The organism is Candidatus Pelagibacter sp. HIMB1746 (assembly GCF_052047555.1).
Classification (GTDB): Bacteria; Pseudomonadota; Alphaproteobacteria; order Pelagibacterales; family Pelagibacteraceae; genus Pelagibacter.
The window spans coordinates 172,330-403,015 of record NZ_JBNAJZ010000001.1 but is presented as its reverse complement, the minus strand read 5'-3'; the positions used below and the strand labels follow the sequence as shown (position 1 = coordinate 403,015).

General features: G+C 30.6%; 247 protein-coding genes, 6 tRNA genes and 1 pseudogene (2 of these 254 running past the window's edge). 97 read left to right on the top strand and 157 right to left on the bottom strand.

Annotated features, from left to right (window positions below):
* The 11 genes from rpoB to ACTTBM_RS02185 all read right to left on the bottom strand — a co-directional run.
* Positions 1–1,249, bottom strand: the start of a protein-coding gene (gene rpoB, locus ACTTBM_RS02235) for a DNA-directed RNA polymerase subunit beta (protein WP_440634545.1). It extends 2,837 nt beyond the left edge of the window; 1,249 of the gene's 4,086 nt are visible here — the first part of the coding sequence; the start codon lies at positions 1,247–1,249; its stop codon lies off the left edge, out of view.
* A gap of 56 nt (positions 1,250–1,305) precedes the next feature.
* Positions 1,306–1,671, bottom strand: coding sequence for a 50S ribosomal protein L7/L12 (gene rplL, locus ACTTBM_RS02230; protein ID WP_262589092.1), 366 nt, complete (start codon positions 1,669–1,671; stop codon positions 1,306–1,308).
* A gap of 6 nt (positions 1,672–1,677) precedes the next feature.
* Positions 1,678–2,196, bottom strand: a complete 519-nt coding sequence (gene rplJ / locus ACTTBM_RS02225) for a 50S ribosomal protein L10 (protein WP_428081222.1) — start codon at positions 2,194–2,196, stop codon at positions 1,678–1,680.
* 5 nt (positions 2,197–2,201) lie between these two features.
* The gene (gene rplA, locus ACTTBM_RS02220; RefSeq protein WP_440618335.1) at positions 2,202–2,891 is read right to left on the bottom strand and encodes a 50S ribosomal protein L1; all 690 of its coding nucleotides are present in this window, start codon (positions 2,889–2,891) and stop codon (positions 2,202–2,204) included.
* Positions 2,891–3,316 (bottom strand): 50S ribosomal protein L11, encoded by a 426-nt coding sequence (gene rplK / locus ACTTBM_RS02215; protein WP_262589090.1) that lies wholly within the window; start codon positions 3,314–3,316, stop codon positions 2,891–2,893. The genes rplA and rplK overlap by 1 nt, the downstream gene beginning before the upstream one ends.
* Positions 3,316–3,846 carry a transcription termination/antitermination protein NusG gene (gene nusG / locus ACTTBM_RS02210; protein WP_262589089.1) on the bottom strand — a complete coding sequence of 177 codons (531 nt, stop codon included), beginning with the start codon at positions 3,844–3,846 and terminating at the stop codon, positions 3,316–3,318. Before nusG ends, rplK begins: the two co-directional genes overlap by 1 nt.
* Positions 3,846–4,037 carry a preprotein translocase subunit SecE gene (gene secE / locus ACTTBM_RS02205; RefSeq protein ID WP_262589088.1) on the bottom strand — a complete coding sequence of 64 codons (192 nt, stop codon included), beginning with the start codon at positions 4,035–4,037 and terminating at the stop codon, positions 3,846–3,848. Before secE ends, nusG begins: the two co-directional genes overlap by 1 nt.
* A gap of 17 nt (positions 4,038–4,054) precedes the next feature.
* Positions 4,055–4,130 (bottom strand) — tRNA-Trp (locus ACTTBM_RS02200).
* A 10-nt stretch (positions 4,131–4,140) separates the two neighbouring features.
* Complete coding sequence (gene tuf / locus ACTTBM_RS02195; RefSeq protein WP_440634544.1) at positions 4,141–5,331, bottom strand: elongation factor Tu; 1,191 nt, start codon at positions 5,329–5,331, stop codon at positions 4,141–4,143.
* Between the two features lie 48 nt (positions 5,332–5,379).
* Positions 5,380–5,453 (bottom strand) — tRNA-Gly (locus tag ACTTBM_RS02190).
* 46 nt (positions 5,454–5,499) lie between these two features.
* Positions 5,500–5,585, bottom strand: a tRNA-Tyr gene (locus ACTTBM_RS02185).
* 130 nt (positions 5,586–5,715) lie between these two features.
* Between ACTTBM_RS02185 and rlmB the strand changes: the two genes are divergently transcribed.
* Positions 5,716–6,459: a 23S rRNA (guanosine(2251)-2'-O)-methyltransferase RlmB gene (gene rlmB / locus ACTTBM_RS02180; protein WP_440634543.1), complete on the top strand. Its 744-nt coding sequence runs from the start codon at positions 5,716–5,718 to the stop codon at positions 6,457–6,459.
* Between the two features lie 33 nt (positions 6,460–6,492).
* Positions 6,493–6,568 (top strand) — tRNA-Thr (locus ACTTBM_RS02175).
* A 9-nt stretch (positions 6,569–6,577) separates the two neighbouring features.
* On the opposite strand, the gene ACTTBM_RS02170 is transcribed toward ACTTBM_RS02175, so the two are convergent.
* The 6 genes from ACTTBM_RS02170 to ACTTBM_RS02145 all read right to left on the bottom strand — a co-directional run bounded on the left by ACTTBM_RS02170 (position 6,578) and on the right by ACTTBM_RS02145 (position 10,074).
* Complete coding sequence (locus ACTTBM_RS02170) at positions 6,578–6,715, bottom strand: hypothetical protein (protein WP_440634542.1); 138 nt, start codon at positions 6,713–6,715, stop codon at positions 6,578–6,580.
* A gap of 5 nt (positions 6,716–6,720) precedes the next feature.
* Positions 6,721–7,491 (bottom strand): NAD kinase, encoded by a 771-nt coding sequence (locus ACTTBM_RS02165; RefSeq protein ID WP_440634541.1) that lies wholly within the window; start codon positions 7,489–7,491, stop codon positions 6,721–6,723.
* A gap of 4 nt (positions 7,492–7,495) precedes the next feature.
* A tRNA-Leu gene (locus tag ACTTBM_RS02160) sits at positions 7,496–7,581 on the bottom strand.
* A 44-nt stretch (positions 7,582–7,625) separates the two neighbouring features.
* Positions 7,626–8,918, bottom strand: a complete 1,293-nt coding sequence (locus tag ACTTBM_RS02155) for an NAD(P)H-dependent oxidoreductase (protein ID WP_440634540.1) — start codon at positions 8,916–8,918, stop codon at positions 7,626–7,628.
* A 5-nt stretch (positions 8,919–8,923) separates the two neighbouring features.
* Entirely contained in the window at positions 8,924–9,325 is a 402-nt protein-coding gene (locus tag ACTTBM_RS02150; protein WP_440634539.1) for a gamma-glutamylcyclotransferase family protein, read from the bottom strand.
* Positions 9,325–10,074: a competence/damage-inducible protein A gene (locus tag ACTTBM_RS02145; RefSeq protein WP_440634538.1), complete on the bottom strand. Its 750-nt coding sequence runs from the start codon at positions 10,072–10,074 to the stop codon at positions 9,325–9,327. Before ACTTBM_RS02145 ends, ACTTBM_RS02150 begins: the two co-directional genes overlap by 1 nt.
* Before the next feature lie 20 nt (positions 10,075–10,094).
* Between ACTTBM_RS02145 and sfsA the strand changes: the two genes are divergently transcribed.
* Genes sfsA through grxD form a run of 9 tightly spaced genes read left to right on the top strand, consistent with a single transcriptional unit; the run spans position 10,095 to position 17,314 of the window.
* The gene (gene sfsA, locus ACTTBM_RS02140) at positions 10,095–10,793 is read left to right on the top strand and encodes a DNA/RNA nuclease SfsA (RefSeq protein ID WP_440634537.1); all 699 of its coding nucleotides are present in this window, start codon (positions 10,095–10,097) and stop codon (positions 10,791–10,793) included.
* Positions 10,786–11,556 carry a type I methionyl aminopeptidase gene (gene map / locus ACTTBM_RS02135; RefSeq protein ID WP_440634536.1) on the top strand — a complete coding sequence of 257 codons (771 nt, stop codon included), beginning with the start codon at positions 10,786–10,788 and terminating at the stop codon, positions 11,554–11,556. Before sfsA ends, map begins: the two co-directional genes overlap by 8 nt.
* Before the next feature lie 3 nt (positions 11,557–11,559).
* Entirely contained in the window at positions 11,560–12,852 is a 1,293-nt protein-coding gene (gene purB, locus ACTTBM_RS02130) for an adenylosuccinate lyase (protein WP_440634535.1), read from the top strand.
* A complete protein-coding gene (purC, locus tag ACTTBM_RS02125; protein WP_440634534.1) occupies positions 12,852–13,637 on the top strand; it encodes a phosphoribosylaminoimidazolesuccinocarboxamide synthase in 786 nt (261 codons plus the stop codon). The genes purB and purC overlap by 1 nt, the downstream gene beginning before the upstream one ends.
* Positions 13,634–13,876, top strand: a complete 243-nt coding sequence (purS, locus tag ACTTBM_RS02120; RefSeq protein WP_440634533.1) for a phosphoribosylformylglycinamidine synthase subunit PurS — start codon at positions 13,634–13,636, stop codon at positions 13,874–13,876. Before purC ends, purS begins: the two co-directional genes overlap by 4 nt.
* A gap of 3 nt (positions 13,877–13,879) precedes the next feature.
* Positions 13,880–14,563, top strand: coding sequence for a phosphoribosylformylglycinamidine synthase I (purQ, locus tag ACTTBM_RS02115; protein ID WP_440634532.1), 684 nt, complete (start codon positions 13,880–13,882; stop codon positions 14,561–14,563).
* Positions 14,560–16,752, top strand: a complete 2,193-nt coding sequence (gene purL / locus ACTTBM_RS02110; protein ID WP_440634531.1) for a phosphoribosylformylglycinamidine synthase subunit PurL — start codon at positions 14,560–14,562, stop codon at positions 16,750–16,752. Before purQ ends, purL begins: the two co-directional genes overlap by 4 nt.
* Positions 16,752–16,982 carry a BolA/IbaG family iron-sulfur metabolism protein gene (locus ACTTBM_RS02105; RefSeq protein WP_440634530.1) on the top strand — a complete coding sequence of 77 codons (231 nt, stop codon included), beginning with the start codon at positions 16,752–16,754 and terminating at the stop codon, positions 16,980–16,982. The genes purL and ACTTBM_RS02105 overlap by 1 nt, the downstream gene beginning before the upstream one ends.
* On the top strand, positions 16,982–17,314 hold the full coding sequence (gene grxD / locus ACTTBM_RS02100; protein ID WP_262589070.1) for a Grx4 family monothiol glutaredoxin: 333 nt from the start codon (positions 16,982–16,984) through the stop codon (positions 17,312–17,314). The genes ACTTBM_RS02105 and grxD overlap by 1 nt, the downstream gene beginning before the upstream one ends.
* Before the next feature lie 9 nt (positions 17,315–17,323).
* Here grxD and rpsD read toward each other — a convergent pair whose 3' ends face one another.
* From rpsD to ACTTBM_RS02055, 9 genes are read right to left on the bottom strand one after another with little or no spacing between them, the layout of a single operon-like run.
* Positions 17,324–17,941 carry a 30S ribosomal protein S4 gene (gene rpsD, locus ACTTBM_RS02095; protein ID WP_440634529.1) on the bottom strand — a complete coding sequence of 206 codons (618 nt, stop codon included), beginning with the start codon at positions 17,939–17,941 and terminating at the stop codon, positions 17,324–17,326.
* Between the two features lie 40 nt (positions 17,942–17,981).
* A complete protein-coding gene (locus ACTTBM_RS02090; RefSeq protein WP_440634528.1) occupies positions 17,982–18,695 on the bottom strand; it encodes an RNA methyltransferase in 714 nt (237 codons plus the stop codon).
* Complete coding sequence (locus ACTTBM_RS02085) at positions 18,695–19,558, bottom strand: urea carboxylase-associated family protein (RefSeq protein ID WP_440634527.1); 864 nt, start codon at positions 19,556–19,558, stop codon at positions 18,695–18,697. Before ACTTBM_RS02085 ends, ACTTBM_RS02090 begins: the two co-directional genes overlap by 1 nt.
* A gap of 2 nt (positions 19,559–19,560) precedes the next feature.
* Entirely contained in the window at positions 19,561–21,162 is a 1,602-nt protein-coding gene (cimA, locus tag ACTTBM_RS02080) for a citramalate synthase (protein ID WP_440634526.1), read from the bottom strand.
* Positions 21,159–22,514: a cysteine--tRNA ligase gene (gene cysS / locus ACTTBM_RS02075; protein WP_440634525.1), complete on the bottom strand. Its 1,356-nt coding sequence runs from the start codon at positions 22,512–22,514 to the stop codon at positions 21,159–21,161. Before cysS ends, cimA begins: the two co-directional genes overlap by 4 nt.
* Before the next feature lie 45 nt (positions 22,515–22,559).
* Positions 22,560–23,297 carry an NAD(+) synthase gene (gene nadE, locus ACTTBM_RS02070; protein WP_440634524.1) on the bottom strand — a complete coding sequence of 246 codons (738 nt, stop codon included), beginning with the start codon at positions 23,295–23,297 and terminating at the stop codon, positions 22,560–22,562.
* A 39-nt stretch (positions 23,298–23,336) separates the two neighbouring features.
* Positions 23,337–24,716 (bottom strand): class II 3-deoxy-7-phosphoheptulonate synthase, encoded by a 1,380-nt coding sequence (locus ACTTBM_RS02065; RefSeq protein WP_440634523.1) that lies wholly within the window; start codon positions 24,714–24,716, stop codon positions 23,337–23,339.
* Between the two features lie 35 nt (positions 24,717–24,751).
* The gene (glmS, locus tag ACTTBM_RS02060; RefSeq protein ID WP_440634522.1) at positions 24,752–26,572 is read right to left on the bottom strand and encodes a glutamine--fructose-6-phosphate transaminase (isomerizing); all 1,821 of its coding nucleotides are present in this window, start codon (positions 26,570–26,572) and stop codon (positions 24,752–24,754) included.
* 3 nt (positions 26,573–26,575) lie between these two features.
* Positions 26,576–27,199, bottom strand: coding sequence for a DapH/DapD/GlmU-related protein (locus ACTTBM_RS02055; RefSeq protein WP_440634521.1), 624 nt, complete (start codon positions 27,197–27,199; stop codon positions 26,576–26,578).
* A gap of 69 nt (positions 27,200–27,268) precedes the next feature.
* On the opposite strand from ACTTBM_RS02055, the gene ACTTBM_RS02050 reads away from it, so the two are divergent.
* From ACTTBM_RS02050 to ACTTBM_RS02035, 4 genes are read left to right on the top strand one after another with little or no spacing between them, the layout of a single operon-like run.
* On the top strand, positions 27,269–27,949 hold the full coding sequence (locus tag ACTTBM_RS02050; protein ID WP_440634520.1) for an HAD-IA family hydrolase: 681 nt from the start codon (positions 27,269–27,271) through the stop codon (positions 27,947–27,949).
* Between the two features lie 53 nt (positions 27,950–28,002).
* The gene (locus ACTTBM_RS02045; protein WP_440634519.1) at positions 28,003–29,505 is read left to right on the top strand and encodes an MmgE/PrpD family protein; all 1,503 of its coding nucleotides are present in this window, start codon (positions 28,003–28,005) and stop codon (positions 29,503–29,505) included.
* Positions 29,505–30,401 (top strand): methylisocitrate lyase, encoded by an 897-nt coding sequence (prpB, locus tag ACTTBM_RS02040; protein ID WP_440634518.1) that lies wholly within the window; start codon positions 29,505–29,507, stop codon positions 30,399–30,401. The genes ACTTBM_RS02045 and prpB overlap by 1 nt, the downstream gene beginning before the upstream one ends.
* A complete protein-coding gene (locus tag ACTTBM_RS02035) occupies positions 30,401–31,525 on the top strand; it encodes a bifunctional 2-methylcitrate synthase/citrate synthase (protein WP_440634517.1) in 1,125 nt (374 codons plus the stop codon). The genes prpB and ACTTBM_RS02035 overlap by 1 nt, the downstream gene beginning before the upstream one ends.
* A 14-nt stretch (positions 31,526–31,539) precedes the next feature.
* Here the strand turns inward: ACTTBM_RS02035 and ACTTBM_RS02030 are convergent, their stop codons facing one another.
* On the bottom strand, positions 31,540–32,553 hold the full coding sequence (locus ACTTBM_RS02030) for a ribonucleotide-diphosphate reductase subunit beta (RefSeq protein ID WP_440634516.1): 1,014 nt from the start codon (positions 32,551–32,553) through the stop codon (positions 31,540–31,542).
* A complete protein-coding gene (locus ACTTBM_RS02025) occupies positions 32,544–34,481 on the bottom strand; it encodes a ribonucleoside-diphosphate reductase subunit alpha (protein WP_440634515.1) in 1,938 nt (645 codons plus the stop codon). Before ACTTBM_RS02025 ends, ACTTBM_RS02030 begins: the two co-directional genes overlap by 10 nt.
* Positions 34,482–34,660: 179 nt before the next feature.
* On the opposite strand from ACTTBM_RS02025, the gene ACTTBM_RS02020 reads away from it, so the two are divergent.
* On the top strand, positions 34,661–36,115 hold the full coding sequence (locus ACTTBM_RS02020) for a phosphomannomutase/phosphoglucomutase (RefSeq protein ID WP_440634514.1): 1,455 nt from the start codon (positions 34,661–34,663) through the stop codon (positions 36,113–36,115).
* Positions 36,116–36,310: 195 nt separating this feature from the next.
* Here ACTTBM_RS02020 and ACTTBM_RS02015 read toward each other — a convergent pair whose 3' ends face one another.
* The 5 genes and pseudogenes from ACTTBM_RS02015 to ACTTBM_RS01995 form a co-directional block, all read right to left on the bottom strand.
* A complete protein-coding gene (locus ACTTBM_RS02015; protein WP_440634513.1) occupies positions 36,311–36,571 on the bottom strand; it encodes an HIT domain-containing protein in 261 nt (86 codons plus the stop codon).
* 48 nt (positions 36,572–36,619) lie between these two features.
* The gene (locus ACTTBM_RS02010) at positions 36,620–37,405 is read right to left on the bottom strand and encodes a sulfite exporter TauE/SafE family protein (protein ID WP_440634512.1); all 786 of its coding nucleotides are present in this window, start codon (positions 37,403–37,405) and stop codon (positions 36,620–36,622) included.
* 40 nt (positions 37,406–37,445) lie between these two features.
* Positions 37,446–38,438, bottom strand: a complete 993-nt coding sequence (gene dusA / locus ACTTBM_RS02005; RefSeq protein WP_440634511.1) for a tRNA dihydrouridine(20/20a) synthase DusA — start codon at positions 38,436–38,438, stop codon at positions 37,446–37,448.
* Positions 38,439–38,618: 180 nt separating this feature from the next.
* Positions 38,619–38,999 (bottom strand): annotated as a pseudogene (rpoZ, locus tag ACTTBM_RS02000) (DNA-directed RNA polymerase subunit omega); the annotation flags it as partial.
* 43 nt (positions 39,000–39,042) lie between these two features.
* On the bottom strand, positions 39,043–40,251 hold the full coding sequence (locus ACTTBM_RS01995) for an MFS transporter (RefSeq protein WP_440634510.1): 1,209 nt from the start codon (positions 40,249–40,251) through the stop codon (positions 39,043–39,045).
* 11 nt (positions 40,252–40,262) lie between these two features.
* Here ACTTBM_RS01995 and ACTTBM_RS01990 point away from each other — a divergent pair, with 11 nt between their 5' ends.
* Positions 40,263–41,138, top strand: coding sequence for an NAD(P)-dependent oxidoreductase (locus tag ACTTBM_RS01990; protein WP_440634509.1), 876 nt, complete (start codon positions 40,263–40,265; stop codon positions 41,136–41,138).
* Between the two features lie 3 nt (positions 41,139–41,141).
* Entirely contained in the window at positions 41,142–41,747 is a 606-nt protein-coding gene (locus ACTTBM_RS01985) for a flavin-binding protein (protein ID WP_440634508.1), read from the top strand.
* On the opposite strand, the gene ACTTBM_RS01980 is transcribed toward ACTTBM_RS01985, so the two are convergent.
* Positions 41,744–42,034 carry a DUF1330 domain-containing protein gene (locus ACTTBM_RS01980; protein WP_262589034.1) on the bottom strand — a complete coding sequence of 97 codons (291 nt, stop codon included), beginning with the start codon at positions 42,032–42,034 and terminating at the stop codon, positions 41,744–41,746. The two genes, ACTTBM_RS01985 and ACTTBM_RS01980, sit on opposite strands and share 4 nt — an antisense overlap.
* 11 nt (positions 42,035–42,045) lie before the next feature.
* Positions 42,046–42,558: a gamma carbonic anhydrase family protein gene (locus ACTTBM_RS01975; RefSeq protein ID WP_262589033.1), complete on the bottom strand. Its 513-nt coding sequence runs from the start codon at positions 42,556–42,558 to the stop codon at positions 42,046–42,048.
* Positions 42,559–42,578: 20 nt separating this feature from the next.
* On the opposite strand from ACTTBM_RS01975, the gene ACTTBM_RS01970 reads away from it, so the two are divergent.
* The 3 genes from ACTTBM_RS01970 to ACTTBM_RS01960 are packed head-to-tail and all read left to right on the top strand — an operon-like array spanning position 42,579 to position 45,102.
* Positions 42,579–43,133, top strand: coding sequence for a thioredoxin family protein (locus ACTTBM_RS01970; RefSeq protein WP_440634507.1), 555 nt, complete (start codon positions 42,579–42,581; stop codon positions 43,131–43,133).
* The gene (locus ACTTBM_RS01965; RefSeq protein ID WP_440634506.1) at positions 43,133–44,215 is read left to right on the top strand and encodes a glycosyltransferase family 4 protein; all 1,083 of its coding nucleotides are present in this window, start codon (positions 43,133–43,135) and stop codon (positions 44,213–44,215) included. Before ACTTBM_RS01970 ends, ACTTBM_RS01965 begins: the two co-directional genes overlap by 1 nt.
* Positions 44,212–45,102, top strand: coding sequence for a DMT family transporter (locus ACTTBM_RS01960; RefSeq protein WP_440634505.1), 891 nt, complete (start codon positions 44,212–44,214; stop codon positions 45,100–45,102). Before ACTTBM_RS01965 ends, ACTTBM_RS01960 begins: the two co-directional genes overlap by 4 nt.
* Here ACTTBM_RS01960 and ACTTBM_RS01955 read toward each other — a convergent pair.
* The 3 genes from ACTTBM_RS01955 to ACTTBM_RS01945 are packed head-to-tail and all read right to left on the bottom strand — an operon-like array spanning position 45,099 to position 48,074.
* Complete coding sequence (locus ACTTBM_RS01955; RefSeq protein ID WP_440634504.1) at positions 45,099–46,598, bottom strand: tripartite tricarboxylate transporter permease; 1,500 nt, start codon at positions 46,596–46,598, stop codon at positions 45,099–45,101. The genes ACTTBM_RS01960 and ACTTBM_RS01955 overlap by 4 nt on opposite strands.
* Positions 46,595–47,065 carry a tripartite tricarboxylate transporter TctB family protein gene (locus ACTTBM_RS01950; protein WP_440618295.1) on the bottom strand — a complete coding sequence of 157 codons (471 nt, stop codon included), beginning with the start codon at positions 47,063–47,065 and terminating at the stop codon, positions 46,595–46,597. The genes ACTTBM_RS01955 and ACTTBM_RS01950 overlap by 4 nt, the downstream gene beginning before the upstream one ends.
* A 28-nt stretch (positions 47,066–47,093) precedes the next feature.
* Positions 47,094–48,074 (bottom strand): tripartite tricarboxylate transporter substrate binding protein, encoded by a 981-nt coding sequence (locus ACTTBM_RS01945; RefSeq protein WP_440634503.1) that lies wholly within the window; start codon positions 48,072–48,074, stop codon positions 47,094–47,096.
* 80 nt (positions 48,075–48,154) lie between these two features.
* On the opposite strand from ACTTBM_RS01945, the gene ACTTBM_RS01940 reads away from it, so the two are divergent.
* Positions 48,155–49,228, top strand: coding sequence for an AbrB family transcriptional regulator (locus ACTTBM_RS01940; protein ID WP_440634502.1), 1,074 nt, complete (start codon positions 48,155–48,157; stop codon positions 49,226–49,228).
* Here the strand turns inward: ACTTBM_RS01940 and ACTTBM_RS01935 are convergent.
* Positions 49,218–50,159, bottom strand: a complete 942-nt coding sequence (locus tag ACTTBM_RS01935; RefSeq protein WP_440634501.1) for a glycosyltransferase family 9 protein — start codon at positions 50,157–50,159, stop codon at positions 49,218–49,220. The two genes, ACTTBM_RS01940 and ACTTBM_RS01935, sit on opposite strands and share 11 nt — an antisense overlap.
* A gap of 32 nt (positions 50,160–50,191) precedes the next feature.
* Here ACTTBM_RS01935 and ACTTBM_RS01930 point away from each other — a divergent pair, with 32 nt between their 5' ends.
* Positions 50,192–50,581: a DUF6165 family protein gene (locus ACTTBM_RS01930; protein ID WP_440634500.1), complete on the top strand. Its 390-nt coding sequence runs from the start codon at positions 50,192–50,194 to the stop codon at positions 50,579–50,581.
* On the opposite strand, the gene ACTTBM_RS01925 is transcribed toward ACTTBM_RS01930, so the two are convergent.
* From ACTTBM_RS01925 to ACTTBM_RS01890, 8 genes are read right to left on the bottom strand one after another with little or no spacing between them, the layout of a single operon-like run.
* The gene (locus ACTTBM_RS01925) at positions 50,571–51,359 is read right to left on the bottom strand and encodes a phytanoyl-CoA dioxygenase family protein (RefSeq protein ID WP_440634499.1); all 789 of its coding nucleotides are present in this window, start codon (positions 51,357–51,359) and stop codon (positions 50,571–50,573) included. The genes ACTTBM_RS01930 and ACTTBM_RS01925 overlap by 11 nt on opposite strands.
* A 1-nt stretch (position 51,360) precedes the next feature.
* Complete coding sequence (locus tag ACTTBM_RS01920; protein WP_440634498.1) at positions 51,361–52,038, bottom strand: ABC transporter permease; 678 nt, start codon at positions 52,036–52,038, stop codon at positions 51,361–51,363.
* Complete coding sequence (locus ACTTBM_RS01915) at positions 52,038–52,730, bottom strand: ABC transporter permease (RefSeq protein ID WP_440634497.1); 693 nt, start codon at positions 52,728–52,730, stop codon at positions 52,038–52,040. The genes ACTTBM_RS01920 and ACTTBM_RS01915 overlap by 1 nt, the downstream gene beginning before the upstream one ends.
* Positions 52,731–52,774: 44 nt before the next feature.
* On the bottom strand, positions 52,775–53,626 hold the full coding sequence (locus ACTTBM_RS01910) for a transporter substrate-binding domain-containing protein (protein WP_440634496.1): 852 nt from the start codon (positions 53,624–53,626) through the stop codon (positions 52,775–52,777).
* A gap of 57 nt (positions 53,627–53,683) precedes the next feature.
* Entirely contained in the window at positions 53,684–54,724 is a 1,041-nt protein-coding gene (speD, locus tag ACTTBM_RS01905; RefSeq protein ID WP_440634495.1) for an adenosylmethionine decarboxylase, read from the bottom strand.
* Complete coding sequence (locus tag ACTTBM_RS01900) at positions 54,724–55,359, bottom strand: class II aldolase/adducin family protein (RefSeq protein ID WP_440634494.1); 636 nt, start codon at positions 55,357–55,359, stop codon at positions 54,724–54,726. Before ACTTBM_RS01900 ends, speD begins: the two co-directional genes overlap by 1 nt.
* Entirely contained in the window at positions 55,356–56,426 is a 1,071-nt protein-coding gene (gene mtnA, locus ACTTBM_RS01895; RefSeq protein WP_440634493.1) for an S-methyl-5-thioribose-1-phosphate isomerase, read from the bottom strand. The genes ACTTBM_RS01900 and mtnA overlap by 4 nt, the downstream gene beginning before the upstream one ends.
* Positions 56,423–57,295, bottom strand: coding sequence for an S-methyl-5'-thioadenosine phosphorylase (locus tag ACTTBM_RS01890; RefSeq protein WP_440634492.1), 873 nt, complete (start codon positions 57,293–57,295; stop codon positions 56,423–56,425). Before ACTTBM_RS01890 ends, mtnA begins: the two co-directional genes overlap by 4 nt.
* Before the next feature lie 33 nt (positions 57,296–57,328).
* On the opposite strand from ACTTBM_RS01890, the gene ACTTBM_RS01885 reads away from it, so the two are divergent.
* A complete protein-coding gene (locus tag ACTTBM_RS01885) occupies positions 57,329–57,856 on the top strand; it encodes an adenine phosphoribosyltransferase (protein ID WP_440634491.1) in 528 nt (175 codons plus the stop codon).
* On the opposite strand, the gene ACTTBM_RS01880 is transcribed toward ACTTBM_RS01885, so the two are convergent.
* On the bottom strand, positions 57,853–58,890 hold the full coding sequence (locus tag ACTTBM_RS01880; RefSeq protein ID WP_440634490.1) for an NAD-dependent epimerase/dehydratase family protein: 1,038 nt from the start codon (positions 58,888–58,890) through the stop codon (positions 57,853–57,855). The two genes, ACTTBM_RS01885 and ACTTBM_RS01880, sit on opposite strands and share 4 nt — an antisense overlap.
* 30 nt (positions 58,891–58,920) lie before the next feature.
* Between ACTTBM_RS01880 and ACTTBM_RS01875 the strand changes: the two genes are divergently transcribed.
* Genes ACTTBM_RS01875 through ACTTBM_RS01865 form a run of 3 tightly spaced genes read left to right on the top strand, consistent with a single transcriptional unit; the run spans position 58,921 to position 61,713 of the window.
* Positions 58,921–59,691, top strand: a complete 771-nt coding sequence (locus tag ACTTBM_RS01875) for a class I SAM-dependent methyltransferase (protein ID WP_440634489.1) — start codon at positions 58,921–58,923, stop codon at positions 59,689–59,691.
* A 2-nt stretch (positions 59,692–59,693) separates the two neighbouring features.
* Entirely contained in the window at positions 59,694–60,839 is a 1,146-nt protein-coding gene (locus ACTTBM_RS01870; protein ID WP_440634488.1) for a radical SAM protein, read from the top strand.
* Positions 60,826–61,713 (top strand): hypothetical protein, encoded by an 888-nt coding sequence (locus ACTTBM_RS01865; protein WP_440634487.1) that lies wholly within the window; start codon positions 60,826–60,828, stop codon positions 61,711–61,713. Before ACTTBM_RS01870 ends, ACTTBM_RS01865 begins: the two co-directional genes overlap by 14 nt.
* Here the strand turns inward: ACTTBM_RS01865 and ACTTBM_RS01860 are convergent.
* Entirely contained in the window at positions 61,659–63,110 is a 1,452-nt protein-coding gene (locus tag ACTTBM_RS01860) for a hypothetical protein (RefSeq protein WP_440634486.1), read from the bottom strand. The genes ACTTBM_RS01865 and ACTTBM_RS01860 overlap by 55 nt on opposite strands.
* 99 nt (positions 63,111–63,209) lie before the next feature.
* Positions 63,210–63,286, bottom strand: a tRNA-Met gene (locus ACTTBM_RS01855).
* Positions 63,287–63,555: 269 nt separating this feature from the next.
* Here ACTTBM_RS01855 and ACTTBM_RS01850 point away from each other — a divergent pair.
* Positions 63,556–64,146, top strand: a complete 591-nt coding sequence (locus ACTTBM_RS01850) for a GIY-YIG nuclease family protein (protein WP_440634485.1) — start codon at positions 63,556–63,558, stop codon at positions 64,144–64,146.
* Between the two features lie 239 nt (positions 64,147–64,385).
* On the opposite strand, the gene ACTTBM_RS01845 is transcribed toward ACTTBM_RS01850, so the two are convergent.
* From ACTTBM_RS01845 to ACTTBM_RS01825, 5 genes are all read right to left on the bottom strand, one after another.
* Positions 64,386–66,248 carry an AAA family ATPase gene (locus ACTTBM_RS01845; protein ID WP_440634484.1) on the bottom strand — a complete coding sequence of 621 codons (1,863 nt, stop codon included), beginning with the start codon at positions 66,246–66,248 and terminating at the stop codon, positions 64,386–64,388.
* Between the two features lie 371 nt (positions 66,249–66,619).
* Positions 66,620–67,216 carry an HD domain-containing protein gene (locus tag ACTTBM_RS01840; protein WP_440634483.1) on the bottom strand — a complete coding sequence of 199 codons (597 nt, stop codon included), beginning with the start codon at positions 67,214–67,216 and terminating at the stop codon, positions 66,620–66,622.
* Between the two features lie 30 nt (positions 67,217–67,246).
* Positions 67,247–67,702: a hypothetical protein gene (locus tag ACTTBM_RS01835; RefSeq protein WP_440634482.1), complete on the bottom strand. Its 456-nt coding sequence runs from the start codon at positions 67,700–67,702 to the stop codon at positions 67,247–67,249.
* A 6-nt stretch (positions 67,703–67,708) separates the two neighbouring features.
* Entirely contained in the window at positions 67,709–67,867 is a 159-nt protein-coding gene (locus ACTTBM_RS01830; protein WP_440634481.1) for a hypothetical protein, read from the bottom strand.
* On the bottom strand, positions 67,867–68,118 hold the full coding sequence (locus ACTTBM_RS01825; protein ID WP_440634480.1) for a GIY-YIG nuclease family protein: 252 nt from the start codon (positions 68,116–68,118) through the stop codon (positions 67,867–67,869). The genes ACTTBM_RS01830 and ACTTBM_RS01825 overlap by 1 nt, the downstream gene beginning before the upstream one ends.
* A 349-nt stretch (positions 68,119–68,467) precedes the next feature.
* Here ACTTBM_RS01825 and ACTTBM_RS01820 point away from each other — a divergent pair, with 349 nt between their 5' ends.
* Together ACTTBM_RS01820 and ACTTBM_RS01815 are read left to right on the top strand one after the other, a co-directional pair.
* A complete protein-coding gene (locus tag ACTTBM_RS01820) occupies positions 68,468–68,767 on the top strand; it encodes a hypothetical protein (protein ID WP_440634479.1) in 300 nt (99 codons plus the stop codon).
* Between the two features lie 52 nt (positions 68,768–68,819).
* A complete protein-coding gene (locus ACTTBM_RS01815; protein WP_440634478.1) occupies positions 68,820–69,104 on the top strand; it encodes a hypothetical protein in 285 nt (94 codons plus the stop codon).
* 2 nt (positions 69,105–69,106) lie between these two features.
* Here the strand turns inward: ACTTBM_RS01815 and ACTTBM_RS01810 are convergent, their stop codons facing one another.
* The 9 genes from ACTTBM_RS01810 to ACTTBM_RS01770 are packed head-to-tail and all read right to left on the bottom strand — an operon-like array spanning position 69,107 to position 75,202.
* Positions 69,107–69,385, bottom strand: a complete 279-nt coding sequence (locus ACTTBM_RS01810) for a hypothetical protein (protein WP_440634477.1) — start codon at positions 69,383–69,385, stop codon at positions 69,107–69,109.
* A gap of 3 nt (positions 69,386–69,388) precedes the next feature.
* Complete coding sequence (locus tag ACTTBM_RS01805; protein ID WP_440634476.1) at positions 69,389–69,631, bottom strand: hypothetical protein; 243 nt, start codon at positions 69,629–69,631, stop codon at positions 69,389–69,391.
* 2 nt (positions 69,632–69,633) lie between these two features.
* Positions 69,634–69,894: a hypothetical protein gene (locus tag ACTTBM_RS01800; RefSeq protein WP_440634475.1), complete on the bottom strand. Its 261-nt coding sequence runs from the start codon at positions 69,892–69,894 to the stop codon at positions 69,634–69,636.
* A gap of 6 nt (positions 69,895–69,900) precedes the next feature.
* Positions 69,901–70,734 (bottom strand): hypothetical protein, encoded by an 834-nt coding sequence (locus ACTTBM_RS01795; RefSeq protein WP_440634474.1) that lies wholly within the window; start codon positions 70,732–70,734, stop codon positions 69,901–69,903.
* Between the two features lie 10 nt (positions 70,735–70,744).
* Positions 70,745–71,284 carry a hypothetical protein gene (locus ACTTBM_RS01790; protein ID WP_440634473.1) on the bottom strand — a complete coding sequence of 180 codons (540 nt, stop codon included), beginning with the start codon at positions 71,282–71,284 and terminating at the stop codon, positions 70,745–70,747.
* Between the two features lie 23 nt (positions 71,285–71,307).
* On the bottom strand, positions 71,308–71,586 hold the full coding sequence (locus tag ACTTBM_RS01785) for a hypothetical protein (protein ID WP_440634472.1): 279 nt from the start codon (positions 71,584–71,586) through the stop codon (positions 71,308–71,310).
* Positions 71,587–71,593: 7 nt separating this feature from the next.
* Positions 71,594–74,152 carry a hypothetical protein gene (locus tag ACTTBM_RS01780; RefSeq protein ID WP_440634471.1) on the bottom strand — a complete coding sequence of 853 codons (2,559 nt, stop codon included), beginning with the start codon at positions 74,150–74,152 and terminating at the stop codon, positions 71,594–71,596.
* Between the two features lie 2 nt (positions 74,153–74,154).
* A complete protein-coding gene (locus ACTTBM_RS01775) occupies positions 74,155–74,457 on the bottom strand; it encodes a hypothetical protein (RefSeq protein ID WP_440634470.1) in 303 nt (100 codons plus the stop codon).
* Entirely contained in the window at positions 74,444–75,202 is a 759-nt protein-coding gene (locus ACTTBM_RS01770) for a PD-(D/E)XK nuclease family protein (RefSeq protein WP_440634469.1), read from the bottom strand. Before ACTTBM_RS01770 ends, ACTTBM_RS01775 begins: the two co-directional genes overlap by 14 nt.
* Positions 75,203–75,423: 221 nt before the next feature.
* Between ACTTBM_RS01770 and ACTTBM_RS01765 the strand changes: the two genes are divergently transcribed.
* From ACTTBM_RS01765 to ACTTBM_RS01740, 6 genes are all read left to right on the top strand, one after another.
* Entirely contained in the window at positions 75,424–75,714 is a 291-nt protein-coding gene (locus tag ACTTBM_RS01765) for a hypothetical protein (RefSeq protein WP_440634467.1), read from the top strand.
* A gap of 67 nt (positions 75,715–75,781) precedes the next feature.
* Positions 75,782–76,261: a hypothetical protein gene (locus ACTTBM_RS01760; protein WP_440634466.1), complete on the top strand. Its 480-nt coding sequence runs from the start codon at positions 75,782–75,784 to the stop codon at positions 76,259–76,261.
* Positions 76,254–76,595, top strand: a complete 342-nt coding sequence (locus ACTTBM_RS01755) for a hypothetical protein (protein ID WP_440634465.1) — start codon at positions 76,254–76,256, stop codon at positions 76,593–76,595. Before ACTTBM_RS01760 ends, ACTTBM_RS01755 begins: the two co-directional genes overlap by 8 nt.
* A 76-nt stretch (positions 76,596–76,671) precedes the next feature.
* Positions 76,672–77,067 carry a hypothetical protein gene (locus ACTTBM_RS01750; protein ID WP_440634464.1) on the top strand — a complete coding sequence of 132 codons (396 nt, stop codon included), beginning with the start codon at positions 76,672–76,674 and terminating at the stop codon, positions 77,065–77,067.
* Positions 77,067–80,738, top strand: a complete 3,672-nt coding sequence (locus tag ACTTBM_RS01745; protein ID WP_440634463.1) for a S8 family peptidase — start codon at positions 77,067–77,069, stop codon at positions 80,736–80,738. The genes ACTTBM_RS01750 and ACTTBM_RS01745 overlap by 1 nt, the downstream gene beginning before the upstream one ends.
* Positions 80,735–81,172 (top strand): hypothetical protein, encoded by a 438-nt coding sequence (locus ACTTBM_RS01740; RefSeq protein WP_440634462.1) that lies wholly within the window; start codon positions 80,735–80,737, stop codon positions 81,170–81,172. Before ACTTBM_RS01745 ends, ACTTBM_RS01740 begins: the two co-directional genes overlap by 4 nt.
* A gap of 33 nt (positions 81,173–81,205) precedes the next feature.
* Here the strand turns inward: ACTTBM_RS01740 and ACTTBM_RS01735 are convergent, their stop codons facing one another.
* Entirely contained in the window at positions 81,206–82,195 is a 990-nt protein-coding gene (locus ACTTBM_RS01735; protein WP_440634461.1) for a tyrosine-type recombinase/integrase, read from the bottom strand.
* Between the two features lie 189 nt (positions 82,196–82,384).
* Here ACTTBM_RS01735 and ACTTBM_RS01730 point away from each other — a divergent pair, with 189 nt between their 5' ends.
* Positions 82,385–82,858 carry a DM13 domain-containing protein gene (locus ACTTBM_RS01730; RefSeq protein ID WP_440634460.1) on the top strand — a complete coding sequence of 158 codons (474 nt, stop codon included), beginning with the start codon at positions 82,385–82,387 and terminating at the stop codon, positions 82,856–82,858.
* A gap of 9 nt (positions 82,859–82,867) precedes the next feature.
* Here the strand turns inward: ACTTBM_RS01730 and ACTTBM_RS01725 are convergent, their stop codons facing one another.
* The 3 genes from ACTTBM_RS01725 to ACTTBM_RS01715 are packed head-to-tail and all read right to left on the bottom strand — an operon-like array spanning position 82,868 to position 87,810.
* A complete protein-coding gene (locus ACTTBM_RS01725; RefSeq protein ID WP_440634459.1) occupies positions 82,868–85,312 on the bottom strand; it encodes a GcvT family protein in 2,445 nt (814 codons plus the stop codon).
* A 2-nt stretch (positions 85,313–85,314) separates the two neighbouring features.
* Complete coding sequence (gene ald, locus ACTTBM_RS01720) at positions 85,315–86,433, bottom strand: alanine dehydrogenase (protein ID WP_440634458.1); 1,119 nt, start codon at positions 86,431–86,433, stop codon at positions 85,315–85,317.
* A gap of 30 nt (positions 86,434–86,463) precedes the next feature.
* On the bottom strand, positions 86,464–87,810 hold the full coding sequence (locus ACTTBM_RS01715; RefSeq protein WP_075505902.1) for an aspartate aminotransferase family protein: 1,347 nt from the start codon (positions 87,808–87,810) through the stop codon (positions 86,464–86,466).
* Between the two features lie 203 nt (positions 87,811–88,013).
* Here ACTTBM_RS01715 and ACTTBM_RS01710 point away from each other — a divergent pair, with 203 nt between their 5' ends.
* From ACTTBM_RS01710 to ACTTBM_RS01700, 3 genes are all read left to right on the top strand, one after another.
* Positions 88,014–88,955, top strand: a complete 942-nt coding sequence (locus ACTTBM_RS01710; RefSeq protein ID WP_440614218.1) for an ABC transporter substrate-binding protein — start codon at positions 88,014–88,016, stop codon at positions 88,953–88,955.
* Between the two features lie 86 nt (positions 88,956–89,041).
* The gene (locus ACTTBM_RS01705) at positions 89,042–89,839 is read left to right on the top strand and encodes an ATP-binding cassette domain-containing protein (protein ID WP_179850418.1); all 798 of its coding nucleotides are present in this window, start codon (positions 89,042–89,044) and stop codon (positions 89,837–89,839) included.
* Positions 89,839–91,764 (top strand): ABC transporter permease subunit, encoded by a 1,926-nt coding sequence (locus tag ACTTBM_RS01700; protein WP_440634457.1) that lies wholly within the window; start codon positions 89,839–89,841, stop codon positions 91,762–91,764. Before ACTTBM_RS01705 ends, ACTTBM_RS01700 begins: the two co-directional genes overlap by 1 nt.
* Positions 91,765–91,782: 18 nt before the next feature.
* On the opposite strand, the gene ACTTBM_RS01695 is transcribed toward ACTTBM_RS01700, so the two are convergent.
* From ACTTBM_RS01695 to ACTTBM_RS01685, 3 genes are all read right to left on the bottom strand, one after another.
* Entirely contained in the window at positions 91,783–92,292 is a 510-nt protein-coding gene (locus ACTTBM_RS01695; RefSeq protein ID WP_440633517.1) for a TRAP transporter small permease, read from the bottom strand.
* Entirely contained in the window at positions 92,292–93,575 is a 1,284-nt protein-coding gene (locus ACTTBM_RS01690; protein ID WP_440633518.1) for a TRAP transporter large permease, read from the bottom strand. Before ACTTBM_RS01690 ends, ACTTBM_RS01695 begins: the two co-directional genes overlap by 1 nt.
* Before the next feature lie 90 nt (positions 93,576–93,665).
* Positions 93,666–94,706 (bottom strand): TRAP transporter substrate-binding protein, encoded by a 1,041-nt coding sequence (locus ACTTBM_RS01685; RefSeq protein ID WP_440614214.1) that lies wholly within the window; start codon positions 94,704–94,706, stop codon positions 93,666–93,668.
* 224 nt (positions 94,707–94,930) lie between these two features.
* Between ACTTBM_RS01685 and ACTTBM_RS01680 the strand changes: the two genes are divergently transcribed.
* Genes ACTTBM_RS01680 through ACTTBM_RS01670 form a run of 3 tightly spaced genes read left to right on the top strand, consistent with a single transcriptional unit; the run spans position 94,931 to position 98,581 of the window.
* Positions 94,931–96,418: an aldehyde dehydrogenase gene (locus ACTTBM_RS01680; RefSeq protein WP_440634456.1), complete on the top strand. Its 1,488-nt coding sequence runs from the start codon at positions 94,931–94,933 to the stop codon at positions 96,416–96,418.
* Positions 96,419–96,421: 3 nt separating this feature from the next.
* On the top strand, positions 96,422–97,576 hold the full coding sequence (locus ACTTBM_RS01675) for an epoxide hydrolase family protein (protein ID WP_440634455.1): 1,155 nt from the start codon (positions 96,422–96,424) through the stop codon (positions 97,574–97,576).
* Positions 97,577–98,581 carry an Ldh family oxidoreductase gene (locus ACTTBM_RS01670; RefSeq protein WP_440634454.1) on the top strand — a complete coding sequence of 335 codons (1,005 nt, stop codon included), beginning with the start codon at positions 97,577–97,579 and terminating at the stop codon, positions 98,579–98,581. It begins immediately after the preceding gene.
* Here ACTTBM_RS01670 and ACTTBM_RS01665 read toward each other — a convergent pair.
* Entirely contained in the window at positions 98,570–98,767 is a 198-nt protein-coding gene (locus tag ACTTBM_RS01665) for a hypothetical protein (RefSeq protein WP_440634453.1), read from the bottom strand. The genes ACTTBM_RS01670 and ACTTBM_RS01665 overlap by 12 nt on opposite strands.
* A 121-nt stretch (positions 98,768–98,888) precedes the next feature.
* On the opposite strand from ACTTBM_RS01665, the gene ACTTBM_RS01660 reads away from it, so the two are divergent.
* The gene (locus ACTTBM_RS01660) at positions 98,889–99,839 is read left to right on the top strand and encodes a MarR family transcriptional regulator (protein WP_440634452.1); all 951 of its coding nucleotides are present in this window, start codon (positions 98,889–98,891) and stop codon (positions 99,837–99,839) included.
* Here ACTTBM_RS01660 and ACTTBM_RS01655 read toward each other — a convergent pair.
* Positions 99,832–100,680, bottom strand: coding sequence for a bile acid:sodium symporter family protein (locus ACTTBM_RS01655; RefSeq protein WP_440634451.1), 849 nt, complete (start codon positions 100,678–100,680; stop codon positions 99,832–99,834). The genes ACTTBM_RS01660 and ACTTBM_RS01655 overlap by 8 nt on opposite strands.
* Before the next feature lie 80 nt (positions 100,681–100,760).
* On the opposite strand from ACTTBM_RS01655, the gene ACTTBM_RS01650 reads away from it, so the two are divergent.
* The 3 genes from ACTTBM_RS01650 to ACTTBM_RS01640 all read left to right on the top strand — a co-directional run bounded on the left by ACTTBM_RS01650 (position 100,761) and on the right by ACTTBM_RS01640 (position 103,415).
* Positions 100,761–101,672: a bifunctional enoyl-CoA hydratase/phosphate acetyltransferase gene (locus ACTTBM_RS01650; RefSeq protein ID WP_440634450.1), complete on the top strand. Its 912-nt coding sequence runs from the start codon at positions 100,761–100,763 to the stop codon at positions 101,670–101,672.
* Positions 101,673–101,747: 75 nt separating this feature from the next.
* Entirely contained in the window at positions 101,748–103,028 is a 1,281-nt protein-coding gene (gene hisD / locus ACTTBM_RS01645; RefSeq protein WP_440634449.1) for a histidinol dehydrogenase, read from the top strand.
* Positions 103,029–103,049: 21 nt separating this feature from the next.
* The gene (locus ACTTBM_RS01640) at positions 103,050–103,415 is read left to right on the top strand and encodes a rhodanese-like domain-containing protein (RefSeq protein WP_075505893.1); all 366 of its coding nucleotides are present in this window, start codon (positions 103,050–103,052) and stop codon (positions 103,413–103,415) included.
* A 55-nt stretch (positions 103,416–103,470) separates the two neighbouring features.
* On the opposite strand, the gene ACTTBM_RS01635 is transcribed toward ACTTBM_RS01640, so the two are convergent.
* From ACTTBM_RS01635 to ACTTBM_RS01610, 6 genes are all read right to left on the bottom strand, one after another.
* Positions 103,471–104,226: an alpha/beta fold hydrolase gene (locus ACTTBM_RS01635; RefSeq protein WP_440634448.1), complete on the bottom strand. Its 756-nt coding sequence runs from the start codon at positions 104,224–104,226 to the stop codon at positions 103,471–103,473.
* Positions 104,223–104,840 carry a LysE/ArgO family amino acid transporter gene (locus tag ACTTBM_RS01630; RefSeq protein ID WP_440634447.1) on the bottom strand — a complete coding sequence of 206 codons (618 nt, stop codon included), beginning with the start codon at positions 104,838–104,840 and terminating at the stop codon, positions 104,223–104,225. The genes ACTTBM_RS01635 and ACTTBM_RS01630 overlap by 4 nt, the downstream gene beginning before the upstream one ends.
* A gap of 9 nt (positions 104,841–104,849) precedes the next feature.
* Positions 104,850–106,355, bottom strand: a complete 1,506-nt coding sequence (locus tag ACTTBM_RS01625) for an ABC transporter permease (RefSeq protein WP_440634446.1) — start codon at positions 106,353–106,355, stop codon at positions 104,850–104,852.
* Positions 106,345–107,406: a quaternary amine ABC transporter ATP-binding protein gene (locus ACTTBM_RS01620; RefSeq protein ID WP_440634445.1), complete on the bottom strand. Its 1,062-nt coding sequence runs from the start codon at positions 107,404–107,406 to the stop codon at positions 106,345–106,347. The genes ACTTBM_RS01625 and ACTTBM_RS01620 overlap by 11 nt, the downstream gene beginning before the upstream one ends.
* Before the next feature lie 68 nt (positions 107,407–107,474).
* Positions 107,475–108,437 carry an ABC transporter substrate-binding protein gene (locus ACTTBM_RS01615; protein WP_262590496.1) on the bottom strand — a complete coding sequence of 321 codons (963 nt, stop codon included), beginning with the start codon at positions 108,435–108,437 and terminating at the stop codon, positions 107,475–107,477.
* Between the two features lie 88 nt (positions 108,438–108,525).
* A complete protein-coding gene (locus ACTTBM_RS01610) occupies positions 108,526–108,936 on the bottom strand; it encodes a VOC family protein (protein WP_145595791.1) in 411 nt (136 codons plus the stop codon).
* 73 nt (positions 108,937–109,009) lie between these two features.
* Between ACTTBM_RS01610 and epsC the strand changes: the two genes are divergently transcribed.
* Positions 109,010–109,594, top strand: a complete 585-nt coding sequence (gene epsC, locus ACTTBM_RS01605; protein ID WP_440634444.1) for a serine O-acetyltransferase EpsC — start codon at positions 109,010–109,012, stop codon at positions 109,592–109,594.
* Complete coding sequence (locus ACTTBM_RS01600) at positions 109,587–110,588, top strand: cysteine synthase A (protein WP_440634443.1); 1,002 nt, start codon at positions 109,587–109,589, stop codon at positions 110,586–110,588. The genes epsC and ACTTBM_RS01600 overlap by 8 nt, the downstream gene beginning before the upstream one ends.
* On the opposite strand, the gene ACTTBM_RS01595 is transcribed toward ACTTBM_RS01600, so the two are convergent.
* Positions 110,585–111,001, bottom strand: coding sequence for a hypothetical protein (locus ACTTBM_RS01595; protein WP_075505089.1), 417 nt, complete (start codon positions 110,999–111,001; stop codon positions 110,585–110,587). The two genes, ACTTBM_RS01600 and ACTTBM_RS01595, sit on opposite strands and share 4 nt — an antisense overlap.
* Positions 111,002–111,163: 162 nt before the next feature.
* Between ACTTBM_RS01595 and ACTTBM_RS01590 the strand changes: the two genes are divergently transcribed.
* The 8 genes from ACTTBM_RS01590 (at position 111,164) to ACTTBM_RS01555 (ending at position 114,268) form a co-directional block, all read left to right on the top strand.
* Positions 111,164–111,592, top strand: coding sequence for a hypothetical protein (locus ACTTBM_RS01590; RefSeq protein WP_075505876.1), 429 nt, complete (start codon positions 111,164–111,166; stop codon positions 111,590–111,592).
* A 73-nt stretch (positions 111,593–111,665) separates the two neighbouring features.
* A complete protein-coding gene (locus tag ACTTBM_RS01585; protein ID WP_440634442.1) occupies positions 111,666–111,980 on the top strand; it encodes a hypothetical protein in 315 nt (104 codons plus the stop codon).
* 14 nt (positions 111,981–111,994) lie between these two features.
* Complete coding sequence (locus ACTTBM_RS01580; protein ID WP_262590490.1) at positions 111,995–112,285, top strand: hypothetical protein; 291 nt, start codon at positions 111,995–111,997, stop codon at positions 112,283–112,285.
* 26 nt (positions 112,286–112,311) lie between these two features.
* A complete protein-coding gene (locus ACTTBM_RS01575) occupies positions 112,312–112,635 on the top strand; it encodes a hypothetical protein (protein WP_440634441.1) in 324 nt (107 codons plus the stop codon).
* Positions 112,636–112,648: 13 nt separating this feature from the next.
* A complete protein-coding gene (locus ACTTBM_RS01570) occupies positions 112,649–112,969 on the top strand; it encodes a nuclear transport factor 2 family protein (protein WP_440634440.1) in 321 nt (106 codons plus the stop codon).
* On the top strand, positions 112,970–113,560 hold the full coding sequence (locus ACTTBM_RS01565) for a 2-hydroxychromene-2-carboxylate isomerase (protein WP_440634439.1): 591 nt from the start codon (positions 112,970–112,972) through the stop codon (positions 113,558–113,560). It abuts the gene before it with no gap.
* Between the two features lie 38 nt (positions 113,561–113,598).
* Complete coding sequence (locus ACTTBM_RS01560; RefSeq protein ID WP_440634438.1) at positions 113,599–113,931, top strand: DMT family transporter; 333 nt, start codon at positions 113,599–113,601, stop codon at positions 113,929–113,931.
* A gap of 1 nt (position 113,932) precedes the next feature.
* On the top strand, positions 113,933–114,268 hold the full coding sequence (locus ACTTBM_RS01555) for a DMT family transporter (protein WP_440634437.1): 336 nt from the start codon (positions 113,933–113,935) through the stop codon (positions 114,266–114,268).
* Here ACTTBM_RS01555 and ACTTBM_RS01550 read toward each other — a convergent pair.
* From ACTTBM_RS01550 to ACTTBM_RS01540, 3 genes are read right to left on the bottom strand one after another with little or no spacing between them, the layout of a single operon-like run.
* Positions 114,247–114,618 carry a DUF952 domain-containing protein gene (locus ACTTBM_RS01550; RefSeq protein WP_440634436.1) on the bottom strand — a complete coding sequence of 124 codons (372 nt, stop codon included), beginning with the start codon at positions 114,616–114,618 and terminating at the stop codon, positions 114,247–114,249. The two genes, ACTTBM_RS01555 and ACTTBM_RS01550, sit on opposite strands and share 22 nt — an antisense overlap.
* A 1-nt stretch (position 114,619) precedes the next feature.
* Positions 114,620–115,183 carry a DUF924 family protein gene (locus tag ACTTBM_RS01545; protein ID WP_440634435.1) on the bottom strand — a complete coding sequence of 188 codons (564 nt, stop codon included), beginning with the start codon at positions 115,181–115,183 and terminating at the stop codon, positions 114,620–114,622.
* Positions 115,183–115,986: an inositol monophosphatase family protein gene (locus ACTTBM_RS01540; RefSeq protein ID WP_440634434.1), complete on the bottom strand. Its 804-nt coding sequence runs from the start codon at positions 115,984–115,986 to the stop codon at positions 115,183–115,185. The genes ACTTBM_RS01545 and ACTTBM_RS01540 overlap by 1 nt, the downstream gene beginning before the upstream one ends.
* A gap of 67 nt (positions 115,987–116,053) precedes the next feature.
* Here ACTTBM_RS01540 and ACTTBM_RS01535 point away from each other — a divergent pair, with 67 nt between their 5' ends.
* The gene (locus ACTTBM_RS01535) at positions 116,054–117,157 is read left to right on the top strand and encodes a TauD/TfdA family dioxygenase (RefSeq protein ID WP_440634433.1); all 1,104 of its coding nucleotides are present in this window, start codon (positions 116,054–116,056) and stop codon (positions 117,155–117,157) included.
* Here the strand turns inward: ACTTBM_RS01535 and ACTTBM_RS01530 are convergent.
* From ACTTBM_RS01530 to ACTTBM_RS01470, 13 genes are all read right to left on the bottom strand, one after another.
* Positions 117,147–117,734 (bottom strand): FMN-dependent NADH-azoreductase, encoded by a 588-nt coding sequence (locus tag ACTTBM_RS01530; protein WP_075505866.1) that lies wholly within the window; start codon positions 117,732–117,734, stop codon positions 117,147–117,149. The genes ACTTBM_RS01535 and ACTTBM_RS01530 overlap by 11 nt on opposite strands.
* Before the next feature lie 8 nt (positions 117,735–117,742).
* Complete coding sequence (locus tag ACTTBM_RS01525) at positions 117,743–118,450, bottom strand: cytochrome c biogenesis CcdA family protein (RefSeq protein ID WP_440634432.1); 708 nt, start codon at positions 118,448–118,450, stop codon at positions 117,743–117,745.
* The gene (gene ppc / locus ACTTBM_RS01520; protein WP_440634431.1) at positions 118,451–121,141 is read right to left on the bottom strand and encodes a phosphoenolpyruvate carboxylase; all 2,691 of its coding nucleotides are present in this window, start codon (positions 121,139–121,141) and stop codon (positions 118,451–118,453) included. It abuts the gene before it with no gap.
* Positions 121,116–122,027: an SMP-30/gluconolactonase/LRE family protein gene (locus ACTTBM_RS01515; protein ID WP_440634430.1), complete on the bottom strand. Its 912-nt coding sequence runs from the start codon at positions 122,025–122,027 to the stop codon at positions 121,116–121,118. Before ACTTBM_RS01515 ends, ppc begins: the two co-directional genes overlap by 26 nt.
* Positions 122,020–123,192: a mandelate racemase/muconate lactonizing enzyme family protein gene (locus ACTTBM_RS01510; protein WP_440634429.1), complete on the bottom strand. Its 1,173-nt coding sequence runs from the start codon at positions 123,190–123,192 to the stop codon at positions 122,020–122,022. Before ACTTBM_RS01510 ends, ACTTBM_RS01515 begins: the two co-directional genes overlap by 8 nt.
* 6 nt (positions 123,193–123,198) lie before the next feature.
* Positions 123,199–124,041 (bottom strand): fumarylacetoacetate hydrolase family protein, encoded by an 843-nt coding sequence (locus ACTTBM_RS01505; RefSeq protein ID WP_440634427.1) that lies wholly within the window; start codon positions 124,039–124,041, stop codon positions 123,199–123,201.
* A 21-nt stretch (positions 124,042–124,062) separates the two neighbouring features.
* Positions 124,063–124,806 carry an SDR family oxidoreductase gene (locus ACTTBM_RS01500; RefSeq protein WP_440634426.1) on the bottom strand — a complete coding sequence of 248 codons (744 nt, stop codon included), beginning with the start codon at positions 124,804–124,806 and terminating at the stop codon, positions 124,063–124,065.
* Positions 124,803–125,672, bottom strand: coding sequence for an NAD(P)-dependent oxidoreductase (locus tag ACTTBM_RS01495; protein WP_440634425.1), 870 nt, complete (start codon positions 125,670–125,672; stop codon positions 124,803–124,805). The genes ACTTBM_RS01500 and ACTTBM_RS01495 overlap by 4 nt, the downstream gene beginning before the upstream one ends.
* Positions 125,669–126,991, bottom strand: a complete 1,323-nt coding sequence (locus tag ACTTBM_RS01490) for a TRAP transporter large permease (protein WP_075506115.1) — start codon at positions 126,989–126,991, stop codon at positions 125,669–125,671. The genes ACTTBM_RS01495 and ACTTBM_RS01490 overlap by 4 nt, the downstream gene beginning before the upstream one ends.
* Before the next feature lies 1 nt (position 126,992).
* Positions 126,993–127,562: a TRAP transporter small permease subunit gene (locus tag ACTTBM_RS01485; protein WP_262590473.1), complete on the bottom strand. Its 570-nt coding sequence runs from the start codon at positions 127,560–127,562 to the stop codon at positions 126,993–126,995.
* A gap of 59 nt (positions 127,563–127,621) precedes the next feature.
* Positions 127,622–128,638: a TRAP transporter substrate-binding protein DctP gene (gene dctP / locus ACTTBM_RS01480; protein WP_440634424.1), complete on the bottom strand. Its 1,017-nt coding sequence runs from the start codon at positions 128,636–128,638 to the stop codon at positions 127,622–127,624.
* Between the two features lie 124 nt (positions 128,639–128,762).
* The gene (locus ACTTBM_RS01475; RefSeq protein WP_440634423.1) at positions 128,763–129,731 is read right to left on the bottom strand and encodes a 2-hydroxyacid dehydrogenase; all 969 of its coding nucleotides are present in this window, start codon (positions 129,729–129,731) and stop codon (positions 128,763–128,765) included.
* The gene (locus ACTTBM_RS01470) at positions 129,732–131,516 is read right to left on the bottom strand and encodes an IlvD/Edd family dehydratase (protein WP_440634422.1); all 1,785 of its coding nucleotides are present in this window, start codon (positions 131,514–131,516) and stop codon (positions 129,732–129,734) included. It abuts the gene before it with no gap.
* A gap of 47 nt (positions 131,517–131,563) precedes the next feature.
* On the opposite strand from ACTTBM_RS01470, the gene ACTTBM_RS01465 reads away from it, so the two are divergent.
* The 3 genes from ACTTBM_RS01465 to ACTTBM_RS01455 are packed head-to-tail and all read left to right on the top strand — an operon-like array spanning position 131,564 to position 134,817.
* Entirely contained in the window at positions 131,564–133,069 is a 1,506-nt protein-coding gene (locus ACTTBM_RS01465; RefSeq protein ID WP_440634421.1) for a UxaA family hydrolase, read from the top strand.
* A gap of 13 nt (positions 133,070–133,082) precedes the next feature.
* Positions 133,083–133,946, top strand: a complete 864-nt coding sequence (locus tag ACTTBM_RS01460) for a DMT family transporter (RefSeq protein ID WP_440634420.1) — start codon at positions 133,083–133,085, stop codon at positions 133,944–133,946.
* Between the two features lie 13 nt (positions 133,947–133,959).
* Positions 133,960–134,817: an NAD(P)-dependent oxidoreductase gene (locus tag ACTTBM_RS01455; protein WP_440634418.1), complete on the top strand. Its 858-nt coding sequence runs from the start codon at positions 133,960–133,962 to the stop codon at positions 134,815–134,817.
* A 284-nt stretch (positions 134,818–135,101) separates the two neighbouring features.
* Here ACTTBM_RS01455 and ACTTBM_RS01450 read toward each other — a convergent pair whose 3' ends face one another.
* The 3 genes from ACTTBM_RS01450 to ACTTBM_RS01440 form a co-directional block, all read right to left on the bottom strand.
* Complete coding sequence (locus tag ACTTBM_RS01450) at positions 135,102–135,623, bottom strand: hypothetical protein (protein ID WP_440634417.1); 522 nt, start codon at positions 135,621–135,623, stop codon at positions 135,102–135,104.
* Positions 135,624–135,631: 8 nt separating this feature from the next.
* On the bottom strand, positions 135,632–138,061 hold the full coding sequence (locus ACTTBM_RS01445) for an FAD-dependent oxidoreductase (protein WP_440634416.1): 2,430 nt from the start codon (positions 138,059–138,061) through the stop codon (positions 135,632–135,634).
* 78 nt (positions 138,062–138,139) lie between these two features.
* Entirely contained in the window at positions 138,140–138,607 is a 468-nt protein-coding gene (locus ACTTBM_RS01440; protein WP_440634415.1) for a c-type cytochrome, read from the bottom strand.
* On the opposite strand from ACTTBM_RS01440, the gene ACTTBM_RS01435 reads away from it, so the two are divergent.
* Together ACTTBM_RS01435 and ACTTBM_RS01430 are read left to right on the top strand one after the other, a co-directional pair.
* Positions 138,602–139,129, top strand: coding sequence for a cytochrome b (locus ACTTBM_RS01435; protein ID WP_440634414.1), 528 nt, complete (start codon positions 138,602–138,604; stop codon positions 139,127–139,129). The genes ACTTBM_RS01440 and ACTTBM_RS01435 overlap by 6 nt on opposite strands.
* 16 nt (positions 139,130–139,145) lie before the next feature.
* Positions 139,146–140,462, top strand: a complete 1,317-nt coding sequence (locus ACTTBM_RS01430) for an MATE family efflux transporter (RefSeq protein WP_440634413.1) — start codon at positions 139,146–139,148, stop codon at positions 140,460–140,462.
* Here ACTTBM_RS01430 and ACTTBM_RS01425 read toward each other — a convergent pair.
* The 10 genes from ACTTBM_RS01425 to folE form a co-directional block, all read right to left on the bottom strand.
* A complete protein-coding gene (locus tag ACTTBM_RS01425) occupies positions 140,449–140,886 on the bottom strand; it encodes a DUF4396 domain-containing protein (protein WP_440634412.1) in 438 nt (145 codons plus the stop codon). The genes ACTTBM_RS01430 and ACTTBM_RS01425 overlap by 14 nt on opposite strands.
* Positions 140,886–141,902, bottom strand: a complete 1,017-nt coding sequence (locus ACTTBM_RS01420) for an MBL fold metallo-hydrolase (RefSeq protein WP_440634411.1) — start codon at positions 141,900–141,902, stop codon at positions 140,886–140,888. The genes ACTTBM_RS01425 and ACTTBM_RS01420 overlap by 1 nt, the downstream gene beginning before the upstream one ends.
* A gap of 1 nt (position 141,903) precedes the next feature.
* The gene (locus ACTTBM_RS01415; RefSeq protein WP_075506129.1) at positions 141,904–142,212 is read right to left on the bottom strand and encodes an AzlD domain-containing protein; all 309 of its coding nucleotides are present in this window, start codon (positions 142,210–142,212) and stop codon (positions 141,904–141,906) included.
* Between the two features lies 1 nt (position 142,213).
* On the bottom strand, positions 142,214–142,900 hold the full coding sequence (locus ACTTBM_RS01410; RefSeq protein WP_440634410.1) for an AzlC family ABC transporter permease: 687 nt from the start codon (positions 142,898–142,900) through the stop codon (positions 142,214–142,216).
* 14 nt (positions 142,901–142,914) lie between these two features.
* On the bottom strand, positions 142,915–143,973 hold the full coding sequence (locus ACTTBM_RS01405) for an ABC transporter ATP-binding protein (RefSeq protein ID WP_440618220.1): 1,059 nt from the start codon (positions 143,971–143,973) through the stop codon (positions 142,915–142,917).
* 1 nt (position 143,974) lies between these two features.
* Positions 143,975–145,585, bottom strand: a complete 1,611-nt coding sequence (locus ACTTBM_RS01400; RefSeq protein WP_440634409.1) for an ABC transporter permease — start codon at positions 145,583–145,585, stop codon at positions 143,975–143,977.
* Positions 145,586–145,656: 71 nt separating this feature from the next.
* Entirely contained in the window at positions 145,657–146,676 is a 1,020-nt protein-coding gene (locus ACTTBM_RS01395; RefSeq protein WP_440634408.1) for an extracellular solute-binding protein, read from the bottom strand.
* A gap of 127 nt (positions 146,677–146,803) precedes the next feature.
* Positions 146,804–147,691: a LysR family transcriptional regulator gene (locus tag ACTTBM_RS01390; RefSeq protein WP_440634407.1), complete on the bottom strand. Its 888-nt coding sequence runs from the start codon at positions 147,689–147,691 to the stop codon at positions 146,804–146,806.
* Positions 147,691–148,692 (bottom strand): MDR family oxidoreductase, encoded by a 1,002-nt coding sequence (locus ACTTBM_RS01385; protein WP_440634406.1) that lies wholly within the window; start codon positions 148,690–148,692, stop codon positions 147,691–147,693. The genes ACTTBM_RS01390 and ACTTBM_RS01385 overlap by 1 nt, the downstream gene beginning before the upstream one ends.
* 1 nt (position 148,693) lies before the next feature.
* Positions 148,694–149,314: a GTP cyclohydrolase I FolE gene (folE, locus tag ACTTBM_RS01380; RefSeq protein WP_075506136.1), complete on the bottom strand. Its 621-nt coding sequence runs from the start codon at positions 149,312–149,314 to the stop codon at positions 148,694–148,696.
* A 76-nt stretch (positions 149,315–149,390) separates the two neighbouring features.
* Between folE and hisI the strand changes: the two genes are divergently transcribed.
* From hisI to ACTTBM_RS01365, 3 genes are read left to right on the top strand one after another with little or no spacing between them, the layout of a single operon-like run.
* Positions 149,391–149,858, top strand: coding sequence for a phosphoribosyl-AMP cyclohydrolase (gene hisI / locus ACTTBM_RS01375; protein ID WP_440634405.1), 468 nt, complete (start codon positions 149,391–149,393; stop codon positions 149,856–149,858).
* Between the two features lie 2 nt (positions 149,859–149,860).
* Positions 149,861–150,496, top strand: coding sequence for a putative 2OG-Fe(II) oxygenase (locus ACTTBM_RS01370; RefSeq protein WP_440634404.1), 636 nt, complete (start codon positions 149,861–149,863; stop codon positions 150,494–150,496).
* Positions 150,483–150,863 carry a DUF2237 family protein gene (locus ACTTBM_RS01365; RefSeq protein ID WP_440634403.1) on the top strand — a complete coding sequence of 127 codons (381 nt, stop codon included), beginning with the start codon at positions 150,483–150,485 and terminating at the stop codon, positions 150,861–150,863. The genes ACTTBM_RS01370 and ACTTBM_RS01365 overlap by 14 nt, the downstream gene beginning before the upstream one ends.
* A gap of 1 nt (position 150,864) precedes the next feature.
* On the opposite strand, the gene ACTTBM_RS01360 is transcribed toward ACTTBM_RS01365, so the two are convergent.
* From ACTTBM_RS01360 to ACTTBM_RS01265, 20 genes are read right to left on the bottom strand one after another with little or no spacing between them, the layout of a single operon-like run.
* Positions 150,865–152,484: an electron transfer flavoprotein-ubiquinone oxidoreductase gene (locus tag ACTTBM_RS01360; protein ID WP_440634402.1), complete on the bottom strand. Its 1,620-nt coding sequence runs from the start codon at positions 152,482–152,484 to the stop codon at positions 150,865–150,867.
* Positions 152,485–152,507: 23 nt separating this feature from the next.
* Positions 152,508–153,461 (bottom strand): electron transfer flavoprotein subunit alpha/FixB family protein, encoded by a 954-nt coding sequence (locus ACTTBM_RS01355; protein WP_440634401.1) that lies wholly within the window; start codon positions 153,459–153,461, stop codon positions 152,508–152,510.
* On the bottom strand, positions 153,461–154,210 hold the full coding sequence (locus tag ACTTBM_RS01350) for an electron transfer flavoprotein subunit beta/FixA family protein (protein WP_440633573.1): 750 nt from the start codon (positions 154,208–154,210) through the stop codon (positions 153,461–153,463). The genes ACTTBM_RS01355 and ACTTBM_RS01350 overlap by 1 nt, the downstream gene beginning before the upstream one ends.
* Positions 154,210–156,642, bottom strand: a complete 2,433-nt coding sequence (locus tag ACTTBM_RS01345) for a GcvT family protein (protein WP_440634400.1) — start codon at positions 156,640–156,642, stop codon at positions 154,210–154,212. The genes ACTTBM_RS01350 and ACTTBM_RS01345 overlap by 1 nt, the downstream gene beginning before the upstream one ends.
* A 57-nt stretch (positions 156,643–156,699) precedes the next feature.
* Positions 156,700–157,173 (bottom strand): hypothetical protein, encoded by a 474-nt coding sequence (locus tag ACTTBM_RS01340; RefSeq protein WP_440634399.1) that lies wholly within the window; start codon positions 157,171–157,173, stop codon positions 156,700–156,702.
* Positions 157,145–157,714 (bottom strand): NAD(P)H-dependent oxidoreductase, encoded by a 570-nt coding sequence (locus ACTTBM_RS01335; RefSeq protein WP_440633576.1) that lies wholly within the window; start codon positions 157,712–157,714, stop codon positions 157,145–157,147. Before ACTTBM_RS01335 ends, ACTTBM_RS01340 begins: the two co-directional genes overlap by 29 nt.
* Positions 157,715–157,760: 46 nt before the next feature.
* The gene (locus tag ACTTBM_RS01330; protein WP_440634398.1) at positions 157,761–159,371 is read right to left on the bottom strand and encodes a hypothetical protein; all 1,611 of its coding nucleotides are present in this window, start codon (positions 159,369–159,371) and stop codon (positions 157,761–157,763) included.
* A 46-nt stretch (positions 159,372–159,417) separates the two neighbouring features.
* Positions 159,418–159,837 carry a DUF6691 family protein gene (locus ACTTBM_RS01325; protein WP_440634397.1) on the bottom strand — a complete coding sequence of 140 codons (420 nt, stop codon included), beginning with the start codon at positions 159,835–159,837 and terminating at the stop codon, positions 159,418–159,420.
* A complete protein-coding gene (locus ACTTBM_RS01320; RefSeq protein WP_440634396.1) occupies positions 159,834–160,253 on the bottom strand; it encodes a YeeE/YedE family protein in 420 nt (139 codons plus the stop codon). The genes ACTTBM_RS01325 and ACTTBM_RS01320 overlap by 4 nt, the downstream gene beginning before the upstream one ends.
* A gap of 4 nt (positions 160,254–160,257) precedes the next feature.
* Entirely contained in the window at positions 160,258–160,692 is a 435-nt protein-coding gene (locus ACTTBM_RS01315; protein ID WP_440634395.1) for a CoA-binding protein, read from the bottom strand.
* A 4-nt stretch (positions 160,693–160,696) separates the two neighbouring features.
* Positions 160,697–160,897, bottom strand: coding sequence for a hypothetical protein (locus ACTTBM_RS01310; protein ID WP_440634394.1), 201 nt, complete (start codon positions 160,895–160,897; stop codon positions 160,697–160,699).
* A 2-nt stretch (positions 160,898–160,899) separates the two neighbouring features.
* Positions 160,900–161,679 (bottom strand): enoyl-CoA hydratase, encoded by a 780-nt coding sequence (locus tag ACTTBM_RS01305; protein WP_440634393.1) that lies wholly within the window; start codon positions 161,677–161,679, stop codon positions 160,900–160,902.
* Positions 161,680–162,531, bottom strand: a complete 852-nt coding sequence (locus ACTTBM_RS01300; RefSeq protein ID WP_440634392.1) for a HalD/BesD family halogenase — start codon at positions 162,529–162,531, stop codon at positions 161,680–161,682.
* 6 nt (positions 162,532–162,537) lie between these two features.
* Positions 162,538–162,912 (bottom strand): cytidyltransferase, encoded by a 375-nt coding sequence (locus tag ACTTBM_RS01295; RefSeq protein ID WP_075506148.1) that lies wholly within the window; start codon positions 162,910–162,912, stop codon positions 162,538–162,540.
* A complete protein-coding gene (locus ACTTBM_RS01290; RefSeq protein WP_440634391.1) occupies positions 162,909–163,319 on the bottom strand; it encodes an AAA family ATPase in 411 nt (136 codons plus the stop codon). The genes ACTTBM_RS01295 and ACTTBM_RS01290 overlap by 4 nt, the downstream gene beginning before the upstream one ends.
* Complete coding sequence (locus tag ACTTBM_RS01285; protein WP_440634390.1) at positions 163,319–164,554, bottom strand: M24 family metallopeptidase; 1,236 nt, start codon at positions 164,552–164,554, stop codon at positions 163,319–163,321. The genes ACTTBM_RS01290 and ACTTBM_RS01285 overlap by 1 nt, the downstream gene beginning before the upstream one ends.
* Positions 164,551–165,186 (bottom strand): class I SAM-dependent DNA methyltransferase, encoded by a 636-nt coding sequence (locus ACTTBM_RS01280; protein WP_440634389.1) that lies wholly within the window; start codon positions 165,184–165,186, stop codon positions 164,551–164,553. The genes ACTTBM_RS01285 and ACTTBM_RS01280 overlap by 4 nt, the downstream gene beginning before the upstream one ends.
* Positions 165,186–167,591: a GcvT family protein gene (locus ACTTBM_RS01275; RefSeq protein WP_440634388.1), complete on the bottom strand. Its 2,406-nt coding sequence runs from the start codon at positions 167,589–167,591 to the stop codon at positions 165,186–165,188. Before ACTTBM_RS01275 ends, ACTTBM_RS01280 begins: the two co-directional genes overlap by 1 nt.
* The gene (locus ACTTBM_RS01270; RefSeq protein WP_440634387.1) at positions 167,591–168,631 is read right to left on the bottom strand and encodes a homocysteine S-methyltransferase family protein; all 1,041 of its coding nucleotides are present in this window, start codon (positions 168,629–168,631) and stop codon (positions 167,591–167,593) included. The genes ACTTBM_RS01275 and ACTTBM_RS01270 overlap by 1 nt, the downstream gene beginning before the upstream one ends.
* An 11-nt stretch (positions 168,632–168,642) precedes the next feature.
* Positions 168,643–169,830 carry an aromatic ring-hydroxylating oxygenase subunit alpha gene (locus tag ACTTBM_RS01265; RefSeq protein WP_440634386.1) on the bottom strand — a complete coding sequence of 396 codons (1,188 nt, stop codon included), beginning with the start codon at positions 169,828–169,830 and terminating at the stop codon, positions 168,643–168,645.
* A 273-nt stretch (positions 169,831–170,103) separates the two neighbouring features.
* On the opposite strand from ACTTBM_RS01265, the gene ACTTBM_RS01260 reads away from it, so the two are divergent.
* From ACTTBM_RS01260 to ACTTBM_RS01240, 5 genes are all read left to right on the top strand, one after another.
* Positions 170,104–171,114: a glycine betaine ABC transporter substrate-binding protein gene (locus ACTTBM_RS01260; protein ID WP_440614128.1), complete on the top strand. Its 1,011-nt coding sequence runs from the start codon at positions 170,104–170,106 to the stop codon at positions 171,112–171,114.
* Between the two features lie 54 nt (positions 171,115–171,168).
* A complete protein-coding gene (locus ACTTBM_RS01255; RefSeq protein ID WP_440614127.1) occupies positions 171,169–172,056 on the top strand; it encodes an ABC transporter permease in 888 nt (295 codons plus the stop codon).
* 57 nt (positions 172,057–172,113) lie between these two features.
* Positions 172,114–172,842: a methylenetetrahydrofolate reductase gene (locus ACTTBM_RS01250; RefSeq protein ID WP_262590427.1), complete on the top strand. Its 729-nt coding sequence runs from the start codon at positions 172,114–172,116 to the stop codon at positions 172,840–172,842.
* Positions 172,835–174,193 carry an aminomethyl transferase family protein gene (locus ACTTBM_RS01245; protein ID WP_440634385.1) on the top strand — a complete coding sequence of 453 codons (1,359 nt, stop codon included), beginning with the start codon at positions 172,835–172,837 and terminating at the stop codon, positions 174,191–174,193. Before ACTTBM_RS01250 ends, ACTTBM_RS01245 begins: the two co-directional genes overlap by 8 nt.
* Positions 174,194–174,343: 150 nt before the next feature.
* The gene (locus ACTTBM_RS01240; RefSeq protein WP_440634384.1) at positions 174,344–174,889 is read left to right on the top strand and encodes a hypothetical protein; all 546 of its coding nucleotides are present in this window, start codon (positions 174,344–174,346) and stop codon (positions 174,887–174,889) included.
* Here ACTTBM_RS01240 and ACTTBM_RS01235 read toward each other — a convergent pair.
* The 4 genes from ACTTBM_RS01235 to ACTTBM_RS01220 are packed head-to-tail and all read right to left on the bottom strand — an operon-like array spanning position 174,886 to position 178,289.
* On the bottom strand, positions 174,886–175,053 hold the full coding sequence (locus tag ACTTBM_RS01235; RefSeq protein ID WP_262590424.1) for a hypothetical protein: 168 nt from the start codon (positions 175,051–175,053) through the stop codon (positions 174,886–174,888). The two genes, ACTTBM_RS01240 and ACTTBM_RS01235, sit on opposite strands and share 4 nt — an antisense overlap.
* The gene (locus ACTTBM_RS01230; RefSeq protein ID WP_440634383.1) at positions 175,046–175,657 is read right to left on the bottom strand and encodes a DUF3726 domain-containing protein; all 612 of its coding nucleotides are present in this window, start codon (positions 175,655–175,657) and stop codon (positions 175,046–175,048) included. The genes ACTTBM_RS01235 and ACTTBM_RS01230 overlap by 8 nt, the downstream gene beginning before the upstream one ends.
* Position 175,658: 1 nt before the next feature.
* Positions 175,659–177,320, bottom strand: a complete 1,662-nt coding sequence (locus tag ACTTBM_RS01225) for a hypothetical protein (RefSeq protein ID WP_440634382.1) — start codon at positions 177,318–177,320, stop codon at positions 175,659–175,661.
* Between the two features lie 3 nt (positions 177,321–177,323).
* A complete protein-coding gene (locus ACTTBM_RS01220) occupies positions 177,324–178,289 on the bottom strand; it encodes a membrane dipeptidase (RefSeq protein WP_440634381.1) in 966 nt (321 codons plus the stop codon).
* Between the two features lie 91 nt (positions 178,290–178,380).
* Between ACTTBM_RS01220 and purE the strand changes: the two genes are divergently transcribed.
* The 7 genes from purE to ACTTBM_RS01185 all read left to right on the top strand — a co-directional run bounded on the left by purE (position 178,381) and on the right by ACTTBM_RS01185 (position 182,920).
* The gene (gene purE, locus ACTTBM_RS01215; protein WP_262590420.1) at positions 178,381–178,872 is read left to right on the top strand and encodes a 5-(carboxyamino)imidazole ribonucleotide mutase; all 492 of its coding nucleotides are present in this window, start codon (positions 178,381–178,383) and stop codon (positions 178,870–178,872) included.
* Between the two features lie 2 nt (positions 178,873–178,874).
* Positions 178,875–179,921: a 5-(carboxyamino)imidazole ribonucleotide synthase gene (locus ACTTBM_RS01210; protein ID WP_440634380.1), complete on the top strand. Its 1,047-nt coding sequence runs from the start codon at positions 178,875–178,877 to the stop codon at positions 179,919–179,921.
* A 1-nt stretch (position 179,922) separates the two neighbouring features.
* The gene (locus ACTTBM_RS01205) at positions 179,923–180,390 is read left to right on the top strand and encodes a GNAT family N-acetyltransferase (protein ID WP_440634379.1); all 468 of its coding nucleotides are present in this window, start codon (positions 179,923–179,925) and stop codon (positions 180,388–180,390) included.
* A 123-nt stretch (positions 180,391–180,513) separates the two neighbouring features.
* Positions 180,514–180,720, top strand: a complete 207-nt coding sequence (locus ACTTBM_RS01200; RefSeq protein ID WP_075506166.1) for a cold-shock protein — start codon at positions 180,514–180,516, stop codon at positions 180,718–180,720.
* A gap of 137 nt (positions 180,721–180,857) precedes the next feature.
* A complete protein-coding gene (locus ACTTBM_RS01195; protein WP_440634378.1) occupies positions 180,858–181,604 on the top strand; it encodes an aspartate/glutamate racemase family protein in 747 nt (248 codons plus the stop codon).
* 3 nt (positions 181,605–181,607) lie between these two features.
* Entirely contained in the window at positions 181,608–182,048 is a 441-nt protein-coding gene (locus ACTTBM_RS01190) for a hypothetical protein (RefSeq protein WP_440634377.1), read from the top strand.
* 20 nt (positions 182,049–182,068) lie between these two features.
* Positions 182,069–182,920: a DMT family transporter gene (locus ACTTBM_RS01185; RefSeq protein ID WP_440634376.1), complete on the top strand. Its 852-nt coding sequence runs from the start codon at positions 182,069–182,071 to the stop codon at positions 182,918–182,920.
* Here ACTTBM_RS01185 and ACTTBM_RS01180 read toward each other — a convergent pair whose 3' ends face one another.
* The 4 genes from ACTTBM_RS01180 to ACTTBM_RS01165 are packed head-to-tail and all read right to left on the bottom strand — an operon-like array spanning position 182,921 to position 188,027.
* Positions 182,921–183,508: a sarcosine oxidase gene (locus ACTTBM_RS01180; RefSeq protein ID WP_440634375.1), complete on the bottom strand. Its 588-nt coding sequence runs from the start codon at positions 183,506–183,508 to the stop codon at positions 182,921–182,923.
* Positions 183,505–186,501, bottom strand: a complete 2,997-nt coding sequence (locus tag ACTTBM_RS01175; RefSeq protein ID WP_440634374.1) for a sarcosine oxidase subunit alpha family protein — start codon at positions 186,499–186,501, stop codon at positions 183,505–183,507. Before ACTTBM_RS01175 ends, ACTTBM_RS01180 begins: the two co-directional genes overlap by 4 nt.
* Complete coding sequence (locus ACTTBM_RS01170) at positions 186,501–186,770, bottom strand: sarcosine oxidase subunit delta (protein WP_075506172.1); 270 nt, start codon at positions 186,768–186,770, stop codon at positions 186,501–186,503. The genes ACTTBM_RS01175 and ACTTBM_RS01170 overlap by 1 nt, the downstream gene beginning before the upstream one ends.
* Positions 186,771–188,027 carry a sarcosine oxidase subunit beta family protein gene (locus ACTTBM_RS01165; RefSeq protein WP_440614112.1) on the bottom strand — a complete coding sequence of 419 codons (1,257 nt, stop codon included), beginning with the start codon at positions 188,025–188,027 and terminating at the stop codon, positions 186,771–186,773.
* A gap of 124 nt (positions 188,028–188,151) precedes the next feature.
* Between ACTTBM_RS01165 and ACTTBM_RS01160 the strand changes: the two genes are divergently transcribed.
* Positions 188,152–189,837, top strand: coding sequence for a formate--tetrahydrofolate ligase (locus ACTTBM_RS01160; protein WP_440614111.1), 1,686 nt, complete (start codon positions 188,152–188,154; stop codon positions 189,835–189,837).
* Here ACTTBM_RS01160 and ACTTBM_RS01155 read toward each other — a convergent pair.
* The 7 genes from ACTTBM_RS01155 to ACTTBM_RS01125 form a co-directional block, all read right to left on the bottom strand.
* Positions 189,829–190,617: a type 1 glutamine amidotransferase gene (locus tag ACTTBM_RS01155; protein WP_440634373.1), complete on the bottom strand. Its 789-nt coding sequence runs from the start codon at positions 190,615–190,617 to the stop codon at positions 189,829–189,831. The two genes, ACTTBM_RS01160 and ACTTBM_RS01155, sit on opposite strands and share 9 nt — an antisense overlap.
* Positions 190,617–191,777: an iron-containing alcohol dehydrogenase gene (locus ACTTBM_RS01150; protein WP_440634614.1), complete on the bottom strand. Its 1,161-nt coding sequence runs from the start codon at positions 191,775–191,777 to the stop codon at positions 190,617–190,619. The genes ACTTBM_RS01155 and ACTTBM_RS01150 overlap by 1 nt, the downstream gene beginning before the upstream one ends.
* A gap of 42 nt (positions 191,778–191,819) precedes the next feature.
* Positions 191,820–193,076 (bottom strand): MGH1-like glycoside hydrolase domain-containing protein, encoded by a 1,257-nt coding sequence (locus ACTTBM_RS01145; protein WP_440634372.1) that lies wholly within the window; start codon positions 193,074–193,076, stop codon positions 191,820–191,822.
* Positions 193,076–194,269 (bottom strand): carbohydrate ABC transporter permease, encoded by a 1,194-nt coding sequence (locus ACTTBM_RS01140; protein WP_440634371.1) that lies wholly within the window; start codon positions 194,267–194,269, stop codon positions 193,076–193,078. Before ACTTBM_RS01140 ends, ACTTBM_RS01145 begins: the two co-directional genes overlap by 1 nt.
* Positions 194,259–195,518, bottom strand: coding sequence for a carbohydrate ABC transporter permease (locus ACTTBM_RS01135; RefSeq protein ID WP_440634370.1), 1,260 nt, complete (start codon positions 195,516–195,518; stop codon positions 194,259–194,261). Before ACTTBM_RS01135 ends, ACTTBM_RS01140 begins: the two co-directional genes overlap by 11 nt.
* A gap of 47 nt (positions 195,519–195,565) precedes the next feature.
* Positions 195,566–196,897 carry an ABC transporter substrate-binding protein gene (locus ACTTBM_RS01130; RefSeq protein WP_440634369.1) on the bottom strand — a complete coding sequence of 444 codons (1,332 nt, stop codon included), beginning with the start codon at positions 196,895–196,897 and terminating at the stop codon, positions 195,566–195,568.
* A gap of 112 nt (positions 196,898–197,009) precedes the next feature.
* Positions 197,010–198,086: an ABC transporter ATP-binding protein gene (locus ACTTBM_RS01125; RefSeq protein WP_440634368.1), complete on the bottom strand. Its 1,077-nt coding sequence runs from the start codon at positions 198,084–198,086 to the stop codon at positions 197,010–197,012.
* An 81-nt stretch (positions 198,087–198,167) separates the two neighbouring features.
* Between ACTTBM_RS01125 and ACTTBM_RS01120 the strand changes: the two genes are divergently transcribed.
* Positions 198,168–199,499: an NAD(P)-binding domain-containing protein gene (locus ACTTBM_RS01120; RefSeq protein WP_440634367.1), complete on the top strand. Its 1,332-nt coding sequence runs from the start codon at positions 198,168–198,170 to the stop codon at positions 199,497–199,499.
* On the opposite strand, the gene ACTTBM_RS01115 is transcribed toward ACTTBM_RS01120, so the two are convergent.
* The 7 genes from ACTTBM_RS01115 to ACTTBM_RS01085 form a co-directional block, all read right to left on the bottom strand.
* Complete coding sequence (locus ACTTBM_RS01115; protein WP_440634366.1) at positions 199,500–200,462, bottom strand: 2-dehydropantoate 2-reductase N-terminal domain-containing protein; 963 nt, start codon at positions 200,460–200,462, stop codon at positions 199,500–199,502.
* Between the two features lie 8 nt (positions 200,463–200,470).
* The gene (gene glpK / locus ACTTBM_RS01110) at positions 200,471–201,949 is read right to left on the bottom strand and encodes a glycerol kinase GlpK (RefSeq protein WP_440634365.1); all 1,479 of its coding nucleotides are present in this window, start codon (positions 201,947–201,949) and stop codon (positions 200,471–200,473) included.
* Positions 201,950–201,953: 4 nt separating this feature from the next.
* Positions 201,954–204,107 carry an ABC transporter permease gene (locus ACTTBM_RS01105; RefSeq protein WP_075506185.1) on the bottom strand — a complete coding sequence of 718 codons (2,154 nt, stop codon included), beginning with the start codon at positions 204,105–204,107 and terminating at the stop codon, positions 201,954–201,956.
* A 3-nt stretch (positions 204,108–204,110) separates the two neighbouring features.
* On the bottom strand, positions 204,111–205,142 hold the full coding sequence (locus ACTTBM_RS01100; RefSeq protein ID WP_440634364.1) for a quaternary amine ABC transporter ATP-binding protein: 1,032 nt from the start codon (positions 205,140–205,142) through the stop codon (positions 204,111–204,113).
* A gap of 65 nt (positions 205,143–205,207) precedes the next feature.
* Positions 205,208–205,759 (bottom strand): hypothetical protein, encoded by a 552-nt coding sequence (locus ACTTBM_RS01095; protein ID WP_440634363.1) that lies wholly within the window; start codon positions 205,757–205,759, stop codon positions 205,208–205,210.
* Positions 205,759–206,136, bottom strand: coding sequence for a hypothetical protein (locus ACTTBM_RS01090; RefSeq protein WP_440634362.1), 378 nt, complete (start codon positions 206,134–206,136; stop codon positions 205,759–205,761). The genes ACTTBM_RS01095 and ACTTBM_RS01090 overlap by 1 nt, the downstream gene beginning before the upstream one ends.
* A gap of 82 nt (positions 206,137–206,218) precedes the next feature.
* The gene (locus tag ACTTBM_RS01085; protein WP_262590397.1) at positions 206,219–207,163 is read right to left on the bottom strand and encodes an ABC transporter substrate-binding protein; all 945 of its coding nucleotides are present in this window, start codon (positions 207,161–207,163) and stop codon (positions 206,219–206,221) included.
* 145 nt (positions 207,164–207,308) lie between these two features.
* Between ACTTBM_RS01085 and gcvT the strand changes: the two genes are divergently transcribed.
* The 17 genes from gcvT to ACTTBM_RS01000 all read left to right on the top strand — a co-directional run bounded on the left by gcvT (position 207,309) and on the right by ACTTBM_RS01000 (position 225,401).
* Complete coding sequence (gene gcvT / locus ACTTBM_RS01080) at positions 207,309–209,648, top strand: glycine cleavage system aminomethyltransferase GcvT (RefSeq protein ID WP_440634361.1); 2,340 nt, start codon at positions 207,309–207,311, stop codon at positions 209,646–209,648.
* 3 nt (positions 209,649–209,651) lie between these two features.
* Positions 209,652–210,002 carry a hypothetical protein gene (locus ACTTBM_RS01075; protein WP_262590395.1) on the top strand — a complete coding sequence of 117 codons (351 nt, stop codon included), beginning with the start codon at positions 209,652–209,654 and terminating at the stop codon, positions 210,000–210,002.
* Positions 210,003–210,103: 101 nt separating this feature from the next.
* Entirely contained in the window at positions 210,104–211,432 is a 1,329-nt protein-coding gene (locus ACTTBM_RS01070; protein ID WP_440634360.1) for an NAD(P)/FAD-dependent oxidoreductase, read from the top strand.
* A gap of 70 nt (positions 211,433–211,502) precedes the next feature.
* The gene (locus ACTTBM_RS01065) at positions 211,503–212,972 is read left to right on the top strand and encodes a glutamine synthetase family protein (RefSeq protein ID WP_440634359.1); all 1,470 of its coding nucleotides are present in this window, start codon (positions 211,503–211,505) and stop codon (positions 212,970–212,972) included.
* Positions 212,973–213,002: 30 nt separating this feature from the next.
* Complete coding sequence (locus ACTTBM_RS01060) at positions 213,003–213,947, top strand: glutamine amidotransferase (protein WP_075506194.1); 945 nt, start codon at positions 213,003–213,005, stop codon at positions 213,945–213,947.
* A complete protein-coding gene (locus ACTTBM_RS01055) occupies positions 213,935–214,789 on the top strand; it encodes a GXGXG motif-containing protein (protein WP_428079748.1) in 855 nt (284 codons plus the stop codon). The genes ACTTBM_RS01060 and ACTTBM_RS01055 overlap by 13 nt, the downstream gene beginning before the upstream one ends.
* The gene (locus tag ACTTBM_RS01050) at positions 214,789–216,192 is read left to right on the top strand and encodes an FMN-binding glutamate synthase family protein (RefSeq protein ID WP_075506196.1); all 1,404 of its coding nucleotides are present in this window, start codon (positions 214,789–214,791) and stop codon (positions 216,190–216,192) included. Before ACTTBM_RS01055 ends, ACTTBM_RS01050 begins: the two co-directional genes overlap by 1 nt.
* A gap of 9 nt (positions 216,193–216,201) precedes the next feature.
* Positions 216,202–216,615 carry a hypothetical protein gene (locus ACTTBM_RS01045; RefSeq protein WP_440634358.1) on the top strand — a complete coding sequence of 138 codons (414 nt, stop codon included), beginning with the start codon at positions 216,202–216,204 and terminating at the stop codon, positions 216,613–216,615.
* A 128-nt stretch (positions 216,616–216,743) separates the two neighbouring features.
* Entirely contained in the window at positions 216,744–218,144 is a 1,401-nt protein-coding gene (locus ACTTBM_RS01040) for an ammonium transporter (RefSeq protein ID WP_440634357.1), read from the top strand.
* Between the two features lie 11 nt (positions 218,145–218,155).
* On the top strand, positions 218,156–218,386 hold the full coding sequence (locus ACTTBM_RS01035) for a hypothetical protein (protein WP_440618156.1): 231 nt from the start codon (positions 218,156–218,158) through the stop codon (positions 218,384–218,386).
* A gap of 57 nt (positions 218,387–218,443) precedes the next feature.
* Positions 218,444–218,596 carry a hypothetical protein gene (locus ACTTBM_RS01030; RefSeq protein WP_440634356.1) on the top strand — a complete coding sequence of 51 codons (153 nt, stop codon included), beginning with the start codon at positions 218,444–218,446 and terminating at the stop codon, positions 218,594–218,596.
* A 13-nt stretch (positions 218,597–218,609) separates the two neighbouring features.
* The gene (locus ACTTBM_RS01025; RefSeq protein ID WP_440634355.1) at positions 218,610–219,488 is read left to right on the top strand and encodes a class II glutamine amidotransferase; all 879 of its coding nucleotides are present in this window, start codon (positions 218,610–218,612) and stop codon (positions 219,486–219,488) included.
* A 3-nt stretch (positions 219,489–219,491) separates the two neighbouring features.
* Positions 219,492–220,172, top strand: coding sequence for a protein glxC (locus ACTTBM_RS01020; RefSeq protein ID WP_440634354.1), 681 nt, complete (start codon positions 219,492–219,494; stop codon positions 220,170–220,172).
* Entirely contained in the window at positions 220,173–221,480 is a 1,308-nt protein-coding gene (locus tag ACTTBM_RS01015; RefSeq protein WP_440634353.1) for an FMN-binding glutamate synthase family protein, read from the top strand.
* 34 nt (positions 221,481–221,514) lie between these two features.
* Entirely contained in the window at positions 221,515–222,840 is a 1,326-nt protein-coding gene (gene glnT / locus ACTTBM_RS01010) for a type III glutamate--ammonia ligase (protein ID WP_440618151.1), read from the top strand.
* A 3-nt stretch (positions 222,841–222,843) separates the two neighbouring features.
* Positions 222,844–223,974 carry a diaminopropionate ammonia-lyase gene (locus ACTTBM_RS01005; protein WP_440634352.1) on the top strand — a complete coding sequence of 377 codons (1,131 nt, stop codon included), beginning with the start codon at positions 222,844–222,846 and terminating at the stop codon, positions 223,972–223,974.
* 5 nt (positions 223,975–223,979) lie between these two features.
* Positions 223,980–225,401 carry a cryptochrome/photolyase family protein gene (locus ACTTBM_RS01000; protein WP_440634351.1) on the top strand — a complete coding sequence of 474 codons (1,422 nt, stop codon included), beginning with the start codon at positions 223,980–223,982 and terminating at the stop codon, positions 225,399–225,401.
* Position 225,402: 1 nt separating this feature from the next.
* On the opposite strand, the gene ACTTBM_RS00995 is transcribed toward ACTTBM_RS01000, so the two are convergent.
* The 6 genes in view from ACTTBM_RS00995 to acnA are tightly spaced (at most 2 nt apart) and all read right to left on the bottom strand, a layout consistent with a single transcriptional unit that may run on beyond the window.
* Positions 225,403–225,822 carry a secondary thiamine-phosphate synthase enzyme YjbQ gene (locus ACTTBM_RS00995; protein WP_440634350.1) on the bottom strand — a complete coding sequence of 140 codons (420 nt, stop codon included), beginning with the start codon at positions 225,820–225,822 and terminating at the stop codon, positions 225,403–225,405.
* Positions 225,819–226,874 (bottom strand): cell division protein ZapE, encoded by a 1,056-nt coding sequence (gene zapE / locus ACTTBM_RS00990; RefSeq protein ID WP_440634349.1) that lies wholly within the window; start codon positions 226,872–226,874, stop codon positions 225,819–225,821. Before zapE ends, ACTTBM_RS00995 begins: the two co-directional genes overlap by 4 nt.
* Positions 226,874–227,305: a hypothetical protein gene (locus ACTTBM_RS00985; RefSeq protein WP_440618146.1), complete on the bottom strand. Its 432-nt coding sequence runs from the start codon at positions 227,303–227,305 to the stop codon at positions 226,874–226,876. Before ACTTBM_RS00985 ends, zapE begins: the two co-directional genes overlap by 1 nt.
* A 2-nt stretch (positions 227,306–227,307) precedes the next feature.
* Positions 227,308–228,606, bottom strand: a complete 1,299-nt coding sequence (locus tag ACTTBM_RS00980; RefSeq protein WP_440634348.1) for an outer membrane protein assembly factor BamB family protein — start codon at positions 228,604–228,606, stop codon at positions 227,308–227,310.
* Entirely contained in the window at positions 228,599–229,243 is a 645-nt protein-coding gene (locus ACTTBM_RS00975; RefSeq protein WP_440634347.1) for a tetratricopeptide repeat protein, read from the bottom strand. Before ACTTBM_RS00975 ends, ACTTBM_RS00980 begins: the two co-directional genes overlap by 8 nt.
* Before the next feature lies 1 nt (position 229,244).
* Positions 229,245–230,686, bottom strand: the 3' portion of a protein-coding gene (gene acnA, locus ACTTBM_RS00970; protein ID WP_440634346.1) for an aconitate hydratase AcnA. It continues 1,228 nt past the right edge of the window; the window shows 1,442 of its 2,670 coding nt (coding positions 1,229–2,670); its start codon lies beyond the right edge, outside the window; it ends in the stop codon at positions 229,245–229,247.

The following is a 230,686-nucleotide window of genomic DNA, read 5'->3' as shown; positions in this document are numbered from 1 at the left end:
GTCTTGAATTCATTTTTACTCTACCAACATCAGATAGATCGTATCTGTCTGAGCTAAAGAAAAGATTATTAAATATTTGAGTGGCTATCTCTATTGTTGGAGGTTCACCAGGTCTTAGCATTTTATATATTTCAGTTATAGCTTCGTCTTTAGAGTTATTTTTATCTGCTAAAACAGTTGTTAATAAATAAGGTCCTTTATTTATGGAATTTGTTACCGATATTTGTAAAGAGTGAATATTTGCATCCAGTATTTGTTGAATAATTGTATCATTTAGTTCAGTACCAATTTTAAAAGTACCTTCTTCTTCATCACTTACTTTAACATCTCTATGTAAGAATTTTCCAAAAAGAGATTCTCTTGAAACTAAAATATCTTTAAGCCCATCGTTAGCTAATTTTTTAGCATTTAAAAAATTTATTTTATCACCTAATTTTATTACTACTTCACCAGTTTTTGCATCAATTACTTCTTCTGAAAAGTTTTTAGCTTTATAATTCTCAGGGTTAAATTTAGTTTTCCATTTTTCTGTCTTAGGATCGAAAGTATATTGCTCACTATCATAAAACTCATCAACAATTTCTGATTTGGAAAAACCTAAAGCTAAAAGTAATGTTGAAGCAAATATTTTCTTTTTTCTATCAATTTTAAAATATAAAAAATCTTTAACATCATATTCAAAATCTAACCAAGATCCCCTGTTAGGTATTACTCTGCAATTAAATAATAATTTTCCACTTGCGTGGGTTTTTCCTTTGTCATGATCAAAAAAAACACCTGGGCTTCTATGCATTTGGTTTACAACAACACGTTGAACACCATTGGTAATAAACGTTCCACTATTAGTCATCATAGGAACTTCACCCATATAAACTTCTTGTTCTTTTGCTGATAAAATATCTTTAGTATTGTTCTCTTGATCTATTTCGTAAACAACTAATCTTAAAGTACATTTAAGAGCTGAAGAATAAGTTAAACCTCTTGTTATACATTCTTCAACATCAAATTTAGGTTTTTCTAACCTGTATGAAACATATTCAAGAGTTGCTTTGTCATTTAAATCTTCAATTGGAAAAATACTTTTAAAAACTCTATCAAAACCTTTTGTTAATTCTGTATCAGCATAGAATTCAGTTAATTCTTTGTAAGAATTTTTTTGAACTTCAATAAGATTTGGAATTGATAAGCTTTCTTTAAGTTTACCAAAACTTTTTCTAATGTTTTTCTTTTCAGTAAAAGATAATTGCATCTATATTTATTAATACTGATTAAAAATAATCAGTATTTGAATTCTTTCTAATTAATTTATTTAAGTTCTACTTTTGCGCCAGCAGCTTCTAACTTAGCTTTGATCTCTTCGGCATCTTTTTTGTTAACACCTGATTTAACTTCTTTTGGTGCTCCCTCTACAAGATCTTTTGCTTCTTTTAAACCTAATGAAGTAGCTGCTCTTACTTCTTTAATAACATTAATTTTTTTATCACCTGCAGAAACTAGCATGATAGTGAAATCATCCTTTTCTTCTGCTGGAGCTGCACCACCTGCTGCTGCTGGAGCTGCTGCTGCCATTGGAGTTACACCCCACTTTTCTTCTAACTGTTTTGAAAGTTCGGCTGCTTCAGCTACAGTCAAACTTGATAAGTCTTCAATAATTTTATTTAGGTCAGGCATATTTTTCTACTCTTTGGGTTGTGTTTCAGAATTTTCTGCGGACAAACTACTCATTTTTTCCGAATGTGCAAGCAAAATACTAATTAATTTTGATGCTGGAGCGTTTAAAATACCTACAATATTAGCTCTTGCTTCATCTAGTGTAGGTAAACTAGCAACATTTTGGACACCGGCCTGATCCAGGACCTCATCATCCATTATTCCGCCAATTAATTTAAGATTCTCATTATCTTTAGCAAATTTAGATAATATTCTTGCAGACATTATTGCATCTTCACCAAATGCAACTGCCGTTGGACCTGTGAAAAGATTAGATAAATCTTTACACTTAGTTTTTTCCAATGCTAATTTTGTAATTCTGTTTTTAGTGATCTTAAAGACGATACCATGCTCTCTCATTTTTGCTCTTAAATCATCTAACTGAGTCATTGTTAAGCCTTGATAGTGTGTAACCATTACGGCTTTACTACTCTCAAATTTAGAAGTCATTTCTTCAATATAATTTTTCTTTTGCTCTTTGTTCATCATAACTATATCGATTTTCCTAATTTAACTTTGTAAGAAACACCCATTGTAGAAGTTGCAAACACACCTTTTATCAAATCTCCTTTAAGAGTGTTGTTAGACTTTTCCTTTTCTAGTGCATCTATTATTGCATTGTAATTTTTTAATAATTGATCATCACTGAATGATTTTTTTCCAATACTTACACCAATGTTTCCATCTTTATCATTTCTAATTTCAACTTGTCCTGATTTTGCATCAGTAACTGCTTGTTTAATATTTTCAGATACTGAACCAAGTTTTGGATTTGGCATTAATCCTTTTGGACCTAAAACTTTTCCTAATTTTGAAAGTTTAATCATCATTCCTGGTGTGCAAATCAATTTTTCAAAGTTTAAATCTCCACCTTTGATTTGTTCAACAAATTCATCTCCACCAACAATATCAGCACCCGCATCTTTTGCCTCTTGTGCTTTGTTATCTTCACAAACAACAGCAACTTTTACTTTTTTACCAGTTCCTCCTGGAAGATTTACTACAGTTCTAATGTTGACTTCACTTTTCTTTTGTTTGTTATTTATTTGAAAACTTAAATCTAAAGATTCATCAAATTTTGTTGTGCAGTTTTTTTTAAGCTCGGGTAATAATTTTTCAATAGACTCTGCATTTAAGTCTTTAGTTTTTTCAGGTAATTTTTTATATCTTTTTGAAGCCATTATTCTTTTACCTCTATACCCATTGATCTAGCTGAACCTGCAATAATTTTTACTGCTTCATTTATATCGTGAGCATTTAAATCATTCATTTTTTCTTTAGCAATATCTTCTAGTTGTTTTTTTGAAATTGAAGCTACAATATTTCTTCCTGGCTCTTTTGATCCACCTTTTAATTTAACAGCTTCTTTAATATAAAAAGATGCTGGTGGTGATTTAATTTTAAAATCAAATTTTTTATCTTTATAAACAGTAATTTCAACTGGAACAGGTTTTCCAGCCATAGATTTTGTTTTGTCATTAAATGCTTTACAAAACTCCATTATATTAACGCCACGTTGACCTAAAGCAGGACCAACGGGAGGAGCAGGATTAGCTTGTCCACCTTTAATTTGTAATTTTATAAATCCACTAATTTCTTTTGCCATTAACTTACTTTCTCAACTTGGTTATATTCTAAATCTACCGGTGTTGGACGACCAAATATAGAAACTGACACCTTAAGTCTAGCTTTTTCTTCATCAATTTCTTCAATCATTCCATTAAATGACGCAAATGGACCATCAACAACCTGAACTTTTTCACCAACGCTGTAATCTATACCAGATTTTGGCTGAGCCACACCATCTTTAATTTGGCCTAAAATCTTCTCGACTTCCTTATCAGAAACAGGTACTGGGATACCTTTTGATCCAAGGAAGCCACTAACTCTCTTTATTCCTTTGATCATATGATAAATATTGTTATCCATTTCACTCTTTATTAGTACGTATCCAGGAAAATATTTTTTTTTTCTTTGAATTCTCTTTCCTCTTTTAACCTCTGTAACATCGTGAGTTGGAACTATAATTTCTTCGAATTTCTCACTTATTTTAGCTTTATCTGCTTCTTCCTTAATTAATGAAGCAACTTTATTTTCAAAACTGGAGTGTGATTGAACAATGTACCAATTTTTCATTAAATACTCACCTTTAACAACAATTCTAAGAAGAATTTAAGAACCTGATCCAATAAAAGAAAAAATAAAGACATTACAACCGCCATAACAAATACCATTAAAGCACCTTGCAAAGTTTCTTTCCAAGTAGGCCAAGTAACTTTGAAAGCCTCTTGTTTTACTTCCTGAATAAATTTAATCGGGTTCTTCATAATTCTTTAGCTCAAATTGGCAGGAGCGGAGGGACTCGAACCCTCAGCCTCCGGTTTTGGAGACCGGCGCTCTACCAATTGAGCTACACTCCTATTTATAGAGTTACTCTATAATTTTAGTTACTACTCCTGCTCCAACAGTTCTACCACCTTCTCTAATAGCAAAGTTTAATTTTTCTGCCATTGCAATAGGTGTTATCAGTTTAACAGTGAATTTAGCATCATCACCTGGCATAACCATTTCAGTACCTGCTGGTAATTCTACTTCTCCTGTAACGTCTGTTGTTCTAAAATAAAACTGTGGTCTATATTTTGTAAAGAAAGGAGTATGTCTTCCACCCTCGTCTTTTTTAAGAATATAGGCTTGAGCTTCAAATTTAGTATGAGGAGTTATTGATCCAGGCTTACAAAGAACTTGACCTCTTTCAATGTCAGTTCTTTCAATACCTCTCAATAAAATTCCTACGTTATCACCAGCTTCACCTGAGTCTAAAAGTTTTCTAAACATTTCTACTCCAGTACAAACTGATTTTTTTGTTTCTTTAATTCCAACGATTTCAACTTCCTCACCAGTTTTAATTACACCAGATTCTACTCTTCCAGTTGCAACTGTTCCTCTTCCTGAAATTGAAAATACGTCCTCAACTGGCATCAAGAATGGTTTGTCAACTTCTCTAGCTGGTTGCGGGATATGTTCATCAACAGCTTTCATTAATTCTAAAATTGAATTTTTTCCAATTTCATCATCTCTTTTTTCAACTGCTGCCAAAGCCGAACCTTTAACGATTGGAGTTGTTTCTCCAGGATATTTGTATGAAGTTAAAAGTTCTCTAATTTCTTCTTCTACAAGTTCAATCATATCTTTATCATCAACTTGGTCTACTTTATTTAAGTAAACAACAATTGCTGGAATACCAACTTGTCTTCCTAAAAGAATATGTTCTCTTGTTTGTGGCATAGGACCATCAGCTGCATTAACAACTAATATTGCTCCATCCATTTGTGCTGCACCAGTAATCATATTTTTTACATAGTCAGCGTGACCAGGACAGTCTACGTGAGCATAGTGTCTTTTTTCAGTTTCATATTCAACGTGTGCTGTTGAAATTGTAATTCCTCTTTCTTTTTCCTCTGGAGCTTTATCGATTTGATCGTATGCTACAGCTGTTCCACCACCAGCTTCAGCTAATACATTTGTTATAGCTGCAGTAAGAGTTGTTTTACCATGGTCGACATGACCAATAGTCCCAATGTTACAGTGGGGTTTACTTCGTACGAATTTTTCTTTTGACATTTCTTTTTAACCTCAGTTTTTTTTTTTTTGTTTCTTACTTTAATTTCTTGGAGCGGGTAAAGGGAATCGAACCCTTACATCCAGCTTGGAAGGCTAGCGTTCTACCATTGAACTACACCCGCACAACCCCAAGAGTAACACTCCATTGTTATTTAAAATTATATTAAATGGTGGAGGGGGAAAGATTCGAACTTTCGAAGACCGAAGTCAACGGGTTTACAGCCCGCCCCATTTGACCGCTCTGGAACCCCTCCTTTGGGGAAGTGTCCCCTTGTTCAATATAGCTTCAAATAACATGCGTTTTATATATTTTATTTATCCAAATGCAACACGTGATTTATTAAGAAAAACTATTAAAAAACGTGTAAAACACATCATAATTTTATGAATAAATCATCTTTTTTTATTGTTGGTCAACATGCGGTAATGGAAGCATTACGTAATCCAAATAGGAAAGTTTTAAGAGTGTTTTTAACAGAGGATGCTAAAAAAAATATTCATAGAAAAAATCCAAATAAAAATCTTCTTGAAGAGGTAAAAGTCTATTTTAAATCAAAAAAAGAGTTAGACAAATACTCATCAAAAGAACAATTAATGCATAATGGATATGTTGCTGAAATTGAACATTTAGATCAACCGGAATTAAAAGAATTTATTAAAGAAAAAAATAATTTAACCTTTGTATGTTTGGATGAAGTTACTGATCCAAGAAATATAGGTTCACTTATCAGAAGTGCAGCATCTTTTAATATTGATGGTGTCATAATTAAAGAGAGACATTTTCCAAAGGATAGTAAGCTAATGTATAAATCAGCGAGTGGGTGTATGGAGCATGTAAATATTTTTGAAGTTTCGAATATTAATTCTACCTTAAAAAATTTAAGAGAAAAAAATTTTTGGGTTTATGGTTTTGATTCAAAAGGTCAAAAAGATTTTACTGATGTCAAATGGGAGGGAAATAATATTTTACTTTTTGGATCAGAAGGGTTTGGAATGAGGCAACATACTGGAAAATATGCAGACTTTTTTGTCAAAATTGACATCAATGAAGAAATAGAAAGTTTGAATATATCAAATAGTGCAGCAATAGTGTTTCATCATTTAAGTTATTTAAAAAAAAAGAGTTGATTATTTAACAAATAATTAATAATTATTGCGCATGCCCTTGTAGCTCAGTTGGTAGAGCAATTGATTTGTAATCAATAGGTCCGCGGTTCGAATCCGTGCGGGGGCACCACTTTTTTCTTTACCAAGCAGTTAACTTCAAACACTTATCAAAATTCTCGATACGAACATAACAACCAAAGAATGACATTAATTTAAATGCAAAAAATCCTGCAAATAAAACTAAAGCAACTACTATAATTGGATTAAATTTATTCATTAAATCTAATTTGTTTCTTTTCTTATTTGTTCAATTTTAATTTTTTTTTGTAAACTTCTATTTTTATCATAGAGAAGATTAAACTTAATTTTATTATTTATTTTAACAGTAATAGATTTCGCATTTCTTACTTCCAAATTATCTGCAACTGCACTAATGGGTCTCTTCGATGGATTTAGATTTGTGATAACAATTTTAGATTTATCATTAACTATTTTACCTTTCCACCTTCTTGGTCTAAATGCGCTAATTGGAGATATGGATAATTTTTTTGAATGAAGACTTAATATAGGTCCATGAACAGATAAATTGTAAGCAGTGCTTCCAGCAGGTGTAGACACCAAAACTCCATCAGAAACTAATTTTTTTATAATTTGTCTAGAACCTTGTTTAATTGATAACGATGCTGCTTGCCTGCTCTGTCTTAATACAGAAACTTCATTAATAGCTATAGATTTTTTGATTTGATTATTTTTATTTCTTACAATCATTTCTAAAGGAGAAATTGAAACCATATTTGCTTTGGAAAGGTTTTTTATAATATCTTTTGAGGAAAATTTATTCATTAGAAAACCGTAGTTTCCAGAGTTAATCCCATAGAAACATTTATTAGAATTTTTGTTTCTTTTAAGTGTTTGGAGCATAAAACCATCTCCTCCTATAACAATAGTTAAATTTTTGTTTTGAAAATTATTAGAACTAATTTTTTTTAATAAAATATTTTTTATACTTAAGGATTTCTTATTTTTATCAGAAATAATTTGTAGTTTGTTCATTTAATGGTGCCCTCGGCCAGACTCGAACTGGCACTCCGCAAGCGGCAAGGATTTTAAGTCCTTTGTGTCTACCAATTTCACCACGAGGGCATTAATGAATTTCACTGTTATATCCACAATTATTTATAACTCAACTATATTAAATTGTATTGGTAATCTCTAGCTTCTATTACCTCTTTTGGTAAATTAAGCTCAACGTCACTAATTTTTATTATTTCATCTTTACTGATATTTTTTTTCAATATTGCATTATCGGTCAAACCAAGTGGTAAAATCATTTCATTTTTCGAATTTTGAGATGTAATTAATTTACCTCTTGCACAAAACCCTCCTTCTCCGTCGAGCTTTTCACCAACTTTTAAATCTTTTTTTGCAACACTTGCAACATCTGCATTATATTTCTTCGTATAACCTGTTGCTCTATTATCAAGCGCTATAGAATATATGGACTGAGCAAGTTCTAAACCAATATAATGATAAGGTCTCCATATTGATGAATAGTTTCCAGATGAATCTGTAACCATACCATAATCTTTAAAACAATTTTTTACATATTCATTTTGAGCTTTAATGACAATGTATACGCCCCACCTCAAGTCATTAGGAATATCTTTTTTATTTAAATCAATACTTGAAATAACTTCAACTTGACCTTCAAAATCAATTAATCCACCATCTTTTTTTGGTATTAATTTTTTTGCAATATCATAAACCCCAACTGGAGGAAAAGTTAATCCGTTAGAAGGACATTTAAGATTAGCAGCATTGCTTACTGCACACATTTCAATTGCAGATTTATCACCACATAAAAAACTATTAAACATTTTAGGGTTCATTCCTGACTCATCCTCTGCTCTTTCTTTAGTTAAGCCATAATGACCCCAAACTGTATCAGGTGTAGAATACTCAAAACTTGGATGATATTTTGTTCCTTTTCCAGCACAAATAACTTCAAAACCATTAAGTCTAGCCCATTCAATTTGTTCTAGAATTAACGAAGGTTGATCACCATAAGCCATCGAACAAATAACTCCATTTTCTTTAGCTAAATCTGATAAATATTTTCCACATGTGATATCCGCTTCTACATTCACTAAAATCAAATGTTTCTTTTCTTTTAAAATCTTTGTTGCATGGACAGTACCTACAATTGGGTTTCCTGTTGCTTCAATAAAGATATCAATATTTCTATCAATAATTTGATCAAGAGAAGTTGAAAAATTAATTTTAGATACCTCTTCTTCACTTACTCCACTTTTTAAACAATTTTTTTTTGCTTGATCAATGTTGAGGTCAACTATGCTATCAATTTTAATTTTATTTAAGTTAGAATATTGAGATAAAAACATACTTACAAATTTTCCACATCCAATAAAAGAAACTCTTATTGGATGTTTTCGATCCTCTAATTTTGTGTGTAAAAACATTTCAATTAAAATTGTAAAGCTTTTGTGAGAAATTTTTTATCTAACTTGCAATCTCTATATCCTCTTTTAACTATGTTTAGATATCTTTCTGTAGGAAACTTAAAAGGAGATTTCTTAACCATTGTATAAGTCATAACTTTTTTTCCATAATAATAAAAATAGTGTTTTTTATATAAAATTGGAAAATCTTCATAAACATCCAACTTTTTCTCATCACTTTTTGAAATTTCAAACAATCCACCTGGTACGATAGAATTTTTTTTTGGCTCAATGTCTGCTGCTCTATATTTACTTCTAAATGTTAATTTAAAATCTTTTAAGTTTATTTTTTTTAAAAAAACACTGTCTTTGCATCTTCGTTTCATTTGAAAATGATGAAGATTGCTACCGTAAGCAAAATACAACATTAGCGCTCAACTACCTCAATTTTTTTTTCATTTACAAATTTTAAAATCTGCGAATTACAATCATCAATTTTATTTTGATCTTCTGATCTAATAACTATAGATACACCAAGCTTACCAGCATGAAAAAATGGATAACTGCCAATCTCTACATCCAAATTATTATTTTGTACTTTTGTTAATGAACTTGCTATTTCACTTTCAACTGTTCTTAAACTTATAGTTAAGCTTTTGATTGGTTCACCTCCAACTATATTATTTGTTAATCCACCTAACATAGATTTTAATATAGAAGGAACTCCTGGTAGCGAGTAAACATTCTCAACATTAAATCCTGGAGCACCACTTGTTGGATTTAAAATAAGATTTGCATTTTCAGGCATCCATGCCATTTTCTGTCTTCCCTCATTAAATTCTCCAGGCTGATAATATTCTTCTAGAATTCTGAAAGCTTCTTTGTGAACTTCGTATTTTATTCCAAATGCTTTTGAAACTGATTGAGCTGTTATATCATCGTGAGTAGGTCCAATACCACCAGTTGTAAAAACATAATCATATTTTGATCTAAGTAAATTTAGTGTTTCAACTATAATATTTTCTACATCAGGAATTACTCTAACTTCCTCAACCTTTACCCCAATAGAATTTAACCAAGTTGCTAACGTTGATGTATTAGTATCTTGTGTTCTTCCAGATAAAATTTCATTACCAATTATTAAAATTGAAGCTTTAAATTTTGCTTTTTTATCCATATGAAATATATAATTTACTGATGGAATTTACCAAGTCTTTAGTAAAAGGCAAACTAATCAAACGTTACAAAAGGTTTTTTACCGACATAAAACTCGGTAAAGAAATTGTCACAGCTCATTGTCCTAACACAGGTTCTATGAAAGGTTTATTAGATGAAGGTAATGAAGTTTATTTGCTACCAAATAATGATCCTAAGAGAAAACTAAAGTTTGGACTTGAAATAATTAAATCAAGAAAAAATTTAGTAGGTGTCAATACTCATATGGCTAACAAGATAGTAAATCATGCTATCGAAAATAATTTGATCAAAGAATTAAAAAATAACGATAAAATAAAACCAGAGGTATTCTTTAATAAGGAAACTAGATTTGATTTTTTACTAGAAAAAAAAAATAAAAAAAGCTTTGTAGAGGTCAAGAACGTTACGTTATTTAGAAATAAAGAAACTGCTGAGTTTCCAGATGCCATTACTTCAAGAGGATCTAAGCATTTATTAACTCTTATTGATGCCATAAATAAAGGTTATAAAGGTTATCTGATATTTTTAGTTCAAATTCAAAATATGAAATATTTTAAAATAGCTAAAGATATAGACGAAGAATATTATGAAAATTATAAAAAAGCTAAAAGAGCTGGGGTAAATTTTTTAGCTTATAGATGTGATATAAGTTCAAAAAAAATTATTATAGATAAAAAACTTAAAATTTTAAATGAGTGATTATAAAGAAAAATTTGAAAAAATGAGAATTGCTGGTGATTTAGCAGCAAGGACACTTGATATGTTAACTGATAACATTAAGGAAGGTGTCTCTACAGACTACATAGATAAATTGGGATATGAGTTTATAAGAGATAACGGAGGACACTCTGCTCCACTTTACTATAGAGGTTTTACAAAATCTTTATGCACTTCGTTAAATCATGTTGTATGTCATGGAATTCCTTCAGATAGAGTTTTAAGAGATGGTGATGCAGTCAATGTTGATGTTACTGCAATTGTAGATGAACATTATGGTGATACCAGTAGAATGTTTTGCATTGGTAAAACACCAATTAAATTAAACAATCTAATAGATGCTACTCACGAGTCTATGATGAGAGCAATTAGAATTTTAAAACCAGGAGTTAAATTAGGTGATATTGGTTACGAAATTCAATCATTTGTTGAACAAAAAGGATACTCTGTTGTTAGAGATTTTTGTGGTCACGGTATAAGCACAACATTTCATGAACCACCAAACATTTTACATTATGGAAGTAAAAACTCAGGACCAGAGTTAAAACCTGGAATGACTTTTACAATAGAGCCTATGATAAATTCAGGTAAATATGATGTTAAAATGTTAAATGATGGTTGGACTGCTGTTACAAAAGATAAATCTTTATCAGCTCAATTTGAACATACGTTAGGAATTACTGAAAATGGTTATGAAATCTTTACAGAATCTGCTAAAGGTTATTCAAAGCCTCCATACTTATAATTAATGATTAAAAGATACTCTAGAAAAGAACTAACTGATATTTGGTCAGAGGAAAATAAATATAAAATTTGGCTAGATGTAGAAGTTGCAGCTGCTGAGGCTATGGAAAAACTTGGTCAAATACCAAGAGGAGTAGCTTCGATTGTTAGAAAAAAAGCAGTTATCAATGTCAATAGAATAAATAAAATTGAATCAGAAGTTAAACATGATGTTATAGCATTTCTTACCTCTGTTACAGAAAAAGCAGGAATTAAAGCAAGATATTTACATCAAGGTATGACTTCTTCAGATGTACTTGATACCAGTTTAAATATTCAATTAGTTCAATCTGGAAAAATAATTCTTAAAGATATCGATCAAATTTTAAAAGTACTTAAGAAGCAAGCAAAAAAATATAAAATGACTCCATGTATGGGAAGAAGTCATGGAATTCATGCTGAACCAGTTACTTTTGGATTAAAATTAGCTTCTTTTTATGAGGAATTTAAAAGAAACAGAAGAAGACTCAAAGATGCAATAGACGAGGTATCCACGTGTGCAATATCAGGAGCCGTTGGGACTTTTGCAAATATAAGCCCTAATGTAGAAAAACATGTTGCAAAAAAATTAGGTTTAAAAATTGAACCCATTTCAACACAAGTAATTCCAAGAGATCGACATGCATTTTATTTTTCTGTTTTAGGTATTATTGCAGGATCAATTGAGAGAGTTGCAATTGAAATAAGACATTTGCAAAGAACAGAAGTTTATGAATTACAAGAGTATTTTTCGAAAAATCAAAAAGGATCATCCGCGATGCCTCACAAGAAAAATCCAATTTTAAGTGAAAACTTAACTGGTTTGGCAAGAATGGTTAGAAGTGCTGTGATACCAGCTTTAGAAAATATAGCACTATGGCATGAAAGAGATATTTCACATTCAAGTGTTGAAAGAAACATTGGTCCTGATGCAAATATTACAACAGACTTTGCATTGGTTAGATTAACAAATATTTTGGACAATATGATTGTTTATCCAAAAAAAATGTTGGAAAACTTGAATATAACAAAAGGGCTAATTTTCTCTCAAGAAGTTATGCTAGAGTTAACTAAATCAGGTTTAAGTAGAGAAAAATCTTACAGAATGGTTCAATCATATGCAAAAAAATGTTTTGCGGAAAACCTAAACTTATTTGATGTGATATCTGATGATAAGTTTATTATGAGCAAAATTACAACAAAAAGGCTTAAATCAATTTTTAGTTACGCAAAACACTTTAAAAATGTGAATTTGATCTTTAGAAGAGTTTTTAAATAATGAAAAAAGGAAAAAAACTATACGAAGGTAAAGCAAAAATCATTTATGCAACAAATGATAAAAATTTAGTTATTCAATATTTTAAAGACGATGCAACGGCATTCAATAATCAAAAGAAAACTACAATTGAAGGCAAAGGTGTTTTAAACAATAGAATATCTGAACATATTCTCTCAAATTTATCTCAAATAGGAATTAAAAATCATTTAGTGAAAAGATTAAATATGCGTGAACAAATAATAAAACTAGTTGAGATAATTCCAATTGAATTTATTGTTAGAAATGTTGCAACAGGATCTATCACTAAAAGACTAGGTATTGAGGATGGAACTGTTTTAAAAGAACCATTAATTGAATACTGCTTAAAAGATGACAAACTAGGTGACCCACTAATTGCAGAAGAGCACATAATAGCTTTCGATTGGGCCAGCAAGAACGAAATTGAAAAAGTTAAAAAAATGATTTTGAGAATTAATGACTTTATGATTGGTATGTTTAGAGGAGTTGGAATTAAGTTGATAGATTTTAAATTAGAATTTGGAAGATTAAAATCTAATGGGAAGCAAGAAGTAATTCTGGCAGATGAAATTAGCCCAGATACATGCAGACTTTGGGACAGTATTACTGATAAAAAACTTGATAAAGACAGATTTAGAAAAGATTTAGGTGATTTAATTCCAGCCTACACAGAAGTTGCTAAAAGATTAGGTATTTTGCATGAACAATCCAATGTAAGTGCCGTGAATGTAACAAAATTATCATCTGTTAAGAGAAAGAAGAAATGAAAATCTCAGTAGTAATCACTTTAAAAAAAGATGTGCTAGATCCACAAGGTAAAATTATTCATCAAACTTTAGATGGCATGGGCTTTGATGATGTTAATGAAGTTAGACAAGGTAAATATTTTGAAATTGATACAAAAGAAAATGATCCAAAAAAAGCTAAAGATAAAGTTGAAGAAATGTGTAAAAAACTTTTAGCCAATCTTGTAATTGAAAACTATAAAATTATCGATCTAAAGTAATTAATGAAATCATCTGTCATTACTTTTCCTGGATCCAATTGCGATAGAGATATGGATGTTGCTCTAAAAAAATTTGGATTTAAGAATAAAATGGTTTGGCATGATGATTCTGAACTTCCAAAAAGTGATTTAATTGTATTACCAGGAGGTTTTTCATATGGTGACTATTTAAGATGTGGGAGCATGGCATCTAAGTCTAAAATTATGAAGTCAGTCATTAATTTCGCCAATTCTGGTGGTATGGTAATGGGAATTTGTAATGGATTTCAAATATTAGTTGAAACTGGACTGGTTCCCGGTGTGTTATTAAGAAATAAATATTTAGAATTTATTTGCAAAAATGTATTCGTAAAAATTAATAATAAAACAAATAATTATTTTAATAATATTAAAAATGATGTTTTGGAATTTCATATTGCTCACAATGAAGGAAATTATTTTTGTACCAAAGCTCAATTAAAAGAAATTGAAGATAACGAACAAGTTGCAATAAATTATTGTGATGAAAATGGAAAAATAGAAGAACAATTCAATCCAAACGGTTCAATTAAAAATATTGCTGGTATTTTTAATAAAGAAAAAAATGTTTTAGGGATGATGCCTCATCCTGAAAGAATGATTGATAATTGTTTATCAGGAGAAGATGGTTCAATTTTTTTTAATAATTTAATTAACAATTTAAAATGATAGTAAACGAACAAGTAGCTATTGATCATGGTTTAAAAAAAGATGAATATGCTAAAATTTGTGAATTATTAAAAAGAACACCAAATATTACTGAACTTGGTATTTTTTCTGCAATGTGGAATGAGCATTGCTCATATAAATCTTCAAGATTGCATTTGAAAGAACTTCCTACAAAAGGAAAAAAAGTTATTCAAGGTCCTGGAGAAAATGCTGGTGTTATTGATATTGAAGATAATGATGCCATTGTTTTTAAAATTGAAAGCCATAACCACCCATCTTTTATTGAACCCTATCAAGGTGCAGCAACTGGCGTTGGTGGGATTATGAGGGATGTGTTCACAATGGGTGCTAGACCTATTGCAAATTTAAACTCAATTCATTTTGGTTCCCCTCAACACAAAAAAACAAAAAATCTTTTAAGAGGTGTAGTTCATGGAATTGGAGGATATGGAAATTGTATGGGTGTTCCAACTGTTGCGGGACAAACAAGTTTTGATAGTTCATATAATGGAAATATCTTGGTTAATGCAATGACCTTGGGTTTGGTTAAAAAAGATAAGATTTTTTACTCAAAAGCAGCTGGTTTAAACAAGCCAGTTATTTATGTTGGTTCAAAAACAGGTAGAGACGGAATTCATGGAGCCAGCATGGCTTCAGCAAGTTTTGATGACAAAATAGAGGAAAAGAAACCCACTGTTCAAGTTGGAGACCCATTTACTGAAAAACTTTTACTGGAAGCTTGTTTAGAATTAATGGCTGGAGATTCAATTATAGCTATACAAGATATGGGAGCTGCTGGATTAACATCATCAAGTATAGAAATGGCATCAAAAGGAAATCTTGGAATTGAAATAAATTTAAACAAAGTTCCTTGCAGAGAAACTAAGATGACACCTTATGAAATTATGCTATCTGAAAGCCAAGAAAGAATGTTGATTGTTTTAGAAAATGGAAAAGAAAAACAAGCAAAAAAAATATTTGATAAATGGAATTTAGATTTTGCAGTAATTGGCAAAACTACTAATTCAAAAAAAATACAACTTTACTTTGACAATGAAAAGGTAGCAGACATCCCTGTAAATACATTAGTCGAAAATTCACCTATGTACGATCGTAAATGGAAAAAAGCAAAGCTACCTAAAAAGAATAAAATTAAAAAAGAAGATTTAAAAAATTTCAAAATTATAGATGTTCTGAAAAAAGTTTTAGCAAACCCAAACATTTGTAGCAAAGATTGGATTTGGCAGCAGTATGATCATACGGTTATGGGTGATACTATTCAAAAACCAGGTGGAGATGCTGGAGTTGTGAGAGTGCATGGAACAAATAAAGCCGTAGCTGCTTCAGTCGACAGTTCTGCTGTATATTGTTGGGCTCACCCTCTTACTGGTGGAAAACAAGTTGTTTGTGAAAGTTTTAGAAATTTAATTGCTGTTGGTGCAAAACCTATAGCTATTACTAATTGTTTAAATTTTGGAAGCCCTGAAAATGAGGAGAATATGGGTGAGTTTGTCGAATGTGTTCAGGGAATTGGTGAAGCAAGTGAATATTTAAAATTCCCAGTAGTTTCAGGAAATGTTTCTTTTTACAATCAAACTAAAGATGAAGGTATAAAGCCAACTCCTGCTATTGGAGGTGTAGGTTTGATAAAGGATTATAATAAAATGATCACTATGGATTTTAAAGAGATTGATAATGTGGTTTTAGTTATTGGAAAAACAGAGGGACATTTAGATCAAACTTTATTTGCAAGAAATATATTAGATGAAAAAAATGGTCCTCCTCCTGAAATAAATTTATTTAATGAAAAAAATAATGGAGAGACTTTGTTGAAACTTATCGAAAGCAATCTAATCAAAAGTGCTCATGATGTTTCTTTAGGTGGAATTATTACAGCGGTAGCCAAAATGTGCATCAAAGGTAAAAAAGGAATAAATTTAAATAAACCAAAATATTTAATCAATGAATTGGAATATTTCTTTGGTGAAGATCAAGGGCGTTACATTATTGAGGTTAGTAAAAAAGATTTAAAAAAAGTCACAGATATATTGAATAAAAATGCTGTTCATTTTGATGAACTTGGTACAATCAGTGAAAATGAACTATATTTTGATGATAAGACAAAAGTTACAATTGACGAATTAACAAGTTCAAATACAAAGTGGCTTACAGATTATATGAGTAACTAATGGCAATGGATTTAAAAGAAATTAAGAGTTTAATTAAAGAAGCAATGCCTGATGCTATTGTAGAAATTCAAGATTTAGCGGGTGATGGAAATCATTATTCTGCGACTGTAACTTCTTCTCAATTTTCAGGAAAAAGTAAAATTGAACAACATAAAATGGTATATAATTCTCTAAAAGGACGTATGGGAAATGAATTACATGCCCTAGCAATTAAAACAAAGGAGCAATAATGGACGATAATACAAAAAATATAATTCAAAATCATATAGACAACAATGATGTTTGTTTATTTATGAAAGGAACTCCAGATGCTCCACAGTGTGGTTTTTCAATGGCTGTTTCAAACATGTTAAAAATTCTTGAAGTAAATTTCAAAGGAGTAAACGTTTTAGAAGATCAAAACATCAGAGAAGGTATTAAAGTTTACAGTGATTGGCCAACAATACCTCAATTATATATTAAAAAAGAATTTGTTGGTGGATGTGATATCGTAAAAGAAATGTACGAAAACGGAGAACTTAAAAAAGTTCTTGAAGATAAAGGTATTAATTTTAAAAATTAAATTTAGAAATTATCTAGAGTAATATTCAATTACAAGATTGGGTTCCATTATTACTGGATAAGGAACTTCTTCAAATTTAGGAATTCTTACAAATTTCAATTTTTTGTTCTTTTCATCCATTTGGATGTATTCTGGTGTTTCTCTTTCTTTATTTGCTAGAGCGATATCAATGATTGCTAATTGTTTAGATTTATCTCTAATTTCAATTGTGTCCTCTTCTTTTACTGAATAGCTTCCAATATTAACTTTCTTGCCATTTACTCTAACATGACCGTGATTGATTAATTGTCTAGCTGAAAAAATGGTAGTTGCAAATTTTGCTCTATAAATAATAGCGTCTAGTCTTCTCTCTAAAAGACCGATTAAATTTTCACCTGTATCACCCTTAAGCATAACTGCTTTTTTGTAAATATTTCTAAACTGTTTTTCGTTAATATTTCCATAATATGCTTTTAATTTTTGCTTAGCTTGTAGCTGAACACCATAATCTGAAGGCTTAGATGTTTTTGTTTGACCATGTTGACCAGGTCCATATGCTCTAGTATTAAAAGGACTTTTTGGTCTACCCCATAGGTTAACCTTTAATCTTCTATCTACTTTATGTTTAGAGTTTAATCTTTTTGTCATTTAATAGTGGGCTTTATAAACTTACTCTTACTTTTGTCAATCAACGTTTTTTGCCTAAACTTGCAAATACACTAGATAAAATACGCGATTCTTTTGATGATAATTCCATCCGGTAAAAGATATTTCTTAGGTTTTCTAGCATTATTGGCTTCTTCTCTTTTGATTTAAAGAAATTAATCTCTTCAAGATTCTGAATACATAAATTAACCATAGCAACAATCTCTTTTTTAGAGGCAGATTTTACTTTATTTGATTTATTAAAAGGGGTCACTTTTGAATTAAGAATACTTGATACATATTGAGCAATAATTATCAAACTATGAGAGAGGTTTAATGACTTAAAATCAGGATTTGTTGGAATTTGAAGGGTATAATTGGCATAACTAATCTCATTATTAGATAAACCTGATGCTTCTGATCCAAATAGGAAAGCTATCTTTTTTTTATAATTAATTTTTTTTAAATCTTCTAATTGAATGTGCTTTATATTTTTGTTTCTAAATCTCGCGGATGTTGCGATAACTATATCAATATCCTTTAAAGACCTTTCTAAATTTTCATAACTCTTTGCTTTATTAATAATATTTTTTGCACCAACAGAAGTTGCTAAAATTTTATCGTTAGGAAATATTGGTTTAGGATCTACAACAACTAATTTCTGAAAATTGAAATTTTTCATTCCTCTTGCGCAAGCTCCAATATTTTCTGAAAGCTGAGGCTTATGTAAAATGAAAGAAATATTTTTAACTGACATTAATCAATGCCATGATTTCTGTTGTAGTTAGAAGTAACAGATGGTTTGATATTGTTTAAATATTTAGGATCTACTGACCAAATGGTAACTTTTAAAGGATAACATTTTGCAACATCAGAAGAGTGTTCTGATCCACAATCTCCCCCAGGACAAGCAGAAAGAGCTCCCAACAAATCTGTTTCAGCAAAAAATTCTAGATAATCCCCTGGTCTAACCGGACTAGCTTTCATAAAGTATTGTTTAGTATCATTAGTAAAACCAGTAAGCATAAATACATTTAATACATCATGAACTATTTTTTCAGCATGGTCTAATTGAACATTTTTTTCTTTAACTAGTGCTCTTGTTAGATTTGAATGACAACAATAGTGGTAATCATTATCGCTTAAAAGTTTTGAAGTATAAGGATCGCATCTAGTACCAATTACATCATGGACAGAGCCACCATCTTTGTCATAATCATACCAATCCAAACTGTCCCAAGTTATTGTAGCCAAAGATCTTAGATATGGAAAACTACTAAACATTTTGTCTCCAACAGAAAGATGCGTTCCATATAAAGCTCTTGTTTTTCCTGAATAAAATTTTTCCTCTAAATTATTTAAATTAAATAAATTTAGATCTCCAACTTGTGGGCCATCTACACTTTCAATTCTAAAAAACTCACCAAATTTTACCTCGAACGTTTTTGCATCTCTTGGAGGTATGATTACTTCATCTTTTTTAATCAAATGTTCTCTTGCAGAATGTAGAATCTTTAAATTTTTATCTTCAATTGTGGTATTTGGATAACAAACAATAGGTTTTGCACCTATTCTACTATCAATATCTGTTGGTTTTTCTGAAAATTTTTTAATTTTCATTTTTATAAACTTCCAGGCGCTTTATCCTTAAATAATTTATAATCTAAACTATCCACTAAAGCTTTAAATGAGGCGTCAATTATATTAGGTGATACTCCAATTGTGAACCAGTTCACTCCTTTTGCATCTGTGCTTTCGATACTAACTCTTGTAACTGCTTCTGTACCTGTATTTAAAATTCTAACTTTGTAATCAACAAGTCTTAAATCTTTCAAATACTCAGAATATTTAGCAAGTTTATTTACATTCTTTCTGATTGCATTATCTAAAGCATTAACAGGTCCGTTTCCTTGTCCTTCGCATAAAATTTTGTCTCCATCTACTTCTAATTGAGCTTTAGCATAAGATATAATCTCTCCAGTTTTATCTTTCTTTACTGAAACATCATACTCATTAATTGAAATATATCTTGGTATCTCTCCCATCAATCTTCTTGCAAGTAATTCAAAAGATGCATCTGCACCATCGTAGCTGTAGCCAATGAACTCTCTATCTTTTACTTCATCTAAAAGTTTTTTTATTTTTGGGTCACTTTTCTGAACGTTAATCCCAATTGAATTTAATCTAGACATTATATTTGATTGTCCTGATTGATCTGAAACTACAATATTTCTAGAATTTCCAACCTCTTCAGGATTGATGTGCTCATAAGTTTTTGGATCTTTTTGAACTGCAGATACGTGCATTCCACCTTTGTGAGAAAAAGCTGATGCACCAACATAAGGTAAATGTTTGTTAGGTTTTCTATTTAATATTTCATCTAGTAATCTTGAGCATTGAGTTAAATTTTTTAAATTATCTCTTTTGATACTTAATTCAAATCTATCAGAAAAATCTTTCTTTAAGAAGAATGAGGGTATTAATGACATCAAGTTTGCATTACCACATCTTTCACCTAATCCATTTATAGTACCTTGAACTTGTCTTACGCCAGCTTGAACTGCTGCAAGACTATTAGCAACAGCATTTTCAGTATCATTATGAGCGTGTATTCCTAAATTTTTTCCCGGAATATGTTTGGTTACTTCAGTTACAATTTTAGAAATTTCATGTGGGAGTGTTCCACCGTTAGTATCACACAATACAATCCATCTAGCTCCATTTTCAAACGCAGCTTTTAAACAAGTCAAAGCGTATTCTGGATTCGATTTAAAACCATCAAAGAAATGTTCAGCATCAAACATAAATTCTTTACCTGATTTTACTATATGTTTTGTACTTTCACTTATGTTCGTTAAATTTTGTTCGTTAGTTATTCCTAAGGCAACTTTCACTTGAAAATCCCATGATTTACCAAATAAACAAACAGATGAGCTTTTTGAATTTATTAACGAGGATAACATTGGATCATTTTCAGCACTATGCTCTGATTTTTTTGTCATACCAAACGCAGTTAATTTAGTTGATTTAAAATTATGATCTTTATTAAAAAATTCTGTGTCTGTTGGATTAGCACCTGGCCATCCTCCTTCAACATAATCTACTCCTAACAAATCCAATGCAGATGAAATTTTCTCTTTATCATCGATAGAAAAATCTACACCTTGTGTCTGTGCACCATCACGTAAAGTTGTATCAAATATATAAAGTTGCTCTTTACTCATTTAAATTTCCAAATCGTTTTACCATCTTTATCTTCTATTAAAACACCTTTGTCTGAGAGTACATTTCTAATTTTATCAGCTTCTTCATAATTTTTTTTCTCTCTTGCTTTGTTTCTTTCGTCAATTTTCTTCAATATTTCTTCTTCAGAAATAGAGGCTTTACTTTTCTTCAAACTTAACCACTCCTCTTTATTTTGATTTAATAAACCTACAAATTGACAAGCAGAAACAAATAAAGCCTTGTCATTGTCATCACCTTTTTGTGCTTTTTCATATAATTTATGTAAATTTGCAATGTAACCTGGTGTATTTAAATCATCATACAGGGGTTCAAGAATTTCATCAGAGATATCTGTATTGATTTTACTATCTACATAAACATTGTACCATTTATTAATTGTATTCTGACAATCTTCTAAAAGCTTATTATTCCAATCTAATGGTTGTTTGTAATGCGCACTCATTAGAGCTAATCTTAAAACCTGGCCACTTATATTATTTCTAAAATCTTTTATTTTTAAAATATTACCCTGAGACTTTGCCATCTTTTCATTGGACATAGTAATAAATGCATTGTGCAACCAAAAATTAGCAAACATCTTTGTGTCATTAGCACATCTTGATTGCGCTATTTCATTTTCATGATGGGGGAATATTAAATCAATACCACCTCCATGAACATCAAACTCATCTCCTAAAAATTTTTTTGACATTGCTGAACATTCTAAATGCCATCCAGGTCTTCCTTTTCCCCATGGAGAATCCCAAGAAGGTTCGTCACTTGCTGATGGTTTCCATAAAACAAAATCTTCTGAATTTTTTTTATTTTCACTTATTTCAATTCTTGATCCAGCAATTAGCTCTTCTAGTTTTTTGTTTGATAGTTGACCATAATCACTGAACTTTTTAACCTCAAAATAAACATGGCTGTTATTCTCATAAGCAAACCCTTTTTTGATTAATTCAGAAACCATTTTAATCATCAAATCAATATTTTCAGTTGCTTTGGGTTGATGAGTTGGTGTTTCACAATTTAAATAATTGCAATCTTCACCAAAACTTTCTGTAACTTTATTTGTTAACTCTGAAATTGAAATATTATTTTCTTTTGAAGATTTAATAATTTTATCATCTACATCTGTAATATTTCTAACATAGGTAACTTTGGAATATTTTTTCTTAAAAATTTTATAAAGGATATCAAAAACAACTATTGGTCTAGCATTACCAATATGAGGATCATCATAAACTGTCGGTCCACAAACATACATTCTTATATTTTGTTCATCTATTGGAACAAATTTTTCTTTTTTGTTTGTAAGATTGTTTGTTAAAAAAATATCATTACTCATAATTTTAGAAATATACTTAAATTATAGATTTGTGAATCTATTTGATTAATTTGGAATTTTGCATACTGGAATAGGCTCCATTTTATGCAAATTTTGTTTTCTAATGGTTTCGTATTTTGCTCTATTGGAAGATTTAGGATTATCCATAGCTTCCTCAAGCTCTTCGTATTTTAAACCAAGCTGACCCTCATCTGTTCTACCATCATCCCATAATCCATCGGTAGGTGCAGCTTCAATTATTTCATTTAATATTCCAAGCTCTTTTCCAAGTTCCCATACTTGAGTTTTATTACAATCCGCTATTGGTGAAATATCCACTCCACCGTCTCCATATTTTGTATAAAAACCAACACCAAAGTCTTCTACTTTGTTACCAGTTCCAACTACTATTCCTTTATTAGCTGCAGCTACTTGGTAAAGAGTAGTCATTCTTAATCTTGCTCTAGAATTTGCCATTCCATGCTCGTTGTCAAATTTAGATAAACTTGAACTAAATGCCAAAAACAACTCATCTAAATTAATTGTATGTGCTTCAACATTTTTAAAATTTTTTACTAACCATTCCTGGTGTTTTAAACTTAAATCATGTTGATGTGATTTTTGTTTAATTGGCATCGACAAAACTATTGTTTTCAAACCCGTTATAGCACTTAAGGTGCTAGAAACAGATGAATCAATACCTCCGGATATTCCTATAACAAGAGACTCGGCCTTTGAAGGCATATTGTCTACATAGTTTTTAATCCAACTAGATATAAACTTAACTTTTTCTGAGGCGTTCATAATTTATAAAATATTTTATTATAGAGATTTTACAATGTCTTAAGATGCCGCTCTGTCTGCATTTTTAGAATATGAGCTATTCTTTTTAATCTCATCTGAAATCATAAAAGCTAATTCTAAAGCTTGATTAGCATTCAACCTAGGATCACAATGAGTATGGTATCTTGATGAAAGATCTTGCTCAGAAATTTTTTGTGCTCCCCCAATACATTCAGTTACATCTTGTCCAGTTAACTCAATATGAAGACCTCCTGCATAACTTCCTTCGCTTTGGTGACATGCAAAAACATTTTTTACTTCATTTAGTACACTGTTGAATGGTCTAGTTTTGAAACCTGTTGCAGCTTTAATTGTATTTCCATGACATGGATCACAAGACCAAATTACATTCAATCCTTCTTTTTTTATTGCTCTAATTAATTTTGGTAAAAATTTTGAAACATTATCTGCTCCAAATCTTGAAATTAAAGTTATCTTACCTTTTTCATTTTTTGGATTAATTCTGTTACAAAGATTAATCAAATCATCTGGTTTTAAAGTTGGTCCACATTTAATACCTATAGGATTTTCAATCCCCCTACAAAACTCTACATGTCCTCCATCAAGCTGTCTTGTTCTGTCTCCTATCCAAACGAAATGAGCTGAGGTATCATGGTTCTCACCTGTAGTAGAATCTGTTCTAGTCATTGCCTCTTCAAAAGGTAACAATAAAGCTTCGTGTGATGTCCAAAAATTCACAGTGTATAATCTATTGTTAAAATCTGATGTTATTCCACAAGCTCGCATAAATGCTATGGCATCTGCAATTTTATCTTCTATATCTTTAAATTTTTTGGCTTCTGGACTTTTTTTAATATAGCCTAAATTCCATAAATGAACTTTGTTCAAGTCTGCAAAACCTCCTTTTGAAAATGCTCTTATAAGATTTAGAGTTGATGCAGATTGAGAATAAGCTTTAAATAATCTTTTTGGATCAGGAATTCTTGCTTTTTCGGTAAATTCCATTCCATTTATGTTATCACCTAAATAACTAGGAAGCTCCACACCATCTTTATTTTCAACTGGAGAACTTCTTGGTTTTGAAAATTGACCAGCAATTCTTCCAACTTTGACAACTGGTAAAGAAGCTGAGTAAGTTAAAACTAAAGACATTTGCAAAATTAATTTAAATGTATCTCTTAAATTATCAGGGTTAAATTCAGCAAAACTCTCTGCGCAATCTCCACCCTGAAGTAAAAATGCTTTTCCATCTACAACATCTGCTAATTGATCTTTTAGGTGCCTAGTCTCTCCAGCAAATACCAAAGGTGGAAAAGTTCCAATTTTATCTAAAACTTTATTTAGTTCTTTTTTATCTGGATACTCCGGTATGTGTTTAACCGGATATTTTCTCCAACTATTTTTTTTCCAATTTTTCATATTCAACCTAGGGGTGTTTTAGCAGAGTTTAAACTTTATTCAACTGTGACTGATTTGGCTAAGTTTCTTGGCTTATCTATATCATAACCCATTTTCAAAGCTGAATAATATGCAAGCTTTTGAAGTGGAATTGTTAAAAGGAATGGTAATAAATCATCATTAGTATTTTCAACCTCAATAGTTTCCCAAATATTCTCCGAAAAAATTTCATCCTTGCTTTTGTTTGTAATTAAAAGAACTTTAGCGCCTCTTGCTATAACTTCCTGCATGTTTGAAATTGTTTTTTTATAGTAACTATCTCTTGGTGCTAGAACAACAACTGGCATCCCCTCTTCTATTAATGCAAGTGGTCCATGTTTCATTTCACCAGCTGGATAACCCTCTGCATGAACATAAGACAATTCTTTTAGTTTCAATGCTCCTTCTAAAGCTATTGGGAAAGAGAAACCTCTTCCAAGGAACATAGATCCTTTAGCTTCATTGAATGTTGAAGAGATTGCTTGAATATCATTATCTATTAATAAAGTTTTTTCTATTAAGCTTGGTAAACTTTTAAGATCTTTAATTTTTTCTTGATAATTTTTTTTATCAATTTCACCAGATAAAGATCCAATTTTTAAAGCTAAAATATATAAAACAAGTATTTGACCTAAGAAAGCTTTTGTTGATGCAACCCCAATTTCAGGTCCGCAGTGAATTGGTAAAACAAAATTTGAATCTCTTGCTATAGAACTTTCAATTACATTAACTACCGCACATGTTTTCATGTTATTTTCGTTACAAAGATCCAAGGCCGCATAAGTATCTGCAGTCTCACCAGACTGAGAAACAAAAATATATAAACTATCCTTTTTAAATCTATTTTTTCTATATCTAAACTCAGAAGCTATATCTATATTAACATCTAAAGAAGTTAATTCTTCAAACCAATATTTTGCCATTAAACATGAATGATAAGCTGTACCACAACCAATTAAAGTAACTGATTTAATTTCGTTAATTTTCCATGGAAAATTGAAAATATTTATCTCATTATTTACACTATCTAAATACTCTTTGATTCCAGTTTTAATTGTTACAGGCTGCTCTTCTATTTCTTTAGCCATAAAGTGTTTAAAGTCACCCTTATCATAAGTTGACTCATTAGATGATAATTCTAAAATTTTTTTGTTAATTTTCTTGCCCTCTTCATTATAAAAATGAACTTGATCTTTTTTAACAATACAAAACTCTCCATCATCAAGATAAGTAATTTTGTTTGTCATGGATTTTAAAGCATAAGAGTCTGACCCTAGATAATTTTCATTTGGACCATAACCAACAGCTAATGGCGATCCTCTTCTCGCCCCTACAATCAAATCAGGCATATCTTTAAAAATTATACCTAATGCAAAACTTCCATGAAGTTGTTTTAAAGTTTTGGTTAATGCCTCTTCAAGTTCCATAGTTTTTAAATTTTCTGTAATTAAATGAACAATTACCTCGGTATCAGTCTGAGATTTGAAAGCATGGCCTTTATTAATTAGGTATTTTTTTAAAATTGTTGAGTTCTCTATTATTCCATTATGGACAACAGACACATTCTCTGATGAGTGTGGGTGAGCATTAATACTATTAGGAATTCCATGAGTAGCCCATCTGACATGTCCTATCCCTATATTTCCTTTTAAAGATTTTAGATCAAAGTTTTGTTCTAAATTATCAACTCTTCCTTCAGATTTAACTTCATTTAACTGACCATCAAATAAAGTTGCAACCCCAGCAGAGTCATAACCCCTATATTCAAGTTTTTTTAGAGAATTTATTATATTTGCAGAAACAGATTTATTGCTAGATATTCCTATAATTCCACACATAATTTATTTTGTCTTTCTTTTATAATTTTTAATTTCCACTTGTACAGATCTGGTTAGTGCAAGAGTTTTTTTTTTAACATTTTTTGTTATTACAGACCCTGCACCAACAATACTTTCTTTGTCAATTTTTACAGGAGCTACTAAAGATGAATTTGATCCTATGAATACTTTATCTTTAATTATTGTCTTATTTTTTTTTATACCGTCATAATTACAAGTAATTGTTCCGGCACCAACATTTACCATCTTGCCAATATCGCTATCTCCGACATAAGATAAATGATTAATTTTTGATTTATTTCCAACAGTTGATTTTTTAATCTCTACAAAATTACCTACTTTTGAACCTTCTTTAAGAATTGTATCGGGTCTAATTCTTGCATAAGGACCTATCTCAACTTTATTTTCTACTTTACAAGATTCTAAATGTGAAAAAGATTTAATTACTACATTATTTCCTATTTTAACTTTAGAACCAATTACTACATATGGTTCAATTCTAACACCTTTACCAATTTTAGTGTCATTTGAAAAAAAAATAGTTTCAGGACCTGTCATTTTAACACCAGCTTTTAAAAACTTATTTCGAAGTTTGTTTTGATTATTTTGTTGCTTCGTAGGTTTCATCTAGATTTTCTTTACATTAAGTATATATGTTAATTAATTCACAAATTATTTCTTTAAAATACTTTTAATATGAAACAAAAATTTACTGTATTATTTGATTTAGATGGAACATTGGTTGATACAGCACCAGATTTGATGCTTGCTCATAATCATGTAATGAAAAAATTTGGATACCCTACGAAATCACTAAATGATTTAAAAAGTTCAGTTGGAAAAGGTGCGGGTGCTATGATTGGTAGGTCAATATGGAGCCAAGCAAAAAAAGAACTGACCAGTATTAATGAAAAAGTTAAAAGTGATATGACTGATGAGTTCATATCTTATTATGGCAAAAATATTCTAAGAGAAAGTGTTTTAATTAATGGCACAAAAGATTTTTTAAATTGGTGTAAAAATGAAAATATCTCTATGGCTGTATGTACTAACAAAACTGAGCATCTCGCTGTTGATCTTTTAAAAAAAATTGGAATTTATGATTATTTTGAATATGTAGCGGGATATAATACATTTGATTATTGTAAGCCTGATCCAAGACATTTGACTACAGTTATAGAAATTTTAGATGGTGATTTAAAAAAATCTATTATGATTGGAGATAGTGAAACAGATGCTAATTCTGCAAAAGCTGCAGATATTCCAATGATATTGCTTGAGGATGGATATACTGAAAAAAAATCTGATGAAATATACCATAATCACCTAATAAAAGATTTTGTTGGTACTGAAAAAATCATATCTGAATATCTTTAATATTGATTAATTTATTTTAGCTATTAAAACAAAATTACTTATAAGGAGTTATTTTGTTACTACATACAGTTAAAGTTTTTCCATCTAAAATACATTTACCTAAGAAAAAACAACTTGCCTGGAAAATTGCAGAAATTGCAAGTGATAACGCTAAACTTAATAGAGAAGCAATTGAAATGGTAATCAATAGAATTATTGATAATGCTTCGGTTGCTATTGCTTCTTTAAATAGAAGACCAGTAGTTTCATCTAGAGAAATGGCTTTAAAGCATTCTAGAAAAAATGGAGCAACTCTTTTTGGTGTTAATTCAAAATTAAAATTTGATTGTGAATGGGCAGCTTGGTCAAACGGAACTGCTGTAAGAGAACTTGATTTTCATGATACTTTTTTAGCTGCAGATTACAGTCACCCTGGTGACAACATTCCACCACTATTGAGTGTTGCTCAACAAAATAAAAAAAGTGGTCTAGATCTATTAAGAGGAATTATTACTGCTTACGAAGTTCAAGTAAATTTAGTTAAAGGGATTTGTTTACATAAACATAAAGTAGATCACATTGCTCACCTTGGTCCAAGTGTTGCTGCAGGATTAGGATCGATGTTAAAATTAAATACTGAAACAATTTATCAAGCAGTTCAGCAAGCACTGCACACAACTATTTCTACAAGACAATCTAGAAAAGGAGAGATATCTAGTTGGAAAGCATATGCACCTGCACATGCGGGTAAACTTGCAATAGAGGCTGTTGATAGAGTAATGAGGGGTGAAGGTGCTCCAAGTCCAATTTATGAAGGTGAAGATAGTGTAATTGCAAGGATACTTGATGGAAAAAAAGCAAAATATAAAGTTCCATTACCTAAAAAAGGAGAAAGTAAAAAAGCTATATTAGAAACTTATACAAAAGAATATTCTGCAGAGTATCAATCTCAGGCTTTAATAGATCTTGCAAAGAAATTAAAAACTAAAATACCAAATTTAAATCAAATCAAAAAAATAGATATTCATACTAGTCATCATACACATTATGTAATTGGAACAGGTGCAAATGACCCACAAAAAATGGATCCAAATGCAAGTAGAGAAACATTGGATCACTCTATAATGTATATTTTTGCAGTCGCTCTAGAAGATGGTGATTGGCATCATGTAAAATCTTATACAAAATCAAGAGCTAATAGAAAAAGTACTATTAAGATATGGAATTCAATAACAACCTATGAAGATAAAAAATGGACAAAAAAATATCATGATCCAAATCCAAAAAAGAAATCTTTTGGAGCAAAAGTTGTTGTTACATTGAACAGTGGGAAAAAAGTAACTGAAGAACTTGATCGAGCTGATGCTCATCCATATGGAGCAAGACCATTTAAAAGAGAGAATTATATAAATAAATTTTTAACTCTAACAAATGGCATTTTAGATAAAAAAGAGAGTGATCGTTTTTTAAGAAATGTTCAAAATCTAAAAAACTTAAAAGCTGGTCAATTAGACAAACTAAATATTGAGATTAAAAAAAATAAGTTAAAAAGAAATTTGAAAAAAGGTATTTTTTAATGCACTTTGTTGAAAAAGAACCAAGCCAAAAAAGAATTGATTTTGACCAAAAACTTAAATCAAATAAAATTCTAAGAGTTCCTGGAGCTTACAATCCTCTAACAGCGAAATTAATTGAGGAAATTGGTTATGATGCAGTTTACGTATCGGGTGGTGTTATGGCTAATGATCTTGGCTTTCCTGATATTGGTTTAACAACACTTCAAGATGTGAGTACCAGATCTTATTTAATATCTAGGGTAACAAATCTTCCAACAATAGTTGATATAGATACAGGATTTAAATCTTGTAAAGAAACTATAGAGACTTTCGAAGAGTTTGGATTAACTGGTGTTCATTTGGAAGATCAAATTGAAAGAAAAAGATGCGGGCATCTAGATAATAAAGAACTTGTTTCAACAGAGGCCATGGTTTTAAAAATAAAAGAATGTGTGGCTGCAAAAAAAGATCAAAATTTTAAAATTATAGCACGATCAGATGCAAAAAGTGTTGAGGGAATTGATAAAATGATTGATAGATGTAAAGCTTATATTAATGCTGGAGCAGAAATTATATTTCCTGAAGCTTTACATGATGAAAAAGATTTTGAAAAAGTAAGAAAAGAACTTTCATGTTATTTGTTAGCTAATATGACAGAATTTGGTAAATCTAAGTTATTTAATTATAAGGAGTTAGAAAACCTTGGCTATAATATTGTTATATATCCAGTAACTACACAAAGGCTAGCAATGAAAAATGTTGAAGATGGATTAAGAGACATTTATGCAAATGGACATCAAAATAATATAATAGATAAGATGCAGACAAGAAGAAGATTGTATGAATTGGTAGAATACGAAAAATACAATTCTTTAGATGAAAAAATTTATAATTTTAGTACAGAAGGACATGAATAATGAGTGATGATATTAAAAAAGGTTTACTTGGAATTGTTGTAGATGAAACTGAGGTTTCAAAAGTTATGCCGGAGATTAATTCTCTAACTTATAGAGGTTATGCTGCTCAAGATTTATGTGAATACTGCAGATTTGAAGAAGTTGCCTATTTAATTTTAAACAAAGACCTACCTAACACTATCCAATTAAGACAGTTTGAAAAAGAAGAGAGAAACAATAGAGAGCTTACAAAAAATTTATATGAAATTATAAAACACATGCCCAAAAAATCCCATCCAATGGATGTTGCAAGAACAGCTGTTAGTGTAATGGGATTAGAAGATAAAGAAACCTCGAATTCTACCCCAGAGGCTAATATGCGAAAAGCATTGAGAATTTTTGCAAAAACACCCACTGCACTTGCTGCATTTTACAGAATTAGAAGTGGTAAAAAAATAATCAAACCTAAAAAGAATTTAACTTTTGCTGAAAACTTTTTCTATATGTGCTTTGGAAAAGTACCTCAAAAAGAAATTGTTAAAGCTTTTGATGTTTCTCTAATATTGTACGCTGAGCACAGTTTCAATGTTTCAACTTTTACTGCCAGAACGATTACAAGTAGTTTATCTGATATTCATGGAGCAATTACAGGTGCAATTGCTAGTTTAAAAGGTCCATTACATGGTGGTGCTAATGAAGAAGTGATGCACATGATGAACCGAATTAAAAAACCAGAAAATGCATTAAAATGGATTAACAACGCTCTTAAAAATAAAGAAGTGGTTATGGGCTTTGGTCATAGAGTTTATAAATCAGGAGACTCTAGAGTTCCAACTATGAGAAATTATTTTGGTAAAGTTGCTAAAATTAAAAAAGATAAAAAGTTTGAAAAAATTTACGATATTGTTGAAAAAGTTATGATCAAAAAGAAAAATATCCATCCTAATGTGGACTACCCTACTGGTCCAATGTACCATTTAATGGGATTTGATACTGATTTTTTCACACCAATATTTGTTATTTCTAGGATTACTGGTTGGTCAGCACATATTATGGAACAACACGCTGCGAACAAACTTATTAGACCACTTGCTAAATACAAAGGTAGCAAGCATCGAAAAGTAATGGAATTAAATTACAGATAATACAATTAAATTTTTTAACTAAATGCTTCTGCCCAAGTTCCTTGGGTTGACGCTTTAGAATATTCTGTAGCTCTTCCTTCAAAGAAGTTCATGTGCTCTACAGCATTTAACATTGTATCTAACCAAGTTAATGGATTTTTATCAATGTCATATATTGCTTCTAAACCTAACTGGTCTAATCTTCTATTAGCAATAAAACGAATATATTTTTTAATATCATCAGCAGTCAAACCTTGCATTGGACCCATTTGAAAAGCTAAATCGATAAAAGCATCTTCATGCTCAACAATTGTTCTGCATGCTTCATAAATTTCTTTTTTTAATTGTGGTGTCCATGTTTCAGGATTTTCTTTAATGAAATCTTTAAATAATCTGATCATCGAATTGCAATGCAACGTCTCATCTCTTACAGACCAAGTAACAATCTGACCCATTCCTTTCATCTTGTTATGTCTTGGAAAGTTTAACAAAATTGCAAAACTTGCAAATAACTGAAGACCTTCAGTGAAAGCACTAAATACAGCAATTGTTTTTGCAATATCATGATTAGATTTAACATCAAAACCTTGCATGTAATCGTATTTATCTTTCATTTCTTTATACTTCATGAATGCTGAATACTCAGACTCTGGCATACCAATTGTATCTAACAAATGTGAATAAGCAGCAATGTGAACAGTTTCCATTGAAGCAAAAGAAGACATCATCATTAATACTTCAGTTGGTTTAAATACATTCATGTAATGTCTTATGTAACAGTTGCTAACTTCTACATCTGCTTGTGTAAAAAATCTAAAAATTTGTGTTAATAAATTTTTTTCTGATGTTGAAAGATTTTTTTGCCAATCTCTAACATCATCTCCAAGTGGAACTTCTTCTGGTAACCAGTGAATTCTTTGTTGAGTTAGCCATGCATCATAGCACCACGGATATCTAAAAGGTTTATAAACTGGATTTGCAACAAGCAATCCATTATTGTTTTTCTGTGGTTGAATAATTTCTGACTTAACTTTTTCTGCTACTGACATGATAAACACTCCTCGTACTCTGGTTCACTATTTTCGGTTGATTTATTTTTATATACATTAGCCATGATGTCTGTTGACTTAGAGTCGTTAACATTCTCAGCTCTTTGGATTGATTTTGATCTACAATAGTAAAGGCTCTTTAAACCTTTCTTCCACGCATCAAAATGAATTTTATGTAATTCTTTTTTATGAACATCTGCAGGTAAAAATAAGTTAACTGACTGAGCTTGTGAAATAAAAGGAGTTCTGTCTCCGCTCAATTCAATTATCCAACTTTGGTTAAGTTCAAATGCAGTTTTAAATACATCTTTTTCTAAATCAGTTAAGAAATCTAAATGGTTAACTGAGCCCTGGTTTGTAGTAATACTAGACCAGGTTTCCTCATCATTTTTACCGTGACTTTCAAGAATTTCTTCAAGATATCTGTTTCTCACATTAAACGAACCAGATAAAGTTTTGTGAGTATAACTGTTTGCTGCAATGGGCTCTACTCCTGGAGAAGCTCCTCCACAAATAATAGAAATTGATGCTGTTGGTGCAATTGCAGTTTTGTTAGAAAATCTTTCTTGATAGCCATACTCTGCAGCATCAGGACACGCTCCTCTTTCTTCAGCTAAATCTTTAGAAGCTTGATTAACTTTTTCGTGAATGTTTTTAAATATTTTTTTATTCCATGATTTTGCCATTACAGACTCAAGTGGAATTCTATTTTTCTGTAAGAAAGAATGGAAACCCATCACGCCCAAACCAACACTTCTCTCTCTTTCAGCAGAATATTTAGCATCTTTAAATTGTTCAGGAGCTTTGTTAATGAAATCAGATAACACATTATCTAAAAATCTCATTACATCACTAATCATATCTGGATCATCTTTCCATTCTTCATATTTTTCTAAATTTAAAGATGATAAACAGCACACCGCTGTTCTATCTCTACCATCTTTATCAATTCCTGTAGGAAGAGTTATCTCACTGCATAAGTTAGAAGTTTTAACAGTAAGATTTGCTAACTTATGATGTTGAGGAATTTGTCGGTTAACTGTATCTATATAAATTATATAAGGCTCACCAGTTTCAATTCTAGCAGTTAATAATCTTATCCATAAATTTCTTGCAGAAATAGTTTGTTGCACAGTTCCGTCTGCTGGACTTTTTAATGCCCACTGTTCATCTGTTTCAACTGCTCTCATGAAAGCATCTGAAACTAAAACACCATGATGTAAATTTAATGCTTTTCTATTTGGATCTCCACCAGTTGGTCTTCTCATTTCAATAAACTCTTCTATTTCAGGATGATCGATAGGAAGATAACAAGCTGCAGAGCCTCTTCTTAATGAGCCTTGGCTAATTGCCATTGTTAAAGAGTCCATTACTTTAATAAAAGGAATTATTCCTGAAGTTTTTCCAACTCTGCCAATTTTTTCTCCAATAGATCTTAGGTTACCCCAGTAGCTTCCAATTCCTCCACCCTTCGCAGCAAGCCAAACATTCTCACTCCAAAGATCTAAAATTCCACCTAAGCTATCAGATGCTTCATTTAAAAAACATGAAATAGGTAAACCTCTTTTAGTTCCACCGTTTGATAAAACTGGTGTTGCTGGCATAAACCAAAGATTACTTATGTAATTATAAATTCTTTGCGCATGTAAATTATCATCAGCGTAAGTGCTTGCTACTCTTGCAAATAAATCTTGATAAGATTCGTTTAAACCAAGGTACCTATCTTTTAAAGTCGCTTTACCAAAATCTGTAAGATTTGAATCTTTAGAACGATCAATTTTAATTATTATACCTTTGTCGTTTTGAAATAATTCTGTTTCATTATTTAAAGAAAATAAATCAGGCTTATTAGCTTTTGAAACTTCTTTAACTTCTGGGCTATATTCGGAGACAGCTTTCTTGAGGGCTTGAGATAGAATCTTGTTCATATTTGTTATTATATTATTTTAGTTTTGCGAAAACAACTATATGTTGTAGGCGCTTTGATTAAGTATACTAAATAAACGTTTAATCAATGGAACATTTATAGAACGCGACAATATGATTATCAATAAAAAAATAAAATTTTTTTAAAGAAATTAACATAAAAAGAGTAAGTAGTGGATAAATGAGTGAAAATTTAAAAATAGATCCTTATGGTTTTAGAGAATATGACGCCCGTTGGTTGTATGAGAAAGACATAAACTCAGCAGGAATAGAGAATCTCGGCAAAGGACTTGGAACACAAATAAAAAATCACACCAAAAAAGATCATCCTAGAATTATTGTTGGACATGATTACCGATCTTACAGTGAGGAGATAAAAACCTCACTTAAAAAAGGATTAAAGTCAACAGGATGTCATATAGAGGATATTGGTCTTTCATTGTCTCCGATGGTTTATTTTGCACAATTTAATTTAGATGCAGATGCAGTTGCTATGGTTACAGCTAGTCATAATGAAAATGGATGGACAGGTGTAAAAATGGGTATCAAAAAAGGCTTAACTCATGCGCCTGAAGAGATGAGAGAATTAAAAGAAATAACATTGAGTGAAAAGTTTTCAAAAGGTGATGGAAATGAAAAAGAAATAAAAGATTTCGATAAAATTTATAAAAATGACCTAATTAATAAAAACAAAATAAATAAAAAAATTAAAGCTGTAGTTGCTTGTGGCAATGGAACTGCAGGTGTTTTTGCGCCAGATATCTTAAGAGGTATTGGGTGTGAAGTGATCGAGTTAGATTGTAACTTAGACTGGAATTTTCCAAAATACAATCCTAATCCGGAAGATTTAGAAATGCTTCATGAAATTGCTAAAGCGGTTAAAGAAAATAATGCTGATATAGGTTTCGGTTTTGATGGTGATGGAGATCGAGTTGGTGTTATTGACAATGAAGGTAACGAAATATTCTCTGATAAAATTGGTTTACTAATAGCAAGAAACTTATCTACTAAACACAAAAATTCTAAATTTGTTGTTGATGTAAAATCAACAGGTTTGTACTCAAAAGATAAGATTTTATTAGAAAACAATTGTGAAACAATTTATTGGAAAACAGGTCATTCCCATATTAAACGTAAAGTTAACACTGAAAAGGCATTAGCGGGCTTTGAAAAGAGTGGTCATTTCTTTTTCAATCAACCTTTAGGATATGGTTACGACGATGGAATAAATTCAGCCATTCATGTTTGTCATTTATTGGATAATGAAAATAAAAAAATGAGTGAAATTATTAGTGAATTACCAAATACTTTTCAAACACCGACGATGGCTCCATTTTGTAAAGATGAAGAAAAATATCAAGTTGTTGAAGATTTAGTTAAAAAAGTAGAACAATTAAAAAATAATAAAACTAAAATTGATGATCAAGTAATAACTGAAGTTCTAACAGTTAATGGTATAAGATTTTCTTTTGAAGATGGATCTTGGGGATTGATAAGAGCATCATCCAACAAACCTTCACTAGTAATTGTAACTGAAAGCCCAACTTCTGATAATAGAAAGAAGAAAATCTTTGATTTTATTGACGATTTACTCCAAAAAACTGGGAAAATAGGCGAATACGATCAAAAAATTTAGTACTTAATAAAGTTAATTTTCAACTAATAAGTGTTCATAAAACTGTAAAGAATCATTTAAAAATGAGATGAGGTGATGGAGGGAGACTGAAGTCACCTCTTTTTATTTTAGAGCTTTTCTTAATTTATCGACTATTAATTTTAAAGCTGTTTCTGAGTAATTTTTTCCTTTAACGACCCATACAGATAATGGCCATTAACTATCTTTTTTACTTCTAGCAATAATATGTATGTGCAACTGAGGAACAATATTTCCAATTTTTTCTACATTGAGATTCGAAGTTTTAAATAATTTTTTCATTACTTTACTTGCATAAATAATTTCCTTCATTAGCAGAGTTTGATCTTTAGAATTAAGATCGCTTATGTCGGTAATCTTATTTCTTTTGGGAATTAGAATTATCCATGGAAATTTATAATTATCATTTATTCTAATAGCGCTAATTAAGATCAGCAAGATGATGTGAAGTCTTTAAAAATTTCCTATTTAACTTAAACGACATGCTTATAATTTAATATATTCGTAGAAAAATTTAATTGCTACGATTAGTAAGAATATACCAAGTAATTTACTTAATTTTTTTTTATCTATTTTGTGAGCTGTTCTTGCTCCTAGTCTTGCCATAAAAGTTGTTATTGGAATGAATATTAAAAAAGCTGGTACATTTAAAAATCCAATACTAAAAGGTAAATTTGTATTTAAATAACTTCCTGAAATAAAAAAACCTGTAGCACCAAATAGTGCAATTAAAAAACCAATCGCTGCAGCACTTCCAATTGCTTTATTAATTGAATAACCAAAAAATTTAAGGATTGGTACATTCATAACAGCACCACCTATACCTGTTATAACTGAAATAAATCCAACAATTGAACCAAGTATGATTTTTAAATATAATTTCATTTCAGATATTACATTTTGTTCTTTTTCTTTAATCGTAAGTAAATAAATTCCTAAAATGAAGATTACGACCGCGAAAAAAAGTACTAAAGATTTTGTTTTGAAAGATGCAGCAAATATTGTTCCCAAAACAACTCCTACAACTACAAAAATACCGTAGCTTTTGACTACTTTAAAATCGACTGAATTAAATTTATGATGGGTTAACACCGAAACTATTGATGTTGGAATTATTATTGCAAGAGAAGTTCCAACAGCTAAGTGCATTATATATAATTGATCAATTCCAAGTTTGCCAAATATGTAATACAGAAACGGGACAGTTATTAAACCACCACCAATACCAAAAAGGCCAGCTACAAATCCAACTGGAATTGCGGTCAAAACCATTAATAAAACTATATAGATATATTCATTTGCTAAGATTGAACTAAGCAGATTGACCTTCTCTCATATCAACATTGTTGTATTTAATTTTATCCATTATGTGATCAATTTTTTTTACATCAGCATCTCTAACACACATATTTTCACTTAAATATCTTTTCCAATGACTAGCACCAGATTGACCGTGAAATAAACCTAATGTGTGTCTCATGATTTGATTTAACCGAGTTCCTTTTTTTAGCTCATCTTTTACGTAAGGAATTAACTGTTCAATAACGTCTTGCCTACTAGGGACATCCTCATTGTTAAAAATTTCTTTCTCAATATCTGCTAACAAATAAGGTGTATGATAAGCAGCTCTTCCAATCATAACTCCATCTGTTTTTTCTAAATGTGGTTTAATTTGATCAACAGAAGTTATACCCCCATTTATTATTATTTCTTCATTTGGAAAATCTTCTTTTAATTTATAAACAAACTCATATTTTAAAGGTGGAATATTTAGATTTTGTTTAGGTGTAAACTTGCCAAGCATAGCCTTTCTTGCATGAATAATAAAAGTTTTAATACCTGTGGATTTCAGAGTAGATATGAAATTATGTAAGTTTTCATAATCTTCGACATTGTCATATCCAATTCTAGTTTTTATGGTCACAGGTAATTTAGTTTTTGATTGCATTTCAGTTAAACAATCTGCAACTAAGTTTGGCTCTTTCATTAAACAAGCACCAAATCTATTTTTCTCTACTTTTCTACTTGGACAACCTAAATTTAAATTAATTTCATCGTAGCCAAAGTCTTCTCCAACTTTTGTTGCCTCCGCAAGTAACTTAGGTGAAGATCCACCTAATTGAAGTGCTACTGGCTTTTCATTGATATTGAATTCTAGTAATTTTTTTTTATCACCCCTATTGATTGCTTCATCGACAACCATTTCAGTATAAAGAAGTATATTTTTGGAGATTAGTCTTAAAAAATATCGTTCATGACGATCTGTACAGTCCATCATAGGAGCAACTGATACTAACCTATTCATAAACTAAGACTTTATATTATTTTTTTATGAGTTTGAAGCTTCTGGATCTTCAGAAGCAACATCTGCTTCTTGATTTTCTGATTCTGAAACTTCATCTAATGAAACTTCACCTTGTTCATTCATAGTTTCTTGGCCAACTGCAGCATCAACTTCAGGTGCAGCTGTTTCAGACAATTCAGCTAAATCTTCCTTTGATACTTGAATTTTTTCTGGAGTTTTTCTTGCTCTTTTAGATGGTAAAATTGGAGTACCACTCTTTGAAATTTCTCCTTTGTAAAGATTTTCAAAATCATCACCAATATCTTCATCATCCTCTACCCCGTCATCAACTTGTTCAACGTGTTTTCTAAGTTTGTAAACTGCGCTTTCAGTTAAATCTGATACTTTAATTTTCTCTTCAGCAATTTCTCTTAAAGATATCACTGTATTTTTGTCATTATCCCTATCAATTGTTGGTTCTAAACCAGCATTAAGTTGAGTAGCTCTCTCTTTAGCTACTAAAACTAATTCATAAGGACTTTCTACTTTATCTATACAGTCTTCAACGGTAACTCTAGCCATGGCCGGTTGTTTATACCCGAGGCTCAAAAAAATCAAGCGTTTTCTAAATATAAATAGGATTTAGCCTCTTTCTTGTTAAAAATAATAGGGCTAAAGACGAGAATATATAAATCGCAGAAACAATAGCAATTTTTTCAATTGAAAAACCAATGTCAATTAAAACACCAAATAAAGCCGTTCCAAATGCTGTAGAAAATACCATTAAAGCAGTAGTTAAAGCTTTAATTGATCCAATATGTTTCACTCCATAAATTTCAGCCCAAGTAGCTGAACCTAATACATTGGCAAATCCATTTGATATTCCAATCAACCCAAGAAACACAAATGCTATGAGAGATGAATCAAATAGAATAATTACAAAAGTAGATATTAATAATGGGATGTTCATATAAATTAATAATTTTCTACTACTAAATTTATCTATTAATGGACCTGCTAATAATAATGTTGAAACAGTGAATATAGAATAAGACATAAATGATTGTGCAATAGTAAATTCACCCCAACCTTTAGAGCTTGTTACAAAAGATTGGTAAACAAAAACTCCTGTTGCAATCCATGGCATAGCAAGCATGTTTGAACTTATTATATAAAATCTATAATCTTTTAATACTTCAAGTCTTGTCCATTGCTTGATACTTTTATCTTCTTGCTTTTGATTATTGTCAACTTCTCTTGAATCTAAACTTAAGTTTTTAATTAATAAATAAGAAGCTAATGGTAAAAATAAAATTACAATAATTGAAATTGTTAACCAAATATTTTGCCAAGTATATAAAGTTAACAAATAAACAATTAAAACAGGTAAAATAAATTCACCACAAGATAATCCAAACCATCCCGCACTAAGAGCTTTACCTCTTGATTTAGTAAAGTATCTTGAAATTGTTGTGCTTGCAGTGTGAGACATCATTCCTTGACCTGAAAATCTCATAAAAAATATTGCAGCAAATAAAAATGGTATTGAATATATTTTAGAAAAGAAAAAACATGAAAAGGCTAAAAGCGGGATTACAAATAAAGAAAACTTAAATACATTTACATCATCAATTTTTTTTCCCAACCATATAAAAAGTATACTACTAAATAATGTTGCTGAGGCATAAATTGAGCCAAATTGTCCATGGGTAATCGATAAAGTATCTCTTATGCTTGAATTAAATAGTCCAAGAAAAAAACTCTGTCCAAAACTAGAAAAAAATGTAAAGATAAATCCAAATACAATTACTTTTAAACTTAAACTTTTAAACATAGAAAAAAATTATGACTTGTAATGTTGCTTTCATAGGTCTTGGGGTTATGGGCTACCCAATGGCTGGTTATATATCAAAAGCCGGACACAATGTAACTGTTTTTAATAGAACAAAATCTAAAGCTGAAAAATGGGTTGGTGAATACAAGGGTAAAATGGCTGATACTCCTGCTAAAGCAGCAGAAGGTGCAGATTTTATTTTTACATGTGTGGGAAACGATAATGATTTAAGAGAAGTAGCTACAGGAGAAAATGGATTATTTAACACAGCAAAAGCTGGATCAATATTTATTGATAACTCAACTGTATCTGCAGAAGTATCTAGAGAATTATATAAGGCTGCAAAAGATAAAGGTTTTGATTTTTTAGATGCACCTATATCTGGAGGTCAATCTGGTGCTGAAGGTGGAATACTTACTGTAATGGTTGGTGGTGATGAAGAAGTTTTTAAAAAAGCAGAACCAGTAATTGATTGCTACAGTAAAAAAGTAAAATTAATTGGATCTTGTGGAAGTGGACAGCTTACTAAAATGATGAACCAGATGTGTATAGCAGGAGCAGTTCAAGGTTTATCAGAAGCAATTAACTTTGGAATAAATGCAGGTTTAGATATGGACAAAGTAATGGAAACTATATCTAAAGGTGCAGCACAGTCCTGGCAGATGGAAAATAGATATCGAACTATGACTGATGATAAGTTTGATTATGGATTTGCAATTGATTGGATGAGAAAAGATTTAAAAATTGCAATTGAAGAAGCAAAAAGAAATGGTTCGCCTGTGCCAATTACAGAAATCATAGATGGTTACTATGCTGAAGTACAAGAAATGGGTGGTAACCGTTGGGATAGCTCTGCACTTATTGCTAGATTAAAAAAGAAAAAATAATTTGTGACTAATACTGTTCCTTATTATGAGGACTTTAAGGAGATCAAAAAGAAAATTTGGTCTATGTTAGACAGTGCAGTCAAAGACAGAAACTCACCTTTTAGAATACCTGTTTTTATTTGTGGCAGCCAATCTGATTTAGATGGTAGAATTGTAGTTCTTAGAAAATCAGATCATTCTAATAACTTAGTTCAGTATCATAGCGATATTCGCTCAGATAAAATTGAAAAATTAAAATCAAATAAAAATGCAGCGATGTTATTTTATGATAAAGAGGAAAAAATCCAGGTTAGACTAAAAGTAGAGTGTACCATTAATCATAATAACGAAGTTACTAAAGAATCTTGGTCAAAAACCCAACACATATCTAGAAAATGCTATTTGGTTGATAACGGACCAGGAACTGAGTCTGATACTCCTACATCTGGACTTAAGCCTGAGCTTGATAATTTTGATTACACTAAAGAACAAAGTGAAGAAGGTTACAAAAACTTTACTGTTATTCAGTGCAAAATAAAATCAATAGAATGGTTATATTTAGCTGCTAAGGGTCATCGAAGAGCAAAATTTGATTTAGAAAATAATAAAGATACCTGGTTAGTACCTTAAATTCCTTTCACAATTATATTGCTTCCCTCAGAGTTTTGAAGACGTATGTCTTTTACTGGCTTATATTCATCAGAGTGATACCATTCTAAAGCTTTTTCATATGATGGAAATTTAATGATTACTAATCTTGGAAAATTATCTTCACCCTCTACTACTTGGTATTCACCATTTCTAACTAGATATTCTCCACCAAATTTTTTTACAACCTCTGTAACTTTAGCTACATATTCTTTATAGTTTTCTGGGTTTGTTACCTTTAATTGTGCAATCACATAACCTGCTGACATAATCTTCTCCTTTAAAATATTGATTTTGAATACTTCTTCCAGTTATCTTGATAGTGTTTAGTGTTTTCCTCTACAGCTTTTTTTTCTTCCTCAGTCACCTCTCTTACAATTTTTCCAGGTGATCCCACTACTAAAGAGTTATCAGGTATAACTTTATTTTCAGTTATTAGAGCTTTTGCTCCAATGATACAGTTTTTTCCAATATTTGCTTTGTTTAAAATTACTGCACCAATTCCAATTAAACTATTATCTCCAATGGTACACCCATGAAGCATTACTAAATGACCTACAGTAACATTTTTTCCTACTTTTAATGGGCAGCCAGGATCTGTATGTAAAACACTACCATCTTGAATATTAGATCCCTCACCTATGTGAATATTTTCTATATCTCCTCTTAAAACAGCATTAAACCAAATGCTTGTATTTTTCTCCAATGTAACATCTCCAATTATAGTTGCATTAGGAGCTACCCAATTTTCGCCAGAGTTTTTTGGTTTTTTATCTTTTAAATCATAAAACATAATTTATATATTCTTACAGTATGCCAATACAAACTCCAATATGTGATTTTGGTCAAAAAGCTATTCCATTTGAATTAAAATCAACAGATAATAAAATTCTTTCGTTAGAGGATATCAAGGGAGAAAATGGAACTTTGATAATGTTTATTTGCAATCATTGTCCATATGTAAAAGCAGTTACAAAAGAAATAGTTGAAGATTGTAATGAATTAAAAAAAATTGGAATAAATTCAGTTGCAATCTGTGCAAATGATGCTGAGAATTATCCAGAAGACTCTTTTGAAAATATGATTAAATTTTCTAAAGATAACAATTTTAATTTTCCCTACTTAAACGATGAAACACAAAATATCGCAAAAGCATATGATGCTGTCTGTACACCGGATTTTTTTGGATATAATAAAAATTTAGAACTTCAATATCGTGGAAGATTAAGAGAGTTGAAAAATCTTATACCTGTTAAAGAAGGTGAAAGTGATTTGTTAAAAGCTATGAAGCAAATTGCTGAAACAGGTGAAGGTCCTAAAGACCAAATTCCTAGTGCTGGCTGTAGTATAAAGTGGAAAAATAATTAATGTATTTAATTGTTACTAGATCTTTTCCTCCTGAACTAGGTGGAATGCAAAGCTTGATATGGGGTTTATCAAGAGAGTTATCTAAAAACTTTATGATAAAAGTGTTTGCAGATTATATTGATAATCATAAAGATTTTGATGAACAAGCTTCATTTTCAATTGAAAGAGTTGGTGGAATAAAACTTCTTAGAAAATATAGAAAAGCTCAATTAATTAATGAATTTATCAAAGAAAATAAGGTTGAAGGAATAATTGGAGATCATTGGAAAAGTTTAGAATTAATTAAAACCTTCAAAAAAAAATATTGTCTTATTCATAGCAAAGAGATCAATCATCCTAAAGGATCAAGTCAAAATAAAAGAGTTTTGAATGTTCTTAATAATGTAGAAAAAGTTATTGCTAACTCACAATATACCAAAAACCTTGCTATTGAATGTGGGGTTAATGAAAATAAAATTATTGTAATTAATCCTGGTGTTGATCCAGCTCAAGAATTAAACAAAAAATCATTAGAAAAAGTTGAAAGCTTACTTAAAGTTAAAATGCCAAGATTAATTACTGTTTCAAGATTTGATAAAAGAAAAAATCATGAAAAAATAGTGATGGCTCTTAGAAATCTAAAACAAATTTACCCAGATATTGTCTACATTTGTATTGGATACGGTGATGAAGAAGAAAATATTAAAAAATTAGTAAAAGAATTAAATTTAGAAGAACAAGTAATGTTTTTTAAAGGTATAAGTGATGATTTAAAAAATGCACTAATCGCTAAATCAAATTTATTTGTAATGCCTTCTATAATTCATAAAAAATCTGTTGAAGGGTTTGGAATTGCATATGTTGAAGCAGCACAATACGGTGTACCATCTATAGGCGGTAAAGATGGAGGTGCGGCAGATGCAATAGATCATGAAAAAACTGGTTTAATTTGTGATGGAAATAATCTGGATGATATTTATTCTTCAATTAACTTAATGTTAGAAAATAAAAAATATTTAGAACATGGAAAAAATGCAAAAGAATTTGTGAATAAATTTCAATGGTCAAAAATAATTGAAGAATACAAAAAGATACTAAATTGATTTCGAACAATAAATTAGCAATTTTTTTAATTATAATCTCAGTTTTTTGTGGAACATTAATGTTAACCTTTTTAAAATTAGCACAAGAGGAAGTTAATGTTTATGTAGCAGGTTTTTTTAGATTTTTATTTGGTTTCCTAATTATTTTTCCTTATATGTTAAAAACTAAGTTTGCAGTTTTTAATTCAAATCATCATAAAAAACATTTTCTTAGAGCAATTTTAAACTTACCTTCAATGCTTTTATATTTCTCAGCTTTAACAATGATGCCAATTGAAAAAGCTACTGCAATATCTTTTGTTGTTCCCTTCATAGTAACTATTTTGGCTGTTTTGTTTCTTGGAGAAAAAATTTATATCTACAGAAGTTTTGCACTGGTTTTAGGATTTATTGGTATGCTGGTAATTTTAAGACCAGGTATTATTGACATCTCTATTGGAGTGTATATGGCACTGGCATCTTCTTTTATGTGGTCAATAGTAATTATAATTACAAAAACTATAACAAAAGACGATAGTTCGATTACAATTTTATCTTATGGTTACTGTTATATGACTATTTTTAGTTTCATTATTGCATTGTTTTATTGGCAAACACCTAGTTTACAAACTTTGATTTATTTATTTTTTGCAGGTCTATCTGGCACATTGTTGCATCTTTGTATTAATCATGCTTATAAATTAGTTGATGTAAGCATGACACAACCCTATTCTTTTCTAAGTTTAGTATTTGCATCTCTGATTGGTTACTTTGTGTTTAGCGAAATCCCTGATCTCTTCACTTGGATTGGTGCTAGTATTATATTTTTAGGAGTTTTCATTATTTCTTATCGTGAAATGAAACTTAATAAAGAAATAATTAGAAAACGAATAGATATTAAATCTTAATTTTTCTTCTTAAAAGTTTTGTAAATATGCCAAACTACAATTAAAATTGTAGTAGCAAGAATACATGCGGTTAATGTTCTGTCCCACAAAAATTCCCACGAACCATTACTTAATAACAAAGATCTTCTAAGATTTTCTTCCATCAATCCACCAAGTACAAAAGCTAATATCAAAGGTGGCATAGGGAAATCATATAATCTTAAAAACGTTGCAACTACTGCAATTCCAATCATTAAATAAATATCGAAATTATTAAATGACATTACGTAAATCCCAGTGACAGAGAAAAATAAAATTAAAGGAATTAAGTAATTTTTAGGAACAGCAAGAATTCTAGCTATATAGGGGATGAGTGGTAAGTTTAATATAAGAAGAATTACCATTCCAATATACATAGACATAATTATTGACCAAAAAATCTCTGGATTAGTCATATAAAGTCTAGGACCAGGCTGAACACCAAAACCTAAAAGAGCCCCTAGCATTACAGCAGTAGTTCCACTCCCAGGAATTCCTAAAGTAAGCATTGGCACAAAAGAACCTGAGCAAGCAGCATTGTTTGCAGTTTCTGGTGCAGATAAACCATTTACACTTCCCTTACCAAATTTTTCTTTTTCTTCATCACTAACTACATTTCGTTCCATTCCATAAGCTAAAAAGGATGCAATTGTTGCACCAGCTCCAGGTAAAACACCAATTAAAAAACCAATTACTGATGATCTTGGAATTGTTTTATACATTTTAGTTCGTTCTTCTTTATTGATTTTAATTGAACCAAGTTCAGTTAAAGAAACTTGTTTAGCAGCAGTTGTTGGATCATTTCTCTTTAAAATAATTGTTAAAGCTTCACTCATCGCAAAAGTTGCCATCACAACTAACACGAAGCTAATACCATCAGTTAAGTTCATATTATTAAATGTATATCTTGTAATATCAGACAAACTATCTTGACCAACTGAAGCTAACATTAAACCTAGAACAACCATCATCATTGCTTTTAAAAATTGTCCCTTAGATGAAAAAGCTGCAATAGCCGTTAAACCTAAAATCATTAAAGCAAAATAATCAGGAGATCTAAAAGATAAGCTTATTTTAGATAAGCTTGGTGCCATAAATAATAAATAAATTGCAGATAACGTTCCACCAGCAAATGAACTCCATGCTGCAATAGCTAAAGCTTTTCCAGCTTTTCCTTGCTGTGCCATTGGATAACCATCAAATGAAGTTGCAACTGTTCCTGGAACACCGGGGGCATTTAATAATATTGAAGAAGTTGAACCTCCAAATACTGCTCCATAATAAACTCCAGCCATTAAAATTAATCCAGTTGCGGGTTCAAAACCATATGTAATAGGTATCATTAAAGCTATTGCAGTCATTGGACCAAGACCAGGAAGCATTCCAATGATTGTTCCAAAAAAACAACCAACCATAACCATTAGTATGTTTTGGAGTGTAAGTGCTGTCGTTAATCCAATTAGTATTCCTTCAATCATCCCATCACTCCAATTAGTTGTAGAAATGGATCTCTTAAATAAATATCAAGGATACCATGAAGCAAATACATAAAGGCAGCAACAAATGGAAAGGATAATAAAAACATTAAAATCCACCTTCGTTCTCCTAAAAAATAATATGAAGCAAATAAAAATAATGAAGTGGTTAAAAAATAACCAACTTTTAAAATTGTAGCTCCGTAAATAATTGCAATCAGTATAAGTATACCAGTTTTTTTATACTCTAAATTTTTATGCTCTACTTTAATTGTATTTGGGTCTGGTAAAATAAGTTTTAATCCAGAAAAAAATAATCCTGCATAACCTAAATAAATTGGAAATGTTCTAGCATTAAATGGAGCATTTTCATCAAATGTAAAAACTTGAATTTGATAAGCTAAATATAAATAGAATGCAGAAAAAACAAAAAAGAGCAGTGATATAATTTTAGTAGTATTTATATTCACTGCTCTAATTTTAATTTCTAACCAAAGGTTAGATTACTCCTAGTTTTTTCATAAGAGCTGTCATTTCTTCAGTTTGTTTTTCTAAGAAAGAAACAAACTTACCTTCAGGATTATAAATATTAACCCAAGCATTTCTTGCTCTTACTGTTTCCCATTCAGGAGTTTTTTGTACATCGCCAAGCATTTTTGCAATTGCCGCTTTATCAGAATTGCTCATACCTGGAGGGCCAAAGAAACCTCTCCAGTTAACGAATTGCACATCATAACCCTGTTCTTTAAGAGTTGGTGCATCTGGTGCATCAGAAACTCTTGAAGGAGCAGTAATACCAATAATTGTTACTTGATCTCTTGCACCCATCAATTCACCTAAACCAGTTGAAATGATTTGAGTTTCTCCAGATAAAAGTCCAGCTAAAGCTTTTCCACCAGCATCATAAGGAATGTATGCAACAGCATTTGGATCTGCACCCGCAGCTTGGAATGCTAAAGCACCAATTAAATGGTCCATACTTCCTCTTACTGATCCACCAGCCATTTTAATTGAGCTTGGATCTTTTTTGTATGCATCAACTACATCTTTAAAGTTTTTGTAAGGTGAGTTTTTTGCAACTGCAATAGCACCGTAGTCACCAATAACACCTGCAATCGGCACAACATCTTTATAAGATAAAGTTCCACTACCTTTTACATAACCTTCGTGTCTAGTAATTGATCTTAATACTAATGGTGTAGATTGAACTAACACTGTATTAGCAGGTTTAGTATTAATCATGTAAGCAAGTGCTTTACCACCACCACCACCTGACATATTTTCAAATGATGCGCTTTTTAGCATACCAGCTTTTGTTAAAGCTTCTCCAGTACCTCTAGCAGTTCCATCCCAACCACCACCAGCACCACCACCGATTACAAAGTGCAATTTATCAATTGCTACTGAGCTAGTAGTTGTTGCTGAGAATAGTAAGATTGCTGAGAATAATACTGAAAATAATTTTTTAAAATTACTCATAATACCTCTCTTCTTGTTTATTAATTAAATTATATTAAACATTTAATATAAAGTAGTGTCAATCATATAGAAATTTAAAGATGAATTCATCAATACAGAAAATTAAAGAAAATTTGTCTCAGTTATTTACATTAAAATTTATAACTGTTTTTTTGATAAGTGTACCAAGTGCAATAATTGCAGAACAATTCAATATTCCACTTGCTTGGTTTTTAGGCCCAATGATTATCACATCAATTGCTGCTTTATCAGGAATAAAAATCATTATGCCTAAAATTGTTTTGAGCTTTATTCTAATTATTTTAGGTTTGCATATTGGAAATTACATAGATCAAAATCTATTTAACCAAATGATTAATTGGATTTGGACATCTCTGATTATGTTAATTTACATAATAATCTGTATTCTAGTTGTTGCTAAGTATCTGCAAAAATTTGCAAATTACGGTAACAAAGCCTCTATATTTTCTGCTGCTCCAGGTGCTTTAGGTCCATTAATGATTTTAGCAGAAAATGAAAAAACGGATTTATCTCAAGTTGCAACTTCTCACTTAATTAGATTGATCATTATTATAACTGTAATTCCACTTATTATCGTAAACAATACTGACAATAATGTTTTATTAAATGGTGAATTTAATTACTTGGCTCAAAATCATTTAAATTTAATTTTACTTATTATTGCATCTTTATTTTTTATTTTTGTTTTTGAGAAAATTAGAGTGCCAGCAGCCTTATTATCAGGAACATTATTTGCAAGCGGCCTATTACAAATTACAGATGTAGCCTCATATAAATTGCCAGATGAAACGATAAATTTTTGTCTGCTAATTCTTGGCTCTTCTGTCGGATGTAGATTTGCTGAAAAAACAGTGAAGGAAATTGCAAACAATTCACTACATAGTATTGTGGCGACAGTAATACTGGTTACATTGGGCTTACTTGCTGCATACGTTGCAACATTCTTTGTTGATACAAATATTTTAACTTTAATATTATCTTTTAGTCCTGGAGGAATTTATGAAGTGGCAGTTATAGCAATTGCTTTTGATTTGGACCCAGACTTTGTTGCTTTTCACCATATAATAAGATTACTTTTTATACTTTTTACAGTTCCAATATTTTTAAGAGTTTTAGAAAAAATTAAGAAATAATTTCAGAAAGTCTTTCAAAAACTTTTTCTGCTGAAAGTTTTGATAATTCAGGGGCTTGTATTGCTTTAAAGTTTTCTCTTTCAATACTCACTTTAAAAGGAGTTGTGTGTGAACCAAATACAGCAATTCCTTTTGATCCTAAATGCGCTGTTATATGAGCAGGTCCAGTATCATTAGCAACCACAAACGAACTATCTTTAATTAATCCAGATAATTGTGAAATATTTAAAGCTTTACCATTATCTAAAATACATAAAGCATTTATATTTTTTGCATCTTTAATTTCATTTGGCCCAGGTGCAGTAACCACTTTAAATTTATTTTCGAATTTTTTATTAATCATAGAGATTAGATCGTTATAGTAAGGCCATTTCTTTGAAGTTAAATGAGGTGAGCAAAAAGGAAAAAGTATTATGTATTTATCTAGTTCATAACTTTTTTTTATTTCTGAAATATCAACTGTACTCCATGAAAAATCTGGTTTCATTGTATGATTGGTATTAATTCCTGAAGATTTTAACTGATGATCAAATCTTGAAAGAACAGAGTCTTTATCAAAATCCTTTTTAGTTTTTCCTTCTGGAAGAGTTGTTTCTGTTGAACACCAGATGGTTTTATCCGCTTTAGGAAATAATATATTTTTGTAAAATGATGTTCTGCTAGAATTTTGAAGATCATAAACTTTTGAGAAATTATATTTTTTAATCTCTCTCATTAGTAAATATAAATAAATTAAGTTAATCTTTGACAATCTCTTATCAAGAATAACATTTGAAATATGTGGGTTTTTTTTAGATAGTTCAAAATAAGGTTTTGTTGTTAATAGATGAATTTGATCCCCTTTATGATTTTCAGAAATATCTTGAATTGCCCCACATGCTTGAGCTATATCGCCTAAAGATCCGTGTTTAATAATTAAAATATTAGACATATTTCTAACAACTTAACATAGTATAAAGTTTTATGAATAAAATTATAGTCGAGGTTTCTGTTGGTGAACTTTTAGACAAGATTTCAATATTAGAAATCAAACAAGATAAAATTAAAGACCCAGAAAAATTAAGTTTTATAAACAATGAGCATTCTATTCTTAAAAATCAGTTAGAAAAAAATGTTAAGTCTGATGAGAAACTAGAAAAATTATTTCAAGACTTAAAAGATATAAATGCCAAACTTTGGGTTATCGAAGATGACAAAAGAGATTGTGAAAAAAATAAAGATTTTGGAGAAAAATTCATAAAACTTTCTAGAGATGTTCATTTTTTAAATGATGATCGTGCAAAAATAAAACTGGAAATGAATAACCATACTGGCTCTGCAATTAAAGAAATTAAAGAGTATACTAGTTACTAAAAACTTTTGGAAACCAATCCTCTCTCATCCGATCTCCTGATTTCAAATTAATTCCATCAAACGGTGGTGATGTTGGACCGCCTCTTTCAGCAAAAGTAACATCCTCACCTATAAATCTCATTGAGAATGCTCTTCGGGATCGAGAGCTTTGATTTCCTGTGGAACCATGAACAGTTTTAAAATTAAACAAAACTGCATCACCTAATTTTAGTTCAGGTATTAATATATTTTTTTCAAATTCCTCTTTTTTTGGAAGACACATAAAAGAACTATCATCTTCATACCAAGGTTGATCATTAGACCATTTAGTAGGTCTTAAAAGTTTTTGCCATTTATGTGATCTTAAAATTAATTTAAGATTATTTTCTTTATTTACTTCATCTAATGGTATCCAAAAACTGCCTGTATCATTTCCATCAACACAGTAATACGGCATATCTTGATGCCAAGGTGTTTCTTTATTTGTTCCTGGATCTTTAATAAAAAGATGATCATGAAAAATTTGTATAGATTTTGAATTTGTAGCCTCAGCAACTATTTGAGCTGCAGGAGAATTAAACATACAATCTTTAAATTCTTTTATTCTTTCCCAATTGCAATAATCTTCAAAAAACCTTCCCTTATTTTCTCCAACATTCTCCCTTCCATGTTGACTTGGATTGTCTAAAACTTTTTGAAATCCACTTTTTAATGGTTCAATCCAATCTTTAAATATATCTTTAATAATTATTGCACCAAGATTTTGATAATCATCAATCTGTTTTTGAGAAAGATACATTTTATTGTTGGAAGCTATATTTTTTTTCTAAATACTTAATCACATTATGAATAACAAAAGTCATAAACAAATATATTCCACCAGCTACAATAAATACTTCGATAGGCTTAAATGTTGTTGATATAATGTATTTTGCAACACCAGTTAAATCCATTAGTGTTACAGTGCTTGCTAATGAAGTACCTTTCATCATTAAAATTATTTCATTTCCATATGCGGGAAGTGATTGCCTAATCGCAATAGGTATTTGAATTTTATAAAATATAATTTTATTTGAAATACCTAAACTTTTTCCAGCTTCAATAACTCCAGGTTTTATGGTTTGAAATGCAGATCTCAATATTTCAGAGGTATAAGCCCCTGTATTTAATGTAAAAGCAATAATTGCACACCAATAAGGTTCTTTTAAAACAACCCATAAAATTGTTGATCTTAAATATTCAATTTGTCCTAGACCAAAGTAGATAATAAAAATTTGAACTAATAAAGGGGTTCCCCTGAAAACATAAGAATATCCATAAGCAAATTTATTAATAAATATATTTTTATTTAGTCTTAAAATTGCAAAAAATAATCCAAGAAATAATCCAAAAAATAAAGAAGCTGATAAAAGTTTTAAAGTAATAACAGTTGCTCCTAATAGTTTTGGAAAACTAGTGATCATTAAATCAAAATCCATTAATAACCTCTACTATATTTGACTTCTAATTTATTAATTAACTTCATACTTATGTAAGTGAGCAACAAATATAAAACTGCAGCAAAAGAATAAAAAAATAATGGATCTCTCGTAGATCCAGCAGCAACATAAGATTGTCTCATGATTTCAACTAATCCTGTTACAGATATTAAAGAAGTATCCTTTAAAGTAATTTGCCAAACATTACTTAAATTTGGAATTGCCAGTCTTAACATTTGAGGAAAAATTATTTTATAGAATTGACCAAACTTATTTATTCCTAAAACTTTAGCAGCCTCAAACTGCCCTTTATCAATTGATTGTATTGCTCCTCTAAAAACTTCTGTTGAATAAGCTCCTGAAATTATGCCAATAGCAACAGAGCCAGTAATAAATGCATTAATCTCTATATACTCGTAATAACCAAATATTGATGCAACATACATGATTGCACCACTCCCGCCAAAAAATAATAAATATATTACTAATAGTTCTGGCACACCTCTTATTACTGTCGTGTAAAAATTACCTACAAAATTTAGTGTTTTGTATTTTGAAAGTTTAAGCGGAGTAAAAATTAATGCAAAAAGAAAACCAACTAACATTGCTGTAACAGATACAGCAACTGTCATTAGAGTGGCATAAAATAACTCGTCACCCCAACCTGTTTTTCCAAATGCAAGAAGTTCCATATAGATTGGCGACTATATATTATAGTCGCCAAATCCAAAATTAATTACATAGAAGCGTCAAAACCAAAGTGTTTAATAGCAAGTTCGCTAATAATTCCTTTTTTTCTAGCTTTGTTAATTGCTTTATTGAAATCTTTTAAGATTTTAGCATCTCTTTTTCCAATAGCGCTATCGCTCGCTTGTCTGATTCCAACACCAACTCCATTTCCAAATGCACCACCTGAAAAAGTTGGTCCAACTAAAACAACTGGTTTACCAGATTTATCAGCATAGTCTGTAAATGCTACAGCTGCAGCTAATGCAACATCACATCTTCCAGAAGTTAAATCTAAGTTAACCTCATCTTGAGTTTTGTAAGTTCTAACATTTACACTTCCAACGTCACCTGACTCTAAAAAGTTTTGGTGAATTGTACCTGTTTGAGTACAGACTGTTTTTCCAGCAAGAGCATCTGTTAGAGTTTTAAGTGCTTTTTTAACACTAGAACCACCTAAAGATAAGTTTATACCTTCTGGTGTATCCATGCCTTCTAAGCTTGAACCTTTCATTACAGCAAGAGATGCAACTTCATCAGCATAACCTTGTGAGAAAGTAATTGTTTTCTTTCTTTCATCAGTGATTGACATACCGGCCATGATTGCATCAAATTTTCTCATTACTAATGCAGGTATCATGCCATCCCAATCTTGCTCAACGATTGTACACTCATACTTCATAATTTTGCAAAGCTCTTGAGCTAGCTCAACCTCAAACCCAATTAAATTGCCAGAAGCATCTTTTGAATTCCATGGAGGATAAGCACCTTCAGTTCCAATTTTAATTTTCTCAGCAGAAACATTTCCGATGATCAAAAAAGAAGCTAGAACTGTTAAAATAGTTTTTTTGAATATATTCATATTTTCTCCTTTAATTGGAATAATTATTTCACAATTTTTAGAAAGAAAAAAGAAAAATTAATGATTTATTGATGATGAAAAATTCCAAGCACAATCAAAACTTGGTATGTAAACTCTAGATAATTTAGCATTACCAAAATTTTGATTAAAAACATTTAACCAGCTATCTACTTGCTTAGGTTTTTTATCCTGACTACCAACTTGAGCAGTAATCACCCCTTTTGGTTTTAATATTCTAACCAATGAGTCCATATTTTTTGCTGCAAGATCGATGCAAAACTGATCATCATTAAGATCAACAAAAATATGATCGTAAGTATCATCAGCTACTGATTTAATACTTTCAAATGCATCTCCCCAAACACATTTAACTGAATTTTTCTCTGTAGCTTTTTTTCCAATATCACCAAGATGTTTATTACAAACATCCACAACTTCTGGATCTAACTCATACCAATCAATAAAATTAAAATTTTTAGAAATACATTCTCTTGCAACTCCACCATCTCCACCTCCAATGATAGCTGCTCTTTCATTATCTTTGTTTAAATTTAAACCTGAACCAACAAATGTAGAACTATATAAATGTTCATCGGTTGCAGCAACTTGAATTTCACCATCTATAAATAATGATTTTCCAAACTGCTCAAGATCCAAAATTTCAATATGTTGACCAACTTTAGATTTAAAATCTTCTAAAACATCATTTACAACATAAGATTTTTGTAAACCTAGAGAGCTATAAATGTCATGATAAAGTGATTTTGTATCTCTATTAAATTCTTTTTTAACAATTCTTGTGTGTTCAAATTCTTTCTTAATTATATCAATTGCAACTGATGGACTTACTTTCCCACAAGTAAAAAAATCAAAACTAATAATTCCTTTTTCAGGAAATGTATGAAAACTAATATGGCTTTCTGCTAAAAGAGCCAATATTGTGAAACCTTGAGGTTCAAATTTATATTTAGAAATATTTAGTATTGTTACTTTTGCAGCTTTTGCAATTTCATGAATTACTTTTTCATAAACAGAAGGATCGTATTCTTTTGTAGTTCCAATAATGTCTAGAGTTATATGTTCTCCAACTTTGGTCATTAGCTATCCTTTTTATAATTTTTAGCTTTGGATAAAACTTTATTCATTTCTGCTATAGAAAGAATTCGAGGCTTACCCAATTTCAGGCTCGTTATATACTGAAGCGATATATTTTCAACCTCTTCAGCTAACTCAAAAGCTTTTGGTAAATTATCTTCAAATGCAATCTGACCGTGATTTGCAATTAAACAAGCTTTTCTACCTTTTAGAGCTCTCAAAATATTTTTAGATAAATCTCTTGTTCCAAAGGTTGCATATTTTGCACATTTAATGTCATGGCCACCAGCCATTGCAACCATATAATGAAAAGATGGGATTCCTTTATTATGAGTAGATACAGCAGTTGCATTTGTTGAATGAGCGTGAACAATCGCTTTAGCTTCTTTTTTATTTTTATAAATATCTTGATGAAATTTCCATTCTGAAGAAGGAATACCATTTTTCTTGTCAAACTTACCATCCAGTGTAACAAAAACTATATCTTTATTTTTTAAAGTTGAGTATTTTTTTCCAGACGGGGTAATTAAAAAACCATTTTTATACCTTACTGAGATATTTCCAGATCTTAAAGCTGATAATTTTTTTGTATTCAGCATCTTTGAATATCGAATAATTTCGGAACTTAAATTTTTCATTTAAATAAATTTTTTAGTCCATTGGTGGAAGCTTCACATACTCCTCTCTCAGTAATTAATCCACTTACATATTTTGCAGGAGTTACATCAAAAGCTAAATTCATTGCTTTACTTTTTTGTGGGTATATCAAAACTTTCTTAACTTGATTGTTTTCATCAATGCCCTCAACATGAGACAATTCCTCAGAATTCCTTTCCTCAATAGGAATGTCTTTTGCATTTTTAATATTCCAATCAATTGTTGAACTTGGAAGTGCAACATAAAAAGGAACTTTATTATCATGTGCAGCTAAAGCTTTTAGATAAGTTCCAATTTTATTACACACGTCTCCATTTGATAAGGTTCTATCTGTTCCAACAATACACATATCAACTTCCCCTCTTTGCATTAAGATACCTCCAGTATTATCAGCAATAATTGTATTTGGGATTTCTTCTTCGTTTAACTCATATGAGGTTAAATTTGCACCTTGGTTTCTTGGTCTTGTTTCATCTACCCAGACATGAACTGGAATTCCTTTTTTATGGGCATGATATATGGGCGAAGTTGCTGTACCCCAGTTAATTGTTGCTAACCAACCTGCATTACAATGAGTTAAAATATTTACTGTATTTTTTTTCATATTGTAGATTTCTTCAATTATTTTTAATCCATTAATACCTATATTCTCACAAAACTTTTCATCCTCATCACAAATTTCTTTAGCTTCTTTTAAAGCTATATCTAAAATTTGATCGCTATTGATTCCTGATAATTTTTTCATCATACGATCTACAGCCCATTTCAAATTTATCGCTGTGGGTCTTGATTGAATTAATTCCTCTGCACTTTTATTAATAAATTCTTTATTAGTATTCTCCTGAATAGCTAATACCATCCCATAAGCGGCAGTTCCTCCTATTAAAGGAGCGCCTCTAACCTCCATAACTTTGATTGCATTGATTGCATCTTCAACAGATTTAAGATCTTTTATTATAAATTGATGTGGAAGTTTTGTTTGATCAATTATTTTTACTATCTTATCCTCGTACCATATTGTTCGATATTCTTTTCCTTGAATTCTCATTTACTTAAAACTCTACCTGCAACTGTTTTTAGCTTATCTATTGTTTTTTGGGTTCGTTTTTCTGGAGAAGTAATAATAGCTACATCTAAACAATTATTAGTTGGATCATTTGGATCTATATGGCTCTCAAAATTATCAATTAAGTTTTTTATCATCACTTTTGCTTTTTCAGCATTTCCTAACAAAACTTTTATTACTTGTTGAACATCAACGTTTTCATGATCTGGGTGCCAACAATCAAAATCTGTAACCATTGAAACTGATGCATATCTAATTTCTGCTTCTCTTGCGAGTTTTGCTTCAGGCATATTGGTCATACCAATTACATCTGCTTTCCAAGATCTGTATAAATTAGACTCTGCCAACGTAGAAAATTGTGGACCCTCCATAACAACATAAGTTCCATTTCTTTGATATTCTATATTGGATATTTTAATTGCGTCTTCACAAGCATTCATTAGTCCATTAGATGTAGGATGTGCCATCGATACATGGGCAACAATTTCATCATCAAAAAAAGTTTTTACTCGCGCAAATGTTCTGTCAATAAATTGATCAACAATAACAAATTTTCCAGGTGGCAATTCTTCTTTCAAAGATCCTACAGCTGAAACTGAAACAATATCAGTTACACCTAATTGTTTAAGTGCATCAATATTTGCTCTAAAATTTATATTCGATGGAGAAACAAAATGTCCTCTCCCATGTCTGGGTAAAAAATAAACTTCTTTATTATTATAATTAGTTTTTAATATTCGATCAGATGGTTTGCCCCAAGGAGTATTAATTTCTAACAATTCTCTGTTAGTAAATTCTTCAACATCATAAAGACCGCTCCCACCAATTATTGCCAATTTATTTGTTGTCATAATTTAAAATATACTTATTTATAAATAAGTATTATGAATTTAAAAGATCATATTAGATCAATTCCCGATTATCCTAAAAAAGGTATTCTATTTAGAGATATAACTACACTAATTAAAAACGAAGCAGCTTTTGCTGAAACAATTAATCAAATTATTGAAAGATCTAAAAAATACAAAATTGACAAAATTGCTGCAATAGAATCTAGGGGTTTTGTATTTGCCTCTGCAGTTTCTTATATACTTAAAAAACCTTTTATAATGTTAAGAAAAAAAAATAAATTACCAGCTGAAGTACATTCTGTAGACTTTGAATTAGAGTATGGAACTGCAACTATTGAAGTTCACAAAGACTCTATTTTAAAAGACGATTCTGTTCTAATAATTGATGATCTAATTGCAACAGGAGGTACTGCAGAAGCTGCTGCTAAATTAGTTGAAATGTGTGAAGCAAAAGTAGCTGCATTTGTTTTTGTTATTAATTTATTCGATTTAGGTGGATCTGATAATTTGGTTAATAAAAATTATAAAGTTGAAAATTTGATTGATTTCCCTGGACACTAAAGTTTAAAAAATTTTAATATTTTAATTATTGTTAAATTAGGCATTTTTTTACTCGAAGAATTTTCTTTTTTTTTATTTAAAGTTAATAAGTAAAAATCATAGCACTCTATTAGCATTTTCTCATTGCTATAAAGAGGTTTCCATTTTATTTTATTTTTTATCCTTTCTGTATTTAATACACAGTTTGAGACAAGCATTCTTTGATGGTAAGGTCCTAGACTTACTATATTTAAAATATTTAAAATTTTTAATAGTATTAAACCAATTAATTTTGGGAAATTTTTAATTTTCTTTTTTGAATTAGCGTGTTCCAAAAGTTTAGTAAAAACTTCTTTTATTGATTTCACATTATCAGATCCAACATTAAATAAATTTTTTCCCTTAAGATTAAGGGATAATTCTATGGCATTAATTAAATCAACAGAGTAAATGAAGTGTATCTTGTTTAAACCATTACCTATTAACCAAATATTTGTCCCTTGTCTGACCATTTCAAACAGCAAAGCTAATTTGTCTAATCTTTTTTTCCCAATAACTACTGGGCATCTAAATATTACTACATCACCTTGATATGTATGGCTTAAAATTAGATTTTCAGCTGCATATTTTGATTTACCATAATCAACAATTGCGCTAGATGGTTCTTTTTCATCTATTGGAGAGTCATAATTTTTTTCAAAAATAGAAAAAGTAGAAGTAAATACAAACTTAGAAACTTTATATTTTTCTGCTAAATCTAAAAGGTTTTTAGTACCATGGTAATTTGTTTTCCACACTTCATTTTTATCTTTTTCGTCTAAAATTTCAGCTGCACAGTGAATTATTATATCTATTGTATTTTCATTGAAAATTTTACTTAGTTGATCCCTATTTCTTATATCGCATACAAAACTAGTTATATTGTTAATATTTCCTTTAAATGAGATAGGAGTTTCTTTATCAAGGGCATAAATCAAATTATTTTTAGAGAAAAAATTAACTAATTCTTCTCCTAAAAAACCACAGCTTCCAGTAATTAAAATCTTTTTGTTCATTTTAAAAAGTTTATATATGAAAATATAAAAATGAAAATTTTAAAAAAGTCTAAATCTAAAAATACAAAAATGGATAATATGTGGCTTGAATCAGCTGGCAACAATCATTTTTGGATGCAATGGAGATTCAAATTTTTATTAAAACAATTAGAAATTAACAATATTTCAATTAATAAAAAATTAAAAATAATGGATCTAGGGTGTGGAAATGGAATATTGAGTAATCAATTAGAAAATAAATTTAATATTAAGATTGATAGAGTAGATCTTAATGAGGAAACTTTACTTTTGAACAGAAGAGTTAAAGGTAAATTAATTTGTTACAACATAAACAATAAACTCAAAAAACTTAAAAACTACTATGATATTATTTTTTTATTTGACGTTTTGGAACATGTAAAAAACGATATTAATTTTTTAAAAAATACTTTTTATCATCTCAAAAAAGATGGCTTATTAATAATTAATGTACCAAGTGTTTCAATTTTATTTAGTAATTATGACTATGCCGTTGGTCATTTGAGACGGTATGATTCATCTGATTTTGAAATAATTAAAAAAAAAATTAAGGTAAATTTTAAAACAGTTAACTCTTGGGGAATATTGATGCTTCCAGTTTTATTAATCAGAAAAATAATGTTATCTTTTTATAAAAAAAAAGATTTTAAAAAAATTATTGAAAAAGGTTGGAAAACAAATAAATTTTTTAATTTCTTATTTAAGTTAATAATGTCGGTAGAAATAAAACTTTTTAACAATTCTTTAATTGGCACATCTTTAATGGTTATTTTTAAAAAATGACATTGTTTAATTTATCGCAACATTATAATTTTGCTAAAAGTTTTGTTTTTAAAAAATCTCCTCTTTATGTTCAATTTTATATAACTGCAAGATGCAATCTTGCATGTGAACAATGTAATATAATTTATTCAGATGCTAAGCACCAGGAGATGAATATTGATCAAATAAATAGTGTTGCAGAAAATTTAAAAAAAATTGGAGTTAATATTGTTTTGTTAATAGGGGGTGAGCCTTTTGTTAGAAAAGATATTCATCTCATAGTTCAAGCTTTTACAAAAAGAAATATTCACGTACGAATGCAAACAAATGGAATAGCTACAAGAGAACAATTGTCTGAATGTGTAAATGTAGGTGGTAAAGACATAAGTATATCTTTAGATAGTCTTGAACCAAGTTTACAAGATGAGATAAATGGTGGGTTTAATAAATCTTGGACAAGAGCAATCAAAACTATTTCAAATGTAAGTAATATATTTCCTGAGAACTCTACTGCTTTTTTTAATTCAGTGATAATGCCAAAAAATTTAAATCAAATAATAAAAGTAATTAAATTTGCAACAAAAATTGGTTGGGGTGTTTCACTTGTACCCGTACACATATCAACACCCGAAAATCCTATGGGCTACAGGACTTTAGATTATGATAATAATGTAACATTCAATAAAGATGATACTCCAAAAATAAAAAAATTAATTTCGGATTTAAAAGAAATAAAAAAAAATTATAATTTGTATGACTCAGACGAATATTTAGACGATGTAGAAAAATTCTTGCTAAAAAAACCAATCAATTGGCGAAGAAGAAATAATGACGTTTGCGATTCTCCAAATTTATACTTTGCAATATCACCTAGCGGTACATTAAAAACTTGCTGTGATTTTGAGGCTACAAAAGATGTTTTTATCTACGATCAAGATTTTCCAGAGATGTATTTTTCAGGAAAGATACAAGAGATAGTTTATCCGATAACTAAAGGTTGTAATGGTTGCATGTATGGTAGTTACCCAGAAATAACCATAACTGCAAGATATATAAAAGCTTTTATTGAAAGAATAAAATATTTTAATTTCAAGCCACCAAGAATTAAAAAATATACTTCAGAAGAATTACAGGTAATTGCATCGGATATACTAAATGAGCAAGATTAAATCTTTACAATATTTACTTTTAGACACATTAAACAAGAGAGATAAAAACTTATCCAAAAAACTATCCAATACAATTCAGGTAAGCGAAAGTAATGAAAATTATATAATAACTTGGAATGAAGATTCTAATCTTAAAAAACTTGAAGTTGGGAAATCTAAATTTAGTTTTTACCAAAGAAATGACATCACGAACAATACAAAAATTATTAGTAATTCACTGAAAACCAATAATGAAAGTGCAGAATATGTTGTGGATGAAATTTTAAAAAGTAAAAAATTAAAAAAAAATTCTCTTAATTTTTTAGGAAAATATATATGTCATATATTTATAATTTTAGTTTCTCTCACAATAACTTTAAGTGAAACAAATATCTCTAATAAATATATTCCGATATTAATAATAATTTCTTTTGCTTTTGAAGTTTTTGATAAAAGAAATATAATATTCTATGTAGCTCTATTCATTTTAAATTATTTAAGCTTTAATGAATTTATCTTTTTTTACTGTTTATTTTTGTTATTTTTCAATTTATTTGAGCCAATATTTTTTTTCAAAAAAACTAAAATAGTTTTAGTCATATTTCTAATCTTAATTAATTTTGATTTTGTTAATTTTGCTCAAATGGAATTGGACTATAATTTTTTGTTTATAAATATACTAACTTTTAGCTGCATATTAGTAAACTTTACAAAATATAACTCAAATTTTAATTGGCTTTACTGCATACCTTCTTTTAGTTATGGATTTCTTTATAACGGTGAATTATTTGAGTCATACTTATGGATTTGTATTTGTCTTTTTATCCACATTTTGTTTAATTATTTAGATAAAATATTTTTCCTTAAAATTAATACTTCACCAATGTTAGAGTAATTATCCGAAAAAGTTTTAATAATTTTGTATTTTTTATTAAGAACTAAATTATCTATTATTTTTGATCCTGTATAATTATGAACTATGTAATCATATTTGCCATTTAAAATATCATCTAAATGTAATTTATAAGTTTTTTCGTACTCTCCACCAACTTGGCTTGATCTGTAAGAAATTAAGTCACCTATATCAATTTTTTCGTTAAAATACTTATCTTTATGGAAGTGCAAACTTTCAGACAAAACACTAGAATTTTTTTTGGATAATAATTCTAAATAATTATGCAAATTAACAGCTATTGGGTAAGTCTTGTAAAGTTGAATTGACGACTTCACTGAGTTTTTAAGAGAAACAATTACAATAAGAATTGAAACAAATAATATTAAATAAAAATCAAATGTTCGAATATTAAATTTAAATTGCTGATTTTTGTAAAAAAATAAAATTAAGTACCAAATAAAAAATATTATTGGAGTAAGGTAATAAATTCCTCCACCAGTATAATTGTACAAATAACTTAAGATACAAGTGAAAGTAACAAGCGTCGAAATTGATATAATTAAAAATTTTTCAAAAAATGAAAAAATAAAATTTTTAAAAATTTTGTAAACCACTAAAAATTGCAAAATCAAAAGGAAATATATTTTTTCAATTCTGATAATATTTTTAAACGCATCTACAAAATGCTTTGAAGTAAAATGATCTTCAAAATAAAAAAAATTGATAAAATAATTATAATATTTATTTAAATCTAATTTAAAAAAAATGTACAAAATAATTAAAAAAGGAATTGTGATTAAAATTAAAAAAACTATATAAAAATAAATTTTATCTAAATTAATTGTTTTGATAAAACTCTTTTCAAAAATTTTTGGAAACAAACTAATTGCTAAACAATATGGAAAAAATCTCCAGTTTGTCATAACAATCACAGATACTAAAAATGCAACAAGTAATAAATTTATATAATTTTTATATACATATTTATCTGAACAAAAATAGCAAAGAACAGATAGAAGTAACATCGCCGTTATATCTGCACGGCCTTGGAAAGTTTTGGTGAACAAAAATATTAAAGCATAAATAATTAATGAAACGAAAATAATGAATGTAAAATTTTGTGATTTTTTTAAAATTAAAAAATTAACTAAAAAAATCGAAAAATATAACAATATATTATTTAATCTTGAAATTTGCCATGGTTCAAAAAATGGAAATATTTTAAACAATATATATTTAAATATTGGATCAATTGGGCCATGTGCTTGATTGGCGTATGACACTTTAGAAGGGTCATAAATATTTATTCCATCTACGATGGTTAAAATATGTAGCCATAGTGTCGACTCTCTAACTTCTAATTCTATTGGATAAAAGAAACTTTGTAGTATTGGCAAAAGCAATATTATTGAAAAAATAATAAAAACAAAGTTAAAAGTTTTTTGGTACATGAGACCTTCTTACTATTTTTTAATTTAAAAGGTAAATGATTTTAATGGTAGCGGGAAGTGGGATCGAACCACTGACCTCGGGCTTATGAGTCCCGCGCTCTAACCAACTGAGCTACCCCGCCATTATTTAATCGTGATCATTGTCCAACAATCACAACGTTTTTTGTTTGCAACATAGTATAAATAAATAAAATTAAAAGCGATTATTTTATTTAAAACTATTATTATGTGACCATGTATGGACCAAAATAAGGGTCCCAAATCTAATTCTAAATTAGAATAATAATTAATTAAATTAAATTATTAATTAAAATCTAATGTTACTTATATATTAACCTTTAACAAAATTGATAAGTTAGACTCAAGGCTTAGGATTTGTTAAGTTTAGTTAATGAAAACTGTTTACATACTCACCAATCAAGCAATGCCAGGAATTATCAAGATTGGTTTTACTGATAACTCAGTTGAACAAAGAATGAAGGAATTAGATAAGACAGCAACGCCAATTCCATTTGAATGCTATTATGCAAAACGTATAGAAAAAGCAGAATTTGTTGAAAAGAAAATGCATGAAGCTTTTGATGAATTTAGGATAAGAGATAATAGAGAATTTTTTAGAATGTCACCCGAACAAGCTAAGGCCGCTTTGGATATTGCTGAAGGTGAAGACGTGACACCTAGAGAGGATGTAGTTGAAACATCAAGCGATAAGACAGCTTTAGACAAAGAGAGAAATAGAAATAGATTTAATTTTGCACAAATAGGAATTGAAGTAGGTGAAGAATTAGAATTTAAAAAAGATAAAACTATAAAAGCTAAGGTTTTAGAAAATGATTTAGTTGAATTTAGAGGAAAACCTATGTCTCTTTCTCAGTCTGCTTTAGAGATTGTGCAGGAGATGGGATATAATTGGAATAAAATCGCAGGTCCCCAATTTTGGATGTATAAAGGGAAAACGCTCTATGAATTAAATAACCAATAAAAATCTCCTCTTAACAATCCTATTTACCCTGGTTCGTGGGCCATGGAACATGTACCACGGCTCTCGGATCACGGATCCTTGACCGATTAAAATTTAAGTTATTTATTATTTATTTGAAATAATAAGGTCAAATGAGATCAATAACTTGCTTTATGGGCTCAAGTAAAGACGTCTGAAAAATATTCATTTAAAACACCCTGCATAAAATGAATGAATGAATGAATATTATTATTGTTCATTCATTCATAAACCCCTGGATGATTATTTTTTAACCATGCAGGATAATCATCATTGATTATCTTGTTTATCTTACCTGCTGAAATACCAATTTTATCAGCTATAGCTTTCTGAGTAATAATAGATTTTTTTTCAATAACTTTTTTTTCTAGTTCATATTTTGATAGATTTATTTCTTTCATCCTCAGCTGACATTCTAGTTCTTTAATTTTCTTTTCCTTATCTAGTCTTGCAACATCCTTAATTTCAAATATTTGCTTACAAATATTTCCAATTTCTATATTTTGAGGTATCTGAGCAATTTCCCAGTTCCCATTAAAATCATATTCACATTCAAAATCTTCAGTTTCATCTGGTCTAAGCCCTCGCGCTTTATCAAATTTTAATCTTAATCTGATTTTATCTTTTGTTCTTCCCTTCTGCACTGAATTTACAAATAATGAAACATTCGCCCAATCTGTTTTAGAAGAAGATCCTCTAGGCCCCCCATCAGAATTTTTACCGTGGTGATCAATTACAATTGTCACAATTTCAAGAGCCCTTAATTGCAACAACCAAAGCCCGATAGGCCTCCATTCATCACTATCATTTTCTTTATAATTTGAGAGAGATCTTAAATTATCCAGAACAAGAACAGGTTTTTTAGTTGTTTTATTTTCTATTTCCTTAATAGATTTAAGAATTAAATTTTGACCCTCTTCAAATTTAATATCTGGTAATTTTTGATCCTTTTGATGGGAGTAATTAATAATATTAAAATAATAAGGATCTGGGAATTTATTTTGAGTATAAGAAATAGACCTTTCCTTTATATCAAATGGATCCATCTCTCCATCTACATAGATAATTGGTCTTGGTTCGTGAGCCGTGTACCTCAAAAACTTGCCTCCTGATGCAATAGCATGAGTAAGACCTAAAGTGAATTCTGTTTTACCATTACCCTTAGGCCCTGAAATAAAATTAATTGAGTTTTCTTTAATTAATCTTTCAATAATAAATGATGGTTTTGGAATATCTAAGTTAAAGTATTCCATAAGATCATACATCTTAAGATCTTGGACTTGGTTGTCTTCATCTTTGCCATAGACATCAATTATTTTAAAAACTTCCTTAATTGCAGCAACTGAAACATTTGTAATTTCAGAAAGTGTTTTACACCCCATTATTTTTTGATTTTTTGCTATTTGATCATGAGCATGAGAGCCTTTATTACTTCTCTCGAAAGTGTCATCATCGTTAGTTTCTGAAAGTTTCTCAATAAATTGATTTATTTTATTGGCACTCCATTCACCCCATTTAGCTAACACACAAGCAATAGCATAACAAAATTGATCTCTATTTCCCTCAGGTGGATAAATAACAGATAATATAGTTGAAAAAACAACCATATCTAAATCTTTTTCCAAATTTCCATCGTACTCTGTTGGAGTGTCATACTTACTCCATTCAACTAATTCACTATTAATAAATGACTTTGGAATAATTGATTGCTTTCCCTTTCCATACCTCAATTCAAGGATAGTTGCTTTTTTATTAAACTTACTAAAATAATTTTCAAACTCTTTAGGAAATGACCATTTTTTAAATTTTGATTTTCCTTTAAATAAAATATGTGAGTTAGGATTAGATTTTCTTCCATAAATCAAATTACTTTTTAATTTAATTTGATCTAAAAATTTATGACAAATGGGATTATCAACATCAATATCTATAAATTTTAAAAGATGTAGTCCAATATTATCGTTCTTGGAAAAATTATTTTTATCGGTGATTTGATTTTGCCAATTTAAACCCTTTGGTTGTTTTGAATTTTCATGACAAGGAATGATGTCAAAACCATTTGATATATATTCTTCAATATTCATTTCTAGTAACCTTTATTTAAAATTAGTGTTAACTCGGTCTAATGACAGAGCGGAAAAATGATTATTGGTTCGTGATTCGTGATTATTGTTTCTTGGGCCTAGCAATTACCTATTATGCGAACGGGCTAGTTTTGACGCCGTACATCTAACTTAAAACACTAGCAAAAAGTTAAATATTATTTACATAAAAGTAAACTGAATCGTGATTACATTTATTTTTATAAAATATCAATAGCTATTTATTAAAAAAAATTAAGATTTTGATTAATTTACATAACTTGTTGGGATGGGCTGAGTTCTGATAAAATATAATAGGTTACATTGGGATTTAGTAAGTTGCTGTTTAATATATATCTATAGACTCTTATTAATTAATGCTTTCTTTTAGTAGTTTTATCTTTTGCAATTTTTTTGATTAATAAAACTAATTTTTTAAAATTTTGTTTGAGAACTTTATTTCCTCTAAGATTTTTATTGTAGCATTTTAGTAGGCTTTCATAATACCAGTAAATTTTTGTTGGTTTGGCATTGAATCTTTTCCACAGCTTCTTTCCTATCCGATCGTAGTCATTGACAATACAAGATGCGTTATGAGTTTTATCACAAATTGATACTAGTAATGATGATTGAGATTTTTTACTTAAATCTAAAATATATTGTTTTTTTCTCTCCAGCCATGGAGGTTTAGGAGTCACTTTTGTATCAGTGCAATCTTCTACTATTTTTGCAACTTTATTGCCAAATTTCCTTTTAATTAATTTAAAAGTTTTTTCACCCCCTTGATCTTCAACAGCATCATGTAAAAGCCCAGCTATTGCCTCATCTGTGCTTCCTCCATTTTCAATAACAAGATTACTTACGGATGATAAGTGGAAAAAATAAGGAATTTTAGTATCTTTTCTAAATTGTTTTGAATGAAGTTTGAAAGTAAATATTAATGCTTCTCGATATCTATTTTTATTTATCATTTAATTTTTATAGAATTTTAAGATAATTTTTTACTTAACTGACAATTTTAATCTTGCCATCTTCTCTTCTACTTCTTTAATGGCCTTATGTATTTTATCTTTTTCAATATCACTTATTTTTTCACCACTATGACTTTTAGGATCTAAAGACTCGTTCGTTACATCCATTAAATCCCCTATTCTTCCTCCAATGTTAATTAAAGTATTGGAAATATTGTCAGAGCTATTAATATCTTTTAACTCTTCATTTAATAATGTTTCAAAATTATCTAAAAATGGAGTTCCTTTTTGATTTTTTTGTAAAATCAGATCTAATTTAATTGCATCTATAAAATGTAAATTATGATCTTTATCATCTGGATCACTACATTTTCTAAAATGAGATAGCGATTTTCCAGTTAGCTCCTTAACATTATCCTCATTTAGATTTTTAATTACCCCTGATAGTATACTTTCAATTGATAATGGTTTTCTAAGTTTAGTCATAAAATCTTAATAAGTAGGCATTTTAGTTAAAATAATTGTTTTTGCATCCGAATATTGACCTTCCAAAGCTTGCTTAGCTTCAGACATTGTTCTTCCTTTTTGGACAACCTTAAAAGCCTTGCCATCTTTTAAGGTCACATAAAATTCATAATCTTTCATTTCCATTATTTATTCTTCCTATAATTAAATATGGGTTTTAATCTTTTAAATAAACTTTGCTCTAAAGTAGAGTTTTCATTTTTTATATTAGAAATTACAATATTGATATATTTAGTATCTTTAATCATATTTTTGTTAAAATTGTTTTTGTCTTTAAAAAAATGATCATTAATTCTTCCTATACAATCATTTGATGTACCTACATACAAGGTTAAATTTTCCTTATTTTTAAAAATATAATTACCTTTAATTTTCATAAGATCAGGTTTGAATTATTACTAGTTAATCAGGTCTATCAATTTTAGTTATTATTGGGGTCCAATACCTTCTACCAGTAATTGACACTTTCATATGTTGTATAATCCCACTTTTTAATAACCTGCCTCTTTTATAAGGTTTGGGTTTTTTAAATCGTATTGGTTTATACGTAGGTTTTTTTCTTATTTTTATTTTAAAAGGCTTATATGTTTTCATAATTCAATCATAAAACAGAACCTTAATCCGTCAACCTAGGATACAGTGAAATAATGATTGATGGTTTTCACTCCTACCCTGGTTGACAGATTTAAAATCTATAGGATTATATTCATTAAAAAGGAGTTAATAATGGATAAAAAAATAAAAGTTCAAGTGCCTAGTAGTAGTGGTGAGTATTTTATTGATGTTGATTTAACGGAAAAACAAAATAATTTTTTAAATAAATTTAATCAAATAGTGGATAAAAAATTATATGATTTTTTTGACACTCTCACAGATGAAATAGCAGCTACCCCTGAATATAAAAATATTAATAAATCTGAACTCTTTCAATTATATCATGATATTCCTGGTTCTATATGGAGTGGTGCTGCTTTATCCACTTTATTACCAAGATTCTATAGTCAAAAAATAAAACCAAAAAATTAAGTTTAATTATAACAGTCTAGTAATAATATTGTTATTTATATATGATTTAAATATGGAAAATTTATATAAAAGAGTAAGTGAAATAATGGACAAAATTTATAATAATAATAGTCCAGGCAACGCAACAGCTCTTGAAGAGGAACTTGCAAAATTGCTAAAAGAAGATTTTGAAGAATGTTATAAAAAAGCATTAAGTGAAATTGAAGTCCTTGATGACTCAATGGAAGCAATACCTTCACCTGGTCAAGTAGTAGGTTACATCGAACAACTTCCAGAAGCTGAACAAGAAAAAGCCTTGGCCATTGTTAATGATTGGTTTGATAATTTAGATGATTAATTTTATCTAAACATTTTAACTTGCTCTGAAATAGCTTTGTAATCATCATCTGTATCACATACAGGATTTTTCATCATTTCATCACAAGCATTAGCAAAGTCTTTAAGAAAAATATCTTTTTCTTCATCAGTTTTTAAGCTTTGATAAATGCCTGATGGCAAATCATCAGTATCATAAATCATTTGAAGAATTGTATCTACTTTGTCTCTAGCATCGCCATCAAAAGTACCCTCGGAAACTAGATCTTCATATTTCTTGTATAATTGATCAAATTTATTCACGATTTAAAGTGTATCAGGTTCGTTGTGGTCATACCAAGCTTGAACTATATTTCTCAGAGCTAAACCTACATAGTTATCTAATTTCTCATCCTCAGCTGCTTTATCAATTTCGCTTATTTGTTCTTTTGTAAGCTCTACCGAGTCATTAACTCCATGTAGGTCCTTGATATAACTTTCTATCCAGTCAGTTGCCTCTGCTTCTAAGTGATCTTGAAGTTTACCGAGTTTTTTATATTCAAAAGCCATTTTTATTCATTTAGTTTTTTTAAAACAGCTTCGTATTCTTTTAAGAACTCTTCACCTTTATCTCCAATGTGATCAGCAAATCTACTTGGTGTCATTTCCATTTCAGGATCATCAGACCCATCATTTTTAAGATCTTCTAATGATAATTTGTATTGATTAGGAAATTTTTTCTTAAGATGCTCTACTAAATCCTCCTCAAATTCAGAAGATTCATTACCATACCTGGAGTTAAGGTCAGTTATTTTTTTATATATATCTGTCATTAATTATTATCCAAAAAAACTCTGTCCATCATAGCTCTTTCTTAATTCGTCTTCAATCTCATTTATTATTGAAATATTTTGAATAATCTTAAATTCCTTATTTTTTTTATCTTCAGTAGCATTGGCGGGTGGGCTAAATTTTTTTATAAAAGGTTTTTCAAAAAATTTTTGGAATTTTTTTTTATTTTCTTCATGTGAAGAATTTTTTGAAACAAAATTTTTGAAATTCTCAAATTTAAAGTAAAAGAACTCGAAATCATTAAATATATTATCTTCTCCTCTATTTTTTAAATGATCATCCCAAAAATAATTAGCAACCCTGAATCTGTTAGGAGAATGATTATTTCCGTCGTTTGCAATAATTTGTAAATACTTTTTTGAGAAGCTTGAATTAATGCTCAAAATATCTTCAATTATATCTTTATATATGTTTGATTTTTTTAAATCTTTCTTGCCATAATTTATAATAATTTTATTTTTAAAAAATTCTAATTTTTCTAATCTGTCTTGATCTATAAATGGAGCTTTACCATTTATTACCTCAAAATTTATACGTTGAAATCTTGTTGTGTCAGTTTTTAAATGTTTTTCCCATCTTTCCAAAACAGTTTTTTTTCCACAATAACTTCCTACATATATGAGAGATGTTTTAAAAAACATAAAATATACACCCCAACTTTCAAGGCTTGTTCTAGGAATGTCGCTCGATCCTTGAAATATTGATTTATTTTTTTTTTTTCTTATTTTTAGATTAAGATATTTGAGTTTTGAATTATGGATTTTTTCTGCTTTAAAAATATCTTTTGCATAAATGTGAGATTTTATAATATTTGGACTCATTTTAAATTTTTTACTTAGAAAGCAATTGCTTCAATTTGTTTGTATCTTGTTTAATAATATTTAATTCTTCATCATAATTTATTAATCCTTGTTTAAGTGCCAAATTTCCTAAATAAACAGTAACACCAATGGGAGTTATATTTTCAATTAGATAATCGTTATCATCTTTATTTAATTCATAGCTTATATCATAAAGTCTCTCACTTTTTTCTCTCCACGTATTAATAGCAAAATTTTCTGGATATAAATGTTGTTTAAAATTATCACCAATTCTAAAATCCATTGGAATAAATATCATAAAAGTTCCACATTTTTCATCATAGTGCTCAAGTTTTTTTCCTTCCTTAGGATTGCCACCTTCCCAGCCATTATGACTTTCAAAAGTAATTTTAATTTCTGGATAAATGGAAAAATTCTTGCCAACATCATTTAAAGAAATATTCTTAACTTTTGTATAATTTAACGATTTTCTAAATACTGTTTCTAATAATTTTGATAGTTCTTCAAATTCTTTAGCAAAATTTAAATCTTCAATATATATTTCACTCATTGAGTTATTATTTTTATTTAAAATTATTCATAGAATTTCTCATTTTCTAAATCCTCAGCAGCAATTCTTAATGCATCCTCAGTGATACCACAGATTTTTTTTAATAATTTATCTTCTTTGTAGAATTCTAAATTCTTATCTTTTAACAAAGCTGTTAAGAAACCAAGATGAGGTTCAGGGATTAATTTATTATCTCTAATCTTTATTACATCATGTTCAGTTAGATTATTTATTATAGCAAATTTCCTCATATCTTCACTTAATTGTAATCTTAGCTTATTTTTGAGATCATATTTAGTCATTAGTTTATTATAATATATGCAAATATCTACTGTGGTTCACCATTTCTAAATCATTAAAGTTTGCAATAGTTATTAATCTATCTCCTTGATCTAGTTTTATTTTATCAGTTTGTTTAGGGTTAATAGATATATTTTTAATTTTTCTTTTTTGATTTTCATCAAAATCATAATCAATAATTCCAATTAAAGTCTCATTTTTATTTTGAAAGTGTTTTTCTAATTCACAGAAAGTAGCAGTTAGTTCTTTATCAACCAATGTATGAGCTTTAATAGTATGAGCCCTACTAAATAAAAGATCAATTAATCTAGTATTTTTAATATCAAAGGTACCCGCTGCAATATATTTACTGATAATAGAGTTCATCTCAATTACATCATTACCAATATATGGACTGAAATATTTTGACTTATAATCTTCTAAGATTTTTTTACTTCGATAACCATTAATCTCAGTAATCATTGAGTGATCAGCCATTTTACCATCGCTAAGTCTTAAATTAGAAAAGCCTACGAAATTATTGATCATGACATGATCTTCAGTAGGGTTTTCTCTAAATTTTTGAATTTGTTGATTGGTTTCATTAAAGAAAATATAGCAATTATCATTTTCGTATTCAGATACAGTTCCAAGGCCCATGTCTTTTGTTTGTTCATTTAAATCTTTTTCTTCAAAAGAAACATTGTTCTTTAAATCATTGATCATTGTTTGTCTGTTAGCTTGAATTAAATTAAATTGATCATTTACTAGTTTTTGATCTTTTAAGATTTGATCTTTTTTAATTTCAATAAATTCTATTTTTTTAGTTTTATGCTTTTTGATGATTAAATAAATTTCATCATTGTCATCGATTAATTTTGCAACATATTGCTTAAATTGATTTTGAAGATTAGGTTTAAATTTATACCTTAATTCACTTTCTGACTTATTTTTTAAATTATCAATTTCTGATTTTGAAACTGCATTTAATATATAGTCACCAGCGTTAATTGATGACTTTAGGCTAGAGTTTTTGTTAATAGCATAAACTTGTAAATCAAATTTATTTTTCTCACCTATATTAACTGTATGAAAAATTAATCCTAATAAAGAATGATTTTTTTGATCTTTATTTATTTCATAGTCAGGTGATGTTGGTAAAAATTTTTTATCAGATAAATTATTTTCAATTTTATCTCTATAAACTTTTATGCCTTTTAAATTATTGTAATAATTACTTGCAATAATTGATCTTAATAGTTCAATTAAGTAAATATTATCCTCTTCTTTGCTATAATCAAACATAGCAATGTTGATGTCTTTGTTATCCTCTTTAAAGTTGGCATTTATATCTGCAACTTCTTTGGTTTGATTTTCAATATTGTTTAATTCCTGTAGAATTTGATCTTCATTTTTAGCAATACAAATAAGACCAAAGTTATCAGATAGTGGAAAATCTTTAGGACTATTTATAAATATCTTATTCCAAGTAATATTATGTTTTTGGTCGTTTAGATAAAAACCTATGACAATAATATTGTCACAAAGAGCATTAAAATCTTTAATCGTTTTACCGATATTCTTTTTTAAAATATCTGAATATTTTTGATCATTAGGATTTACAAAGTAAATCTCAGACCCTTCATAACCAAATAAATTGTCATAGATCTCCGATAAATCTGGAGTATTGGTACACTGTGAAAGTAAGGTATTTTTTAAATTAGCAGAGCTGATGATATCAGGATCCTGCCAAGAGAAACCTTTATTATTCATTTGTTTAACAATTAAATCTCGACAAAAATCTAAATATAAAAAACCCCTCATTTCATCATGAAATTCAGCAAGAACTTTGCATGGATTTTTTTGCCAAGCATCACTTCCAAGTAAAGAGGCGAAGCTTTTACCTACTTCCACATCACAGTCGAGTTCAGTTTTAAAAGTTTCACTTACATCGGGTTTTAAAATAATTAATTGTTTTGCTTTTTCTAAATTTATTCTCTCTTGTAAACTTTTTTGCCAAGCGTAACCTTTTCGTGCAACAATAGTAATATTTTTTGGAACTTTAATCACATTGTTAATTTTTTCTAAAACCGTTAATGGCTCTTCATTACTTACAATTACAAAGGATTTTTTTTCTTTTATATAAGCATTGCAAAGTTCAGAAATTAAAGGAATGAGCCTTCTGCTAAAATTAAAAAAGATAATGTGATTTTCTTCCTCAATTTTAGTTTTACCTGTTCTTAAAGACTCGATTTTATTAGAAATAAAATTTGTAATTATTCCAATTAACGCTGAAAAAATTAAAATACCAAATATTGTTACATTAAATTTAAAGAAAAAATCAAAGAAATTATTTTTATCTACATCTAAACCAAAGATGGCATTTTGATCAAAAAATAAATTAAACGCTTGCCAAACTGTAGCTGTAAAAAAGTTATCATCTCCAAGTAGTCCTATTTTTTGTAATGCAAAAAAAAGTGTAGAAAATAATAAAATTCCAACAACGCTAATACCGATTAAAAATAAAACTAGATTAAACAAATTTTGTTCAAATGCTTTATTGAATCTGTATTTTAAAAATTTCCACATATTTAATTTAAACTTTCTTCCTTTATTTTCTTAAAGTTTTTAACCAAATGAATCAAAGTATCGTATGCTTCATCTTTTTCTATATCTTTGATGATTTTAGCTTTTGCTTCATCAATTAAATTATTTTTTTTAAATTCTAAATTGTATCTTTTTTTCAATCTTGTCATTACTATTTTTGAAATCAGTACTAACTCAGCACACAAATCAATATCTTTATCTATTTTTTCTTTATCATATTGTTCTAATATAAAAGCCACCACCTCCATGGCCTTAATTTCTAATCGCTTATTATTATCTATTTGCATTCGAAATCTCCTCTCTATATTTACAAGTTCCACATGAAGAACTTGATGGAGGAACATCATTTGCATAAAGGATATCTTGGATTTTAGTGATATATTTTAATAGAGATTGATCATCTCTTTTGATTTCAAACCATTTGGTGTTAAAAACCATGTTGCAATCAGTACTTTTAGCATCTTTGATGCTGCTTGGTTCAAAACAAAATATTCCAAGTTTTTTAACTGGTTCTAATTTTAAACTTCCAGATTTTGGATTTTCCATCATCAAAGCATAACTCTGTAGCTGAGTTGCATAGGTATCAATTTTTTTTTCGTTGATATTTGTTGTTTTAAAATCAACTATAGTAAAGCTATTTTTATGTTTGATATAAGCATCAATTTTTCCACCCATAGTAAATGGTCTTTCCTTTAAATCGTAAAGAACATCAGATTTTAACATTTTATTATGATCTGTAAAAATAACACCATCCTCAAGTTCTTCTGAAATAATTTTACTAGATTTATTGTGGTAATAATGTTTGTGAACTAAATCAATCTTGGAAAATATTGCAGGAAAAGCTGTTTTTAATTCAAGCTTATTTACTTTTCTATCGTAAAAACATTTCTGACATCCTTCAAATCCAAATGCAAATTCACTAGGTGAAAAGTTGAAATAATCTTGTTTCAATTTAAAATTTCTTTCCAAATTAAATAGTTTTTTCTTCTCTTCATTATAAGCATTTTTGACGATTTGATAATCATTATACATTCAGTTTTTCCTTTATTAATTGTTTATACGTAAACAGAATTACACAGAATTGAAATCTGTCAACCTCATGAAGCGTGAAATAATTTTTAATTATTTTCACTAAAAAAAATTCAAAAAAATATTTTTAATTTCTAAGTGAAAAATAAATTTAAAAATTTCACTCCCTACCCTGGTTGACGCATTCAGAATCTGTGGAATAGTAATTTTTAAAAAGGAGAAAAATGAAAAAAAAAATATGTTTAATCTTAATTGTTTGCTTTTCTTTTTTAATAAACAATATGGTTACTGCTGAAGAAAAATGCAAACAAAAAAATAAAGAAAATAAAATTATCACTTTTGTTAAAAAAGAAATTTGTAAAACAAAAAAATTTCAAAAAGAACAATGGCAAAGTGCATATAACAAATCACAAGAAACTATTGAAGTTGCCAAAAACACAGTAACGAAAACCAAATTAAAAGGTTTCTTTCATTTATTTCCACTAGGAGAGGAAGTGAAAAATGATGTTCAGTAAAATATCTATTTTAATACTGCTAAGCTTACTATTAAATCAATGTAGTACTTATACGGTTAAGAATGATATGTCCAAGAAGGGAGAATTAACTAAAACTCCTAAATGGTATATAAAATTTGATCGTGAAGATAAGTCTTGGATGTATGAGACAGCTTCAAGTGTCTCACCCGATCTTGAGCTTGCTATTAAAAAATCTACTCTTTTAGCAAAAGCAAAGTTAGCTGATCGAATAAACGGTAAGATGAATAGTAAATCACTCATTATTAAAAATGAGGAAGGGCTAAATGAAAATCTATCTATTGACGCTAATGCTCAGGATGAAATTAAAAATGTAATTAAAGATACCTTAGTTCGTTATTACATCGTTGATAAAGTTGATGTATTTTTTACTCACTATAAATCCTACAGAGCCTATGTGAGGTTAAAAGTTTCAAAAGATCACGTTGAAGCTGTTTTACAAGAAATAAAAGCTGACAAGAAACTGGTCCAAAAACCAAAAGCTAATAAGCTAAAAACAAAGATTAATGAGGTTTTAAACAATGATTAAAAATCTCATAATCATAGTCTTATTTGTTCTGTTGTATTTCTCAAATAGTTCGAAAAGTTTATCAAAAGAACAAAATCAATACTGCAATATTGAAACAACATTAATCAAAACTGTTAATGAAAATGGCGAGTTAATAAAAGAAGAAACTGAAGAAAAAGTTGTTTGCAATGATGGTGTTAAAAATATTTTAAAAGAAGCTGGCATTGCAGATAGTTGTAACTTTTTTACTTATCAAATTCCTTTAGGTGGAAAACTAGTCGAGAGAAGATCTTTAGCTTGTCACAAATTAGATGGGGGTTACGAAATTGTTCCGGGTTATTCTGGCGTTAATTAGTTTAATATTCATTACTCAATGTGGTGTACCCACAAAAAAAGTTAGTCATCATAAAGTCCTTTTAAAGAAAGACTTCATGCTACCCCCTCAATACAAAAGCACTGAAGCTCAATATCAATTCATGCGTTGGGGTTATAATGAGATGCAGTATCTAGATTTTAGATTTTGGAACCTAACTGGATTTAATCGAAAAGAAAAAAAACAACATAAAGATGCTGTTTACTATGCACTCAACAATGCAGAAGATTTTGAAATTGTTAGTTGGTACAGCACATCTAGAGAGGCATCGGGTAAGATAAGAGTAATCTTCACTCACCCTATTAGTTCAGGCTACTGTCGAGACTATCAGGTTCAATTACAGATTAAAAAAAGAATAAGAAGTAAAACGCTTACAGCTTGCAAACGTGTTGGTAGTTTAGATTGGGGCTTTCATTACTACGAGCTACCTGAGGATAAAAAATTTTTTAATTAATGAATAGATTTAAAAAAATTTTAGCTACATCTATTTTTTCACTTTCATTATCAGCCTGTGGGGGTGGTGGTGGAGGTGGATCTGCTGTAAATGTTATTTCAAATTTTATTGAACAAGATCTAACAAATTTAAATGGAAGTGAATTAATAATTTCTGATTACACAAACTTAATTAGTAATTTTCAAAATATTATTTCTAACGGTGAGTACTCATCTTTATCAGCAGTGATTACAGGTCCAAACTCTGAAGATATTAAGAAAGCAAATGATCTTTTAAGTATATTAAATCAAACTGAGCAACTTTGGTTACAAACTGAAGATTTAATAAATCAACAAAGTGATAATGAAAAATATAATATCTATAACTCTAAATCATATAAAGAAGCCTATGCTGCTTATCTTTATTTAATCAATGATGTAGAACCAATTATAGAAAAAGTTTCAAAAGGTAAAAGTGTTACCCTTGCAGATTATAATAAAGTTGCCCAAAAGGAAAAAGCAGATGAAATAATTAAAACAGAAAAGCTTTTAAATGCTGAACAAGTTGTTTCAAATAAAGTAATTAAAGAAACATTAATTATTGAAGAAAATAGACAAGAAACTAGAGAATATTCGAGTGATCCTGAAATTTCTTACACAAGTTGGTCTCCAATTTACAAAGGAGGTGGTCAAGAAAATAGAACAAAAAGCATTAAAATTAAAAATTTTAAAGAAACAACTAATTTTAAATGCTCCTTCAAAAGAATAAATTATTTAAATGGAAATACAGTCGATGAAGAGCCAGTATGTAAGAAAATCAATTCTGATATATCTGAATTAAAACCTATTATTACTGAAGAGATAGAAAAAAAAGAAGGTGATAATCCAATAGTAAAAACTGTCAGTTTGGAGCCTTTAATTGATAAAACAATTGAAGAAAGTGAAACATATACAGAGACTACATTTAAAGATTCTCTTGAACTAATAGAAGAAATCACTGAAGGATCAGGAATAACTAAAACAATTTCAAGAGACACTACCTTTAGAAAAAATTTAAAAGATAATAAAGCTATTGTTACAATTAAGCGATTTATAGACACCATAACTACAATTCCAGTTACAAAAAAAATATTCAAAACAAGACATTACACTGATTTTATCAAGAAAAGAGAAAGACAAGTATTAGTAGAAATAAAAAGAGAGAAAAATTTTTACAAAGATGGTTCTAATGAAATAATTGAGAAAGATAAAGAAACTACTTATGGGGATTGGATAGAAAAAATTTTAAAAACTGAAAATAGATCAGAAAATATTCTAGTAGACTCACAAACATCAGAAAAAATTTCTACAGTTACTAATCAAGGAACTATTATCTCCGAACAGCTCGTATCTAATGAATATACTGGTAATGACATCAATTTAGGTCAAAAAACAGTTGGTTTAAGTTCCAATATTGTTGATCATAAAACTTATGAATATAAATCTAATCGAGGATTAGATATCATTAATGCTGCCTCTGCTTATTCAAGAGGTTGGACTGGTAAAGGAGCTGTGCTTGGCGTAATAGACACCTATCAAGATATCAATCATAAAGAATTTGGGGATAAATACCTATATTTCAAAAATTATGATCTCTATAGAGATACTTTAAAAATTACACAAGGTCATGGTTCTCATGTAGCTGGCATAATAGCAGCTAATAAAGATGGGGATGCATTTGACGATGAGGGTAAACTCATTACAGGTGTATACAACGGTGATCAACTTTTAAGGAATAATAATGTTCACGGTGTTGCATATGATGCAAAATTGGTTGGAGCAAATGTAGATCGATTCAGCAATGGATTAATAAGCAAAGGCCAAGCTCAGAACGCGTTAAAAGATTTTGCAAAATTAAAATCTCCAAAATCTGAAGGTGGTGAGGAGCTTAATATTGTTGCAGTCAATATGAGTTTTAACTCTCCTCAACTATTCTTAGATAGAGAGGGAAAAACAACAACAAAATTAAGTGATGGAACATTTAAAGCTGAAGAGCTTGTTTCTAAAATGAGATTTGATGGTCAATACATCAATGATACTGGAAGTTCTAAATATTACAAAACTGCAACTGATAACGACATTATTTTAGTAAATTCAGCTGGTAATTATGGATTTGAGCATGCTGGAGATCCGGGAATTTGGGCCACTGAAGTAGATGACAATGGCAAACTTATTTTAGGTGGAAAAATGGTAATTGTTGGAGATTGGAATGGTGTTGGGGTTTCTGGAAACAAAGCTGGTCATGTCTGTTTAGATATCAATACTTCAGATAACACTTGTAATGATAAACATAGGATATCAGATTTTTATATATTGGCGCCTGGTACAAACATCTACAGTAGTATCACCAACAACGAATATGTTTCATTAAGTGGAACATCAATGTCGGCTCCGCATGTAACAGGAGCTTTTGGAGTTTTAAATCAAATGTGGCCATATATGAAAGGTGACAATCTAGTTAAACTAGTAATGAATACGGCAAACAAAAATTTACCAAATTATAATATAAATATTCATGGGCAAGGCTTACTAGATTTAGATGAGGCAACAAATCCTCAAGGAGCCTTAGGTATACCAACAACAGGTAGAGTGGATCATCCAACTATAAATCTACAAAACACTTACTTTTCAACAGGAACTGCATTGCCTTCAAATCTAGATAATTTAAAAATTATGGTTTTGGATGACTATGATAGAAATTACTATTTAGAAATTGGCAGTTCTTTTACCATTCAAGATAAAAGGAAATATTCTGATATTGAAATGATTTCAGAAAAAAATAATTATTTTTTACCTTTAAATCAAATGTATGGATCATTTTCTCAAGGAGGACAATATTCTTTAGATCAAAATTATAATTTAGGTTTTTATACAAATGAAAATGGAAATGGAGACTACTCTTTAAATGTTGGAAAAGATTTTTTTCCAAGAGATAATATCAAAATAAAAACTTCTATTTCTCATTTAAGTGAACAAAATACCTGGCTTGGAAATAGTTCTAATGGAGCTTTAGGTGTTGGTAAAAATAATATTAGTAATTCAGGAAATGTAGGTTTTGATTATCTATTGGGAAATAACATTGTAAGTTTTGATTACTCATTGGGTAAAACAAAAATAAATACAAAATCTAATAGTTTAATTAAATCTTTTTCTGATCTTAATACAAACTCATACCGGTTAGCTTATAAAATTAATAAAGATAAAAATAATTCCTATGGTTGGTCATTTTCTGTGCCTAATTATATACAATCAGGAGAAATGAATTTAGAATTAGCTGAAAGTGTTAATCTTGATGGTTCTATAAATTATAAAAATTTAACAAGTGACTTATCATCAAATACTCTAGAAAAGAATTTTGGATTTTTTTATAATAAAAAAGGTGAAGAATTATTTGATCCAAGTTTTAATTTCACAGCTGAATATAGGCAAGATATATCAGGACAAAGGGATAATGATGGATTAAATGTTAACTTATCTTTTACTAAAAAAGTAAACTTTGCTTGTAAACTTTTGTGGTTTAAAAATCCTAAATGTTTTGATGAGAATGGAAAACTTAAAAATATTAATGTTAAAAAAAATCCAGTTGAAAAATACGGACTTGTTTACAATTTAAAAACAGACAAATTTGAACCAATAAATTCTGATAAAAAGTGAAAAAATTAATTATTTTTGCTTTTTTATTCTTAGTCGGTTGTTCATCAAATAACCTTGGTTATCCTGACAAAGAAGTAGTTAAAGTTCAATCAAGTGTTAGTCCAACAATTGGTAAACTTGCAGGCGAAACTTCAGCTGGATTATTATTTTTAGCCTTCGACATATATGGATACGTAAATTTTAACCTTAATAAAAAAGAGATTAATCTGCATACAGATGCAACCTATCTGGCCCTAAATTATGGAAAAAATGGTGAATTTTTTTCATGGCATAGCAACGAAAGAATGTCTTCAGGCAAAACAAAGGTGATAGCAAGTTATTATAGAGATGAAAATTATTGTAGAATAATCCAATCTCTTATTAATTTAAATGGAGCATCCAAACATAAAACTTATAATTTATGTTTAGTTAACAAGCGGTGGATAATAAATTAAATATATTTTTTAGCATTATAATGGAAAATAACTTTATTTAACTATTTGCAATTTCTTTACTAAATGCTCTGCTGAAATATGAGTATATCTTTTCAATACTTTAAGATCTTTCCACCCACCTTGTGCAGATATTTCAGTAATGCTCCATCCATTCATCGAGGCTCTTGTTGCAAAAGTATGTCTTGTTGAGTGAAATCTTTTATTAATTCCAGTCCATCTCTTTAACTGTTGCCAATAAAAATCAACAGTATCCCCTCTTTCACAATTAATTAATTTTCCGTTGATATTGATAGGAAGTTTATTAATTTCATCCATAGCTCTTTTGGATAAACCTACTCTTCTAGATAAACCATTTTTGGTTTCTCTTAAAATCACAGTATGTTTATTAAAGTCTATATCCTCTCTTCTAATTTTAAGTATTTCTCCACGTCTCATTCCACAATCTAAACCAAGCATAATAACTACCTTTAACCATTTAGCTTTTGAATATTCTGCTTGCTCTAAAAGAACTTTCTCCTCATCAGGTTCAATTACTTCCCCTTTAAACTCAGGTTCTCTTAGTCGTTTAATAAACTCACAAGGATTTTTGGGAAGATAAATCCCAAGAGTTTGTTGTCCATACTTAATCACCATTGAAATTAATGTTGTATATTTATTAATAGTTGATGGTCCATGGTCCAGTGACCATGCATTACGGAACTCTCTTAGCTTTAAAACACTAAGCTTAGATAACTTGGTATTTACTATTTCTTGTCTGCAAAGTTTATCAATTTTATAACTTTCTTCTTTAAAACCTTTCTTCTTAATTGTTTCATTTTTTTTATAGCTTTGAAGCAATTCCTTTAAAGTGATGTGATCAGCTTGGTTCAAATCTTCTAGTAATCCTTTTTGAATCTTAACCTCACATTCTCTTGCCCACTTAATTGCATCCTCTTTTAGAATAAATGTTTTTGAGATTTGTCTTTCTTTATTTAATCTTACTCTTGCGCTCCATTTACCGTTTCTTTTTCTATAACTTGCCATATATCCTTTCTTGTGTGACCAAGAGTGGACCAATGACACTAATTTCGATTAAAAGGTAATGGGGATCGGGGCAAGAACCACTGACCTCGGGCTTATGAGTCCCGCGCTCTAACCAACTGAGCTACCCCGCCATAAAGTGAGAGATTTATACTACATTTATTAACTCTTTCAACTATAAGTAAATTTCCTATGAAAAAAAAAATTACTTTTCTATTTATCAGTCACTTTTCCTTTTTAATAATTGGCTTTGGCTTAGGTGTATATTTTCTACCAATTTTAACTGCGCCAGCGTCAGTCGAAATAAGTAAAATTAATGAGTATGAAAATAAATCTCAATATCAAACTGAGTTTGTTAGAGATTTAAGAGGAAGTGATCCATTTCACTGGGGAGAAGCAAAAGTTACAATTTCAAACAAAAAAATCACAGTTAATGGCGCAATTGCACCTGGGCCTGATTACAAACTTTATCTAACAAATGAATTTACACAACATGAAGATGAATTTTTGCCAATTAAAGATGAAGCTAAATATGTTGCAGAGGTTAAAAGTTTTGAAAACTTTGTTGTTGATGTCCCTTCAGATATAGATGTAAATAAATTCAATACCGTAGTTATTTGGTGTGAAAGTTTCAGTGAATTTATAACGGCAGCTAAATACCAATAAAATTTTTAATTAACAACTTTTAAAATTAGTTTGTTTCAATGGTTTAAAGATAATTTCTGCTGGATATTTAACTTTTTCAATTTCTACTGAAATATTGCCATTTAGAAGTTCATCATCTGAATAGTCATTGTTTATATAACCAAATGCAAGATTTTTTTTGAAGTTAAAAGAATAATTACCCGATGTAGTTCTTCCAATGATTTTATCGTCTTTATAAATTGGCTCATCATGAAGCAGAAGAGGTTTTCCTGGTTCATTATTTTTAAGAACAAACATGGCAAATTTCCTATCAATTTTTTTATCTTTTATTTTTTCCAAAGCTTCTCTACCAATAAAATTAAAGTCTTTCTTGTAACTAATAGTAAAGTTAAGACCTGCCTGGTATTGGTTTTCTTCAGGTGAAATATCATGGCCCCAATGTAAAAAACCACTTTCCATTCTCATTGTATCTAATGCATGCATCCCACAATTAGATAAATTATATTTTTTACCTTTTTCTATTAATTTCTCATAAATATTTTTAGAGTCAGAATTTTTAACATATAGCTCATAACCTAACTCTCCAACGTAAGATAGTCTCTGGGTCCATATTTTAGTTCCGTCAATTTCAATATATTTTGAATTTGCAAACTTAAAATTTTCATTGCTAAAATCGTCTGAGCTTAAATCTTGCATTAACAATCTACTCTTTGGACCAAATATTCCAAACACACAATAATCATCGGTAACGTCAGTTAACTCTACACCTTCTGATAGATGCTTCTTGATATGAAATTTATCTCTTTCTCTTGTTGCTGCAGAACTAATTATTCTAAAATGATTTTGATCAATACAAACTACTGTAAGATCTGTTTCTATTCCTCCATCCTTGTTGAGCATATGAGTATAAGTACACTTTCCAGGTTCCTGCTTTATATTCGATGTACAAATTCTCTGAAGATCTGCATGAGCTTTCTCAGATTTAATTTCGAATTTAGAAAATGGAGACAAGTCATATAGTCCAACATTTGTTAATGTGTTGTTGGTTTCGTATTCAACTGATGGATACCAGTTTTGGTAATTATAACTGTATTCATACTCTGCTTTTTCTCCATCAAGAGCAAACCACATTGGTCTTTCGTATCCAGCTGAAACTCCAAAGCATGCACCAAAACTTTTCAATTCATCATGGTATGGTAGTTTTTTTACATTTCTAGATGTTTTATGTTGTTTATAAGGCCAATGCATTCCATACAAATCTCCAAGTGACTCCGTTATACGATCTTTAATAAAACCTAATTCTGAATGAAACTTTTGAAATCTCTTGATATCATAATTAAAAATATCTTCGTTAATATGGCCAGTCATTAACCATTCTGCGGTTACTTTTCCAACTCCTCCTCCACTTCCAATACCTATGCTATTCAAACCACAGCTAACAAATAAATTTTTAACCTCAGGAACTTCACCCAATAAAGAATTGGTATCAGGCGTAAAAGATTCTGGTCCTGAAAAAAACTTTCTAATTCCAGCTTGCTCTAAAACTGGAAATCGCTTCATGGATTTTTCTAAATATGGTTCAAAATGATCAAAATTTTCTGGAAATTCACCAAATGAAAAATCTTCTGGAACTTTATTAATATCTTTAAATGCTGGGATTGATTTACCTTCAAATATTCCAATTAAAAGTTTTCCAGCATCTTCTTTAATATAAGTACTGCTGTCAAAATCTCTTATTACAGGTAATGTTGGTGAAAGATTTTCAATTGGTTCTGTAATTACATAAAAATGTTCTGCAGGATATAAAGGAATACTAACTCCTATTTTTTCTCCAATTTGTCTTGACCACATACCTGTTGCAAGGACCACATATTCACATTCAATATCTAGCCCATTAACTCTAACACCACTAACTCTACCATTTTTAGTTAATATTGTTTCAACAGGTGATTGCTCAAATAATTTTGCTCCACCTAATCTGGCGCCTTTTGCTAACATGTGTGTAACACCACTTGGATCAGCTGCACCATCACCAGGCATTAACACTCCACCTTTTAAATCCTCTGTGTACATGATTGGATAATTTTTCTTAATTTGATCTTTATCTAAAATCTTAATATCAACATCATACAATTGAGCCGTAGTTGCTTGCCTTTGAAGCTCTTGCCATCTAGCATCTGTTTGAGCAATAGATAAAGCTCCATTAATTCTTAAACCTGCGGAGTGATCAACTTCCTTTTCTAATTTTTTATAAAGATCTAAAGTATATTTTCTAATTTTTGTAACGGCTGCTGTAGGTCCTAACTGACTAACTAATCCCGCTGCATGCCAAGTTGTTCCAGATGTTAATTGATCTCTTTCTAAAAGAACAACATCTTTCCAACCGAATTTTGTTAAGTGATAAGCAACAGAACAACCTATAACCCCACCTCCAACAACAACTACCTTTGTGCTAGAAGGATACTTTTTTTCCATTACTAATGTTTGACAGCTTCTCCTGGATCTACAAAGTTGTGACCAAATACATCTGCAACTGCCTTATAAGTAACCATTCCTTTGTGAACATTTAATCCAGCTAAAAAGTTTTTATCTTCACTTAATGCTTTTTGATAACCATTGTTAGCAAGTTTAACCAGATAAGGTAACGTTGCATTATTTAATGCTAATGTTGAAGTTCTTGGAACTCCACCTGGCATATTTGCTACACAATAATGAACAACATCATCAACTATATAGGTTGGTTCACCGTGAGTAGTTGGTTTACTTGTTTCAACACATCCGCCCTGGTCAATTGCAACATCAACAATAACAGAACCCCTCTTCATACTTTTGATCATGTCTTTAGTAACTAATTTTGGTGCTTCAGCACCTGGAATTAAAACACCTCCAACTAATAAGTCTGCTTCAGAAACTAATTTTGGTAGATCAATTTTGTCACTTTGCTCTGGAATAATTTTATCACCAAACATCTCTACCAATTGTTTTAATCTAACTTCTGATTTATCAACAATATGCACTTTAGCTTGCATACCTGTTGCAATGACTGCAGCGTTTTCACCTACAACGCCACCGCCTAAAATAACTACAGTTCCACCTGTTACACCTGGAGCACCACCCAACAAAAGTCCTCTTCCACTTTGATTTTTTTCTAAACAATGAGCACCAGCTTGCACTGACATTCTACCAGCAACTGCACTCATTGGAGCTAATAATGGCAATCTACCATTATCATCTGTTACAGTTTCGTAAGCTATATTAACACTCTTTGATTTAATTAAACCTTCAGTCAATTCTTTTGCTGCTGCTAAGTGAAGATATGTATAAACAATTTGATTTTCTCTAATCATATCAACCTCAACTTTTTGAGGCTCTTTAACTTTAACGATTATGTCTGCATCATTAAAAATATCAGCTGCAGTGCTAGCTATTTTTGCACCTGCATTTGTATATTGATCATTTTCAAACCCAGCTTCGAAACCACCATTATTTTCAACAATTACTTCATGACCCTCAGAAACTAAAGTTTTAACACTTTCTGGTGTTAACCCTATTCTATTTTCTTGAGGCTTTATCTCTTTAGGTACGCCTATCTTCATAAGCACTCTCCATGTCTTTAATTAAACTAATTAGTTCTTTTGGTTTTTTTGATAGTTCGTAATACCTGTTCTAAGTTTATCAATGATCTCATCTATATGTTTTTCTTCACATATAAATTGAGGAGCAATAATTAGACAGTCACCAGTTGCTTTGAAGTTAACACCTGCTTCATAACAAGCTTTAAAACATTCATAACCTGCTTTACCTGGTTTAGTATTCATTTTCATATCAATACCACCCATCATTCCATAACCTCTTATGTTCTCAACAGACTCTAAGTCTTGAAGAGAAAATAATCCTTTTTGGAAATAAGGTGCTAAATTTTTTGCTCTATTAAAGATATCTTCTTTTTCAAAAATATCTTGAACAGCTAAACCTGCTGCTACTGCAACTGGAATTCCTGAATAAGTATAACCATGAAATAATTCAACAGATCCCATTGGAGAAGCATCCATTACCGCATCGTAAATTTCATCTTTACATGCAACTACACCCATTGGAACAACACCATTAGTTGTTGCTTTAGCCATAGTCATTAAATCTGGAGTAACACCAAATTCATGACTTGCAAAAGAAGAACCTGTTCTTCCCCAACCTGTAATTACTTCATCAAAAATTAAAAGTATTCCATGCTTATCACAAATCTCTCTTAATCTTTGCAAATATCCTTTAGGTGGAACTAAAGTTCCAGTAGATCCAGCAATAGGTTCCACTATACATGCTGCAATATTTTCTGGTCCAAAGTTACTTGCAATTCTCTCTAAATCATCTGCAAGATCTCCTCCTGTTTCAGGTTGACCACTAACAAATTTATGTTCTGGTAAATGTGTGTGTCTCATGTGTTGAACACCTGGCATTAAGATGCTTGCAAATGTTTTAACATTATTGATCATTCCACCAACTGAAACACATCCAATATTCATTCCGTGATAACCTCTTTCACGTCCTACAAATCTAAATCTATGAGCATTTCCTTTTGCTCTATGATAAGCAATTGCAATCTTAATTGCGGTTTCAACAGCAGTTGAACCACAAATAGTAAAAAACATTTTATTTAAATCACCTGGAGTGTGTTTTGAAATTTTTGTAGCTAATTCAAATGAACCACCAAAACCTTGTTGGAAAGGTTGAGCATAATCTAAAGTCTCTAGTTGTTTAGTAACTGCTTCGGTAATTTCTCTTCTTCCATGTCCTAATGGATTACAAAATAATCCTGAGCTCGCATCAATTTGTGTTTTTCCATGGTGAGTTTTTAAATAAACTCCTTTTGCTTCAGTAATTAATCTTGGGTTTGCTTTAAAATCTTTATTCGATGTAAACGGCATCCAATGTTCATTTAATGAATTTGGAACTGAAGTTCTTGTTTCTGAGCTCATAAAATTTTTTTCTCTCTTTATTAACTGTTATAAATATTTCCAACTATTAGACTAAATCAATTAGTTTGCTAGAAATATTTTGACCACCCAAAATGATGCGTCATAAGTATACAACTTTTAATTGAACCTATCTTTTTGTTTTACAACCACCCAAAATTGAATTTAAATAAGGATAATTTAATTAAATTAACATAGGGGAATAAATGAAAAAAATACTAAGTTTTATTCTAGGATCTATTTTTGCTCTTAACCTTTCAATTTCAGTTGCAAACTCTGCAGCTACTGAAGTTAGAGTTGCATACTTTCTAGAATGGCCAAGTCCAAATCTAGAGGACATGCAGAAGAAAAATTTTGCAAAAGCTCTTGGTGTACCAGTTAAGTGGACAAACTTCACTAACGGTGGAGCTATGACTGATGCAATGTTAGCAGGAGATATTGATATTTCTTACTCACAAGGTTTAGTACCTTTCATCAACGCTGTAAAATCAAATGCACCACTTAAGTTAGTGGATATTGCTATGGAATACGGAATGGGTGGAACTACTTGTGTAACATCAAATGCATCTGGAATTACAAAAGCTAACGCTACTGAATTAGAAGGTAAAAAAGTTGCTGTTCCACTAGGAACAATGGCTGAATACGTTTTTGATGAAAGTATGAAAGTTGTTGGTGCTGACAGAAGTAAAATGGATATCATTCAAATGGACCCTGAAGAAGGTGCTGCTGCATTAGTAAGTGGTGATGTTGTAATGGCATGTTTATTTGGTGGTAACTCTATTAAAGCAGCAACTGCAGTTGGTTCAAGATTATTAACTGTAGATGAAGCAAGAGCAGCTGGTATCTTGGGTATAGATATCACATCTGTTACAGATAAATTCATGAAAGAAAATCCAGGAATGCTAAGAACTTTCATCGAAGTAACTCACGAAGCAAACGACAGATACAGATCAGGTAAATCTGATATGAATGCTATGTCAAAAGCTTCTGAAATGACTGTTGCTGACATGAAAGAAACTTTAAGTGGATTTAAATTCTTAACTCCAGAAGAAACTAAAGCTTCTATGGAGAGCGGAAACCTAGATGGATTCTTAAAAGGAATGGGAACTCCAGCTGGTAACGTAGACACAAGTTTCTTACCTTTATAATTTTAAAGGTTTAAGACTTTTTAAATAGGCACTGATTAAAAAATTAGTGCCTATTTTTTTTAAAAAATTTCTAATATAAGGGCGCTATGAGTGATCTTGTTTCTCAAAATCTAAATATGATTTTTAAAACTCCAAAAGGAGAAACAGTTCATGCATTAAAAGATGTTAGTTTTACTTTAAAAAAAGGAGAACTACTTACTGTTCTTGGCCCATCTGGTTGTGGAAAAACAACTTTATTAAATATTACTGCTGGATTTTTAAGACCTACTTCAGGAAAAATTACTTTAAATAATAATGAAATAGATGGACCTGGTGTTGAAAGAGGAATGGTATTTCAACAAGGTGCTTTGTTTGAATGGTTAACTGTTGCTGAAAACGTAAACTTTGGTCTTCGTATGAAAAGTGAAGATCCAGAAGTAACAGCAAAAAAAGTTGAAGAATGGTTAGATATAGTTGGGTTAAAAGGATTTGGTAACACTCCTACTTATCAATTATCAGGTGGTATGCAGCAAAGAGTTGCTCTTGCAAGATGTTTGATTAATGATCCTGATTTAATTTTAATGGATGAGCCATTAGGTGCTTTGGATGCATTAACAAGAGAAAAGATGCAGTCTTTAGTTTTAAAAATTTGGAAAGAAACTGGAAAAACAATTATTTTAATTACTCACTCTGTTGAAGAAGCTCTTTTACTTGGTGAAAGATTATATGTAATGGCACCAAGACCTGGAAGAATACATAAAGAGTACAATCTTCCATTTGCTGAAATGGGTCTTACTCAAGATTTAAGAGAAATTAAAAAAAATAAAGAATTTTCATCTACTAGAGAAGAAATTTTATCCATGATCTGGAATATGGAAGAAGAAATAATGGGGAAAGATAATTAATGTTAACCCAATTTGTAACAATACTAATTATCGTTTCGGTTATTGGATGCGTTCTTTATGGAAGAAGATTAATCAGAACTGAAAAAGTAGATGCTGTTTTTGGAAACCCAGAAAGAGCTAAGGGTGGAACGCACTGGGTAATTGTTGGTAGTAGTGCGATCTTGATGCTATGGCTTTATTATTCATGGGATATAGCAAAAGGTTTTTATCCAAAATCAGCAAATGAATTATGCCAGGTTGCTAAAATCAATGAGTCGTTATTAGGTTTAAAATATCAGTTCCCTATTGAAGAAAGAGAGTTCAAAAGTACATCCATTATTAAAATTGAAAATAAAAATCTTGTAAAAATTGCAAATGAAATAAATGGATCTCAAGATCTAAATGATCAACAAAAAACAATTCTTGTAAGCTACATTGATAGAACTTCTAAATTAATTCCACTGTTAACAAGTGAAGAATTAATGGAAATGGATACCAAAATTAAACTCCAAGAAATAACAGAAGAAATAAAACTTCTTAGTTCAAACTTTCAAAAGAAAGATTATCCCTTTGAGACAGATGCACAAAAAACTGAAAGGCAAAAACTTATTGATGAACAAGGTGGTTGGGGAATTACTACAATAGACTCTGGCAGTGGTTCTATTGAAAATACAATTGAAATACCAACTGCACCTCAAACGAATAAAGGTTTAAAATTTCATGCAGCTGCAGCAGAATTAAAAAAAATTGACGACAAATTTTTTAAATTAAAAAACCATAATCCACCTTTCAAAAGTTCAATTAAACAACTTAAAGATGACATTAAAGCTTACAGAAAAGGTTTGAATGATAATGAAGAGATAGCATCTGACTATGCAAAAAATATAGTTAAAATTGCAAGAAGAATAGAGTTTGCAAGTATCTATCCTCCTAATGCATTAAATGAAATGCAAGCAGCAATCATAGAATTTGATGAGTTACAAAATAAAGAACAAGCTGGATTAAGATTAATCGATATACTTTTATTTCCTGCTGGGACAATTGTAGCAAGTGGACCTACTTGTTCAGAGCAAGGTTCTGGTAGATGGTTACCTAAACCATCTGATACATTTAATAAGTTTGTATTGATGTCTAAACCAAGTGTTGGGTACAAAAATGTTCCTCTTTTATGGATTGAAATGGTCGATGTTAGTAAAATGATTGGCTTCGTTTTACCAGATTGGATAGCTGATATCTTGCCTGGAGATTATCCGGTTCATACAAAAGATGGAATAGTTAAAGAAAACTTTAAAAGCAATGTTTTAAAAGTTGTTACTGGTGACTTTAAATTATTCAAAGTTCCTGTTCCATACGGGCATATCTGGGACTCTTTTATGCGGGTATTTTTAGGATTGGTGTTCGGAATTATTATTGGTGTTCCATTAGGATTATTTATGGGTCTTAATAGATTTGCAAAAGGTTTCTTTGATCCATTAATTGAACTTTATAGACCAGTTCCCCCACTTGCTTGGGCTCCATTAATTATTTCTGTACTTGGAATTGATAACTCTGGAAAAATATTTTTATTATTTATGGTCTCTTTATCTATCATGATTATTTCAGCAAGAGCAGGAGCATCAGGAACACAATTATCAAAAATTCATGCTGCTCACTCATTAGGAGCTACAAAAAAACAAATCTTAAGATATGTAATCTTCCCAAATTCGCTTCCAGAAATTTTAACTGGAATAAGGGTTGCAGTTGGTATGTGTTGGGGAACATTGGTTGCGGCAGAATTTTTAGCTGGAACAACAGGTATTGGTTTTGTTGAAAACGTTGCCAAAAAATACTTCCAATACGAAGTTATATGGATAACAATATTTATAATGGGTCTTCTTGGTTTGTTGTTTGATGTAACTTTAAGAAAAATAATCGATAAAACTATACCTTGGAGAGGTAAAGGTTAATTAGCTTTTATTTTAAAGTTAGACTTTTTTAATAAAACTTATTGCAGCACCAACGGTAGTTAAAAATCCAGCTAATGGCAAAATTGCAACTGCATATTTTTTAGGCATATAATTTGGTTTGAACTCAATACCCTGCATACTAATTTCAAAGTACCACATTTCCCAATACTTCCCTCTCATACCCTCTACAAGTTCAATTCCATATATAATTAAGACGATACCAATTATCATAATCATAACTTTCCAGAACTGACGAATATACAAGGAAACTCTCTCAGGTAATTTTTCATATATTAAATTTAAAGCTACATGTTCATTATCTCTAGCTGTTAAAGAGAGTGCTATAAACATCAACCAAATATTACTTAATACTGTAAGTAGATCTCCCCATACAGGAGGATTATTAAAAACATATCTCATCGTAACATTATAAAGAGTAAAGCCAACCATCGCTGCCAAAAATATTGAACACATCGCTTCAAGTATCCTATGAACAAAACGATCAATACTATTTAAAAATTTCATCATTAATTACTTAATAGGTTTGGAAGAAACATAGTTAACTCTGGAACAACTAATATAAAAAATAAAAGTAAAAAAAGTCCAACTAGGTAAGGAATTAAAGCAACAGCTACTTTTTCTAAACGAACTTGTGCTATTGTTGCAGATGTAAAGTACGCAACGCCAACTGGTGGTGTAACTGACCCAATTAAAAACCCTACTATTACAACGATTGCAGCTTGTACCTCTGGAAAACCTGCTTGAGACATAACATTCACAAGTACGGGACCAACAATGATAATGTTTACTGCTGAGTCCATTACGGTTCCAAGTAGAAAAATAAATAATATTAATGCTAAAATAAATAATATTGGAGAATCCGCTAAACCTAAAAGCCAAGTTTCAAGGTCACCAATTGCTCCAAGAGAAGTAAGTAACCAACTAAAAGGACCAGAAGCAGCTATGATAATAAAAACCATTGCTGAATTACGGAACGCTCTACGAAAAGCACCTGTGCAATCTTTCCATTTGATAGTTCGGTAAACAAATACACCAGTAAACAAAGCAACTAAAGCAGTTATAGCACCTGCCTCAACAACCGATGCGACACCTCCCATTACTGAACCTACTAATACTAAAGGTATTAAAAGAGCAAATGAAGAACGATACAATTCTTTACCAGCTCGACGAACTGAGAACGGCTGATCACTACGCTCGAAATTATATTTAACTGCAAAGTAATGATTGATTACCATTATAACAACACCAATCAAAATACCTGGAACAATCCCAGCTGCAAATAAAGATGCAATTGAAATTTCAGTTGCGTTAGCAAGAACAATCATCATGATACTAGGTGGAATAATTCCTCCTATTGTCGAACTTACACCTGTGACCGCAGCTGAAAATGCAGCAGGGTAACCAGCTTTCTTCATAGCTGGTAAAACTAACGCTCCAACGGTTGCTGTATCTGCTACAACAGAACCATTCATGCCTGCAAAAAACATACTCACAAGAACATTAACCTGAGCCAACCCTCCTCTTATACGACCAATTAATGCTCTACTTAAAGCAACTAAACGGTCAGTAATTGTTGCGCTTGTCATCAGCTCACCTGTTAACATAAAGAATGCAATGGCGGTCAATGGAACCGAGTCTATAGCGGTAAACATTTGACTAGGAATTAAAACGAGAGGAACGGCATCTGTTAATAGAATATAAACAAATGGTATCAGTATTAAAATAAAACCAATTGGAGCTCCTAATAAAATTAGCAAAAGGAGTACGACAAGTAAAATAATACTTTCCATAGATATTTATAAGTTATGATTTTTTTTAGGTAAAGACCATCTAATTCTAAAATAGAACTAAATGGTCTTCACAAAGTTTTAATTGAAGATTTATAGAGCTCCAGCTGCTTCTAACTGAGCTACAAATCCATCCATACCTTGTTCTAGAAGTACTCTTTTAGCTACTTCTGGTTCAAAAGTACCCTTCGCATCTAACCAAGCACCGATTGCACCAGCTCTCCACTTAGTCATTTCTGCTTCCGTTGGAACATACCACTCTTTAGCAGATGCTTTAATTGCATCTTCACCATTTTTAATCCAAGCGTTATCCAACTCGTTTACTTTTTCTCCATAAGCATCAGCTGCTTCGTGTAACCATTTTCTTTGTTGGTCAGACAATGCATTGTACTGTTTAGCGTCCATCGCTAAAATATTTCCAGACCACATTCCTCCGATCTCAGTGAAATATTTTGCAACTTCATGAAGTTTTGCTACATGCTGCCATGGACTAGCAACATACTGACCTTCAACTACACCTGATTGAAGACCTTGATATAATTGACTCCAGTCATAAGGTGTTGGTGTTGCACCCCAATTTTTAACTAGCATGAACTCAACTGGACTTTTAGTAGTTCTCCATTTAAGTCCTTTCATATCATCTGGTTCGTGAACAGGTTTAGTTGCATTTCCAAGCTGTCTAAATCCTCCACTTGAATATACAGAAAGACAAATATGACCAGCATTCTCAAGAGCTAGTTTACACTGTCTTTCCGCTAACCATTCATCTGATATTCTTTTAGCATCCTCTAATGATTTGAAAATAAAAGGCAAATCGAAAATTGCTAATTCAGGACCAAAGTTACCGTAGTTTGCAGTAGAACTAGTCCACAAAGCTATAAGCCCTTGGTTAGCTTGTTCACCACATTTTTGTTCTGCGCATAAGCTTCTTTGATAATGAGGTTCAATTTTCATTTTACCTCCTGATGCTTTCTCCATAGCTGGTATTAAAGCCTGATCGATTGCGTCACCAATTGGCATACCCAATCTACCAGTAGTTCCAAGCTTAAGAGTTACTTCAGCATAAGCAGCTTGTGCAAAGAAAATAATTGCAGCTACTTTGATAAGTGTCTTGCTTATTGTTTTAATAAACATTTTATTTATCTCCCTTTAGTTAATTAAATTATCAATTTAAATTAATTGAAGCCTAATTAACTTTAAGTTAGAAGTATAGAAAAAAAGTAGTTATTATAAAATTATTTTATAGTGATGCAGTTTTGAATTGTATGATTAATGTTTTTGTAAATCTATTTATTTTAATCTTTAGGAGCCTTAGATTAAATTTAATAAATAAAATAAATTCAATATAGGAAAAATTTATGAGTTCAGGTAACAAATATAAAGTAATAGCTAGTAAAATTAAATTTGAAGGAAGAGCATTTATTAATGGTAAATATGTAAATGCTATTGATGGACAAAAATTTGAAACAATAAATCCTGCAACTGGTAAAAAACTTTGTGCTGTTGCAAAATGTAATCATAAGGATGTTGATTTAGCAGTTAAAGTTTCAAGAAAGGCATTTAATAGTGGAGTGTGGTCTAAAAGCTCACCTGAACACAGGAAAGAAGTTTTATTAAAATTTGCTGAGTTACTTAGAAAACATGGCGATGAAAATTCAGTTTTAGAATGTATAGACACAGGTAAACTTATTGCTGATTGTATTAATGAAGTTGCAAATGATGCTCCAATGCATTTTCAGTGGTATGGAGAATTAATCGATAAAGTATTTGGAAAAGTTGGTCCAACAGAACCTTCTATTACTAGTTTAATTGTTAAAGAACCAATTGGTGTTGTTGCTGGAATTGTTCCTTGGAATTTTCCTTTAATGATGGCGGTATGGAAAATGGCCCCAGCACTTGCAGCTGGTTGTTCAGTGATAATTAAACCAGCAGAAGATACACCACTCACAGCTATTAGAGTTGCTCAAATTGCAAAAGAAGCTGGCGTACCAGATGGTGTTTTAAATGTACTTCCAGGTTATGGTGATGTTGGTGAAGCTTTAGGTCGACACAAAGATGTTGATGCAGTTTCTTTTACTGGTTCAACTGAGGTTGGAGGATACTTTTTAAAATACGCAAGTGAAAGTAATTTAAAACCTGTTGCATTAGAGATGGGAGGAAAAAGTCCATTTATAGTATTAGAAGATGCTAAAATTACAGATGACTTAATAGATAATGCTATGAATTCAGCATTTTGGAATGGTGGACAAAACTGTTCAGCCAATATGAGGCAGATAGTTCATAAGAAAGTTAAAGATGAATTTTTACATAAAATTATTAAAAAAGTTAAAAAGTTAAAAGTTGGAGATCCATTAGATCTCAAATCAAATATGGGGTCTATGATTTCAAAAGGTCACCTACAAACTGTTGATGGATATATTCAAACAGGTATTGATGAGGGTGCAAAACTTTTATCCGGTGGTGTTTCCAGTAAGAAACAAAAGGGTTTTTATGCAAAACCAACTTTATTTGATGGGTTAAAGGAAAATATGACTATCGCTCAAGAGGAAATTTTTGGACCAGTGCTTGGCGTTTTAACTGTCAAAAACGATGAGGAGGCATTGAAAATTGCAAGTAATTCTAAATACGGTTTGCATGCAAGTGTGTTTACTCAAGACATAAACAGAGCATTTCATTTAGCTAAAAGTTTACCTTGTGGAACTGTATCAGTGAATACTTTTTCTGAAGGAGATATTAAAACTCCTTTTGGAGGATATAAGCAATCAGGTTCTCTAAGCAGAGATCAAGGTACTGAAGCTTTAAATTCATTCCTTCAAACGAAAACTATTTGGATAAGTCATAATTAATTAATGATCAAACCATACAAAATAAGTGTGCCTAAAAGCACACTTAATACTATTTATAAAAAAGTAAGAGCCTATCCATGGAACATGATGCAAAATGTAAATGGATGGGAGTATGGAACTAATTATAATTATTTAAAAAAAATCTCTCAATACTGGGTTTCAAAATATAATTGGAAGAAATTTGAAAACAAAATTAATTCTTTTAAAAACTACAAAACTAATGTGGATGGTATAAATCTGCATTTTATTGTTGAAAAAAGTAAAAACCCTAAATCAAGACCATTATTACTTTTGCACGGATGGCCTGGCAGTGTAATTGAGTTTTTTGATATCATTCCAAAGCTTGCTCATCCTGAAAAATATGGTGGAAAAATTGAAGATGGTTTTGATGTAATTGTGCCTTCTTTACCAGGATTTGGTTTTTCAACTCCGATTAAAAAAGCTTTAGGTCCAAGGAGGATTGGAAAAATTTTAAATAAATTTATGGTCAAAAATTTAGGTCATAAAAATTATATTGTTCAAGGTGGGGATTGGGGAGCGACTATTGCTGCATGGATTGGTCTTGATAGTGCAAAAAATTGTAAGGGAATTCATATTAATTGTTTACCAATCAGACATCCAAAAGGACCAAGAAATAATAAAGAAAAAAAATGGGAAAAAAAATTCAATTTTGATCAAATAATGCAGGAAGGCTACAGGACTCAACAAGCAACTAAACCCCAAAGTTTGTCTTATGCAATGATAGATAGTCCAGTCGGAACAGCAGCATGGATTTTAGAAAAGTTTCATGGTTGGTCCCACCTAAACAAAGGCAAGATAGAAAAAACATTTTCAAATGATGAATTAATATCAAACATAATGATCTATATTATTACAAATAGTTTTAATACTGCTGCTTGGATTTATTTTGGAAGAAGAAAAGAAGGCGGCAGGTCTTTTCCAAAAAACTTTAAAAAAATAAATGTCCCAACAGCAATAGCAGAATTTCCAAAAGAAATGCTAGAATGGCCTCCAAAATCTTATGTGAATAGAATTTTTAATATTAAAAGATGGAAAAAATTTCCCAAAGGTGGTCATTTTGCAGCTTTAGAGGTTCCAAATTTATTAATTAATGATATTAAAAATTTTTTTAACGAAGATTTAAAAATATTCAAATAAGTGAAAACACCCCTATTAAAAAAACAAGTAATTAAAATTTTTCAAAAGTTTGGTTTAAGTAAAGATCATGCTTTAATTTCTGCTAATGCTTTAATTAATGCGGAACTAGTTGGTGCTTATGGTCATGGTTTATCTAGACTTAAAATGTATTGTGACCGTATTTCTAAAAAAGTAATTAATCCAAAACCAAAAATAAAAATTAAAAAAATTTCATCTTCTATTTCTCATATTGATGCAAATAATAGTATTGGATTTGTTGCTGCTGATCTTGGAATTAAAACTGCAATTAAACATGCTCAAAAAACTGGAATAGGAATGGTTGCGGTAAAAAATAGTGGTCACTATGGTTTATCAGGTTATTACGCAGAACAAGCAGTTAAGAAGAATTTAATAGCAATGATTTATACAAATGCTCCTCCAGCAGTTGCCCCTCATGGTGCATTAAAAACTTTATTTGGAACTAATCCAATTTGTTTTGGAACCCCTACTGGTTCTAAAATTCCTTTTATTTTAGATACCTCGATCTCAATGATCAACAGAGGTAAAATTAGAGTTGCTGCAAGAAACAATCAAACAATTCCTGCAGGTGTTGCCTTAGACAAATTTGGAAAACCAACTACTGATGCTAAAAAAGCATTAGAAGGAGTTCAGTTACCTATTGCTGGTTTTAGAGGTTCAGGACTTGCTTGGATGGTAGATATTTTAAGTGGTGTACTAACTGGAGGAAATCATGCAGGTCGAGTTAAAGATCCTTTTGATGATTTTTCAGGACCACAAAATATAGGACATTTATTTATAACTTTTAAAGCAAACCTATTTCAAAAAAATTATAATCAAAGAATTAAAGACAATATTAAAACAATTAAAAAACTTCCTAAAATCAAAGGTGTTAAAGAAATAATGTATCCAGGACAAAACAAATTTAATCGTTACAAACAAAATCTAAAAAAAGAAATCAATATTCCAGATATTATTAAAAAAGATTTAGAAACTTTAATAAGTTAAAAAAGTTAAAACTCCTAAACAAGCAACAACAGAAGAAACGATGATTGTTCTTTTAACTTTTTCTTTTTTTTTCTCTTCAAGAAGTCTTTGCTTTAGAACATCCACATTCACTCTTTGTGGAGCTTCAATATTTTGAGAGGGGTTCTCAATTTCAACAGATGTTCTATTTAAGCTTTCTGTACTCATAATTTTTTAAATACAACATCACTTAATCATTACTATTTACATTATTACATACTAGGAATGTCCAAAATGGGTTGACACTAATATATATGTTGTCCATATTGGGTTTTTTTAAATTATGAGCATGATACCAAGTATATCTGAAGCACTTGATGAAAAAAAAGTAACATCAGCAATCAATAAAAAATTTAATAATTTCGTTCCTTTTTTTTATAAATTTGTATCTGAATGGATAATCAATGCTTATTCAAATTTTAAAGACATAGAGATGTATATGATCCTGATCTATTTCGTTAATAATGTTTTTAAATTCTATAGAAGAAATGGAATTCAGGTCGATTACAACACCTTTTATAAAGATGAAACTTTAGAAATCGAAGAAATTAAAATTATTGAAATTTCTAGAGATCTTCAAATTCCCAAAGAAAGTGTAAGAAGAAAGATTATTTATCTAGAAAAAATTGGCGTAATTAAACGAACAAGAAAAAAAATTTTTATTGATAGATCCGCTTATGAAACGGTACGGCCAAAGAGTGGATTAAAAAATATATCATATTTAATATCTATTTCTTCAAAAATTTTGAAACAAGAAAATCAAATTCAAAACTCTTTTTCTTCAACTGAAATATCAGATGGTATTAAGCAACATTTTTCTTTTTGTTGGTACGAATTTTATAAATTTATTTTTTCTTACTATTTTCGATGGAGGAAAGAATTGGGTGATTTGGAAACATTATGTATAGCCTTACTTATCATATCTAATGCATCGTCAAATAAAGATTTAGTTATTCAAGATATAGATATTGAAATCTGGAGAAAGAGAATATCTTATGCAGACAAGGTTGGATTGAATTCTATGTCTATTTCAGACATTACAGGTATTCCGCGACCAACTGTTGTTAGAAAAGTAAATTCTTTAATCAAAAAAGGCTATGCTAAAATGGATCAAAAAAAATTAATTTCAGTTAATATTGAAAAAAAGGTATTTTCAAAAACTCAAAAAATACAAGAACAAACAATAAAGGAAATTTCAGAATTAATTTATAAAATTTTGAATAAAGCAACAATTAGCTAGATCTTCCTAAAATATATATAAAAATAAATCCAGTAATATACATGACTAAAGCATAAGCGGCTGTTGGTATCATGTAAGCAACATCATTAAAAATTTGAGTTGCAACAAATACTGCTAAAGTTCCATTTTGAAGACCACACTCTAAAGAAATACATTTTCTCTGAGCAACACCAGTTGCAAAAGCTTTCGCAATATAAAAAGCTAAAATCATCATCACTATATTTAAAACTAAAACTGCTATTCCAGCTTGAGCTAAATAATTAAAAATATTTTCTCTTTCCTCAATCCATATTGCTGCAAACACAATAACAAATAATAAACTAGTGGTTCTATTGACGATGTTAATATTTGAAGAGATAAAATTTTCTGTAAATCCTCTTATAACCATTCCTATAATCACTGGAACAGTTACAACTAAAGCCATTTTTAATGCAATCCCAGTCATAGTAATCTCTTTAGAGATTTCGGTAACCCCTAGCATTCCAGCTGAAGTAAAAACTATAAATGGAACTGAAATAATACTAATTAAACTTCCAACAGCTGTTAAAGAAATTGATAAAGCCACATCTCCATCTGCAAATTTAGTAAGAACATTTGATGTAACACCTCCTGGTGCAGCAGCTATAATCATTAAACCTAAAGATATTTCAACGGGTAGTCTTAAAATTAATACCAATATGTAAGCTACAATTGGTAAAAGAATTAATTGGCAAATTATTCCGATTAAAAAATCTTTTGGATTTCTAATTACTCTCGTAAAATCTTTTACAGATAAACCAAGTCCTAGGCCAAGCATTATCAATGCTAAAGCTAATGGTGCTATTTTAGTAACTATTTCCATGTTTTAAATCTCAGATAAATTATAACTTTTTCGTATATTATTTCTATATACATATTTTAATTATACTATATTTGTAAAAAATGCTCTCAAACAAAGAAATTGTCTGTCCAAATAAACTATTAGATATAGCTCATAGTAAAAAAGGAGTTAAGGTTGCAGTAGTAAATGCTGGTAAACCCCTACCCATGTTATCTGTTCAAGACGCTGTAAATGAAAATCTAATTGAACCAGTTTTTATCGGTCATGAAGTTGAAATACAAAAATGTGCTGAAGACCTTGGTTGGGATATATCAAAATACGAACTTATCCATGAGCCAGTTGAAAACAATACGGCAAAAATTGCAGCTAAACTTGCAAGTGAAGATAAAGTTAAAATAATTGTTAAAGGACATATTCATACTGACGTTCTAATGAAAGAAGTTTTAAAGCGAGAATACAACTTATTAGGTAAAACTAGATTAAGTCATATCTGGCATATGACAGTTGAAAAAGAAGATAAGCCATTAATAATAACAGATGGTGCTTTAAATGTTTTGCCAAATGTTAAAACTAAAATGCATATCCTGAAAAATGTAATAAATTTTTCAAATCGTATTGGAATTGAAAGACCAAAAGTTTCTGTATTGTCTGCAACAGAAGAAGTTTTAGAAAGTGTACCAAGTTCAATTGAAGCTGCTGAAATAACAAAACTTGCTAAAGAGGAAAATTTAAATGCAGATGTGTTTGGACCTTTAGCATTTGATAACAGTATTTCTAAAAAATCTGCTGGAATTAAAGGTATTAAAAATTTAGTTGCAGGAGAAGCTGATGTATTGTTGGTTCCAAGTGTTGAAACTGGAAATGCTCTAGTTAAAATGATGATTTATTTTATGGGTGCCTGTGCTGCAGGAGTTGTGGTAGGAGGAAAAGTCCCGGTTGTAATAACTAGTAGATCAGATGAAGCGCAAGCAAGATTAGCATCTATAGCTGCGGCAGTAGTAGCTTTAGACTAATTTAAAATTATTAATCAATTGAATTAATATCTTTTATACTTTAAATAAATATTCTCAAAAAAAAGGAAACATTCAATGACTATACAATATCTAAAAAAATCACCAAAAACATCTTCGACAGATGATAATAAGACAACTGGAATTGTTCAGGATCTATTAAATGATTTAGAAAAAACAAAAGAACAAGGATGCATTGATTTAACAAAAAAATTTGACAAATACGATGGTGAAATAATTGTTTCCAAGGAGAGAATTGAAGAGATTAAGAAAACTCTAGATCAAAAAACAAAAGACGATATTCAATTTTCTTATGATAGAGTTAGAAAATTTGCTGAAGCTCAGCTTAAAAACTATGGTCAAGATTTTGAGGTAGAATTATCTGATGGTTTGTTTGCCGGTCAAAAGTTAATTCCTGTTAACACTGCTGGTTGCTATATACCAGGAGGAAGATATGCTCATATTGCATCTGCTGTAATGAGTGTAACTACCGCTAAAGTTGCTGGTGTTAAAAATATTATTGCATGTAGCCCGCCAAAAGAAGGTATTGGAGCTCATCCAACAATTGTTTATACAGCTGATTTATGTGGAGCAGATGTAATTTTAAATTTAGGTGGAGTTCCAGCTATTGCTGCAATGACAAATGGATTATTTAATAATCCTCCAGCAGATATAATTGTAGGACCTGGTAACCAATTTGTAGCTGAAGCAAAAAGAATATTATTTGGAAAAGTGGGGATTGATTTATTTGCAGGCCCTACTGAAATTGGAATTATTGCTGATGCTAAAGCAGATCCTGAAATAGTTGCAGTTGACTTAGTGGGTCAAGCAGAACATGGGTATAACTCACCATGTTGGTTATACACAACAAGCAAAGACCTTGCAGAAAAAGTAATGAAAAGAGTCCCTGAATTAATTGCAGAACTACCAGAGGTTCCAAGGCAAAATGCTGATGCAGCATGGAGAGATTATGGAGAAGTAATTCTTTGTGACACTGATGAGGAGATGGTTAAAATTAGTGATGAATATGCTCCTGAGCATTTAGAAGTACAAACTGAAAATCTAGAATGGTTTCATAAAAGACTTACAAATTATGGTTCTCTATTTGTTGGAGAAGAAACAACAGTTGCTTATGGAGATAAATGTTCTGGAACAAATCATATTTTGCCAACAAAAGGTGCTGGCAGATACACTGGAGGTCTTTTTGTTGGTAAATTCATTAAAACTTTAAGTTTTCAAAGAATGACAAAAGAATCTACAGAGCTAGTTGGTGCAGCAGCTGCCAGAATATCTAGATACGAAGGTATGGAAGCTCATGCAAGAACTGGTGACGTTAGGCTTAAAAAATACGGTTATTAAAAATACTTATTAGGAGTTAAAATGAAAAAATTTGAAGAAGTAATGAGCGTCAGTAATGAAATTGAAAACATCACTGCTGAAGAAGCTAAAAAGAAATTAAATGATCCTAATGTTCAATTTATTGATGTTAGAGATAAAGAAAGCTTTTCTAAAGGAACTATTGGAAATGCAATGCATTTAGATAGAGGTTTGCTAGAATTTTATTTAGCTGAAGGAAGCCCTATTGAAAACGATACTTTTAAAAATAATCCTGACAAAGAATATGTTGTATTTTGTGGTTTAGGTGGACAAGGAACTCTTGCTACAAAAACAATGAAAGAAATGGGAATTAAGAATGTTAAAAATATTACTGGCGGTATGTCAGAGTGGGATAAATTAAAAGATTAGTAGTCAGACAAATCTCAAAACTAAAGTATTAAAATTAAGTAAGCTTAAAAAAATATTATTCTGAGATAAAATCTTTTACCAGAATATTAAATCTATCTGGTTCTTCTAAGTGAACATTGTGACTGCAATTTTCAAATATTTCTAGTCGACTATTTTCAATATTTTTATTTAATGTATCGACCTGTTCAAAATTATAAGAGATATCTTTGTCACCCCATATAATTAAGGTGTCATTTTTAATATTTTTCAAATTATCAATACCTCTCCAATTTTTCATTGCAAGTAAGGCGTTATCAGCAGTTTCTAATGAAACATTTTTAACTGCATTGGAACATAAAAAATAATTTTTGTCTTTATCTCCTTTTACAAACCATTTAGGTGGAACTCTTGAAAATGATGCTTCAGCACCTTCTTTCTTAAGTTTCTCTCGTGTTTCGTCCATAGTTTCAAATCTACCTGGAATATCTCCAATAGATCCTGTTGCAAAACAGATTAATTTATTAACTCTGTCACCTATTAATTTTGTTATTTCTTGAACAATCATTCCACCCATAGAATGTCCAATTAAATTAAATTTTTCGATTTTTTTTTCATCTAGTATTTCAATTATTTTTTTTGCCATCGCATTAATAGAATTTAATGATTGCGCATTATGACTTTCACCAAAACCAGGAAGTGCAGGAGCAATAACTCTAAATTTTTTTGAAAAGTAATCTTTTTGAAAGCACCACATTTCTGATGAACCTAAGTATCCATGCACTAAAACAAATGGAAAACCTTCTCCTTTATCATCTACAAAGATATCACTCATAAAAACTTAATTATCATTTCCTTTAAAATAAACAAAACTAAAAAACTCATAAAAGCTATGATGAAAATATTTATTACCTGCCATATTTTTTTGTCATTAGCATACTTAGATAGATAATTTGATAAATATCCCAAAGTAAAGAAAAACAAAAATGAAGCAAAAGATGCTCCTATCCCAAATGCTAATTTTTGATTTAATAAATAATTTTTAGAGAAATTTCCAAGAATAAAAACTGTATCTGAGTAAACATGTGGATTTAAATATGTGAAACCTAATGTTTTTAAAAAAATATTTAACTTAGATATTGCACTAAAATTAATTTGAAAATTAACTTCTTTATAATGAGTTTTAATTTTTGAATAAATAAAATGAATTAAAAAAACTACTAAAAGAAGATTGAAAATAAATTCTACTATTGGATTAAAAAATTGGTTGAAAAAATGAAATAAAAAAATTCCAACAAAAATTAATATTAAATCTGAAACAGAACATACTAAACAAACTAAAAATACATGCTGTTTTTTTAAACCCTGTTCAATTACAAATATGTTTTGAGCACCAATTGCTAAAATTAAACTTAAGCTGGTTAAAAAACCTAATAATACATATTCCATTGATTTTTCTTAAACTCTTTTTCTACCCTGAACAACTCTATCTAGAATAAGAGCTACAAATAATATAGCAACACCTGCTAAAATACCTTGTCCTACATTGGCATACTGAAGTGCTTCTAATACATCTTGACCTAAACCTTTGGCACCGATTAATGATGCAACAACTACCATAGCTAAACTTAACATTACTGTTTGATTAACACCTGCTAATATAGATGGAGTTGCTAATGGTAGATCTACTTTTCTAAGCAAATACCATTTAGATGCCCCATAAGCGATTGCAGCTTCTCTAATTGTTTCAGGTACTCCTCTTAAGCCAAGAACTGTTAGTCTAACTACAGGTGTTCCACCAAATATCATTGTAATAATAACTGCTGCGACTTTTCCAGTTCCAAAAAATGCTATTACAGGAATCATGAATACGAAAGCAGGCATTGTTTGCATGAAATCCATAATTGGTCTGATCATTGAATAAAATCTTTGTCTCCTTGCACAAAAAATTCCAAGAGGAATACCAATTACAATACTTAACACTGCTGCTGTTCCTAAAAGAGCTAATGTTGTCATTGCTTTAACCCAGAAACCTAAAAATCCCATGTAACATAAAAATCCTGCCGAATATATTGCAGCTCTAGGTCCTGCCGCTAATCCAGTTAAGGTTACAATAGTTGTAATAATTACTATCCATGGAGTTTTTACAAATAGCAACTCTAAGAAATCTAGTACTGATCTAATACCAATAGTGATTGCAGTAAACAATGCATCTCCTTTTAATACTGCATAATCGAAGATCGTTTCTACCCATTTTATTGATGTTAACCGGATATCAGGATGGGTTGGGAAATCATCCATTAATGAAATTACACCAGGAAAACTATAATGCACTACAGAAAAAAACATAATAACTGCAGCAAACATTGTACTCGAGACAAAATTCTTAACTTGCATTCCAGGTCTTAGAGTTTTGTCTGATAACCATTCTGAATATCTTTTTTCTAATATCGAGTTGGCTAGTATTCCTTGAACAACTTTAACGGCAATTAATAATCCAATACCAAAAATTGTAATCCAAATAGCTGATGCCTCAATCCTTGCTACTTCATCTATGTAGCCTTGCATTGCATCTTCTAGTGATTTGATATTTCTTTTATAAACCTCAACTTTGTCTGGATTATTTGTAATAGCTGCTTCTAACTGTTTGTTTCTAAAAGCTATAGTTGATTCAACTTGTTTGATTTTTTCTACAGCTTCTTTAGTGATATTACCAAACAAACCTCTTATTATTTGAACAACAGAAAAGGTTTCAATAATTAGAAAGGCTAAAGCCCAATTCCAAATATTTCTCATTCCAAACCAAATAGGTCCTAGAATTCCAGCATACAAATTAAATGAAAATGAAAAAGAAGGCTTGCTTCCAATTTTTTGAAATTCTTTAATATAATATTCAGGATTAGATTTTACAAAATCTGTAATTAATTCTGATCTGGTTGGATTATGAATTTGTTTATTCTCCATCTCCACCCTCTATAACCGCTTTTAAAAGATCTGATTGTGTTAACACACCAACATTATTTTGATTACTATCTTTAACTACCAATGGTCCTTCGCTAGATTTTGATAACTCAATGAGCTTACTTAATAATTCATTTTCTCCAACACTTTTGCTGTTTTCATTTAATTTTCCATTAGCACTCTCATAACTCTCAATGGATTGCATGATTGTTTTTGCTTGAACAACTTTTAGTCTTGAAATTCCTTTTACAAAATCAGCAACATATTCATCTGCAGGACTTACAACTATTTCTTCGGGTGTACCTATTTGGATTACTTTTCCGTCTCTCATAATTGCAATTCTGTGTCCTACTCTTACCGCTTCATCTAAATCATGAGTAATAAATACTGTGGTTTTTTTCATTTGTTTTGAGAGTTTGATGAATTCAGCCTGAAGCTGTCTTCTAATCAGTGGATCTAATGCGCTAAAAGGTTCGTCCATCAAAAGAAATTCAGGATCAGCTGCTAGTGCTCTTGCAAGACCTACCCTTTGTTGCATTCCCCCAGATAGTTCGTGAGCAAACTTATTGCCCCAACCTTGTAGCTCTACAATTTCTAAAATTTTATTTGCAGCATCTAATCTATCATTTTTGCTTACACCTCTTATCTCAAGCGGCATTGCAATATTATCAACAACAGATCTGTGAGGCATGAGTGCAAAGTTTTGAAAAACCATACCTATTTTTTTATTTCTTAATTCTTGAAGGTTTTCTCTATCTAAGGCCATTACATCTTGACCATTAATTAAAATTTTGCCTGATGTTGGTTCTAAAAGTCTATTGATATGCCTTACTAATGTAGACTTTCCACTTCCAGAAAGCCCCATAACACAGAATATTTCACCTTGTTTAACATCAAATGAAACATCTGAAACTCCAATAACTGAGTTGTAATTTTCTAAAGCTTCTGTTTTTGAAATTTTTTTATTTTGGATTGCATCTAATGCTTCTTTAGAAGTATTGCCAAATACTTTCCAAACATTTTGAATTTGTATTGCTGAACTCGATGAATCCATTTTTGTCTTTTATTATAGGAAAATATACTCGGCAATCTTAAATTGCCGAGTATAGATTTTGATTTAGATTATAGTCCTAACCAACCGTCTACAGTTGATTTATTTGCTTCCATCCAAGCTCTTGCTACATCAGCTGGATCTTTTTTCTCAACTGAAACTGCATAAGCCATTGCAGAAACATCATCAGCTGTTAATTGAAAATTCTTAAAGAATTCTACAATTGCTGGTGATTGACTCTCTAAAGAAGTAGCCCAACCGATTTGGATTTGCTTAAGAGCATCTTTTGATGCAACATAAGATTTCTTGTACCAGTCAGCATCTGCTTTAGGTTGAATCATTTTATATTTAGCAGGATCATATTTTGGTTCTGTTAACATTACTACGTCAGCCATTCCCCAAATTGCATGAGGCTTGTAACAATAGAATGCATAACCTTCACCTTTTTTGATTGAGTCTAGTACTCTTGCATTTTTAACTGCTTCAGCAGCTCTAACCGCTTCGATACCAGCATCATATAAACCATAGTCTCTTAATTTAACTTGGTTAACATTTGCAGAAGCCCAACCATCAGCACCAATCCAAAACTCACCTTTACCATTTCCATCACTGTCCATTGCTTTAACAACTTCTGGTCTAGCTAAGTCTTCAATTGCTGTAATATTCATTTTTTTTGCAAACTGTTGAGAAACACAGTAACCTTGGTTTCCTTCATATGGTTTGCTGCTTAATTTTAAAGTTCCTTTTGGAACTAAATCGTTAGTGTAAGCTTCTTGGTTTGGTAACCAAATATCAGGGTGAACATCGATTTCACCTTTTCCTCTGTCAATTGCTGCATAAATTGCAGTATTGTTTCCAGGAACTAATTCTGCTTCACCACCCATTTTGTCTATAACTACTGCAGCAAGTAAATTTGCAATTGCAGTTGCACCTGTCCAACCTGGATCTCCAATTTTAACTTTTTCTGCGTTAGCAGAGAAAATTGATAAAATTGAAATTAATCCAGCTACAAGTGTAGATTTGATTATTTTCATTATTGCTCCTTAATTATTTAAAAATAAAGTCTATCTCTAATTAAGAGATGCTGTCAAAGAAAATAAGTATCTAAAAAATTGATATCTACTATTCTGGATTTGATGTAAGAGTTTTAATCTCTAAAATATTTTCATTAGGGTCTTTTACAAAGAATGTTTCTTGTTCATACTTGGTGCCTTTAAATCTTAAGTATGGTTCGTCATAATATTTAGTGCCACTATCTTTTAATCTTTGTTTAAGTGCATCAAAATCTTTTCTAGATAAATGAACACCAAAATGGGGTACTGACACGTTTCCCATGTCCACATCATGTCTTTCATTATCTAATTTATGATCACTTTTATGAAGTGTTAATTCATTACCCCAAAAGTCAACATCAGCCCACTCTTGTGCAGAATTATCAAGTCTGCATCCTAAAGTCTCGCTATAAAATTTTTTTGCTACCTCTAGATCACCACAAGGTATAGCTAAATGAAAACAATTAGTGTTTTTGTACATAATTAATCTTTAATATCAGATTATAATGACTATATAAGCCACTTATTAAAATTTCAAGTGAGCATAAAATACAATGAATGATTATTTACAATCGATAATTGATAGAGATCCTGCAGCAAAATCAAAGCTTAGTTTGATTTTAACCTATCCAGGTGTCAAAGCAGTATTCTTTCATCGTATAGCAAACTTTTTTAGTACTGCTAAATTTTATGTGGTTGCAAGAATCATTTCTCAATTTTCAAGATTCTTAACTGGAATTGAAATTCATCCTAATGCAAAAATTGGAAAAAATTTATTTATCGATCATGGTATGGGAGTTGTGATTGGTGAAACTTCAGAAATTGGTGATAATGTTACTATCTACCATATGGTTACATTGGGTGGAATTGCACCAAGTATAAATTCAAATGATCAAAGAAATATGAAAAGACATCCAACAATTAAAGATGAAGTGGTTATTGGATCAGGAGCACAGGTGTTAGGTCCAGTAACTGTTGGACGATGTGCAAAAATTGGAGCAAACGCAGTAATTACAAAAGATGTTCCTGAAAATGCAGTGATGGTTGGAATTCCTGCTAAGAATGTTGGAATAGCTGATAGTGAATTTAAACCTTACGGAATTACTCCTGATAGTGATAAAAAATCAGAAAATGAATAATACACAAAACGATTTTATTTCTGGAATTGGAAATACTCCTCTTATAAAACTTAGAGCTGCATCAGAGATTACTGGTTGTAATATTTATGGTAAGGCAGAATTTTTAAATCCAGGTGGATCTGTAAAAGATAGAGCCGCACTTGCATTAATTAAGGATGCACAAGAAAAAAAATTGATTTCTAAAGGAGGAACTGTTGTTGAAGGTACTGCCGGTAACACTGGAATTGGTTTGGGTCTTTTAGGAAATTCTTTAGGTTACAAAACTATTATTGTAATGAACGACAATCAAACTCAAGAGAAAAAAGATTTACTAAGAAACCTTGGTGCTGAGTTAAGATTAGTTGAACCGAAGCCTTATAAAGATGACAATAACTTTGTAAAGGTTGCTGCAAGACTAGCAGATGAATTAAGACCCTCAAACAACAATGGAGTTATTTGGGCTAACCAATTTGATAATACTGCAAATGCAAAAGGTCATTATGAGGGAACAGGTCAAGAGATCTGGGAACAGACTGAGGGTAAAGTAGATGGTTTTGTGTGTTCATCTGGAACTGGGGGCACCATTTCGGGTGTAAGTAATGCATTAAAAGAAAAAAATAAAGATATCAAAATTTACCTTTCAGACCCCAAAGGTTCTGCTCTTTATAATTATATAAAGAATGGAGAGTTAAAATCTGAAGGAAGATCTATAACAGAGGGAATTGGTTCAAGTAGAGTTACAGCAAACTTTAGTGAGGCTAAAATTGATGACGCCTACTCAATTGATGATCATGAAGCTCTACCTATTCTTTATGATTTAATTCAAAATGAAGGTCTAAGTTTAGGAACTAGTTGTGGAATAAATATTGCTGGAGCTATTAAAATGGGAAAAGAATTAGGACCTGGTAAAACTATCGTTACTATTCTTTGTGACAGAAGCGATAAATATGCAACTAAAATGTTCAATAAGAAATTCTTGGAAGAAAAAGGTTTGCCAATACCTTCTTGGTTTTAAACGTAAATTTTATCTGCCAAACCGTAGCAAAGAATAGAACTCAAAATTAAAAACACAACAGGAGCAATTATCCCTTCGTTAGAAGTTTTTTCATTTATTCCAGTTTTATCAATTTTGATAGAATAAAAGTTTGTTAGAAAAACACATGCATGAATAATTACTATTAATGTAAAAAATGCCCAAGTATCTTCAACACCGTTTGGTCTAACAAACATTATATAAAGAGCCATAATTACCCATCCAAGCATTAAAGCTCCTACAAATCTGACAATGACTGCCGCACTATGATCTATTTCAAATTTGTCCATGAATTTTTTAGTTCCAACAATAGTTTGAAAACAATAAACACCTATTCCAATAAAATGTGCAAGGAACACTATTAAATAGAAAATACCATTAAATTTTTCGATCATGACAAAACCCTATCAAATTTTACCATCAGATAAAACAAGATAATCAGCAATTTTTTTCTCCTTAATTGCATAACTGACGCGCGTTATAAACACGAGAGACTTTGTCATGAATATGTAACAGTCTTCGATTACTTATAATTAATAATTAAAAAGAAAGATAAAATGAAAAAAATAATAATAGTTTTGGTACTTAGTTTATTTACTACAATTGCTAACGCTGACGGCCATGCAAAAGCAAATGCGTTTGCTATTACTTTGAAAGTTCCAGCTAGTGATGTTGCTAAAGTTGAAGAAATGTTGAAAACGCACCATAAATGGATGAAAGAAACTCATCCAATGACTGGTGAAAAAAAATTAAATTCATATTCAGTTATCAAAGGACCTGAATGGAATAATCCTGCAGATCCTTCACAAGGTATGACTGGAAATATGTATTTTATTTTAACTGAGTATTATGAAAATCCTGCTGGTTTTCAAAATCACCAAGAGCTTGGAAGCAAATGGCCTATGATACAAGAATTTCAACAAATGCTATTCAGTTATGTTGTGGGATATACATTTCCTGGAACAACTGTTGTCACGATAGAATAGAAAGGAGAAAATTTTGATAAAAATAATAATAACTTTATTCAGTGTTTTATTTCTAACTTCTGTACACGCCGATATGTCTGATAGTGACAAGAGTAAAGCTTGGGAATGTAGTGGTATTTATATGGCTAACTATTTCTTGCCAATTGGCGAAACGTTTGAATATAGTATGAAAGAAAAATCTATGGCATCAGTTAAAGTTTTAAAAGCTTATGCCTTAGAAGTTGGAGTCCCTGAAAAGCAATGGGATGAAGGAGTAAACAAAGCTGTTGATAAGTTTTATGGATCTAAATTTGACGAGGCTAAAACTAATGCCTGTCATGAATTTATAAACTCAACGGTACCTAATGGAGAAGATAGAGTAAAAAAAGTAGTACAAACTCTATATTAGAAAGGAATAAAAATATGATAGTAAAAATAGAAGGACCAATAGAAACTTTTGCTAAATGGAAAGCGATGGTTCACAATAATTCAGAGAAGGTTAAAAAATATGGAATGACATTTTTGTACGCTGGAACTGAAAAGAGTGATGATACTAAATTCATAACTATTGTAAAATTTGACACGATGGAAGGTATGCAAGGTTTCAAAAATGATGAGGAACTGCATAAAGAAAGAGCAGCAGCTGGTGTTGATTTAGAAAAAAATGTAACAACTCCAATGAGTGATGACTTTCTTGAACAGTATAAAGGTTAAATTAAAATATTGGTTAAGGAGAAAAAATGTCTAAATTTTATATTATTGGAAAGATTAGTCGTGATCTTGCTTTGAGAATGCAGAGCGATCCAAATGCAGACAGAGGAGCAGCGATCAAAGCTATTTGTGATACTGTTGGAGCAAAGTTTCATAGTTATGAGTGGGTTCGAGGAAGATTTGATGTAATCAATGTTATTGAAGGAGATTACGAAAGTGTTCTTGGAATGAAAGTTGCAATTATGAATGCAGGTTTAATGGAAGATATTATGATTCATGAGGTATTTGATTATAATAAAACTTTCAACAAAGCTGCAGATGCTGGAAAAAACTTTAAAAAACCAGGTGAATAAAAGAAAGGAATAAATGTCTATCTTAGAAAAATATAGTGCTGCATTAAAAAATAAAGACGAAGCAGCTATGAATGAGCTTTTGCATGATGATTTTAAATTTATAATGCATAAATCAGGAAATGTTTTAACAAAAAGTGATGTTATCAAATGGGCAATGAGTGGTGACATCAATCAAGATAAAGTTAGAATTGTTTACGAGAATGATGAAGTTGGAATTCATCATGCTTTTGTTACATTTAACGATGGAAATGTTGAGGCTGTAATGGCGGTTTATAAATATGACAATGGAAAAATTGTTAGTTTAGAAACTGGTGCTACACCTATGCCAAAATAAGTGAGTAAAATTGATTTTTATTTTTCGATAGGAAGTACTTATACCTATCTTTCTGTAACTAGAATACTTGATGTTGAAAAACAACATCAAGTAAAATTTAATTGGAAACCTTTTTCAGTTAGAGCAATCATGAAAGAAATGAACAATATCCCATTTCCAAAGGATAAGATTGATAAAGTTAATTATATGTGGAGAGATATTGAAAGAAGAGCTGAGGGTTATGGTTTTTTTGCTAAAACACCAGTTCCCTATCCTTTATCAGAATTTGATTTAGCAAATCAAATTGCAATTCTTGGATTTAAAGAAGGCTGGGGAGAAAAATTTGTAATGTTGACTTATAAAAAATGGTTCCAGGAGGGTAAAGAACCCGCAATTGATCCTAGCATTTCTGAAGTTTGTACTGAATTAAATTTAAATAAAGAAGACATAATATCTAAAGCAAAGTCAGAAATTATAGAGGCACAATATAATGAAAACACAAATTCAGCTCGTGAAAATAAAATTTTTGGCAGTCCATCTTTTATAGTAAACAATGAAGTCTTCTGGGGAGATGATCGAATGGAAGATGCCATTAAATGGTCTCTTAAATAATTATATATATTTTAATTAAATTCATTTAAAGTTATTAAATGAGTCTTGCTTCTTCATATTTGTTCCTAGGCGTTGCTGTATTCCTAGGAGTTACCTCAAATAGTTTTGCTAAAAGTGCTGAAGGTTTTACTCTTCTCTTTCCAAGTATAATTACTGCAATTACAATTGTTCTGTGCATGTATGCACTTTCGTTGGTGATGAAGAATATACCAATGGGTATCACTTACGCTTCATTTGCAGGATTAACAATTATTGCAACAGTCATAGTAGGTGTAATTAAATATAATCAAGTTCCAAACCTTTACTCCATGATCGGACTAGCATTTATAATTATTGGAGTTTTAATGGTTAATTTGTTAGGTAGTAAATAATATGAAGCCTCTTATAGGATATTTATTTTTAGCTAATGGTATAATTTTTGGAATAGCTTCAAATAGTTTTGCTAAAATTTCTGAAGGTTTTACAAAACTAACTCCTTCAATTTTATGTATCCTTTTTATGTGTATTACAATGTTTTCAATTGCAAAAGCTATGCATGCAATACCTGTTGGGTTTGCTTATTCAATTTATAGTGGCTTAACAGTAACAGGAGTTGTTCTTTTTGCTGTATTAAAATTTAATCAAGTTCCCAATGTTTATGGGTTAATTGGAATTGCTTTAATTATTATTGGCGTTGTAATGGTTAATTACTTAGGTCGATTAAATTGATATTTTTTTAAAATGTCTGGAAGTTGATAACTTCCATCTTCATTTAAAGATAATTCATATTCATTAACAACAGTTCTTGTGTCTAATGGAGAATATAAATGTGGGTACATATCACCATTTGATGCTTGTTCCCAAAGTAAGTGTTCAAGTTTAAAAGCATTTACTCTCAACAAAACAAGGTTTTCTTTATTTGGAAAATGTTTTTTTAAGGTTTCTTCGACCTGATCTTCCTCTGAGAAATGAATATAGCCATCTTTAATATCTTTTTCAGATCCACCATAAGTTCCAGATTGTTTAGCTTTTTGCCATTCTTCTTTATCTATAACTTTAAAAATAAATTCTAAATTCATTTTACCAAGAAGAGTTTGGTCCTTTTAAAAATTCTATTTCTTCTTCAGTAGACTCTCTTCCTAAAATTTCATTTCTATGTGGGTATCTATGAAACTGTCTAATTGCTTTAGTGTGGTCTTGCCAAAATTTTTTAATCTTATTGTATCCTTCATGTTCTCTTAAATATTTATTTAATAAGTAATAAGCCATTTCATGATCACTAATTTCTTCACTATGAATTAAAGGTAAAAGCATAAAAAATCTTTGGTCAACATTCATAGCTTCTAAATATCCAGAATACACTGCATCATTTACTATCAATCTAGTTTTTTGATCTTGAGCAAATGCTTTTTTATCATCTCTAAACATATTTCTTGAAAATTGATCAAACAAAATTACCAAAGCTAAACAGCTCATGGGATTATCCTGCCAATCATCATATTCATTTTGACAAGCAAGTTCATAATCTTTTAAAAAATTATCCTTTATTTTTCGATCAAATTTATCATCCTTCTTAAATCTCATCTCAAAAGGAGTTTCTTTAAACCAAAAATCTAGGATTACTTGAGCTCTTTCTGGTATCATTAAATAGCTGGCTTTAACAATTTTAAAACTTTTTGATGGTTTATTTTATTGTTGGAAACAATAATATTTCCTCCTATTACAGGATTTTTATTTTCCCAAGTTGTAACAATTGCACCTGCTGCTCTCATAATTGGAATTAAGGGATGAATATCCCAAATTTTATTTGCACATTGAAAAACTATTTCGATCCTACCTTCTGCTAACTGACAATATGTAAGTGCATCAAAGCAAGGAAATTGCATACGGTCTATAAATTTTTTTATTTTCATCTGTTTTTTTAAAGGCAATTGATTATGGAAAGCTGCAGCTAATTTCGAATTTGCAAAATTTAATTTAGAATTAACTTTTAGTTTTCTTTTTTTATTGTTTTCAAAAACGTATGCGGTGTTTTTATTTACATTTAAGTAATATTTTTTCATTTTAGGGAAATTTGCTAATCCTAAAATTGGCTCTCCATTATAATTTAATGAAATCAAATTACTCCAACTAGGATTACCAACAACATACGATCTAGTTCCATCAATTGGGTCTATTACCCATGAAAATTCACTTTTAGTATTTTTGTGACCGTATTCCTCACCTATAATTTGATGATCTGGAAATCTTTTAGAAATTTTGGACCTTATAAACTTTTCAAAAGCTTTATCAGATGTAGTTACAGGATCGTAACCTTTACCTTTCATCTTATTTGCAATCTTGAATGGCTTATCTAACTTAGCGTAATAAAATTTTGTTAGATCTTTTGCTAACTGGTTTAAAAAACTTGAAAATACTGGATATTTTTTTGTATCAAAATTATTCACAAAGAACTCTTACTATTTAATTTATATTGATTAAAGTTAAATTTTAAATAATGCTCAAGTATTATTTATGAAAATTGAGCTTCACGAAAATAAAGTTTACTTCAATAACGGTACTGAAAAAAAAGAAATACATCCTTTTTGGTTAAGAGAAAGAGTGGATGGTGAAGAATTTGTTGATAAAGGAACTCAACAAAGACTTTTTGACCCAACTAGTTTGAGCAATGATATAATCATTAATAAAGCTTCTATTCATGAGGAATTTTTAGAAGTTAACTTTAATGATGGAATTAGTTCTAAGCTTAATCTTAGTAAAATTGCTTTAGAATTCTCAAAAGAAGATACAGTTATAAAATCTATAGAAAAAACTAAATGGGATTCCAGTTTAAGCAATATCAAAAATTTTGAATATCAAGATAATTTTTATGAAAGTAAAGAAATGCATGACTTACTCGTTTCTTTCTATAAGTTTGGGTTTGTTGTAATTAAAAATATACCAACAACTAAAAATTATATTGTTGAGTTTGCAAACTCAATTGGCAGTGTTAGACGAACAAACTTTGGAGAATATTTTGATGTTAAATCAAAACCTGACCCTAATGATCTTGCATATACTTCGTTAGCTCTTGCACCGCACACAGATAATCCATATCGAAACCCTGTCCCATGCATCCAACTTTTGCATTGCATAGAGAGTAAAGTTTCAGGAGGATATTCTACATTGGTTGATGGATATACTGTTACTGAAGATTTAAAGAAAAGTTATCCTGATTATTATAAAATCTTAACAGAAATAAAAGTAAGATTTAAATTTATTGATAAAGAAGTAATTTTAGAATCTTTGTGTCCTTTAATTGAATTAGATGAACATAAAAATTTTAAACAAGTAAGATTTAGTCCAAGATTAGATTTTGTTCCAATATTAGATAAAGAAGAATTAGATTTATACTATCAAGCAAGAAAAAAACTGTCTGAAATGTACAATTCAGATAAATATAGAATAGAATTTAAACTTGCTCCAAAAGATTTAATGATGATGGATAATCATAGGTTGCTTCATGGACGAACAGTTTATGATGCTAATGAAGGAGAAAGATTTTTACAAGGATGCTATATAGACTACGATAGTACCGAAGGAAAATTAAGACACTTAAAAAGAAAGTTTAATCTATAGAAATATTTTCTATTTGAGCTTCTGCATCCCTAATAGATTTTTCATAGTCTAAAGCCATTTGATCAGCGCTTATAACTTCAACTTTTTCAATTCCAAAAAAATTTAAAATAAATTTTAACCAAGGCGTTAAAAAATCTTCTGAGCTATTTAGTTTTGTTCCGCCAGAAGTAATTACAAGATATGCTTTTTTATTTTTTAATAACCCTTCTCTTCTACCATTAGGTTTAAATTTAAAGGTTTCCCCTATTCTTGCAGCTAAATCTGACCAAGCTTTAAGAGTTGCGGGTGGTCCGTAATTATATATTGGAGCTGAAATTATAATAATATCACTCTCTTTTAATTCTTTTACAAGCTTGTCAGAAAGTTCAAACATTTTCTTATGTTCTTCAGTTTGATCTTTCTCATCAATTTTCATTCCAGATTCTGTTAAGCCACTTACAAAAAGCATTTCATCATCTAAGTCTCTATAAATTACTTCATCCTCTGGTTTTTTGATTTTTTCCAAAAGTTTTTTTGCTAACGCTCTCGATGTTGAGCCTTTTTTTCTAGCACTTGAATCTATTTGATAAATTTTCATTAATTACTTTAACCAAAGTTTTGCATAAAAGGAAAGATCTCAATTAAATAAAACCCAATTGCTTGCAATTTATTTGTAATAATTAATATTCCAGTTACTAAAAGAATTGCACCACCCACTTTTGATATAATATTTATATACTGACGCATATTTTTTGAAAAAATTAAAAATTTTTGAATTAAATATCCTGATAACACAAAAGGTATAGCTAAACCTAAAGAGTAAAAACTTAATAAAATTATTGCTCTTGATAAAGTATCTTCAATTGAAGCTAAAGCCAAAATTGATCCTAATATTGGACCGATACAAGGTGTCCATCCAAATCCAAAAGCAGCACCAATTATCACAGGAAAGAAAAAACTATCAATTTTTTTAAAATCAAATCTTCTATCAATATTTAAAAATCCAAAATTAAAAACACCTAATAATTGTAATGAAAAAAATATAACAATCAGTCCAGCGATTAATCTTAAAGATTGAGAGTTTTCTAACAATACTTTTCCTAAAAAAGATGCTGAAGCTCCAAAAATGATAAATACTAATGAAAAACCAAAACAAAATTTAATCAAAGGAACAATATTAAAATTTTGTTTCTCAGTTATTTCTTTAAGAGATTGGCCTGATACAAAAGATATATATCCAGGTATCAAAGGTAGAACGCATGGTGATAAAAAACTTATTAGCCCTGCTCCAAAAGCAATTAAATATTCAATCATCTATCCAGTGTTTTTCATTGCTGCAGAAATTCCTGCAATAGATGTCATTAAAGCATCGTCTAAATATTTCTTGTCTAAATTTTTGTATTTTTTATGTGTTAATTTATTCATTATATTTGCCTGAAGAATATTTAGCATCTCAGTGTAGTTGTTTCTGATAAATAAAGCTTTTCTAAACTCTTTCCTCTCTTTTATAACTTCTTTTGGAGTAATTTTATTGTGCAATTTGACCAATGCATCAAATTGAAACCTTAATCTTTTTCCAATTCTTATCAAAGATTTATCAGCTAAATTGTTTTCATAAATCACTGATATTTCAGGATCAACCTTTGAAATCACCATGTCCAAAATATCCATTGTTGATACAAAATAAGGCCAGTTCCTCTCCATATCTGTCATGGTTTTTTTAAATTTTTTAATTGATCCATATCTCAAAGCCTCAGTTGTACCGAGCCATGCAGGAAGCATTAATCTAATTTGTGTCCATGCAAATACCCAAGGAATAGCTCTTAAACTTTGAATATTATCAACATTTTTTCTCTTAGTGGGTCTTGAACCAATTGCAAGTTTTCCAAGAGATTTATGTGGTGTAACAGTTTTAAAATATCTAATAAAATCTTCGCTTTGATTTAAATACTTTCTGTAAGCAGATGTAGAAATCTCAGACATTTTTTGAATCAAATCTCGCCAATTTGGTTTTGATCTAGGAGGTGGATTTAAAGTAGCCTCCATCACTGCACCGATATAACTACATAGGTTGTATTCAGCTAAAGGCTTATATCCATATTTTTGCTGTATCACCTCTCCTTGATCAGTAATTCTAATTTTTCCATTTACTGTTCCAGATGGTTGAGATTTAAGAGTTGCCTGAATTGGTCCTCCTCCTCTTCCTGGAGATCCTCCTCTTCCATGAAAAAATACAAGATCTATTTTATATTTTTTGGCTAAATTTCTAAGTTCTTCTTGAAGTTTATATTGGTGCCAACTTGCAGATAGTTTTCCGGCGTCCTTACTAGAGTCTGAATATCCAATCATTACTTCTTGTTTTGAGCTGATCATTTTTCTGTACCAAGGAAGTTTAAATAAATTTTCCATAACACCTTTGGCATTCTTTAAATCATCTAAAGTTTCAAAAAGTGGTACTACTCTTAACAAATTCTTTGTTTCAGCCTGTAATTGCAATAAATAAACAGATAAAATATCAGATGCTTTTGAAGTCATTGAAATTACATAAGCACCCATACATTGCTCTGGCTCTTTAGATATTTGCTTAAATGTTCTCCAAACTTCTAAATTCTCTTTGTCTCTTAAATTAATTTTATGAACAAAAGATTTTTTTTGTTTTATTGATTTATTAAGTAATTTAATTTTCTTTTCTTCAGGTAATTGTGAATAATTTATTTTATTTTTCTTTTTAAATATTTCATTTAAAAGTTTTTCATGTCTATCAGACTCTTGTCTGATATCTAATCTTGCTAAATTTATTCCAAAACATCTAACTCTTCTTATCAAATCTAACAAATCTGCATTTGCAATATGTTGACCTTTGTTCATGTTTAAGGATGTTCTAACTTCTCTTAATGGATTTATAATTTCATACTTATCTTTTAGTAATTTATTTTCATCTAATGGTTTGTTATAATTTATATGTGCTTCAATTAACTGATGTGTTCTTCTTACTTTGTCTCTTAAAGGTCTTAAATAAACTCTATAAGGTTCAAAACTATTTCCAGTAACTTTTTTTATTGCTTGTGAACATTCTTCCATTGATAAATCTTGAATTAATTTTGTAAGTTCTCTTTCGTATAACTTTGCAGCTTGCCATCTTGAAAATAAAATCACTTTTTTTGTTACTTCAGATGTAACATTTGGATTTCCATCCCTATCTCCACCCATCCAGGAACCAAATTGAATAGGATTAAAATTTCTGGGAAGATCTTTATTTAAATTTTTCCTAAAAATATCATTCAACCTTTTATAAACTCTTGGAATTGTGTCCCATAAACTATCCTCTATTACAGCCAAACCCCATCTAGCTTCATCTAGTGGTGATGGTTTGGTTCTTTTTAATTCATCAGTTTTCCAAATAATGGCTATCTCCGAATACAGTTTTCGATCTATTTCAATAATCTTTGCAGGGTATTTTTTATATAGATGGCGTTGCTCCATCAAAGTAGTTAAATTTGCGTATTTTTGAATTAGTGTTCTTCTCTTAACTTCTGTTGGATGTGCTGTGAGTACTATTCCAATATCAAGTTTTGTTGCCTGATCATAAATTTTTTTGTCAGAGATTTTTCTATTTTTAAATAGATTGTTGATTATATCCTCAATAAATAGATTTTGTTTTTTGTTCTTAAAATATGGATTATCGTATTCATTAAGTTTTCTAGAAGCATCTAACGACTCAGCTAAATTCATTAAATTTAGAATATGTGAAAAAGCTCGAGTGACTTTAAAAGTTATTTCAGGTGAAAGCTTTCTTATGTCTTTTGAAATTTTGGAAAATACCTTACTTTTATTTTTATCTAATAAGGTGTTTTTAGATAATAATCTTAATCGCTCAACAATATTGAAAAATTTTGTGCCTTCTTGATCTTTAATTACTCTTCCAAGAAAAGTACCTAATAATCTTATATCTTCTCTTAAAAGCTTAGTAGGTATTCGTTCATAGTAAAGATCTCTCTGCTTCATTACTTAAAATAAATTTTTTTTGTAAAACTCCTTTTGTGTTTGTTTTTACACCAAAAAAGAATCCTGAATATCTAAATTTTCGCAAATCAGCCTTGTCCATTCCTTTTGTAGCTGTTGAAACGTACAGTTCTTGATTATTCTTACCACCAAACGCACAATTAGTAATATTTTTGGCTGGAAACTTAATTCTGTGAATTAATTTTGCTCTACTATTAAATACTGAGACACATGCCCCACGAAAATGTGCAACCCACAAATTTTTATTCTTATCTACAGTCATTCCATCTGGTGAACCTTCGTCTAAAGATAATTTTTTAAATATTTTTTTACTAATTATTTTATTATTTTTATTTATCTTAATTTTATAGATAGTTTTTTTAGGACTATCAGTGTGGTAAAAATTATATTGATCGATAAATGCTGGGCCATTTGTAATTCTATAATTTTTATCAACTCTAGTTAATTTTAAATTTTTATCTAATTTATACAAAGATCCTTTTTCAATTTTTCTCTCTAAATTATCCATAGTTCCAAACCAAAGATTTCCAGCAGGATCTGTTTTACCATCGTTTATTCTATTCAATTTTAATTTAGGTTCTATAGGTATCGATTTTAAAACTTTTTTTGATTTTAAATTTTGAATTCTTATTTCACCTTGCAATCCTAGAACAAATATATGATCTCTTATGTGAGCAATGAAACCTACTTCCTTATTTACTTTAAATATTTTCTTTTTTTTATTTTTTATATTTAAAGAACAAATTTTCTTTTTCTTTATATCAACAAAATAAATTGAGTTGTGTTCTTTAACCCAAAGTGTTCCTTCGCCTAAAGTACATCTTATTTTCCAAATAGGTTTTGGCTCTGTAGTTTTAATTTTATTCATTTACTTCGAACTCCTTAATAAAGTCCTCATTAGGATTTATACCAATACCTACATTGTCTGTCACTGATGCAAATCCATTATTGTTTTTAACTTGATCTAAAATTGAAAAATTTTCTTTTGGTAGATCTGTAATAAAGATATTTTTCTCTGTTGTATCAAATTCGAGCATAGATTTTGTTGGGAATAATCCCCCTGGCATATCTGGTTGTGCAGTCAATAAATGAAGATTTACCGCTATACTTACAGCAGATCCCCAAACATGATTAATTACAGGAACAAAGTTAGCCTGCGCCAAGGCTACAACTTTCAAATATTCTGTAATACCCCCTAATCCACATACCTCAGGTTGAGCTATATCAATGCAATCATTGTTAATTAATTTATTCCATCCATACTTTGTAAATTCTGCCTCACCTCCAGCTACACTAGTTGATATATTTTTTTTCAATTCTCGATAACCGTTGTAATCTTCAGGAGCGACAGGTTCTTCAAACCAATAAACATCTAGTTCATCAAGTCCTTTTCCAACATAAAGAGCATCTTTCAAATTATAAGCATGGTTAGCATCCACCATTAATTTAAAATCTTCGCCTATAGAATTTCTAACTGCTTGAACTAACTTTAAATCTTCTTTTGGACCTAATCCAACCTTCATTTTCATTGCTTTAAAGTTTTTTGATTTAATCTGTTTAGCCTCTTCTTCAAACAATGGAATTAGCTCATCAACTGATTTTTTTTGCAACATCATTCCATATCCATATACAGGAACTTCATTATTACATTTTCCACCAACAAGTTGGTAAAGAGGAGAGTTTGTTTTTTTTCCTAAGATATCCCATAGAGCTATGTCAACTCCTGACAAAGCTTGTATTGGCATTCCTTTTTGACCACTATCTCTTAAAAGATTGTAAACTTTTTGCCAGATATGTTCTTTATTCAAAGGATCCTCGCCTATTATTAAAGGCTGAATTACCTTTTCAACAATGAACTTATTGGCTAAAGCAATATTACCTGGACCAAAACATTCACCCCATCCTGTAATACCTTCGTCAGTTTGTACTTCAACCAAATGGGCTGTTCGGTGTTTATAATATTGTTGTGAATAACCTAGTTCTTTCTCTAACTCATATTTAAGTACATGACTTTTAATAGAAGTTATTTTCACAAAAGATTATAAAGCAACTACTTTAGAGTTTTGCTCTCCTAAATTTTCAATTGATAATCTCATTGTATCACCAGCTTTTAAGAATTGTTGTGGTTTCATTCCCATACCAACTCCTGGAGGTGTACCAGTTGTAATAATATCACCTGGCTGTAATGACATAAATTTACTTAAATAAGATACAATAACGTTAACATTAAAAATCATAGTATTAGTATTTCCAGTCTGCATTCTTTGACCATTAACATCTAAACTCATTTTTAAATTGTTGATGTCAGCAATTTCATCTTTTGTTACCAAGTAAGGTCCAATTGGTCCATATGTATCATGAGATTTTCCTTTAACCCATTGACCCATTTTTTCTATTTGCCATTCTCTTTCACTAATATCGTTAACTAAACAATAACCTAAAATGTGATCTTGTGATTGAGCTTCTGAAATATGTTTTGTATGTTTTCCAATTACAATTCCTAATTCTACTTCCCAGTCTAGTTTTTTTGAACCAGACACAATTTCGATATCATCGTTAGGACCATTGATACAACTTGTTGCTTTCATAAAAGTAATTGGTTCAGATGGAACTTCTGCTCCTGTTTCAGCAGCGTGATCTGAAAAATTTAAACCTATCGCAATAAATTTTCCTGGTTTTGTAATACATGAACCAATTCTTTCACTTGAAGATATCTCTGGAAGACTTTCTAAATCAGCGCTTTGTAATTTTGAAATAGTTTCAAAATTTAAATGATCAGGATTTAAATCTGAAATATGTGAACTGATATCTCTAATTTTACCATCTTTGTCTAAAGCTGCTGGTTTTTCTTGTCCTTTTTGGCCTACTCTTAATAATTTCATAATTGTCCTTTTGTTATTAAATTATATTGAAATTCCACCATCAACATGAATTGTACTTCCTGTTGTAAATGTTGAATCATCGCTAGCTAAATAAACAGCTACAGCTGCTATTTCTTCTGCTGTACCTAATCTTCCCATAGGTTGTCTTGCTATAAAATCTTTTTTTGCTTGAACAGGATCTGGACTTTGATTTACCCTATCTTGCCAAGAAGGTGAATAAACTGTGCCTGGCGCAATTGAATTACATCTAATATTTTGTTTAACGAAATCTGCTGCAATCGCCTTTGTTAAACCAATCACCGCACCCTTTGTTGTTCCATAAACAAATCTATTTGGAAAACCTTTAAAACTAGATGCACATGAAGATATATTAATAATACTTCCACCATTTTGTTTGACCATTAAAGGTAAAATAGCTTTACACATAAAATACATTGATTTCACATTTACATTTGATGAGAAATCCCAATCTTTTTCATCACATTCCAATATTGTTCCATGGTGAACAAATCCAACTGCATTAAATAAAACATCTACTTTATCAAGAGTTTTAGTAAATTCTAAGATAGCGTTGTTATCAGTTGAGTCTAATTTAGTAACTTTAATATCTGGATATTCTTTATTTAATTCTGCTAAAGTTTTATCGTTTAAATCTGTAGCTGTTACATGAGCTCCTTCTTTATGAAATGCAATTGCTGTTGCTTTTCCAATTCCTTGTCCTGCTGCTGTTACAACAATTTGTTTCCCATTAAGTCTTCCACTCATTTTTTATTTATCCTTTCAATCTCGTTATAAAGTGAACTGTGATCAGTGTTACCATGACCATTATCAACTAAAGTCTTATACATTTCTTTAACTAAATTTGAAATAGGTAAATGAGTATTATAAGAATTTGCACATTCTAAAATATTATTCATATCTTTCAAATGAGTATAAGTCTTACCCTTGGGGCTAAAATCTTTATCAATCATTCTTTTTCCATGTGTTTGAAGTATTTTACTATCTGCCCATCCACCAGAAAGAGCTTTGATTAATTTATTTGGGTCTGCTCCAGCTTTTTCACACAATGTTATGGCTTCTGCAACAGCTCCTATTGTAACTCCAACAACAATTTGATTTGCTAGTTTTGATACTTGTCCACTTCCAATAGGTCCAACTAATGTTGGGTTTCCCATTGCTTTTAAAATTTTTTCAGAATTATCAAAAACACTTTGTTCACCACCAACCATGATAGCTAGTGAAGCTTCTTCTGCTCCGATTGTTCCTCCTGAAACTGGTGCATCTAAATAATTTACATTTTTTGATTTTAAATTAGTTCCATGTTTTGTTGCTGTTGTGGGTTTTACAGAACTCATATCAATGACTGTTGAGCCTGATTTTAAATTGTCTAGAAAATCTGAACTAGAAGTTATTGCATCTACAGCACTATCATCAGTTAACATAGTAATAATAAAATCGCTGTCTTTAACTACATCACCTATAGTTTTTGAAATTTCTGCACCAAACTCTTTTAGTGGTTCTGCTTTTTCTATTGATCTATTAAAGGCTTTTAATTTAAATCCAGATTTTAATATATTTTTAGCCATTGGAAGGCCCATTAGGCCTGTTCCAATAAATCCAATTGTTATCATGGTTTTGGTTTAAACTCGTGGAAATTTTGTGTCATTGCCTCAGGGAAGAACATAACACATGCTAATACAATTAACTGAATTACTATAAATGGAGCAAAACCTCTAAAGATATCTGTTAAAGATATGTGTGGAGGAGCAACCGATTTTAAATAGAAAGCGGCGGGCCCAAATGGTGGACTTAAAAATGAAACCTGCATATTTACACAGAATAATATTCCAAACCAAATAGGATCAAAACCAAGTGCAATTACAATTGGTAAAAATACTGGCATTGCTAATAATACGATTCCAACCCAGTCCATAAATGCTCCCATAATTAAGAACATAATCTGCATCATGAAAATTAAATACATTGGTTTCAAATCATACGCTAAAATTGTTTCTGCTACATATTTCGGTCCACCGGCAAGAGAATAAGCTCCTGCTAAAACCGTTGCACCAAAAGTAATAGTTAAAATTGTTCCAGATGCTTTGAAAGTTCTTGTTAATGCATCTTTAAATAAAAACCATGTCAGTTCTTTTCTTGCAAAAATAATAATTAATGTCGCAACAACACCCATTCCTGCTGCTTCGGTAATACCAGTCATTCCAGAATAAATTGAACCTAATACAATAATTACAATTCCAATTGGTGGAAGTAGACCTGGAAGGTAAGACATTTTTTCTTTTAAAGTTAAAGCCGGCTCATCACTCAATGGAGCTAAATGAGGTTGTAACCTTGTTCTAATAAGAATGTATGTAATAATTAAACCTGAAATCATTAAACCTGGAACAATTGCTTCTTGGAATAACATCGTAATAGAAGTCTCTGTTGTTAATCCATAAATAATTAAAACAATTGATGGAGGTATCATTGTTCCTAAAGATCCAGATGCACAAATAATACCAATAGACATGTCTTGATCATATTTAAGTCTTAACATTTGCGGTAATGCAATTAATCCTAATAAAACTATTTCTCCTCCAATAATTCCACTCATTGCAGCCATGATAGTTGCCATGATTGCAGTAACTACACCTACTCCACCTCTAGTTTTTCTTAACCACGCGTTTAAAGCATCATAAAGATCTCGTGCAATATTCGAGCGTTCGAGCAAGGAGGCCATAAAGATAAACAAAGGTACTGATAAAAAAGAATAAGTAACAACCAGTGAGTAATACCTCGAAAGCAATATTCCTAATGCATGCTCACCTATGTATAAAAATACTAGTACTGCACCCATGAAACCTGATGCAAATCCCATCGGAACACCAATAGATATTAGTGCTAACAATCCCACTATTAATATTATCGAGAGTGTTCCTATTTCAAATTCCATATTACTTTAATTCTTTAGAAGGGTCGTATTGTTTTTCTTTTGGATTTCTCCAATCAATGATTAGGTTATTTACTGATTGAACTGCAATAAGAAATACGCATAAAAGTGTAAGTGGTTTCATTGTAGCTGGAATTGGAGGATCCCAATAAGTTGCAAATCTCTCCCAGGTAGTGAAAGATCTGTGTGCATCTTCCCATCCACCATAAATTACTGCTGTAGCAAAAAGAACAATAATTATAGTACTAATTAAGTCAAAAATTCTTTGAGTTGGTCTTCCAACCCAGTCGTAAAGTAAAACTATTCTAATATGGCTTCTTAATCTAGTTGCATATATTCCACCAACCAAATAGCAAACACCAGCAAGCCATAAACATAACTCATTTGCCCACAAGGTTGGCTTAAATAATACATATCGCATAAAAATTTCATACATCATCACAATTACAATTACAGGAATTAAATATTTTATTGTGTGACTTAAAAATAAGGAAACTCTATCAATCCAATTAATTGGAAAATCATCTTTACTCGCTACTTTTTCATTCTGTTCTTGTAACTCTTTATCTATCATTGAGTAAAAATTTTAGATTTTATTCGAAGGGCCTTTTCAGGCCCTTCAAAATTTATTTATTACATAATACCATTAGCTTTCATGTAAGCTTTGTGTATTTCGATTAAAGCCGCAGCTTCTGGAGATTTAGTCTTCCATTCTTCCCAAGCAGCAAGTGCAGCTGTTCTGAATTTAAGTCTATCTTCTCTAGACCAGTCATGAAGAGTAACGCCCATTTCATTTAAAGCTTTTACAGCTTCAGCGTTTTTTCTCTCAACTAAGCTAGTAATAGTTCTTCCAGCGATTTCTATTCCTGCTTTCATAGCACCTTGCTCATGAGGCTTTAACTTGTTCCATACTTTTGTGTTACAAGCTAAGTGGTCAGCCGGCATAGAGTGGAAACCTGGGTATGTAGCATATTTGTTTTGCTCATAGTGTCCACCAGCATAGTTAGTTGCTAAAGATGAATAGTCAGCACCATCGATTAGACCAGTTTGTAAAGCTGTAGGAACTTCACCAAAGTCCATAACGATTGGTTTCGCACCTAAAGTTGTAAAGATCATACTTTCCATTCCTGGAGGTGATCTAAATTTAAAGTCTTTCAATGAAGCAACATCTGGAATTGGTCTGCTAGATATTAAAGACTCGTGTCCTGGTATCCACCAACCAATTAAAGTCATTCCATATTTGTTGTATAATGCATCAACAGCTTCTTGAGCACCTGGGTAGTTCAAGAATTCATATTGTTGGTATGGGTTATCATATCCACCCATTACATCACCTGCGAATTGGAACGCTGCATTTTTACCAGTTTGGTAACCAGCACCAGTCATATCACAATCGATAATTCCAGTTTGTGCAGAGTTAAATACCTCAGCAGATTTACCTGTTACTGAAGATGAGTAGAACATTTCAATTTTCAAGCTTCCACCAGAAAACTTTTCTACATTTTTTGCGAACTGAGCCGCAACTTCACCATTTGGTGAGCTAGCAGTAAAGTGAGTTTCAATCTTTAAAGTCTTTGCATTTGCAGAGCCAAATAAAGCAACTGAAACCATAGCCACTGCTGCTAAAGTTTTAGATATTAATTTAAACATTATCTTCCTCTCGTTTATGTTTTTTGAAAGTTAATCATAAATGATTTTCTATTTCAATTAAATCAGTTTAGTTATTATATATAGAAATTATATATATTTTATAAACACAGAGAATAGAATTGTTCTAAACTACTTCTGAAATCAAGGGTTTTTTATTGAAAAAACAGTAAATATTATCAACTGCCATCATACTCATTGCAAGACGTGTTTCATGTGTCGCACTACCTACATGAGGAAGTACAAAACAGTTATCTAGTTTTAAATATCTGTTATCTAAATTTGGTTCATTGTTAAAAACATCTAAACCGGCTGCATAAATTTTTTTATTTTCTAATGCATCAATTAATGCATCGTCATCAATTGTTGATCCCCTTGATGTATTTATGATAACTGCATGTTTTGGTAATAAGCTTATTGTATCTTTATTAAGAATGTATTTTGTTTCTGCGGTAGCTGGTGTGTGTATGCTTACAAAATCACAATTTGGTAACATCAAATTTAAATCTGAATAATATTTTGCACCATCTTCTAAATCTGCAGACAACTTATTTCTATTATAATAAATTATTTTCATTCCAAATGCTTTTGCACTTTTAGCAGCCATTCTTCCTATTCGTCCCATACCAATAATACCTAAAGTTTTGCCAGTAACTGAGTTACCAATCATAAATTTAGTTAAGTCAGGTTTTTGATTTTTCCAATTATCAGTTCTAACTAAATTATAAGCTTCGCCAATTCTTCTTGAGGCAGCTAATATTAAAAGAATAGTCAGTTCTGCAACAGCTTCGTTTAACACGTTAGGTGTATTGGTAACTTTTATTTTTTTTTCTAAAGCAGAGTTAACAGAAATATTATCGTACCCTACTCCTACCTGAGCAATGATTTTTAATTTACCATTTAGATTATTAAAAAAATTTTCTCCAATTTTATCAAATCCTGTAGAAATCATCCCATCATAGTCGTTTATTATCTTAATTAATTCACTTTCTGGAATTGGCTCGTCTTTTGGATTTAATGTTACATCAAATTCTTTACTTAATTTTTCTTCTGCTAAATCTGAAATTTTTCTAGAAACTAATATCTTTGGTTTCATTTAATGTGAGTCTCTAGGTAAACCTTTTGTATGAGATACATCCAAATATTTTCCTCTAGAATTAATACAAGCACCATCATCTAATTGACCTACTGTATTTCTGAATATTTCTTGCCAAGGAGTTTGATTATTTGCTTTAAATTTCTTTCTATTTTTTCTTCGCTTCTTAAACTCAGCCTGAGAAATTAGTAAATCAACTCTTCTTTTATTTAAATCAATTTTAATTTTGTCACCTGTTTTAACTATTCCTAAATCTCCTCCAACTGCAGACTCTGGTGACACATGAAGTATTGAAGGACTTTCAGATGTTCCGCTTTGCCTTCCATCTCCTAAAGTAGGAAGATGTCTAATACCTTTTTTTAACAATCTGTCAGGTGGTTGCATGTTCACAACTTCTGCAGAACCAGGGTAACCTACTGGACCACATCCTCTAACAATTAATATTGAGTTCTCATCAATTTTTAATTTCTTATCATTAAGTCTTTTATGGTAATCTTCAGGACCTTCAAAAACAATTGCCTTACACTCAAAAGCATTCAGATGTTTAGGGTTTGATAGATATTGATCTCTAAATTCTTTACTGATTACTGATGTTTTCATTATTGCAGATGAGAAGAAATTACTTCTCATAACTAAAAAACCAGCTTTTTCTGTTAGAGCATTTTTAAATGTTTTGATTACTTTGCTATCTACATCAATTTTCTTTTTCAAATTTTCACCAACTGTCTTTCCAGTTACAGTCTTTATATTAGTGTGAATTTTTTTATTCTTAATTAATTCTTTCATAACAGCTGGTATTGCACCTGCTCTGTGAAAACTTTCCATTAAATATTCACCAGCTGGCTGGCAGTTTACTAGCAAAGGAATATTATGACCTAATTTTTGCCAATCAGATAAATCAAACTTAATTCCCATGTGTTTAGCTATTGCACTTAAATGAGTTGTGCAGTTACTTGATCCACCTATTGCGCTTGCAACTACTACTGCGTTTTCAAATGCTTTACGTGTCATAATTTTTGATGGTGTTAAATCTTCATGAACCATTCCAACAATTCTTTTTCCAGTTTCATATGAAATCTGTTCTCTTTCTCTATAAGGTGCAGGAATTACAGCTCCTCCAGGTAGGGACATGCCTAAAGCTTCTGCAACTGAATTCATAGAAGATGCTGTTCCCATAGTATTGCAATGACCAGCGCTTGGCGCAGAAGATGCAACCATGTCCATAAATTCTTCGTATTTAATTTCTCCCTTAGCTAACATTTTTCTAGCTTCCCAAACTACTAATCCAGATCCGGCAAGTTTTCCTTTGTAAACTCCATCTAACATTGGGCCACCTGAAAGAACTATTGCAGGAATGTTAACTGTGGCTGCTGCCATTAATGCTGCAGGAGTAGTTTTATCACACCCTGTAGTTAAAATAACTCCATCGATTGGATAACCATACAAAACTTCTACCAAAGATAAATAAGATAAATTTCTATCCAGCATAGCTGTTGGTCTTTTTCCAGTTTCTTGAATAGGATGAGTTGGAAATTCCATTGGAATTCCTCCAGCTCTTCTGATCCCATCTTTAATTCTTTTAGTCAAAGACATAAAATGTCTGTTACATGGAGAAAGATCACTGCCCGATTGAGCAATACCTATAATTGGATTTCCTGATTGTAATTCTTTTCTCGTAAGACCATAGTTTAAATATCTTTCCAAATATAATGCGGTCATATCTGGATTTTTTGGGTTATTGAACCACTGCTGACTTCTAAAGACTTTTTTTCTTTTTTTAGGCATAAATTTTAATAATGGTTTGCAAGAAATAATAGTTATATAATATTTTAATGAATAATCTAATAGTTTTAAATGGCAATGACAATGTTGGCGTAAGTCAATTTATCATACCAGAAAAAACTAAAATTGAAGGTCACGATATAAGTACTTTAGATCCAATCCCTTTTGGTCATAAAGTATGTTTAAAAGAGATTAAAAAAGGTGATCCTATTATAAAATATGATCAAATTATTGGATTTGCTTTAAATGATATTAAACCAGGAGAGCATGTTCACTCTCATAATTTAGAATTTAGAGAGTTTAAAAGAGATTTTAAAGTAACTGATAAATCAAATAATATTGAAGAAAAAGCAGATACTTTCTTTAATGGAATTTTAAGAGATAACGGCCAAGTAGCTACAAGAAATTATATTGGAATAGTTAGTACCGTTAATTGCTCTGCAACAGTTACTAAAATGATTGTTGAAAAAATAAAATATTCAGAAATTTTAAAAGATTATCCAAATATAGATGGAATTGTGCCTATTACTCACTCAACAGGATGTGGAATGAATACTGAAAGTGAGGGAATGCAAATTTTTCAAAGAACGATTGATGGTTTTAAAAATCATCCAAATTTTTCTCATGTTTTTGTTATCGGTTTAGGATGTGAATGTGCGCAAGTAAGTTTGTTCGACGAATCTTTAAAGAAACATAACCGAATTCATTTTCTAACAATCCAAGATGAAGGTGGAACTAAAAAAATTGTTGATAAAGTATTATCTCAAATAAAAAACCTATTATCTGAAGCAAATAATGTTCAAAGAACATCGCAACCTGTTAGTCATTTAACTTTAGCCTTACAATGTGGAGGATCTGATGGTTATTCAGGAATTACAGCTAATCCTGCATTGGGAGTTGCTGCTGATCTTTTGGTAAAAAAAGGTGGAAGTTCAATTTTATCAGAAACTCCAGAAATTTATGGAGCAGAACATTTATTAATTAATAGAGCTAATTCTCAACAAACTGCAGATAAATTAATAAAAAGAATTGAATGGTGGAGACATTATACATCAATAAACAATAGTTCTATGGATAACAACCCTGCACCAGGAAATAAAAAAGGTGGACTTACAACTATTTTAGAAAAATCTTTAGGAGCAGTTGCTAAAGGTGGAAACTCAATTTTACAAGATGTATTGAATTATGCTGAACCTTTAAAAAATAAAGGTTTCAATTTTATGGATTCACCTGGATATGATCCAGTATCTGTTACAGGCCAAGTTGCATCAGGCGCAAATGTAATTTGTTTTACAACTGGAAGAGGATCTTGTTTTGGATGTAAACCAGTTCCAAGTTTAAAACTATCAACCAACTCAGCAATGTTTGAAAGAATGTCGGAAGATATGGATATTAATTGTGGAACAATAGCTGAAGGAAAAGAAAAAGTTGAAGAAGTTGGTCAAAAAATATTTGAATTAGTAGTAAATACTGCATCAGGAAATAAATCTAAGAGTGAAATCAATGGCTACGGTGACGAGGAGTTTAATCCTTGGCAAGTAGGCGTTGTAATGTAAAAATTTTCCTAAAGTGCAAAATCAAACATCTTTATTAAACGTTATTTTATTAGCTGCCGGTGGTTTCTTTATGTTTGTTTGTATGGACTCTACAGCAAAATACCTAGGAACAGTCATGCCTGTTACACAAGCAATTTGGGGAAGATTTTTTTTTCATCTTGTGTCTTTAATTGTATTTTTTTTAATATTTAAGCCGAAAGTAAACTTAAAAAAAAATTTTAAAGTACAAATAATTAGATCAACATTAATGGTGACAGCTACATCGTTTATGTTTTTTTCTCTTCAAAAGTTTGACCTAGTAGATATTTATGTAGTTTTCTTTACAGCCCCATTAATTGTTGCTTTGCTTTCTGCTTATTTTTTAAAAGATATTTTGACTTTTAAAGGAATTCTTTTGATGCTCCTTAGTTTCAGTTCAATTGTTTATTCTTTAAGTCCTAGCATGAAAATATTTAGTATAGATTTAATTTTTCCAATCGTTCCACCTATATGTTGGGCGCTTTACCAATTTTTTACAAAAGTTGTATCTAGTGATAACGATCCATTTGCAGCAATATTTTATACTTCTATTTTGGGAGCAATAATATTTAGTGTTTATATTTTTTTTAACTGGGAACCATTAAGTAATAATATTTTTTGGTTATACTTAGCACTGCTTGGTATTGCAGGCTTTGTGAGCCACTCTTTAATTATATATGCAATTCAATTATCAAATTTATCTTTTGTAACAAATTTTCAATATTCTCAATTAGTTTGGTCTACAATTTTTAATTTTTTCATTTTTGGTGTACCTTTTGATGTAAATAAGATTGTGGGTGTTGTGGGTGTTATAATATTTGGTTTATTATTTATAAGAACTGAAGGTAAAAAAAGTTAAATTAGGAGGTTGGATGAAAAATATTGGTTTTATTGGTGTTGGTTATATGGGTTATGGAATTGCTAAAAACATCATTAAGCACAAAAATAATCTTTTTGTAATTGCTAACAAAAATCGTAAACCTATTGAAAAGATAGTAAGCGAAGGAGCTGAAGAAGTTAAGTCATTTGAAGATTTTGCGTCTAAAAATTTAGATGCTTTATTTATGTGTGTTACCAACACACCTATTGCAAAATCTATTTCAGAAAAATTATCTAATATATTAAATGATAAAACAATTGTGATTGATATTACTACTCACAATAAAACTGGCTCTATTGAAACTGAGGCAATTTTTAAATCAAATAATATTAACTATGTTGAATGCCCAGTAATGGGAGGGCCTGTTCAAGCAGAAGAAGGTGTTTTAGGCGGTATTGTCGGAGCGTCAGATGAGAATTTTAAAATAGCAGAACCTTATTTTAATATATTTTGTAAGGATTATTTTCATTTTGGTCCAGTAGGTATGGGTGCAAAATCAAAACTTTTAAATAACTTTTTATCTTTAGGAAATGGAGCATTAGTAAATCATTTAGCAAAATGTGCTACTGGATTAGGATTAGATCTAAAAAAAGTATTTGATGTTGCAAAGCTAGGATCTGGAAACTCTGCGGCTCTAAACAGAGTTTTTGATAATTTACTTAAAGGTGATTACACAGGATTTAAATTTACTGCAAGTAACTCTGTTAAAGATTTAACGTACATTCAAGATCTTTTAAAAGATTTTCCTGAAGCTGAAAAAGTTGCTGAACTAAATAAAAATTATTTTCAAAAAGCTGTTGATGATGGTTATGGAGAAAACTTTATTAGTGAATTAATAAATAAAAAATAATTGAAGGAAGTTAAATAAGATATCGGGAATCTACTAAAGCAGTAGGTTGTATTCAACTTATATATTTGCATTAAATGCAAATAAATTTATTGAAAATAATTTTGATATAATTACCTTTTTATATGAAGGAGGTTTATGTTAAAATTGCTACCACCTGATACTTAGCTGAAGATCTTTAGATATAAAAAAACTTAAAATAATAAAATCCGTTTGGATTTAATGCCAAAGAGGCGATAAAAAGGGAGCTCTTTAGGTATCAACTAAAGAGCGAACCCTTAAAAAAATTAATTTTTAGACTTTAATATTTCTAGCGGAAGTGGTGCTTCTGGATATTTTTTTTCACACAACTTTTCATAAATTTCACAAAATTTAAAAATTGTTTTTACAACTTCATTTTCATCTCTTGAGTTTAATTTTGTAATTAGTTTATCTCGATCTTTTTCTAACTCTTTAATTTGCTCGCCTGAAAAAAATTCTCCAGTTTCTATTTCCCAGTAAGTATCCTCTAATTCCACTTCACTTAATTCCTTTAATTTTTTTTGTAACATTATAATTGTTTCATCATCAGTTTCTGTATTTCTCATAGGAGAATTTTTTAATTTGCCCAAACATTTGTCTCTTAAACCATCAATAAAATGATCGTAAGGCTTTCCTAAACTTAATTCTTTAAAATGATTACTAACAAAATATTTTTTGATTGCTGAATCTGTAGAAATTTTTTCTTTACCCTTAATTATTGCAACTTGAACATATATCTCTTGAGAAACGTATTCCTCTATATGATCTGTTACTGATACTGGAAGCATTGTTTATTTTAAGATTTTAGCCTATCGTTATTTACATCAAAAGCAGGTTCATCAATAACTTTTGATTTAACATCTTTTCCTTGGATTTTGATCAAAAACTCATTTCCAACTTTAGCAAATTCAGTTTTGACATATCCAAAGGCTAAACTTTTGTTTACTCTGTACCCGTATGCACCTGATGTGGTAAGACCTACTATATTACCATTAGAGTAAATTGGTTCATTTCCATGAGCATCTGCATCTACAGCATCAACTTCCATATAAACTAATTTAATCTTTGGGCCATTTTTTATTAAATTTGATACAATTTTGGCCCCTTTAAATTCAGATTTTTTTTCAATATTAAAAAATCTTTCCAAGCCTGCTTCAACTACACTAATTTCTGGAGTTAATTCTGACCCCCAACCTCTGTATCCCTTCTCAATCCTCATAGAATTCATTGTATGAGCTCCAAAATCTATAATATCAAATTCCTTACCAGCTTCGCTTAATAACTCATATAGTTTTTCCATATCTTTAAAGTCATGATGCAGTTCCCAACCTAGTTCACCCATGTAGTTTACTCTTAAGGCTGTTACATTTATGTTACTTAAACTTATTTCCTTACTTTTTAACCAAGGGAAATTTTCATTTCCTAAATCTTTATCTGTTAATTTTTGTAAAACCATTCTTGATTTTGGTCCTATGATACCAATTACACCTTTATCTAAAGTTATATTTTTAATTTCAACTTTTTCGTTTTCTTTTTTATTCTGATTTAGCCAATCCAAATCTCTAATTTCTGATACTGCACCTGATAATGCGTAATAATGGTTATCTTTTAATTTAGTTAAAGTTAGTTCAGTTTGAATTCTTCCAATATCATTTAAAAGATGAGTTAAAACAATACTTCCATCTTTTTTTGGAACTCTATTAACACAAAGTCTATCTAAAAAGTTATAACTATCTTCTCCAGTAATTTCATATTTTGAAAAAGTTGATAGATCTATCAAGCCTACATTGTTATGAACATGTAGACATTCTTTTTGAATTATAGGAAATAAATTATTTCTTTTATAACTTAATTCTTCTTTAGTATTATCTCTATTAAACCAAGCTGGTTTTTCCCATCCATATAAATCAAAATATTCAGCACCTTTTTCTTTCAACTTTTGGTAAATTGGTGTTGTTTTCATTGGTCTTCCAACCTCTACAACATCATTAGGCATTGGAGTTACATACATTCTTCGATATTGCTCTTTTGATTTTTCAACTGAATAATTTTTATCAACCCAACTCATGTATCTTCTTGGTTCAAATTCCATCATATTTATTTCTGAGTCACCATGCACAATCCACTGAGCCATATATTTTCCAGCTCCCCCTCCATGAGCAATTCCAATACTTGCTGCACAAAACATCCAAAAGTTTTTAAGTCCGGGTGCAGGACCAGCTAAAAAGTTATCATCAGGTGTATGTGTAATAGGACCACATATAATTCTTTTAATACCTACATCTTTAAACTGTGGAATACGATCCATTCCTTTTTCTAAGTGTTCTGCAATTCTATCAAGATCTGGATCTAACAACTCCATATCAAATTTCCAATCCATTCCATCTAAAGCCCAAGCTGCTACATCTTTTTCATAAGGACCAATTAAAAGTCCTTTACCCTCTTGTCTTAGATAAGAAGAAGAGTCTGGATCTCTGACAACTGGTAATTCTTTACTTAATTTTTCTATTTCAGGATGTGCTTCTGTAACTAGGTATTGATGGATCATATTTATACTTGGAACATTTTTTAAACCAACCATCTGTGCTACTTCTGGACAAAAACTTCCTGCAGCGTTAACAACATGCTCACAAATAATGTCACCCTTTTCAGTAATTACTTTCCACTCTCCTGAAGGCAATTGTTCAATGTCAGTTACTCTATTTTTTCTATAAATTTTGGCTCCACTATTTCTTGCTCCTTTAGCCATTGCATTTGTTGTACTGGTTGGATCTGTATAGCCATCTTCTGGAGTTAAAAAAGCACCTTTAATTCCATCTAACTTTATAAAGGGATGATATTGATGAATTTCTTCTGTTGATATAATTGAACATGGAGAACCAGCTATATCTAAAATTCCTTTAGTATAATCAAACCACTCAAGATCCTCTTTGGTATATGCTAACCTTAAACTTCCTGTTTCATGAAATCCTGTTGGTTGCTCAGTTTCTTTTTCTAGTGACTTATAAAGGTTAGTTGAATGAAGATGTATTTTTGCAAGATTTAAACTCGTTAACATATGAGGACATTGACCTGCAGCATGCCAAGTTGATCCTGAAGTAAGTTCACTTTTTTCTATCAATACGACATCACTCCATCCTTCTTTTGTAAGATGGTAGAGCAAACTAACTCCCATTATTCCACCACCAACAATTACGAGCTTTGCGTGAGACTGAATTTTATCCATAAAAAAATGAAACTACTTAGATTTTAAATTAATTAAACAAAATTAATTTTAATTAACCAAAATGGGTATATGAATTTATTAATGCGGTTTTCTATATTTGGAATGACAGGCCTTACAATTTGCCCACATTAATTTTCCTAGAGTTCCTCTAATATCATCTGCATCTTCTATAATAGAGGTGAGTTTGATCATATTATCAGCAGATTTTTGCATTAATGCGTTGAAAGCATCTTTTTCTTCCCAAATTATAGGTAGTGCTTCTGTTTTAAATCCTTCTTTAGAATTTTCTGGAAATAGATCTAATAAAGTAATGTAATTTTCATTCATTTCTTTCATTAATTCTATCGCTTCATCAAAATCTCCATTTGAAGAAAAAGATTGTACCCTCTTAGCGGTACTATAATTCTTACTAAATAGTGCTTTTCTACTTTTAATAATATCTTCTACTGACAACTCAGCATTAGCTAATGAGCCAGAAAACACCATAATTAAAGATAATATTATTGTACCAAAGATCTTCTTGTTATGTTTTAATAAGTTATGCATGTTAAGAACACCTTAACAGAATATGGACTGATTTCAAAGTTAATGCACTGGTTAAGTGCGATCTTATTATTAATTCAAATTCCTCTTGGCTTTTATTTAGTTGATTTAGATTTTGGTGAAAACAGAATAACTATTGAAAATATTCATGTATTGGTTGGACTAGGGATATTTTACGTTATTATTTTTAGGTTACTTAATAATTTGATTAATCCAGTACCAAAGTTAGGACCTGCTACTTTTATGGGGCAAAGGTTTATTGCTAAACTAAATCACTTATTGTTATACATCGCAGTCTTATCAATAACTATCTCAGGAATTTTAAAGAAACTATTTAACGGTGAACCTCTAGTGATTTTTTTAAAAGAAATAAAAATAAAGGACAATTTTGAACTAGCTGATCAATTTTATAACATTCATATTATATCAAACTATGTACTTATTGGTTTAGTTGCTTTACATGTAAGTGCCGTAATAATTCATAAATTATTCTTTAAAGAAAATTTATTAAAAAAAATATTATAATAATTAATCATCAGACATGGAAAAATCATCTATTGGATATATTTTAAAATTATCTATTCCAATTTTTTTTGCCAACCTTGCAATTCCATTAGTGGCAATTATTGATACGTCTTTAATGGGTAACTTAGGTAATGTTTCTTATTTATCTGCAACCTCTGTTGCAGCAAATTTATTTTCAATGATTTTTTGGAGCTTTGGATTTTTAAGAATGGGAACAGTCGGTATGGTTTCTCAAGCTAATGGAGCTGAAAACTACAAAGAAATAATTAATATTATTTTAAGAAATTTGTTATTTGTAATTATCCTTTCTATTGTCTTATTTTTTGCTCAGAATTTAATTCTTAAGATAAGTCTACAAATATTTGATCTAAATTCACAAACTACTATTTTTTATGAGGAATATTTTAAAATTAGAATTTATTCAGCTCCAGGTGAACTTACTCTTTATATTATAACAGGTCTTTTTGTTGGATTACAAAAAACTAAAATTTCAAGTATTGCAGTAGGGTTTTTCTCAATATTAAATATTATATTGAGCATAATTCTCGTAACTCAATACAATTTAAATATTAAAGGTGTTGCTTATGGAACTCTTTTTTCTGGGATAATTACCTCTACTGTTTTTTTAATTTATACTTTTTTTTATTTAAACAAGCTTACAAAGATTAATTTTATAATAAGAGAAATTGTTGATCTAAATAAATTAAAAAATATTTTTAATATTAATTTTAATATTTTTATTCGAACTATATTGCTTACTTTTTCTTTTTTGTGGTTTACGTACCTTGGATCAAAAATTGGAGAAGAGTATATAGCTGCTAACGCAATATTAATTAATCTAGTCTTTCTATCAGCATTCATTTTAGACGCTTACGCATTTTCAACTGAAGGAATTATTGGTTATTCATTGGGTAAAAAAGATAAAAATTTATTCAGTTCAATTGTTAAAAATTCTTTTATTTTAAGTTCTATTACAGGCTTAGGTATTTCTGTTGTTTATTATTTTGTTCATAAGAATGTGATTTATATGATGTCTGATATTGATCTAATAAGATCTTTAAGTTTAGATTATTCAATTTGGATGATTATCTTGCCTTTTTTTGCATCTTTTTGTTATCAATTTGATGGTATTTTTATTGGAGCCTCTCAAACAAAAGAAATTAGAAATGCTATGTTTTTTTCTGTTTCTTTATATTTATTAATTTCTTTAGTTCTAACAAATTACATTTCAAATCATGGGGTATGGATATCACTAACGATATTTATGATTTTGAGAGCTTTGTCTTTATTTTATTATTTAAACAAGATTTATTTAAGATTTAATGACAGTTAATCCCATATTTTTTTAATCTCCAATAATTGTAGGGCCATGGAGTTAAAAAACCTACTATCAGCATAATTGGAATAACCCACCAAGTTAAAATGGCACCACCTGTTAAAACAAAGTCGGTCAAATTCATCATTACTTCCATGCTAATCATTGAAATCAAACTCATTCCAGATGCTGTCTTCAAAGCATTATTAAATTCAAAACCTTGTCTAATTAGAATTATTGTTTCTAATATTATACTTGTGATTAAACCGTTTATTATTGCTAGAATCATTATTCCTAATACTGGAAATGGAATTTGTGTAAGTTGAAAAAATAAAATTGTTCCAAAATCTCCGATGGCACAACCTAATAGACACCATGCTGTATTCTTTGCGCTTCTTCTCCAAGTATGTTTGCAAGACCAATGAAAAGTTGATGCTATCATTAGTTAATTTCTAATCCTTTTTTTTTCCATTTTTCTAAACCACCAATTAAGTGAAAGCAGTTACTAAAATTATATGATTTAGAAATCTGAACTGCCAAAGTAGATCTGTGTCCATGAGCACAGTAAAAAAGAATTTTTTTATTTTTTAAACTATCTTTATTTTTCTCGATGTAATCATGCATGGAAGGAAATGGGACTATATTACTGTTATCTAGTTTGCCCTCTTTATCTATTTCATTTTGTTCTCTTAAATCTATCAGAACTGTGTTCTCCTCTTTTTTAATCTTGTTAAACTCCTCTGGCTCAATTCCATTGTTTACTTTTTGACGGTTTAAATCAATACCCAACTTAAGATTACTTGGAACTGCAACATCCATCATTTTGGGATCTGGTAAATTTAAATTATTCATAATATCCACGTACTCTTCTACTGATTTTACCTGTAATCTTGGATTAAATTGTCTTTCTTCTATAATAGTACTTACCATTTCTCCTTTATAATCATGCGCAGGATAAACTAGAGTTTGATCAGGTAGTTTTAATAATTTGTTAAATATTGAGTTATAAGAGTCTTTAGGATCTCCGTTTTGAAAATCTGTTCTACCAGTACCTCTAATTAATAATGTATCTCCTGTAAACACTCTATCACCCATCAAAAAACTAAAGCTCTCAGAAGTATGGCCAGGAGTGTATAAAGCTTGTAGATCAATTCCATCTATTTTGATTATCTCTTCATCTGATACTCTCATTGCAACTACATCGGCAGGAGTTTTATTACCCATAACAGTTACACAATTAGTTTTATCTCTTAGTTCAGCAATTCCAGAGATATGATCTGCGTGAATATGGGTATCTATCACCTTTACTAATTTTAAATCTAATTGATTTAACAAATTAATATACTGATCAACTTTTTCTAAGACTGGGTCTATTATTAAAGCTTCACGTCCCCTTCCAGATGCAATTAAATAAGTATAAGTGCTAGAAACACTATCGAATATTTGTCTAAAGATCATTTTAGATAAATATCAAAAACCAATAAGAAATTAAACCAGACAAAATAGTTGCGATTATATTTCTTGAAAAATAACCAACAATTACAGCAACAATTGCAGCAAATATTTTAGGGTCATCCATTTCAATGAACTGACCGTAGTCATTTATAAAAATTCCTGGAAATATTATTGCAGGAAACACGGCTGATGGAACATAAGCTAACACAGCTTTTATTTTATCTCCCAACATGTCTCGACTTACTAGAGCTACCATCGTCATTCTAGTAAAGTAAGTTAATATTCCTGCAACAATAATTGATAACCAGGTCATTTTATTTTTTTAACCTCAATATTAAAGCCGCAACAAACAAAGCGAGTATAGGTGAAATAATTATATAAGATCTAAATGGAGCATCATAAAATAATAACGAACTCAATCCACATACAATCATTACAATTAAGTGATCAAGTTTTTTTAAATCTTGTATTATAATAGCTATAAAAGTAAGTGGTATTGCAAATTTTAATCCAAGTTCCTCTGGAACAAATGAACCTAAAATGATTCCTGACAATGTAGCAATTTGCCAACAAACCCACATCGTGCAACCTGTACCAATCAAATGATAATGTAAGTACTGCTCTGATTTATTTTTTTTAAAAAATTTATTAGATTCTGCAAAACCTTGGTCGACAATAATATAAGAGATTAACAATTTTTTTATTAATGATAATTTTTCTAAGTACTCTGATAATACTGCTCCATATAAAAGATGTCTTGAATTAATAACACCGACAGATGTTGCTGCTACCAATCCAGATGCACCACCTGATAATAATTGTAAAAAAACAATTTGTGATGCACCACCAAAAATAATAATGGACATTGCATAAACCAATAGAGGATCAAATCCTAATTCAACACCGATAGCTCCACAAATTATTCCAAATGGGATCACAGACAACATATGTGGAGAAATATCCAACATGCCTCTAGTAAATAATTGTTTTTTTGTAAGCATTTATTTGGGTTCTATTAAAAACAAACTATGTGATCAATGTTTATCGGACGTTTAATCCCAAATTTTTCATCAATTTCATGTTGGTGGACGTGATGCGAATGAACAAAAACAGGAATTAATAAATCACTACTAGTTTTTAGAGTATATATAAAATTTGTCCCCCTAAACTTTCTATCAACCACTTCTAATTTTAAATTGCTTTTATCATCATGTTCTAGATCTTCTGGCTGTAACAATAACTGTACTTTAGATCCTTTTGGATAATGTTTTGTAAAATTACCTTTGATTGTACCTAAATCATCATTTTCTAAAGTATTTTCATCTGTAACTTTTGCTGGAATTAATATTCCTCTGTTTAAAAAATTAACTACATCAACAGAATTTGGGAAGTGATAAACATTATAGGGATCATCAAATTGTTTGAGTTCTCCGTCTAAAATAATTCCACATTTGTTACCTAAATAGAATGCTTCGTAAGAGTCGTGAGTAACAATTATTGTTGTAATTTTTAAGTCTTTTAAGATTTGCTTTAACTTTACCTGTATTTCTTCTTTGAAACTTTGATCTATATTCGACAAAGGTTCATCTAGTAGTAACAAATCAGGATTTGATAACAAAGATCTAGCTAAGGAGGCTCTTTGAGCTTCTCCAGAGCTAATTTCATGAGGATATTTTTCTAAGATTTTTTCTAAATGAAGAAATTTAACTATTTCTTTAAAATTTAGACCTTTCTTCTTTTTTTTATTTCTCTCAGCTCCAAAATTAATATTTTCCAAAACATTGTAATGAGGAAATAGAGAGTTGTCTTGAAAAGCCAAAGATATATTTCTATCCTCAGGTTCAACATGGCTTTCTTTAGATGAAATAATTTTATTTTTTAAAATAATTTTACCAGACTGAATTTTTTCAAGGCCAGCTATTGTTCTTAATATTGTAGTTTTTCCGATTCCAGAGGGGCCTAGCAAACAAACTATATCTCCTTCATTTTCAATATTAAATGAAACATTGGTTACTTTATTTTTAGAGCTTGCAGCAAAAGTAACATTCTCAATTTCTAAAAAATTATTTCTCATTTTATTTATCTTTGAACATATACTTAGATGTAATTAAAATAAAAATACTTGCAATGATAATTAGTAATAATGAAGGTGCGGCGGCAGCTTCTAGTAAATCTTGTGAAGCAAATATATAGGCCTGGGTGGCAAATGTTTCAAAATTAAAAGGACGCATAATTAATGTAATTGGTAATTCTTTGATTATTTCGATTGATAGCAATATAGCAATTAATAAGACTGAGTTTTTAAGATAAGGGATATGAATATTTAAAAAAGTTTTTAATTTTGAATAACCTAGCAGATATGCACTTTCATCAATTGAGTAATTAATTTTCAAATATCCAGATTTAATGCCGTTGTTAGCTAAAGAATAAAATCTTACAAAATAAACAATTACTAAACCAAGTATAGATCCAATAAAAATTTGTTTTATATCAAAAAAATAAAAAATATTTTCATCAAACCAAGAAATAAAAGTTATGAAGGCCACAGCCAATATTATTCCTGGTACTGCATAACCAGTAATTGAAAAAGTTGTTAAAATATTTAAAAACTTATTTTTGCTAATTCTATTTCCATAATTTGATACGAAAGATAAAAAAATCAAAAAAAAGCCCGATAAGAATACTAATATCAATGTGTTTGATAATAATTCTATAATATTTAAATCTATAAAATGTTTTGGAAATTTGATTGTCCAGTAAAGCATTTGCAAAACTGGGAATATAAAGCTTGCAAGAAATACAAATGAGCAAAATATTATTGCCATTAAAGATTTATAACCATTTAATTGTTTCAAAGTTTTAGTCTTAAAATTTCCTTTGGCAGGAGAATGGTATTGTGCTTTTTTTCTAGATAAGTTCTCTAAATAAAATAATCCAAATATAAAAATAAGGAGAAAAAAAGATATTCTGTTTGCTAAAGCCAAATCATCAAAAGATATCCACGCATCATAAATTCCAGTAGTTAAAGTCGATATCCCAAAAAAAGATACTGCACCAAAATCTGATAAAGTCTCCATAGCAACTAAAGATAATCCAGCAATAATTGCTGGTCTTGCTGATGGTAAAATAATATTAAAAAATGTTTTTTTTGTTGAAAAACCTAGGTTTTTACCGAGTTCTAGCAAATTTTGAGACTGATAATGAAATGAAGTTCTTGTTAAAACATAAACATAACCAAATAGTGAAAATGAAATTGAAATTATAGCTCCTAGCATTCCGTCGAATTTAGGTAAAATAGTATTGTAATTTCCATCACCGAATAAGCTTTTCATAATTGAAAAAGCTGTTCCATAATTTTCAAAAAAAGCAGTTAATGAATATGCATAGATATAAGCTGGAACTGCAAAAGATAAAATTAAAACCCATTTAAAAAAATTAACTCCAGGAAATTTATAAAACGAAACTAAATAAGCAGATCCTACACCGATTACAAAAGTTGTAATTAAAACTCCAATTACAAGAATTATTGAATTAGAAATATATTCATACAAAAATGTATTTTTAACAATTGATAAATAGTCACTTGTTGGTTCAAAAAAACTACTAAATACAGTTACAATTGGTATTGCAACTATCATAGAAATGAGCAAAGAGCTCAAAAACCAAATATTAATTTTATTACCCATTTTAACGAAGTACTAATGGTATTAAGTAGGGCAATAAACTTTATACCAAAAGTACTTAGTGTTAACCTCTTTTATTTCCAACCAGACATCAACATTACTTCTAATGCATCAGCCTGATTTTTTTTATAGTCTCCAACTTTTGTTTTTAAATCCTGTTTAAAATTTTCACCCATTTTTTTTATAAGAGGGTGTGGTTCAACACCATCTATCATTGGGTATTCAAATGTATTGTTTACTATATGTTGTTGTGCTTCTTTTGTTAAAAGAAATTCTAGTAATTTTTTTGCATTTTCAGGATTAGGAGAATTTTTTAAAATACCTCCACCACTTATATTCATATGTGTCCCTCTATTGTTTTGATTTGGAAAATAAGGTAATACCTTTTGAGCAGCTTCTTTTTGATCTTCTCCTTTTTGACCGGATAACATCAAAGCATAGTAATAAGTGTTTGCTATAGCTAAATCAGCTTCACCAGCGGCAACAGCTAAAATTTGAGCTCTATCATTTCCTTTAGGATTTCTTGCAAAATTTGAAACTAATTTTTTTGCCCATTCTAAAGTTTGTTCTTTACCATTATTTTTAATTAATGACGCAACAAGAGATTGATTGTAAATATTATTAGATTTTCTAATTACAATTTTTCCTTTCCATTTTGGATCTGACAAACTTTCATAAGTTATCCCTTTTAAATCTTCTGAACTTACTCTTTCTGGTGAATAATAAATAATTCTTGCTCTTTTGGCGATACCTGTCCAATTATCAGATCTAAAGTTTGCTGGCACTGAAACTTCAATCTGTGCTGACATAGAGTTCTGAAACATTCCTTTTTCATCAAATGCACCTAGTCTTCCGGCATCTGCTGTAATATATAAATCAGCTTTAGAATCTTTTCCTTCTTCAGTAATTCTTTTTTGTAACGCTTTGTCTTTACCTGAAACTACGTTAACTTTTATACCTGTTTTATTAGTAAACTTTTCATACAACTGAATGTCAGAGTCGTAATGTCTTGCACTAAAAACATTTACTTCACCTGCTAAGCTTATTTTGGCAAAGAAAAATAAAATTAATGCTAATAATGTTATTTTTTTCATTTGTATCCTTTTCTTTACCCTAATTTATTTGCGAATGAGAATTATTCTCAATGCGAATGATTATCAATCGCATATATTGACGCATATATCAATAATTTGTTTTACAATTGCTAAATGTAGGAAATTTTTATTTCCAGTCGCCGATTTTGCTAAATAAGAAATTTCTAAATGCTTGAACTCTAGCAGTATTTTTTAATGACTGAGGATATACAAAGTGCGCTTCTGTTATAGGCCCTTCTACTTTCGGAAGTACTTTAATTACGTTGTTTGAATTTGTTACTAAATATTCAGGAAGTGCAGCCAATCCTACCCCAGATTCTACAGCTAACAAGAGCCCCATTACACTATTTACCTTCATGATTGATTTTCTTTTTTTACCATCATGCATTCCAATTTTTAGTGCCCAATCTGGATTATAAACTGGAGAAGGTGCCCCTTTTCCAAATGAAATAAATTTATGTTTACTTAAATCGTTTATTGTCTTCGGCATTCCATTTTTTTCTAAGTACTTATTTGATCCATAAATATAGTATTTGATATCGACTAGTTTTTTTTGAATATAATTAAGCTGTTTTGGTCTTCTCATGAAAATTCCAATATCAGCCTGTCTTGTACTTAGATCTAATTCTTTATCATCAAAGACTAGTTCAATCTCAATCTCTGGATTAAGTCTCATAAATTCTTGAATTCTAGGCGTTAACCAGTGAGTACCAAAACTTCTTACTGTTGTTATGGTTAATTTTCCTGTTGGTTTATTCTTCTGATCACCTAAAGATGTTTCAACTTCTTTCAACTTACTTATTACTTCATGTGCAGTTTTAAAAACATATTCTCCGTTTTCTGTAAGTGTTAATCCTCTTGCATGTCTTTCAAATAGTTGAACTTTCAAATCTTGTTCTAGGGACTGTATCTGTCTACTGATTGCAGATTGGCTAAGGTTTAAATTTACAGTAGCATTTGTAAAACTTCCAGCTTCTGCGACTGCATGAAAAATTTTTAATTTATCCCAATCCATTATTTATTTACATCCACTAATACTCTTCCAGAAATTTCTCCTTTTAATATTTTAGGATAAGTTTCAATTAGCTCTTCTAAACCTACTGTTAAAACTGATTTTTCAAGCAATTCAAAATCAATTAATTTTGTTGCTTCACCCCACATAAATTCTCTTCTTTTTATACTGCAATTAGCAGAATCCATTCCCCAAACCTTAATTCCTCTTAACATAAATGGAAGTAAATTAGTATTAAGCTCATTGCTATTTGCATTTCCACATACAGCTATAATTCCATTAGGCTTTGTTTGTGCAATTGCGTTTGCTAAAATTTTTCCTCCAACGGTATCTACTACTCCATCCCATAAACCTTTATCTATTGGTCTTGGGTCTTTATCAAATTCAGCTCTATTTATAATGTTTTTTGCACCTAAAGATTTTAAATAATCTGACTTACTATCTTTTCCAGATACTGCAGTTACATTGTATCCTAATTTTGTTAAAACCATTATTGCAACACTGCCAACACCTCCAGTTGCCCCTGTTACTAAAACATCATTAACTTTTTCTCCAAGCAAAATACTTTCTCTTGCTTGAATTGCAAAAGCACTCATTAAAGAAGTTAAGCCTGCAGTACCTAAAATCATTGCCTGCTTACTGCTTAAGTCATCAGGTTTTTTTACTAGAAAGTCTGCGTTGACTTTTGCTATCTGAGAATAACCACCAAAAAATACTTCTCCAACTCTAAAACCAGTTAATATTACTTCATCGCCTGATTTAAATTTTGAATTTTCACTTTCAATTACTTTTCCTGAAAAATCTATTCCTGGTATGTGCGGATACTCTTTTACTAGTCTTCCACCATTCTTTAGAATCATTCCATCTTTAAAATTTAAATCTGAATATTCTACCTGAACAGTTACATCCTCATGTTTTAAAAAACTTCTATCTAAAGATTTTACTTCTCTAGAAAAATTTTCACCTTCTTGATTAAGAACTATTGCTTTGAATTGATCAGACACTTTAATCTTTTAGCGTAGTGCTAATAAATCGTAAATATCTATTTTGAAAACTTAAATCTTCTTTGAATTGACCTAAATAATAATTTGTTACCGTAGTTGCTTGTTCTTTTTTAATTCCTCTCATAGTCATACACTGATGAGTTGAATCAATTGTTACTGCAACACCTTTTGCATCTAATGATTCCATTAAAGTATTTGCAATTTGCATTGTAAGTCTTTCTTGAGTTTGAAGTCTTTTAGAAAATACTTCGACTACTCTTGCGAGTTTACTTAAGCCTACAACTCTTTCTTTCGGAATATAAGCAACATGAGCTTTTCCAATAATTGGTGCCATGTGATGTTCGCAATGACTTTGAACAGAAATATTTTTCTGGACAACCATGTCATCATATCCCTCTACATCACCAAAAGTTTTATCCAAAATTTTATCTGGATCTTCTTTGTAACCTTTAAAATATTCTTTAAATGCTTTAACAACTCTTTTTGGAGTTTCTAATAAACCTTCTCTATTTGGGTCTTCACCCATCCATGTTAAAATTGTTTTAAAAGCTTCTTCAGCATCTTTGTCTGAAACTTGCTTATTTTCATTTAACTTGTTGTCAGTGTCTTTTACTAATTTCATAGCGCCTTTTTATACAGTAATTACCTGATTTTAAAATATTTATTATATCTAGATATGTGCTACATAATCACATTCTATGTTCAAAAAAAGAGAAAATATCTACGATATCGAGGAAGGAAATCTTCTTTCACCAAAATTTGATAATGATGGCTTAATACCTGTCATTACAATGTGTTCAAAAACCAAAGATATTTTAATGCACGGCTATATGAATGTTGAAGCATTAAAAAAAACAATTGAAACCAAAGAAGCTCACTACTTTAGTAGATCTAGAAAAGCAATCTGGCACAAAGGTAAAACAAGTGGCTTTACTCAAAAAGTAACTGAGATCAGAATTGATGACGATCAAGACTCAATTTGGTTAACAGTTGATATAGGAGACGGTGCTAGTTGCCATGTTGGATACAGATCATGCTTTTATAGATCTATTCCTATGGGGCCAATAGATAATGGGCGTAAAGTAGAAATGAAATTTCTTGAAAAAGAAAAAAAATTTGATCCTGAAGTAGTTTATGAAGGACAGCCCAATCCAACGAAAATTTAATAATGGAAATTAAAATATACAAACCTTTTGGTCCTTCAATATGTAAGGTGACAATTCCTAAGGAAATTATTGAGAAGCTAAACAGTTATATAGATGATGTGATTAAAAATGAGGCGAAATCAAAAGAGCTAGATTATGGAAACAAACTTGCAGGAGATGTTACTCAAGAATTTAAATTAGAAGAAAAAATTATAAACGAAAGTGGTTGGTTAAAATTTTTAGGTCAATCTGTTCATGAATGGATTAGACTTGATACTAAACAAAAAATACAAGAATTTAAATTAATAGACTCTTGGGTTGTACGGCAATTTAAAAATGAATATAACCCAATTCATTGGCATGGTGGTCATGTATCGGGTGCTGGTTTTTTAAAGGTTCCAGAAACACTTGGAAAATATGTGCAAGATAAACCAAACAAAGAATATTTTGGAGGGACATTGAATTTTATACATGGCTCAAGACAATTTATGTCAAATTCTAATTTTAAAATTATTCCTAAAGTTGGAGATTTTTATTTTTTTCCTCATTATTTAATGCATTCTGTTTATCCTTTTTCGGGTTCTGATGAAGAGAGAAGATCAATATCTTTTAATGCAAATATTGATAAAAATATTTTTAACGTACATGGACAATTTTAAATCTCAATTAAACGTACTCGGTGAGAATTTAGAAGAATGTTCTAACAAACCCTTAACAGGTTGGTTTAGAGATGGGTGCTGTAAGACAGATGAAAATGATCATGGTGTACATACTGTTTGTGCAAAAGTTACAACTGAATTTTTAGAATGGTTGAAAAAAGCAGGAAATGATTTGATTACACCACATCCAGAATTTGGATTTCCTGGATTAAAAGATGGAGATGGTTGGTGTGTGTGTGCTAGTTGGTATGCAAGAGCAATTGAAGCTGGTAAAGGATGTCCAATTTTTTTGAAAAGAACTCACGAAAACACTCTTAAATATGTACCTATTGAAACTTTAAAAAAGTTTGCAATAGATTTGTCCTAATTTACATATTTCCATATCTTGGTCCACCGCCACCTTCTGGCGTCACCCAAGTTATGTTTTGTGAAGGCTCTTTAATATCGCAAGTTTTACAGTGAATACAATTTTGCGAATTAATTACAAACTTATTAACATCATTTTCTTTCTGCACTTCGTATACTCCAGCAGGACAATATCTTTGTGCAGGTTCATCGAATTTTTCTAAAGTGTATTTAATTGGTAAATCAGGATCTTTAAGTTGTAAGTGGACAGGTTGATTATCAGCATGGTTAGTTCCTGTAAGATAAACTGAACTAGTTTTGTCAAAAGTTATAACATTGTCATATTTTGGATAATCTATTTTGGGCATTTGACTAGCAGATTTTAATGTTTCATGATCTGCATGTTTATGTTTAAGAGTGAACGGAAGTTTTCCTCTAAACAATATTTGATCAATACCCGTAAAAATAATCCCCAAAATTAATCCCCAACTAAAACTTGGTTTTACATTTCGAGCTTCATATAATTCTTTATATAACCAGCTATTTTTAAATTTATCTTCATAAATAGATAAATCCTTATTTTCTTTTAAGTGTTCATTAATAGTTTCGGCTGCTATCATTCCACTTTTCATTGCGGTATGAGAGCCTTTAATTTTAGGCATATTCAATGTACCAGCATCACATCCTACTAGTAAAGCACCTGGCATAAACATTTTTGGTAAACTTTGAAATCCCCCCTCGATTAATGCTCTAGCGCCATATGAAATTCTTTTTCCTCCCTCTATTATTTTTTTAATTGCTGGATGAGTTTTAAATCTTTGAAACTCATCATATGGAGATAAATGCGGATTTTTGTAATCCAATCCTATTACATAGCCTAAAAACACTTGTTTATTTTCAGTGTGATACATAAAGCTTCCACCGTAAGTATTGTTCTCAAGTGGCCATCCAGCTGTATGCATTACTAGTCCTTCCTCATGATTTTTTTCTTCTATTTCCCAAATTTCCTTAAAACCAATTCCATATTGCTGGGGATCTTTTCCTTTACTCAGTTCAAATTTTTGAATTAATTGTTTTCCTAGATGACCTCTGCAACCTTCAGCAAAAACTGTTACTTTTCCTAAAAGCTCAATGCCTGGCTCAAAGCTATCTTTTTTGTTGCCCTCTTTATCTATACCCATATCTTGGGTAGCTACTCCTTTAACAGACCCGTCATCGTTATATAAAATTTCACTCGCTGGAAAACCTGGAAAAATTTCTACACCCAAAGCTTCTGCTTGTTCAGCTAACCATCTACATAAGTTAGCTAGACTAATAATATAATTTTTATGATTTTGTTGAACTGCTGGCAAAAGCCAAGTTGGCCAACTTAAAGATTTTGTTTTTCCTAAAAATAAAAATTTTTCTTTTGTTACTTTTGTTTTAATTGGCGAGTTAAGTTCTCTCCAGTTAGGCAATAACTCATCTAGAGCTCGTGTTTCAAAAACATTCCCGCTCAAAATATGCGCTCCTATTTCTGAAGCTTTTTCAAGCAAACAAACATTCAAATTTGAATCTAATTGTTTTAATTTAATTGCAGTCGCTAATCCTGATGGGCCACCACCAATGATTACAACATCATATTCCATAGATTCTCTAGACATAATCTAATTTTTAACTGTAAGGATTATTTTTGTATAGTGTTTAATTTGTTCAGTTCTTCCATGAACTGAGGCAAAGCTTCAAAGAGATCTGCTTCAAGACCATAATCAGCAACACTAAAAATGGGCGCTTCACCATCCTTATTAATTGCAACAATAACTTTACTTTCTTTCATACCCGCTAAATGCTGAATTGCTCCTGATATTCCAACAGCTATGTATAAATCTGGCACAACAACTTTTCCAGTTTGTCCAACTTGATGATCGTTGCTTATATAACCTGCATCAACTGCAGCTCTTGATGCTCCAATAGCTGCTCCAAGCTTATCGGCAATTTCAGTAATTAATTTAAAGTTATCTCCACTTTGCATTCCTCTTCCACCTGACACAACAATTCTAGCTGTACCAAGTTCAGGTCTATCAGATTTAATTTCTTCTCTTTTTACAAATTTTGTATTTGAAAATTCTTCACCAGCATCAATTTTCTCAATTGGTGCTGAACCCCCTGAGCTTTCACAAGGTTCAAATGAAGTTGGTCTAATAGTTACACATTTTTTTGCATCATTACTTTTAACTGTTGCAAAAGCATTCCCAGCATAAATTGGCCTAACAAAGGTATCAGATGATATTACTTTGATAATGTCACTAACTTGTGAGGTATCAAGATGAGCTGCAATTCTTGGCATTAAATTTTTACCAAATGTATTTGCTGAACAAATGATATGAGAATAACTTTCTGCTAGTTTAACCACAACTGGAGCAAAATTTTCTGCAGTGAAATTTTCATAGTGTGGTGCTTCAACACTTAATACTTTTTTAATTACTGGAAGCTCTGATAATTGTTTTGATGCCTCTGCACTATCATTTCCAATTATCACAGCATGAACTTCGCTATCAATTTGTGAAGCGGCTGTAGCCGCATTTAATGTAAATGGTCTTAACTCTTTATTATTATGCTCTGCTATAAGTAAAACTGCCATTATATTACCTTTGCCTCATTTTTTAATTTTTGAACTAATTCTGCTACATTAGCCACTTTAATGCCCGCTTTTCTTTTTGGTGGCTCTTCTACTTTAATTTGCTCTACTCTTGGAGAAGTATCAATACCTAGATCAGATGCAGAAATTTCTTCAATTGGTTTTTTCTTTGCCTTCATAATGTTTGGAAGAGAAGCGTATCTTGGTTCATTTAATCTTAAATCGCAAGTTACAATAGCAGGAACATTTATTTCAATTGTTTCAAGTCCCTCATCTATTTCTCTAGTAACTTCTAGCTTATTATCTTTTACATCAATCTTTGATGCAAAAGTTGCTTGTGGCCAATTTAATAATGCACTCAACATTTGACCTGTTTGATTACAATCATCATCAATTGCTTGTTTTCCCATAAATACTAAATCTGGATTTTCTTTTTCAACAATCTTTTGTAAAATTTTTGAAACAGCTAAAGGTTCTAGTATTCCATCTGCTTTAACATGAATTCCTCTATCTGCCCCAACTGCTAAAGCCTTTCTAACAGTTTCTTGAGCTTTTTCTTCACCTACAGTTATTGCAACCACTTCAGTTGCCTTTCCTGCTTCTTTAATTTTTACTGCCTCTTCGATTGCATTATCATCTGGTGGATTGGTTGACATTTTTACATTGTCTGTAACTACACCAGTGCCATCCTCTTTGACTCTGATTTGAACGTTGTAATCAATAACTCTTTTTACTGCTACTAAGATTTTCATTAAGCTCTCAACAAATTATTTTCTGAATCGTATGGACTTTCATCTAAAACGGTAGCGTCATACATTTCACCCAATATATCAACTTTTAATTTGTCGCCCACATTAGAACAATCAGGTTTTACCATTGCAAGAGCAATTGATTTATCTAATCTAAATCCAAACTCACCGCCTGTTGCTCTTCCAACAACTTTACCGTCTTTAAATATAGGATTATTTCCTAGAACATCTGCATCTTTAGTATTGTGAACTTCTAAAGTTACTAATTTGTTATCAAAACCTTTTTCTCTCCATTTGTTAAGTGCTTCTAAACCAATAAAATTTCCTTTATTTGGATGAATAAATCTATCTAGTCCTGACTCGTATGGAGAATATTCAATCGACAATTCTGTTCCAACTAATTTGTAAGATTTTTCTACTCTTAAACTATTCATTGCTCTTATGCCGAATGGTTTAATTCCTAAATCTTTACCAGCTTCCATTAATTTATCAAAAATATGATTTTGATACTCGATTGGATGATGAAGCTCCCATCCAAGTTCACCAACAAAATTTACTCTCATGGCATTAACTGGTGCATATCCTACATTTACATTTTTTGCTGTAAGCCATTTAAAGTTTTCATTAGAAAAATCATCTGTTGAAACTTTTTGCATTAGTTGTCTTGCTTTAGGGCCAGCAACTACCAATACACCTGTGCTATTTGTTAAATCTTCAAAAATTACAGATCCATCATCTGGCATCCATTTTTGAATCCAATCATGATCTAATCTTAAATTTGCTCCAGCTGATACTAAATAGTAACTATTCTCTGCTTCTTTCATGATTGTAAATTCTGAGTGCACACCACCTTTGGTATTTAATGCGTGGCATAGATTTATTCTTCCAATTTTTTTTGGAAGTTTGTTTGCAACTAAATAATCTAAAAATTCCTCTGCTTTAGGTCCTCTTATTCTGCATTTTGCAAAAGCAGTCATATCTAAAAGACCAACATTTTCTTTTACGTTTTGACATTCCTTTTTAATTGCATCAAACCATTTTGATCTTCTAAACGACCAATCATCCTTTTGTTCCATTCCATCTGTTGCAAAAAAGTTAGGTCTTTCCCATCCAAATTTTTGTCCAAAAACTGCTCCTAAATTTTTCATTCTTTCGTAACATGGAGCTGTTCTTAAGGGTCTTGCTGCAGGTCTTTCTTCGTCTGGATAGTGAACTATAAATACATGACTATAAGCCTCTTCATTTTTAGCTTTTAAATAAGATTTTGTTGCATAGTTTCCATATCGTCTTGGTTCAACTCCCAACATATCAATTGTTGGTTCACCATCTACAATCCATTCAGCAAGTTGCCAACCTGCACCACCAGCTGCAGTTATTCCGAAACTATGACCTTCATTAATCCAAAAATTTTTTAATCCCCAAGCAGGTCCAACAATTGGATTTCCATCAGGTGTATAACAAATTGCTCCATTATAAACTTTCTTAACTCCAACTTCTCCAAAAGCTGGAACTCTATGTATTGCTCCTTCAATATGTGGAGCTAATCTATCTAAATCTTCTTGAAATAATTCGTATTCAGAATTCTTTGATGGTCCTTCTACATAACATGCTGGTGCACCATCTTCATAAGGTCCTAAAATTAATCCACCCGCTTCTTCTCTCATATACCATCTACTATCGCTATCTCTTAAAACTCCCATTTCTGGTAAACCGTCTTTTTTTCTTTGTTGAATAGCAGGATGTGGTTCGGTTACAATGTATTGATGTTCAACAGGGATAACTGGAATATCTAATCCAACCATTTCACCAGTTTGTCTTGCAAAATTTCCAGAACAAGAGATTACATGTTCACACTCTATTGATCCTTTATCTGTTTCAACAATCCATCCATCTTTTGTTTGTCTCATTGATAGAACAGTTGTGTTTCTATAAATCTCCGCTCCCCTATTTCTTGCACCAGTAGCTAAAGCTTGTGTTAAATCTGCTGGTTGAATGTATCCATCTTCTGGGTGTTGAATTGCTCCAACTAAATCATCTGTATGACATAAAGGCCAAATTTCTTTTACTTGTTGTGGAGTTAAAAATTTTACATCTACCCCAATTGTTCGAGCGACACCTGCGTACTGATGGTACTCATCCATTCTATCTTTTGTACTTGCCAAACGAATATTTGAAACAACACTAAAGCCAACATTTTTTCCAGTTTCTTCTTCTAAAGTTTTATAAAGATTTACTGCATACTTATGTAGCTGACCTACAGAGTAACTCATATTAAACAACGGCAACAAACCTGCGGCATGCCAAGTTGAACCTGAGGTTAATTCTTTTCTCTCAACAAGGACTACATCAGACCAACCTTTTTTTGCTAAATGATAAAGAGCACTGACACCAACCACTCCACCACCAACTACTACGACTTTAGTTTTTGTTTTCATTTCGTGATTCCTACTAAATTTTTATTAGTAACGAAACAAAAATGTATCTGTGGATAATCAAATTGAGCTGCCGAGTGGAATTGGACTTGAGACCATTGTGGTCAACCAACAATCTTTTAAAACTCCTTCGTCTGTATATTTTTCAACCTGCCAATTGAACTTGTGATAAATTTTGTCCTTATCTAAAATGATGACCTCAAATTGGGCCCATTTGTCACTGCTGCCAAGCTCTGTAATAGTGTGGCTTAGATGATTAATCATCATTTTATAGGAGGCTCCTTTGATCATTCGCTTAAAATTACCTAGGGGACCTGTTACTCTTTTATTGTTCGGGTGAGCAAAGGTCCAGGTTTGCTCTATCCCTCTATCTTTATATTCTAAATCATTTTGTTTGAGACCATTAAGTTGAATTTCAACAACTTCTTTTGGAGTAATATTTTTGCTTGGGTTTATCAACTCTGAATATGAATAAACAGTAGTTAATAATAGAATTAATAAAGTGCTAAATATTATTCGCAGTTTTTCTAACATCTTCTAAGAACTCTTGTCTTTTTGAGTCGCTTACAAAAGGTACTGCAAAATATCTTCGATAGGTAATGTTATATATGCCACACATATGAAATACCCCTCTTTTAAGTCTTCTAATCGGTAAATTTAAAAAAAATGTAGTGATAGCTAGTCTTGGTGAACCATATGTGCAAAAAATTACCGCTTTCTTTTTTCTTAAATTACCAATTGGATAACCATAGTTTCCAACTAGTTGCTTAAATCTAAATGCCCATGGTGGTGCCAACACTTTATCAATCCATCCTTCAACAATTGCTGGCATTCTAAAATTCCATATTGGCGCAACTAATACAATTGTATCACACTCTTCTATTCTCTTACGATGATCTAAGACTTCAGCACTTGGGTCTTCTCCAGCAAATACAGGATCAAATTTTTCTTTGTATAAATCTACAACGTCTACTTTGTTACCTTTTAATTCAGAGTGTTTGATAAATTCATTTTTAATTGCTGCGTTAAATGAATTTTCATTATAATGACCGTAAACTAGGAAAATTTTTTTCATAATTTTTAATTAACAAAAAAAACCAAAAAAACTATAAAATTATTGTTTATTCTGAGGTTTTGTACTTACTATTGTTAATTATATAGACAAATAAAATAGGTAAAATTAGTGTTAATAAAGTTACAACAATTAATAATATCCCAAGTTCTGAATAATCAGCAGTAGTTTGAATTTCACCAGATACTTTATCTTTTACTTCTCTAGTAACTGTAAAAATTTGATTTAAATATTTTGTTCCTAAAGCACTTGCTGAAAGAGCCAAATTTGTAAATGAAGCAAATACTGCAAAAAAAGTTGCTTTAAGATGTGAAGGAGCATTTTTAGCAATCCAAGCTAATAAAGGTATCATTGATACCTGACCTAATGGAGACTCTAAAGCTGTATTTAGTATCGCTATAAATTTAGCATCAACTACACCACCTGTTATTGAAGCGGTCCAATTATGAAATCCATAATACATTCCAACACTTGGTAAAAATAAAATTGCACCAGCTATACTTAATACAACAATAATTTTTGCAATTGAGTTATTAGCCATAAATGGTCTCAATAAAACAATTCCAGCCAATGTTAAAATTGATGCCAGTAAAGACAAAATTGAAAAAAATTGTTCGTTAAAACCAAGTTCATCAATTTCAAACCACGTTAGACCAGGACCAGGACCAGGCATTGCTCTGAATATAAATATAATTACTGCAGTACCAACAATTGTTAACCTTAAATTCTCTGGCAACTCTTTGATGAGTTTAAACATCAAAAATAAAATTATAATAACTGAACCAATGAAAACAATTTCTTGTGCAAAGGGAACTTTGAAGGATCCAATTGATAAAGTAAAAATAACAAAAATTAAGCTTCCGCCAAGGATCCACCAGTTAATTTTAGTTTTTTCAGATCCTCTTTCCTCTTTAAATTCAAGTCCTTTAGATTTTAAATTTTGAATTTTCTTATTCCTTAAATATTTTGCTAAAAATACTCCTAAGATTGAAACAACTGGAATAACTAAAGCATACAAATAAATTTTACCGTATAGAGCAATTTTAGCAGCCTGTTCTAAGCTGTCTACATCTCTAAATAAAATTACATTCACCAACGCAACTAAAACAGTGCCTCCAATAATTGCAAAACGACCAAGGGTTTGCATTGTTGTATGCATAATTTTAACTTGATCTTTGCTGTAATCATTTCCACTCTCATCAGTTAATGGTACAGCTTCAACAGTCATGGCATCAGCAACGACATCTTGAATTACATAACCAACAGGTGCTAAAATTACGCTAATCACAAACCAAGTCTCAACTGTGAAAATTTCAGACATGTCCTCTGTATGAATTATAAGTCCATACATAATCAGCAAACTTAAAGCGATTAAAGAAGCGCCAAAGTAAACCATATAATTTTTTCTATCCCATATAAGATCAACCAAGTGTCCTAAAGGCATTTTTAATGCCCATGGAATTCCAGCCCAAAACCCAAGCCCCGCTAAAAAGGCTGCAGATAAATTTAAGTAGTCTTTAACAAAAAAAGTTCCAACTATTCCAGTTAATCCAGAAATACCAGCTGCAACATAAACCATCAAAGGAGGCAAATAAGTCCATTTAAATTGTCGGCCTAAATCTAAAAAAGTGCTGTCTAAAAATTTTAAAACTTTATTCATAAAAATTATTTTAATTAATTATAAACTATTAAGGAAAAATATAAATTTATCTTGGGGAACTTAAATTAAATGATTTAACTAAGTAAAAGCCTACAAACATAGAAACAACAAAACTTATTGAGTAAATATTCAATAAAGCAACAGAAGTTATAGCTGGACCAGGACATAATCCTCCTAACCCCCAGCCAGCACCAAATAAAGCTGAGCCTAATATTAATTGATTATTTACTGTTTTGTTATTTGAATAATTAAATTTCTCTGCAAGTAATGGTTTGTCTTTTTTCTTAATTATATGAAACAAAGGAGATGAAACTACTAATGCGCCCATCATCACAAATGCAAGAGATGGATCCCAATTTCCAAACAAATCTAAAAAACCTAATACTTTTGCTGGATTGACCATCTCAGATATAACTAAACCGATACCAAAAATTATACCTGAAAGAAGGGAAGCTAATTTGTTCATAATAAATTTTTTACAAATACAGTTAAAATTCCAACAATCATAAAAGTTATTGTCGCTACAATTGATCTTAAAGAAAATCTTCCAATGCCGCTTATACCGTGGCCACTTGTACAACCACCACTGATCCGTGTTCCAATTCCAACTAACAAACCTGCTGCAATCATCAAGACGTAAGAATTAGAAATGCTAATGTTAATTCCTCCAGTAGAAAATAATGAGTAAATAAATGGTGCAATAATTAAACCCAACAAGAATAATAAATTATCAAATTTATTTTCTTTCTCTGTTAACGCATTACTTGCGATACCACTTATTCCTACTAAACGACCGTTCAGTAAAAAAAATACCACTACCGCTAATCCAATGATCAATCCACCAGTAAAGGCAGGAATTGGTGTAAAATTTACTATATTCATAAAATCAATTGCTCAAAACAGGAAAAGCCTGTCTTACTTTTAAAAAAAATTTTTGATATTCCATTTTGGTACATTTGTTTTCTACATATTCTATATTATTTTTTTCTACAAGTGACTTGGCATTTTCGTCTCTTATACCAAGTTGTAGCCATAATACTTTAGCGCCAATTTTTACTGTATCTTCAGCTATGCCATATGCTTCTTTAGAGGGTCTAAAAACATCTACAATGTCTATAGAATCTTTAATCTCTGTTATCGAAGCATACACTTCTTCACCTAAAATCTTTTTACCTTTAGCTGAGGGGTTAACTGGATAAACTTTATAACCATATTCTTGCATATATTTCATAACAATAGTTGAAGGTTTTTTTGGATCATTGCTGACACCAATCATGGCTATAGACTTTGAATCTTCTAAAATTCTCTTTATGTCACTCATTTAATTATTTGTTTTCTTTTTTTATTTGATCTTCACAGAATTTTTTTGCTTCATTTAAATCTGTAATTTTAGTCTCAGATAATTTTTGACTTCCTGCAATACAAGCATCTACTGCTCTTTTAAAATTATGATCTTTAAAATTTAATACAAAGTACATTCCAAAAATAACAAACAAAATAATGAGTATATTTTTTTTATTCTTCATAATTATTTATGTTTCCAATTTGGTTGTCTTTTTTCTAAAAAGGCCGAGATACCTTCTTTGGCATCCATTGCCATCATATTAATAGTCATCATTTTACTAGTGTACGCATAAGCTTTTCTTAGAGGCATTTCTAATTGTTTATAAAAAGCTTGTTTTCCAATTTTAATGGTCAATTTTGATTTAGATGCAATTTTTTTTGCAATTTTCAAAACTTCATCATTTAGCTTTGATTTAGAAAAATGATCATTTATTAAACCAATTTCTTTTGCATAATTTGCTTTGATAGGTTCTCCTGTTAATAGCATGTGCATCATAGGTTTACGATTAATTTTTCTACTTACAGATACCATTGGTGTGCTGCAAAATAATCCAATATTTACACCTGGTGTCGCAAATAAAGAATCTTTCGTACTATATGCAAGATCACAACTTGCAACTAACTGACAACCTGCTGCAAAAGCTGCACCATGTACTTTTGCAATAACTGGTTTTTTTCCTTCAATAATTTGCAGCATCACTTTAGAGCAAAGATTAAATAACTTTTGATACTTATCTTTTTTTTTAAGACTTCTAACTTCTTTTAAATTATGACCAGCACTGAATCCTTTTCCTGCACCCTCTATGATTATTACTTTAGTTTTTTTATCAGCATCTAATTTTTTTAATGATTTTAATAAATCGGAAAGATTTTTAAATGAAAGAGAATTATATGTTTTTGGTTCATCAATTATAATTGATGCAATCTCAGAATTAATTCTCTTAATTTTAATATTAGTAGTCATTTAATCAGTTAATCCGTCGGATCTAGCCTGATTTCTTTCTATATGAATTGGTAAAACTTTACCATAAATTGCTTTTGAGTGTTCTGGGGTATTTACTCTATAAGGATCTAAGACATAAGCAGGAATACACATATATCTAGATTTTTGACCTTCTACTTTTGTTACTCTGTGCAAAGTAAATCTTCCTTTAAAAATTTGAAGATCCCCTGGTTCTAATTTAAGCTGTCTTACTCTTGATCGATCTCCTTCTAAAACTTTTTTAACCTCATCAAAATTTTCATTTCCTGGTGCTCTAATATTTGGACAATATTCAAAAACACCTCCTTTTTCAGGTTTCTGAATCATCAGGCTTAAAGTGAATTCACAACTATCAAAATGCCAAGGAAGAATTCCATCTGGTTTCATAACATTGTACGCATGACAAGCCAAAGGGTCTGCCCATCTATAAATAGGCGAAATACCTAAACATGCAGAAACAAATTTTAAAAGTTCTTCAGTTTCATAAAGATATTTCATTTCTGAATTTTTTGAAAAACAATCTGAATTTAAATATCCATTATACCTTTCCATAAAATTTCTCTTTGGATGTTTTTCAGGCAAACTTGGATCATCTTTAGCATAAAGATATGCATTGATGCTTTCTTTTGACATATAAACTTCATCAAGTTGTTTTTCCAATTCTGAATTCATTACCTCTAAAGATTTAGGTAAAATAAAATTTGGAATAGTTGAACAACTATATTGGTCTAATTCTTCCTTACATTTTTTTACTAAATTTTTAATGATTGGAGAATTTAAATCATGAATAGGATATTTTTTTAAATCGACAATAGTGTTTAATCTATCGTTCATTAAAGGTTATTTTAATTTACCCTCTTCTCTCATTTGAGCTCTAATTTTAGTAGCTGAAATTTTTTGAGTTTCTTCATCTAAAACTATTTCCTCAATTTTGTAACCTACGCCTCTTCCGTAACAAATATTTGTAATATTAGGAACCAACATAATTTTAAATTGACCTTCAAATTCAGGATTTAATCTTTCTTCAATATTTTTTTTTACAGTTTCAAAATCAAATGGATTATCATCCACTCCTTGTACATCTCTTATTTGAATACAAACTTGTCCTGTTTTTTTAATTATTTCTTTAAACAGTTTATAATGCCCGTCATGAAAGGGTTGCCATCTTCCTAACATTTGCGCTGTAGGTTTTTTATTATCCCATTGGTATGTCATTTTTTAATCTCCTCAATTATTAACGGTGCCCATTTCTTAGCATCCTGAGTTGTTACATGGTAGTCAAAGTTTTTTGGATTAACAAACATTTGGTTAGTATCTTCAAATCTACCTTTTTTTATTGTATCTACCCAAATTCTAAAATCTGCTGGAAACAAGCTTCTTGCCTCTGGTGTAGGAGCAACAAAGTCTGCAATTACATAATGACCCTCAGCTTTTAATTTTAGAGCAAATTCAGCCATTCTTTTAGCTTGCCTTACTCTACCTTCCTCTGAAAAATCCCAATCATCAGCTGCTTTTCTAACTTCATCAGCATTTAATCTTTTAGCATTTAAATGAGGTGCCATTTCATTTGCTAAAGTTGTTTTACCTGCACCAGGTAATCCCATTACTAAAATAATTTTCATTAAATATCTTCTAACGGATGATGGGACATTAATTCAAGTCCATTTTCACCAATTAGGTATTGTTGCTCAAGCTTAACACCTTCTTTGCCACCTACTTTACCTATATAGCTCTCAACTGTTATTGTCATATTTTTTTGAAACGTTCCACTACGTTCACCACCATCTGTTGGATATCTAATTGCAGGCCACTCATCACAAAGACCTATTCCATGTACCATTACAGAGTATCTATTTGGGTAGTAATCTTCAGGTAAAACCCATGATTTATCTGTGAATTCTTTAAAAGATAAACCATCTTTAATTAGTCTTGAATTGTAATCTATTTGTTCAACAGCCATTGAATATAATTTTTTTTGTTCCTCATTAAATTTATTACCAACTACAAATGCTCTAGAAATATCTGCACAGTATCCATAAGGTCCTACCATGTCTGTGTCAAAAGCAACTAGTTCACCATCTTGAATAACTTTGTTTCCACATTCTTGCATCCAGGGATTTGTTCTTTCTCCTGATGCTAATAATCTACACTCAATCCATTCACCATAATTTTCTATATTTGTTTGATGAAGAATTGACCATAATTCATTTTCTGTCATTCCTGGTTTTAATTGTTCTCTCATTTTAACAATGCCCATTTCAGCAACATCTATTGCTGATCTCATACATTTAATTTCTTCAGATGATTTAATTACCCTTGCTTGTTCTAAAATTAATTTAGCATCAACCACTTGAATTTGTTCTTTATTTAACGCTGAAACTGCAGGACCATTTAAAACATCAATGGCAATTTTTTTTGATTTAAAATATGATTTAGACAAATCTTTAACTTCATTAATCCATTTTTTTAATTGCTCTTCAGATTGATCACCGTTACTAAAATAATCCCAAGTTATTGCAGGTCTCAATTCATCTATAAGATTAAGATGTTCAGATAACTTTTCACAATTAAAATATTCGTAAAGAATTACAGGACCATTAACAGGAACAAAACAGTATCGAGTTAAATTATGCATATTATAAACACTCATATTTACTGTGTCTAATGCATATCGAACATTTACTGGATCAAATAAAAAGCAAGCTTCTAAATTATTTTTTTCTAATTCTTTTCTAACTCTATCTAAACGATATGATCTAAGTTTATCAAAATCTATTTCATCTTCTCTTAATCTTTTTTTGGTAATAAAATTCTGTTTTGGTTTAAATTCTGGAGCTATTTTTCTACTAAATCTCATTTTGTAACTTTATAAATTCCTAACCATGCGTTTACATTTTTACTAGCAATGTAATCTGATTTAAAGAAATCTTTTTCTTCCCACAATTTGTTCTGTTTAAATTGATCTATTTTAGTATCAAAACTATATTTCTTAAAAATACCCTCATTTATAGTGAAACCTATATAGCCACCTGATTTTGTAATTCTTAAAAACTCATCTAAAGCATTATTTTTGACATGACCAAATGTGAAGGTTCCAACACATAATACACTGTCATAAGTATTATCTGCTTCAGGAATCTCTTTGTTTAAATCTAATTTACTTAATTTTTTGTAAAGATTTTTTGGAACTGAATTTAAAAGATCTTGAGACAAATCTATTCCATGAAAATTATTAAATCCAAATTTCTCTAATTCTTGAGCAACTAACCCAGTACCACAACCCGCATCGAGTATTAATGCATCTTTATTTTGCTGATGTTTTTTAAATGCTGCAGCTGTTTCTTTTGGACCTGTATAGTTCCAATCAATCATGTCTTTATTATATCTGTTATTTTCAGCCCAATCTGCGTAATAACTCATCACGTCTTCTGTTTTGTCTAATTTATAAATGTTTAAATTTTTAGATACGTCTTTATCTTGATCAGACATTAACTTCTCATTTTTTGACCACTTGGATCATAAAGTGGTTCTTTAATAATTGAGCAATTAAATAAATCTCCATTTATCTCTACTTGAACTTTATTTTCAGATTTAATTTTATCCTGATCAACAAAAGTAAAAGCGACACTCTTATTTACAAAATGTGCAAAACCACCTGAAGTAACGTAACCTATACTTTGATCTCCGTTCATAACAGCTTCATTATTTGTTACATCAATATCATTAGTTTCAACAATTAAAGGTATAAGTTTGTTTGAAGAGTTTTTCTTTTGTGCGCTTTCTTTACCTATAAATTCTTTATCCCAATTGATAAAAACATCTAATCCTGTTTCTTTAGCGGTAAAATCTGGTCTATAATCTAATGTCCAAGCTCCCCAATTTTTCTCAAGCCTCATCGACATTAATGCTCTTCCACCAAAGGGTTTAATATTAAATTCTTTTCCAGCTTCAACTAGTTCTTCGTATAATTTTAATTGATAATGAGGTGCTACATATATTTCGTAACCAAGTTCTCCAGTAAATGAAATTCTATTTACTAATGCAGGAACTCCACCAACAAACATTCTTCTTGAATCTCTAAACTTAAATTTTTCATTTGAAACATCATCTCTTACTATTTTTTCTAAAACCTTTCTTGAATTAGGTCCTGCAATTGATAATCCATGAAACTCATCAGATCTATTTTTATAATTTAAATTAAATTTATCTAAGTGACTTTCAAACCAACGTCTGTGCATTTCTTGAGCAGCACCAGATCCAAATACCATGAATTCATTTTCATCCAAACAAGCAACAGTTAAATCTCCACACAATTTTCCTCTATAAGATAACATTGGTGATAAAGATATTCTTCCAGGTTTAGGAAGTCTTCCTGCCATTATGTGATCTAAAAATTTTCTTGCATCCGGTCCTTTGAACTCATGTTTTGAAAAATTTGCAACTTCAATCAAGCCAACATTCTCTCTTACATTAATAACTTCTTTTGAAACATAATCATGCGATCTTGATCTTTTTATCGTTGGTTCTTCATGAGCATCTTCTTTATTATTTGCAAACCACAAAACATTTTCTAATCCAAAACTATCTCCCATCACAGCTCCTTGATTAACAAATCGATCATAAAGTGCTGTTGTTTTTTGTTTTCTTCCTTTTGGTAAAGTTTCATTAGGAAATGTCATAATAAATCTTCGTTCATAATTTTCTGAGGATTTTATTGTTCCATATTGAGGGGATGCATAATCTCCAAATCTTGCAACATCCATTGCCCAAACATCAATTGAAGGTTCACCATCAATAATCCATTCAGCAATACATTTTCCAACCCCACCCCCTTGGCAAAACCCAGCCATAACACCAACTGCAACCCAATAATTTTTCATTCCAGGCACTGGACCAATCAAAGGACTTCCGTCAGGACCAAAAGTAAAAGGTCCATTCACAATGTTTTTTATTCCTGCACGCTCTAAGGCAGGCATTCTCTCAAAACCAATTGCTAATCGATCTTCAATATTATCTAATTTTGGCTCCAATAATTCATGACCAAAATTCATTGGAGTTCCTTCTACTTTCCAAGGAGTTGATTTTGGCTCGTAAGTTCCAAGCAACATACCTTTTCCTTCTTGTCTAAAATAAATATTTCCTTCAAAATCTGTTCCGATAGGCAATCTTTGGTCACCCATTGCTTCAATTTCTGGAATAGGTTCTGTAATCAAATAATGATGCTCCATTGGTTGAACTGGAAGATTTAATCCTGCTAATTGGCCAACTTCTCTTGCCCACAAACCACCCGCATTAATTACTATTTCAGCATTAATGTTTCCTTTTTCAGTAAAGACATCCCAGGTTCCATCTTCTTTTTGTTTCGTGTCTTTAACAACTGTATGAGTGTAATATTTTCCACCATGAACTTTTGCAGCTTTTGCAAAAGCATAAGTAACACCTGATGGATCAACTTCACCATCAATAGGATCCCATAATGCTAGCAAATATCTAGAAGGATCAATTAACGGGTGTTTCTTTTTTACTTCTTCTAAAGAAATAAACTCTTGATCAAGCCCCATGTATCTTGCTTTTGATCTTTCTCTCTTTAAATAATCAGCCCATACTTCGTTTGATGCTAAGTAAAAACCTCCACTAGGTTTAAATCCTGTTGAATGACCAGACTCTTTTTCAATCTCTTTATATAAACCAATTGTGTAAGCCATCATCCGAGAGATATTTGGATCAGAAGAAATAACATGAACATTTCCAGCAGCATGCCACGAAGAACCTGATGTTAATTCATTTCTTTCAAGTAAAATACAATCTTTTAATCCAAATTTTGATAAATGATAAAGAATAGAACATCCTACTACACCGCCACCTATGATTACAACTTTGGCATTCTTTTCCATTAATATTTAATTTCCTTATTCACTTTTTTTAAAGATTTATCAGTACCATGATGAAAATGTTTACTCATGTCTGGCATGTATTTCATTGAAATTGGTTTTTTACCAATTGCAACAGACATTTCTCTGACATGATGAGCTTCAGCACCACAACATATACCAATAAAATTTATTTTATTCTGAACACAATCTTTTGCAAATTCTGCCATTTCAAATCTGTTACAAAATAAATTATCTAAAGCTACAGGAAATGCATTTCCACCAGGAATACAATCGCAACCATGATCAGTAATATTTAAAAAACCAGGTTCTTCCTCAGTAGTTCTGTAAGGAACTGGAAGACCTGACACATGACAAGAAACTTTGTCTCTAACTTTTTTTAAAAGTTTCATTGTCATCTCTGGTCCTCTGTAACAATTTAATCCAACTACATCAGCACCTAGATCTTCCATCATCTTACATGCATCTTCAGCACTGTGTCCTTCTCTAGTTTTATCACCTCTTGGAATTGCAAAATTACAAACTGCAATTAACCCAGCGTCCTTAATTGCTTTCAAAGCAATTTTCATTTCATCAGTCCAACTAATTGTTTCAGCAATAACAAAATCAACTCCAGCTTCTTTTGCCCAAGCAACTTGTTCTTCATACATTTGTTGACATTGTTTGTGAGTATTTGCATCACCAGGATCAAATACGTTTGTGTTTGCAACATCTCCACAAACCATCAAATCTAAATCTTTAAATTCAGCTGCAGCGTCTTTTGCAATTTTAAGAGCGCCTTTTTGCATTGGTTCTAACAAATGTTCTTTACCAATTATTCTTAGTTTTTCTCTATGACCATAATAAGTAAATGCCTGAACTACATCTGAACCAGCTCTGATAAACTCTCTATGTAATTGAGTTACTACTTCAGGATGCTCCAACACAACCTCAGGAACAAATGGACCTGCTGAAAGATAACCTCTTCTTTCCATTGCAAAAAGGTATCCTTCTGCACACATGATAGGACCCTCATTTAACCTAGTAATTAAATCTTTTTTCATAATTTATCCTTTCATTTTGTTAAATTTGTTGCAACCCATTTGTGAAACATCAAAGTAGGCGTATCCATTACAGGCGAAAAATTTCCACCATTGTAAGCTGGTGAACTTCGCCCTTTTTGCATTCCTTCTATTGCAGTAACGTCTTCGTTCATAACTTCTCGCCAAAATGCAAAATTTTTTTCTCTTATCCCTTTGAACTCGTCGCTCGAAGCGCTTTCGTCTCCAATATAATATAATTCAAAATGCTCTTTTGTCTGATTATTTGAAATTGGTTCTAACCAAAACGCATAAAAATGGTCAATATGAATTCCTAGCATTACATTTGGATATAATGATACATATTCAGATTTTTCAGATACATCACTTGGCCAATTTGGAAAACATTTAAATTTTATATTCCCATCGAACTGTTGTGAATATTTATTACTTCCTTGTCCTGAAAAATTAAAATTTTCATCCTCTATGTGGTAATGATCTGAAATATTTGAAACTCTATTCAGCTCCGGATGTATCCAGGGCAAATGATAGCTTTCGCAATAATTCTCAATAGCAAATTTCCAATTACTATTTACGATCATATTAAAGTAACCATTGTCAGAAGCATGTCTTATTGACTGTTGGTCTTTTTTAGAAATAAACTTAGACCATCTATCTTCTAAGGGTTTAATAAATTCTTCAAATGGTTTTGCATTAGAATTAATATTTATGAAGATTAAATCCATCCAAACTTTTGATTTTATTTCTTTCAGGTTGCTATTATTTTTATCAAATCCTGCTACATCATGTTTTCCTAACCCACCTATATGAGGAGTAACAGTTAATTTGCCATTAAAATCATATGACCAGGAATGATAAGGACATCTTATTACATTTTTTAATTTACATTCTTGGTCAACTAATTTGAAACCTCTGTGACTACAAACATTGTGAAAAACTTTTATTTCATTCTCTTTGTTTCTGACTATCAATATTGGAATATCTAAAAGATTAAAAGGCTTTGCGTCACCAGGATTTGGAACAGAGCTTGCAACACCAACCATCGTCCAATTATTTTTAAAAACTTTTTCTTTTTCAAATTCTAAATAATCGTCATTCAAATAGCACTCATTAGGTAATCCGTGAGCTTTCTCTATAGGATTTTTAACAACTTCTATTTTTTTAGGATCTAAGATGTCTGATAATTTTTTATTTAAATTCATAAACCTCCTTTAATTAATTAATTAAAAAATTAATTTAGGGTTTAAAAATTACGACTCTCTAATAATGATTTGCTGAAAAACTGTTTTACAATTTAAAATATAAACAAACTCTTTGAAAAAAAAATTTGCAGAAAATTTCATGTTAAAACCATAACTAAATTTATTGCATAGTTAAAGACAATTTGACTTCAACTCATAATTGAATTTAATTTGCAATATTTCTCTCAATATGTTCAACTTGATTTTTAAATGAATCAAATATTGGGAGATATAATGAAAATTAAAAGAATACTTCTTTCCCTAGCCGTTGTTTTTGGTCTTACTTCTTTTGGAAGTGTAGCTAATGCTGCTTGTGGGAATATAACTATCGCTAATATGAACTGGGCCTCAGCAAACTTTATGGCTGAAGTTGATAAAATTATATTAGAAGAAGGTTATGGATGTTCTGTGGAATTGGTGCCAGGTGCAACAATGCCTACATTTACATCTATGCAAGAAAAAGGTGAGCCAGATGTTGCTCCAGAATTTTGGGCTAACGCTGCAATAGTTGCTTTGAACAAAGCTGTTGATGAAGGCAAAATGCATTCAATCAATAAAGCTCCAATCACTGGTTTAGGTGAAGGTTGGTGGGTATTACCTGCTACTTTAGAAAAGCATCCTGAGCTAACAACTGCCGCTGCAATTTTAGAAAGACCTGATCTATTCCCTCACCCTGAGGATCCTTCAAAAGGTGGCTTCCACATTTGCCCTCCAGGATGGAACTGTGAATTAAGTAACAGAAACCATTTTAGAGCTTGGGGCATGGAAGAAAAAGGTTGGGCAATTGTTGAAACTGGTTCTGCTGCAGGACTTGATGGTTCAATTGCTAAAGCTGCTGAAAGAGGAGAAAATTGGTTTGGTTACTATTGGTCACCAACAGCTTTAATCGGAAAATATGATATGAGAGCTGTAGACATGGGTGAATGGGGTGGTAAAGATAACTGGGATAACTGTATAGTTTTACCAGAACAAGAATGTGCTGACCCTAAAAAAACTTCATGGGTTAAATCAGAAGTTTTCACTATCGTAACAGATAACTTCAAAAACACAGCTGGAAGTTCTGGTATGGATTATTTCAAAAAAAGAACTTATCCTGGTCCGGTGATGAACGGTATGTTGGTTTGGATGGGTGAAAACCAAGCAGAAGGTGCTGACGCTGCAATTGAATTCCTAAAAACACAAGAGGGTGTTTGGTCTAAGTGGGTTTCAAGTGACGCTGCTGCAAAAATTAAAAAAGCACTTTAATAAATAAAATTATCGAACCCGTTGAAAGGCGGGTTCGATTTTAAAAAAAAATTTATGGATTTCTTTACTAAAATTCCAGTAATGGATAGGACAGCCTTAAGAGAGTTAAAAAAAGGTATTGATTTTAGCTTTAAAGAATTTTCACGAGCGTATGGTGATGGGATAGAAGGTTTTTTTGATCCCCTATTATATTTTTTAATTTGGCTAGAAAAACTTTTAGTAAATAGTCCTTGGCCAATCGTTATTGCAGTTTTTGCAATATTAGCATGGATAGGTTCAAGAAGTATAAAATTAACTATTGGAACGATTGTTTGCTTTTTGATAATTGGTTATTTTGGTATGTGGAAAAACTGTATGGCTACAGTTGCCATTATATCAGTTTCGACTTTAGTTTGTATTGTAGTTGGGATTCCAATTGGAATTTTAATGTCTAAATCTTCAAGAGCAGAAAAAGCAATTTTACCCATATTAGATATGATGCAAACTATTCCAAGTTTTGTTTATTTAATTCCTATAATCATGCTACTCGGTATAGGAAAAGTTCCAGGGCTTTTAGCTGTTTGTATTTATGCCTTACCTCCAATAGTAAGGCTAACCAATCTGGGGATTAGAGAAGTAGATAAAGAAACTCTTGAAGCAAGTGAGGCATTTGGAGCAACTCCAATGCAGAAACTTAAATCTGTTCAAATTCCATTGTCACTTCCAACAATTTTTGCTGGGATTAACCAAACAATTATGATGGCTTTAGCAATGGTTGTGATTGCATCTATGATAGGTGTAAAAGGTCTTGGAGTGCCTATTTTACAAGCAATTTCTAACCAATATTTAGCACTAGGAATGATGAATGGTTTAGCAATTGTAGCCTTAGCAATTATCTTCGACAGGGTCACTCAGCAGTACGGACAAAGAATTCAAAAGCACAGAGGTCAGCTGAAGAAGTAACTTTGGCTCAAACGAATTTTCTAGACTCATATTTCAAAATCAATAAAGATCTGAATTATGAATTTTTCTTTGGAGATAGGTCCTAAAACAGATCTTGAAACTGTACCTCCATTAAGTGATGTCTATATCACTATGCTTCCAGGAGGAGATTATAAAGAAACTGCAGATAAAGCAGCTGAGCTCGTAAAAAAAGGATTTAATCCAGTTCCACATTTTCCAGCAAGATCTATGGGAGATGAAAATGAGCTTAAGGATTATGTTACACGATGTAAAGATGCAGGCGTCAAACAAGCTTTAATTATTGGAGGAGGAAGAGAGCCTCTTGGAAAATTTGATAGTTCATTTCAACTTTTAGAAACAGGTTATTTTGAAAAAATGAAAATAGGAATAGCTGGACATCCTGAAGGGAGTCCTGATATATCCGACACAGATTTAGAAAAAGCAATGATAGATAAAAAGCCTTACGCTGATTATATAGTAACTCAATGGTTATTGGATCCTCAGCCTATTATTGATTTTATTTCTAAACAAAGCGTACCAGTGCATGTTGGAATCACTGGGCCCTTAAAAATATCTAGCTTAATTAAATTTGCTAATATTGTTGGGGCAAAAAATTCCTTAAACTTTCTTAAATCTAATTTTAGTAAGGCGTTAGATTTATTGAAACCTAAAGACCCTAATGATTTAATTGGGAAAGTTAAATCGCACACTGATAACTTCCACATTTATACATTCGGCGGCTTGAAGGAAACTAACAAGTGGTTGAGGGAGAATAGTTATGTCTAATGAATTTGACTATACTAAATTAAAACATGTTACTTCTGTTGATCAGTCAGACAGAGAAGTACCATACAACTTAAGACAAAGTGGGCCAACAAAAGTTGAAATGTTAATTTCAACAAGGGTAAGAAAATCACCTTATTGGCATTTATCAATGCAGGCAGGTTGTTGGAGAGCAACTGTATACAATCGTATTTATCACCCAAGAGGTTATGTAAAACCTGAAGATGGTGGAGCTATGGTTGAATACGATGCTATCGTAAACCATGTAACAATGTGGAACGTTGCTGTTGAAAGACAAATAAGAGTTAAGGGTCCAGATGCAGAAAAATTTACTGATTATGTGATCACTAGAGATGCAACTAAAATTTCGCCAATGAGAGCGAGGTATGTAATCCTATGTAATGCTTATGGTGGAGTTTTAAATGATCCAATTCTTTTAAGAATTTCTGAAGATGAATTTTGGTTTTCATTATCAGATTCTGATATTGGTTTATATCTTCAAGGTGTAAATGCAGATGGAAGATTTGATTGTAAAATTGAAGAAATTGATGTGAGCCCAGTTCAAATTCAAGGTCCTAAATCAAAAGCATTAATGAAAGATTTATGCGGAGATCAAGTAGATTTCGATAATATGCCTTTCTACGGATTAGCTGAAGCAAAAGTTGGTGGTAGAGATGTTGTGATTTCACAATCTGGTTTCTCGGGAGAAGCTGGTTATGAAATTTATCTAAGAAACTCTACTTTATATGCTGAAGATATGTGGAATGCTGTACTTGAAGCTGGGAAAAAACACAGCTTGATGGTCATTGCTCCTGCTCACCACAGAAGAATTCAAGCAGGAATTCTTTCATGGGGACAAGACATGGATCAACAACACAATCCGTTCCAATGTAATTTGGGTTATCAAGTTTCTTTGTCTGGAAAAGGAGAATGGAACAAAACCGCTGATTATGTTGGTAAGGCTGCACTAGAAAAGATGAAAGAGGAATTAAAAGCAGGTAAAAAACCATACAAACTCCAACTAGTTGGTATGGAATTAGGTGGTAAACCTATTGATAATTATGCGCCTGACTTTTGGTTAGTTTCTCCTGAAAGTGGTGGAGATCCAGTTGGATTTTTAACATCACCATGGTGGCATCCTGAAAAGAAAACAAACATTGCAATGGGATATGTTCCTTTTGATGGAACATTAAATGCAAATGGTTTTCCAAAAGGAAAAGTAGGAACTAAATATAAAGTTCATCTACCTGCAGAATATTCAGAAACTCCAGGAACACCTGTTGATGCTGTAGTAGTGGATATTCCATTCAAAGAGTCTTTCAACGCAAACACAAGAGAAGTTGTAAAAGGCTAAATTTATTTAGGGGGAGTTATTTAAACTCCCCCAAATTTCAATGACAAAAGGGTTTATAATAGCAATTTGCATTATTATTGCGATTGCTTTAATAGTATTTCCATTAATTGTTTCATATAAAGCTCAAAAAAATAAAAGAGATAAAAATTAATGTTTGGTGAATTTTTAAATATAGTTTTCAAATCAATAAAATTAGATAAAACACTTTATTCTGATAATAGAAATTTTGGTGAAGCTTCCATATATTTTGCAGGCTTAATAATGATTTTAGATGGAGTTGCTGGCGCAGTAGCAGCTAACACTGTCATTAAAACAGCAATAGGAATGTCGGGTCTAACAGCAATTGTCACTTGGTTGATATGGGCGATCTTTATTTTTGTAATAGGTGTTAAACTTTTTCCAGATAAACAAACCAAAGTATCATTTAAAAAAGTTTTAACCGCAGTTGGTTTTGCTCATGCTCCTGGTTTACTAAGATTTTTTGCAGTAACTCCAGATTTAATGATACCTATAATTTTTCTTACTCAATTTTGGATTTTTGCAGGTTTAATCATTTCAACAAAAGAAATTTTAAATTTAAAATCTAATGTTAAATCTTTTGGTATAGTCTTATTATCTTTTTTGATAATAGCTTTTCTATCAATCACGTTCGTGATGAGTAGAATGAATATGCTTCCAACCAATCAGATTAGCTAGATTGGAAAAATAGTCTTTGAAACTCTACAAGATTTACAAATTTTAAAACCAGTTAAGATTAAATTTTGAGATACACTCTCATCCTCTTCTTTACACTCATCACAAATATTATTTAAATCTTCACTGTTATCTTGATCCTTAATTTCATCAAAATTATCAGTCATTATCTGTTAGGCCTGCACCTGCCCCACCTTGTTTTAAACTCTCAGATTCTTCAACAAAAGTATCTTCAGATAATTTATACAAATTCTTCCACTCTTCCTCCGAAAAGTTATCAATATTTTCTAGAAAACTGATCTCTAAATGATTTGCAATAGACGGAAATTCGTTATTAGGAATATTAGAATAGATATTTAAATTTAGATTTAAAATAAGTTCTTTTTTATCAAGATTTATATGAATTTTTTTACCAATAATTTCTGATGCTCTACTTACAAAAGCTAAAAATATTGAAGGGTAAGCAACATTATTTAATTCAATTTTTTTTAAAAATTCTAGAGATTTTGATTGATCTAAAAAACTAACTCCAAGAATAATTGGACAATAAGATTTTGCTGGAGGTTGATTTTTTTCTAATATTAAATTTAAATTTTGAAAACTATTTTTTTTTCTTTGAGAAAAATATTTATTTATATGCTTAATACCTGGAAGACCAAAGGACTCTAATAGTCTTACGCACTTAGCTGTTTCTTCAGCAACTCCCCATGAATATCCGCTAGCTCTAGTTGCTCTTTTAACAGTGGTTTCGATTTCACTTAATGATTTCATGTTAAATTTTAGTTTTATAAACCCACTGCTCATCATAATTTTTTAATTCATGAGGTAATGGTGCTCCTTGAAACATACAAATTCTTAACCACTTGTCAGATCTTGGGTCAAATTTTAACGCCCCAAAGAAAGATAACTTCAATCTCAACATATCAATAGGCATTATGTTTTTACCAATTGTATTATCTTGAATTTCTGAATAAGGAAATTTTTCAACTATAAAAACCCTTCTAATAACATGTCTTAAATCAGAGTTTTTTATTAAAAAGTCAGATACGGTTTGACTATTTTTAGAAACCAATAATATTTCGTAAAGTTTTTTTATATCCCTAGCTATGGCCAAAGGTTGTTCTAATTCTGAACCATGTTCTTCAAATCTATCAGCTAATCTTGGCTCTTCTTTATTTTTTGAGATAAACCAAAAATTTTGATTATTTTCTTTTTTTTCAAAATTTATTTCTAATATATTTGGATATTTTTTCTCAATTATATTTCTTAAATCTTCAACAGTCCTATGAGTTGGTATATTAAAAAATTTTTCTTCATCAGAGCTCATTTCTTTTACTAAAGGTTCAGTTATTTCACTATATGGTTCCATCATAATGGATACTATGTATTCAATACATTCTTCACATGTTTCTTTTTCAAGCCACTTATAAATACTGTTGAAAGGATATTCTTTTGTAAAATCAAAATCATTCTCAATGAATTTCAAAAATTTTTGAACATCTTTTAGTAAATTATTAATTTTATTTTTTTGATATTCACTATCAGTGTTCCAACTTGTAATGTTTGTTAGTGATTTTTTTACACAATCAATAAAAAGTTCACTATCCTTTTTATTTACATTTTGAATTTCTCTAATTTTTTTTAAAGCTATTTCTCTACTTAAAATCCAGTTATTTAAAAGTGTTGGATGATTAACAATAAAGGGGGCCATTCCTAATCCAGTAGAATTTCCAATACCTAGATTTTTAGAGATTTGCTCATCTAGTTTTACTGCTTTTTTTGGGTTCCTATGAAAAGCAACATGATTAACTTGGTCAAAAGTAAACTGTCTTACAAGATAAACCAGCATCATTTCTAATCTAAATGGTCCATTAATTTCCTCACGATTTTTTATTCTAAACCTATCTGCTAAACCAAATTTACCAGATCCATAAACAGCAGTAGTTCTGTATAAATAACCAACTTTTGACAATAAATTTAAATCTGGTTGTAATCCTTGACTTAAACTCTCTGTTACATGATTAAATAATCGTACAGATTTATTCGCTCTTGATAATGTAAGTTCTTTATAAGAAAGTCTTCCAACTTCTTGTTTGGGAACTTCATTTTTCAATCTTTCAATATCTTTTTTACCTGGTACTCCATCATGAAGAGTAAAAGCCGCATCCCATTTAGTAGCTATAACTCTGTCTGATCTTTCCTCATCTTTAATATGATTTGCAAAACAAACTAAAGAATAAACTCTTTTGTCTTTTTTAAACGAATATACTGCCTCACCATAACCATTTTCATCTAAATTAAAAAAATCTTGTTTATATTCCCAGTCTTTAAATTCATTCAAAAAACTTCTTAAAAAAGATAATTTAGATTGATGAAAAGATCCCAAACGAGATAACTTCATAATAGTATTTGGATCTCTTAGTTCTACTTGCATAACTTAAATTGATTTATAAAAATTGTACCAATTATTTCCTAGTATCCCATGTGTCTCATCATCTGAAAATCCAATCTTTTTGAGACCTTTTTCTATATTTGCAAATCCTCTTGTGTCTTCAAACCAATTAGGTTGTTTTGGAAAGCCTGGTTTATTTTTTGATCCTTCTCCGTAATTTTTAGTTTTGGTCCAAGTACCATTTCTCATCCACTCAACTACACTGTCGGGTTGATCAAGACAAAGATCTGACCCTATACCAATTTTACTTGCTCCCATAATTTCTGCGGTCTTTGCCACCATTTCACAAAAACTATCAAGAGTACAATTAGTATTTTCTTTCAAGTGATGTGGATATAAAGATAAACCTAACATTCCTCCACTATCACTGAGCATCTTAAGCAAATCTGAAGACTTGTTTCTTTTTGCAGCATGCCAAAAAGAAGGGTTTGCATGTGTAATTGCAATTGGTTTTTCACTTATTTCAATTGCATCCATTGTACTTTTTTCTGCAGAATGAGACATATCAACAACGATGCCTACTCTATTCATTTCTTTTATTGCTTCTCTTCCAAAATTAGTTACTCCGCTATCAATTTTTTCATAGCAACCAGTAGCAAGAAGAGATTGATTGTTGTAAGTTAGTTGCATAAATCTGCATCCAAGTTCATGAACTTTTTCAACCAAACCTATGTCATCCTCAATTGGTGAACAATTTTGAAAACCAAAAAATATTGCAGTTTTGTTTTCAAGCTTTGCTTTTTCAATATCTTTAAAATCTTTTCCCAGAAATATAAGATCAGAATTAGCTTCGAAAATTTTTTCCCACTTATTTAATTCTATTAGTAGTTCATCATAATCTTCATGATAAACTATGGTTACATGAACTGCATCTAAACCTGCAGCTCTGTTTGTTTCAAAAATTTTTCTAGACCAATTGCAATATTGCAAATTATCAATTTTAAAATTCATAACGAAATAAGATTAATCAATCTAAATTGAAATACTATTAATTTTATTGAAATTTTTGATTAATTTTGAAATAAACAATAGAGCCATTTTCATGAAAAAAAATACTAATAAAAAAGTTTCAATAGTTATGGGTAGTCAATCAGACTACAAAACTATGCAATTAGCAGAAAAAACTCTTAAACAATTAGGTGTCTCGTTTGAAACTAAAATTGTTTCTGCTCATCGTACCCCAAAGAGAATGTACGATTTTGCATTAAAGGCAGAAAAAAATAATATTGGGGTAATTATTGCTGGAGCTGGTGGATCAGCACATTTGCCGGGAATGATTTCTGCATTAACTCAAATTCCAGTTTTGGGTGTACCGATTGAAAGTAAAAAATTAAAAGGTTTAGATAGTTTACTTTCGATTGCTCAAATGCCAAAAGGGATTCCTGTTGGTACTTTAGCAATTGGAGAAGATGGCGCTATTAATGCTGCATTACTTGCAGCTGAAATAATGGCTATTAATAATTCATCGATCAAAAATAAGTTAAAAAGTTGGAGATCAAACCAAACTAAATCTGTTAAAAGAGCTCCAAAATAAAAATGTCTAATATTACTCTTGGGATTATTGGAGGTGGCCAATTAGGAAGTATGCTTGCAATTGCTGCAAAAAAATTAGGGATAAAGATAATAATTTTTTGTGATGATTTGGAAGCACCAGCTCAAAATTTTTGTGACGAATTTATTGGTGCAAAATATGACGATAAAGAAAAAATAAATGAATTTGTAAACAAAGTTGATATCGTAACTTATGAATTTGAAAACATTCCATATGAAACATTAAATGATATCAACAAGTTAAAACCAGTTTTACCAAAACCTTCGGTAAATAGATTAATTCAACATAGGTTAGCAGAAAAAGATTTTGTAAATAAATTAAATATAAGAACAACTAGATACGTCTCAGTTGAAAATCAATCTGATATTGATGTCCTTGAAGATTTTTTACCAGGTATAATTAAAACTACAACATTAGGTTATGACGGTAAAGGGCAACACCCTGTTTCATCATCAGAAGAATTAAAAAATCTTAAATTAGATTTATCAAGAGGATATATTTTAGAAAAATTAGTCAAACTTAAAAAAGAGATATCAATTATTATAACTAGGTTTAGTAATAATAAATATGAAATCTATGAACCTATAGAAAATACCCATGAAGATCAGATCTTAAAACATTCTAAAATACCTGCAGATATAAATGAAAAAATATTTAATCAATCTAAAGATTGGGCAATACTTATTGCTGAAGAACTTAAATATGTTGGTACTCTATGTGTAGAATTTTTTATAGATAGAAATGATAATCTTTATGTAAATGAAATTGCTCCAAGGGTTCATAATTCTGGACATTTAACAATTAATGCTTTTAATGTAAGTCAATTTGAAAATCACATCAGAGCTGTTTGTGGACTTGAACAGATACCTTTAAAAAAATTATCAAATGCAAAAATGATAAATTTACTAGGAGATCAAATATCTCACTATAGAAATTCTCCAAAACTTAAAGATAATGAATTCTTTTTTGATTATTTAAAAAAAGAAATTAAAGATAAAAGAAAAATGGGTCATATCACTATTCTGGAATAATATGTTAAAATCAATTGAAGGAAATTTTGATGATCCAGAAGTTCACAAGCTTTTAACTAAGCATTTTGTTGAGCTTAGAGCTGCCTCACCAGAGGGAAGTGCTCATGTTTTAGACATCCCTGGTCTTAAAGTTCCATCGATTAAATTCTGGAGTTTATATAACAATGATGAATTAATGGGATGTGGTGCATTAAAATTTTTAGATGAGGGTCATGGAGAATTTAAATCAATTAGAATTCATGACAATTTTAGAAAAAAAGGACACGGTGTTATTGTTATTAATCATCTAATAAGTGAGGCAAAAAAATTAGATATTAAAAGATTAAGTATTGAAACAGGTGCTGGAAATTTTTTTATTCCTGCTAGAAAACTCTTTAAATCTTGTGGTTTTGAGCCTTGTGAACCTTTTGCTCATTATAAAGAAGATGTTAATTCTGTTTATTTGACTAAATTGATTGCTACAGATTGACAATAAGATCGAATAATTTCTCTATTTTGTTGACAAAACCCATTAAAATCTAAAGAAAGCCAAGATTACTTAATTATAAATTTTAAGTAATAATTAATATAACAAAAAGTAAGAAGAAATAATATGAGTCTAACAGGTAAAGTAAAATGGTTCAATCCAACCAAAGGTTTTGGTTTTATTGAAAGAGAAGACAAAGAAAAAGATGTGTTTGTACATGTTTCAGCAGTAAGAGATGCTGGTATGAACGGTTTAGATGAGGGTCAAGCTTTGACTTTCGATGTTGAAGATGGTCCTAAAGGTCCTTCAGCAGTTAACTTAAAAACTGCATAATTTCACACTTCCTATTGGCTGAAAAAATTTTATTTTTTAATAAATAATTTTATTCAGCCAGTACCAAATCTTATAAAAAACAACTTTTAGTCAAAAAATTTAATTATATAAGTTGTATTTAAAATAATAAAAAATTTATGATCGGAATTTTAGGTGGAATGGGTACTCAAGCTGGTCTTGATTTTTGCAATAAACTTGCAGTACTGAATAGAGGAAAAATTGATCAAGAGTATCCTTTATTTGTTCTGTATAACAAATCAAATATTCCGGGGAGGCCAGAGTCTATAGGTACTCAAACAAAAAACTTATCAAATCTAAATTCAAATAAATCTAATAAAACAAAATATAATAAAGTTTTAAAAAGTCTTCTTGAAGGTTGTAAGTTATTAGAAAAAAACAAATGCAAATTTATTGTTATTCCATGTAATACAGCACATTACTGGTTTGATGATCTACAAAAAAAAATTAATATTCCAATTATAAATATGCCAAAAGAAGTTTTTAAGTTTACAAAAAAGAACTGTAAAAAAAATTCAAAAGTAGGATTATTGGCTACAGAAGGTACTTTAAAAACTGGAGTGTATAATAAATTTTTTGACGAGACCTATCAATTGGTTAATCCATCTGAAAATCTTCAAAAAAATTCAGTAAATAAAGCAATCAAGTTTGTAAAAATGGGCAATGTTAGAGCTGCTGAAAAAGCTATTAAACCAGCTATAAAATATTTGCTAAAAATGAAGTGTAAAAAAATAATTTTAGGTTGTACTGAGTTACCAATAGCAATATTTGCCTTTAAATCATTCAAGAATATTAAATCTTCAAAAATATTTTTGGATCCAAATTTAATTCTTGCTCACTCTGCAATGCAGAAACACAAAAGATAAACAGTGACATCTAAAATTGATAAGCCCTATGTTTTAAGAGTTGCTGAACTAATATATTCTAAAATAATTGAGATAAAAAACCAAAATCCTGAAGTTAATAACATCCAAGCATTTGAGATTTTCATGACAACAAAAGATTATGATTTTATTAGCTCAGGAGAATTTCATGAAAATTGGATATCTGAACTAAAAGATAACAATTTTATTGATAAAATTACTGGTAAGAAAATTAATGAAGAAACATTAAGACTTTTAGACATTCAAAAAGATTCTATGGTTAAATTTTTGCTTAAAATACCAAAATTGTATTATACAAAAACTCATTTCCCTTTGGAATTGTCTCAAAGAGCCTTTAATCATCTTTGGAGAGTTTGTGAAAGTTACGAAATGTGGTGCAAAGAAACTAAGCAAAAAAATTTGATTAAATTAAATTTAATTGATTAAATTTAAATTTATTAATTACAGTGATTAAGGTATTCCCATTAATATTTATTTTACTTTGGTCATCCGCATTTATAACTACAAAACCAATCATTGATTACAGCGATCCTTTTGCTGCATTAGCCTTTCGATTTGCACTCGTAGCATTTGGTTTTTTAATTTTTTCTATCTACTCAAGGCAGAAAATAATTGTAAGTAAGAAAAATTTTTTACAATCTTTTTTCAGTGGAGTTCTTTTTCATGGATTTTATTTAGGAGGTGTTTTTTATTCAATTTCTATTGGAATGCCTACTGGCCTTGCCGCTTTAATTGTAACTCTTCAGCCAATACTAACTAACGCATTAAGTGGACCAATACTTAAAGAGAAGGTTTCTATTAAACAATGGATAGGTGTTTTATTGGGATTTGTTGGAGCATCATTGGTTCTCGGTTTTGAAATTGGGTCAAAAATTCCAACTGCTGGATTAATTGCAACCATTATAGCTTTGATAGCAATAACAAGTTCAACTCTTTGGCAAAAAACAATAAGTAACAACCTACCCTTATCAGTAAGTAATATGAACCAAGCACTTGGAGGTTTTTCATTTCATTTATTAATTATAATTTTTTTTGCTGATCCTTACATTGAATTTTCAAAAACATTTATAATTGCAATGAGTCATCAAATTTTTTTAGTGTCCTTTGGAGCATTCACAATACTTATGTTCTTAATTAAAAAAAATTCCGCAAGCAAAACAGTTTCGATATTTTTTTTAATTCCTCCCACATCTGCGTTCATGGCATGGTTATTTTTAAATGAGAAATTATCTAATTTAGATCTTTTAGGATTTTTTATAGCTACTATTGGTGTTTATATTGCTACTAGAGAGAAATAATTACTTTGCAACATATCCAAATTCTAAAGATGCATCTGTTATTGAGTGATAAAGAGATTCACCAAAACTTCTTAATCCAAATATTCTAAATTTATCTGGATCATCATCAAGCATATCAATAGTTACTGACATTCCGTTATAAGTAGAATTTAAACATTGATTTTTTTCTAGCTCACCAAAATTAAATGGGCATCCTTTTTTTAAAACTTCCTTAGCCTCCTTACCTTCAATTTCAATTATTGCTTTTGAATGAGATATGTCTGTTATTGCAAATTCATTATCATTAAATTTTTGCTCTATTTCATTTAAAGTGTCCTTTTTCTTAGAAACTAAAATCCAATTTCTTGGACCGTTCCAAAGTATTCTTGTGTTATCATTGGAGCTAACTAAAGATGGATTGTCTCTTAAATTTAGACCATCTACCTGCATACTGTCTAATGATGAGTTTGAACTTTTATACTGAACTATCTGTACAATTAATAAATTAGTAGTTTCAGATATTGAAAGTAAATTTTTATCATCTTTACCTTCAAAATCTCCAAATTGACCTTTTGCATGCACATTATTTAAAGCTGAAATTAAACTCATGATCTAACTCTTTCTCCTTTTGGATCAACATAATGTGATGAAACTATTTCTACTGGAATAACTTTGTTTTTTAATGGAGACATTACAAATAATTTTTCTCCAATCATATTTTTTCCATCTTTTAATATTGCTAGTGAAAATGGATTATCATGCTCAACACTCCAACAAGAGGCTGAGATATGACCTAATTTTTTATTCGGCAAAGGAGCGTTAGCGTCTTTAACTAAGTGTGAACCTTCTGGAATACTAGTTTTTTTATCCAATGGAACAACGCCTACAATTCGCTGTCTATCTTCAGCTATAAAAGCTGCTCTCTGCAATGATCTTTTTCCAATAAAGTCTTTCTTTTTACTCAATAACCCTTCTAATGCATTGTCGTAAGGAATTGTTCTTCCATCTAATTCAGAACCTGCAACATGTCCCATTTCAATTCTAAGTGTAGACAGTGCTTCAGTTCCATATGGTTGAATTTGAAACTCTTCTCCAATTTCAATTATTTTATCCCACATAAATCTTCCGTTATCAGACTCAACATTAACTTCGTAAGCTAATTCACCTGAGAATGAAATTCTGAAGATTCTAGCTTTAACACCAAATAAATCACCCTCGACATATCCCATAAACGGAAGACCTTCATTAGATACATCTGTTTTAGGGAACAATTTCTGTAATAAATCTCTTGATTTAGGGCCAGCTATAGCAGCTCCTGCCCATTGCTCAGTTGTTGAAACTACATTTACATTAAGTTCAGGCCAAACAAGTTGCAAATAATACTCCAAATGTGAAAGTACATTCGCTGCTTGAGCAGTAGTTGTTGTCATGTGATAGTGGTTTTCTGAAATTCTAGTAGTTGTACCATCATCCATCACTATCCCATCTTCTCTTAACATCACTCCATATCTTGCTTTTCCAACAGGTAACTTCAACCATGCATTTGTGTATACTCTGTTTAAAAATTCAGCAGCATCAGGACCTTTAACATCGATCTTACCAAGTGTTGTTACATCACAAACACCAACATTTGTTCTTACATTTTTCGCTTCTCTTTTTGAAGCTTCGAACAAAGTTTCGTTTCCTCTTTTATAGTATCTTGGTCTTAACCAAACTCCCGCATCAACAAAAACAGCGTTATGCTCTTCATGCCAATTGTGAATTGGAGATTTTCTTGTTGGTTTTGAATGCTTTCCTACTTCTCTACCAACAATAGCACCAATAGAAATAGGTGTATAGGGAGGTCTAAAAGTAGTGTGGCCAACAGACGGAACAACTTTATTTTCTATCTCAGATACTAATTGTAATCCATTTAAATTACTTGTTTTTCCTTGGTCTGTTGCCATACCTAAAGTGGTATATCTTTTTACATGTTCAATTGATCTATAACCTTCTCTTAATGCAATCTCTACATCAGAAACAGCAACATCATTTTGAAAATCTAAAAATCTTTTGTAACTTTTACCTTTTGGTAATGGAACACACCAAAACTTATCATGTTTAGAATATTTTTTTTCAACTACATTTGGAATAGATATTTCATTATCTTTCTCGGTAATTTTTTTTGATAATTCTTTTCCTTTTTCAAATGATGTTTTTAAAGTTTCTTCTAGAGTAAACACACCATTAGCAGCTCCCAAAGTTGTTTCATTTTGTTTTGAAACTCCTGGAACAAACGCGTCTATCTCTTCATTAAATTTAGATTTATTTCCTGATTGTGATGCCAAATGAATTGTAGGTGTCCAAAATCCAGAAACACATATACAGTCACAATTTATATTTTCTATTTTACCAAGTGTTTTCTTGTCGTCAGAAATAGTTGCCACATCAGCTGATTTTACTTTTTTATAACCTTGTGCTGCAACTACTACATATGAATTTTTAATATTAATTCCTAAATTTTTTGCTTCATCAATAATTTCTGATTGTGGATTCGATCTTGAATCTAAAACTATAGGCTCAACTCCATGTTTTTTAAATTCAATTGCAGTTTCATAGCCACTATCATTGTTTGTAAATACCAAAGGTTTTTTTCCAACTAAGACGCCATAAACTTTTAAATATTCTTTAGCTGCAGATGAAAGCATTACACCAGGCGTATCATTATTTCCAAATACAATTGGTCTTTCAATTGATCCAGATGAAATTAGAACTTCTTTTGCTCTAATATACCAAAGTCTTTTGTTTGGATGATATTTTTTAGTTTTAGGTAAATGATCACTAACTTTTTCAGACATTACTAACATGTTGTGATCATAGTATCCAAAAACTTGAGATCTATTTTTTACGGTTACATTAGGCATCTCTTTTAATTCTGAAATAATACCTTCCGCCCAATCTTTTCCAGATTGGTTACCAATATTCACATCGCTCGTTAATAATGAGCCGCCATATCTTGGTTTATCTTCAGCTAAAATAACTTTGGCTCCATTTTTAGCCGCAGAATAAGCGCTCGCTAAACCTGATGGTCCAGATCCAGCAATTAAAAGATCACAATACTCATATTTATGTTCGTATCTCTCTTTATCGTGTTTTGTTGAAGCTACACCTAATCCAGCTGCTTTTCTAATAAATGGCTCATAAATTTTATACCAAAAGCTTTTTGGCCACATAAAAGTTTTGTAATAAAATCCTGCAGGTAAAAATATTTTTAAAAAATTGTTTATTGCTCCAATATCAAAGTTAACACTTGGCCAACAATTAACACTGCTTGCCTCTAATCCTTCAAACAATTCCTGTTCAGTTGCTTTAATATTTGGCTCCGTTTCACCATTTCTATAAAGTTGAACAACTGCATAAGGTTCATCAACTCCTGCACCAAAAAACCCTCTAGGTCTGTGATATTTAAAACTTCTACCAACTAAATGAACGCCATTTGCTAGTAAAGCTGAAGCTAATGTATCACCCTCATAGCCAAAATAAGATGTACCGTTAAACTTAAAAGAAATTTTTTTATTTCTATTTATTAAGCCACCTGTTTCTATTCGATAACTCTGAGTCATTAAGCAATTTCTTCGTTAGCCTTGTAAGTTTTAAAAATTTCGTGTGTTGCAGTATCTCTTTCAACTTTAATCCACTGTCTGCAACCAGATAAATGCTGCCAAAGTTCTAAATGTTTTCCTCTGGGACTGACTCTATTGTAAACGAAATTATCCCATTCTTGGTCTGTAACTTCTTTATTTAGTTCTGGTCTTTTAACAGTAGCATCTCCACCATAAGAAAATTCATTTTGAGATCTCATTCCACAATGTGGGCATTTAATATGTAACATTTATGAAATCCAAGTTTTTGTACCAAGACCTTTTTCATCAATAAGATGACCAGTACTAAATCTGTTCAAACTATATCCTGCATTTAATTCATGAACTCTATCTTGAGCAATAGTATGTGCAAATGTCCATCCTGATGCTGGAGTTGCTTTAAAGCCTCCGTAACACCATCCACAATTTAAATACAAACCATCAATATGTGTTTTATCAATTATTGGTGAACCATCCATTGACATATCCATGATCCCACCCCAAGTTCTTAGCATTTTTAATTTACTTAAAAATGGCATCATCGCAATTCCTTCAGTTAAAACATGTTGTAATGTTGGAAGATTACCTCTTTGAGCGTAACTATTGTAACCATCGAGGTCTCCACCCATTACCATTTCACCTTTGTCTGATTGACTAATATAAAAGTGACCTGCACCAAAAGTTACAACTTTATCTAAAACTGGTTTCACTGGTTCAGAAACACAAGCTTGTAAAAGATGAGTTTCAATTGGCAAAGTCATATTTAATTTTTCTGCTAAAATATTTGTGCTACCAGCAACGCATAGACCTACTTTTTTTGCTTTAATATTTCCTCTAGATGTTCTAATCCCTTTTATTTTTCCTGCAGAAACATCAAAACCTGTGACTTCACAATTTTGAATTATATCTACCCCCATCGAGTCTGCTTGACGAGCGTACCCCCAAGCAACTGCATCATGACGAGCAGTTCCAGCACTTGGTTGCATCAATCCACCAAAGATCGGAAATCTTACGTTGTCTGAAAAATCAGCCATTGGAATTAATTCTTTTACTTCTTCTCTGTTTAAAAGAACCGCATCAATTCCATTTAATCTCATCGAATTACCTCTTCTTGCATATGCATTCATTTGTGCATCTGAGTGTGCAAGATTAATAATTCCTCTTGGAGAAAACATTACGTTGTAATTTAAGTCCTGACTCATCTTTCTCCATAGATCCATTCCAAACTCACTGAAAAGACCATTTTCATCGTGCATGTAGTTTGATCTGATAATTGTAGTGTTACGACCAACGTTTCCACCACCAATCCATCCTTTTTCAATGATTGCTACTTTTGTAATTTGATGCTCTTTAGCTAGATAATATGCTGTAGCTAGACCATGACCACCACCCCCGATGATAACAACATCGTACTCTTCTTTAGGGTTTGGATCTTTCCAAGCTAAATCCCAATTTTGATGGCCTGTTAACGCATTTTTAACCAAGCTAAAAATAGAATACTTTTGCATATTAGAATTTTATATTAATGAATTTAAATAGTTCTTATTTTTTTTATATATATATTTTAGAAGTTTCGAAAAATCTCAAATAAGATAATTATTATGCAAAAAAATTTACAATAAAGGATAACGAATGAGCGAAGTAAAATCAGATATACAGATAGCTAGAGAAGCTAAAATGCAACCAATAAATGATATTTTAGCAAAGATAAATGTACCTGATGAAAGCTCTGCGTTTAGTCCTATGGGCAGACATATTGCAAAAATAAATTTAGAATATTTAGAGCAACTAAAAGATAAGCCAGATGGAAAATTAATTTTAGTAACTGCTATTACCCCAACCCCAGCAGGAGAAGGAAAAACTACAACTTCAGTTGGATTAAATGATGGTTTAAATAAAATTGGAAAAAAATCTATCGTATGTCTTAGAGAGCCAAGCTTAGGTCCTTCTTTTGGTATGAAAGGTGGAGCAGCTGGTGGAGGTTATGCTCAAGTCGTTCCAATGGAACAAATAAATTTACATTTCACAGGTGACTTTCATGCAATTACATCTGCTCATAATTTATTATCAGCATTAATCGATAATCATATTTATTGGGGAAATAAACTGGATATCGATGTTAGAAGAATTGTTTGGAAAAGAGTTATGGACATGAATGATAGATCGTTAAGATCTATAAATATAAATTTAGGTGGTGTAGCAAATGGTTTTCCAAGAGAAGATGGTTTTGATATTACAGTTGCATCAGAAATAATGGCAATCTTTTGCTTATCAAATGATTTGGAAGATTTAGAAAAAAGAATTGGAAATATAACTATTGGTTATACTAGAGATAAAAAACCAGTTTATGCGAAAGACTTAAATGCTCAAGGTCCTATGACAGTTCTTTTAAAAGAAGCTATCAGACCTAATGTTACACAAACTTTGGAAAATAATCCTGCAATTATTCATGGTGGTCCGTTTGCAAATATTGCTCATGGTTGTAACTCGGTTATCGCAACTAAGACTGGTTTAAAATTAGCAGACTATGTTGTAACTGAAGCGGGATTTGGTGCTGACCTTGGTGCAGAAAAATTCTTAGATATTAAATGTAGAAAATCAAATTTAAAACCAAGCTGTGTTGTAATTGTTGCAACTATAAGAGCTTTAAAAATGCACGGTGGTGTTGCTAAAGATGATTTAAAAAATGAAAATGTTGAAGCTTTAAAAAAAGGGTTAGTAAATTTAGAAAGACATATTCAAAATGTTAAAAAATTTGGTTTACCTGTAGCTGTAGCAGTTAATCACTTTATAAAAGATACTGATAATGAAGTGAAAGCACTTATAGATTTTTGTGATAATTTAGGTGTTAAAGCTAGTCTGTGTACTCATTGGGCAAATGGTGGTGAAGGTACAAAAGAATTAGCAGCTCATGTTTCAGAATTATGTGAAAAAGATGAAGCTAAATTTCAATTTTTATACGAAAGCAAAACACCTTTGTTTAAAAAAATAGAGACTATTGCAAAAGAAATATATAGAGCAGATGAAGTAATCGCTGATACAAAAATTAGAGATCAACTTAAAAACTTTGAAGAAGCTGGATATGGTGATTTACCAATTTGTGTTGCAAAAACTCAATACAGTTTTTCAACAGATCCAAATCTTAAAGGAGCGCCGACAGGTCATGCTTTACCAGTAAGAGAAGTAAGGCTATCATCAGGCGCAGAGTTTATTGTGGTTATTTGCGGTGCAATCATGACTATGCCTGGATTACCTAGGGTTCCTGCAGCTGACTCTATTAAACTAAATGAAAAAGGTGAGATTGAAGGATTATTCTAAGTTAAGATAATCTAACCAATTCTCTAATTCTCTCATTCTGGAAATTTTATCTAATTTTTTGTTTTCTATTTCTATATTTTTAATGTGATCATCAATATGATTTTGGTCTTTAAAAGCACCACGTTCTATAAGTCTATCTTTTCTAAAAATAATTAAGTTAATCATCTTGTTGTAAGTAATTTCTGGATGATACTGAAGGCCCCACACATCACAATTTCCAACTTTAAAATTTAAACCTTGAACATTATTAATTGGGTTCGAAGCTAGCAGTGTAGAATTTTCTGGAAGAGTTACAACTTCATCAAAATTAAATGCTGGAGTATTAAACTTTTTATTTTTGTTTTTATACAATGGATGATTTAAACCATTTTCATTAATTTCAATATCTCTTGCAATCCCTCTGTGTGACCCCTTCTCAGCTTTTTTTACTTCGCCACCAGCGGCAGTTACTGCAACTTGCATCCCCCAACAAATCGCTAGAACTTTTTTAATTTTTTTCTGACACTCTTTCATAAATTCTATTTGTCTTAAAATTTCAGGTGTCTTGTTATAAATATTTAAACTACTTCCACCCCAAATAAGACCATCATAACTTTCTAGTGGATCAATATTCTCGCTTATATTTTCATCTGAAGAGGGATTAACCACATCTATATTTAGTTTATCAGTGAAATGAGAAAGACTATGTTTTAAGCTTTCTGTATGAGTTTGAATACCTGCCTCTGTAAAACTTTGATTTTCCTCTTGTAAATTACCTTCTACTACCAAAATTTTCTTCATTAAAATAACTCTCCTGAAATACTTTTTTTATAAATTTCTTTTAAATCATCTTTTGTTATTTTTTTTGGATTGCCTCCTGTAGATGGATCTTCAAATGCCATTAAAGAGAGTTTTTCTAAATCGATTTCATTACAGTCCATAACATCTGAAAGTTTATGAGGGATGTTTAATTCTTTACGCAAATTTAATATCCATTTTAAAAAGCTTTCAAATGTACTATTTAGATTAAGATAATTACAAATAGATATAATTCTTTTTTCAATAACTGATTTATTGAAAGTTAAAACATAAGGCATAAATATCGCGTTACTTAAACCATGATGTACATCAAACTGTGCATTTATCGGATGACTTAGAGAATGTATTGCGCCCAGACCTTTTTGAAAAGCAGTAGAGCCCATACTAGACGCTGCTAACATTTCAGATCTAGCTTCTATATTCGTGCCATTTTTATAAACCTCTATTAAAGAATTTTTAATTAACCTCATACCCTCAAGCGCAATACCATCTGCCATCGGGTGAAACCCAGGTGCACAAAAAGCTTCAAGATTGTGAGCAAGTGCATCCATTCCTGTTGCAGCTGTTATTCTTGGTGGAAGATCTTTGGTTAAATTTGGATCTAAAATTACAATAGAAGGTAAAATTTTTGGATGAAAAATTATTTTTTTTATTCCTGTTTCTTCATTTATGATGGCTGAAGCTCTTCCTGTTTCTGAGCCTGTTCCTGCAGTGGTTGGAACAGCTATAATTGGAGAAATTTTATTTCCATCAGCTCTTGTCCAATAATCACCTATATCTTCAAAATCCCATATAGGTCTTTTTTGACCGCACATAAAAGCTATTCCCTTTCCAACATCTAATGCACTACCTCCTCCAAAGGCAATTACTCCATCACATTTTTTTTCTACATATAAAGAGACCCCATCCATTACGTTTTTTCCAGTTGGGTTTCCTGAAAATTGTGAAAATACTTGTAAATTATCAAAGTCTTTTTTTAATTTTTCAATTACTTTTGAAGTCATTGGTAGATTTAAAAGATCCTTGTCAGTTACAAAAAGTGGACTTTTAATTTTTAAGTTCAAACAGGCGTTTGCAAGATCTTCTATTTTACCTGCTCCAAACCAAATAGTAGTAGGATAATTCCAATTCATATTATTTATCTAAAAAGAATATATTTATTTGATTAATTAATCACTTAAAAATTAATTATTTATTAAATCTAAATATAATGCAGCAGACCAAGAAAAATTATTAGCTCCATAAGGAGTTCCTGATTTACAACTGTAGTATTCATGAAAATCCTTTTCATGTATTAAATCCAATGTGTGTGATTTTATTCTATCGGCAAATTCAGGATCTTTTTCTAATAATCCTTTATATAAAATCCAGTTACAATTAATCCAAACAGGTCCTCTCCAATACCTTATCTCCTCAAAATATTTACTATCAGGTTTTATCGAAGAAAAAAAATATTTTTCATTCAAATTATATTCTTTTAAACTTTGAATTACCGAGTTATTTATTTCTTGATTTTTTAAATCTGCAAACAATATGAAATAATTTGTAATTGAAGGGATTTCTAATGATTGCTTATTTAAAACATCAAATGAGTAAAATGAATTATCAACTTTGTTATATAAACTAATTAATTTATTCTCAGTTTGTATTATTTTTTTTTGTATTGATGTGCAGTCAATATTATTTTTTGTTGCAATATAGACTAGATCTTTGCAAGCTTTCAAAAATAAAGAATTAAAACCTATATCAGCGACATTAAACATTGAAATATCATAGAGTTTTTCAGGATTATATTTTTCATTTCTGAACTGATTTAAAAGAGTAATGTAACAATCATAGTCCCTTTTAAGTGGTCGTACATCACTACTTGAAACATCTAAATCTCTTCTTTTGTATTCAAGATTTTCTTCAATTAAAATTTTACTTAAAGGAAAATCCCATAAAGGTGAATTATCTGTGCCACTTTCCCATGGATGTAATATAGAAACTAAACCAGTATCATTTGGGTCTCTATATTTGTAAAACCATTCTAAATAATTTTTTGTTTTTTTTACTAAATTCAAAATTCTTTCCATTTCACTAGAACTAAATTCATGCTTATCCAACATTAATTTTAAAATACTTGAAACTATAGGAGGTTGAGTTATTCCAGATGATGGAATTTTTTCGCCACACTGCCAAGTATTATGATTTGGAAAATAATTTTCATCCTTATGATGAAATAAAATATGAGGAACCATACCATCAGACCATTGTCCTTCGAACAACTTTTCTATCTCAACTATTGCGTATTCTTTATTAAAATAAGAATAACCGAGTGCTATATATGCTGAGTCCCAATTCCATTGTGCTGGGTATAACTTATTATTTGTAGGTAGAGTATATCCCTCACGCCTATTATTTAATAAAATATTTTCAGCTTCTCTTTTTAACGAACTCATTAACCCTTAACGCTCCCTGATGTTAATCCACTAACTAAATATTTTTCAAAATAAACAAAAATAAATAAAATTGGTAAGGTTACAACAACAGAACCAGCCATCAAATATTGTCTAGGCGTTTCAGCCCCTACATTTAAAAACTGAATTGCTCTTGATAATGTAAATGAGCTAGGGCTATCTAAAAACATTAGTGAAAATAAAAACTCATTCCAAGCAATCATAAATACATATAATGCTACAGAGGCAATTGCTGGTAAGCTTAAGGGTAAAATGATTTTAACAATAATTCCAAACCAATTTTGTCCATCCATTATACCTGCTTCTTCAAGTTCCTTTGGTATACTTTTGAAATATCCTTGGAGCATATAAATTGCCACTGGCAGTGTTGTAGCTGTGTAAATAATCAATAATCCAAATACAGAATTTCTTAAACCTAACTGGCTAAAAACAGTGTAGAGAGGAATTACAAGCACAATCGCAGGAAACATATATATAATTAAAATAGATGTAGACAAAAAGTGTTTTCCAAAAAAGTTTAATCTTGCAACTGCATAAGCTGCTGGGATCCCAAGTAATAATGTAATTATAACCGTACCTACTGAGACAATTGAACTATTAAGCATATACTTACCAAAATTATATTCTGTAAAAACTACAATATAGGATTTGAATAAGATTTTTATATCTTGTGTTAAATCAACACTGAAATCTAAAGGATTAATTAATAAAAGAGCTTGAGTTTTGAAACTTGTTACTAACATCAAGTAAAATGGGAATAAAATTACAAAAGAAAAAAAGATTATTCCAAATAAAGTTAAAAAATCAAAAAATATAATTTGTGCTGAAAAATCGTAACTAAAATGTTTCTTGTTATAATTAAATAGCTTATTAACAAAAAATAACAGGATCAGAAATGTACCTATATAATGCCATATAGGTAAAGAACTATTAATAAAATAATCAACTAAAACAAACACAGATGCTAATAAAATTACTTTAAATAACTTGTTTAATTTTTCACTTAAGAAAATTGAAATAATAGAAATTATAATTCCACTTAAAAAATAAAAATTGAAGTTTAAAGTTTTAAGTTCAATTCCTTGTAATGTTGAAAGAATTTTCCAAATAGAAATTAGAGAAAATAAAAAAAATGAAGAAATTAAACTGAAAGTAATAATTGATTTAACTCTCATTGGCTCTTTTTCCTATCAGTTTAAAATAAATTAACATGAAAAATAAAAGTAATATTACAATCACCATTGATACTGCCGATCCCATACCAATGTTTCCTATTGAAAATCCCTGTTCATAAACATTAATTGGAAGTGTTCTGGTACCTGATGCACCACCTGTTAATAGAAAAATATCTTCAAACTTGTTAAAATTCCAAATAAATCTAATCATAAACAAAATTGAAATCACTGCTGTAATCTGCGGCAATGTTATATTCATAAATTTGGTGTAAGGACCTGCTCCATCAATATCTGCCGCCTCATAAAGTTCCTTAGGAACTGCTTGAAGTCTTGCTAAAATAAAAAGGAAAGCCAAAGGAAAATATCTCCAGATTTCAAATATAATAACAGTTGTTAACGCTAATCTTAATTTAAATTCAAAACCGAAAACAAAAATAGATACATACTTTTGACCCAACAAATTTATTGGCTTATCTATAATATTATAATTCAGTAGCAGATTGTTTAAAGTACCACTATTAGGATCTAATAAGAGCTCCCAAGTAAATGCTAAAGCCACAACTGGAGCTACATAGGGAAACAATAAAGTGCTTCTAACAAAGCTTCGACCCCTAAACTTTTGATTTACCATTTGGGCTGACAAAATTCCAAAAACAATTGCACCCACAGTTCCAAAAAAAGTATAATAAAATGTTGTTAATAATAAATCTTTAAATTCATAGTTTGTGATTACTTTTTTAAAATTTGACAAAGTAAAATCACTTGTCAAAAGAATGTTATCTGCTTTTCCTTTTAAATTAGGTTTATTTAATTTAAATTGTTTTTTATCAATTTTTTCACCATTTTTTGTTTCAAAAAAAATTACAAATTGCTCTCTGTATTTTTTTGACCAATTACCAAAATCACACTGAACTTTATTTGATAAAAACTTGCATCTCTGATCTAAATCAATTGGTTTAACATTACTTGGGAATTTATCGTGGAATTTAACATTTCTAATATCTTGAATTAAGGAACTATTTCTTAATTTATAAATAATCTTAATTTTTGTATCTTGGTTTTTAATAGATTTGACTATTTTTTTTGCTCTTGGCTCTGGAATTCTTATATCTTTTAATTGAACTTCTTTAAAACTAATCCAAACGTTTGAAAATATTGGAAATAATACTATTGCAAATACAATTAGAACTGCTGGCAAAGTTAAAGCATAAGCAGTTCTTTTTTCTATTTTTGAAAGTGAATTACTCATAAAAAAAGCGGATAATTAATATTATCCGCTTTTTTATAAAATTAAAATTAATTGAACTGTGCTAATGCAGTATTGATCATATCAACTGCTTCATCAACATCAATTTGATCATCAATATATAGTCTTGTTATTCTATTAATGAATTGAGAATTGATAACTTTAGAAGCTCTAGAAAGTTCACCTTCTTTAACTCCCCATCTGCTAGCAGTATCTAAACCAGCTACAATGTTATCGATAACATCTGCTGAATAAAGATCAGTTAATGGAGCTTTTCTATCCACTCCTACTGGAAGTTTTGACCAAGCTTTAGTATACGCAGCTGGATCACTTGCATTACCTCTTCTTACAGGAAATTTCCCTTCAGGAGCAATTGCTAAAGTTGAAGTATATCCTTCGTCCATAGAATAAAGAATAAACTGCTTAGCTTCATCCGTATCTGCGTCAGCTGTTATACCAAAGTATCTTACATCTGCCCAAGCAGCACCTTTTTTATTATTTGGTCCACTAAAGTTTGTAATGAAACCAGTTTTTGATGCTAACTCGCTTGATGTTGGATCATCATTTATTGTTGGAGGAGCGGAATCTCTTAATCCTGCTAATTCATCCATAATAAATGGAGACCAGATAATCATTGGAGTTTTACCTGCAAAATAAAGTTCTCTCGATTGTTTCCAGTATAATTCACCTTCTGGACTAGCTTTTGCAATTGTTTTGTAAAACTCTAAAGCTTTTTTAAGTTTGTTTCCTTGTTTTTTTATACCACCTTTTTTAACTACGTTAACTCCATTAGCCAATAATACATGTTCTAAAACCTGACTCATAAAGTTTTCATCTGTTTTCGTAGCAGCAACAAATCCAAACATATCATTTGATGATAGTGCTTCTATTGCTTTAGTGATATTTGCATAACTAGTTGGTGGCTCTAAACCAGCTTTCTCAAAAAGATCTTTTCTATAAACGATCATTTGAGTCCAACCATCAACTGGAACAGCAGCAATTTTTGATCCTTGCTTAGCCATATTTAAAGCACCAGGTGCAAAAGTTTTCTTACCCAATTCTTTAACAACATCATTGTTAGCATCAACATCTAAAATTCCTGCTTCAGCCCATGGCAATACATATTGTAGTGTATGATAAATTACATCAGGTAAATCACCTGCTGCAGCTGCAGCTGTTGCTCTTTTACCTAATTCTTTTTCATCTATTGGAATAACCTCAACTGCAATACCAGTTTTTGCTTCGAATGCTTTAGCCATATCTTCTTGCTTAGCCATTCTTGCTGGTTGAGTTTCAGTTGTCCAAAACTTAATATCTGCAAAAGCAACATTGTTTATAAAAAATGCTACAGCAGATAATAGTATTAAAGTTTTTTTAAACATAATTACCTCTTGTTAATTAATTTTTTTAAACCTTAATATTTTTTAGAAAAAATTTCTTATGCAATAGTGTCATCCCTATTATGAGGTAATTTCAAAAATTATAAAAAAACCTTTATTTAAAGGCTAAATTATTGCTGTCGAATAAATGACATTTGCTTAGATCGAATCCTAAACTAAGACTATCTCCAACGTTGACTTTGCTAGCACCATCAGTTTGGACTACTAATGGCTCTCCCTCTTTTTCTAGATATAAAAAAGTAGAAGAACCTAATTTTTCAATCACGAATACCTTACTCTCCCAACATTTTTCACCATTATTTATTAAGATGTGCTCAGGTCTGATACCAATCTTTACATTATCTCCAGGTGAAACTTTATCTGAGGTTTTTGGAACGATAATTTTTCCTTGTCCTGAAATTTCAACTTCGGTTCCAGAATTATTAGAACTTATAACTTTAGAATTAATAAAGTTCATCTTTGGTGAACCAATAAACCCACCTACAAATAAATTTTCAGGTTCATTGTAAAGTTTTAAAGGTGATCCTTTTTGAGAAACAATACCTTGATCTAATACAACTATATCATCTGCAAGTGTCATTGCTTCTGTTTGATCGTGTGTAACATAAATCATTGTTGCATTTAATTGATCATGTAATTTAGCCAATTCTACTCTCATCTGAACTCTTAAAGCTGCATCTAAATTAGATAAAGGTTCATCAAACAAAAATACTTTTGGTTTTCTTGTAATGGCTCTACCAATTGCAACTCTTTGTCTTTGTCCTCCTGACAATTGCTTTGGTTTTCTCTCTAAGTATTCTTCAATTTGAAGAATTTTAGCAGCTTCCATAACCCTTTCTGTAATTTCTTCTTTAGATTTTTTTTCAATCTTTAATCCAAAAGCCATGTTATCAAAAACAGTCATATGTGGATACAATGCGTAAGATTGAAATACCATTGCGATATTTCTTTCTTTAGGAGGAAGATCATTCACAACTTGTCCATCTATTGAAATTGTTCCTGAGTTGATCTCCTCTAAGCCTGCAATCATTCTTAACATTGTTGATTTACCACATCCGCTTGGTCCAACTAATACAGTGAAAGATTCACTTTTAATATCTAGAGACACATCTTTGATCACATGTGTAGATCCAAAAGATTTATTTATGTTCGAAATATTTATCTCAGCCATCTTAAATTAATATTTATATTGTATTTTCAGTTTATTTTTGATTATATTTATTTAGGATATTTATAAACTGGAGAAAACACAATGAGCAAAATTGCAATTATTGGAGCAGGACCCTGCGGTCTATCAATGTTAAGAGCATTCGAACACTTAGAAAATAAAGGTGAAAAAATTCCTGAAATAGTTTGTTTTGAAAAACAAGAAGATTGGGGAGGTTTGTGGAACTATAATTGGAGAACAGGTAGTGACCAATATGGAGATCCAGTTCATAATAGTATGTATAGATATTTATGGTCAAATGGTCCTAAAGAATGTTTAGAGTTTGCTGATTATTCTTTTGATGAACATTTTGGACAACCAATTCCTTCTTTTCCGCCAAGAGAAGTTTTGCAAGATTATATTCTTGGAAGAGTAAGCAAAGGCAAAATTAAAAATAAAATAAAACTAAACACAAGAGTTACAAATGTAACTTTCAGCAATGAAAAATTTGAAATAACCTACCAAGACAAAGTTAAAGATGAAATTTCAAAAGATACATTTGATTATTTAGTTGTTTCTACTGGTCATTTCTCAGTTCCTTTCATTCCTGAATATAAAGGAATGAATTCTTTTCCAGGAAGAATAATGCACTCACATGATTTTAGAGATGCCGAGGAATTTAGAGGAAAAGATGTGATAGTTTTGGGAAGTAGTTATTCAGCTGAAGATGTTGCTTTACAGTGTAATAAATATGGAGCTAAAAGTGTAACTATTGGATATCGGAATGCACCTATGGGATTTAAATGGCCTGAAGGTATGAAGGAAGTTCATTATCTGGATAGATTGGAAGGAAAAAAAGCAATTTTTAAAGATGGTACTGAACAGGATGCAGATGCAATAATATTGTGTACTGGTTACCTGCATCATTTTCCATTTCTAGATGAAAGCATAAAGTTAAAAACACATAACAGATTGTATCCACCAAAATTATATAAAGGAGTTGTTTGGCAAGATAATCACAAACTTTTATATCTTGGTATGCAAGACCAATTCCATACTTTTAATATGTTTGATTGCCAAGCTTGGTTTGCAAGAGATGTGATCATGGGAAAAATTAAAATGCCAAGTGCTGATGAAATCAACAAAGATATCAATAAATGGGTTGCTATGGAGGAAAAATTAGAAAACCCAGATCAAATGATTGATTTTCAAACTGAGTACACAAAAGAACTTCATGATATGTCTGACTATCCAAAAATAGATTTTGAATTAATCAGAAAACATTTCAAAGAATGGGAACATCATAAAGTAGAAGATATCTTAACTTACAGAAACAAATCGTTTTCATCACCTGTTACAGGTTCTGTTGCACCTATACACCATACTCCATGGGAAACTGCGATGGATGACTCGATGAAGACTTTTTTAAATAAATAATTAATAGTTAACTTTTAATTTTTTATTTTTTGTGATTGCACTTAATAGTGCATGCATAAGTGGTATTTTATTTTTATTAATTTTTTTCAATATGTAAGGTGCAATCTCTTTAGCTAGATCTGCGCCCTCTACTGTATCATTTTTCATAAATTTATTTTTTGCAACTTTAAAAGTAAAACCTTTTCCTAAATATTCACCCATTTTACTGTTTCTTCCTCCAACTGCACTAACATATAAGTCACCCACTCCAGCTAACCCATGAACTGTTTCTTTTTTACCTCTAAAATATTTTATTAAATATTCCATTTCATCTAATGATTTTCTAAATAAAGCTGAAGCAGTATTTTCACCTTCACCTGATCCAATAATCATTGAATATATGTTTTTAATTGCAGATGAAAATTCAACACCTTTTACATCACTTGAATATTCTGTTTTGTAATATTTAGTTGAGATTAATTTTCCTATATTTTTTGCAATATTAATATCCTTATTTGCTATCACGGTGTAACTTTTGATTTTTTTTGCCAACTCTTTTGCCAAACAAGGTCCTTTTAATACTGAAATATTTAAATTTTGATTTCCTTTATTTAATTGCTCCGACATAGTAATAATTTTTTTATTATTTCGATCATATTTAAGACCTTTGGTCAAAACGAGAATAGAAACTTTTCTCTTTATATTTTTTAAATGCTCTCTAACCATTTCAATTCCAATAGAACTTACTCCAACTACAACTAAGTCCCATTTTTCATTAAGTAAGTCTGATGAAAATTTTTTGATAGAAACTTTTTTTGATAATTTAAGTTTTAATGCAGGATGAAATTTGTTTTTTGTTATTAATTTATTTAAGAGATCTTTACTGTAAGGCTCGGTTAAAGTTACTTTATGATTATTATCAGCAAGGGGAAAAGTAAATGCAGCGCCCATTGCGCCCGCTCCTATTATTAAAACTTTTTTCATAAGACTAGTTACGCTAAAGTTTTTTTAATTGCTAGTTTCCATCCTGCTAAAAGTTCATTTCTTAATGTTTTTTTAATATTTGGTGAGAAAACACGATCTTTTTTCCACATATTTTTGATTTGATTTAAAGATTTATATTCTCCTATTTGAAGTCCAGCTAATAAAGCTACACCCAAAGCAGTTGTCTCTAATATTTTTGGTCTAACTACTTTTAAATTAATAACATCAGCTAAAAATTGTGTGAACCAATTATTTGCAACCATTCCACCATCTACCTTGACTATTCTTGGTTTCAAACCATCCTTGTTCATTGAATCAAACAAATCAAAACTTTGATAACCAACAGACTCTACCGTTGCTCTCACTATACTTTTCCAGTCACTGTCTCTTGTTAATCCTGTAATTACTCCTCTAGCATCTGGTCTCCAATAAGGTGCTCCCATTCCGCTAAAAGCTGGTACAACAAAAACACCATCGTTAATTTTAGAGGATTTTGAAATTTTTTCAGTTTCAGGTGCTTTTTTTATCAATTTTACTTTATCTCTTAGCCATTGTACTCCTGCGCCAGCTATAAAAATTGAACCTTCTAAGGCGTAAGTATTTTTATTATTTAATCGATAGCAAATAGTAGTCAGTAATTTGTTCTTCGAATTAATTTTTTTTGGACCAGTATTCATAATAACAAATGCACCAGTACCATATGTGCTTTTTATAGATCCTTTTTCAAAACAAGTTTGTCCAAATGCTGCAGCCTGCTGATCACCAAGAACTGCGGAAATTGAAATTTCAACTCCTGTAATTTTTTTATCTGTTTTTCCAAAATTATCTGCTGAGTTTTTGACTTCAGGTAAAATCTTTTGTGGAATATTTAGTTTTTTTAAAATTTCTTTATCCCATTTATTACTATTAATATTATACAACATTGTTCGGCTTGCATTAGATGCTTCAGTTAAATGATGTTTACCTTTTGTTAATTTCCAAATTAAAAATGTATCTACAGTCCCAAATAATAAATCATTTGAACTAAGAAGTTTTTTTGAAATTTTAACATTGTCTAAGATCCATTTAATTTTAGTTGCTGAAAAATATGGATCTATGAATAATCCAGTTTTATTTCTAAATGAGTTTTCATAATTTTTTCTCTTAAGTAATTTACAGTATTCTTGGGTTCTTCTATCTTGCCATACAATTGCATTATAAATTGGCTTTCCTGTTTTTTTATTCCATAAAATTGTAGTTTCTCTTTGATTTGTAATTCCAATTGTAAGTATGTGACCTTTTAATTTTTTTGCTTTATTGATTACTTGTTTTAAAGCTTTAAGTGTTGTGGACCAAATTTCATTTGGATTATGTTCGACCCAACCATTTTCTGGAAAATATTGTTTAAATTCATATTGTGAAACAAAAATAATATTACCTTTTGTATCAAATAAAATTACTCTTGAAGATGTCGTTCCTTGGTCAATGGAAATAATAAATTTTTTCAATGGACTAAGCTATACCTAAGTGTTTTTTTCTTTTCTCAACCCAAGTTCTTATTAAATTATCAAAAATCAATCCTATGAAAGCAACACAGATACCTAGGGTTAAACCAATTCCAGCTCCATTTTTATCTGACAAAGCTTTTAAAATATATTGTCCAAGATCTTCTGTTCCAATAAAAGCCCCGATAATGACCATAAATAAAGCAAATACTATTGTTTGATTTATCCCAAGCATCATATGAGGGAAAGCCAAAGGAAACTCAATCTTAGTTAATCTTTGAAATTTATTTACACCAGACATTGTTGCAGCTTCATGTAAACCAGCAGGTACACTTCTTAAACCTTCAATAGTATATCTAGTTGCTGGAATTGTTGCATAAACAATTACAGCAATCAAAACTGAAGTATCTGTAATTCCAAATAACATCATTACTGGAATTAAGTATACGAAAGATGGAAACGTTTGAAAAATATCACAAACTCCTAACATAAATGCTGCAGACTTTTTATTTTGGAAACATAAAGTTCCAACTGTAAAACCTATTAAACAAGAAACAACTACGCCAAAAGTTGCCATGTACAATGTAACCAATGCTCTATCCCACCATGGACTTAATGCTATAAATAAAGTTAAAGCAGCAACAACTAATGCTGATCTAATTCCTCCAATTAAATAACCAGCACCCACAGCCAATACTAAAGTAGCAACCGCTGGCATTCTTAAATACAGAGCTCTCATTGGTTGGAGCACTTCTGTAATTAACCATGTGTTAAATGCTTTTATATAAACAAAAAATGTATCAAAAATCCAATCAACACCCTTGTTCCAAAAATCAGCTGTTGAAAATCCTTTATTGTGTGGAACTTCAAATAAATAATTAAACGTGTCTTTAAAAATAAACGTTCCAATATAAGCAAGAATAGCTCCAACTATTATTGATCCACCAAAAAATATAATATTTTTATTTCTTTGGAAAAAAGTAAGATTACCAAAATAATCTTGTTGTTGGTTTGCCCAAGCCAATGACATCTTATCTAATAAGATTGCAATCAAACTAATACACAAACCTGCTTCAAGAGCTAACCCGATATTAAGTTGGTTTAAAGCAAGTAATAAGTTAAATCCTAATCCTTTAGCACCAATAAACGCAGAGATTACTGCCATAGAAAAACAAACCATAATAACTTGGTTAACTCCAATTAAGATATCTCTTCTTGCGGTTGGAATAAGCACTTTAGTCATTAATTGCCAATTTGTACAACCACTCATTCTTCCTGCTTCGATGACTTCTGGAGGAACTGCTCGTAGTCCAAGAACAGTTAATAAAATCATCGGTGGAACTGCAACTACCATTGTAATTATTACAGCTGCATGATCACCAACACCAAATAACACAAGCGCAGGAACTAATACTGCATATTGAGGCATAGTTTGCATCACTAAAAGAATTGGATACAAAGCATTTTCTACTCGTTTACTTTTATAAGCAGCAATACCTAAACTAATACCGAATACAAATGACAGAGGCACAGCCACTAATATAAAGGAAAGTGTTTGCATTGAAGGTTTCCACTGACCAAAGATTGAAATATAAACCATTGTTAAACCTGCAAATAAAGCAAGTCCTATACCACTTAGTTTATATGCAAGTATTGTTGCACCAGCTGCAACGATAGTCCAAGGTAAGCCTGGTAATTCTAACCAAGGATAAGCATCAATAAAATCCCAGCTAGTGAACGCAACTATGGTTTCTAACCCTCCAAGTAAAATTTCTCTAATCAATTCAATTAAAAACGTCATAAAAGAGGTTAAATTTCTACTTATCTCTAATAACAGCGGTCTTGTTTTAAACTCTTGAGTATCTTCATTCCAAAACTCCATCGGCATCCACTCATTCATCAAGAAAAATAAAGAGTCGTTTATCCAAATAGGCAACCATCCAAGTAAAGGTGGTAATCTCCAAAACACATCGAAAGCATAATATCGAACTTCTTTACCTAGAAAAAAATAAACACTTTGGTTAGGATCTTTTACAAATTCTGCTTGGCCTCTTATAAATTTATAAGTTTCAGGAACATCTATTGCAAAACAGAGGGCAAAAAATACAACCAACAAAAATATCCATTGAAACAACTTTGGGTATTTTTTTAAATATTCCATGGTCTAGCTACTATTTTTTCTTCCTCCAAAAACTGTATCAATAATTGTTGAAGGTTTTATTGAACCAATAATATTGTTATTAGAGTCAACAACCCCTACAATTTTTTCTTGGGTAAGAATTTTTTCTGCAACATTTTCGATAATGTCATCTTTTGAAACTTTTATATCTCCTAAATTATCTTTAGTTGAACTATCCATTACATCTTCAATGACTAAAACTTTTTCTCTTGGAACTTCTTCAGTAAATTTTCTTACGTATTCTGTAGCTGGATTTAAAACAATGTTAGCAGGTGTATCTAGCTGTTCTATAATACCATCTTTCATGATCGCAATTCGATCCGCTAATTTTAAAGCTTCATCAAAATCATGGGTGATAAACATAATTGTTTTTTGTAATTTTTCTTGAAGTCTTAAAAACTCATCTTGCATTTCTTTTCTTATTAATGGGTCTAATGCTGAAAATGGTTCATCTAAAAACCAAATGTCGGGTTCCACTGCCAAAGACCGAGCAATCCCAACTCTTTGTTGTTGACCTCCTGAAAGTTCTCTTGGAAAATAATTTTCTCTACCATCAAGTCCAACTAGTTTGACCATTTCCATTGCTCTACTGATGCTATCTTCAGTCTTAATACCCTTTATCTGAAGAGGGAAAGCGATATTTTCTACAACTGTTTTATGAGGCAACAAGGCAAAGCTTTGGAAAACCATTCCCATTTTATTTCTTCTAAGCTCAATTAATTCTTTATTATTCAATTGAAGTAGATCTTGACCTTCTATGAAAATTTTTCCTCCAGTTGCATCTGTTAATCTTGAAATACATCTTAGTAATGTTGATTTACCTGATCCAGATAAACCCATTACTACTAGCATTTCTCCTTTTGAAACTTCAAACGAAGCGTTGTTAACTCCAACTATGCAACCGTTTTCTTGAAATGTCTTTGCATCTACATTGCCGTTGGACTCTTCAAGCATTTTTTTGGCATTCTCACCAAAAATTTTATAAACTGACTCACACTTAATAACGGTCTCAGACATAAATCTTTTTAAAGTTATATGAAATTCAATAAAATTTAAATGTTAATTATTGTAACCTTTCATCATTAAAAATTCTTAATATAGTAAACTCTTGTATCAATACCTGTACTTAAAAAACTCAAAGCTTCTCCACTAACAGTAATGGTTTCATCTACCCCAACATTGTTTCCGCTTACTGTAAAACCTGCATAACACTTACCTTTTTCTTGATCCCATTTAACAAAAGTTTCATCAATTTTATTTCCATTGATTGTATAAATCTCATGTGCTCTAAAATTTAAAAAATTAGCGCCCATAATTGCTCGTTGTGGAATTAATTTTGTGGCTTTACATACTTGCTCATATACTTCATCAGTTAATCTATAGTGATCAGTTCCATCGAAGGATACTAATATTCCTGAAGGTAATTTAGATATTAATTCACTCAGTTTTCTTTCTTCAGCAATTCTTTGTTCTTCCAATTTCATTTTTTCTACAAGCTCGTCTCCTCCTCCAAATATTCCATTTAAAACAGCAAAAAAAGCTATCACTATTGCTGTAACAATAACTAAACCAATAAATTGCTTTGTTGAGTTTGAATTATCTTCAATTTTATTTAAACTATTTTCTTTTGACATTACTCTTGTAACTTTCCGTTTACCCAAGTGCCTGATTTTTGTTTTCCATCTGCCCAAGTAAATGTTCCTTGTCCATTCATAAAACCTTTGGACCATTCACCGTCATAAGTAGATCCATCTGGAAAAGTTAAAACTCCTTTTCCGCTCCATTGACTATTTTTAAATTCACCTTTGTAAATATATCCGTTTGGCCATGTCTCAACTCCTTGACCTTCTTTTTTAGTTGCAACCCACTCACCTTCATAAGTTGTCTTATCGGTATAAATCCATTTACCAAAACCATTTTCACAGTTTCCTTCTTTACATCCTGTACTTCGGGCAAATGCAGATGAGTTAATTAAAGAAATTAAAAATATGAAAATTATAAATTTTTTCATTTTGTCACTTTACACAAATTAGAATAAAAAAAAATCCCCCCCAAACAAGTTGGGGGAGATTTTAATTTTTTAACTTTTACCCTTATTTAGTAAAAGGTTTCCAAACTGACTCATTATCAGCTAACCATTTTTTAGCTGCATCTTCGTGAGTCATTTTATCAACATCAACTAAAGCTGCCATCGCACCAATGTGACTTGTTGAGAATGACATCTTTTTAAATGCTGCTGCTGCGTCTGGGTGAGTTTTTGGGAAATCCTCATGAACAGCTTTTTTCAAGTAACCATCAGGAGAACCACATTTACCATCACCACCATCTTCTGGTCTGCAACCTGCTGTGTATGGAGGGAAGTCAATAAATGTAAAACCAGCACCATCTGTAAAGTTTGGTGTCCAGTTAAAGATTATAGTTCCTCTTCCTTCTTTTTCAGCCGCTGCTAATTCAGCCCAAAGTGCATCTGCACCTCCAGCAAATTTAACCCACCAAAGATCACCTAAACCTAAAGCTTCAACTCTTTGAGGAATTAAATCACCATGCCAACTTTGAGGTCCTTCCAACATTCTTCCTTTTCCATCTGGAGAGTCAGGTGTTGTAAAGTTTTTAGCACAGTCTGGATTTTTTAAAGCTGTCCAATCTGGTAGACCTGGGCACAAACCTTTTTCAACAACCCAGTTTGGGTAACCCATATCTTCAAGAGTTCTTGCCTCATGATCACCCCAGTCAAGTAAACCACCTTTATCTAAAGCAGTAGTAAATGACTTACCGAATGCAGACTCCCATACTTCGTGAGAAATAGTTACGTCTCCAATTCTTATTGATTCATAAACTGCTTGTGAGTCAGCGTTTACATATTTTACATTGTTACCCATGCTTTCAAAAATTCCACCAATAACGTAAGCCATTACAATTTGAGATGACCAGTTATGAGTTGGGATTACGATGGGCTTTTTGCTATCAGCGTTAGAAATTCCTGAGAAACTTACTACAGAAATAACTAGAGCAGATAATAATGACATTATTTTTTTCATTTTTTTCCCCTCTATTAATATTAATATTAACACTCTATGTTAAAACGAATAGCTAGGTAAAGAATTATTAGTTCTAAAAAATATATATATATTTAATCAATAAAAATGGTGATAAAAAATATATCAATATTAAAAAATTTTAAAAATGTTTGGAACAAGTAAAGACATTAAAAATCCTGGACTAAATATTTTACCACCTGGAGTTGAACGACATATTGTAAATGGTGGCGCTCTTACTGCTTTTCAAATTTTTCCAGATGATGAAATAGAAATAATCAACGATGAAGGAAATCAAATTTGTGAAATAATTTGTTTTAATAAAGATGGAAAGTCAGAATTAGGAATTTTAAATTTAAAAGAAAACAGTCAAAAAAATTTCATAAGAGACATTTTAAATGGAAAAGATGAAACAATCTTAGCAACAAATTATCAATTAAAAAAAAGAAACTTAAATATAAAAGAGTCTAAATCATCAATAGTTTTTGATCTTGATACAAAAGCTGAAGAAAAGATTAAACTTAAGTCAAAAGATAAATGTTATGCAATCTTTGCTGCACCAGGTGAAGATATGGATGTTACCAAACAAAATCCACCAACAGATTTAACTATTTTTATTAAAAGAGCGAAAGTTATAAATGATAAAGAGTTGAGTGTTATACCTGATCCAGTTTTTGAACCACTTTATGAAGAAAACATAGATAAAGAAACTTCAACATCTTACCAAGTTAAAGAAGGAGATTATATTCAAGTTATAAGTCCAACTGGAAGACAGTGTTCAGACTTTGTGGCATTTGATACAAAAAAATTAGAAAAAGGAATCGAAAAAGGGTTGGATTGGCAAACTACTAGAACTTTTATGGGAAACACTTTTCCTGGTCCTGGATTACATTCAAAATTTTATGATACTGATCATGAACCCTTAGTAGAAGTAATAAGAGATACCGTTGGTAAACATGATACTTTTAATCTTGCATGTACTTCAAAATATTATGAAGATGCTGGTTACTTTGGTCATCCTAATTGTTCTGATAATTTAACTGAGAGTATGTCTAAATATGGAGTTCAAAAACAAAAAGGATGGCATGCAATTAATTTATTTTTTAATACTTCAGCTGCTGGATTAAATTCAGTAATATCTGATGAATCTTATTCTAGACCTGGTGATTATGTAATGTTTAGAGCGTTAAAAGATTTAACAATTGGTACTACAGCTTGTCCTAGTGATATTGATGCTTGTAATTCATGGAATCCTACTGAAATTTTTGTTAGAACTTATGACAAAAATAAAGAATTTAGAAAGTCATTTGCTTTTCGAATGAAAACAGATTCAGAAAAAAAATTAACAAGAAATTCAGGTTTCCACGAACGTACATCTCAACTAACAAGAAATTTTGTTGATGCGAGAGGTTTTTGGCTTCCAAATGATTATACAAAACACGGTATAGTAAACGAATACAATGCCTGCAGAAATGATGCTGTTTTAATTGATTTATCTTCTCTTAGAAAATTTGAAATAATAGGTCCAGACGCTGAGGAATTATTAAACTACACGCTTACCAGAAACATTAAAAAATTATCAGTTGGTCAAGTTGTATACTCTGCAATGTGTTATGAAAATGGAATGATGTTTGATGATGGAACATTATTAAGATTAAGTGAAACAGGATTTAGATGGATATGTGGTGATGAATATGCTGGAGAATGGTTAAAAGAAATAGCGAAGAAAAAAAATTTTAATGCGAATGTTAAAAATTCAACCGACCAAATTAGTAATGTTTCTATACAAGGTCCAAAAAGTAGAGATATTTTAAAAAAGATAATTTTTACACCACCTACTCAACCATCTATTGATGAACTTGGTTGGTTTAGATTTACAATTTGTAGAATTGAAGAATTACAAGGTATTCCGCTAATTGTTTCTAGAACAGGTTATACAGGTGAACTTGGTTATGAAGTATGGTGTCATCCAAACCATGCCCCTGAAGTTTGGGATAAATTAATGGAAGCAGGAAAAGATGATGGTTTAATTCCTGCTGGTTTTGCTGCTCTTGATAAACTTAGAATAGAAGCTGGATTAATTTTATTTGGAAATGAATTTGATGGTCAACAAGACCCCTTTGAAGCAGGGATTGGTTTTGCAGTTCCCTTAAAAACAAAAGAAGAGGACTTCATTGGTAAAGAAGAATTAATAAAAAGAAAAAACAATCCACAAAAAAAATTGGTTGGATTAGAATTAATTGGAAAAGAAATTGCAGGTCATGGTGATTGTGTTCATATTGGTAGAGCTCAAGTGGGTATCGTTACAAGTGGATGTCTATCATCAACTCTAAATAAAAATGTAGCTCTTTGTAGAATAGATGCTCAATATTCTGAAATTGGAACAGAAGTTGAAATTGGAAAAATAGATGGTCACCAAAAAAGAATTAGTGCAAAAGTCGTAGGGTTTCCATTCTATGATCCAACTAAATCAAGAGTAAGATCTTAAAAAATGCCAAAAGAAAAAAAAACCCTATTAGATTTCTGGGAAGAGCAAATGAAACAATCCCATACTTCTAGTAATTATTTTTTCAGAAAGTCACCTTCTCACTATCACATGATGTTATTAGTTATGTCAGCTTTTAAAGAAGGAACAAAACTATCTGTTGAGGAATTGAAAACAAAATTATTTAAAACATCTAGGCCAAAATCAGCTTTAATAATTACTGAGGCTTGTGAAAAAGGATTCTTTAAACTGGAAAAAACTTCAACTGACCAGCGAATTAAAAATATAGTCCCGAGCGAGTCATTTATTAAAGAGTTTAATGACTATTTAGATACGCTCAAAAACATAAGTTATTAAATAAATTTTGATAACTGAAAAAAATATCTAATTTTTATATATAAAATTTACTTCTATAAATAATTATATTAATTGCTCGCATCAAAAAATAGTGTTTTGATATGACGACATTACCTTCAAAAGCAAAAGTAGTGATAATCGGTGGTGGAATACACGGTTTAAGTACTGCATGGAAACTTTCAGAAACTTACAAAAATCCTGGCGACATAGTTGTATTAGAAAAAAAAGATACAGCTGCTGGTGCAAGTGGAATTGCATGTGGAGTTGTAAGAAATAATTATTTTCAGCCAGCAATGAGAGAGTTGATGGCTCATTCAGTTTCAGTTTGGGAAAGTGATCCTAAAGCATTTAAATATAATCCAGTTGGATACTTACAAATATCTCCAGAAGTAATGCATGAAGATGTTGCAAGTATATATGAACAACAAAAAGCAATTGGATATGAGTCTGTTTTTATTGAAGGTGAAAAAGATTGCACAACTTACATGAAGGGAATTTTTGATGATTGGCAAGCTCAAGGCATCACTTCTGTACTTCATGAGAAAAAAGGTGGATACGCATTTAATAAAGATTCAATTAAAGCTTTAGAGAGTAAATCTACATCTAATGGTGTTCAAGTTATGAAAGGTGTAAGAGTAACCGGTTTTAAAAAAGGAAGTAACAGTCAAGCAGTAACTGGTGTTGAAACTGACAAGGGAACTATTGAGTGCGAACAAGTTGTTGTTGGTGCAGGACCATGGGCAAGAGATTTTTGGAATATGTTAGAGCTACCAAAGACAGCTCACATAAAAGGTAAAGATGGTAAGATGCATGAAACTGATATGTGGACTTACTGGATGCTTCAAGAAGGAGTTATCGGTGTTGAGCCAGATTTCTTAAAAACAAATGATGGTAAACAACCACCTGTGGTTCACGTTGACTCAACAGCACCTTTATACTCTGACAAAACAAAAAAATTATTAACAGATAAAATTTGGGGAATTTATTATAAACCTGATATCGAAGGTTTAGGTGTACAAGGTGGAACTTCTCCTTACATTGTTAAAAAACATTTTGATCAAGTAAATGTTGATCCTTATGGAATTGAGTCTCCAGAGTATCAAACAACAGACGCTTTTAGTGAAATGTGGTGTTCAGCACTTGCGCATTGCCAAAAAAGATTTGAAGGAAAATCAGACTTATACAGAAAAGGACCATCAGGTGGTTTAGGATGTATGACGCCTGACTCTTTTCCTATCTTCGATAGATTTTTTGAAAACGTTTACATGATTGCTGATGCTAATCACGGATATAAAATGATTGGTGTTGGTGAACTTGTTGCAAAAGAAATTCTTGGTACTGAAAGTGATTTATTGAAGCCGTTTAGATTCAACCGTTACGAGAAGGGTGAACTTCATCCGACTTCTAACAGTCCGTTCCCTTGGAGTTAAACTCTAAGCCTAGACACGAATAAAGTTTTCAGCTACGCTTGAATAATTAATAATTCATTGAGGGGTGAAAATGACGGATCTAGAAAAACATGTTAATCAGCCAGGTAGAGCTAAACTAGTAAAAAAAGTTCGAGAAAAAATTAACGAACTTGGAATAACTTATATTTATTATCAATTTATTTCTGTAACAGGAAGAGTAGTGGGTAAAGGTATACCTGCAGATCACTGGGAAAGAACAGCAGAAAAAGGATTTCAATTAGTTTACGGAGCAACAGCAAACTTATTTTTAGATCGTCACAATAACTACATTGGTTATGGTCCAGAAGCTATGGAGCTTGTTGGAATACCTGATCCAGAAACTTTTGTACAATTACCTTGGGACAAAAGAGTTGGAAGAGTTTTTGTAACATGTTTTAGAAACAGAGAAGAAAGAGAAAATCCAGGTGGTCACTTAACTTCAGACTGCAGAGGAAATCTAAGAATTTTCATGGATGAATTTAAGAAAAAACATGGTCTAGAATTAAGAGTTGGTACTGAGCCTGAGATGATGTGGTTAACAAAAAATGAAGATGGCACCCCTACAGGTAAAGGTTTTTCAAAACCATTCTGTTATCACATTGATCAATTTGAGTCGTTGAGACCAGTATTTATGAAGGTAATTGAATATGCAAAAGCAATGGGACTTGATATGATTCAAGGAGACCACGAAGATGCACCAGGTCAATTAGAATTAAACTGGACTTATGATAACGTCTTAAGAAACGCAGATAGATTATCAACATACAGACAAATTTGTGCTCAAGTTGCAAGAGAACATAATTTGATAGCTTGCTTTATGACTAAACCTTTTATGGGAGTTTCTGCAAGTGGATGTCATACAAATATGTCTTTGTGGAAAGGTGGAAAAATTAAAGTAAACAAACTTGGAAACAAAAATCTTCCAGGTGTTGAAGAAGTGTTTAGTTACGTTGAAGGTGGAACGAATACTTTTATGCCTGATACTAAAGACATGCAGTTACCAGGTAAAATTGGTTTGCAATCAATTGCAGGTATCATGGAACACTTGCCAGCACTAACAGCATTAGGATCTTCTACAGTTAACTCTTATAGAAGATTATGGGATCAAGGTTTCTGGGCGCCAGTTTATGCTGACTGGGGATACCAAAATAGAACATGTGGATTAAGGGTTTCTGCACCAGGTAGATTTGAATACCGATCAGTAGACTCTATGCATAATCCATACTTATTAGGTGCAGCGTTACTAAAAGCATGTGATCATGGAATTAGTAAAAAATTAAAACCAGCTGCTCCTGAGTCTAGAAATATTTACGAAGCTCAAAAGGCTGGTAAAGATGTTAAAAAACTTCCATTAAGTCTTGGTGAAGCTTTGGCTAGACTTGCAGAGGATGAAGTAATTAAATCTGCAATGCCGGATGAAATGTATAAAGTTTTCCATTGGTACAAAAACGATGAGTGGGAAAGATTCTTGGGTGCTACAACTCAATGGGATCTGGATACTTATCTTGATTGCTTACCGTAGGTCATAAAATAATAGAAAGGGTATAAAAATATGTGTGGGATAGCAGGATTAATTCATAGAGGAAAATCCTCAAATGTTGGAAGCGAATTACAAGGTATGCTTCAAGCGTTAAAACATAGAGGTGAAGACTCAACTGGATATGCTTTGTATGGAGATACAGATGGCAAAAATTTCATCATGCGTTTTAAAGTTGGTGAGAACGTTGGAGAAGGAAGTTCGTCTGTTATGGAAGATGTTTCTGTATATGATGAAAGAAAAAAAGTTGTAGATCAAACTCTAGCTGAGATGGGAGCAAAAGTTGTTAAGGAAGAAAGAACACTTCCCTACTCTTTAAGATATGAGATTGATTACAACACAAAAGATTTGTTAGATTTTTCTCAAAGAATAGAAAGTATTCCAGGTGTAGAAATTTTATCTATGGGTAAATCATTAGAAGTTATTAAAGATTTAGGTAACGCAAAAATGGTTTGTGATAGATATAGTCTAGATAAAGTTGTTGGAACTCATGCAATAGGTCATGCTAGAATGGCAACTGAGTCTGGTGTTGATATCAAATCTGCCCACCCTTTCTGGGGCTATCCTTTTAGTGACGTTTCTGTAGTTCACAATGGTCAGTTAACAAACTATTGGAACAACAGAAGAGTGTTGGAAAATAAAGGAATGAGATTTATGTCTGAGTGTGACTCAGAATTAATCGCAGTTTATCTTGCAGAAAAAATGAGAGATGGTGCAACTTTAGAAGAAGGCATGAAAGAGAGTTTAACTGGTTTAGACGGTGTATTTACTTATTTTGTAGCTACAAAAGACTCTTTGGGAATGGCTAAAGACACTATGGCTGCAAAACCTTTAGTTTTATATGAGTCAGATGATTTAGTTGCAATGGGATCAGAAGAGATAGCTATTAGATCTGTGTTACCACAGGAAATAGACACATATGATCCATTTGATGGGGAGGTTAAAGTATGGCAAATCTAAAAACTGTATCGAAAAAATCTAAAGCCCAATCTATGGGTATGCATACTGAGGTTTTAACAGGAAGAACTCAACAAAAATTCTTTAATCCTGATGAGGCTGAAAACTTTTATTATTTTGGAACATACGATGTAGATTTTAATAAAAGAACTGAGCTTGATGTAAAAGATATGACAGCTCCAGAAGCTAATAAGGAAATTGATAATTTAATGAGCCAAGGTTATGGAACAATTGTAATCAAAAACCCTCAAGGAAAACACAGTTTAGGTGTTGGTATTTTAAATAAACTTAATTTAATTTTTGAAGGAAGTTTAGGATACTTTGGCATGGGTTCTTGCGATGGTCCAATCGTTAGAATTAACGGAAGAGTTGGTTGGTCATGTGCTGAAAACTTAATGGCTGGAAAAGTAGTTATTGAAAAAAATGCTGGCTCTTGTTTTGGTGCGGCTATCAGAGGTGGAGATTTAATCTGTAAAGGTAGCGTTGGTGCTAGAACTGGTATTGATATGAAAGGTGGAACTATCATTATTGGTGGAGATGCTGGTGCATTCACTGGTTTCATGATGCAGAGAGGAAGAATAATAATTCTTGGTAATGTTGGAATTAATTTAGGAGACTCGATGTACGATGGAACTATTTTTGTTGGTGGTGAAATTGGATCTTACGGAAGTGATGCAGTAGACGCTGAACTAACAGATAGTGACCAAGATTGGTTAAAAAGAAAATTAAAAGTTGCAGAAATTGGTGAAAATTTTGATGTAAGTAAAATGAAAAAAATTGTAGCTGGTAAAAAACTTTGGAATTACGATAATTTAGAACCTACAGAGAAGAAGGGAGCAATTTAATGCCTAAGAAGAAAAGCAAAAAAAATGGTAAAGGTGTTGGTGGAAAAGCTGATGTCCATGCACATGAAGAAGGAAAAAGAAATAAAAGTCTACTAGGACATAATGCTATTTTTACTCCTGAAGTAATAGACGACATTCACATTAAATCTCAATTAGGAAGATACAGAATGCGTGGAATGGCATTAATGAAAAAAATTCCAACATTCGATGATTTGGTATTTTTACCTGGAACACTTACAAGATTTGTAATCGAAGGTTATAGAGAAAAGTGTGAAACTAAAACTGTAATTGGTCCAAGATGTGAAAACCCAATTGAATTAGATATACCTGTTTACATTACAGGGATGAGCTTTGGTGCACTTTCCTATGAAGCAAAAACTGCTTTAGCAAGAGGTGCTACTATGGCAGGAAGCGCTACTTGTTCAGGTGAAGGTGGAATGATACCAGATGAGAGAAGATATTCAGAGAAATGGTATTACCAATGTATTCAATCAAGATATGGTTTTAATCCTCATCATGCTCAATTAGCAGATGGAATTGAAGTATTTATTGGACAAGGACAAAAAGTTGGTATGGGTGGACACTTAATGGGTCAAAAAGTAACTGACCAAGTTGCTGAAATGAGATCATTACCCTCTGGTATTGACCAAAGATCACCAGCTAGACACCCTGACTGGTTAGGTCCAGATGACTTGGCTCTAAAAGTTGAAGAGTTAAGACAGTTAACAAAAAATAAAGTTCCAATTCAGTTAAAACTTGGTGCATCAAAAGTTTACGACGATGTACGTATGGCTGCAAAATGTGATCCAGACTCTATTTATTTAGATGGTATGGAAGGATCTACTGGAGCAGGACCTCACATTGCTGCTGCAAACACTGGAATTCCAGGAATTGCTGCTATTAGAGAAGCAAGAAGAGCAATTGATGATGTGGGTAAAACTGGAAAAGTAACATTAATTTATGCAGGTGGAATAAGAGATGGTGCTGATATGGCTAAAGCTTTAGCACTTGGTGCTGATGCAATTGCAATTGGTACTGGTTCAATGATTGCACTTAATTGTAATAAAGATATTCCAGAAGCTGATTTCGAAAAAGAAATGGGTGTAAAAGCTGGAGAGTGTTATCACTGCCATACTGGAAGATGTCCAGTTGGTGTTGCTACACAAGATCCTAAATTAAGAGCAAGATTAAATCCTGATGATGCTGCTTTGAGAGTATATAACTATCTGCACTCAATGACTTTAGAAGCTCAATTATTAGCTAGAGCTTGTGGTAAGACGAATATTCATTCGTTAGAACCAGAAGATTTAGCAGCTTTAACTTCTGAAGCTTCTGCATTAGCAAAAGTTCCACTAGCAGGTACAAACTACACTGTTGGTGTTGATAACTATCATAAAATATAAGAGGTAACGATGGCTAAAAAGAAAACTAAAAAAATTAAATCGAAAGCTAAAGTTTCAAAAGTTAAGTTTGGAGAAAAAAAACAAACTGCTAGAGAAAAAATGATAGGCCAGTCGATTGGTTATAGATATGACGTTAATCTGTTGCCTGATTATAAAAAAATAACTCCATTCTTAAAAAAATATATTGAGGCAATGGGATGGGATGATTTAAATTGGTTGGAAGATGTACACATGGGTTACGAAGAAGGAAGACCTGCTGTGTTTTGTAGAAATGCAAATGGATGGGTAACAATTCCAAAATCAATTAAACTTCCTAACAATCAACAAGACAGAGACATGATTGCAAGAGAGCTTTTAGTTAAGTTTCAAATGTCTCCAAAACACCCTCTTGTTGATTTGAAAAAAGCTTATTTAAAGTTTTAATATTACAATCAAAAGTTGATTTATTATAAAAAAACCTAGTTTAATAACTAGGTTTTTTTATGCTCTTTATATTTGTATCGAAACATAAAATTTTATATGATTCTTAAAACTAATATGGGGAGAGAAAAATGACTGATCAGTTAGCTGCTCTTACTACCATATTTACAGAATTCTACTACTGGGTAACAGTAGTACTGATGTTTTTAATTCACGTCGGATTCTGTATGTATGAAGTTGGAGCTTCTCGATACAAACACCATCAACATACTCTTATGAAAAACACAATGCTGATACCTTTGGTGACAGTAACTTGGTTTTTATTTGGTTGGTGGATTTACTGGGCTTTTCCAACAGGACCTGGATTAGCACCTTCAATAATGAATGAGAGTACTGCTCTAATCACAGACGAGTCTGCGTTTAGTGCTACTTGGTATACAGCTACAAGTGAACTTATGGCAATCAATCTAGGAGATCACATTTCTGGTGTCTTCTGGGCTGCATTCCTACTTTTCTCTTGGACAGCTGCTTCTATCGTTTCGGGAGCAATCATTGAAAGAATTACAACATTTGCATTTGGTATTTTAGCAATTGCAATTGGATCTGTATTTTGGACAATAGATGCTGCTTGGGGATGGCACTTTGATGGATGGATGTTAAAACTTTTAGGATACCATGATGCATATGCATCAGGAGTAATTCACGCAATAGCAGGTGGATTTGCTTTAGGTGTTCTTATGGTTTTGGGTCCTAGAATTGGAAAATTTTCATCAAGTGGTGAGCCAAGAAACATTGGGCCTAGAAATCCTTGGCTAGTAACAGTTGGATTATTTTTAATTTATACTGGTTTCTGGGGATTTTATGCTGCATGTAACATTCCAATTTTTGACTTAGGTCCAGAATATGGAATGGAAGGTATATCTTATTGGACAGCTACAAACATATATGTAACTCCTACAACACTTAGTGGTATTACCTTTAACTTCTTGATGTCGTTATCAGGAGGATTATTGGCTGGTTATTGGATTGCTAAAGGTGATCCTTTCTGGACATACTCTAGTGGACTAGCGGGTGTTATCTGTGCTTCAGCTGGAAATGACTTATATCATCCAATTCAATCTATGATCATTGGTATGATCGGTGTTGTGATTGCATACAAACTACATTACTGGGTTGAACGTAAGTTCAAAATCGATGATGCAGTTGGTGCAGTAGCAGTTCACGGTTATGCAGGAGTTGTTGGTCTAATAATTTGTGGTTTTGTTTTATGGGGTTACCCTTCATCTGGTTACAGTGTGGGTGCTATGTGGGATGGAACTACTTATGCAACAATCAATCCTGTAGGACAGTTCATCGGAGCAATAATTATGTTTGTTGTTCTTGGACTGATACCAGGCTATGTCATAGCTAAAGTACTTCACGGTATGGGTAAATTAAGAATACCTCGTGAGGTAGAAATAGCTGGACTAGATTATGAAATGATGGAGGCTGCTAAAGAAGACGAAAAAGCAGTTTCTTCTGCAACCAGGTAAAGGAGAAATATATGGCTACAGTAACAAACTGGATAGATCACCTTAACAAGCCAGCTGAAGAAGTGGTTGGTGCTGTTTACCCTGGTGCTGGATCTAGTGAAGGAATACTAGTAATCATTGCTGTAATCTTATGGATTGGTTGGCATGTCTTGACTGCAAAATCTGAGAGTGATGAACTTTCAAGATTAGCTAAAAAGAAACATGGTGCTAACGACCATAAAAGCAATATTACTGATTGGTAATTAAAATTAAAAGAAGGCGTCACATAATTTGTGGCGCCTTTTTTTTTGGAAAAAATTATGAAAGATCAAAATAATGAAGAATTAAGACCCTCTAAAATGAGAGGGGTAGCTTTTCCTAAGGCGAAATACGGAGTTATAGCTGCTGTGATAATTATTGTAGTGGTTAATCTAATCTACTATAAGGATTTTTTAATATCTTTATTTAAATAATCTTAAGAAAATTATGTGTGGAATAGTTGGAATTTATTTAAAAACAAAAAAATACGAAAAACATTTAGGTAAATTTTTATCTGGAATGCTAGATGGTATGGCAACAAGAGGACCTGACAGTGCAGGATTTGCAATTTATACCAAAGAAAATAATAAAAATTATAAATATTCAATTTGTCTTAACAAATTAGAATTCAGCGAATTTAAAAAAAAAATATCAAAATATCTAAAAGGAATAAAATTAAATAACTACTCAGATCATGTAGTTTTAGAAACAAGAGAGAAACCCTCTAAAACTCTAAATTTACTAAAAGAAAAAATACCTGAAGTTTCTTTGGTTGGTTACGGAAAAAGTATTAATATTTTTAAGCAAACTGGAAATCCTAAAGATGTAGTTAAAAAATTTAAACTTTCCTCTTTTTCTGGAACACATGGAATTGGACATACAAGAATGGCAACTGAAAGTGCAATCACGACTGAAGGGTCTCATCCCTACTCTACATCAGAAGATGAATGTTTAGTGCACAATGGTTCTTTATCAAACCATAATAATGTAAGAAGATCACTAATCAAAGAGGGTCAAAATTTTAATTCAGAAAATGATACTGAGGTCGCAGCAGGATATATTTCAAATCAAATATCAAAAGGAAAAGATTTAGAAAAAACTTTAAAGAATAGCTTAAAAGATCTTGATGGTTTTTATACATTTATAGCAGGAACAAAAAATGGCTTTGCATTGTTAAGAGATGAAATCGCTTGTAAGCCAGCAGTTGTTGCTGAAACAAAAGATTATGTTGCAGTCGCATCAGAATTTCAAGCTATGGCTCATCTTCCAAATGTAAACTCAGCTAAAATTTTTGAACCAAAACCTGGTGTGGTTTATCACTGGTAAAATATGAAGTTTGATTTAAATAAAAAAACACTTAGAGAAGTTAATAATCATCTACAAAATATTGATCGAAAAAAAAATAATAGAAAATTTGAAATTTTAAATCCTCAAGGGCAACATGCTATATGTGCAGGATTAAAAGATGATATAGATATTAAAATTAAAGGACATACTGGATATTACTGTGCTGGTATGAATCAAAAAGCAAATATTACAGTTGAGGGAAATGTAGGAACTGGCGTTGCTGAAAACATGATGTCAGGTCAAGTTGTTGTAAAAGGAAATGCATCTCAATCTGCAGGTGCAACAGGTCATGGAGGAGTATTGGTTATTGAAGGTGATGCGAGCTCTAGATGTGGAATATCAATGAAAGGTATTGATATTGTTGTGAAGGGTTCTGTTGGTCATATGTCAGCATTTATGGCGCAAAAAGGAAATCTTGTGGTCATGGGGGATGCAGATTCTGATCTGGGGGACTCTATTTATGAAGCTAAAATATTTGTAAAAGGTAAAGTTAAAAGCCTAGGTGCAGATTGTGTTGAAAAGAAAATGGATAAAAAAAATATAGATGAATTAAGTAAACTATTTAAAAAACTTAATATTTCAGAAGATCCTAAAACTTTTAAAAGATACGGATCGGCTAGAAAATTATATAATTTTAAAATTGATAATGTTGGATCTTATTAAATGAAAAAAAATCTTAAAGAATTTAAAACATTTCCAAGCTCAACCATTAAAGAGATACAAAGAGCTGCTAATGAAGGAATTTATCAAATAAGAGGTTTAGGGGCTAAACGTAAAGTTCCAGATTTTGATGATTTAGTTTTTTTAGGAGCATCAATGTCAAGATATCCATTAGAAGGTTACAGAGAAACTTGTAATACCTCAGTAGTCTTAGGAGACAGATTTGCCAAAAAACCAATTGAATTAAACATTCCAATTACAATTGCTGGAATGAGTTTTGGAGCTTTAGGAGCAAATGCGAAAGAGGCTCTTGGAAGAGGTGCTTCTGCAATGGGAACTTCTACAACAACAGGTGATGGTGGAATGACTAAAGAAGAAAGAGGTTCGTCAAAATATTTAGTTTATCAGTTATTACCATCAAGATACGGAATGAATCCAGACGATCTAAGAAAAGCTGACGCTATTGAAGTTGTTGTTGGTCAAGGTGCTAAACCTGGTGGTGGTGGAATGCTACTTGGTCAAAAGATTAATAAAAGAGTTGCAGGTATGAGAACTTTACCTGAGGGCATAGATCAAAGAAGTGCATGTAGACATCCTGATTGGACAGGTCCTGATGACCTTGAAATTAAAATTCAAGAATTAAGAGAAATAACTAATTGGGAAAAACCAATTTATATTAAAGTAGGTGCAGCTAGACCTTATTACGATACAACATTAGCAGTAAAAGCTGGTGCAGATGTAGTGGTGTTAGATGGAATGCAAGGAGGAACTGCGGCTACTCAAGATGTATTTATTGAACACGTTGGAATTCCAACTTTAGGGGCTTTGAGAGAAGCTGTTGATGCACTTAAAGAATTAAACATGCATAGAAAAGTTCAATTAATTGTATCTGGAGGTATAAGAACTGGTGCTGATGTTGCAAAAGCAATGGCAATGGGTGCTGATGCTGTATCTATTGGGTCAGCAGCAATGATGGCTCTAAATTGTAATGCAGAATTGTATGTTGATGATTATAAAAAGCTTGGAACTGAACCTGGATATTGTCACCATTGTCATACAGGGAAGTGTCCAGTTGGAGTTGCAACACAAGATTCTAAATTAGAAAAAAGATTAGACCCAGTAGAAGGTGGAAAAAGAATTAAGAATTATTTAACAACTTTAACTTTAGAGTTGCAAACATTGGCAAGAGCTAATGGAAAATCAGATGTAAGAAACTTAGAACCTGAGGATTTGGCGGCCCTAACTGTTGAAGCTGCAGCAATGGCAAGGGTTCCATTAGCTGGTACAGATTGGATACCAGGAAAAAAATAATTGAATTCAACTTTTTAAACAAGTAGGATTAATTATGCCAAAAAATTTATCTCAAATTGCAAAGCAAAAAAAAATAAAATATTTTTTAATTAGTTTTGTAGATCTATTTGGAGTTCTGAGATCAAAATTAGTCCCTGCCCAAGCAATTGGTGAAATGCAAAAAAATGGTGCAGGATTTGCTGGATTTGCAACATGGCTAGATATGACACCAGCTGATAGTGACATGTTCGGTGTGCCTGATCCAGACAGTTTAATTCAATTGCCATGGAATAAAGAAGTTGGTTGGTTAGCATCAGATTTATATATGGATGGTAAACCAGTAAAGGCATCACCAAGAGTAATGCTTAAAGAGCAAATTAAAAAAATGTCTCAAAAAAAATTACAAATGAAATCAGGTGTTGAGTGTGAATACTTTTTAATATCAGAAGATGGAAATTCAATAGCTGATGGAAGAGATATCCAGTCTAAACCTTGCTATGACCAGTCTGCATTAATGAGAAGATATGAATTAATCAAAGAGATTTGTGATTGTATGCTTGCTATGGGATGGAAGCCATATCAAAATGACCATGAAGACGCAAACGGTCAATTCGAAATGAATTGGGATTATTCAGATTCACTTGTCACAGCAGATAGGCATGTATTCTTTAAGTATATGGTTAAAAGTTTAGCCGAAAAACATGGTTTAAGAGCAACATTCATGCCAAAACCTTTTCATAATTTAACAGGTAATGGTTGTCATGCACATGTATCAGTATGGAATGGAAAAAATAATAAATTCTTAGATAAAAAAGATGATCTTGGGCTTAGTAAATTAGCCTACAATTTTTTAGGTGGTATAATGAATAACACTCAAGCTTTGTCTGCTTTTTTTAATCCAACAATAAATAGCTACAGAAGAATTAATGCACCACCAACAAAATCTGGTGCAACTTGGTCACCAAGCAGTATTTCCTATACAGGTAATAATAGAACTCATATGATCAGAATACCGGATCAAGGAAGATTTGAATTAAGATTAATGGATGGGTCTGCTAACCCTTATTTGTTGCAAGCAGGAATAATTGCTGCTGGTCTAGAAGGTATAAATAAAAAGCTAAATCCAGGAAAACCACTTCACTGCAACATGTATGAAGATTTTAAAAAATATCCTAATTTAAAAAAATTACCTAATGATATTGAACAAGCCATAAAAATGCTTGAAAAGAGCAAATCCTTATCAAATGCTTTTGGTAAAGATGTTATTGCTAGCTATACAAAATTAAAAAGATCTGAAATTAAAAATTTCAAAAGCTCATCAACTTTTAATAAGAGAAAACCTGTAACTAAGTGGGAAAAAGACAACACCCTAGATTGTTAAAAAATGACTGTTTTATCTAATGGTCATCAATGGAAATTAACTGAATTTGTAGATAATAAAAAATATTCATTTGATAAAGATCAAATCTTAAACTCATTAACTTCAAAAGACCTAGACGATGCGTACAATTCTATCTCGAAATGGGAAGGATACTCCCCTACACCCTTAATTAAATTAAAAAAATTAACAAAAGAATTAAATTTAAAAAATATTTTTTATAAAGACGAAAATAAAAGATTTAATTTAAAATCCTTCAAAGCCCTAGGAGGAGCTTATGCTGTTGAAAAAGTTACCAAAGGAAATAAAGAAATAGTCGTAGCGACTGCTACAGCTGGAAACCATGGTAGATCTGTTGCTTGGGGTGCAAAAAGATTAGGTTTAAAATGTAAAATTTTTATAAGTGAATTTGTAAGTGATGCAAGAGGCAAAGCTATGGAAGCACTTGGTGCAGAAGTTATAAAAGTTAAAGGCAATTACGAAAATTCTTTGATTGAATGCATAAAACAATCTACAGAAAATAATTGGCAAATTGTTCAGGATGTTGCTTGGAAAGATTATATGCTGGTTCCTAAATTTACAATGGCTGGTTATTCAGTAATGATGAAAGAAATAGCTGAACAAATTAGTGATGAAAAAATTTCTCATATTATTCTACAAGCTGGAGTCGGTGGTATGGCTGGTGCAATGGTAGCTGGGATAGCGAGATACCTAGATAATATTCCTACGATAATTGTAGTAGAACCAGATAGTGCAGCTTGCGTAATGGAAAGTATTAAAACTGGAAAAATAGAAAAAATTGACATTAAACGAGAAAGTTTAATGGGCGGGATGTCGTGTGGAGAAGTGTCACTTGTGCCATGGGAAATCTTAAAAAACTCAGTTAAACACTGTATAAGTTTACCCGATGATGATATCGCAAAAACTATGAAATTACTTGGAAATGCAAGCTTTAGTGAAGAGAGTATAGTTGCAGGTGAAAATGCTGCACCAGGTGTAATTAGTTTAATTGCAAGCTGTGAAGATGAAACAATTAAGACAAAAATTGATCTTAATGAAAATTCTAATGTATTAATTTTTGGTTGTGAGGGTGATACAGATCAAGAAATGTATCAAAAATTAGTAAATCAAAAATAATTATAATGAAAAGCACTGGAATATTTTGGATTAGAGAAGATTTTAGAATTGATAATAATCCAGCTCTTTCCTTTGCAACTAATAATCATGAAAATGTGATTGCATTATATATTTATAACAATAATGAATTTGACAACAAAAGAGAAGCTCAGAAATGGTGGTTATTTAAATCATTAGAGTCAATAAAAACAGAACTTTCAAAATTTAAAATCAATCTAGAAATTTTAAAAGGAGATGAGTTAGATATTTTTTCAAAGCTTAAAAAAAAGGACGATGTATACATCTATTGGAATAAAATTTATGAACCAGATGTTATATTTAAAGGAAAAAAAATAAGAGATCTATTCATAAAAAACGAAATAGAATACAAATATTTTAAAGGTAATATTTTAAATGAATTTCAAGAAGTAACTAAAAATGATGGTACACCATTTAAAGTATTTACACCTTTCTGGAGAACTGCTGAACAAATTTATCTAAATCAACCTCCAAGTAAAAATTACACTGTAAAAAAGAAAACTAAAGCCATCAATTTTTTTAAAAATTCTATAGACCTCAAAAATATTTTACCCAATAAAAAATGGTATGAAAAATTTGATAAATATTGGAAAGTTTCAGAAAATGATTCTCAAAAGATTCTAAAAGATTTATTAGAAAATAAAATTAAAGATTATGGGACCAATAGAGATATCCCTTCTGTAAATGGTACTTCTAGGTTATCCCCATATTTAAAATTTGGTCAAATTCATGTGAATACAATTTGGAAAAAATGCAGTGAGCTCAAATCAAAAGGAATAGGGTATAGAAAATATATAAACGAACTTGGTTGGCGAGAATTTTCTCATAGTCTAATTAATTACTTTCCTGAATTCTTAAAAGGCAATTTTCGAAAAGAATTTGACAAATTCCCATGGGCTAAAAATGAAAAGTTTTTAAAAGCATGGAAAAAAGGTATGACAGGTTATCCGATAGTTGATGCTGGTATGAGAGAATTATACGAAACTGGATGGATGCATAATAGAATTAGAATGGTTGTAGGATCCTTTTTAGTAAAACATTTGAGAATTAATTGGATAGAGGGAGAGAAGCATTTTAGAAACTGCTTACTTGACTTTAATAAAGCTAATAACGTTGCACAATGGCAATGGGTTGCTGGTTGTGGAGCTGATGCTGCACCATACTTTAGAATTTTTAATCCTATTCTTCAGGGTGAAAAATTTGACAAGGAAGGTATTTATGTAAAAAAATGGGTTCCTGAATTAAATAAAGTTCCTGCAAAATTTATTCACAAACCTTGGGAAATGGAAGTCAAATATCAAGAGGCTATTAAAACAATTATAGGTAAAGACTATCCACAACCAATAGTTATTCATGAAAAAGCAAGAGCTGCTGCATTGGATGCATTTCAATCTCTGAAGAAAAAATAACTTATTCTCCCAAGAAATGATGAATTATAGATCTTTTTTGAGACTCTAATCTGTGTTCAAACAGATAGAGACCTTGCCAAGTACCCAGTAATAATTCTTTATTTTTGATACTAAGAGTAATTTGATTATTCGTTAATGCAGATTTGATATGAGCTGGCATATCATCTTTACCTTCAGTTGTATGAATATAATACGAATTATCCATTGGTACTAACTTGTCAAAATATTTAATCAAATCAGTTTGTACATCTGGGTCTGCATTCTCCTGTACAATTAAAGACGCACTTGTATGCTGAATACTTAAATTTAAAATTCCATTCTTAAAATTATTTTCATTTATCCAATTAAGAGTTTGATCTGTAAATTCATATAACTTTTGACCATTTGTGTTTATTTGAAGATTAAAAAATTCTTGTTTCATGAATTCATCACTTTAGATGTTAATTCGTATAATCTACTGATTGTTCTTTCAAATGGCTTTTCTAATAGTTTTGATGATGTAAATTTATCCAAACTTTGATTAGATGTTACTGCAATTGGAACACTATTATCATAAATTATATCTAATAAAGTTATAAATCTTTGCTGTTGGTTAGAATTAAAATTATTAAACTGTGGTATTTGATCGATTACTATAAAAACACAATTTTTAATAATTTCTAAATAATCTTCTGCACCTAAATTCTGATCACATAATGTTTTAAAATCAAATCTAGCCACCCCTTCATAAAAATTTTCTATTTTAAAATTTCTTCCTTTTACATTAATTATTTTCTCAGTTTTAACTTTATCTTTAGTAATAGTTCTAAAAAATTTATTTATTTTAAAATTAGTTTCTTCATCAAGTGGAAAAAAGTATCTATCTTGAGAATTACTAGATTTTCTATAGTCATCTTCAATTACAAGTTCGTATTGAAAAGATTGATCCTCCATTATTTTTATAAATGGTTTGAACTGATCTCTTTGAAGACCATCTTTGTAAAGCTCAGAGATTTGAGTATTTGAGGTTACGATTATTTTTATATTTTCTTTGAAGATTTGATCAAATAATTTTCCTAAAATCATAGCATCAACAATGTTAGTTACTTGAAACTCATCAAAGTAAATTATCATTGCTTTTGATTTTAAGTCTTTAACAAATTCATTAATAATATTTTCTTGATTGCTACCTTTTCTTGCATGAACAAAATCATGGAAACTCAACATAAACTCATTAAAATGTAATCTTAATTTCTTATGATCTAATTGATCAAAAAAGAAATCTAAAATCATTGTTTTGCCTACACCAACATCACCATATAAATAAAATCCTTTTTTAGAAGATTGGCTTTGAAAAATTTTTGATATTAATGATTGGAAATTACCCTCGTAGTATTCTTGTAATTTTTTTACTAAATCTATCTGACTAGGATTAATTTCTAAATTTTGTTTTTTACAGTGAGATATAAATTTTTTTTCAAAAGATAAGGCCATTAACTTCTTTTAGTTTTAAAATCGATACCATATTCTGATCGTGGTCCTTTTCGTAAACCAAATGGTCCTGGAATGAATATTGTCATTGGTTTTGTGCCTGGTTCTAAATCAACTCTGTGAAAAGCATTTGCCGATCTAAAACCAATGTATCCAGGCTTTCTCCAAAACCTTCCATTTTTTGTTGTTTCCCAGTACCCTCCTCTTAAAATTATTGTAATATATGGGCATAAATGGTTATGAACCCCATCACCATGATCATCATCTAACATTTCATGAATTAATATATTAAATGGAAACCATTTAGGTCTATTTCTGAATATCACATAATATCTATTCATCCACGGTTTCGCTTCTTCAAATTTTGGGTGTGATGGTCCTCTATCTAGAACTACTTTTTTTCTTCCGATCTTTTCTAAAAGTTTCAAGATCATATTTAATTGTATTGTACGATAGAACCGTTTCTAACTACATACAAATTATTATTAAATATAAATGGTTCTGAAACAATATCTCCAGAAACTTTTTCTACGTTTAAAACTTTTCCTTCACTTAAGTCAGCAATTATTATTTTTCCATCATTATTTGTTAAATACAAATTAGTATTACCTATCACAAAACCAACTGGTTCAATTTCTTTTCTTTTTTTTAATTTATAATTATTAAAAAGATCTGTAATTCTAAGTATGTTGCCTTTGTTTTTTTCAACTACATACAAATATCCATCATTAGAAACTGTAAAAATCAAATTGCCAGTAATTATTGGAGTAATATTTGAATTTAAATCATTTATCCAGTTAACTACTCCTGTTTTAACATCTACTGAATAAAATTCATTTTTATTATTAGAAAAAAAGATGGAATTTCCATCTGATACTAGTTTTGATATTTTGAAATTATAAGTTTCATTGATGATGCTACTGCTTTGAGTTGGTAACTGCCAAGTAATTAATCCAGTCTCAACATCAACTGCTGTGATATCTCCAATTGAGTTACTAAATACTACCATTTCATCAATTATAATTAATGAATATTTTGCATTTGATATTGTAAAAGAATCTTCTGTTTGCAAATTCCAACATTCAGATCCATCTTCAATTTTATAGCATCTCAAAGTATTTTTATAATCAACTACAAAAATTTTGTTTTTGTAACTTTTGATATCTGAATTAAATGGATAGGTATTATTTTTTGACCAATTCAATTCACCAGTTTCAAGATTAATCGAATAATATTTGGCAATACTATCTGTAACGAATATATTGTTTTCTTTAATTGCAAAATTTAACTTTGGTCTTAATTTTTTTTCTGACTTGGTGTAATGATTTTTTTTCCATAACACTTTTTTATTATTATCGTATCTAATAATTGTACCCTTTTTATCAAAGAAAATTAATCCATCTGATAGGAAAATTGGTTTGTAATTAAGATTATTTATTTCGTCTAACTTTGAAAATTTAAAATTACCTATTTTTTGTAATTGGCCTTCATAACTTTGGGCACCGTAGTTATTGGTATTATCTATTATTTTATTGGATGTTCTTAATCCAGATAAATCAAGTTTAACTTCTTGATTAAATTCAGAAGCTTTTACCTCTTCCTCTGCAAATATTTTTTTTACATTTTCTTTTTCTGATAAATCTTTTTCCTTATCTTTCCAAATTCTTGAATTTTCATTGAAAGAACAATTATTTAGAAGAAAAAATGTAATAAATAATGCTAATAGTCTAATCACTCAAATCTCTGTTTAATCTTTTCTCTGATTCTATTCTTATATCTGGATTTGGATTTTCTAAAGTCGTTATTTGTTGAAAAAATTCTTTTGCTTTTTGTTTTTGATCTTGTGCATAAAAATATTCGGCCATTAAGTATAATGCGTGCGATTTCCATACACTCTCTGAATTAATTAATGGATTTAGCATATTTAGTAAATCAGCTTCATTTGCCTGATCTGCATTAAATAGTGCCTTTTTATAGATAACTAAATTTTTTATTTCTTTATCTAGTGATGTTTCATCGATTATGACATCAAATAATTTATTAACCTCGCTTTGATCAGAAAGGAGATTGTTATCAATTATAAAATAAAGAGAGAGTGGAGAATAAGTTGGATCTTTTTGATTAATTATCTCCAATAATTTATTTAAAGTTGTGTCTTTAGAACTTTCAGAATGATCAATAGTAATTGCATTAAAATTATCAGATATTTGTCTTTTTTTATCAATTGTATATTTATCATAACTATAGACTCCTATTACAACCAAAACTAAAACAATAACTGAAGAAATTAGAAGTTTTTTGTTATTAACAAAAAAGTTCTTAATTTTTTCGTTTCTAGTATTTGCATTTATTATTGATAAATCTTCGTCCATATCAAATCATGTTCCTTAACACATATTGGAGAATTCCTCCATTTTTATAATATTCCAACTCATTTTTAGTATCTATTCTAGATAAAGTCTTCACTTTTTTAATTTCTCCAGAGATATATTTGATTTCTATAGTAACTTCATCAGAAGGATTTATGCCTTTTTCAATATCAACTACACTTATTAGTTCTGAACCAACTAAATTTAAGCTTTTTCTGTTTTCTCCATCTTTAAATTGCAGTGGTAAAATTCCCATTCCAATTAAATTTGATCTATGAATTCTTTCAAAACTTTCAGCAATAACTGCTTTTACACCTAAAAGTTTAGTTCCTTTAGCGGCCCAATCTCTCGATGAGCCAGTTCCATATTCTTTACCACCTATTACCACTAAATCAGTTCCTCTTTTTTTATACTCAACAACTGCATCATAAACAGGCATTACTTTTTCTTCAGGATATAATTTTGTAAATCCACCTTCAGTTCCTGGTGCCATTTCATTTCTAATTCTAATATTTGCAAAAGTTCCTCTCATCATAACTTCATGATTCCCTCTTCTTGAACCATAAGAATTATAATCTTTAGGTAAAATTTGATGTTCCATAAAATATTCTCCAGTTGGACTATCTTTTTGTATGCTTCCAGCTGGTGAAATGTGATCTGTTGTTATCATATCACCTAATATTAATAACGGTCTTGCATCTTTAATTTCTTTAAATCCTTCTGGTTCATCAGATAAACCTTCAAAGAATGGAGGTTTTTTTACATAAGTTGAACCTTCATCCCATTTATAAATACTACTTTTTTCAGTTTTAATTTGTTGCCATTGAGTAGGACCGTCGGAAACATTTGAGTATCTTTGGATAAACATATCAGCATTCAAAGATTGTTTTAAAGTATCCTCTATTTCTTGATTTGATGGCCAAATATCTTTTAAAAATATATCTTTTCCATCTTTACTTTTTCCAAGTGGGTCTTTGTATAAATCAAACTCCATATGTCCTACTATTGCGTAAGCAACCACTAATGGTGGAGAAGCTAAATAGTTTGCTTTAATATGTGGGGAAATTCTTCCTTCAAAATTTCTATTTCCTGATAGTACAGAAACAGCATGAATATTTTCTTTTTGAATCGCTTCTACTATATTTTCAGGTAATGGTCCTGAGTTTCCAATACAAGTAGTGCATCCGTACCCAACTAAATTAAAACCTAATTGATCTAAATAAGTATTTAAACCAGCTTTTTCTAGATAGTCAGTCACTACTTGAGATCCAGGTGCTAATGATGTTTTAACCCAAGGTTTAACTTCTAATCCATACTCAACAGCTTTTTTTGCAAGCAAACCTGCTCCAATTAAAACATTTGGATTTGAAGTATTGGTACATGAAGTTATTGCAGCAATTAAAATTGAACCGTCTTGAATTTCATAATCAGTATTTGAAACTTTCG

Excerpts from the sequence above, each read along its gene's own strand:
- ACTTBM_RS01395 (WP_440634408.1), bottom strand. The coding sequence starts at position 146,676 with ATGAAAAAAATAACATTATTAGCATTAATTTTATTTTTCTTTGCCAAA.
- grxD (WP_262589070.1), top strand. The coding sequence starts at position 16,982 with ATGGACGATAATACAAAAAATATAATTCAAAATCATATAGACAACAAT.
- ACTTBM_RS01715 (WP_075505902.1), bottom strand. The coding sequence starts at position 87,810 with ATGAGCTCAGAAACAAGAACTTCAGTTCCAAATTCATTAAATGAACAT.
- ACTTBM_RS01965 (WP_440634506.1), top strand. The coding sequence starts at position 43,133 with ATGTATTTAATTGTTACTAGATCTTTTCCTCCTGAACTAGGTGGAATG.
- ACTTBM_RS01545 (WP_440634435.1), bottom strand. The coding sequence starts at position 115,183 with ATGATACCAGAAAGAGCTCAAGTAATCCTAGATTTTTGGTTTAAAGAA.
- ACTTBM_RS01310 (WP_440634394.1), bottom strand. The coding sequence starts at position 160,897 with ATGAAGAATAAAAAAAATATACTCATTATTTTGTTTGTTATTTTTGGA.
- purS (WP_440634533.1), top strand. The coding sequence starts at position 13,634 with ATGAAAATCTCAGTAGTAATCACTTTAAAAAAAGATGTGCTAGATCCA.
- ACTTBM_RS01760 (WP_440634466.1), top strand. The coding sequence starts at position 75,782 with ATGTCCAAGAAGGGAGAATTAACTAAAACTCCTAAATGGTATATAAAA.
- ACTTBM_RS01640 (WP_075505893.1), top strand. The coding sequence starts at position 103,050 with ATGAAAAAATTTGAAGAAGTAATGAGCGTCAGTAATGAAATTGAAAAC.
- ACTTBM_RS01050 (WP_075506196.1), top strand. The coding sequence starts at position 214,789 with ATGCCTAAGAAGAAAAGCAAAAAAAATGGTAAAGGTGTTGGTGGAAAA.
- ACTTBM_RS01785 (WP_440634472.1), bottom strand. The coding sequence starts at position 71,586 with ATGACTAAATATGATCTCAAAAATAAGCTAAGATTACAATTAAGTGAA.
- ACTTBM_RS01685 (WP_440614214.1), bottom strand. The coding sequence starts at position 94,706 with ATGTTTATTAAAACAATAAGCAAGACACTTATCAAAGTAGCTGCAATT.
- ACTTBM_RS01325 (WP_440634397.1), bottom strand. The coding sequence starts at position 159,837 with ATGAACAAATTAGCTTCCCTTCTTTCAGGTATAATTTTTGGTATCGGT.
- ppc (WP_440634431.1), bottom strand. The coding sequence starts at position 121,141 with ATGAAGCAGAGAGATCTTTACTATGAACGAATACCTACTAAGCTTTTA.
- ACTTBM_RS01160 (WP_440614111.1), top strand. The coding sequence starts at position 188,152 with ATGAGCGAAGTAAAATCAGATATACAGATAGCTAGAGAAGCTAAAATG.
- ACTTBM_RS01195 (WP_440634378.1), top strand. The coding sequence starts at position 180,858 with ATGATCGGAATTTTAGGTGGAATGGGTACTCAAGCTGGTCTTGATTTT.
- ACTTBM_RS01210 (WP_440634380.1), top strand. The coding sequence starts at position 178,875 with ATGTCTAATATTACTCTTGGGATTATTGGAGGTGGCCAATTAGGAAGT.
- dctP (WP_440634424.1), bottom strand. The coding sequence starts at position 128,638 with ATGTTTAAATTAATATCTAAAACTTTAGCAGCAGTGGCTATGGTTTCA.
- ACTTBM_RS01225 (WP_440634382.1), bottom strand. The coding sequence starts at position 177,320 with ATGCAAGTAGAACTAAGAGATCCAAATACTATTATGAAGTTATCTCGT.
- ACTTBM_RS01060 (WP_075506194.1), top strand. The coding sequence starts at position 213,003 with ATGTGTGGGATAGCAGGATTAATTCATAGAGGAAAATCCTCAAATGTT.
- ACTTBM_RS01635 (WP_440634448.1), bottom strand. The coding sequence starts at position 104,226 with ATGAGTGATATCTTTGTAGATGATAAAGGAGAAGGTTTTCCATTTGTT.
- ACTTBM_RS01675 (WP_440634455.1), top strand. The coding sequence starts at position 96,422 with ATGATCAAACCATACAAAATAAGTGTGCCTAAAAGCACACTTAATACT.
- ACTTBM_RS01465 (WP_440634421.1), top strand. The coding sequence starts at position 131,564 with ATGAATAATCTAATAGTTTTAAATGGCAATGACAATGTTGGCGTAAGT.
- ACTTBM_RS01255 (WP_440614127.1), top strand. The coding sequence starts at position 171,169 with ATGGATTTCTTTACTAAAATTCCAGTAATGGATAGGACAGCCTTAAGA.
- ACTTBM_RS01220 (WP_440634381.1), bottom strand. The coding sequence starts at position 178,289 with ATGAATTTTAAAATTGATAATTTGCAATATTGCAATTGGTCTAGAAAA.
- ACTTBM_RS02155 (WP_440634540.1), bottom strand. The coding sequence starts at position 8,918 with ATGTTTTTACACACAAAATTAGAGGATCGAAAACATCCAATAAGAGTT.
- ACTTBM_RS01445 (WP_440634416.1), bottom strand. The coding sequence starts at position 138,061 with ATGGATAAAATTCAGTCTCACGCAAAGCTCGTAATTGTTGGTGGTGGA.
- ACTTBM_RS01055 (WP_428079748.1), top strand. The coding sequence starts at position 213,935 with ATGGCAAATCTAAAAACTGTATCGAAAAAATCTAAAGCCCAATCTATG.
- ACTTBM_RS01875 (WP_440634489.1), top strand. The coding sequence starts at position 58,921 with ATGAAAATTTTAAAAAAGTCTAAATCTAAAAATACAAAAATGGATAAT.
- ACTTBM_RS01825 (WP_440634480.1), bottom strand. The coding sequence starts at position 68,118 with ATGAAAATTAAAGGTAATTATATTTTTAAAAATAAGGAAAATTTAACC.
- ACTTBM_RS01285 (WP_440634390.1), bottom strand. The coding sequence starts at position 164,554 with ATGAGATTTAGTAGAAAAATAGCTCCAGAATTTAAACCAAAACAGAAT.
- ACTTBM_RS01040 (WP_440634357.1), top strand. The coding sequence starts at position 216,744 with ATGACTGATCAGTTAGCTGCTCTTACTACCATATTTACAGAATTCTAC.
- ACTTBM_RS01135 (WP_440634370.1), bottom strand. The coding sequence starts at position 195,518 with ATGAGTAATTCACTTTCAAAAATAGAAAAAAGAACTGCTTATGCTTTA.
- ACTTBM_RS01590 (WP_075505876.1), top strand. The coding sequence starts at position 111,164 with ATGAAAAAAATAATAATAGTTTTGGTACTTAGTTTATTTACTACAATT.
- ACTTBM_RS01235 (WP_262590424.1), bottom strand. The coding sequence starts at position 175,053 with ATGACTGATAATTTTGATGAAATTAAGGATCAAGATAACAGTGAAGAT.
- ACTTBM_RS01620 (WP_440634445.1), bottom strand. The coding sequence starts at position 107,406 with ATGGATTCATCGAGTTCAGCAATACAAATTCAAAATGTTTGGAAAGTA.
- ACTTBM_RS01925 (WP_440634499.1), bottom strand. The coding sequence starts at position 51,359 with ATGTATCTTTCTCAAAAACAGATTGATGATTATCAAAATCTTGGTGCA.
- ACTTBM_RS01575 (WP_440634441.1), top strand. The coding sequence starts at position 112,312 with ATGTCTAAATTTTATATTATTGGAAAGATTAGTCGTGATCTTGCTTTG.
- ACTTBM_RS01990 (WP_440634509.1), top strand. The coding sequence starts at position 40,263 with ATGACTTGTAATGTTGCTTTCATAGGTCTTGGGGTTATGGGCTACCCA.
- ACTTBM_RS02025 (WP_440634515.1), bottom strand. The coding sequence starts at position 34,481 with ATGAACAAGATTCTATCTCAAGCCCTCAAGAAAGCTGTCTCCGAATAT.
- ACTTBM_RS01930 (WP_440634500.1), top strand. The coding sequence starts at position 50,192 with ATGAATAAAATTATAGTCGAGGTTTCTGTTGGTGAACTTTTAGACAAG.
- ACTTBM_RS01145 (WP_440634372.1), bottom strand. The coding sequence starts at position 193,076 with ATGAGTTCGTTAAAAAGAGAAGCTGAAAATATTTTATTAAATAATAGG.
- ACTTBM_RS01800 (WP_440634475.1), bottom strand. The coding sequence starts at position 69,894 with ATGACAGATATATATAAAAAAATAACTGACCTTAACTCCAGGTATGGT.
- ACTTBM_RS01500 (WP_440634426.1), bottom strand. The coding sequence starts at position 124,806 with ATGAGTGGAAGACTTAATGGGAAACAAATTGTTGTAACAGCAGCAGGA.
- ACTTBM_RS01790 (WP_440634473.1), bottom strand. The coding sequence starts at position 71,284 with ATGAGTGAAATATATATTGAAGATTTAAATTTTGCTAAAGAATTTGAA.
- ACTTBM_RS01000 (WP_440634351.1), top strand. The coding sequence starts at position 223,980 with ATGAAAAGCACTGGAATATTTTGGATTAGAGAAGATTTTAGAATTGAT.
- epsC (WP_440634444.1), top strand. The coding sequence starts at position 109,010 with ATGAATGATTATTTACAATCGATAATTGATAGAGATCCTGCAGCAAAA.
- ACTTBM_RS02010 (WP_440634512.1), bottom strand. The coding sequence starts at position 37,405 with ATGGTTTTGACCGCAATTCCAGTTGGATTTGTAGCTGGCCTTTTTGGT.
- ACTTBM_RS02085 (WP_440634527.1), bottom strand. The coding sequence starts at position 19,558 with ATGAAAATTAAAAAATTTTCAGAAAAACCAACAGATATTGATAGTAGA.
- purC (WP_440634534.1), top strand. The coding sequence starts at position 12,852 with ATGAAAAAAGGAAAAAAACTATACGAAGGTAAAGCAAAAATCATTTAT.
- ACTTBM_RS01090 (WP_440634362.1), bottom strand. The coding sequence starts at position 206,136 with ATGAAAAAATTTATAATTTTCATATTTTTAATTTCTTTAATTAACTCA.
- ACTTBM_RS01880 (WP_440634490.1), bottom strand. The coding sequence starts at position 58,890 with ATGAACAAAAAGATTTTAATTACTGGAAGCTGTGGTTTTTTAGGAGAA.
- ACTTBM_RS01915 (WP_440634497.1), bottom strand. The coding sequence starts at position 52,730 with ATGGAACTTCTTGCATTTGGAAAAACAGGTTGGGGTGACGAGTTATTT.
- ACTTBM_RS01390 (WP_440634407.1), bottom strand. The coding sequence starts at position 147,691 with ATGGATTGGGATAAATTAAAAATTTTTCATGCAGTCGCAGAAGCTGGA.
- ACTTBM_RS01765 (WP_440634467.1), top strand. The coding sequence starts at position 75,424 with ATGAAAAAAAAAATATGTTTAATCTTAATTGTTTGCTTTTCTTTTTTA.
- ACTTBM_RS01695 (WP_440633517.1), bottom strand. The coding sequence starts at position 92,292 with ATGATGAAATTTTTAAATAGTATTGATCGTTTTGTTCATAGGATACTT.
- rplL (WP_262589092.1), bottom strand. The coding sequence starts at position 1,671 with ATGCCTGACCTAAATAAAATTATTGAAGACTTATCAAGTTTGACTGTA.
- ACTTBM_RS01660 (WP_440634452.1), top strand. The coding sequence starts at position 98,889 with ATGATACCAAGTATATCTGAAGCACTTGATGAAAAAAAAGTAACATCA.
- zapE (WP_440634349.1), bottom strand. The coding sequence starts at position 226,874 with ATGGCCTTATCTTTTGAAAAAAAATTTATATCTCACTGTAAAAAACAA.
- ACTTBM_RS01845 (WP_440634484.1), bottom strand. The coding sequence starts at position 66,248 with ATGAATATTGAAGAATATATATCAAATGGTTTTGACATCATTCCTTGT.
- ACTTBM_RS01995 (WP_440634510.1), bottom strand. The coding sequence starts at position 40,251 with ATGTTTAAAAGTTTAAGTTTAAAAGTAATTGTATTTGGATTTATCTTT.
- ACTTBM_RS01830 (WP_440634481.1), bottom strand. The coding sequence starts at position 67,867 with ATGGAAATGAAAGATTATGAATTTTATGTGACCTTAAAAGATGGCAAG.
- ACTTBM_RS01205 (WP_440634379.1), top strand. The coding sequence starts at position 179,923 with ATGTTAAAATCAATTGAAGGAAATTTTGATGATCCAGAAGTTCACAAG.
- ACTTBM_RS01155 (WP_440634373.1), bottom strand. The coding sequence starts at position 190,617 with ATGAAGAAAATTTTGGTAGTAGAAGGTAATTTACAAGAGGAAAATCAA.
- ACTTBM_RS00995 (WP_440634350.1), bottom strand. The coding sequence starts at position 225,822 with ATGAAACAAGAATTTTTTAATCTTCAAATAAACACAAATGGTCAAAAG.
- ACTTBM_RS01105 (WP_075506185.1), bottom strand. The coding sequence starts at position 204,107 with ATGGAATATTTAAAAAAATACCCAAAGTTGTTTCAATGGATATTTTTG.
- ACTTBM_RS01600 (WP_440634443.1), top strand. The coding sequence starts at position 109,587 with ATGAATAATACACAAAACGATTTTATTTCTGGAATTGGAAATACTCCT.
- ACTTBM_RS01505 (WP_440634427.1), bottom strand. The coding sequence starts at position 124,041 with ATGAAATTATTAAGAGTAGGCCAAAAAGGACAAGAAAAACCAGCAGCT.
- ACTTBM_RS01735 (WP_440634461.1), bottom strand. The coding sequence starts at position 82,195 with ATGGCAAGTTATAGAAAAAGAAACGGTAAATGGAGCGCAAGAGTAAGA.
- ACTTBM_RS01595 (WP_075505089.1), bottom strand. The coding sequence starts at position 111,001 with ATGATCGAAAAATTTAATGGTATTTTCTATTTAATAGTGTTCCTTGCA.
- ACTTBM_RS01430 (WP_440634413.1), top strand. The coding sequence starts at position 139,146 with ATGGAAAAATCATCTATTGGATATATTTTAAAATTATCTATTCCAATT.
- ACTTBM_RS01610 (WP_145595791.1), bottom strand. The coding sequence starts at position 108,936 with ATGTACAAAAACACTAATTGTTTTCATTTAGCTATACCTTGTGGTGAT.
- ald (WP_440634458.1), bottom strand. The coding sequence starts at position 86,433 with ATGAAGATAGGCGTACCTAAAGAGATAAAGCCTCAAGAAAATAGAATA.
- rplK (WP_262589090.1), bottom strand. The coding sequence starts at position 3,316 with ATGGCAAAAGAAATTAGTGGATTTATAAAATTACAAATTAAAGGTGGA.
- ACTTBM_RS01330 (WP_440634398.1), bottom strand. The coding sequence starts at position 159,371 with ATGAATAAAGTTTTAAAATTTTTAGACAGCACTTTTTTAGATTTAGGC.
- ACTTBM_RS01345 (WP_440634400.1), bottom strand. The coding sequence starts at position 156,642 with ATGAAAACAAAAACTAAAGTCGTAGTAGTTGGTGGTGGAGTGGTTGGT.
- ACTTBM_RS01410 (WP_440634410.1), bottom strand. The coding sequence starts at position 142,900 with ATGCTTACAAAAAAACAATTATTTACTAGAGGCATGTTGGATATTTCT.
- ACTTBM_RS01725 (WP_440634459.1), bottom strand. The coding sequence starts at position 85,312 with ATGGAAAAAAAGTATCCTTCTAGCACAAAGGTAGTTGTTGTTGGAGGT.
- glnT (WP_440618151.1), top strand. The coding sequence starts at position 221,515 with ATGCCAAAAAATTTATCTCAAATTGCAAAGCAAAAAAAAATAAAATAT.
- ACTTBM_RS01370 (WP_440634404.1), top strand. The coding sequence starts at position 149,861 with ATGGAAATTAAAATATACAAACCTTTTGGTCCTTCAATATGTAAGGTG.
- ACTTBM_RS01585 (WP_440634442.1), top strand. The coding sequence starts at position 111,666 with ATGTCTGATAGTGACAAGAGTAAAGCTTGGGAATGTAGTGGTATTTAT.
- ACTTBM_RS01840 (WP_440634483.1), bottom strand. The coding sequence starts at position 67,216 with ATGATAAATAAAAATAGATATCGAGAAGCATTAATATTTACTTTCAAA.
- ACTTBM_RS01975 (WP_262589033.1), bottom strand. The coding sequence starts at position 42,558 with ATGTTTTATGATTTAAAAGATAAAAAACCAAAAAACTCTGGCGAAAAT.
- ACTTBM_RS01300 (WP_440634392.1), bottom strand. The coding sequence starts at position 162,531 with ATGAACGATAGATTAAACACTATTGTCGATTTAAAAAAATATCCTATT.
- ACTTBM_RS01100 (WP_440634364.1), bottom strand. The coding sequence starts at position 205,142 with ATGTCTGAGACCGTTATTAAGTGTGAGTCAGTTTATAAAATTTTTGGT.
- ACTTBM_RS02145 (WP_440634538.1), bottom strand. The coding sequence starts at position 10,074 with ATGGATAAAAAAGCAAAATTTAAAGCTTCAATTTTAATAATTGGTAAT.
- purQ (WP_440634532.1), top strand. The coding sequence starts at position 13,880 with ATGAAATCATCTGTCATTACTTTTCCTGGATCCAATTGCGATAGAGAT.
- ACTTBM_RS01115 (WP_440634366.1), bottom strand. The coding sequence starts at position 200,462 with ATGAAAAAAGTTTTAATAATAGGAGCGGGCGCAATGGGCGCTGCATTT.
- secE (WP_262589088.1), bottom strand. The coding sequence starts at position 4,037 with ATGAAGAACCCGATTAAATTTATTCAGGAAGTAAAACAAGAGGCTTTC.
- ACTTBM_RS01655 (WP_440634451.1), bottom strand. The coding sequence starts at position 100,680 with ATGGAAATAGTTACTAAAATAGCACCATTAGCTTTAGCATTGATAATG.
- ACTTBM_RS01885 (WP_440634491.1), top strand. The coding sequence starts at position 57,329 with ATGAATTTAAAAGATCATATTAGATCAATTCCCGATTATCCTAAAAAA.
- mtnA (WP_440634493.1), bottom strand. The coding sequence starts at position 56,426 with ATGAGAATTCAAGGAAAAGAATATCGAACAATATGGTACGAGGATAAG.
- ACTTBM_RS01550 (WP_440634436.1), bottom strand. The coding sequence starts at position 114,618 with ATGAATTTAGAATTTATTTTTAAAGTTATAGATAAAGAAGAATGGCAA.
- nadE (WP_440634524.1), bottom strand. The coding sequence starts at position 23,297 with ATGAACGCCTCAGAAAAAGTTAAGTTTATATCTAGTTGGATTAAAAAC.
- ACTTBM_RS01795 (WP_440634474.1), bottom strand. The coding sequence starts at position 70,734 with ATGAGTCCAAATATTATAAAATCTCACATTTATGCAAAAGATATTTTT.
- ACTTBM_RS01485 (WP_262590473.1), bottom strand. The coding sequence starts at position 127,562 with ATGATAGATAAAGAGTTACAAGAACAGAATGAAAAAGTAGCGAGTAAA.
- ACTTBM_RS01755 (WP_440634465.1), top strand. The coding sequence starts at position 76,254 with ATGATTAAAAATCTCATAATCATAGTCTTATTTGTTCTGTTGTATTTC.
- ACTTBM_RS01075 (WP_262590395.1), top strand. The coding sequence starts at position 209,652 with ATGCCAAAAGAAAAAAAAACCCTATTAGATTTCTGGGAAGAGCAAATG.
- ACTTBM_RS01865 (WP_440634487.1), top strand. The coding sequence starts at position 60,826 with ATGAGCAAGATTAAATCTTTACAATATTTACTTTTAGACACATTAAAC.
- ACTTBM_RS01700 (WP_440634457.1), top strand. The coding sequence starts at position 89,839 with ATGTTAACCCAATTTGTAACAATACTAATTATCGTTTCGGTTATTGGA.
- ACTTBM_RS01530 (WP_075505866.1), bottom strand. The coding sequence starts at position 117,734 with ATGAAAATTTATCAAATAGATTCAAGTGCTAGAAAAAAAGGCTCAACA.
- ACTTBM_RS02035 (WP_440634517.1), top strand. The coding sequence starts at position 30,401 with ATGAGTGATGATATTAAAAAAGGTTTACTTGGAATTGTTGTAGATGAA.
- ACTTBM_RS01560 (WP_440634438.1), top strand. The coding sequence starts at position 113,599 with ATGAGTCTTGCTTCTTCATATTTGTTCCTAGGCGTTGCTGTATTCCTA.
- ACTTBM_RS01820 (WP_440634479.1), top strand. The coding sequence starts at position 68,468 with ATGGATAAAAAAATAAAAGTTCAAGTGCCTAGTAGTAGTGGTGAGTAT.
- ACTTBM_RS01340 (WP_440634399.1), bottom strand. The coding sequence starts at position 157,173 with ATGTTAGAAAAACTGCGAATAATATTTAGCACTTTATTAATTCTATTA.
- rplA (WP_440618335.1), bottom strand. The coding sequence starts at position 2,891 with ATGGCTTCAAAAAGATATAAAAAATTACCTGAAAAAACTAAAGACTTA.
- nusG (WP_262589089.1), bottom strand. The coding sequence starts at position 3,846 with ATGAAAAATTGGTACATTGTTCAATCACACTCCAGTTTTGAAAATAAA.
- ACTTBM_RS01170 (WP_075506172.1), bottom strand. The coding sequence starts at position 186,770 with ATGTTACATATTAAATGCCCACATTGTGGAATGAGATCTCAAAATGAA.
- ACTTBM_RS01035 (WP_440618156.1), top strand. The coding sequence starts at position 218,156 with ATGGCTACAGTAACAAACTGGATAGATCACCTTAACAAGCCAGCTGAA.
- ACTTBM_RS01275 (WP_440634388.1), bottom strand. The coding sequence starts at position 167,591 with ATGGAAAAGAATGCCAAAGTTGTAATCATAGGTGGCGGTGTAGTAGGA.
- ACTTBM_RS01920 (WP_440634498.1), bottom strand. The coding sequence starts at position 52,038 with ATGGATTTTGATTTAATGATCACTAGTTTTCCAAAACTATTAGGAGCA.
- cimA (WP_440634526.1), bottom strand. The coding sequence starts at position 21,162 with ATGAGTAAAGAGCAACTTTATATATTTGATACAACTTTACGTGATGGT.
- ACTTBM_RS02055 (WP_440634521.1), bottom strand. The coding sequence starts at position 27,199 with ATGAAACCTACGAAGCAACAAAATAATCAAAACAAACTTCGAAATAAG.
- ACTTBM_RS01850 (WP_440634485.1), top strand. The coding sequence starts at position 63,556 with ATGAAAACTGTTTACATACTCACCAATCAAGCAATGCCAGGAATTATC.
- ACTTBM_RS01015 (WP_440634353.1), top strand. The coding sequence starts at position 220,173 with ATGAAAAAAAATCTTAAAGAATTTAAAACATTTCCAAGCTCAACCATT.
- ACTTBM_RS01020 (WP_440634354.1), top strand. The coding sequence starts at position 219,492 with ATGAAGTTTGATTTAAATAAAAAAACACTTAGAGAAGTTAATAATCAT.
- purE (WP_262590420.1), top strand. The coding sequence starts at position 178,381 with ATGAAAAAAAATACTAATAAAAAAGTTTCAATAGTTATGGGTAGTCAA.
- ACTTBM_RS01335 (WP_440633576.1), bottom strand. The coding sequence starts at position 157,714 with ATGAAAAAAATTTTCCTAGTTTACGGTCATTATAATGAAAATTCATTT.
- purB (WP_440634535.1), top strand. The coding sequence starts at position 11,560 with ATGATTAAAAGATACTCTAGAAAAGAACTAACTGATATTTGGTCAGAG.
- ACTTBM_RS01415 (WP_075506129.1), bottom strand. The coding sequence starts at position 142,212 with ATGACCTGGTTATCAATTATTGTTGCAGGAATATTAACTTACTTTACT.
- cysS (WP_440634525.1), bottom strand. The coding sequence starts at position 22,514 with ATGAGTAATGATATTTTTTTAACAAACAATCTTACAAACAAAAAAGAA.
- ACTTBM_RS01495 (WP_440634425.1), bottom strand. The coding sequence starts at position 125,672 with ATGATAACAATTGGATTTATTGGAACAGGCCTAATGGGCCTTCCAATG.
- ACTTBM_RS02020 (WP_440634514.1), top strand. The coding sequence starts at position 34,661 with ATGAGTGAAAATTTAAAAATAGATCCTTATGGTTTTAGAGAATATGAC.
- ACTTBM_RS01295 (WP_075506148.1), bottom strand. The coding sequence starts at position 162,912 with ATGACATACCAATGGGATAATAAAAAACCTACAGCGCAAATGTTAGGA.
- ACTTBM_RS01320 (WP_440634396.1), bottom strand. The coding sequence starts at position 160,253 with ATGAATATAGTAAATTTTACACCAATTCCTGCCTTTACTGGTGGATTG.
- ACTTBM_RS01315 (WP_440634395.1), bottom strand. The coding sequence starts at position 160,692 with ATGAGTGACATAAAGAGAATTTTAGAAGATTCAAAGTCTATAGCCATG.
- ACTTBM_RS01165 (WP_440614112.1), bottom strand. The coding sequence starts at position 188,027 with ATGCAAAAGTATTCTATTTTTAGCTTGGTTAAAAATGCGTTAACAGGC.
- ACTTBM_RS01175 (WP_440634374.1), bottom strand. The coding sequence starts at position 186,501 with ATGACTCAGAGTTATCGAATAGAAACAGGTGGCTTAATAAATAGAAAT.
- ACTTBM_RS01240 (WP_440634384.1), top strand. The coding sequence starts at position 174,344 with ATGTTTGGTGAATTTTTAAATATAGTTTTCAAATCAATAAAATTAGAT.
- ACTTBM_RS01515 (WP_440634430.1), bottom strand. The coding sequence starts at position 122,027 with ATGAATAAAATTAAAACTACAGAGCCAAAACCTATTTGGAAAATAAGA.
- ACTTBM_RS01365 (WP_440634403.1), top strand. The coding sequence starts at position 150,483 with ATGGACAATTTTAAATCTCAATTAAACGTACTCGGTGAGAATTTAGAA.
- ACTTBM_RS01260 (WP_440614128.1), top strand. The coding sequence starts at position 170,104 with ATGAAAATTAAAAGAATACTTCTTTCCCTAGCCGTTGTTTTTGGTCTT.
- ACTTBM_RS01490 (WP_075506115.1), bottom strand. The coding sequence starts at position 126,991 with ATGGAATTTGAAATAGGAACACTCTCGATAATATTAATAGTGGGATTG.
- ACTTBM_RS01435 (WP_440634414.1), top strand. The coding sequence starts at position 138,602 with ATGCATGTTAAGAACACCTTAACAGAATATGGACTGATTTCAAAGTTA.
- ACTTBM_RS01070 (WP_440634360.1), top strand. The coding sequence starts at position 210,104 with ATGACGACATTACCTTCAAAAGCAAAAGTAGTGATAATCGGTGGTGGA.
- ACTTBM_RS01910 (WP_440634496.1), bottom strand. The coding sequence starts at position 53,626 with ATGAATATATTCAAAAAAACTATTTTAACAGTTCTAGCTTCTTTTTTG.
- ACTTBM_RS01280 (WP_440634389.1), bottom strand. The coding sequence starts at position 165,186 with ATGTCTGATCAAGATAAAGACGTATCTAAAAATTTAAACATTTATAAA.
- ACTTBM_RS01945 (WP_440634503.1), bottom strand. The coding sequence starts at position 48,074 with ATGAGTAATTTTAAAAAATTATTTTCAGTATTATTCTCAGCAATCTTA.
- ACTTBM_RS01245 (WP_440634385.1), top strand. The coding sequence starts at position 172,835 with ATGTCTAATGAATTTGACTATACTAAATTAAAACATGTTACTTCTGTT.
- ACTTBM_RS01130 (WP_440634369.1), bottom strand. The coding sequence starts at position 196,897 with ATGTTTAAAAAAACTTTAATACTATTATCTGCTGTAGCATTTTTTATA.
- ACTTBM_RS02030 (WP_440634516.1), bottom strand. The coding sequence starts at position 32,553 with ATGTCAGTAGCAGAAAAAGTTAAGTCAGAAATTATTCAACCACAGAAA.
- ACTTBM_RS01680 (WP_440634456.1), top strand. The coding sequence starts at position 94,931 with ATGAGTTCAGGTAACAAATATAAAGTAATAGCTAGTAAAATTAAATTT.
- ACTTBM_RS01970 (WP_440634507.1), top strand. The coding sequence starts at position 42,579 with ATGCCAATACAAACTCCAATATGTGATTTTGGTCAAAAAGCTATTCCA.
- ACTTBM_RS01065 (WP_440634359.1), top strand. The coding sequence starts at position 211,503 with ATGACGGATCTAGAAAAACATGTTAATCAGCCAGGTAGAGCTAAACTA.
- ACTTBM_RS01535 (WP_440634433.1), top strand. The coding sequence starts at position 116,054 with ATGAAAATTGAGCTTCACGAAAATAAAGTTTACTTCAATAACGGTACT.
- ACTTBM_RS01440 (WP_440634415.1), bottom strand. The coding sequence starts at position 138,607 with ATGCATAACTTATTAAAACATAACAAGAAGATCTTTGGTACAATAATA.
- ACTTBM_RS01650 (WP_440634450.1), top strand. The coding sequence starts at position 100,761 with ATGCTCTCAAACAAAGAAATTGTCTGTCCAAATAAACTATTAGATATA.
- ACTTBM_RS01290 (WP_440634391.1), bottom strand. The coding sequence starts at position 163,319 with ATGAAAATTATTTTAGTAATGGGATTACCTGGTGCAGGTAAAACAACT.
- ACTTBM_RS01935 (WP_440634501.1), bottom strand. The coding sequence starts at position 50,159 with ATGTCTAATATTTTAATTATTAAACACGGATCTTTAGGCGATATAGCT.
- ACTTBM_RS01025 (WP_440634355.1), top strand. The coding sequence starts at position 218,610 with ATGTGTGGAATAGTTGGAATTTATTTAAAAACAAAAAAATACGAAAAA.
- tuf (WP_440634544.1), bottom strand. The coding sequence starts at position 5,331 with ATGTCAAAAGAAAAATTCGTACGAAGTAAACCCCACTGTAACATTGGG.
- ACTTBM_RS01125 (WP_440634368.1), bottom strand. The coding sequence starts at position 198,086 with ATGGCTGAGATAAATATTTCGAACATAAATAAATCTTTTGGATCTACA.
- ACTTBM_RS01265 (WP_440634386.1), bottom strand. The coding sequence starts at position 169,830 with ATGAATTTAAATAAAAAATTATCAGACATCTTAGATCCTAAAAAAATA.
- ACTTBM_RS01120 (WP_440634367.1), top strand. The coding sequence starts at position 198,168 with ATGAGCAAAATTGCAATTATTGGAGCAGGACCCTGCGGTCTATCAATG.
- ACTTBM_RS01230 (WP_440634383.1), bottom strand. The coding sequence starts at position 175,657 with ATGAAATCATTAAGTGAAATCGAAACCACTGTTAAAAGAGCAACTAGA.
- ACTTBM_RS01705 (WP_179850418.1), top strand. The coding sequence starts at position 89,042 with ATGAGTGATCTTGTTTCTCAAAATCTAAATATGATTTTTAAAACTCCA.
- ACTTBM_RS01420 (WP_440634411.1), bottom strand. The coding sequence starts at position 141,902 with ATGATCTTTAGACAAATATTCGATAGTGTTTCTAGCACTTATACTTAT.
- ACTTBM_RS01980 (WP_262589034.1), bottom strand. The coding sequence starts at position 42,034 with ATGTCAGCAGGTTATGTGATTGCACAATTAAAGGTAACAAACCCAGAA.
- ACTTBM_RS01305 (WP_440634393.1), bottom strand. The coding sequence starts at position 161,679 with ATGACTACTAATATTAAAATTAAGAGAATTAATTCTGAGATTGCATCA.
- ACTTBM_RS01455 (WP_440634418.1), top strand. The coding sequence starts at position 133,960 with ATGAAAAATATTGGTTTTATTGGTGTTGGTTATATGGGTTATGGAATT.
- ACTTBM_RS01180 (WP_440634375.1), bottom strand. The coding sequence starts at position 183,508 with ATGAGTTTAATTTCAGCTTTAAATAATGTGCATGCAAAAGGTCAATTT.
- ACTTBM_RS01360 (WP_440634402.1), bottom strand. The coding sequence starts at position 152,484 with ATGTCTAGAGAATCTATGGAATATGATGTTGTAATCATTGGTGGTGGC.
- ACTTBM_RS01085 (WP_262590397.1), bottom strand. The coding sequence starts at position 207,163 with ATGAAAAAAATAATGTCATTATTATCTGCTCTAGTTATTTCTGTAGTA.
- glmS (WP_440634522.1), bottom strand. The coding sequence starts at position 26,572 with ATGTGTGGAATTATAGGAATATCTAGCAATAAATCTGTTTCTGCAAAT.
- ACTTBM_RS01570 (WP_440634440.1), top strand. The coding sequence starts at position 112,649 with ATGTCTATCTTAGAAAAATATAGTGCTGCATTAAAAAATAAAGACGAA.
- prpB (WP_440634518.1), top strand. The coding sequence starts at position 29,505 with ATGCACTTTGTTGAAAAAGAACCAAGCCAAAAAAGAATTGATTTTGAC.
- ACTTBM_RS01710 (WP_440614218.1), top strand. The coding sequence starts at position 88,014 with ATGAAAAAAATACTAAGTTTTATTCTAGGATCTATTTTTGCTCTTAAC.
- ACTTBM_RS01805 (WP_440634476.1), bottom strand. The coding sequence starts at position 69,631 with ATGGCTTTTGAATATAAAAAACTCGGTAAACTTCAAGATCACTTAGAA.
- ACTTBM_RS01095 (WP_440634363.1), bottom strand. The coding sequence starts at position 205,759 with ATGTCAAAAGAAAATAGTTTAAATAAAATTGAAGATAATTCAAACTCA.
- folE (WP_075506136.1), bottom strand. The coding sequence starts at position 149,314 with ATGAAATTAGTAAAAGACACTGACAACAAGTTAAATGAAAATAAGCAA.
- ACTTBM_RS02170 (WP_440634542.1), bottom strand. The coding sequence starts at position 6,715 with ATGAATAAATTTAATCCAATTATAGTAGTTGCTTTAGTTTTATTTGCA.
- ACTTBM_RS01045 (WP_440634358.1), top strand. The coding sequence starts at position 216,202 with ATGGCTAAAAAGAAAACTAAAAAAATTAAATCGAAAGCTAAAGTTTCA.
- ACTTBM_RS01405 (WP_440618220.1), bottom strand. The coding sequence starts at position 143,973 with ATGAGAAATAATTTTTTAGAAATTGAGAATGTTACTTTTGCTGCAAGC.
- ACTTBM_RS01750 (WP_440634464.1), top strand. The coding sequence starts at position 76,672 with ATGCTACCCCCTCAATACAAAAGCACTGAAGCTCAATATCAATTCATG.
- ACTTBM_RS01615 (WP_262590496.1), bottom strand. The coding sequence starts at position 108,437 with ATGAAAATAATCAAATCTACACTTGTAGCTGGATTAATTTCAATTTTA.
- ACTTBM_RS01745 (WP_440634463.1), top strand. The coding sequence starts at position 77,067 with ATGAATAGATTTAAAAAAATTTTAGCTACATCTATTTTTTCACTTTCA.
- ACTTBM_RS01835 (WP_440634482.1), bottom strand. The coding sequence starts at position 67,702 with ATGACTAAACTTAGAAAACCATTATCAATTGAAAGTATACTATCAGGG.
- ACTTBM_RS02105 (WP_440634530.1), top strand. The coding sequence starts at position 16,752 with ATGGCAATGGATTTAAAAGAAATTAAGAGTTTAATTAAAGAAGCAATG.
- ACTTBM_RS02150 (WP_440634539.1), bottom strand. The coding sequence starts at position 9,325 with ATGTTGTATTTTGCTTACGGTAGCAATCTTCATCATTTTCAAATGAAA.
- ACTTBM_RS01350 (WP_440633573.1), bottom strand. The coding sequence starts at position 154,210 with ATGAAAATCTTAGTAGCAGTAAAAAGAGTTATTGATTACAACGTTCAA.
- ACTTBM_RS01005 (WP_440634352.1), top strand. The coding sequence starts at position 222,844 with ATGACTGTTTTATCTAATGGTCATCAATGGAAATTAACTGAATTTGTA.
- rplJ (WP_428081222.1), bottom strand. The coding sequence starts at position 2,196 with ATGAACAAAGAGCAAAAGAAAAATTATATTGAAGAAATGACTTCTAAA.
- ACTTBM_RS01665 (WP_440634453.1), bottom strand. The coding sequence starts at position 98,767 with ATGAGTACAGAAAGCTTAAATAGAACATCTGTTGAAATTGAGAACCCC.
- hisI (WP_440634405.1), top strand. The coding sequence starts at position 149,391 with ATGTTCAAAAAAAGAGAAAATATCTACGATATCGAGGAAGGAAATCTT.
- ACTTBM_RS01250 (WP_262590427.1), top strand. The coding sequence starts at position 172,114 with ATGAATTTTTCTTTGGAGATAGGTCCTAAAACAGATCTTGAAACTGTA.
- ACTTBM_RS01940 (WP_440634502.1), top strand. The coding sequence starts at position 48,155 with ATGAATTCATCAATACAGAAAATTAAAGAAAATTTGTCTCAGTTATTT.
- map (WP_440634536.1), top strand. The coding sequence starts at position 10,786 with ATGAGTGATTATAAAGAAAAATTTGAAAAAATGAGAATTGCTGGTGAT.
- hisD (WP_440634449.1), top strand. The coding sequence starts at position 101,748 with ATGACTATACAATATCTAAAAAAATCACCAAAAACATCTTCGACAGAT.
- ACTTBM_RS01690 (WP_440633518.1), bottom strand. The coding sequence starts at position 93,575 with ATGGAAAGTATTATTTTACTTGTCGTACTCCTTTTGCTAATTTTATTA.
- gcvT (WP_440634361.1), top strand. The coding sequence starts at position 207,309 with ATGTTTGGAACAAGTAAAGACATTAAAAATCCTGGACTAAATATTTTA.
- ACTTBM_RS01140 (WP_440634371.1), bottom strand. The coding sequence starts at position 194,269 with ATGAGAGTTAAATCAATTATTACTTTCAGTTTAATTTCTTCATTTTTT.
- ACTTBM_RS01400 (WP_440634409.1), bottom strand. The coding sequence starts at position 145,585 with ATGGGTAATAAAATTAATATTTGGTTTTTGAGCTCTTTGCTCATTTCT.
- ACTTBM_RS01425 (WP_440634412.1), bottom strand. The coding sequence starts at position 140,886 with ATGATAGCATCAACTTTTCATTGGTCTTGCAAACATACTTGGAGAAGA.
- ACTTBM_RS01770 (WP_440634469.1), bottom strand. The coding sequence starts at position 75,202 with ATGTATAATGATTATCAAATCGTCAAAAATGCTTATAATGAAGAGAAG.
- ACTTBM_RS01270 (WP_440634387.1), bottom strand. The coding sequence starts at position 168,631 with ATGAAAAAAGATTTAATTACTAGGTTAAATGAGGGTCCTATCATGTGT.
- ACTTBM_RS01815 (WP_440634478.1), top strand. The coding sequence starts at position 68,820 with ATGGAAAATTTATATAAAAGAGTAAGTGAAATAATGGACAAAATTTAT.
- ACTTBM_RS01900 (WP_440634494.1), bottom strand. The coding sequence starts at position 55,359 with ATGAAAAATTTAAGTTCCGAAATTATTCGATATTCAAAGATGCTGAAT.
- ACTTBM_RS01525 (WP_440634432.1), bottom strand. The coding sequence starts at position 118,450 with ATGATTGAATATTTAATTGCTTTTGGAGCAGGGCTAATAAGTTTTTTA.
- ACTTBM_RS00975 (WP_440634347.1), bottom strand. The coding sequence starts at position 229,243 with ATGGACGAAGATTTATCAATAATAAATGCAAATACTAGAAACGAAAAA.
- rpsD (WP_440634529.1), bottom strand. The coding sequence starts at position 17,941 with ATGACAAAAAGATTAAACTCTAAACATAAAGTAGATAGAAGATTAAAG.
- speD (WP_440634495.1), bottom strand. The coding sequence starts at position 54,724 with ATGACCAAAGTTGGAGAACATATAACTCTAGACATTATTGGAACTACA.
- ACTTBM_RS01630 (WP_440634447.1), bottom strand. The coding sequence starts at position 104,840 with ATGGAATATGTATTATTAGGTTTTTTAACCAGCTTAAGTTTAATTTTA.
- ACTTBM_RS01730 (WP_440634460.1), top strand. The coding sequence starts at position 82,385 with ATGAAAAAAAAAATTACTTTTCTATTTATCAGTCACTTTTCCTTTTTA.
- ACTTBM_RS01355 (WP_440634401.1), bottom strand. The coding sequence starts at position 153,461 with ATGGCAGTTTTACTTATAGCAGAGCATAATAATAAAGAGTTAAGACCA.
- ACTTBM_RS00985 (WP_440618146.1), bottom strand. The coding sequence starts at position 227,305 with ATGATCTTGAAACTTTTAGAAAAGATCGGAAGAAAAAAAGTAGTTCTA.
- ACTTBM_RS01030 (WP_440634356.1), top strand. The coding sequence starts at position 218,444 with ATGAAAGATCAAAATAATGAAGAATTAAGACCCTCTAAAATGAGAGGG.
- ACTTBM_RS01625 (WP_440634446.1), bottom strand. The coding sequence starts at position 106,355 with ATGGAGAATAAACAAATTCATAATCCAACCAGATCAGAATTAATTACA.
- purL (WP_440634531.1), top strand. The coding sequence starts at position 14,560 with ATGATAGTAAACGAACAAGTAGCTATTGATCATGGTTTAAAAAAAGAT.
- ACTTBM_RS02050 (WP_440634520.1), top strand. The coding sequence starts at position 27,269 with ATGAAACAAAAATTTACTGTATTATTTGATTTAGATGGAACATTGGTT.
- ACTTBM_RS01470 (WP_440634422.1), bottom strand. The coding sequence starts at position 131,516 with ATGCCTAAAAAAAGAAAAAAAGTCTTTAGAAGTCAGCAGTGGTTCAAT.
- ACTTBM_RS01580 (WP_262590490.1), top strand. The coding sequence starts at position 111,995 with ATGATAGTAAAAATAGAAGGACCAATAGAAACTTTTGCTAAATGGAAA.
- ACTTBM_RS01450 (WP_440634417.1), bottom strand. The coding sequence starts at position 135,623 with ATGCTTCCAGTATCAGTAACAGATCATATAGAGGAATACGTTTCTCAA.
- ACTTBM_RS02090 (WP_440634528.1), bottom strand. The coding sequence starts at position 18,695 with ATGTCAGTTAAAAATATTTCTTTCATTTTACATAAGCCTCAGCTTTCA.
- rlmB (WP_440634543.1), top strand. The coding sequence starts at position 5,716 with ATGAATAAATCATCTTTTTTTATTGTTGGTCAACATGCGGTAATGGAA.
- ACTTBM_RS01780 (WP_440634471.1), bottom strand. The coding sequence starts at position 74,152 with ATGTGGAAATTTTTAAAATACAGATTCAATAAAGCATTTGAACAAAAT.
- sfsA (WP_440634537.1), top strand. The coding sequence starts at position 10,095 with ATGGAATTTACCAAGTCTTTAGTAAAAGGCAAACTAATCAAACGTTAC.
- ACTTBM_RS02065 (WP_440634523.1), bottom strand. The coding sequence starts at position 24,716 with ATGAAAAATTGGAAAAAAAATAGTTGGAGAAAATATCCGGTTAAACAC.
- ACTTBM_RS01555 (WP_440634437.1), top strand. The coding sequence starts at position 113,933 with ATGAAGCCTCTTATAGGATATTTATTTTTAGCTAATGGTATAATTTTT.
- ACTTBM_RS01890 (WP_440634492.1), bottom strand. The coding sequence starts at position 57,295 with ATGACAACAAATAAATTGGCAATAATTGGTGGGAGCGGTCTTTATGAT.
- dusA (WP_440634511.1), bottom strand. The coding sequence starts at position 38,438 with ATGAATAGGTTAGTATCAGTTGCTCCTATGATGGACTGTACAGATCGT.
- ACTTBM_RS01475 (WP_440634423.1), bottom strand. The coding sequence starts at position 129,731 with ATGAAACCAAAGATATTAGTTTCTAGAAAAATTTCAGATTTAGCAGAA.
- ACTTBM_RS01200 (WP_075506166.1), top strand. The coding sequence starts at position 180,514 with ATGAGTCTAACAGGTAAAGTAAAATGGTTCAATCCAACCAAAGGTTTT.
- ACTTBM_RS01775 (WP_440634470.1), bottom strand. The coding sequence starts at position 74,457 with ATGCAAATAGATAATAATAAGCGATTAGAAATTAAGGCCATGGAGGTG.
- ACTTBM_RS02165 (WP_440634541.1), bottom strand. The coding sequence starts at position 7,491 with ATGAACAAACTACAAATTATTTCTGATAAAAATAAGAAATCCTTAAGT.
- ACTTBM_RS01955 (WP_440634504.1), bottom strand. The coding sequence starts at position 46,598 with ATGATTGAAGGAATACTAATTGGATTAACGACAGCACTTACACTCCAA.